The organism is Nonomuraea sp. NPDC047529, assembly GCF_040642995.1.
In the GTDB taxonomy this organism is placed as follows: domain Bacteria; phylum Actinomycetota; class Actinomycetes; order Streptosporangiales; family Streptosporangiaceae; genus Nonomuraea.
In genome coordinates, this window is record NZ_JBEYTJ010000009.1 from 110,685 (window position 1) to 305,319 (window position 194,635).

The following is a 194,635-nucleotide window of genomic DNA, read 5'->3' on the forward strand; positions in this document are numbered from 1 at the left end:
CCGGGCGCTCGATCGGCGGCCATTTGGCCTGGATCTCGGCCAGGTCGAACGGGTGCCCCTTGGAGATCGCCTTCTTCATCGACATCGTGATGTCGTGCACGGCCGTCAGTTCGTCGCACAGCCGCTGGATCGACGGCGACAGCGTCTCGTAGGCCAGGTAGGTGTTGGCCCAGCAGGTGTCGCCGCCCACGCTCGGCAGCTGCATGCAGCGCAGCAGCGAGCCCATCGGCGGCGTGGGCTCGAAGGTGTTGTCGCTGTGCCATTCGTCGCCGCCCTCGCCCTTCGGGGAGGTCTGGTCGAGGACGTGGATCGGGCTGCCGGAGTCCTTCTTGAACGCCGGATGGTTGAGTGTGCCGAAGTTGAGGGCGAACTGAAGGTGCTGCTCGTCGTCGATGTGCTGGTCGCGGAAGAAGAGCACCAGATGCCTCAGCCACCCCTCGCGCAGGGTCGCGACGTCTTCCGGGGAGAGGGGTTTGCGCAGATCGACCCCGGTGACCTCGGCGCCGATGTGCTTGGTCACGGGATGGAACTCGATCATGGCGAAGCCTCCGGAGGCGGGGGGACGGGGTCCTCGTCTCCGACGGTAAGACCCAAGCAATTGCTTGGTCAAGGCCAGGAGACGCGCCGACGAGTCGCGGGCACCCGAGTCTCTTCGGCACAATGTTCGACATGGCCCGACGTACGACTGCACCCCCGCCTGAGGACTTCGAGGAGCGGATCGTCGACATCGACGTCTCCTCCGAGATGCGCAAGAGCTATCTCGAGTACGCGTACTCGGTGATCTACCAGCGGGCTCTGCCCGACGCTCGCGACGGCCTCAAACCGGTGCAGCGGCGCATCCTCTACTCCATGAGCGAGATGGGCCTGCGTCCCGACCGCGGCCACGTCAAGTCCTCGCGCGTCGTCGGCGACGTCATGGGCAAGCTCCACCCCCATGGCGACAGCGCCATCTACGACGCCCTCGTGCGCCTGGCGCAACCGTTCTCCATGCGCCTGCCGCTGGTCGACGGCCACGGCAACTTCGGCTCCCCCGACGACATGCCGGCCGCCATGCGGTACACCGAGGCCAGGCTGGCCCCGGCGGCGATGCTCATGGTGGAGTCGCTCGACGAGGACACCGTCAACTTCAAGCCCAACTACGACGGCCAGGAGACCGAGCCCACGGTCATGCCGTCGGCGTTCCCCAACCTGCTGGTCAACGGCACCACCGGCATCGCGGTCGGCATGGCGACCAACATGGCGCCGCACAACCTCGCCGAGGTCGTGGCCGCCGCCCGTCACCTGATCAAGAAGCCCGACGCCACGCTCGACGAGCTGATGAAGTTCGTGCCCGGCCCCGACCTGCCGACCGGCGGCTCGATCATCGGGCTGCAGGGCGTGCGCGACGCCTACGAGACCGGCCGCGGCACGTTCCGCATGCGGGCCAGGTGCGCGGTCGAGCAGATCACGCCGCGGCGCAAGGGCATCATCGTCACCGAGCTGCCCTACAACGTCGGCCCCGAGCGCGTGGTCACCAAGATCAAGGAGCTGGTGACCAACAAGAAGCTCCAGGGCATCGCCGACCTGAAGGACCTCACCGACCGGCACAAGGGCCTGCGCCTGGTCATCGAGATCAAGAACGGCTTCATCCCCGAGGCCGTCCTGGAGGAGCTCTACCGGCTCACGCCGATGGAGGAGACCTTCGGCATCAACAACGTCGCCCTGGTCGACGGCGAGCCGCGCACGCTCGGCCTGCGCGAGCTGCTGCAGGTCTACGTCGACCACCGGCTGGAGGTCGTGCGGCGCAGGTCCGAGTACCGCCGGCGCAAGCGCGAGGAGCGCCTGCACCTGGTCGACGGCCTGATCATCGCGCTGCTCAACATCGACGAGGTCATCCAGGTCATCCGTTCCTCCGACGACTCGGCGCAGGCCCGCGCCCGGTTGATGGAGGTCTTCGACCTGACCGAGATCCAGGCCGCCTACATCCTCGACACGCCGCTGCGCCGGCTGACCAGGTTCGACAAGCTGGAGCTCGACAGCGAGAAGGAGACGCTGAGCCAGGAGATCGCGGCGCTCACCGAGATCCTGTCCTCGGAGACGAAGCTGCGGCAGGTGGTCTCGGGCGAGCTGGCCGAGGTGGCCAAGAAGTACGCCACGCCGCGCCGTACCGTGCTGCTGGAGGCGCCGGGCGTGGCCCGCACGCCGGTGGTGTCGCTGCAGGTGGCCGACGACCCGTGCTGGGCGCTGCTGTCCTCGACCGGGCTGCTGGCCCGCACGTCCGACGCCGCTCCGCTGGCGGGTGACGGCGATCGGTCCGCGCACGACGTGCTGGTGTCGGTGGCGCGCACGTCCGTACGCGGTGAGGTGGGCGTGGTGACCTCGCTCGGGCGGCTGATCCGGGTTCAGGTGGTCGATCTGCCGACGTTGCCGCCCTCGGCCAACCCGCCGACGCTGTCGGGCGGCCATCCGGTCTCCGAGTTCGTCTCGCTGCAGCCGGACGAGAAGGTCGTGGGCCTCGGCTCGCTCGATCCCGACAGCCCCGGGCTCGCGCTGGGCACGGCCCAGGGCGTGGTCAAGCGGGTGGTGCCCGACTACCCGGCCAACCGCGACGACTTCGAGGTGATCGCCCTCAAGGACGGCGACACCGTGGTGGGCGCCGCCGAGCTCGACTCCGAGGACCACGACCTGGTCTTCATCTCCTCCGACGCCCAGCTCCTGCGCTACCCGGCCTCGCTGGTGCGTCCCCAGGGGCGTCCGGCGGGCGGCATGGCCGGCATCCGGCTCGACGACGGCGCCCGGGTGATCTGGTTCGGCGTGGTCGACCCCTCGCGTCCGTCGCAGGTGGTCACCGTGGCCGGGTCCTCGACGGCGCTGCCGGGCACGCAGGTCGGCGGCGGCAAGGTCTCCGACTACGCCGAGTTCCCGCCGAAGGGGCGGGCCACGGGCGGCGTGCGGGCCCAGCGCTTCCTGAAGGGCGAGGACGAGCTGCTGCTCGCCTGGGCCGGCCCCGCGCCCGCCAAGGCGGTGTCGGCGGTGGGCAAGCCGGTGCCGCTGCCGGAGGAGGTGGGCCGCCGCGACGGCTCGGGCGTGCGCCTGACGCACACCATCGGCGCCGTCGGCGGCGCCCTGGCCGCGGGCCCCGAGACGGACGCGCCGACGTCTCAGGCGGCCGACGAGGAGTGACCGCCGTCCGGCGGAGGCGGGCCCGGCCCCCTCCGCCGGACGCGGGCGAGAGCGGTTTCCCGTCAGGCTGTTATGAAACCGGCTCGCGGCACGATCCCTTCGTGAGAGCGCTCTCTCTGCTGGGAGGTAACGTGTTCCGAGCCAGACCATCGTTATGGACGGCCCTCGCCCTGGTCGCCTCGCTGGCCGTCGTCCCGCCCGCCGCCCAGGCGGCGGCCGAACCGCGTACGGTCACCGACTTCGAGTCCGACGGCGTCCCCCAAGGCGTGTCCGCCTGGGGCAACGACGCCCCCTCCACCCCCACGCTCACCGTGCAGCCCGCCCAGGACCGCCCGGACGCCACCGCGGCGAACCGGGCGCTCAAGGCGGTCTACGACGTGAGCCAGTGGGGCGGCTGGTCCCACGACCTGTCCGCCACCCAGGACTGGTCCCCGTACGAGGGCTTCTCGTTCTGGGTGAACGGCACCGGCTCCGGCCAGAAGGTCTTCTTCGAGATCAAGGACGGCGGCGCCGGCGCGGGCGCGTCCGAGCTGTTCGAGTCCTCCTTCACCGACGACACCACCGGCTGGCGGCAGATCAGGACGCCCTTCGCCGACTTCGTCCGCCGCGCCGACTACCAGCCGGGCGGCGCGCCCACGGACGGCGAGCTCGACCTGGTCGCCATGTGGGGCTACTCGATGCGCCTGCCGGCCGCCTCGGGCACCCTGATCTGGGACGACGTCCAGGTCTACGGCACCGCCCCGCCCCGCCCGGCCCGCCTGTCCACCACCAGGCCCGTCTACACGGTGGACGAGAAGGGCGTCGCCCAGGTCGGCGTCACGCTCACCACGGCCGACGGCGCTCCCCTGCCCGCCGCCCTGACCGTCGACTACGCCACCGGCACCGGCACGGCCACCCCGGGCGCGGACTACACCCCGGCGCGCGGCACGCTGACCTTCCCGGCGGGCACGGCCTCCGGCTCGTCCAGGACGTTCACCGTCAAGACGCTCGCCGACGGCGAGAACGAGGTCGCCGAGACCATCCCCCTCACCCTCTCGGGCTCCGGCGCCAGGCCCCCGGCCGAGCAGCCGGTCATCGTGATCAACGCGCACGGCCTGCCCTACTTGGACACGCGCCGCCCGGTCCGGCAACGCGTGGCCGACCTGCTGGCCCGGATGACCCTGGAAGAGAAGGTCGGCCAGATGACGCAGGCCGAACGCGGCGCGCTGGCCAAGCAGAGCGACATCGCCACGTACGTGCTCGGCTCGCTGCTGTCGGGCGGCGGCTCGACCCCGGCCGTCAACACCCCGGCGGCCTGGGCCGACATGATCGACGCCTTCCAGGCCCGCGCGTTGCAGACCCGCCTGCAGATCCCGCTGATCTACGGCGTGGACGCCGTGCACGGCCACAACAACGTCGTCGGCGCGACGATCTTCCCGCACAACGTGGGCATGGGCGCCACCCGCGACCCCGAGCTGGTCAGGCAGGAGGGGAAGATCACCGCCCGCGAGGTCAGGGCCACCGGCGTCCCGTGGGACTTCGCGCCGTGCCTGTGCGTCTCGCGCGACGACCGATGGGGCCGCGCGTACGAGTCCTTCAGCGAGGACCCGGCCCTGGTCTCCAGGCTGGCCACGATCGTGGACGGCCTCCAGGACAACGGCGTGCTGGCCACCGCCAAGCACTACGCCGGCGACGGCGGCACCGCGTACGGCTCCTCGACCACCGGCGACTACACGATCGACCAGGGCGTCACCAGGACCACCAGGACGGAGCTGGAGGCGCTCCACCTGGCGCCGTTCGCCGAGGCGGTCAGGCGCGGCGTCGGCAGCGTCATGCCGTCCTTCTCCAGCGTGGACTTCGGCGACGGCCCGCTGAAGATGCACGCGCACAAGGAGCTGATCACCGACGTGCTCAAGGGCCGGCTCGGCTTCAAGGGGTTCGTGGTCAGCGACTGGCAGGCCATCGACCAGCTCCCCGGCGACTACGCGAGCGACGTGCGCACCTCGGTCAACGCCGGTCTGGACATGATCATGGTGCCGTACGCGTACCCGGCGTTCTTCGCCGCGTTGAAGGCCGAGGCGGAGGCCGGGCGGGTGCCGTTGTCGCGGATCGACGACGCGGTCTCCAGGATCCTGACGCAGAAGTTCCGGCTGGGCCTGTTCGAGCGCCCGTACGCCGACCGGTCCGGCATCGGCGACGTCGGCTCGGCGGCGCACCGGGCGGTGGCCCGTACGGCGGCGGCCAGGTCGCAGGTGTTGCTGAAGAACGACGGCGCCCTGCTGCCGCTGAGCCCCACCGCCAGGCTGTACGTGGCCGGCTCGAACGCCGACGACCTCGGCGCCCAGGCGGGCGGCTGGACGATCACCTGGCAGGGCTCCTCCGGCCCGATCACCCCGGGCACGACGATCCTGCGGGCCGTCCGGGCCCGCGCCGCGTCGGTCACCTACTCGGCCGACGCCTCCGCGCCGCTCGCCGGGCACGACGTGGGGGTCGTGGTGGTGGGCGAGAAGCCGTACGCGGAAGGTGTGGGCGACGTGGGCCGCGCCGGGCGCACGCTGGAGCTGTCGGCGGCCGACCGGGCCGCGGTGGACCGGGTGTGCGCGGCGATGAGATGCGTCGTGCTGGTCGTGTCGGGGCGTCCGCTGGCGCTGGGCGACCTGACGGGCGTCGAGGCGGTGGTGGCGGCCTGGCTGCCGGGCACCGAGGGCTCAGGGGTGGCCGACCCGCTGTTCGGGGCCGTGCCGTACACCGGGCGGCTGCCGTTCACCTGGTTCCGGACGGCCGCGCAGGTGCCCGTCAACGTGGGCGACGCCGCCTACGACCCGCTGTGGCCGTACGGGTGGGGCCTGCGGACCGATCGGGCGCGGGACCGGCTCAGGGCCGCCCGTGACACGCTCGCCGGTGGCGACGGACCGTCCAGGGCCGCGGCGGCGGCGCTGACCCTCGCGCTGGGCGAGCGGGCGTGGCACGCCGACGGCTCGGTCCGCGACGCGCGCGCCGTGCTGGCCGCCGTGGGGACGTCGGCCTCGCTGCTCGAACGCTCCCGCACCGACTCGGCGGCCGTGGACGACGCCGTGGTCTCGTTGGCCAGGGACGTCGCCCAGGCCACGGGCAGGCGCTTCGACCTTCAGGCGGCGGCCGACCACGAACTGGCCTCCGGCCGCCCGCGCAAGGCCGTGGACCTGCTGGCCCAGGCGGCCCGCTGACCGCGCGCCCGCCCCGCTTCGGTGCGGGGCGGGCGCGTGCTCACGCCTTGCTCCGGGACGGGACAGGCGCCCGCTCAGTCCTTGCAGAGGCAGAACGGGTGGCCGGCGGGGTCGAGGAAGACCCGGAAGCTGTCGTCCTCGCTCGGCTGCCGCTCGTGCTTGGTCGCGCCGATCTCCAGCACCTGCCGCTCGGCCTTGTCCAGGTCGGTGACCGTGACGTCGATGTGGAGCTGCTGCGGCCGCTCGCCGTCCGGCCACGTCGGCGGCCGGTGGCCGGGGACGCGCTGGAAGGCCAGGCGCTTGGGCGAGCCGCCGTCCTCGACGACCACCCAGTCCTCGTCCTCGTACGTGACGGGCCAGCCGAGCAACCGAGAGTAGAACTCGGCGAGCGCCCGCGGCTCCGGGCAGTCGAGGACCGTCGTGCGGAACTCCGCGATGCCGTCCATCATTCACCTCCTGGACTTGTTTCGCCGGCGTCCCCGCCGACGAGAATGAAGGTCATGGCTGCCAACTCGTACATGGTTCCCCTGGGCGCGCCCGCGCCGTCCTTCGACCTCACCGCCATCGACGGCGGCAGCGTCTCGCTCGCGGACCTCAAGGGCTCCCCCGCCACGCTGGTGGTCTTCCTGTCCAACCACTGCCCCTACGTACGGCACATCGAGACGGGCCTCGGAGCGCTGGCCGCCGGCTACGGCTCCAGGCTGTCGGTGGTGGGCATCTGCAGCAACGACAGCGTGAACTACCCGGACGATGATCCCACACACCTGGCCGAACAGGCCCGGCGTGCGGGGTTCCCGTTCCCGTACCTGCTGGACGACACCCAGGACGTCGCCAAGGCCTACCGCGCGGCCTGCACGCCCGACTTCTTCCTCTACGACGGCGAGCTGCGGCTCGTATACCGAGGTGAGTTCGACGGGTCGCGCCCCGGCAACCCGGTCCCCGTGACGGGTTCCTCGCTCCGGGCGGCGGTCGACGCGCTGCTCGCGGGCGACCCCGTCCCGGCCGACCAGCGCGCCTCGATCGGCTGCGGCATCAAGTGGCGGCCGGGGAACGAGCCCACGGCCTGACCGTGTCAGGCGGAGGCGGCGGCCTCGATGGCGGCGGGCAACGCGAGCAGCAGTTCGTGCGGCTCACCACCGGTCCACGATCGGATCAGCCGGACCCCGGCCTCGCCCGGGTCGAACTCCTCGCAGCCGAGCGGGCCGTAGCAGCCCGCCTGGTCGAGCATGAGGATGATCGGGTCGTCCTCGGGCAGGCCGGCGGCGTACGCGGCGGTGTCGAGCAGGGCCAGCGCGCATCTGGCGTTGCGCCCGTCGTCGTTGGACTCCACGCGGTCGAGGCGACGCCGGGCCTGAGCGCGGAGATACGCGGCGAGCGATTCGGACCTACTCACGACTGACCTCTTCGACGACGTACAGATGGTGACGACATCATCACTCAAGGTGAGTGTATTTGGTGGGACCTTCGGGAACTCGCGCCAGTCGCCACCCCGGAAAGCATCATCTTTGGGACGTAAGGGAAGATCTGAGGCATGACTGCGTTCGACGACCTCTATGCCGCCAACGCGAAGTACGCCAAGGACTTCGGCGACTCCGGGCTCACCGGCCGCGCAGCCCGCGGGCTGGCCGTGGTGACCTGCATGGACTCCCGCATCGACCCGCTGGGCCTGCTGGGCCTGCAGCCCGGCGACGCCAAGATCCTGCGCAACGCCGGCGCCCGCGTCACCGACGACGTGCTGCGCACGCTGGTCCTGGCCGTGTACCTGCTCGGCGTCGAGCGGGTCCTGGTCATGCCGCACACCGACTGCGGGATGACCAAGGTGACGGACGGCGACGTGCACGAGCTGACCAGCGCCCGCGGGGTGGACACCCGCAGCCTGGAGTTCCACACCGTCCCCGACCAGGGCGTGGCGCTCCGGCACGACCTCACCCGCATCCGCACGACGCCGTTCCTGCCCGCCGACATGCCGGTGACGGGCGCGATCTACGACGTCCGCACGGGCCGGCTCATGCCGGTCGCCGACTGACAGCCTCGCCCCGATCACGCTGGAAGGTGGCGTACAGCCACCACAGCGACGGGACCAGCAGCACCGCGCCGACGGCCAGCGACCCGAGGCTGGCGCCCAGCACCGCGTCGGTGGCCGCGGCGCGGTCGAGGGTCAGGCCGGGGAGCAGCACGGGGTACTGCCCCACGCCCCACCCCCACAGCAGCCCCGTCACGGCCAGCGCGGCGGTGACGCGTACCGCGAGGTAGGCCCGCCGCCACAGCAGCACCAGCGAGGCCAGCCCGGCCACCACCGACAGCACCAGCAGCGGCAGGGCCCGGCCCGAGGTCAGCTCGGTGAACAGGGCGGGCGCGTCGGCGCGCAGCACGAGCAGGCTCACCACCGCCAGCACGCCGACGACCGCCCCGCACCCCAGCGCCCGCCGCCGGAACTCCTCGGCCAGATCCTCCTCGCCGCCGCGCCGGGCGTCGCGGGTCAGGTAGACGGCGGCCAGGTACGCGGCCGTGGCGACGCCCAGCGCGCCGACCGCCATCGACGTGGGGTTGAGCCAGCTTCGGACCAGGTCGCCCTTGGCGATGCCGGGCGGCACCCGTCCGGAGGCGATGCCGCCCGCCGCGGCGCCGAGGAAGAACGGGGTCACCACCGAGGAGAAGGCGAAGGTGGCGCCGAACAGCCGCCGCTGCCAGAGCCGCGCGGAGACCTTGCGGAAGGCGAACGCCGCGCCGCGCCCGATCACGCCGAGGGCCACCAGCGTGAGCGGGATGTAGAGGGTGGAGGCGACCGAGGCGAACACCGACGGCACTCCGGTCCACGCCAGCACGATCACGAAGATCAGCCACACGTGGTTGGCCTCCCAGATCGGGCCGATGGAGTGCTCCACCAGGTCCCGCCGCCGCCGGCCGCGCTCGGCGCCGCCGGCCAGCAGGTCCCAGACGCCGCCGCCGAAGTCCGCGCCCCCGAACAGCACGTACGCCGTCAGCCCGACCCACATGACGGCCAGCATGATCTGCGGCAGCGGCATGGTCACACGACCTTGTAGCCGGTGACGTCGGGCTCCTGCGGCGCCAGCGGCACGGGCACGTCCCGGGACAGGCGGCGCATCACGTACACGGTGGCGACGGTCAGGGCCACGTACACTGCGGTGACCAGCGCGAACCCGTACACCAAGCCGGGCGCGGGGTTGACCGCCTCCGACGTGCGCATCACCCGGAACACGATCCACGGCTGGCGTCCGACCTCCGTGACCACCCAGCCGCTCTCCAGCGCCAGCACGGCGGCCACGCCCGACAGCGCGACACCACGCAGGAACCACGGCGTTCGCGGCAGATCACGCCGCCGCTTCCAGGACAGCGCGAGACAGGCCGCGAGCAGCAGCAGCGCGAAGCCCAGCAGCACCATGACCTGGAACCCCCAGTGCACGATGTTGACCGGCGGCCAGTCGGCGGGCGGCACCTCGGTCAGGCCGGCGATCTCGGCGTGCGGGTTCCAGTGGGCCAGCAGGGACAGGCCGTAGGGGATCTCCAGGGCGTACTTCAGCTCGCCGTCGACCGCGATCCCGCCCAGGTGCAGCGGCACGTCGCGGCTCGTCCGGAACACGCCTTCCATGGCGGCCAGCTTGACCGGCTGGTACTCGGCCACGAAGTGCGCGGCCCAGTCGCCGACGCCGATCTGCACGGGGGTGACGGCCGCCGCGACCGTGAGCGGCAGCAGCAGGCCGAGGCGGTGGTAGCGGTCCCGGCGGCCGCGCAGCATGGCGACCGCGTACACGCCGGCCATCAGGAACCCGGCCACCATGAACGCCGCCAGGATCATGTGCACGGTCTGCGGCGGCGTGGCCCGGTTGAACATCGCCGCCCACGGATCGACGGCGACGATCCGGCCGCCCTCCACCCGGTACCCCGTGGGCTGCTGCATCCAGGCGTTGGCGGCCACCACGAAGAACGCGCTGGCCACCCCCGCCAGCACGATCGGGATTCCCGACAGCAGGTGCGGGACGGGACGCAGCCGGTCCCAGGCGTACAGGTAGATGCCGAGGAAGATGGCCTCGACGAAGAACGCGATGCCCTCCAGCGAGAACGGCAGGCCGATGACCTCGCCGTACACGCCCATCATGCCCGGCCACAGGAGCCCCATCTCGAACGACAGGATCGTCCCGGACACCGCCCCGACCGCGAACAGCACCCCGAGCGCCCTGGCCCACCGCCGCGCCAGCAGCCGGTAGTTGTTGTCCCCGGTGCGATGCCCCCGCCACTCGGCCAGCAACGTGATGGCCGGCATCCCGACGCCGAGACAGGCGATGACGATGTGCCAGCCGAGCGACAACGCCATCTGCATCCGCGCCGCCCCGAGATCCACCGCCGCCCCCGCAGCCAGCCCCATCGAACGCCCCTCCCCCGCGACCACGCCCCGAGCGCGTGATCGGGGGCCGGCGAGCCACATGAACTCGTCCCTGACCGATTGCCCGCGAAACGGCGGCATCCCGCCCCGTACCCACTCGACCCGCGATAACACTAAGCAACCAACCGTTACCGAGAGCAGTCATTCGTGCCGCCCGCGACGGGCCTGCAGCCTCGCCCCCGGAAGGGCCCCCACGGCCCCAGAACGCCCCTGGAGCGCCTCGACCTCCGCCCGGACCTCCGTAGCTCTACGAGTGGCCGTAGCGCCGAGGCGTCGCCCCCAGGCCCCCTGAGCAGCCGAAGGGGCACCCTCAGGCCTCGACGCCACCGGAGGCGGCATACCCACACCCCCGAGAGCCCCACCCGGCCGCCTCACACGGCGACAACGGGCACGACACACCTCAAGGCCAGCTCGGCTTGACGCCCGCTGACACCAAGCGCATCACGGTGAGGCCCGCGATCCCTCTGGAGCCAGGAACCCTCTGACGCTCAGGCATTCCGTGGGACCGGGATGTCCTCCGAGAACCGGGCCCCGCGCCGGGGCCGTTTGGAGCCTCAGATTCCCTCTGCGGCCCACGGCCCTCTCAAGGCTGGAGCCCCTCTGGAGCCACCGGGGGCACCCTGAGGCCGGGGCAACCGGCCTCAGAAGGTGCCCGTCCCGGATCAGGCGTCGATGTGGTCGCGGTCGACCTCGGCCGCGCTGCTGACGATGAACTCCCGCCGCGGCGCCACGTCGCTCCCCATCAGCAGGCTGAAGATGGACTCGGCCCCTTCGGCGTCCTCGATGCGCACCCGGCGCAGCACCCGGTGCCGCGGGTCCATCGTGGTCTCGGCGAGCTGGTCGGCGTCCATCTCCCCCAGGCCCTTGTACCGCTGCACCGGGTCCTTCCAGCGCTTGCCCCGCCGCTCCAGGTCGCGCAGAACCTTGTGCAGCTCGGCGTCGGAGTAGCAGTAGATGTACTTCTCCTTGCCGCGCCCCGGGTTGGTGAGCTCGATGCGGTGCAGCGGCGGCACGGCCGCGAACACCCGCCCGGCCTCCACCATCGGCCGCATGTAGCGGTGGAACAGGGTGAGCAGCAGGCAGCGGATGTGCGCGCCGTCGACGTCGGCGTCGGCCATGAGGATGACCTTGCCGTAGCGGGCCGCCTCGATGTCGAACGAACGCCCCGACCCGGCCCCCACCACCTGGATGATCGCGGCGCACTCGGCGTTCTTGAGCATGTCGCTCACGGACGCCTTCTGCACGTTGAGGATCTTGCCGCGGATCGGCAGCAGCGCCTGGAACTCGGAGTCGCGGGCCAGCTTGGCCGTGCCGAGCGCGGAGTCGCCCTCGACGATGAACAGCTCGCTGCGGTCGACGGCGTCGCTGCGGCAGTCGACCAGCTTGGCCGGCAGCGCCGAGTTCTCCAGGGCGCTCTTGCGCCGCTGGTTGTCGCGGTGCTCACGGGCCGCGATGCGGGCCTTGGCGGCGGCGACGATCTTCTCCAGCACGGCCCGCAGCGGCTGCTTGAACCCGCGCGGCGGGTTGGCGAACAGCTCCTTGAGCTCGCGCGAGACGACGTGCGAGACGATGCGGGTGGCCGCCGAGGTGCCGAGGACCTCCTTGGTCTGCCCCTCGAACTGCGGCTCGGGCACCCGGACGGTGACCACGCCGGTCAGCCCCTCGGAGATGTCCTCCTTGTTGACCGGGTCGTCGCCGCTCTTCAGCAGCCGGGTCTCGCGCAGCAGCTCGTTGATCGTACGGACCAGGCCGCGCTCGAAACCGGTCAGGTGGGTGCCGCCCTTGGGCGTGGCGATCACGTTGACGAACGAGCGGATGGTCGACTCGTAGCCCTTGCCCCACCGGACCGCCACGTCGACGGTGAGCTCGCGCTGCACCTCGGTGGGCGTCATGTGGCCCTGGTCGTCGAGGACCGGCACGGTCTCGTGGAAGTGGCCCACGCCCTGCAGGCGCAGCACGTCGCAGACGGGCTCGTCGCGGGCCAGGAACTCGGTGAACTCGGAGATGCCGCCGTCGAAGCGGAACTCCTCGCCGGTGCGCTCCTCGCCTCTGCTGTCGAAGACCGCCAGCGTCAGGCCGGGCACCAGGAACGCGGTCTGCCGCAGGCGCACGTGGATCTCGTCGAGCGAGACCTCGGCGTCGGGCAGGAAGATCTGCTTGTCGGCCCAGAAGCGCACGCGGGTGCCCGTGACGTTCTTGGGCAGGCTGCCGCCGATCCGCAGCCCGGACTTCTTCTTGAACTTGGCCGTGGGCCCGTCGCCGTCGAAGACGCCGGGCACGCCGCGCCTGAAGCTGATCTCGTGGACCCGCCCGTCGAGGTCGACCTCGACGTCGAGCCGGGAGGACAGGGCGTTGACCACGGAGGCGCCCACGCCGTGGAGGCCGCCGGAGGCGCCGTAGGAGCCGCTGCCGAACTTCCCGCCGGCGTGCAGCTTGGTGTAGACGAGCTCGACACCGGCCAGGCCGGTCTTGGGATGGATGTCAACGGGGATGCCACGGCCGTTGTCCCGCACCTCGATGGAGCCGTCGGCGTAGAGCTCGACCTCGATGCGGTCGCAGTGGCCGGCCAGCGCCTCGTCGACGCCGTTGTCCACGATCTCCCAGAGGCAGTGCATGAGCCCGCGGCTGTCGGTGGACCCGATGTACATGCCCGGCCGCTTGCGTACGGCCTCGAGGCCCTCAAGCACCGACAGGTGACGAGCCGTGTAACCCGCCTCCACTACCGTCACTCTTGCTCCCCTGGTCTAAGCATCGAACACGTGTGCGTAGCCTACCGTTCTTCCCTTAGGCACGCGTACAAGCTTGCCATGGCGACACGTTTGCCGTTACCAACCGGCTGATCGCCATTACTTTCGGACACATTCTGCTCTGGGCGTAGCGAGGCGGAGATTGGGAACGTCCACGTCCGGTTAGATGTTGTCTCAAGTGACTGACGCCAGATCCTCGCTTCGGCGGGGGTGACCCGAAAGGCGATACGTGACTGGAGCTCTCGCCCCCGTTAAGCCGCTGACGGCCCTCGACCGCTGCGACCGCTGCGGCGCCCAGGCCTACATTCGCGCGACCCTGCCTGTTGGTGGGGAGCTGCTGTTCTGCGCCCACCATGGGCGTCAGCACGTCGCAGCGCTGCGCGAAAAGGGCGCCGACATCCTGGACGAGTCGGCTCGCCTCAGCGAAACCCCTTCAATGAACCCCAACGACGATCGCTGACGCGTTCGTTGTGATCACATAACCTCATATTGCACGTCCAGCTCGGCGATCCCGGCGCACCACGCCGGGGTCGCCGTTCTGCGTTCAGCCGTTGCGCACGCGGTAGTGGTACCGGCCGACGGTCTGGAATCCCTCGCCGCGGTACAAAGCCTGGGCCGCCCGGTTGGGCTCGGTGGTGACCAGATACGCGCTCTTCGCCCCGGCATGCCCGGTCAGAGCACGCAGCACCGTACGCGCGAGGCCGCGCCGCCGGGCGCTCGGCAACGTCGCCATGCAGAAGATCCCCGCCGTGTCGCCCTGCGGCACGACCCGCCCGACCGCGACCGGGACGCCGTCCTCCTCGACGGCCGCGTACCAGGCGGGCACGCCGGTGCAGATGCGGGTGGCCTCCTCCAGGCCGGCGCCGTACCGGCCGTCGACGGACCACCAGGTCTCCAGCCATTCCGGCCACGGGTGGTCCTCGATCCGGACCGGGCCGTGCGGCTCGGCCGGCGGCGATCCGGCCATGATGAGCGTCGGGTCGACCAGCTCGTAGCCTCTGCGGGCCAGCTCGGCGTCCAGGCCGGGCCAGGTGCCGGGGCCGATGGAGAAGGCGCAGCTCTGTCCCCGCTCGCCGTAGAACGCCTCGGCGGCGCCGATCGCGGCGTCGAGGTCGGCGGGGGCGTGCAGGGCCAGCACCGAGTTCGCCCGTTTGGTCACGCCTCCCGCGCTACGCAGCACCCAGCCGTCATGCGAACGCTGTTCGTAGGCCGGCCACGCCTGGTGCACCAGCAGGTCGACATTCATCCGCGCAGCCTAGCCGACCAGCGCGAACACCCTCTGACCGGCCCGTTAGGGTGTGGGGTTGTGCTGATTCTGCTGCCGCCGTCCGAAGGAAAGGCCTCCGAGGGGAGCGGGCCGCCGCTCGGGGAGCTGTCCTTCCCCAAGCTCGACCGTGCCCGCAAGCGGGTCGTCTCCGCGCTCATCCGGGCCTCCAAGCGCCGCGACGCCGCGCAGGTGCTCGGGCTGACGCCCGGCCTGGCGGGCGAGGCGGCCAAGAACACGGCGTTGCGGACCGCCCCCACCCTGCCCGCCGCCGACCTCTACACCGGCGTCCTGTACGACAACCTCGGCCTGAACACCCTGGACGACGCCGCCAGGGCCAGGGCGGAGGAGTCCGTGCTGATCTTCTCCGGCCTGTGGGGCGTGCTGCGCGTCACCGACCAGGTGCCCCCATACCGCCTGTCGATGGGCGTCAGCCTGCCGCCGCTGGGCGGTCTGGCCGCCTACTGGCGCACCCACCTGGCCAAGGAGCTGGACCGCATACCGGGGCTGGTGGTGGACCTGCGCTCATCCACGTACGCGGGGGCGTGGCAGCCCGGCGACCGGTCGGTGTCGGTACGCGTCTTCCGTGACGGCAAGGTCGTCAGCCACATGGCCAAGGCCACCCGGGGTGAGATCGCCCGCGTCCTGCTCCAGCAGGAGGAGGCCCCCGGCACCCCCGAGGAGCTGGCCAAGACCCTCGGCAACCTGGGCTGGACGGTCGACCTCACCGAGCCCGCGCGGGCGAACCGCCCCTGGCTCCTCGACGTGCACGTCACCGACCCGGCCTGACGGACGCCGCGAACGGCGATCGCCCCGCCCGGAAGGTTCCGGACGGGGCGATCGACGAGGTGGCTCCTAGTCCAGGTAGTCGCGCAGGACCTGGGACCGGGACGGGTGACGCAGCTTGGACATGGTCTTCGACTCGATCTGGCGGATGCGCTCACGGGTGACCCCGTAAACCTTGCCGATCTCGTCGAGCGTCTTCGGCTGCCCGTCGGTGAGGCCGAACCGCATGGACACGACGCCCGCCTCCCGCTCCGACAACGTGTCGAGAACGGAGTGCAGCTGCTCCTGCAGCAGCGTGAAGCTGACGGCGTCGGCCGGCACGATGGCCTCGGAGTCCTCGATGAGGTCACCGAACTCGCTGTCGCCCTCCTCACCCAGCGGGGTGTGGAGGGAGATGGGCTCGCGGCCGTACTTCTGGACCTCGACGACCTTCTCGGGCGTCATGTCCAGCTCGCGGGCCAGCTCTTCCGGCGTGGGCTCGCGGCCGAGGTCCTGCAGCATCTGCCGCTGGACGCGGGCCAGCTTGTTGATCACTTCGACCATGTGGACCGGGATGCGGATGGTCCGCGCCTGGTCGGCCATGGCACGCGTGATCGCCTGCCGGATCCACCACGTGGCGTAGGTGGAGAACTTGTAGCCCTTGGTGTAGTCGAACTTCTCCACGGCCCTGATCAGGCCGAGGTTGCCCTCCTGGATCAGGTCGAGGAACAGCATGCCGCGCCCGGTGTAGCGCTTGGCCAGCGAGACCACGAGCCGGAGGTTGGCCTCCAGCAGGTGGTTCTTGGCCCGGCGGCCGTCTTCGGCGATCCATTCGAGCTCGGCCCGGACGTCGACCGGCAGGCTCTCGGTCTCGCCGCCGCCGAGCTGCTCCTCGGCGAACAGGCCCGCCTCGATGCGCTTGGCCAGCTCGACCTCCTGCTCGGCGTTGAGCAGAGGGACCTTGCCGATCTGCTTGAGGTAGTCCTTCACCGGGTCGGCGGTGGCGCCGGCGGCGGCCACCTGGGCGACCGGGGCGTCGTCGTCGTCGTCGGACAGGATGAGGACCTCGTCCTCGGTCTTGTCCGCGGTGGCGGCGGCGACGTCGGCGGCCTTGGGCTCGTCGTCGGAGTCGTCGTCGGAGTCGGAGTCACCCTCGGAGTCGGAGTCGTCCTCGGCCACGATGTCGTCGACCTCGATGTCCTCGAGATCCTCCAGCTCCACGTCGCCGTCGAGCTCGAGATCGTCGTCGTCCGCGTCGGTCGCCTTGACGCCCTCGGGTGCCTTCGGCTTGGTCTCGGCAGGCCCAGCGCTGACTTCTGGCTTGGCCTTCTTGGCGGCGGCCGGAGCCGCCTTCTTCGGAGCGGGAGCGGCCTTCTTGGCCGGGGCCGGCTTCTTGGCCGGCTCGGCCTCAGCGGCGCCCACGACCGCGGTCACGGTCTCGGGCTGCTGCTCTTTGGCGGCCGCTGCCGTCTTGGTCTTGACGGGGGCAGCGGTGCGGCGCTTTGCTGGACCACGAGACTTCTTCGGCGCAGCCGAATCCGCGGCGGTCACCACCACGGTCACGCCCTCTTTGCTGAGGTTCCGCAAGAACGCGGCGGCGTGCGACATGGGGATGTCCGCCTCCTCGAAGGCCTGACGGACATCCTCAGACTCGAGGAAACCCTGCGAGCGCCCACGCTCGAGCAGTCGCTGAATGACGGGCTCGTTCAGCTCTTGTGGCTTCGAGCGAGTCGAACTTGCAGGCGACACGAACACCTCTCGAACGAACGCGTGGCGACAATGGACCCAGATGCCCGCTGGGGGCTGTTGCCTCTCTCGGAGATCGGTGAGGCCGTGCGAAGCGCGACGGACCCGACACAGCATTGTGGCACGACCCCGCACTCCATACGGCCACCTCCCGGCGGTTGTCCTCCACCCTAGGCCGACCAAGACAGTAGTGCGTACGTAAGCGGGGCACTGATACCCGAAAGCAACCGTTATGACTGTTTCATTCAGTCACTCTTCGTGGCCGGCGGAACGTGAATTGCGAGCGCGGTAACGTCATCATCCTGTTCATATCCCGACAACATCCGGTCAACCAGGAAGTCCAGCAACATGTGAGGACTACTCACCACCTCAGGCGGCGCTTCGGTCACAACACTGCAAATCTCTGCGAGACCGGCGTCAAGCCCTCGCTTCCTGTTCTCCACGAGACCGTCTGAGTAGAGCACTGCGGTGTGTCCCGGGGGCACCACGAACCGGAACTGCCGGCGGCTGGTGGGCCAGCCCAGCGGCGTGCCGGGCTCGGCGTCGCACAGGATCGCCGTGCCCTGGGGCGAGACGAGGACGGGCGGCGGGTGGCCGGCCATGGCCAGCGTGCCCTCGCCGGTGACCGGCTCGACCACCATGTAGGCCAGCGTCGTGACCTGCTCCTCCTCTTCCGTGGCCTCGAAGACCCGGTCGAGGCCGGTGAGCACGGCCGCGGGCGGCGGGTTGGTGAGCGCCAGCGCCCGCATGGCGTTGCGGATGCGGCCCATGCCCGCAGCGGCCTTGACGCCCTTGCCCATGACGTCGCCGACGACGGCCGCGACCCGGCCGTCCTGCAGGACGAACGCGTCGTACCAGTCGCCGCCGACCTGGACGTGGCGGCTGCCCGAACGGAAGCGCTGGGCCAGCACCAGGCCCTTGACCACGGGCAGGCGGTCGGGCAGCAGGCTGCGCTGCAGCGTCTCGGCGGTGCGGTGCTCGCGCTCGAAGAGCGTGGCCCGCTCGACGGCCAGGGCACACTGCCCGGCCAGCGCCTCCAGGAAGACGCCGTCCTCCTGGGAGATCTTCTGCGGGCGCGTGAACGAGAAGCGCAGCGCGCCGAGCGCCCGGCCGGCGGCCAGCAGCGGCAGGCCCACCCAGGCCCGCTCGTCGCCCTGGCTGATGAAGCCGGCCAGAGCCTCCTCGTCGTCGCCCGCCTCCAGCAACTGGGCCTTCAGCGACTCGGGCGACTCGGCGAAGACCGGACGGCGGCTGTTGACGGCCATCGTCATGACGTTGGAGTGCGACAACGGGATCTCGTCGCCCGAGCCCTGGACCTCGGGGATGCCCTCGCCGTTGACCAGCTTGAGCGCGGCGCGGTCGGTGTCGAGCAGCGCCACGGCCGAGCGGTCGGCGGCCAGGGCGGTGCGGCCGACGTCGATGATGACCTGGACGACCTGCTCGACCGTGAGGGCCTCGGCCAGCTGGGCCGTGGCGCCCTGGAGCCGGGCGGTGCGCAGGGCGGCGGCGCCGAGCTGGTCGGTCAGCCTGCCGCGCATCTCCTCGGCCTCGCGCTGCGGGGTGACGTCGGTGTTGGCGCCGACCCACTCCACGACCCTGCCGTGCCTGATGATCGGCACCGCGCGCACCTCGAAGTGGCGGTAGCCGCTGGCCCGGGTGCGGACCCGGTAGTTCCACTCGAACATCGTGCGGCCGCGCAGCGCCTCGCGCCAGGCCTCCTCGGTCTGCTGGCGCTCCTCGGGGTGGACGACCTCCAGCCAGCCGTTGGCGAGGTACTCCTCCAGCCCCTGGCCGGTGATCGCGCGCCACTGGGGCGCGTCCTCGACGACGGCGCCCGTGGGCGAGGTGATCCAGACGAGCTGGGACTGCGCCTCGACCAGCGAGCGGTAGCGCTCCTCGCTGCGGCGCAGCGCCTCCTCGGTCTGCCTGCTCTCGGTCACGTCGAGGCCCACCAGCGCGATGGCGCGCAGCTCGCCCGCCTCGTCGTGGACCGGCGAGAACGACAACGACCAGTGGCGGGTGTCGCCCTCGGCGGAGCGCACCCGCACGCGGCCCTCGGTGACCGGCGCGTCGCTCTCGATGACGGCCTGGACGGCGTGGGTGATGATCTGGCTCAGGTCGGCCGCCAGCACCTCGATCGGCGCACGGCCCACCAGGCGCTCTGCGGGCACGCTGACGACGTCGCTGAACACGTCGTTGACCCGCTGGACGCGGCCATCGCCGTCGAAGAACGCGAAGGCGAACTCGGCCTCCGACAGCATGCCCTTGAACAGGGCGGAGTCTGAGATGTCCACATCCGACTCCCGGGGACGGGGAACGGAGGTCTCGGCGCTCATGGTCGGCACCTCCGTCGCGTGCCAGGGTCTCCCACGCGGCACATCTCCATAACTGTGTATCGGCGTAGCGCAGCTCCGGGCGACCGGATTCTGCAGTACATCATCGGCGATGGGCATGCGCTGACGGAAGCCCCCGCCGCCGCCCGGTCGCCATAAGGGTCAACGCATCCTGTCAAAGTCGCTCCACATTGCGCAGCAAGATCAGGTTACTCGCCCTTGGCCGCGCGCTTGGCCTCCTGCTTGGCGGCGCGCACCCGGCCCAGGCTGTCGGTGTCGACCACGTCGGCGACCGATCGGTATGACCCCTCCTCGCCGTAGAGTCCGGCCGCCTCACGCCAGCCTGACGGCTGGACCCCCAGCTGCTTGCCCAGCAATGCCAAAAAGATCTGGGCCTTCTGCTTGCCGTATCCCGGAAGGGCCTGCAGTCGTTTCAACAAGTCTTTCCCGTCGGCCGCGTCGCTCCAGATGCCCTCGGGCCGCCCGTCGTAGTGTTCGACGAGGTAGGCCGCTAGCTGCTGGACGCGGGCGGCCATCGACTTGGGGTAGCGGTGCACGGCCGGCTTCTGCGCGAGGAGCGCGGCGAACGCCTCGGGATCGCAGGCGGCGATCTCCTCGGCGGTCAGGTCGTGCCCCAGCCGCTCCGAGATGGTGTACGGCCCAGTGAACGCCCACTCCATGGGAATCTGCTGGTCGAGCAGCATGCCGACGAGCAGGGCGAGCGGGCTGCGGCCGAGGAGCTCGTCTGCCTCGTCCCGCTGGGCGAGCTGGATGCGCATGGAAACAGCTTTGCACGAGAAGCGAACACAGGCGCCGCAGAGCCTTGACACAAGGCCGAGAAAAGATGAAATGGGATCGCAAGTCACCCTGCATACGTTCCTGGGGGTTTGCTCCCGGGTCTCCAGAGGAATCTCACATCTATGCTCGCTCTGGCCACACGCTTCCTCAAGGAGCCGGTCAGTCTCCGGCTGGCCGAAGAGTTCCTGACCGTACCCGTGGACACCATCGACCGGTGCGTGGCCGACGTGTGCGCGTGCGCCGAGCATCTCGGCGTCCCGGCCACGCCCGAGGTCGTGGAACGCATCGCCCGCGAGCACCTGCTCGCCATCGTGAACTCCGCCCCGCCGCCCCGAAGTCCCCGCTGATCGCGGTTCCACCGATAACATCGGGGTCACCAGGCCGAGTTCTCTTCGCCGTTTGCGCCTGGAATACGAGAGAGTGAGGGCGTGCGCCGACACCGACGAGATCCCCGGGAGAGCAGCCCGCCCGACGACGTGTTCCAGGAGATGGTGCAGGCGGCCCGCGAGCTGCTCGCGGTGCGCAGCCCTCTCGACGCGGAGCTGATGGTCTCAGACATGATCGGGGCCTGGTGGGGCAGGCGGGTCAGGGGCGGTGACGTGGAGCAGGTCCTCGGTGAGGGCCTGGTCGACTACGCGGCCAAGGCCGGCACCCCGGCCTCCCTGACGCTGCTGGTGTGCCTGGCCTACCTGGGCACCGCCCGCCAGGGCGCCAAGGCCGAGGGCGCGGCGCTGGCGATGATGGAGTCGGGCGTGGCCAGGCCCGGATGGGCCGACAAGGTCGGCGCGGTCAAACCCACCGGCTGCTACGTCTCCCGCGACGCCTACGGCGACCAGGACACGGTGATCTGCACGTTCGCCTACCGCTGGAACGAGGCATCGGTGCCCAGCGACCGCCACGCGCTGGTCGTGGTCGTCGACCACAACATGAACGGGATGGCCCGCGACGCGTGGGTGTCCTCGCACGTCGACAACCTGCTGGAGCAGGCCAGGGCCGAGGCGGCGGGCAACCCGATGCTGCTGTTCGAGGAGATCCAGCCCGAGCAGGCCAGGGCGCTGCTGGAGTCGGCCATGAAGGCCACCAGGGAGCCTAAGACGCCGCCGCCGGTGAGCGAGAGCTACAGCGCCTACCACGCCTTCGCCCGGGCCCGGCTCAAGGCGCTGCCGCCGGGCCGCAAGCGTCCGGCGCCGCTGCACATCGAGGCGCCCTACAGCCGCGAGCGGCGGGCCATGCTGGCCGCCGAGTTCCTCGCCTCCGACGCGGCCGAGCACCTGTCGGACCCGTCGGCGGCCTCGCGCTGCGCCGACCACATCATCGACTACGGCTGCGAGCGCGACTTCAACCGGCCGCTGCGGGTCAGCCCGACCAAGTGCGAGACGTTCCTGCTCGACTGGCTGCCGCGCAAGGTGATGCTGAGCGTGGCCGAGCAGGAGGCGATGCCGCACGTGCTGTCGGCGTGGGTGCGCTTCGCCGCGCGCCGCACCGGGCTGCCCGAGCAGGGGCTCAAGGCCACGCTCGACGCGGTGTGGGAGGCCACGGGCAAGTTCCCCGAGGCCTACCGCGACCCGACGTCGTTCGGGCTCGACCGGCCGCTGCTGGAGCGGCTGCTGCCCGACGGCGACCTGTCGGCGCTGGCCAGGCGGGTGTTCGCGTTCCCGTATCTGCAGGGCCGGCACAACGGGATCGACCTCGACCGGCTCAACCCGGCCGACGAGGCCGACCGGCGCACGTTACTCGAGATCGACCACGACGGCGTGATCGACCAGGAGCACCTGGCCTGGCACGAGGAGATCGCGACCCGCCTGTGGGACGGCGACCCGCCGCAGCTGTGGGAGGCCGCCCAGCGCCTGCTCGACCTCGGCCACGACCGCCACGACGTGCTCCACGTGCTGATCGAGATCGCCGAGCGCATCGGCGGCGACCCCGACGAGCTGGCCGCGGCGCTCGACGACATCGCCGACATCCCCGACGAGATCTAGAGTTCGTCCCCATGTCGATGTACCGCAGGCTGGCCCATGGGCGATATCTGGCCTCCGAGCACACCCAGGGGCCGTGGGACCCGGGCACCCAGCACATGGGCCCGGTGGCCGCGCTGATCGCGCACGAGCTCGACCGCACCGCGCCGCGGCCCGGCCTGGCGCTGTCCAGGCTGGCGGTCGACGTGTTCGCCCCGGTCCCCGTCGCCGAGCTGGAGGTCGTCACCGACGTCGTCCGCGACGGCAAGCGGGTGCAGTGCCTGTCGGCGGCCGTGCTGTCCGGCGGACGGGAGTACGCCAGGGCCACCGCGTGGCGCATCCGCGAGACGGACACGCCCGCCACCCCGGCCGCGCAGCCGCCCGCGCCCGTGCCGCCGCCCTCGCCCGAGCACGCGGAGTCCTACCTGGTGTCGGGCTTCGGCTACGGCAGGGCGTTCGACTGGCGGTTCGCCGCCGGCGGCCCGATGCTGACCGGCCCGGCCACGGTGTGGGGCAGGCTGACCGTGCCACTGGTGGAGGGCGAGGAGATCACCCCGTTCGAGCGGCTGGCCGCGTTCGCCGACAGCGGCAACGGCGTGAGCCCGGCCGTCGACTTCGCCACCCACCTGTTCGTCAACGTCGACCTGACGATCTCGCTGTTCCGCACCCCGGTCGGCGAGTGGACCTGCATGGACGCGGCCACCGCGATCGGCCCGTCCGGCCGCGGCCTGACCCGGACCACCCTGTACGACGAGCGCGGCGAAGTCGGTGCGGCGACTCAGACGTTGTTCGTCGCGCCGAGGTAGCGCTGCCGCCATGATGGGGGGATGGCGATCGACCTCAACGCCGACCTCGGTGAGGGTTTCGGCATCTGGCGGCTCGGCGACGACCTCGCGCTGCTCGACATCGTCACCAGCGCGAACGTCGCCTGCGGCTTCCACGCGGGCGACCCCGTGACGATCAGGCGCACGTGCGCGGCGGCCGTCGACCGCGGCGTGTCGATCGGCGCGCAGGTGTCCTACCGCGACCTGGCCCACTTCGGCCGCAGGGAGATGGAGGTCGAGCCCGAGGAGCTGTGCGCCGAGGTGCTCTACCAGCTCGCCGCCGTCGACGGCATCGCCAGGGCGATGGGCGGCCGGGTGTCCTACGTCAAGCCGCACGGCGCCCTGTACAACCGCATCTGCCGCGACAAGGAGCAGGCGGCGGCGGTGATCGACGCGGTCGCCGACTACGACCCCTCGCTGCCGGTGCTGACGCTGCCGGTGTCGGTGGTGCACGAGGTGGCCGCGGCGGAGGGCGTCCCGACGGTGAGCGAGGCGTTCGCGGACCGGGCGTACACGGCGGCGGGGGCGCTGGTCTCGCGGCGGGAGCCGGGGGCGGTCATCCACGACGTGGCGGCGGTGACCGCGCGGGCCCGCCAGATGGCCCTGGAAGGCTCCGTGGCGGCCGTCGACGGCAGTCCGGTGTCCGTCTCCGCCCGTTCGCTGTGCGTCCACGGAGACACGCCTGACGCCGTCGGGCTGGCCCTTGCGGTGCGCAACGACCTGCTGGCGGCCGGAGTGGTCCTGCAGGCGTTCGCGTGATCCGTACGGCGGGAGAGCACGCGCTGCTCGTCGAGACCGGGTCGCTGGCGGCCTCCCACCGGCTGGACGCGGCCCTGCGCGCCGACCGGCCCGACGGGGTCGTGGAGATCGTGCCGGGGCCGGAGACCGTGCTCGTGGTGGCTCCCGGCGCGGACCGGGAGCGGTTGCGGGCCCGGCTGGCGGCCGTCGCCGGGCAGGCGGGCGGGCCGCCAGGGGGTGCCGTGGCCGGGCCGGTGGTGACGATTCCGGTCGTCTATGACGGGGCCGATCTCGATTCCGTCGCGTCGCTGGCCGGGATCTCGGCCGAGGAGGTGGTCGCCCGGCACACCGGGCGCGAGCTGGTGGTCGGGTGGCTGGGGTTCGCCCCCGGGTTCGCCTATCTGACCGGGCTCGACCCGGTGCTGGAGCTGCCCCGGCTCGACACGCCGCGCACGTCGGTGCCGGCCGGGTCGGTGGCGGTCGCGGGGCCGTACTCGGCGGTCTACCCGACCGCCTCGCCCGGGGGGTGGCGGCTGCTGGGGCGCACGACCACGCGGGTGTGGGACGTGTCGGCCGATCCGCCGTCGCTGTTCCGGCCGGGGATGCGCGTGCGGTTCGAGCGAGCATGATCGAGGTGATCGCGCCGGGCCCGTACGCGACCGTCCAGGATCTGGGGCGGCCCGGCCACGCCCACCTGGGGGTGCCGCGCTCGGGGGCGGCCGACGCGCCGAGCCTGCGGCTGGCCAACCGGCTGGTGGGCAACCGGGAGGACGCGGCGGGCGTCGAGGTGACGTTCGGCCAGGCGCGGCTGCGCTTCCGCGAGGGGGCGTGGGCGGCGCTGACCGGCGCTCCGGCAGGGGCGCGGATGGGGGTGCCGTTCTGGGTGCCGCCGGGGGGCGAGCTGCGGCTGGAGGCGCCGGAGTGGGGGCTGCGCACGTACGTGGCGGTGCGCGGCGGGATCGCGGTCGAGCCGGTGCTGGGCAGCCGGTCGACCGACTCGTTGTCGGGGCTCGGCCCCGAGCCGCTGCGGGCCGGGACGCTGCTGCCGGTGGGCGGGTTCGCCGTCGAGGACATCTCGGTGGACCTGGCGCCGCCGCCGGGGCCCGCGCCGGCCGTGCTGCGGGTGCTCGCCGGGCCGCGGGACGACTGGTTCGTCCCGGGGGCGCTGGAGGCGCTGTGCGGGGGGCCGTACGCGGTGAGCCAGGACAGCAACCGCGTCGGGGTGCGGCTGCGCGGGCCCGGGCTCGCGCGGGCCAGGCAGGGCGAGCTGCCGAGCGAGGGCATGGTCGCCGGGGCGGTGCAGGTGCCGCCGGACGGGCAGCCGATCGTGTTCCTCGCCGACCACCCGCCCACGGGCGGCTACCCGGTGATCGCGGTGGTGCGGCAGGCCGACCTGCCGGTCGCGGCGCAGCTCCGGCCCGGCGACGAGGTGCGCTTCACAACGCGACCCGGCCGCTGACGCAGGTGACCACCGCCCCGCCGACCCACACGTCCCGATCGTCGGCGGTGACGCGCACACGCCCCGCCCGGCCGAGCGCGGTCCCCTGGCCCGCCGTGTACGGCGCCTTCACCCGTCCCGTACGCAGCAGGAACTGGGCCAGCGACGCGTGCAGGCTGCCGGTCACCGGGTCCTCGACGTCGGGGGCGAAGACGCGCACCTCGTAGGCGTACGGCGAGCCCTCCCGGCACGGCCCGGCCACGCCGACCATGTGCTCGATCACGCCCGGCCGCAGCTCCAGCACCTCCTCGGCGGCGGCCAGCAGCACGACCACCCAGCCGGGCCCGTTGTCGGCCCACTCGACGGCCAGCATGCGGTCGCGTCCGATGCGCAGGCTCTCGGCGAGACGCTCGGCGAGCTCCTCCTCCACGGGCCCCGACCGCACCAGCTCGGGGGCGGCGAAGGCGAGCCCCTCGTCGGTCCTGCGCACCCGGATCAGCCCGGCGCCGCACTCCTGGACGACCTGCGCCTCGTCGCGCGGCCGCCCGCCCGCCTCCAGCCAGGCGTGGCAGGTGCCCAGCGTCGGGTGCCCGGCGAACGGCAGCTCGCCGCTCCCGGTGAAGATCCGGACCCGGTAGTCGGCCTCGGGCACGGTCGGCGGCAGCACGAACGTCGTCTCGGACAGGTTCGTCCAGGCGGCGAAGCGCTGCATCTCCTCGGTGTCCAGCCCCTGGCCGTCGAGCACGACCGCGAGCGGGTTGCCGCGATAGGGGACGGAGGTGAACACGTCGACCTGACGGAATGCACGTTGCATACGCGCAGTCTCGCCGACGGGGCTTCCGCCGGTAACCCCTGCGCGCCCACACTGGACCCTGTGGCGGACTACGACGTGTTGGTGCTCGGTTCCGGTCCCGGCGGGCAGAAGGCGGCCATCGCGGCGGCGAAGCTGGGCAGGCGGGTGGCCGTCGTCGAGAAGCGGAACATGATCGGCGGCGTCTGCATCAACACCGGCACGATCCCCTCCAAGACGCTGCGCGAGGCGGTCCTCTACCTCACGGGCCTGAACCAGCGCGAGCTGTACGGCGCCAGCTACCGCGTCAAGGACGAGATCACGGTCGCCGACCTCGGGATGCGCACCCAGCACGTGATCGGCCGCGAGGTCCAGGTGATCCGCAGCCAGCTCGCCCGCAACCACGTCACGGTCCTGCCCGGCACCGGACGCTTCCTCGACCCGCACACCGTCGGGATCAGCGGCGAGGAGGAGCGCAAGGTCACCGCGGACCGGATCGTGATCGCCACCGGCACCTCCCCCGCCCGCCCGGACAGCGTGCAGTTCGACGAGCGCACGGTCATCGACTCCGACGCGATCCTGCACCTGGACCGGGTGCCCGAGACCATGGTGGTCGTCGGCGCGGGGGTCATCGGCATCGAGTACGCCTCCATGTTCGCCGCCCTCGGCACCAAGGTGACCGTGGTCGAACGGCGTGAGCGCATGCTGGAGTTCTGCGACCTGGAGATCGTGGAGGCGCTCAAGTACCACCTGCGCGACCTGGCGGTGACCTTCCGGTTCGGCGAGCACGTCGCCGCCGTCGAACGCCGCCCGCGCGGCGCGCTGACCCTGCTGGAGAGCGGCAAGCGCATCCCCGCCGACTGCGTCATGTACTCGGCGGGACGCCAGGGCAGGACGGCCGAGCTGAACCTGGAGGCCGCCGGGCTGGCCGCCGACGACCGTGGCAGGATCCGGGTGGACGAGCACTACGCCACGGCCGTGCCGCACATCTACGCGGTCGGGGACGTGATCGGCTTCCCCGCGCTGGCCGCCACCTCGATGGAGCAGGGCCGGGTGGCCGCCCAGCACGCCTGCGGGGAGCCCGTGGAGGAGCTGCGGGAGCTGCCGCCCATCGGCATCTACACCATCCCGGAGATCAGCTTCGTCGGGAAGTCGGAGGACGAGCTGACCCGCGACCGGATCCCGTTCGAGGTGGGCATCTCGCGCTACCGGGAGCTGGCCAGGGGGCAGATCATCGGCGACTCGTACGGGATGCTCAAGCTGCTGGTCTCCTCCGAGGACCGGCGGCTGCTGGGCGTGCACGTGTTCGGCACGGGCGCGACCGAGCTGGTGCACATCGGCCAGACGGTGATGGGCTGCGGCGGGACCGTCGACTACCTGGTCAACGCGGTGTTCAACTATCCGACGCTGGCGGAGTCGTACAAGGTGGCGGCGCTGGACGCGATGAACAAGATGCGGGTGGTGGCCCGGCTCACGGCCGACACGTGACCTTATCCCCGCACATTTCAGAAATGTCGGTCCTGGTCGCTACGCTCCTCGGTGGTTCATCTACGGGAGGCGTACGTGCGCAGCGAGGCCGCGGGGAGGTGGCTGCCCGCGTTCCTGCTGCTGGCCGCCATCTGGGGCAACAGTTTCTTCTTCATCAAGATCGCGGTGGGGGCGCTGCATCCGCTGCAGGTGTCGTTCGGCCGCATGGCGGTCGGCGCGGCCACCCTGCTGATCGCGCTCGCGGTCACCCGGCGAGCGCTCCCCCGCGACCCGCGGCTGTGGGGGCACTTCCAGATCGCCTCCGTCGTGCTCACCACGCTGCCCTTCACCCTGTTCGCCTACGGCGAGCAGTACGTCTCCTCGGTCGTCGCCGCCATCTGGAACGCCACCACGCCCCTGTGCACGCTGGCCTTCACCCTGGTGCTGCGCGCCGAACGGGCGACCGCCGCGCGGGCGGCCGGGCTCGGCCTCGGGTTCGCGGGCGTCATGGTGGTGCTCGGGGTGTGGCAGCCCATGGCGGGCGGGCAGCTCGGCGGCAGCCTGGCCTGCTTCGGCGCGGCGCTCTGCTACGGGATCGGCGGGGCGTACATGGGGCGGTTCATCACCGGGCGGCGTCCCGAGCCGCCGGTGGTGCTGGCCGCCGGGCAGCTCCTGACGGGCGCGGCCCAGCTCGCGGTGATCACGCTGGTGGCGGGCGTGCCGCTGGTGGACACCGCGGCGCCCGCCGAGGTCTGGTGGAGCATGCTGGCCCTCGGCGGGCTCGGCACGGGCGTGGCCTACCTGCTGCTGTACCGGGTGCAGACCATGGCGGGCGTGACGACGACCTCGACGGTGACGTACCTGCTGCCGGTGTTCGCGGTGATCTCGGGCGTGCTGCTGCTCGACGAGACGATCACCTGGAACCAGCCGGTGGGCGCGCTGGTCATCCTGCTGGCCATCGCGCTCACCCAGGGCGCGCTGCGCGTGCCCGCCCGCTCAGCCCTCCGATGAGGGACGGCGGCCTCGGGGCGCGGGCTTCTTGCGGCCGGCCACCAGCGTGTCGCCCGGGACCGGAGCCGGATCGGGCGCGGGCTCCTCGGCCGCCGGCGGCTTGACGGGCCGCGTACGGGGCCGGGGGTGCGGCGCGGTGTCCGCCATGGGCGAGGGGACGTCCTCGGCCCGCGGCGCGGCGTCCTCGGCCGGCTTCGACTGCCGCGCGGGCGCGTCGGAGTCGCGCAGCGAGGCGAGCACCCGGTCGGCCTCGGCGTCGGCGGCGAACTCGTCGGCCGCCTCCGACTCCCGCCTGCGGATCACGACCATGTGGTCGACCGACAGCCGCCCCGCGCCCACGACGGCGAGCAGGATGGAGGCCGTTCCGAGGAGGATCAGCTCGTTCAGGCTGATGGGGTTGAGCGGCGGGGCGACCAGGAAGACGCCGAGCGCCTCGGCGAACAGGATCAGCCCGGTGACGGCGACGCCCAGCCCGGCGATGAGCAGCGCGCCGCCGATCAGCTCGGTGAGCATGGTGACCGTGGCCCATGCGCCGGGCGCCGGGGCGCCCTGCTGGAGGAACTTCGCGCCGGTGGCGGTGAGCCCGTCCTCCAGCTTGGTCCAGCCGTTGGCGAAGAAGATGCCGCCCACCCCGACGCGGGCGACTAAGGCGGCGACATCACGCAGGGCCTGTTTCACGGTACTTGTCTGCCCTGATCGGGCCATGGCACACCTCAATCACGGCTGAGCAGCATGGCCACCGCGACGGCGGTCAGGCTCAGCAGGACGACGCTCACGACCACGGTCGTGTGCAGGGCGTTGACGAAGGCCCAGCGTGCGGCGTCGAGCAGCGCGTCGCCGGTGCTGCCGCCGATCTCGCGGGCGACGTGGGCGGCTCCGGCCAGCGACTGCCGCGCCTGGTCCATGCCGCCCGCGGACACTCCGGGCACGGCGGGCAGCGCGGGCGCGTAGGCGATCGTGGTGATCGTGCCGAGTACGGCGACGCCGAGGCCCGCGCCCAGCTCGTACGCGGTCTCCTCGATGGCCGCGGCCCCGCCGGCGCGGGACTCGGGGACCGAGGACATGATCGTGTCGGAGGCGGCCAGCAGCGCCACCTGCACGCCGAACCCGATGCCCACGAAGCAGACCGCCAGCATCACGGGATGGCCCTCGACGCCCCAGCCGAGCGTGGGCGTCAGGGCCAGCGCGACGAGCCCGAGGCCGCCGCTCATGGTGGCGCGCATGCCGATCCTGGGCAGGAGGTGGGCCGCCGCGAGCCCGCCGGTGATCGCCGACAGCACCAGCGGCAACATCCTGACCGCCGCGCGCAGCGGGCTGTCGCCCAGCACGAGCTGGAGGTACTGGGCCAGCATGAGCTGGAGGCCGACCAGCGCGAACACGCCCAGCAGCACGCCGGCCACGCCGGTGGTGAACTCGCGCCGCCGGAACAGGGCCAGCTCCAGCAGTGGCGCCGGCAGGCGGGACTGGCGGCGTACGAACGCGACCAGCAGCCCCGCCCCCGCGAGGAACACCAGCACCGAGGCCCAGAACGGCAGCAGGCTCCCCGACCCGGCCTCCTTCAGCCCGAAGGCCAGGGCCAGCAGGCCGAGCACCGACAGCACGGCGCTCGGGGAGTCCCAGGGGCGTTCCCTGCGCAGCGGCGACTCCGGCAGCAGCCGGACGGCCAGGGGCAGCAGCACCAGCAGGATCGGCACGTTGATCAGGAAGACCGCGCCCCACCAGACGCCGACCAGCACGCCGCCGATCAGCGGGCCGACCGCCGCCCCGGCCGCCGCGACCGCGCTCCAGACGCCGAGCGCGACGGCCCGCTCGCGCCGGTCGGTGAAGACCTGGCGGATCAGCGAGAGCGTGGCCGGCATGATCATGGCGCCGCCGACGCCGAGCAGCGCCCTGGCCAGGATCAGGGTCAGCGGCGTGGGCGCGAACGCCGCCCCCGCCGAGGCCAGGCCGAACAGCACGAAGCCGCCCAGGACCAGCCGCTTGCGCCCGTAGCGGTCGCCGAGCGTGCCGAACACGATGAGCAGCGGCGCGACGACGAGCGAGTAGATGTCGATGATCCACAGGAGCTGGACGGCGGACGGCTCCAGCGCGGCCGTGAGCGCGGGCACCGCGATGTGCAGGACGGTGGCGTCGACCGTGATCAGCAGCAGGCTCAGGCAGAGCAGGACGAGGACGGCCCAGCGGTTGTCCCGAGGCAGGCGATCGGCACGCCGTACGAGGGGTGCGGCCTGTGTGACGGTCATGGGCCTCCTCGCAGGCCGATCCGGTCACCTGGGCCTGCACCTGCAGAATGGTCGAAAGCGGCGGAACTCGCGGGGGGCGATCTCGTGCCCTCTCCTGCCGCGGCTCTCCACTCCGGCTTGCGTGGCAGCTTAGGCCATGCCAGGCGCCTGGCATAGCGGTATCGGCCGATCCACGACAGCCCCCACCTCTCTAGAGAGATACAGCAATATGTCCGTATCTATCCATCGCGCATCCGTCGCCGGATCATGGGAGCCGTGGGGAACGATGGACGTGCCGGGAAAGACGATATTTCCGATAAGTCCCCACGCGAGTGGTGCACCGAGGCTCTGACCAGGCTGAACGCCGGCCGTCCCGAGTCGGCGTTGGAGGCCGCGCGCCGGGCGGCCGACCTCGACCCCGGCGACGAATGGGCCCACCGCCTCGTCAGCCTGGCCCACGAGCGCCTGGGCCGCGACGCCGACGCCCTTCCCCCGGCCGAGCGCGCGGCGGACCTCGCACCCGGCTCCTGGTCCGCGCGCGTGCGCCTGGCCTCCATCGCCCGCCGGATCCCCGGCCGCTGGTCCGAGGCGGTCTCCGACGCCGTCCTGGCCGCGCGGTTCGCGCCCGAGGAGGCCGATCCCGAGGTCCTGCTCGGTGACCTGGCGCTGCTGCGCGACGACCATCCGGAGGCCGAGCGGGCCTACCGCGCCGCGCTGGCCAGGGCACCGGCCCATCCGCAGGCCCGCGTGAACCTGGCCCTGTGCCTGCTGCGCTGGGGCCGTCCGCGCCCGCACCACGACCCGGCCTGGCCGGTCGACCCGCGCCAGACGGGACGGGCCAGGCGGGCGCTGGAGGTCTGGGCCCGCCAGGTCAGGCTGCTGCTCGCCCTGGCCGTGATCGCCGTCGCGGCGGCCGCGCTCGCCCTCGACGCGGCGGCGTGGGCCCGGGCGGGCGGGTTCGCCGCGCTGGCCGCGCTGGTGCCGCTGACGGTCCGGCAGGCGCGGCGGGTGGGGGTGTGGGCGTACGTGCCGGCCATGGCCGGGCGTGATCCCTGGCTGGGCGCGGCCGTGGTGTCGGCGGGGCTGTCGGTGCCGGCGTTCGCGGCCTGGCTGCTGCTGGGCGCGGTGCCGGCGGCGCCGTCCTGGCTGGATCCGGTCTGGGCGGGGCTGGCCGGGATCGTGGTGCTGATGTGGCCGGCGCTGGCGGTCGTGCGGGTGCTGGCGGAGGCGTGGCGGGGGCGGCCGCTGCCCGCGCTGGCCGAGCTGGGGTCCGTCCCGGGCGAGCGCACGGCGGCCAGGAACGCCGGCGTGACGTTGTGGATCGTCCTCGTCAGGACCTGGTCGGTGCTGGTGCCGCTGGTGGGCGGGGCGCTGGTGGTCGAGCCCAGGGCCGCGGTGGCGGCGGTGGCGGTGCCGTTCCCGATGGTGCGGGCCTGGCTGCGCGCCCGCGGCAGGGGCGACGGGTGGCTCCTGGCCGCGGGCTGCCTGGTGGCGCTCGCCGCCCTCGGCTGCGCCGTGGGGGGCGCGCTGGGGTCGGCCTGGGGCTGGCGGGTGGGACTGGGCGCGCTGGGCGCGGCGATGGCGGTGTACGCGGTGCGCGCCCTGCGCTCGTGGTGGCGCGGCGCGCCGGGGCCCTGGCGGGCCTCCCTCGTCATGTGCGATCTGCCCATGGGCGGCGCGCCCTCGGTGGCGCTGCCCTCTGAGGTACGCCAGGCGTTCTCCTACGCCAGGAGCCTCGTCCTGGCCTACGGCGACCCCATGGGCCCCCGGGTCGTCGGCGCGGCCGGGTCCGTCACCTCCTCCGGCGAGCTGCGGCTGATCGCCGGGCCCGAGGCGTGGGAGGGCGTCGAGGCCGACCCGCGCGTCGCGGTGTTCGCGGCCGACCCGCTGCAACGGCGGTTCTGGGTCGAGGTACGGGGCATCGCCCGGCCCGGCCCCGACGTCCTGCGCGTCACCCCCAAGCAGGTGCTCGTCGGCGAGTTCCCCGGCCGGCACCAGCGACGGTGACTAGAGTTTTGTTCTATGCGGACTCTGCGAACCCCCGAAGAGCGCTTCGCCGGCCTGCCCGACTTCCCCTACGAGCCCCGCCACGCCGACCTGCCGGACGGCCCGCGCATGGCCTACGTCGAGGCGGGCCCCGCGGACGGCGAGCCGGTCGTCCTGCTGCACGGCGAGCCGAGCTGGTCCTTCCTCTACCGCCACGTCATGCGCGAGCTGGCCGCGGCCGGGCTGCGCGCGATCGCCCCCGACCTGATCGGCTTCGGCCGCTCGGACAAACCGGTGGACCCGGCCGAGCACACCTACGCCAGGCACGTGGAGTGGACCCGCGCGCTGCTGTTCGACGCGCTCGGCCTGGACGGCGTCACCGTCGTCGGCCAGGACTGGGGCGGGCTGATCGGGCTGCGCATCGCCGCCGAGCACCCGGAACGCGTGGCCAGGATCGTGGCCGCCAACACGGGGTTGCCCTCGGGTGACATTCCCATGCCCGACGTCTGGCACCGCTTCAAGGACACCGTCGCCGCGGCCCCCACGCTGGACATCGCCCGCCTGGTCCAGGCCGGCTGCCGGACGCGGCTCAGTGACGAGGTGCGGGCGGCCTACGACGCGCCGTTCCCGGACGAGTCGTACAAAGCGGGCCCGCGTGTCATGCCCGGTCTCGTGCCGGTCACGCCCGACGACCCCGCCGCGCCCGCCAACCGCGCTGCCTGGCAGATCCTCACGACGCTCGACCGCCCGTTCCTGGTGGCCTTCTCCGACGGCGACCCCATCACCGCCGGCATGGCGCCCATCATGCTCAAGGCCGTCGCGGGCACGGCCGGGCTGTCCCATCCGGTGATCGCCGGCGCCGGACACTTCCTCCAGGAGGACGCCGGCCCCGAATTCGGACGTTTGATCGCCCGTTTCGTGACCTCCACCTAGCGTGTCAGGCCCGCCCAATCGTCGGTCGGGTGCGGTATAACCGGGGGCGGACCGGGGAGGCGTGATGCGTGAGTCCGACAGGGCCCAGGCCGCGGGGCGGGACGCGGCGCGGGATCTGTTCGAGCAGGTGAGGCTGCGATATTTCCAGATTCCCCCGGCCGTGCGCCGGGTGCTCTACGCCGTGCTGCTCATCGCCGCCATGGGCGTGGGCGCGGCGCTCGGCTGGGATCTGCTGACGACGTTCCCCCTCGTCCTGCTGGCGCTCGCCTTCGTGGCGCTGACCATGCGCTTCCCGCGGGCCGCCGCGACGGCGCTGGTCGTGGCCGGCTGGGTCGTGCTGGTGCTGCCGCTGTTCTCCTGGCGTTTCCCGCCCGGATCCATGGCGCTGCACGCGATGGTCGCGCTGGCCCTGCCCGTGGCCGCCGCCTCCCACCTCATCCGCTGGGTCACGCCGTGGGTGAGCACGCTGGCGGCGCTCGTGCCCGCCGGGGTGCTGGCCTTCGGGCTCTCCTTCCTGTCGGCCGCCGCCGCGCTCTGGGGCGCCTGCGCGGCGGCCGTCGTCATGCTGGTCTACCGGTTCCTCCAGGCGCGCCGGGCCAAGGCCGAGCTGTCCGCCGAGGAGCAGCAGGTGCGCGTGCGCGCCCGCGAGAGCCGTCCCGAGCAGCAGGCCGACAAGGCGGGGGCGCCGCCGCAGATCTCCGTCGAGGACGCGCTGGCCGAGCTGGAGGGCATGATCGGGCTGGCGCCGGTCAAGGAGCAGGTCCGCTCGATCGCCGCCTCCATCGAGGCCACCCGGCTGCGGGCCGAGGCCGGCTACACCGCCGAACGCCCGACCAGGCATTTCGTCTTCGTCGGCCCGCCGGGCACCGGCAAGACCAGCGTGGCCCGCGCGCTGGCCAAGATCTTCTACGCGTTCGGCCTGCTGGAGACCCCCTACGTGGTCGAGGCGCAGCGGGCCGACCTGGTGGGCGAGTTCCTGGGCGCGACCGCGATCAAGACCAACGAGCTGGTCGACCGGGCGCTCGGCGGCGTGCTGTTCATCGACGAGGCCTACGGCCTGGTCAACTCCTCCGACGGCCAGCCCGACAGGTTCGGCGCCGAGGCCGTGCAGACCCTGCTCAAGCGGGCCGAGGACGACCGCGAGCGCCTGATCATCATCCTGGCCGGCTACGAGCAGGAGATGGCCGGGTTCCTGTCCAGCAACCCCGGCCTGGCCAGCCGGTTCGCCACCCGCGTGCGCTTCCCCAGCTACTCGGCCCCCGAGCTGGCCGAGATCACCGAGGTGCTCCAGCGGCGCAGGGGCGACACGATGGGCCCCGACACCGGGCGCGCCCTGCTCGGCCTCTTCGAAGACGTCCAGCGGCGCGGCCTGGTCGACGAGCTGGGCAACGCCCGGTTCGTGCGCAGCCTGGTCGAGGCCGCCGCGCAGGCCAGGGACGTCCGGGTGGTGGGCGCCGGCGGCACCCCGACCACACAGGACCTGGTGACCACCACCACGCCCGACGTGACGAAGGCGTTCGAGGAGCTGACCGCCCGCTTCCGCGGCTACGTGGCCACGCCCACGCTGGAGGAGGCGCTGGCCGACCTCGACACGATGGCCGGTCTGGAGCCGGTCAAGCGGCAGGTGCACGCCATCGCCGCCCAGCTCCAGGTGGCCCGCATGCGGCAGGAGCGCGGGCTGCCCACGCCGCCGCAGATGCGCCACTTCGTGTTCGCCGGGCCGCCCGGCACGGGCAAGACCACCGTCGCGCGGGTGCTCGGCCGCGTCTTCGCCGCGCTCGGCCTGCTGGCCAGGCCCGACGTCGTCGAGGCCCATCGCGCCGACCTGGTCGGCCAGCACCTCGGCGCCACCGCGATCAAGACCAACGAGCTGGTCGACCGGGCGCTCGGCGGCGTGCTGTTCATCGACGAGGCCTACAGCCTGGTCAACCCCGGCTACGCGGGCGGCGACGCCTTCGGCTCGGAGGCCGTCCAGACCCTGCTCAAACGGGCCGAGGACGACCGCGACCGGCTGGTCATCGTGCTGGCCGGCTACCCGCGCGAGATGGACTCCTTCCTGGCCACCAACCCCGGCCTGGCCAGCCGGTTCAACCAGCGCGTGGCCTTCCCCAGCTACTCCCCGCGCGAGCTGTCGCAGATCGCGGTGCTGCTGGCGGGCAAGGCCGGCGACAACTTCGACGAGCAGGCCCTGCGCGACCTCGACGAGGTGTTCGCCTGGGTGTGCGAGGAGCGGCTGATCGACGGCCTGGGCAACGGCCGCTTCGCCCGGTCGCTGTTCGAGCGGGCCGCGATGCGCCGCGACGTGCGCCTGGCCGCCCAGGCGTCGGGCGGCGGGTCGGCCAGCTCCGCCGACCTCACGACGATCACCAGCGACGACGTGCGCACCGCCGTGGACGAACTTTCCGGACGTTAACCCCTCTTTGGCATTTCCGCGCGCCACGATGCTGCCGCCTGTAGCAGTATGACTACCTATCGTGTGCGTCCGGGAGGGGGACGATGGCGGGGTTCCTGGCCCGCAGGCTGCTCAACTACGTGGTGCTGGTCGGCGTGGCCGCGAGCCTGGCGTACCTGCTGGCCGCCGGGGCGCTCGACCCGCGTTCCAACTACGCCGACCGCACCCCCAAGCCGCCGCCCGCCGTCGTCGACGCCCAGCTCACCGCGCTCAACCTCAACGACAAGACCCCGCTGCTGCAGCGCTACGCCACGTGGGCGTCGGGGGTGCTGCACGGCGACTTCGGCAAGACGGTCACCGGCTCGCCCGTCAACGAGGACCTCAGGCGGCGGATGGGGGTCACCTTCCGGCTGGTGATCCTGGGGCTGCTCTTCGGGAGCCTGCTGGGGGTGCTGGTGGGCGCGTACGCGGCGGTCAGGCAGTACGGCTGGTTCGACCGGCTCTCGACGGGCCTGTCGTTCGTCGTGCTCGCGGTGCCGGTCGTGGTGCTGGCCAACATGCTGATCCTGGCCGGCGCCTGGGCCAACGACAACGTCTTCGGCCGCCAGGTGCTGCTGGTCAGCGGCGAGTACAGCGCCGGCCTGGAGACCGGCTTCTGGGGGTACGCGCTCGACCGGCTGCAACACCTGATCCTGCCGACGGTCTCGCTGTCCGTGGGCCTGGTCGCGATCTTCAGCCGCTACCAGCGCAACATGATGCTCGACGTGCTCGGCGCCGACTTCGTCCGTACGGCCAGGGCCAAGGGGCTGAGCAGGCGCAAGGCGCTGACCCGGCACGCGCTGCGCACCGCGCTGATCCCGGTGGCCACCTACTTCGCCTTCACGTTCGGCAGCCTGCTGACCGGGGCCACCTTCACCGAGAAGATCTTCGGCTGGCACGGGCTGGGCGAGCAGCTGATCAACTCGATCTTCACCAACGACGTCAACACCGTGGCGGCGATCTCCTTCCTGGCCGCCGTGGCCGTGCTGTGCGCCGCGCTCGCCTCCGACCTGCTGCACGCCGCGCTCGATCCGAGGGTGCGGGCGTGATGACGCTCTCGGAGGAGGAGCTGGCGGAGGAGCTGACCGGCGACCTGGGCCGGGCGCCGTCGCGGCTGCGGGTGGTGGCCGGGCGCTTCTTCCGCTCGCCGCAGGGGCTGGCCGGGTTCGCGGTGCTGGCGCTGATGTTCCTGCTGGCGTTCGTCGGGCCGCTGTTCAGCCGGTGGTCCTACACCGACAAGGACTTCACGGCGTTCCTGCAGCCGCCCTCGGCCCAGCACTGGTTCGGAACGCTCCAGACGGGCGCCGACGTCTACGCGGTGACCCTGCGCGGCATGCAGAAGTCGCTGATCGTGGGCCTGCTGGCGGCGCTGGTCTCCACCGCGGTCGCGGCCGTGGTGGGCGCCTTCTCCGGCTACTTCCCGGGCTGGACCGACCGGGCGCTGAGCTGGGTCACCGACCTGCTGCTCGTGCTGCCCGCCTTCCTCATCCTGGCGATCATGTCGCCGCTGTTCGGGGCCGGGCAGTGGGTGCTGTTCGTGATCATGCTGGCGCTGTTCCTGTGGATGGTGACCTCGAAGATCGTCCGGGGGATGACGATCTCGCTGAAGGAGCGCGAGTACATCCAGGCCGCCCGCTTCATGGGCGTGCCGCCGGTGCGGATCATCTTCCGGCACGTCATCCCCAACCTGTCCTCGCTGCTCATCGTCGACGCCACGCTCAACGTCAGCGCGGCCATCCTGACCGAGACCTCGCTGTCGTACTTCGGGTTCGGCATCCAGCCGCCCGACGTCTCCTTCGGCACGCTGATCGCCGACGGCTCGCGCACGGCGGTCTACGCGCCGTGGACGTTCTGGTTCGTGGCCGGGCTGCTGGTGGTGACCGTGCTGGCGGTCAACCTCATCGGCGACGCGCTGCGCGACGCCTTCGACCCGGCGGCGCGGCGATGAGGCCCGCGGCGAACCCGGTCCTGGAGGTCAGCGACCTCCACGTGTCCTTCGGCGACGTACGCGCGGTGCGCGGGGTCAGCTACTCGGTGAGCCCGGGTGAGGTGCTGGGCATCGTGGGCGAGTCCGGGTCGGGCAAGTCGGTCACCTCGGCCGCCGTCATGGGCCTGCTGCCGCCGAGCGCCCGGGTGACCGGGTCGGTGCGCCTGCACGGCAAGGAGCTGGTCGGCGCCCCCGAGCGGGAGCTGACCCGCTTCCGCGGCAAGACCGTGTCGATGGTGTTCCAGGACCCCCTGTCGGCGCTCACGCCGGTCTACCGGGTGGGCGACCAGATCGCCGAGGCCGTCCGCGTCCATCAGCGGGTGAGCAAGGAGAACGCCGCGGTCAAGGCCGTCGAGCTGCTGGAGCTGGTCGGCATCCCGTCGCCGAGCGAGCGGGCGCTGGCCTTCCCGCACGAGTTCTCCGGCGGCATGCGGCAGCGCGTGATGATCGCGATGGCCATCGCCAACGATCCCGACGTGATCATCTGCGACGAGCCCACCACCGCGCTCGACGTGACCATCCAGGCGCAGGTGCTGGAGGTGCTGAAGAAGGCCCAGCGGGAGACCGGCGCGGCGATCATCATGATCACGCACGATCTCGGCGTGGTGGCCGGGTTCGCCGACCGGGTCCTGGTCATGTACGCCGGCCGCCCGGTCGAGGTGGGCGACGTCGACGACATCTACTACCGGATGCGCATGCCGTACACGGCGGGGCTGCTGGCCTCGATCCCGCGGGTCGACCGCGGCGGGCGGCAGCCGCTGGTCCCGATCGCCGGGAACCCGCCCTCCCCCGCCGCGCTGCCGCCGGGCTGCCCGTTCGCGCCGCGCTGCCCGCTGAAGATCGACGCGTGCGACGAGGCCGAGCCTCCGCTGTTCGACGTGGGGGTGGGCCACCGGGCGGCGTGCATCCGCTGGGAGGTCGTACGCCCCGAGGCCCCCGGCCGTCACGCGGCCCTGGAGCCCGTCGCGCCCGCGGTCCGCGGCGAGCAGACGGTGCTGGAGGTCGACGGCCTGGTCAAGGACTTCCCGCTGCTCAAGGGGGCGCTGTTCAAGCGCAGGGTCGGCACGGTGCACGCCGTGGCCGGCGTCAGCTTCGACATCCGCCGGGGCGAGACCCTGGGGCTGGTCGGCGAGTCGGGCAGCGGCAAGACCACCACGCTCACCCAGATCCTGGAGCTCGTCCCGCCGCAGGAGGGGCGCGTGGTCGTGCTCGGCCGCGACACCGCCCGCCTCGACGGCGCCGAGCGCACCGCGGTCCGGCGGGACATGCAGGTGGTCTTCCAGGACCCGATGGCCTCCCTCGACCCGCGCATGACGGTCTACGACATCCTGGCCGAGCCGCTGCGCACCCACGGGCAGCGGCGGCCGGCCCGGCGGGTGGGCGAGCTGCTCGCGCTGGTCGGCCTCGACCCGGCGCACGCCGCCCGCTACCCACAGGACTTCTCCGGCGGGCAGCGGCAGCGCATCGGCATCGCCAGGGCGCTGGCGCTGGAGCCCAGGCTGCTGGTGCTGGACGAGCCGGTCTCGGCACTCGACGTGTCGATCCAGGCGGGGGTCATCAACCTGCTGGGCTCGCTGCGTGACAGGCTCGGGCTGTCGTACCTGTTCGTCGCGCACGACCTGGCCGTGGTGCGCTACATCGCCGACCGGGTGGCGGTCATGTACCTGGGCAGGATCGCCGAGATCGGGCAGGTCGACGCGGTCTACGGGGCTCCGGCGCATCCGTACACGCAGGCCCTGCTGTCGGCGATCCCGCTGCCCGACCCGGCCCGTGAGCGCGTACGCGAGCGCATCCTGCTCGAAGGCGACCTGCCCAGTCCGGCCCATCCTCCGACGGGCTGCCGCTTCCGCACCCGGTGCCCGAAGTTCCGCTCGGTGCTCACCGACGACGAGCGCGCGCTGTGCGTGGGCGTCGAGCCGGAGGTGCTGCCGGTGGCCGACGACCAGGGGGCGGCCTGCCATTACGCCGAGAGGCTCGACGTCGTCTAGATCAGGAGGAATGCGCTCGATGAAAGCTTCACGTCTTGTCGTGGCCGTCGCCGTGACGGGCTCGCTGTCGCTGGTGAGCTGTGGCGGCGGCGGCTCGGGGGGCGGCTCGACGAGCGGCACGCAAGGTGCGCACAAGACCATCAGGGCCTTCGACATCAACCCGCAGCCGCGCGACAAGGTCAAGGACGGCGGCACGCTGCGCTGGGGCATCAACGAGTTCCCCAGCCAGTGGAACAGGAACCACGTCGACGGCAACCTGGCGGTGGCGGCCGTGATCAGCAACGCGCTGCTGCCCTCGCCGTTCGTCTCCGACGAGAAGGCGGAGATCACCGTCGACCGCGACTACGTGCTCGACGCCAAGGTCACCGACCAGAGCCCGAAGCAGGTCGTCACGTACACCCTCAACCCCAAGGCCAAGTGGTCGGACGGGCAGCCGATCACGTGGGCCGACTACCAGGCCCAGTGGCAGGCGCTCAACGGCCGCAACCCCGACTTCCACATCGTCTCGGCCACCGGCTACCAGGACATCGAGAAGGTCGAGCGGGGCAAGGACGACCACGAGGTGAAGGTCACCTTCGTCAAGCCGTTCGGCGACTGGCAGTCGCTGTTCGGGCCGCTGCTGCCGGCCGCGACGAACCGGACCCCGCAGGCCTTCAACACCTCCTGGCTGAACAAGATCCCGGTGACCGCCGGGCCGTTCAAGTTCAAGGGCTTCGACCAGACGGCCAAGACCATCACGATCGTCCGGGACGACACCTGGTGGGGCGACCGGGCCAAGCTCGACCAGATCATCTACCGGGCCTCGGAGCAGGACTCGCTGATCGGCGCGTTCAGCAACGGGGAGCTCGACCTCATCGACGTGGGGCCCTCCGCGCCCGACTACGCGCGGGCCAGGTCCACGCAGGGCGCGCAGGTGCGCCAGGCCGCCGGGCCCGACTTCCGGCACTTCACCTTCAACGGGTCGAGCGAGCTGCTCAAGGACGTCAACGTGCGGCAGGCCATCCAGCTCGGCATCAACCGGCAGGCCATCGCGCAGTCCGACCTCCAGGGGCTCGACTGGCCGATCGAGCCGCTGAACAACCACTTCTTCATGAACACCCAGGAGGGATATCTGGACAACGCCGGAAGTCTCGGCGTCTACAACCCCGACCGCGCCAAGCAGATGCTCGACGCGGCCGGCTGGAAGCTGAACGGAGCCGTCAGGCAGAAGAACGGGCAGCCGCTCGACCTGCGGTTCGTGGTGCCGTCGGGGGTGCAGCTGAGCAAGTCGGAGGGTGAGCTGGCCCAGAACATGCTGGCCCAGATCGGGGTGAAGCTCACGATCAAGGCGGTGCCGAGCGACGACTTCTTCACCAAGTACGTCATCCCCGGCAACTTCGACATAACGCCCTTCGCCTACATCGGCACGCCTTATCCGATTTCGAGCAGCTACGGGATCTACGCGAACTCAGCGAACGGCAAGACCTGGAACGCCAACTTCGGCCGGACGGGCTCGCCGGAGATCGACCAGGCCATGGACAAGGCGGCCCAGAACCTCGACCCGGCGGCGGCCCGCACCCAGACGAACGAGGCCGACGGGCTGATCTGGAAGCTGGTCAACGTTTTGCCGCTCTACCAGCGTCCGCAGAACGTGGCGGCCAGGCAGACCCTGGCCAACGTCGGCGCGCGCGGCTTCTACGACCTGCGCTACGAGGACATCGGCTTCACCGGCTGACCCGCGCCCAGCGCTCCACGGCCGGCTTCACGCCGAGCCCGATGAAGATGCCGCCCGTCGCCACGTCCACCCGGCGGCGGGCGGCGGGTCGACGGACTGCGGGAGGAAGGCGACCGGAACGGCCGCGAGGAGCGCGGATGTACGGACTGTCGGTGGGAGACGGTAGAAGTGACGCATGACGATGGACCTCACCTGGCCGCAGATCCTCGCCTGGCGGCTGCGCAGGCAGTTCGTGGCGGCGGCCGACGGGCCCGACGCGGTCTCGGTGGTGCGCCGGCTGTGCGGGGTGCAGGCGCAGGTCGCCTCCTCGGCCCAGCTCGCGGTGGCGGTCCGGAGCGCCCGGCCCGTCCCCGGCGAGATCGACCAGGCCCTGTGGGCCGACCGTGCCCTGGTCAAGACCTGGCTCATGCGCGGCACCCTCCACCTGGTGCCCGCCGACGAGCTGGCCGGCCTGTGCGCGGCGCTGAGCACGCTGCGCTTCTGGGAGAAGGGCTCCTGGCAGCGCGGCCACGGCGTGACCGCCGCCGAGATCGAGGCCGTCATCGAGGCCGTCCCTGAGGCGTTGAAGGGCGCGCCGCTGACCCGCGAGGAGCTGGTCGAGGAGGTCGTGGCGCTGACCGGGCAGGCCCATCTGCGCGAGGCGCTGACGTCCGGGTGGGGGGCGCTGCTCAAGCCGCTGAGCCGCCTGGGCGAGCTGTGCTACGGGCCGCCCCGCGAGGGCAAGGTGACCTTCACCGCGCCGCGATCGTGGGTCCCGGGCTGGCCGGGGGTGCTCCCCGACCAGGAAGAGGCCGGGGTGCGGGTGCTGCGGGCGTTCCTGGGCGCCCATGGGCCGGCCACGCCGGAGATGTTCGACACCTGGCTGTTCGGCGGCGTGGCCAGGAAGGCGGTGCTCAGGGGGTGGGTCAAGGGGCTGGCCCCCGAGCTGGTGGAAATCAGGGCCGACGACGGCACGGTTCTCCACGCGCTGGCCGAGCACGCCGACGACCTGGCCGCCACCCGGCCCTCGGCGGACGTCCACCTGCTGCCGGGCTTCGACCAGTTCATCCTGGGCGCGCCGCGTACCCTCGCCCCGCTCGTCCCGCCGCCGCTCAAGCCGAAGGTCAGCCGTCAGGCGGGCTGGATCTCGCCCGTGGTGGTGCACGAGGGGCGGGTGGCCGGCGTCTGGGAGGCCAAGGGCGGCGCCATCACGCTCGACCTCGCCGCCCCGGTGCCTCAGGACGCGCTCGACCGCTCCCTGAGCCGCATGCGGTCGCTGCTGGATCTCAAGGAGGCGTAGCGCCCGCGGGTCAGGCGGACGTGCTCGCCATCACCCGGTCGACGATGCCCTTGTTGCCCTCCTCGCGGGCGCAGTGGGCGCAGCAGTACCAGTGCTCGCCCGACTGCACGCCGTGGCCGATGACCTTGGTGCCGCAGTGCTCGCAGATCGGCGCCATGGCCTCGATCGCGCACTGGAAGCAGTCGAAGGTGTGCACCGCGCCCTGCGCGTGCACCTCGAAGGCCATGTCGTAGTCGTTGCCGCAGTTGTCGCAGACGGCCATGGTGATCCCCTCTTCACGGTCCGATCACCTCGGGCAATACCCGGATCCGTGGTGCGCTTTCCCCAACGAAGCACCATATTCAGGCTGATTCACCATCGATGACGGCGAAGCGTGCGATCAGCGGCAGCCCCAGCAGGCCGAGCGCGGCGAGCGCGACGGGCAGCCCGAACGGCCCGGTCAGGCCCGCCACCAGCAGCGGGCTGACGACGAACCCGGTGTAGGAGACGGTGGACACGCCCCACACCAGCGTCCCGGTGGGGTCGTCGGCGGCCGCACGGCTGAGCAGGGCGGGCACCAGCGGCCCGAGCGTCAGCCCGGTCAGGGCGAAGCCCGCCATGGACAGCGGCACGCCGCCGCCGAGCCCGGCCAGGGCGATCCCGGCCGCGCCGCCCGCGCCGGCGACCAGGTACAACGCGCGCAGCGGCACCGGGGGCAGCGTATGTGCGGCGATCCGGCCGGCCGTGAGCGCGGCCATGTAGACCGAGGGCGCGAGGCTGGCCGTCAGGGGCGTGGCGTCCCGGTGCTCCTCCAGCAGGAGCACCGACCACTGCTCCACCGCGTTCTCGATCACCAGCACGCAGCCGGCCAGCGTCCCGAGCAGCAGCGCGAGCCCCCACAGCCGGTGTCCCGCGCGGGGGTCGCCGGAGGGCGCGGGCCGGCCGCGTCCGACGGGCAGGGCCGGCAGCGACAGGGACGTCGCCGCCACCAGCAGCCCGATCACCACGAGCACGGTCCCGGTGTGCACCCCGAGCGACCGGGCCAGGCCGGCGAGCGGGGCGGCCACGATGACCGCGACCGGGAAGGCCGCGTGCACCACCTGGAAGAGCCGCCGGCCGCTCTCGCGCTCGACGCGTCCCGTGGTCAGGTTGAGCGTGACGTCGAGCGCGCCGCTGGCCGCGCCGAGCAGCAGCAGCGCGGCCGCGAGCTGCCAGGGCCCGGTGACGGCGGCGAGCCCCGCCACGGTGAGCCCGAACAGCGCGGTCGCCGCCATGAGGGCCCGGCGCTCGCGTCCGCGGGCCAGCCGGCCGGTCAGCGCCATCGCGGGCAGGGCTCCGATCGGCACGGCGCTCAGCGCCGCGCCGATCTGCGCCGCCGAGAGGCCCAGCTCCAGCTTGACCGCCGGCAGCAGGGCCGACCAGGCTCCCCAGAACACGGCCCAGACGGCGGACACCGCGATGAGCGGCATTCACCAACCCCCTTGAATTACGGTCAAGTCTCGGTAAAGATCGACGACGTCCTTTTATCCCCCGCCGAAGGGAATATCGTGCTGACGCGCACGGTCATCGCGGCCGGTCTGGTCGCCGCCGGTATCGCCGCCGTCCCCTCCTCCGCCTACGCCGCCTCGGCCACCTCCGCCTCCGCCGCTTCCTCCGCCGAGACGCCCGAGCGCGTCTGCGGCGCGGGCTACCAGCGGGTGCGGGACGGCCACCGCGCGATGAAGACGCGCGACGGAGCGGTTCTCGGACACGTCTACCTGATGTACAACAAGCGCGCCGGCAAGAACTGCGTCGCGGCGATCAAGATCGCCTACCGCGGTACCCGTACGGTCACCGGCGCCTCCATCGAGGTCCGCGGCGGCGGCCGGAGCGAGGACGTGCAGCGTTACCGCTTCTACGCCGAGACCGGCCACATCGACGGTAGCTGGAAGTGCGTGAAGTACGCGGGTTGGACGCGCACCCCGGACAACCGCGTCGAGGCGTGGGGCGGCCGCAGCTCCTGGGGCAACTGCGCGGGCTGAGACCAGAGAATTCCCCTCCCGGAGCTGTCACATCGCGCGGGGCCGCCTCGTCCTGTGTCATGGAAGCCGTCATGGAAGCGGACGACACAGGGAGGATCACCATGACCCAGCGCATCGACATCGCCAAGCTCGCCCCGGAGGCGTACCGGGGGTTCCTGGCGGTGGAGGCGTACATGCACGGCAGCGACCTGCCCGCGGCCACGATCGAGCTGGTCAAGCTGCGGGCCAGCCAGATCAACGGCTGCGGCTACTGCGTGCACATGCACAGCAGGGACATGAAGAAGGCCGGGGAGAGCGACGAGCGGCTGTGGTCGGTCGCGGCCTGGCGGGAGGCCACGGTCTTCACCCCCGCCGAGCGGGCGGCCCTGGCGCTGACCGAGGAGGCGACCCGCCTGGCCGACCGCGGCGAGGCCGTGCCGGACGAGGTGTGGGAGCAGGCGGCCGAGCACTATGACGAGAAGCAGCTCGCCGCGCTTGTCGTCTCCATCGCGATGATCAACGCCTGGAACCGGGTCGGCGTGACCGCCCGCCTGGTTCCGGGGACCTGACGCGCGTCAGAGTCCTGGGATCCACGAGCAGGAGACGTCCGCAGCCGCCGGCCGAGCCGGATCTGTGCACCCCCTCGGGGCGAAAGTTGCCCTATTAGCTACCCTTTACAGCGAACTTACGGCTGTATCGGTAGATAACAGAGGTAACAGGAACATCACGGGGGGGCTCACATGAAGAGGCTTGCGGTCGTGCCGCCGCACGTCGCCAGGCACAAGATCCGCGACATCCGGGCGGCGGCCCGCCGCAGAAGCGCCGTGACCGCCGACCCCAAGGTGGTCGACCTGCGGGCCTACAGCGGCCAGAACGTGCTCCACTTCCCCAGCGGGCCGACGCCCGCCGCCTGACCCGCACGATCCCGCACTCCCGAGGTCCGACGGCACCGGCTCCCCCCGCCGGCCGTACGGATCAGCCGTAGAGCCTCTTGGCGTAGGACTCGCTGTAGTACGACTCCAACTGCTCCAGCGTCTCCTCCACGACCTGGACCTCCTTGATCAGCCTGGCGTGCGAGGGCAGGGCGGAGGGGTTCCAGGAGTCGGGCGTCCAGAGCTGCGAGCGCATGAACGCCTTGGCGCAGTGGAAGAAGATCTGCTCGATCTCCACCACCAGGGCGAGCCGCGGCCGGTGGCCCTTGACGATCATCTCGTCGAAGAACGGCGCCTCGCGCACGAGCCGGGCACGGCCGTTGACGCGCAGGGTCTCGTTGCGGCCGGGGACCACGAAGATCAGCCCGACGTGCGGGTTCCTCAGGACGTTGTGGAACCCGTCGGCCCGGCGGTTCCCCGGACGGTCCGGAATGGCGATCGTGGTGTCGTCGACGACGTGGACGAACCCGGCCGGGTCACCCTTGGGCGAGACGTCGCAGTTGCCCTTGTCGTCGGACGTGGCGATCAGGCAGAGCGGTGAGGCCGCCAGCCAGTCGCGGTCGCGAGCGTGCAGCCGGACCCGCTCCTTGGTCGCGGCCCGCGGCATCACCTCGCCCAGCAGTTCCCGCAACTCCTCCTCGGACCCGATCTCCGCCCAGCTCATCTGATCTCCTTTCGGGGGTTACCGCCCGATTCTGTCAGGAGACCGGGGCGAGCATCCTGTGGGGCTCACGCAACACCATGCTGACCGGGTCGTCCCTGTTGTGCTCCAGGCCGGGGCCGGGGCGCACCTCGATCTCCTCCACCCCGACGACCGTGCCGCACGACGGGCACCGGGACACGGGGTCGAGCCGGGCGCCGCAGGTCACGTGGTGGAACAGGCGGCGCGGCCCGGCCCCGCCGAGGTTGCGCTCGCCCCACTGGGACAGGGCCAGCAGGGGGACCCACAGCTCGCGGCCCACGGCGGTCAGGACGTACTCGTCGCGGGGCGGGTTGTCCTGGTAGCGGCTCTTGACCAGGACGCCGACCTCGACCAGCGCGCCGAGCCGCTGGGACAGGACCGCCCTGGGGATGTCGAGGTGGGCGAGGAAGTCGCCGTAGCGGCGTACGCCGTACATGGCGTCGCGGACCACCAGGAGCGTCCACCGTTCGCCGATCACTTCCAGGGCCCTGGCCAGCGAGCAGTCCTGGCCTTCGTAGTTCTTGCCGAGCGCCATGGAACCCATGTTAGTTCATTCATCGAACCGTGGTACGTTGCGCGAATGAGTTCAATGACCGAACTGACTCGGGTCCGGCCGGGCACGCTCGCCGTGGCGTCCTCGGCGCCCCTGCTGGTGCTGACGAACTACACGGTCCCGATGGTGACGTTGCCGCAGACGGCCGCGTCCCTGGGCGCGGGGGCGACGGGGCCGGTGTGGATGCTGGGCGGGATCTCGCTCGGGCTGTCGGCGCTGCTGCTGGTCTCCGGCGGGCTGGCCGACGACCACGGGCGCAGGCGGGTGCTGGTGTGGGGGTCGGCGGTGCTGGCGGTCGCCGGGGTGGCGGCCGCGCTGAGCACGTCCGTGCCGGTGTTCGTGCTGGCCAGGCTGGTGCAGGGCGGGGCGAGCGCGGCGATGCTGGCCGCCAGCCTGGGCATCGTCGGCCATGCCTACCCCTCCGGCGCCGCGCGGGTGCGGGCCACGGGACTCTACGGCGCCATGATCGGGCTGGGCACGGCGGTGGGCCCGCTGGTCTCCGGCACGCTGGCCATGGCGGTGAGCTGGCGGGCGGTCTACTGGGTGTTGTCGGCCGGCGCGGTCGTCCTGGCGGCGGCGTCGGCGCGCTTGCTGGACGAGTCGCGCTCCCCCGCGCCGCGCCGGTTCGACGTGCCGGGCGTGCTGCTGCTCAGCCTGGGCGTCGGGGCGCTGGTCGCGGGCGTGACCGAAGGGCGTGCCGGGTGGGGGCGTCCGGTGGTGATCGGGGCGTTCGTGCTGGCGGCGGTGCTGGTGGCGGCGTTCGTGGCGGTGGAGCGCCGGCGGCCGGAGCCGCTGCTCGACCTGGAGCTGTTCGGACGGCCGGTGTTCCTGGTCGCCACCGGCGGCGCGCTGGTCGTCGGGGCGGCGGTCGTGGGCCTGCTCAGCTACCTGCCGACCGTGCTGCAGACCGCACACGCGCTGACGCCGTTGCAGACCGGTCTGCTGTTCTGCCTCTGGTCGGGCACGTCGTTCGCGGTGTCGCTGCTGTCCCGGCTGGTACGCCTGCGCACCGCCGCCCGGCTGGCCCTCGGCCTCGGCCTGACCGCGCTCGGGTTCGCGGGCCTGCTGGGTGTGGGCGGCTCGCTGGACCTGCCGCTGGTCGTGGCCGGGCTGGTGGTGAGCGGCGCCGGGTCAGGGCTGATCAACTCCTCGATCACCCATCTGGCGATCGAGAGCGTGCCGGCCCACCGGGTCAGCATGGGGTCGGGCGCCAACAACACCGCCCGGTACGTCGGCTCCTCCCTGGGCGCGGCCGGCGTGGCGGCGGTCGTCGGCGCGTTCGGTGTGGAGCAGGGGGCGACGGTGGCGGTGGCGGCCTGCATCGTGCTGAGCGCGGCCACGGCCCTGGCCGCGCTGCTCACCCGCCCGTGAACCTGACCCGTCACGGCCCCCGCCGCGCTGCTCACCCGCCCGTGAGCCCGCCCCGGCTACCAGCGGCGGGCGTGGGCCATGGAGCTGAGCAGGGCGGCGCGTTCCGTCTCGAACCGGCCCGGGTCCATGCCCTGGCGTTCGGCCCGCAGGTGCAGCACGGTCAGCTCGGTCGCGGCCTGCTGGTAGTCGCTCATCGCGCGGCCGAGCCCGGCCCCCCTGGCCCACTTGCGGGCCGCCTTGCGCGCCTTGAGCGTGCTGAGCATTGTGAGGTCGTCCGCCGTGACCAGGCCGGTGCTGCCGTACCCGGGCAGGTAGACGCCCATCTTCGAGACGAGCTGACGGCGTTCGACGACGGTGACCACGATGAGCAGGACCAGCGCAACCATGATCACCAGGTACGCCGTGCCCAGCCAGGCCAGCGACTGGGTGGAGGCGGCGCCGTTCCAGAGCCCGTGCAGCACGACCGCGCCCAGGTAGCCGAGCGGGATCGCGGCGAACCTGGCGGGCGTGCGGCGGGTGAGCGCGTAGGCGACGCCCAGGCCGATCATCGAGGTGTAGATGGGATGGCCGAGCGGGTCGATCAGCCCCCTGAGCACGAACAGCCGCACCGCGGCGCCGGTGCCGTCCTGGCCGAACGCGATCAGGTAGTAGCCGATGTTCTCCACGGCGGCGAAGCCGAGGCCCGCCATGGAGGCGTAGACGATGCCGTCGGTCAGGCCGTCGATCTCCTGTTTCCTGCGCAGGAGCAGCAGCAGCGCCGAGCCCTTCAGCGCCTCCTCTATCACCGGGGCCAGGAACACGGTGCCGACGTCGTTGACGAGCTGGGCGCCGTACCCGGCCCGCAGGAACAGCGCCTGCCCGGCCAGCGTCAGCCCGACGCCCAGCACGATCGCCAGGCCCGCGCCCCATGCGAAGGCGAAGGCGAGGTGCAGCTTCGGCTCGGGCTCCAGCCGGTCGAGCGAGAGCACGGCGGCCAGCAGCACCGGCAGCGGCGCCAGCCCCAGCACGGCCGACAGCCCGAACCCGACCGGCCCTCCCTTGCGCAGCATGAGACCGAGGACGATCAGCGCGAGGACGCCTGAGACCACCAGGCCGATCAGGAGCGCCTTGCTGGGTCTCCTGGCGAACTGCGGAGCTGTCATGGGGGGGCGCCTTTCTCCGACTCAGTGCACCTACTATGAGCGTTCCCGGCCGTCGCACACTTGACAGTCGCTTACATCACCGTGACTCGCGGTAATAGGGATCGGCGACGACGGATTCCCCGTCCACGTAGGAGTACACCTCGCGCCCGGCGATGAACACCCGCAGCGCCCGGCTCATCACGTCGAGGGGGTCGCCGGACCAGATCACCACGTCGCCGTCGAGGCCGGGCCGCAGCGAGCCCACCCGGTCGTCGAGGCCCATGATGCGGGCCGGGTTGACGGTGATCGAGCGCAGCGCGGTGTCCCGGTCGAGCCCCTCCTTGACCGCGAGGGTGGCCTGGTGGACGAGGAAGTGGATGGGCACCACCGGATGGTCGGTGGTGATCGCCAGCTCGACCCCGGCCCGCGCGAGGATGCCCGGGTTGCGCAGGGCGCGCTGCCGCAGCTCGACCTTCGACCGGCTGGTGAACAGCGGGCCGATGATGACCGGCACGTTCCGCTCGGCCAGCGTGTCGGCCAGCAGGTGGCCCTCGGTGCCGTGGTTGAGGATCAGCCGGTAGCCGAACTCGTCGGCCAGGCGCAGCGCGGTGGCGATGTCGTCGGCGCGGTGGGCGTGCTGGCACCACGGCAGCTCGCCGTCGAGCACCCGGGCCAGGATCTCCAGCGTGCCGTCGCGGTCGAACGGCTTGTCCTCGCGCTCGGCCGCGGCCTTCTTCGCCCTGTAGTCCTGCGCCTTCATGAGCGCGTCGCGGATCACCGCGGCCACGCCCTGACGGGTGGAGGGCAGCTTCTTCTGGTCGCCGTAGACGCGTTTGGGGTTCTCCCCCAGCGCGCTCTTCACGCTCACCGGCTGTCTGACCAGCATCTCATCGACGGACCTGCCCCAGCACTTGACCGCGACCGTCTGCCCGCCGATCGGGTTGCCGGACCCCGGCTTGATCACGGCCGTGGTGACGCCGCCGGACAGCGCGTCGGCGAAGCCCTGGTCGGCCGGGTTGATGGCGTCGAGGGCGCGCAGCCGGGCGCCGTTGGGGTCGGTCATCTCGTTGGTGTCGTTGCCGGCCCAGCCCTCGGCCTCCTCGTACACGCCGAGGTGGCCGTGCGCCTCGACGAAACCGGGCAGGACCCAGCCGCCGCCCGCGTCCACGACGGTGGCCGAGCCGGGGATCGGCACGTCCCGGCCCACCGTGACGATCTTCCCGTCGTCGACCAGGACGGTGCCGCCCCCGATCGGATCTCCGTCAACCGGTACGACATATCCGTTGATGATGGCGAGAGTCATAGCGGAAACCTACAGTCGCCATGCTTTCCTCCATGAAACTGGACCGATAACCGAGTTTCGGGCATGCTTGTCGAGATCTTGAGTCAAGGCCAACCGAAAGGGACGTACTAGTGCGTATGCCGTCAAAGGCAATCCTTCTCACGGCGGCGATCGGCCTCAGCGGCGTTGTCGCGGCTCCGGCGAACGCCACGGCCGCGAGCAGCCCGCAGAGCATCTGCGGCTCCGGCTTCGGGCTGATCTCCGACGGCACGAAGCCCGTCAAGACCCAGAGCGGCCAGCGCTACGGCACGGTCTACCTGCTCTACAACCGCGGGACCGGCGAGAACTGCGTCGTCACGATCAAGTCGAGCTTCATCGGCTCGAAGACGCAGATGAGCGCCAGGCTCACCGTCATGCCCAAGGCGCGCAAGGACGAGAAGCAGGACCCGATCGTGCGCATGGACGCCGGCAAGTTCGGGCAGTACGCCGGGCCGGTCAAATACTGGGCCAAGAGCGCCTGCGTGAAGTTCTGGGGCACGATCCAGGGGACCAACGGGCACATCGCGGGCGGTGGCCGTACCAGCTGGGGCAACTGCGGCTGAGCCCGTCGCGCGGGGGTAGGCGTACCGCCATGCTGACCGAACTGTACGGGCACTGGCTGCTCGAACTGTGGAACGGCGACCTCTCCCTCGCGCCCGACCTGGTCACCCGGGAATTCGTCGGCCACTGGCCCGGCATGGACGTGCACGGGCCCGAAGGGCTGGCCGAGGCGATCCGGCAGGGCCGCGAGCCGTTCGACGACGTCCGGGTCACGCTCGACGTGGGCCCGGCCGTCGACGGTGACCTGGTCGCCGCCCGGTGGACGTTCAGCGGCGCCTACCGGGGCGGCCTGCCCGGCGCGAGCGCCCCGCCGGGCACTCGGATCTCGTTCTCCGGGCACGACCTCCTGCGTGCGACGGACGGACGATTCTCCGAATATTGGGTGATCTCCGACGCACAGTCACTCTCCCGACAACTCGGGATAGGCTGACAGCTCCGCATCACGACGGGGGTCGAGGGATGTCACAGGAGGCAATGGGCGGTATGGGGGCGATGGGGGCACAGCCGCTGGAGCTGCCCGAGGAGGCTCTGTCGGCGCTGCTCGCCGGCCAGCGCTTCGGCGCGCTCGCCACCAACGGCTCAGGCGGCCCCCCGCAACTGTCCACCGTGGTCTACACCTGGGACCCCAGTCCCCGGGTGGTGCGGATCTCGACCGTCGCCGACCGGCTCACGGTACGCCGCCTGCACAAGGACGCCCGCTGCGCGCTCTACGTCGCCAGCGACGACTTCGGCTCCTACGCCGTCGCCGAGGGCGAGGCCGAGCTGTCCCCCGTGAGCGACCGGCCGGGTGACGAGGTGGGGCTGGAGCTGCTGGCCATGCAGCCGTCGTTCGGCGACGCCGGGGGCGAGCTGGCGTTCCTGCACCGCATGGTCGCCGACCGCCGGCTGGTGGTCAGAATCAGGGTCAGGCGGCTCTACGGGACCCTGCTGCCGACGCCCTCCTGACGGCTCGCCGCCGGTTGTAGGCCACCATCGCGACCACGAGCAGGATCAGCGCCAGGTCGATGGCGGCCGACCAGCGCATGGCCCGCGCGTGGTGGCCGCCCTCGGCGACCGCGAAGTAGACCGCCCCGATCACGGCGACGCCGCCCGCGCCGGCGAACTGCTGCGCCGTGCTGAGCACCCCCGACCCGATGCCGGCCTGGTGCGGCGCGACCTCCACCAGCGCGGCGCCGATGAGCCGGGGCAGGACCAGGCCGTTGCCCGAGCCCACGAGCACGAGCGCGACCATGATGGACGGCAGCCCGCGCCCGGCCCCCACCACCAGCAGCGCCAGCCCCAGGGCCGTGACCAGGCCGCCCACCATGACGACGACGAGCCCGTACCGGCTGACCAGGCGGGTGCCCAGCAGCGAGGTCACGGTGAACAGCACGCCCATCGGCGCGAACGCCAGCCCCGCCTGGAACGCGGTGAGCCCGAGCCCGTTCTGCAGCAGCAGCGTCAGCGTGAACATGAACGAGGCGAAGTACGCCATGAACGCGACGATCGCCGCCACGCCCGCCAGGTAGGAGTGGACCTTGAGCAGGCCGAGGTCGAGCACCGGCTGCCCGCCGCGGGCGGCCAGGGCCCGCTGCCACCACCAGGTCAGCGCGAACACCGGCGCGCTCGCCGCCATGGCGGCCCACGTCCAGGCGGGCCAGCCCAGGCTGTTGCCCAGGCCGAGCGGCACCAGCAACAGCGCCAGCCCGGCGGCGAGCCCGGCAGCGCCCGGCAGGTCGAACGCGACGGGCTCGCGCCGGTCGGCTTCAGGCAGCAGCCGGCGGGCCAGCGGCACGACGACCAGGCCGACCGGCAGGTTGATCAGGAAGATGACCCGCCAGCCGAGGCCGAGCACGTCGGCGGTGAGCAGCAGGCCGCCGAGCACCTGGCCGGCGATGGAGCCGAGGCCGCCGGCGGCGCCGTACCAGCCGATGGCGCGGCCGCGCCGCTCCGGCGGGTAGACGGCCGAGATCATGGCCAGCACCTGGGGCACCATGACGGCGCCCGCCAGGCCCTGGAGCAGGCGGGCGGCCACCAGCCAGGCCGCCCCTGGGGCCAGGCCGCACAACACCGAGGCGACGGTGAAACCGGCCACGCCGTGGACGAACAGGCGACGGTAGCCGTAGCGGTCGCCGAGCCGGCCGCCGGTGATCATGCCGGCCGCGTACGTGAAGGCGTACCCGGCGACGATCAGCTCCAGGGCCGCCGGACCGGCGTTCAGGTCGTGCTCGACGGCGGGCGCGGCCACGTTGACCACGAAGAAGTCGAACTGGGCCATGAACCACGCCGACAGCAGGACCGGCAGCACCCCTCTCATCTTGTCAGGCTAGATCAGACAGGCTCTTGCAAGTTCAGTGGGACGGGCTTACGATCCGCGTAATTGTTAGGAAACTTTCTTTAATGAAAGGTCCTTGACGTGCGCCGATTAGTCACCCCCCTGATCGCTGTTCTCGTGATCATCGGCATGTGCACCCTTCCCGCACAGGCCGCGAGCCGCCTCATCGCCACGTTCTCCCTCTCCGGGAACACGGGCACCTTCCTGGTGAGCAACCCGGGCACGACCGCCGTCAGCGGCTGGTCGATCGTCTTCGAGCTGCCGTCCGGGGTCACCGCGAGCAACCCCCAGAACGCCACCATCCGCCAGAACGGCACCAAGGTGACGCTCACCCCCGCTTTCTACATCAACACCGTGCAGGCGGGGAAGAACACCGAGCCCTACAGCCCCAAGGTCACGCTGAGCTCGGCCGTCCAGCCGACGAGCTGCCTGATCAACGGCGCCAACTGCGACGGCACCGGCGGTGACCCGCCCGCCAAGCCCCCGGTCAGCGCCACGTACGACGTCAGCGGCACCTCCGCCAAGTTCATCGTCGCCAACAACAGCACGACGGCGCTGACCGGCTGGTCGATCGTCTTCGACCTGCCCGCCGGCGTCACCGCGAGCAACGCCCAGAACGGCTCGCTCACCCAGAGCGGGCGGACGGTCACGCTGACCCCCGTCCACTACAACACCACCGTGAACGCGGGGGCGACCACCGAGCCCTACAGCCCGAGCTTCACCGTGAGCTCCGCCAACGCCGAGCCGACGAGCTGCCGGATCAACGACGTCAACTGCGACGGCACCCCCGACGTGCCGCCCGGCGCCCCCGGGAACCTGCGCTCGCCGGTCAAGACCACCAAGACCGTCTCGCTCGCCTGGGACGCCGCCACCCAGGGCAGCCTCCCCATCGTCGGGTACGAGATCTACAACGGCCCGGCCCTGGCCGCCTCGGTCACCGAGACCTCCGGCACCGTCTCCGGCCTGACGCCGAACACCGAGTACACCTTCACCGTCAAGGCCAAGGACCGCAAGGGCACGCTGTCGGCCGCCTCCGCGCCGCTGAAGGTGACCACCCGCAACCCGGCCGACGACTCGCAGGCGCCGTCGGTGCCGTCGGGCCTGCGCAGCACGGCCAAGTCGTCCAGCAGCGTCTCGCTGGCGTGGACGGCCTCCACCGACAACACCGGCGTCGCCAACTACGACGTCTTCGTCGGCTCGACCCTGGCCACGACCGTCGCGGGCACCACGGCGGTCGTCTCCGGCCTGTCCCCCTCGACCGAGTACACCTTCACGGTCAAGGCCCGCGACCTGTACGACAACCTCTCGGCCGCCTCCACCCCGGTGAAGGTGACGACGTCGGACATCGTCGAGACCGGGTACGCCCGCGTCGGCTACTTCGTGCAGTGGGGCATCTACGGCCGTCAGTACTTCGTCCGCAACCTCGACACCACCGGGAACGCGGCGAAGCTGACCCACATCAACTACGCCTTCGCCAACATCGACTCCAAGAACCTGACCTGCCTGCAGGGCGTCACCAAGGGCACCACGTCCGACCCGCAGGACCCGAACCAGGGCGACGGCGCCGGTGACGCCGAGGCCGACTACGGCAGGCCGTTCAGCTCCGCCCAGTCGGTCGACGGCGTCGCCGACACCGGCTGGGAGAAGCTCCAGGGCAACTTCAACCAGCTCAAGAAGCTCAAGGCGAAGTACCCGAACCTCAAGGTGCTGATCTCGCTCGGCGGCTGGACGTACTCCAAGTACTTCTCCGACGTGGCGGCGACCGACGCCTCGCGCAAGAAGTTCGTGTCCTCCTGCATCGACACCTACATCAAGGGCAACCTGCCCGACTACAACGGCAAGGGCGGGCCGGGCACGGCCGCCGGCATCTTCGACGGCATCGACCTCGACTGGGAGTGGCCGGGCGCCGAAGGACACGCGGGCAACCACGTGGGCGCCAACGACAAGGCCAACAACACGCTGCTCATCGCCGAGTTCCGCCGCCAGCTCGACGCGCTGACGACGACGACCGGCAAGCGGTACCAGCTCACGGCGTTCACCCCGGCCGACCCGGCCAAGATCGCCGCCGGCTGGGACCTGCCCGAGGTGGCCAAGTCGCTGGACATCTTCAACATCCAGGGCTACGACTTCCACGGCGCGGGCAGCGACAACTCCTGGGAGCCGAACCGCACCGGCCACCAGGGCAACCTGTACCTCGACGCGGACAGCCCGTACAACCCGGACTTCAGCGTGGAGAAGGCCGTCGACGTCTACCTCCAGGCCGGCGTCAACCCGCGCAAGCTCACCATCGGCCTGGCCTACTACGGCCGCGGCTGGCAGCAGGTGACCGACGGCGGCAAGGCCGGCGAGTGGCAGGACGCGCACGGCGCGGCTCCCGGCCAGTTCCAGGAGGAGGCGGGCACCCGCGGCTACAGCAACCTGCTCGCCATGGTGCCCGGCTGCACGGTCCGCCACGACGAGGTGGCCGTCGCCACCTACTGCTACACCGGCAACAACGGTCAGTGGTGGTCGTTCGACGACGCCTGGTCGATCGGCAAGAAGACCGCCTGGCTCAAGAGCAAGGGGCTGCTGGGCGCGATGATCTGGGAGATGTCGGGTGACACCGGCGTCCTCACCACCGCGCTGGACGGTGGCCTCAGGTAACACCTGCACACCGGAGGGGCGGGCCGCCACGGGCGACCCGCCCCTCACGCGTGTCCCAGAAGCCTTGCCGCCCGCGGTGTCAAAGTCTCATCCGGCGGGCACCACTCCGTTACCGAGCCCTCAACTCACGGTCATCCGGCCTTGTCATGGTCGGGTTTGTCGGTCCCCTCCCCCAACCGAGGAGATCCATGTTCCGGCGACTCGCCCTGTCCCTGCCCCTCGTCCTCCTGGCCCTGGCCTCACCACCCGCCGCCGCGGTCGGCACTGCGGTCGGCACTGCGGTCGGCACTGTGGTCGGCACTGTGGTCGGCACTGTGGTCGACGTCGCCCATCGGGGCGCGTCGGCGTACGCGCCGGAGAACACCGTCGCCGCCTTCCAGCTCGCCGCCCGCCAGGGGGCCGCCATGTTCGAGCTGGACGTCCAGGAGACCAAGGACCACGAGCTGGTCCTGATGCACGACACCACCCTCGCCCGGACCACCGACGTCGAGCACGTCCTGCCCGAGCTGGCCCCCTGGCGGGTGCGCGACCTCACGCTCGCGCAGATCCGCACGCTGGACGCGGGCTCCTGGTTCGACCGGGAGTACACCGGCGAACGGGTCCCGACCCTCCAGGAGGCGCTGCGCGCGATGGCCGGTTCCCGCGTCGGCCTGCTGATGGAGGTCAAGGAGCCCCGGCTCTACCCGGGCATCGAGGAACGCATCGTCCGCGCGCTGCGCGCCGATCCCGTCTGGCTCATGCCGGGACGGCTGGTGGCGCAGTCGTTCGACTGGGACTCGATGCGCGCCTTCCACCGGCTGCTGCCCGAGGTGCCGATCGGGCTGCTCGGCACGCCGGACGCCGACACGCTGTCCGGCCTGTCCAGGTTCGCGACATACGTCAACCCGCCGTACGCCGGGATCACCCCTTCGTACGTGCGGCTCGTCCACGACCACGGCATGAAGGTCTTCGCCTGGACGGTCGACAGCCCCGACGTCATGCGCCGCCTGCTGACGTACCAGGTGGACGGCATCATCACCGACCGGCCCGACGTCCTGCGCGACGTGCTGACCGAGACCTGACCCCGCGAGCGCCGGTGAGGGGGACCCGTTCCCGGATCCCCCTCAGCTCAGCTCAGCAACTCGGATCAGCTGCAACCGCTGGTCGAGCCGCAGCCCTCGCAGACGTAGCAGCTTCCGGCGGGCCGCATCTTGGTGCCGCAGGTCATGCAGAGCGGCGCGTCGGCGGTGAACCGCTGGTGGCTCTCCAGCGTCAGCTCCTTGACCGGCTCCGGCTTCGGCTTCTCCTCGATCGGCGCCGACTGGGCCAGCGCCTCGCGGTCGACCGCCTCCTGCAGCGCCGCCGGGTCCTCGCCGCGCTGCTGCGCGGCGCGCTCGGCCGCCGAGAAGATGCCGAGGGCCGCCCGCTCGTCGTAGGGCAGGTGGTCGAGGGCCAGACGACGGAAGATGTAGTCCATCACCGACGTGGCCATCCGGATGTCCGGGTCGTCCGTCATGCCCGCCGGCTCGAACCGCATGTTGACGAACTTGCTCATGTACGTCTCCAGCGGCACCCCGTACTGGAGGCCGATGGAGATCGCCACCGAGAAGGCGTCCATGACGCCCGCCAGCGTCGAGCCCTGCTTGGACATCTTGAGGAAGACCTCGCCGAGCCCGTCGTCAGGGTAGGACGAAGCGGTCATGTAGCCCTTGGCCCCGCCCACGGTGAAACGGGTGGTCATGCTGGGACGCTGGTTGGGCATGCGCCGCCGGGTCGGCCGGTTGACCTCGATGACCTTGACCTCGGGCTCGGCCTCGACGGCCTTCGGCTCGTCCTTCTTGGCGCCGTTGCCGGCCGACAGCGGCTGGCCGACCTTGCAGTTGTCGCGGTAGACGGCCAGCGCCTTCAGACCGAGCTTCCAGCCCTCCAGGTAGACCTGCTCGATGTCGTCGATCGAGGCCGACTCCGGCAGGTTGACCGTCTTGGAGATCGCGCCGGACAGGAACGGCTGGGTCGCCGCCATCATCCGCACGTGGCCCATCGGCGCGATGGCCCGCTCGCCCATCGCGCAGTCGAACACCTCGTAGTGCTCCTTGCGCAGGCCGGGGGCGTCGACGACGTGGCTGTGCTCGCCGATGTACTCGACGATGGCCTCGATCTGCTCCTGCTGGTAGCCGAGCTGCTTGAGCGCCCGCGGGATCGTCTGGTTGACGATCTGCATCGAGCCGCCGCCGACCAGCTTCTTGAACTTGACCAGCGCGAGGTCGGGCTCGATGCCGGTGGTGTCGCAGTCCATCATCAGGCCGATGGTGCCGGTGGGGGCGAGCAGGCTGGCCTGGGCGTTGCGGTAGCCGTTCTTCTCGCCGACCTTCAGGCACTCCGACCACTGGCGCGACGCCTCGGCGTGGATCTTCGCGTCCATGGTGCCGACCGTGCGCAGGTTGTCGTTGGCCGCGGCGTGCTTGCGCATGACCCGCTTGTGCGGCTCGGCGTTGCGGGCATAACCGTCGTACGCCCCCACCACGCCGGCCAGCTCGGCGCTGCGCCGGTAGGACACACCGGTCATCAGCGACGTGATCGCCCCGGCCACCGCGCGGCCGCCGTCGGAGTCGTAGGCGTGGCCCGTGGCCATGAGCAGCGCGCCCAGGTTGGCGTAGCCGATGCCGAGCTGACGGTAGGCCCGCGTGGTCTCGCCGATCCGCTCGGTCGGGAAGTCGGCGAAGGTGATCGAGATGTCCATCGCGGTGATGATCAGCTCGGTCAGCTTGACGAAGTCGGCGACGTTGAAGGTGTTGTCGTCCTTCAGGAACTTCAGCAGGTTGATGCTGGCCAGGTTGCACGAGGAGTTGTCCAGGTGCACGTACTCGGAGCACGGGTTGCTGGCGGTGATCCGGCCGGTCTCCGGCGTGGTGTGCCAGTCGTTGATCGTGTCGTCGTACTGCACACCCGGGTCGGCGCACTCCCAGGCGGCCTTGGCCATCTTGCGGAACAGGTCCTTGGCGTCGACCTTTTCGATGACCTCGCCGGTCAGGCGGGCGCGCAGGCCGAACTCGTCGCCCTTCTCCACCGCCTTCATGAACTCGTCGGAGACGCGCACCGAGTTGTTGGCGTTCTGGTACTGGACGGAGACGATGTCCTTGCCGCCCAGGTCCATGTCGAAACCGGCGTCACGCAGGGCGCGAACCTTGTCCTCTTCGCGCGCCTTGGTCTCGATGAACTCCTCGATGTCGGGGTGGTCGACGTCGAGCACGACCATCTTGGCCGCCCGGCGCGTCGCGCCGCCCGACTTGATCGTGCCCGCGGAGGCGTCCGCGCCGCGCATGAAGCTGACCGGGCCGCTGGCCGTGCCGCCGCTGGAGAGCAGTTCCTTGGACGAACGGATGCGGGACAGGTTGACCCCCGACCCCGAACCGCCCTTGAAGATCACGCCCTCTTCCTTGTACCACTCCAGGATCGACTCCATCTGGTCGTCCACGGAGAGGATGAAACACGCGCTGACCTGCTGCGGCGACGCGGTGCCCACGTTGAACCAGACCGGCGAGTTGAACGCGAAGACCTGGTGGACCAGCGCGTGCTTGAGCTCGTGGTCGAAGATCTCGGCGTCCTCGTCGCTGGCGAAGTAGCCGTGCTCGATGCCCGTCCTGGTGTAGACGCCGACGACCCGGTCGACGAGCTGCTTCAGGCTCCACTCGCGCTGCGGCGTGCCCACGGCGCCGCGGAAGTACTTGGTGGTCACGATGTTGGCCGCGTTCACCGACCAGGACTCGGGGAACTCGACGCCCCGCTGCTCGAAGTTGATCGAGCCGTCGCGCCAGTTCGTCATCACGACGTCACGGCGCTCCCACTGGACCTCGTCATACGGGTGCACGCCGGGCTTGGTGAAGATCCGCTTCATCCGCAACCCCTTACGCGGCCTCTTTCCCCCGCGCGCCACTGAACCGCTGGCCGTGTCCGTCATGACTCCCCCTTCTCCGCCTTCAACTGTGAGATCTCGGCTTCGAAGTCCGCCAGGCTCTCGAAACCGCGATAAACCGATGCGAATCGCAGGTAGGCCACCTCGTCCAGCTCCCGGAGCGGACCGAGGATCGCCAGGCCCACCTCGTTCGACGGCAGCTCGGCCGCGCCCTTGGCCCGGATGGCCTCCTCGACGCGCTGCCCGAGCTGCGCCAGCGAGTCCTCACTGACCGGCCTGCCCTGACAGGCCCGCCGCACGCCCGCGACGACCTTGTCCCGCGAGAACGGCTCCGTCACCCCGCTGCGTTTGCTCACCATCAGCAGGACGGTCTCCTGCGTGGTGAACCTGCGCCCGCACTCGGGACAGGTACGGCGGCGCCGGATGGCCGCGCCGTCGTCCGTGGACCGGCTGTCGATGACCCTGGTGTCAGGGTGGCGACAGAACGGACAGTGCACGGCTTCGCCTCCTTGACCTGCACGGCACACCACACGCGTAAAACCCTCGCCGCGGTACGCTCGCGCACGCCCCACGGCTCGCCATGGTGCGGTCACGGAAACACAAGGTGTGGTGAACCGACATCGGTGTAACTACTAGATGTTGTGGTCCAACCGTAGAAGCGCGCGACCATGAACGCAAGTTGAGCGGCACCGTGGAGCCGAAGTCGCTGATCAGCCCCTCAGTCACACAGGCCCCGGGCGTGTCGCCCCGGCCAGGCCCCCGCGCGCCCGCGCCGGCCGCCCTCCGTCACCCGACGACGACCAGCCCAAACAGGCCCCACAAAGGTACCGGAGCCCACACCCTCCCCCCACCTCCCACGGCTCCTGAAAGACCCTCCCCCCTACCCCCGAAATCCCCACAAGAACCTCCGCACCCGCCACCACCACAGATCAGCCCTGCTCCCACGCACACCCACCGGAACCGGCCCCTTGACGCGACAGGACCGCCCCGCCCAGAGGCGGCAGGCGAGACCGGCCCCGCCCCCAGCGGTCAGCCGTCAACGGTCGGCTGGTGGGTGGTCGGCGGCGCGGAGGGACGTGCAGCCTGGCGCCGGGACGGAGCGCCGGGCAACCCGTCAAGGCGCCCCCGGCCCACCGCCGGTCACCGCGCGTCCGCGATCCCCCACACTCCGGCCCCCAGAACGGCTTCCACCGACGACACCCCCGCACGGCCAGGCACCACGGCACCCGCGGCCGCATGCCCAGCCGCCCGCGTCCCCAGCCAGAACCCGCCCAAGGACAGCAACACCATGCCCACCACGAGCACGATCCGCCCCCGCCGGGTCAGCCGCACCGGAGGAGCGGGAGCCTTGCCCCCTCCACTCCGCACGATCACTCCGACGCCGCGCCCCGGCCGCCGCAACGCCCGACGACTCCACACACGCTCTCCGCCGTTACCGGCCCGAGCACTTCCGACCCCCACGACACGCCCCAGCACCTCACGCCCCCCGTGAACCTCTCCCCCACCGGAACTCCCGTCCCCTCGCGCCCCCCGACGCCCCGAACCCCCCGGCCCGGCCAGCACCTGCCCCCGCTCCACAGCCTCGCCCGAACGCCTTCTCCGCCGCCCGAACCGCTCCGCCATCTGTCCCGGGCCTCGCCTCTGCGTGTCGAGCCGACCGCCCGTCTCCTCCTGACGCCGCCCCTGCGTCTCCGTCTGCTCGGCCGCCCTGTCACCGGAGCGGCGCCTTCGAGCGTCGAGTCGGCTCACGGGCTCGCCCGGGCGGCGCCGTCCCCATGGGCGGTCGCCTCGGGGGTCCGGGCGTCGTTCCCGACGGCCGTCCGGCAGGTCCGCCGAGGTCCGTCCTGTCTGTCGTGCCGCCCGGCCTCGCGTCTCCGTCGCCTCCGCCTCGCCCTCCGGACGTCGTCGGTGTGCTTCGGGTGGCCGTCGGCGCTGTTTGCCGCGCGGAGCCTCCCCGGCCCCTCGCTTCTCGGCCACGTCCGCCCCTGGACGACGCCCCTCGCGCCCCCGCGCCAGACGCCCTGCCCGTCGGCCCGAACCCCGCTCGCGTTCGGCGGAGGCGGTCTCGGGCGGTCGGTCGCGGAGCTGGGTGACGTCCGTTCCGGCAGCGACGCCCCGGCCCGCGTGGCGGCGGCCGCTGAGCGTGGCGTCGGCGGGGCGGGGGTCCGCGCGGTCCCGCGCCCCCGCCCGGTCGGTGTCCGCGTCCGCGTCGGGGCGCGGCGAGGGGACCAGCCACAGACGGGGGCGGTCCGAGCCGCGCGCGGCGCCACCGGAGCCGCCGGCACGGCGCCGCCGGGTGTTCGAATCGGGCGCGGGCCGTTCTGCCCGGTTCTCGTGCCGGCCGGAGCCCGTACGCGGGTCGTCCCCCCGTCGGCCCCGACCCCGGGTGGCGTCGGCGATGAGAGTGAGCCGGTTGACGTCTTCGCTGGTCGTGTCGGTGCTCGGGATCGTTCGCACGATTGACCTCCCGCCGTCCGGCCCGAGGAAGCGGCCAAAATATGATCAGCAAATCGAACACGGTGTCGATCGAACTCCCGTACGATGTTGTACACCACGCTGGCAACAATTTCGAGGAAGACTCGAACAATTGTTTGAAGATGATCTTCAACAGCGATACGGTCGCTGTGTGCGACATCAAGACCACGGACCGGGAGGTTCGCCGGTGAGGCGGGCCGCCGCCAGGCGAGGAGGAAGAGCATGAGCGAGCGGGAAGACGCGAACGGGGTCACAGACCTCGCGGTGCGCCGACGCGACTCCCTGGGCCTGACGCCCAGGCAGCGCAAGATCCTCGAAGTGATCCGCGATTCGGTGCAGCAGCGCGGCTACCCGCCCTCGATGCGCGAGATCGGCGAGGCCGTGCAGCTGACGAGCACGTCCAGCGTGTCGCACCAGTTGACCGCCCTGCAGCGCAAGGGCTACCTGCGGCGCGACCCGCATCGGCCGCGCGCCCTGGAGGTGCGCCTGCCCGGCGAGCCCGTGCTGTGGGTCGACCCCGACGCGACCGACGACGAGGCGCCCGTGAGCCGGCCGACCGCCGCCTACGTGCCGCTCGTGGGCCGCATCGCCGCCGGTGGACCGATCCTGGCCGAGGAGAGCGTGGAGGACGTCTTCGCCCTTCCCAAGCAGCTCGTCGGCGAGGGCACGCTCTTCCTGCTCCAGGTCGCCGGTGACTCGATGATCGAGGCCGCCATCGCCGACGGCGACTGGGTGGTCGTCCGCCAGCAGCCGGTCGCCGAGAGCGGCGACATCGTGGCCGCCATGATCGAGGGCGAGGCCACGGTCAAGACGTTCAAGCGCAAGGACGGGCACGTGTGGCTGGTGCCTCACAACCCGAACTACGAGCCCATTCCCGGCGACGAGGCCAGCGTTCTGGGCAAGGTGGTGGCCGTCCTCCGCCGCCTCTAGCACTCCGTCGCCGACCGGCAGCCGCCCTCCTCCACGGGGGTCGCGGCCGCCGTCCGACTTCCATACGATCCGGCCTCCCTCGTACGGGGGCTGCGGTCGCTCGCGCCATCTGGCGATTCCTCGCAGGTCGCACGCACCTGACGCCGCCCTCCCCGGCGGGGCCCTTCACCCGGCCTCACCGGGGAGGGCGGCGCCGCGTGGCCCGCTCGCGCCCCTCCAGGCCCGGACAGCAGCAACACGGCCGGGCCCATCACGCATGCCGCGACAGGGCGCCCCAAAGGCGAAAGACGACCGGTAGCGCGCCCCCGCTCCAACGAGCCCCGCTTCCGCCGGCGCAGCCACAAACGCCCCCACAGCCCTGCCACGCCGCAAACTCCTAGAATGTGCCCGTGACCGACACGAACCCCCCAAAAGAGACGCATGCCCCCAAAGAGACCAACGTCTCCAAGGAGATGCTGGACCTCAAAAAGACGCATGACGGTCTCAAGTGGGCACTCCCCGCCCCCGGGGTCATCCCGGCCTGGATCGCCGACATGGACCTGTCCACCGCCCCCGAGGTGATCGAGGCCCTGACCCGCCGCGCCGCCGGCGACCTCGGCTACCCGACCTGGCTCGACCAGCCGCAGAGCGGTCCCCTGGCCGAGGCGTTCGCCGAGCGCATGGCCGCCCGTCACGGCTGGGCCGCCGACCCCTCGTACGTCCACACGTTCAGCGACATCAACCAGGCCCTCCAGGTGCTGCTGCACCTCTGGACCAGGCCCGGTGACGGCGTCGCGCTGCACACCCCCGCCTACCACCCGTTCCTGACCACCCTCGACACCATGGAACGCCCGCTCGTCCCCATCCAGCTCGAACCGGACGGCGACGCGTGGCGGTTCGAGGTGCCCGACCTGTCCGGCTGCCGGGTGCTCCTGCTGGTCAACCCGCAGAACCCGACGGGCCGCGTGTTCACCCGCGCCGAGCTGGAAGGGCTGGCCGAGCACGTGGAACGTCACGACCTGCTGGTCCTGGCCGACGAGATCCACGCCGACCTCACGTACGAACCGCACCGGCACATCCCCTTCGCCACGATCCTCCCCGAGCGCACGGTCACCCTCACCTCGGCGACGAAGGCGTTCAACCTGGGCGGAATCCGCTGCTCGGTCGCCCACATCGGCCCCGCCGAGGTGCGCGCGGCCGTGGCGGCGCAGCCGCCGTTCCTGTTCGGGTCGGCGAACCTGCTCGGGGTGGAGGCCACGGTCGCGGCCTGGCGGCACGGGGACGCCTGGCTGGACAGGACCAGGGCGCTGCTCGACCGCAACCGCCGCCTGATCGCCGAGCGGCTGCCGGACCGGTTCGGGTACCGGGTCCCGCAGGCCACCTACCTGGCGTGGCTGCACACCGGACGGCCGGGCACGGCCGAGGTCATCGAGCGGGAGGCGAAGGTGCGGCTCAACGACGGCGCGGCGTTCGGGCCGGGCGGCGCGGACTACGTACGGCTGAACTTCGCGACGACGGAGGCGATGTTGTCGGAGATCCTCACCAGGCTGAGCTGAGGAACGACCCGGCCAGGCCGAGGGGCGGCCCGGACGGGCCGCCCCTCGGCGGGAGGATCAGCCCAGCGGCGGCAGATCGGGCGCGGTGGCGGCCGGGCGCTCCTCAAGGGCGGCGAGCGCCAGCTCGACCGCCTTCTCCAGCTGCGGGTCACGGCCCGCCACCCGGTCCTGCGGCGTGATCACGACCTCGACGTCGGGATCGACGCCGTGGTTCTCCACGCCCCAGCCCGGCCCCTCCAGCCAGAACGCGTACCGCGGCTGGGTCACCACGGTCCCGTCCACCAGGGAGTAGCGCGAGTCGATGCCGATGACGCCGCCCCAGGTCCGGGTGCCGACCAGCGGGCCGAGGGCGCGGTTCTTGATCCCGGCGCTGACGATGTCGCCGTCGGACCCGGCGAACTCGTCGGCGACGGCCACGATGGGCCCGCGGGGCGAGTCCTCGGGGTAGCGCATCGGCTCGTAGCCGCGGGCCCGCGCCCAGCCGGTGACCCTGCGCGACAGCTTCTCCAGCACGAGCTCCGACAGGTGCCCGCCGCTGTTCTCGCGCACGTCCACGACCAGCCCGTCGTAGGCCATCTCGGTACGCAGGTCGCGGTGGAACTGCGCCCACCCGGTGGCCACCATGTCCGGTACGTGCAGGTAACCGAGCCTGCCGCCGGACGCCTCGCGGACGAAGGCCCGCCGGTTCTCCACCCAGTCGTGGTAGCGGAGCTGGCTGTCGTCGGCGAGCGGGGTGACGACGACCCGGCGCGGCGAGCCGCCGGCGGCGGGCCGCACGGTCAGCTCCACGGGCTGGTCGGCGGTGCCGGACAGCAGCGCGAGCGGGCCGCGTACCGGATCGACCGGACGTCCGCCCACCGCCACGATCGCGTCACCGGGGCGGATCGCGACGCCGGGCGCGAGCAGCGGCGAGCGGGCCGCGTGGTCGGACGTCTCACCGGGCAGGATGCGCTCGACCCGCCACGTCCCGTCCTCGTCCTTGGCCAGGTCGGCGCCGAGCAGGCCCTGACGGCGGCGCGGGTCGGTGACGCCGTCGTGGCCCCTGGCGTAGGCGTGCGAGGTGCCCAGCTCGCCCTGCACCTCCCACAGCAGGTCGATCAGCTCGGAGTGGCTGCCGAGGCGGGAGACCAGCGGCTCGTACCGGTCGAGCGTGGCCTGCCAGTCGTGGCCGCCCATGTCCTCGCGCCAGAAGTGGTCGCGCATGAGCCGTCCGGCCTCGCGGTAGCCCTGGAGCCACTCGGCGACCGGGTCGATCTGGACGGTGATGCGGTCGAGGTCGATCGTGACGACCTCGTCGCCCTCGCCGGCCGCCCGCGTCTGCAGCCCGTTCTTGCCGTTGGTGACGAGCCTGGTGCCGTCGCCGCTGACCTCGAAGGCGCGCACCTCCTTGCCCAGCTCGGCCTTGGCGCGCTTCTTGAGGTCGTAGCGTTCGAGCACGGTCTCGCTCGTCGGCTCGGTGCCGTCGCCGAGCTGGCCCGTGACGGGGTGGCGGAGCCACAGCAGCGCGTCCTTGGCGGTCCTGAGGTTGCCGTAGCGGCCCGCCGGCACGGGGACGGGCACCACCCGCGAGGCCAGCCCCTCGGGGTCCACCTCGGTACGCGGCGGCGCGTCGTCCTTCTTGTCGTCCTTGGCCGGCTTGTCGTCCTCCCCGTTGAACCCGCGTCCCTGCAACGACGGGTCGAACGGCGACGGCGTGGTGGCCTGCAGCGGCACGATGTACGGCCGGCAGCCCGCCGGGAACGACAGGTCGAAGACGTGCGCGTCGTAGACCGGGTCGAACGTGCGCACCGACAGGAACGCCAGGTGCTTGCCGTCCTTGGTGAACATCGGGTCGTAGTCGGAGAAGCGCAGCGGCGTCACGTCGATCACGGACGTGCCGTCCACGCGGCCCATCTTGATCTGCGACAGCGGCTCGTGGTCGGGGTGCACCCAGGCCAGCCAGCCGGAGTCCGGCGAGAAGGTGAGCCCGCTGATGTCGCCCTGCGGGGTGCGGTCCAGCTCCCGCAGGTCGCCCGACTCCAGGTCCACGACCAGCAGCCGCCCGTCGTGGGTGGCCACGGCCGCGTGCTTGCCGTCGGGCGCGGCGGTCAGTTCGAGCACCCTGCCGAGCTGCCCGCCGGCCAGGGTCCTGATCTCGCCGCCCGGGGTGCCGACCTCCAGGCCGTCCTCGCCGCCGGCGTCCGAGACCCACACGGCCCGGCCGTCGGCGCCGAGGGCGCGCGGCAGGCGCACCCGCACGCCGGGTTCCACCCGGAGCGCGCCCGCGGGCCCGTCGCGGTGGGTCACCCAGTGCGCGGTGCCGCGGAGCTCGACCGCGCTGGCCCGCCCGGTCGCGTCCGGCGAGAAGCCCCCGACGCGCGTGGGCGCGGGCCGCCGCGCCCGTCCCGGCCGCGGGCCGCCGAGCTTCACGTCCAGTTTGTACGGCTCCGCGTCCAGGCTCTCCAGCAACCACAGGTCCCCGGCGTGGCTGTAGATCACCCGCCGGCCGTCGCTCGTGGCGTGGCGGGCGTAGAACTCGTCGTGGGTGGTGTGCCGGCGCACGTCGGAGCCGTCGGGGAGGGCCGAGTAGAGGTTCCCGACGCCGTCCACGTCGGACAGGTAGACGATCCGGTCGCCGACCCAGTTGATCGCCCAGTACTGGGCCGGGCTGTCGGCGAACAGCCTGGTGAACTCCCCGTCGCCCTCGGCGTCGACCCAGATCTTGGCCGCCGTGCCGCCCTTGTAGCGCTTCCACTGGGACGGCTCGCGCCAGACCGGCGACACCGTGGCCACCTTCGAGCCGCTGACGGCCGCCTCGCCGACCCATCCGTACGGCAGCCGCGCCGCCGGCCCCCCGTCGAGCGGGACGGCGTACGCCCAGAGCCGGGTGCGCGACGCCTCTCCGGTGGAGCTGATCGCGAGCACGGCGTCGTCGCCGGCCCATCCGCGGACGCCGGTCATCGCGTTGCCCCAGTGCGTCAGCCGCGTGCCCTCGGGGCCGTCGAGCTCGGCCGCGAACACCTCGGGGGCGCCCTCCTTGCCGCTGGTCCACGCGATGCGCGAGCCGTCGGGCGAGAACCGCGGGGAGGAGACCGGCACGCGGTCGGCGGTGAAGCGCCAGGCCCGGCCGCCGGCGACGGGGGCGAGCCAGACATCGTCGTCGGCGACGAAGGTGACCAGGTCACCGGACAGATGCGGGTATCTCAGGTATGCGCCATATGTCACAGCTAGACACTAATGCGAGACACCAAACCAGCTAAAGATTTTCTCTCACAGCAGCGCTCCACCGTACGCGAACAGCCAAGACCGTCCGATGCCCCGGATGTGCGAGGAACGGCAGGGAAGGAGCTGAACGCCACAAATCACACACTGTGAGGAATCATGAGATTCATCGCCCGCCCACACCAGCTCCCGCCCCGCCTGGCCGCCGCCGCCATCATCCTGAACTCCGGCTTCGGCAAGGCCGAGGCCGACGAGCAGACGGCGGCCGGCCTGCACGGCATGGCCTCGGGCACGTACCCGTTCCTGCGCGGTCTGGACCCGGTGGCCTTCACCAGGCTGCTGTCGAAGGGCGAGCTCGCCCTCGGGGCCGCGCTCGTCCTGCCGTTCGTGCCGTCGCTGCTGGCCGGCGCGGGGCTGACCGCGTTCGCGGCGGGCCTGCTCGGGCTCTACCTCAGGACGCCGGGCATGCGCGAGGAGGGCAGCCTGCGCCCGACCCAGCAGGGCATCGGCCTGTCCAAGGACCTCTGGCTGCTGGCCATCGGCCTGGGGCTGGTGATCGAGGAGCTCCGCAGTGACGATTGATCTCCGGACGCCCGACCCTAATGCGGACGAAGTTGGGTAGCCCGACCATATGGTGCAAATCGGCTACACCTTGATGTCCGAGCAGACCCCGGCCCGCGAACTGGTGGACTACGCCGCCACCGCCGAACGCGTCGGCTTCGACTACGCGGTCATCTCCGACCACTACTTCCCGTGGATCGAGGAGATGGGCCACTCGCCGTACTGCTGGTCGGTGCTGGGCGCGGCGGCGCAGGTCACCGAGCGCCTGCCGCTCATGACGTACGTGACCTGCCCCATCATGCGCTACCACCCGGCGGTGGTGGCGCAGAAGGCGGCCACGATGGGCGTGCTGAGCGAGGGCCGGTTCACCCTGGGCCTGGGCGCCGGCGAGAACCTCAACGAGCACGTCGTGGGCGAGGGCTGGCCGCCGGTGGACACCAGGCACCGGATGTTCGCCGAGGCCGTGCAGATCATCAAGGAGCTGTTCAGCGGCGACTACGTCACCTACCAGGGCGAGTTCTTCGACGTCGACTCCGCCAAGCTCTACGACCTGCCCGAGGAGCAGGTGCCGATCGGCATCGCCGCCTCCGGCGGCAGGTCGGCCGAGATCGCCGCCGACCTGGGCGACGTGCTCGTCGTCAACGACCCGATGCCCGAGGTGGTGCAGCAGTTCCAGGCGGCCGGCGGCCACGGCAAGCCGGTCTACGGTCAGCTGCCGATCGCCTACGACACCGACCCCGAGGCCGCCAAGGAGCGGGCGCACCGGCTGTGGCGCTGGTCGGGCGTCGGCGGCTGGAAGGTCATGGCCGAGCTGCCCGGCCCGGTGAACTTCGCCGCCGCGGCCGGCTCGGTACGCCCCGAGGACGTCGCGAAGAGCGTGCCGTGCGGCGACGACCTGGACGCGGTCGTGCAGGGCGTCAAGAAGTTCGCCGACGCCGGATACACCCACGTGGCGCTCGTGCAGATCGGGCACGACCAGCAGGAGCCGTTCTTCGACTGGGCGGAGAAGGAACTCCTGCCGGCCCTGCGCCGGATCTGACCGGACGAGACCCGGGGGCCTCGCCTACGGGACGATGTTGACCAGCTTGGGCGCGCGCACGATCACCTTGCGCGGCGCGCCCTGGAGGTAGGCGGCCACCTTGTCGGAGGCCAGGGCCAGGGCCCGCAGCTCGTCCTCGGAGATGTCGGGGGCGACCTCCAGCCGGTCGCGCACCTTGCCCGCCACCTGCACCACGCACGTGACCGACTCCTGCACCAGCAGCGCGGGGTCGGCGACCGGCCAGCCGGCGAAGGCGACCGGAGCCGTGCGGCCCAGGCGCTCCCAGCCCTCCTCGGCGACGTAGGGCGCCACCAGCGACAGCATGACGGCCAGCGATTCGGCGGCCTCGCGCACCGCCGGGTCGGCCGCGCCGGGACCGGAGTCGATGGCCTTGCGCGCGGCCGAGGTCAGCTCCATCATGCGGGCCACCGCGACGTTGAAGCGCTGCGACTCGACCAGCTTGGTGACCTCGTCGATGGTGCGGTGGGTGACCTTGCGCAGCTCGGCGTCGCCGCCCTCGAACGGCACGCCGGGCTCGGCGGTCGCCTCCGACATCACGCGCAGCGCGCGGGCCAAGAACTTCTGCGAGGCGGCCGGCGAGACGTCGGCCCAGTCGATGTCGTCCTCCGGCGGACCGGCGAAGATCATCGTCAGGCGGACGGCGTCGACGCCGAACTCGTCGATCTGCAGGCCCAGGTCGATGCCGTTGCCCAGGGACTTCGACATGGCCTTGCCGCCGTTGATCACCTGCCCCTGGTTCAGCATGCGCAGGAACGGCTCGGTGAAGCTCACCATGCCCATGTCGTGCAGGACCTTGGTGAAGAAGCGCGAGTACAGCAGGTGGAGGACGGCGTGCTCGATGCCGCCGACGTACTGGTCGATCGGGCCCCACTTGCGCACCTGCTCGGGGTCGAACGGCCCGTCGGTGTAGCCGGGCGAGGTGTAGCGCAGGTAGTACCAGGACGAGTCGACGAACGTGTCCATCGTGTCGGTGTCGCGCTTGGCCGGCCCGCCGCACTTGGGGCACTCGACGTTGACCCACTCGGTGGCGCTGGCCAGCGGGGAGACGCCCTTGGGCGCCAGCGCCTCGCCGCGCAGGTCGGGCAGCGTGACGGGCAGCTGCTCGTCGGGGACGGGCACCTCGCCGCAGTCGGCGCAGTGGATGATCGGGATCGGCGTGCCCCAGAAGCGCTGGCGGGACAGCAGCCAGTCGCGCAGCCGGAAGTTGACCGCGCCGGTGCCCCGGCCCTCCACCTCCAGGATCTCGATGATCTTGGCGATGGCCTCGACCTTGGTCAGGCCGTCCAGCGGGCCGGAGTTGACCAGCGTGCCCTCGCCGGGCGTGGCCTCGCCGGTCTCGCCGGGGTCGGCCAGGCCGGTGTGGACGACGACCTTGACCGGCAGCTCGAACCGCCGGGCGAAGTCGAGGTCGCGCTGGTCGTGGGCGGGCACGGCCATGATCGCGCCGTGGCCGTAGTCGGACAGCACGTAGTCGGCCGCCCAGACCGGGATGCGCTCGCCGTTGACCGGGTTGACCGCGTGGCGGCCCAGGAAGACGCCGGTCTTCTCCTTGTCGGTGGCCAGGCGCTCGATGTCGCTCAGCTTGGCGACCTCGGCGCGGTACGCCTCGAAGGCCGGACGCTGCTCGTCGGTGACGATCTCGTCGGCCAGCGCGGCGTCGACCGCGACGACGAAGAAGGTGGCGCCGTACAGGGTGTCGGGGCGCGTGGTGTAGACGTGGACCGGCTCGTCGCGGCCCTCGATCTCGAACAGCACGTCGGCGCCCTCGGAGCGGCCGATCCAGTTGCGCTGCATGGTCAGCAGGCGCTCGGGCCAGCCGGTCAGCTGCTCCATGTCGTCCAGCAGGCGCTGGGCGTAGTCAGTGATCTTGAAGTACCACTGGGTCAGCTCGCGGCGGATGACGTCGGCGCCGCAGCGCTCGCACTTGCCCGCCACGACCTGCTCGTTGGCCAGCACCGTCTGGTCGTTGGGGCACCAGTTGACCAGGCCGCCCTTGCGGTAGGCCAGGCCGCGCTCGAAGAAGCGGTTGAACAGCCACTGGTTCCAGCGGTAGTACTCGGGGTCACTGGTGTGCAGGCGGCGCGACCAGTCGAAGGAGATGCCGTAGCGCCGGAAGGAGTTGGCCTGCGTCTCGATGTTGGCGTAGGTCCACTCGGCGGGGTGGGCGTTGCGCTTGATCGCGGCGTTCTCGGCGGGCAGGCCGAAGGAGTCCCAGCCGATCGGGTGCAGGACGTTGTAGCCCTGCTGCATCCAGTAGCGCGCGACGACGTCGCCGATGGCGAACACCTCGCCGTGGCCCATGTGCAGGTCGCCCGACGGGTAGGGGAACATGTCGAGCATGTAGCGCCGCTCCCGGGGGTCGGCCGCGTCCTCGCTCGCCCGGTAGGGCTCCTGTTCCTCCCATCGCTGCTGCCACTTGGCCTGCAGCGCCTGCGGGTCGTACTCACTCACGGCTACTGTCCTTCTGGCTTGACTCGGACCCATAAGAAAACCCCTCGTGCACGACGAGGGGTAGCCGCGACGGCGAGACCTCTCAGGGCCGTCGCGGCCCGCTAAGAAGCAGGGTCGCGGAACGCATGTGTCAAGCCTAGCGCACGTCTTCCGCGGAATGCAGATACTCGGACGACCGGCGCAGGCACAATAGACCCTTCAGGTCCAGCGAGACCTGATGGTGATGTATCCGTTGTGACCTCATATGTCCCTTTAGAATACTGTCGTCGCGTGGTGTACCCAGCTGAGCCAAGTCGACCGGAGGGCGACCTGCCGCTGCAGGATCCGCCAACCGATCCGCACGGCTTCGCTCGTTTCGCTGCGAAACCAGCCGTATCTCCTGGAAAATCCCATGAGATCATGCCTGGTACGTCAAATCCGGATATAGCGGCACATCCGGACACAACCTCGGGAGGGCCGGCAGCAATGGCAACGGAGAATTCCTCGAGCTCCGGGGCGTCGCACCTGCCACCGTCCTGGCCGGAGGTCCGCAACGACGTACCTTCCTCCTGGCCGTCCGGCGGGCAGGAGGCCCCCGGCGTGCCGACGTCGTGGCCGGAGACCGCCCAGGCCCAGCCGTCCTGGCCCGACGCGCCGCAGGCGCCCTCCTGGCCCGAACCGCCGCGCGCCGACGCCTCCTGGCCCGACGCCCCGCGCAACGGCTCCCCCCGCAACGACCCGCGCGGTGACACGCGCAACGACATGCGCAGCGACCCGCGCTCGCACCAGCAGGGCGGCGACGCGTCGTGGCCGGAGCCGGCGCGGCCGTCCTGGCCGGAGCCGCCGCGGCAGGAGCAGGGCTGGCCCGAGACGCCCCGCCAGGAGGCCCCCGTCTCCTGGCCGGAGCAGTCGTCGCCGGTCCGGCCGCAGGACCCGGTGCCCGCCTGGTCGCAGCCGCCGACGCCGTCCCCCGGCGCGTGGTCCAACCTCTCCTCGCCCGCGCCCTGGCCCAACAGCCCCTCGGCCGCCCCCTCCGCACCCGCCGGCGACCCGCTGGACCACACCGTCACGCTGGGCCGCGCGCCCGGCCCGCTCGACGCACCCGTCCGGCCGGGGCCGTCGCCGCTCGACGGCCCCGGCGCGCCGCCCGCCCACCCGGCCGACGAGCACACCGTCATGTACGGCGGCCGCCAGGCCGACACCATGATCGGGATCGGCGACAACGGGATGCAGCCCGGCCCGCTCGCGGCGGCCCACGTCGGCGCGCCTCCGACGGGCCCCGGCATGCCCGGCGGGCCCGCCGACGGCCACCCCGACGACCAGAACCGCCCCGGCTCCAACCTGAACCGCGACCCCTCCGACCCCGACCGCCGGTTCGTCACGGCCGGTCAGATCAGCGGCTCGCGCACCCCGCCTCCCGACCGCCAGCAGGAGCTCTGGAACAACGTCTTCGGCGACGAGTACGAGGGCGACTCCCTGGACGACGAGCCGGGCAAGCCCATCTGGATCTACGCGCTCGGCGGCTCGGTCGTGATCGCCCTGATCGCGGCGCTGCTGTGGGCGTTCCTCGCGGGCCCGCTGGCCGGCGAGGACACGCCGGAGAGCAAGACGGCCTCCTCCCCCGCGGCCTCGGCCGGCCCCACGAAGGGGGGCACGGGCAAGCCGTCCACCACGATCCCCGCCCTGCCCAAGTACCCGGGCAAGGCGTCCCCGGTGACCGGGCGGGTGGAGGACGCGGCGGCCGGCGTCTCCCTGCCCCGCCTGGGCGGCACCTGGCAGCTCGACCAGCGCGCCACGGTCAAGTCCACCTTCGGCTACGACACCCGCCAGTACGTGCAGGTCGCGCCCGAGAAGTTCGCCCAGGTCATGTCGGGGCCGCTCCCGGCGAACCTGTCCTCCCTCTACCAGGAGGACGACCTGGAGCCGGTCATCAAGCGCATGGTGCTCCAGGCCCGCAAGGACTTCTACCCCGCCGGCAACAAGGTCAGGAAGATCGCGCAGCAGCCGATCAAGGTCGGGACCGCGACCGGCCGGCTCATCGCGTACGCCATGACCTCCGGCACGGCCAAGGCCACGATCGTCACGATGGCGGTCAACACCGGCGGCGACGTGCCCGCGATCGTGTTCGTGTCGATCCCGGACGAGGGCAAGCAGCTCCTCCCGGACATCCGTACGGTGATGAACCAGCTCAAGCTGAGCGCGCAGTAACGCCGGGCCCCGGGCGTCGCCGCGGCGCCCGGGTCAGAACGTGCACTCCATGTGCTTGATCCCGTTGATGAACGAGGAGTGCAGGCGGTCGGGCCGGCCGCCCTCGATCTGCGGCACCCGCCGCAGCAGCTCGCGGAACATCACCGTGATCTCCCGCCGGGCCAGGTGGGCGCCGAGGCAGAAGTGCGGCCCGGGCCCGCCGAAGCCGACGTGCGGGTTGGGGTGGCGGGTGATGTCGAAGCGGTACGGGTCGGCGAACACCCGCTCGTCCCGGTTCGCCGCCCAGTAGAACAGCACCACCTTCTCGCCCCGGCGATAGAGGTGGCCGTTCATCTCGTGGTCGCGGGTGACCTTGCGGCGCATGAAGTTCACCGGCGAGGCCAGCCGGACGATCTCCTCCACGGCCCCGGGGGCACGGCCCTCGACGTCCTCCAGCCACAGGGCGCGCTGGTCGGGGTTCTTGGTGAGCAGGCGCAGGCCGTAGGAGATGGCGTTCCTGGTGGTCTCGTTGCCGGCCACCACCAGCAGGATGAAGAACGACCCCAGCTCCTGCATCGTCAGCCGCTCGCCGTCGATGTTGGCGTTGACCAGCGAGGACGTCAGGTCGTTCGTGGGGTTGGCGGTGCGGTGCGCGGCGAGGTCCTGGACGAGCTGCTGCAGCTCCATGCCGGCGGTGAGCAGGCGGGTGGCGAGCTGGTCGAGGTCGTCGCCGGTGTACTCGGGGTCGAAGCCGCCCAGGATGATGTTCGAGCGGTCGAAGACGAACCGGTAGTCGCGCTCGGGGATGCCCATCATGTCGCAGATGATCTTCAAGGGCAGGCGCGCGGCCACGTCGGTGACGAAGTCGACGCCGGGACCGGCGGCCACCAGGTCGTCGACGATCCGTACGGCGGCGGCCTCGACGTCCGACTCGAACTGTTTGATCATCTTGGGGGTGAACGCGCGGGAGACGATCCTGCGCAGCCGGGCGTGCCGGGGGTCGTCCATGTTGATCATCGAGCCGAAGTACTCGGTGAACTCGGCGGGCATGTCGGGGATGTTCGTCGCGCCGCCGTCGCCGGAGCAGAAGACCTCGGGGTTGCGGCTCGCCTCCAGGATGTCGGCGTGCCTGGCCAGCGCGTAGTAGCCGGGCCCCTTGGGCGCGACGGCCATCTCCATCTCCTCGAAGAAGGCCGGCGTCTGTCGGGCGCGCAACCGGTCGAACGCCGCCTCGCGCTCGCTCATGGGCCTGGCCCAGAAGTTCCGGTCCGAAAGGTCGAAGTCCAGGACGGTCATAGGGCCATCATTCGGAAAGCGACCACTTACGTCAATGGTTGTCACGTACACCGTACGTGGCAGCACCGGGAAAACCTGTGGCTTCTGGGGCCGGGGACTTTGTAGGGTTCCGCGCATGACGTTCTTCTTCCTCCTCGGCTAGCGATCCGCCGGCGGGCCGTGGGCTGACCCACCGCCGGTGATGCGGGGCGGCCTGTCGCCGTCCCGGGTCGCGACGTGGGAGAAGAACAGTTGCTCACCTTGGCGGTGGCCAGGGCGGTGCGTGGCACCGAGCCCTTGGTCGCGGCGGAGATCAGGCGTGCCCGTCTCGGGGCGGTCGTCGGCGTCCGTCGTCGGGAGGTGTGGTTCGAGACCAGGCCCGGAGCCGGGCTCCTGGGGTTGCGCACGGCGGACGACGTGCTGCTGGCCGCGGCCGTGGTGGACGGGGTCGGCCACGGCCGCTCCGCGCTCGCCCGGCTGGCGCGGGCGGCCCGCGGGATCGCCCCCGACGGGTCCGGACCCTCCGATTCTTCCGGCGTCTCCGGCATGGAGGTGTCGGCCTCGTTCGCAGGACGCCGCAACTACACCAGGCACGACATCGAGGACGCCGTCGGCCACGAGCTGGCCCGGTCGTGGCGGCTGCGCTACCACTCCCGGCGGGACGGTGGCCGGCCGCCGTCGGGGGCGATGGCCTGGCGGGTGACGATCGAGGGCGACCTGGCGGTGATCGCCCGGCGGGCCGGGGACCGGCCGCTGCACCGCAGGCCGTACAAGACGTCCTCGATCCCGGGCACGCTGCACCCGCCGCTGGCCGCCGCGATGGCCCGGCTGGCCGGGCTGGACGCGGCGGACTTCCGGGGCGTCGTGCTCGATCCCTGCTGCGGTGCGGGCACGACGCTCATCGAGGCGCACGCGCTCGCGCCGCACGCCGGGCTCGCCGGGTTCGACCGCGACCCGGCCGCCGTCACGGCGGCGGCCGCGAACGCGCGGGCGGTCCTGTCCGCAGCCGCTCCCGGCCCGTTCCGCTGGGGGCTCGCCGACGCCGGACGGCTCCCGGTCGCGGACGGGAGCGTGCGGCGGGTGCTGGTGAACCCGCCTTGGGGACGGCAGGTGCCGCCGCGCGGCCTGCTCGGGCACGGCCTGGACCCGCTGTGGCGGGAGCTGCGCCGGGTGCTGGAACCCGGCGGCCTGGCCGTGGCGCTGCTCCACGACGATCCCGGCGCCGACGGCGGGACGCCGGCCGGGTTCGGGGTCGAGGAGGCGGTCCAGGTGAGCCTGTCGGGGCTGCACCCGGTGATCACCGTACTCAGGAGACGGGCCGGATGAGCCTGTCGGGGCGGCACGCGGTGACCGCCGTGCTCAGGAGGCGGGGCCGAGCCAGTCGAGGATGAGGCGGTTGACCTCCGCGGGCCGCTCCAGGTGCAGGAAGTGGCCCGCATCCGCCACCTGCTCGGCCCGCGATCCCGGCGGCAGGCTCCCTGCCGCGTCCTTGGCCATCTCCACGCCCATGCACCCGTCCCGTTCACCGTGCAGGTAGAGGACCGGGCCCGCGGTGGCCGGGTCGACGTCCGGGTAACGGCCCGAGGGGGGCGTGGTGCCGAGCGCCGCGCGGTAGTAGCCGATGGCCGCCGTCAGGTTGGCGGGCTCCCCGAGGCTGCGCCGGACGAACTCCAGGTCCTCGGCCGGGTCGTAGCCGGGCGACCAGTCCCGCCACAGCCGTTCGAGGAAGGCCGGGTCGGCGGCGGCGCTCTCGGCCAGCACGGTCTGGAACAGGAAGATGTAGAACGACCGCTTGAGCTGCTCGTAGGCCAGCAGCCCGGGAAGCTGCGCGCCCGGCGGCGGCACCGCGAGCGTGACGGCCCGGCGGAAGCTCCCGGCCAGGGCGTAGGCGGGGAAGGCCCCCCAGTCGTGCCCGACGATGACGGCGTCGTCGCCGCCGCCCAGTTCCTCGTGCAGCGCGCGCACGTCGGCGACCAGGGCCGCTTCCTCGTACGCGCCGTCGGCCGGTACCTCGGTGGGCGCGTAGCCGCGGCTGAACGGCGCGACCGCGCGGTAGCCGCGTTCGGCCAGCTCGGGCATCAGGTGCCGCCAGGTGTGGGCGGTGTCGGGGAACCCGTGCAGGCACAGGGCCAGCGGCCCCTCCCCCACGGTCAGATACGCGAACTCCACACCGTTGGCGTGGATCGTCCTGATCTCCATGAATGCGAAACCTAGCATTCGCCCTCTTCCGGCGGGGAGAAGTGGGCGTCAGTCGACCTCCGGCCAGTCCCAGCCGAGCTGGAGGAACAGGCCCAGCCGGTCGCTGACCGCGCGGATCTCGCTGATGCGCCCTTCGCGCAGGGTCACCAGGAAGATCGCCTCGACCTCGAAGCTGCGCCCGGTGGGGACGGGCATGCGCGGGTGGGTGCCGGAGTGCGTGCCCGACATGCGGATCCTGGCTACCAGCTTCTCCCCCTCGGCGACGACCTCCTCGACCTCGATGTGGAACGGGTCGAACGCGTCGAGCTGCATCCGGATGCCCTCGAAGGCGGCGCCGGGCTCGTCCGGCTCACCGAAGATGATCTTGTTGTGGTCGACGACGTCGGGGGCCAGATAGGCGCCCAGGTCGTCGAGGCGGCGTTCGTTGACGGCGGCGAAGAACTCGGCGATCACGACCGGAACCCTCTCTCTTACGGCGTAAGACGGGAGTATCTTACGGTGTATGAGAGAGCGGATGTCAAGGGAGCGGGTGCTGGAGGCGGCGCTCGACCTCATCGACCGCGAGGGCGCGGCCGGGCTGTCGATGCGCAAGCTGGGCAAGGAGCTCGGCGTGGAGGCGATGACGCTCTACTACTACGTGCCGAACAAGGACGCGGTCCTCGACGGGCTGGTCGAGCTGGTGCTCTCCCGCGTCACGGTCGAGCCGTCGGGCGACTGGCGGGTGTGGGCGAAGGCGTTCGCCGAGTCGATCAGGGCCGAGCTGCTGCGGCATCCCGCGCTCATGCCGGTGGTGGCGATCAGGCCGGTGGCCACGCCGGGCGCCCTGGGCATGGTCGAACGCGCCGCCGCCGCGCTGACCGGGGCGGGATTCACCGCCAAGGAGGCGCTGCACGTGATCAACGCGGTGTCCACGTTCGTGATCGGGCACACGCTGGCCGAGGCGGGCCCGGACAGCCCGGAGCAGCCCGACCTGGACCTGGCGGACTATCCGGTGCTGGCGCGGGCGGTCGCCGACGGCCTCGGCACGCCCGAGGACCACCGGGAGCGCTTCGACCTGGCCGTCGAGGCCCTGCTCAGCGGACTTGCTCCGCGAACCCCCGCAGCAGGCACGCCAGCCCGAACTCGAACTGCTCGCTGAAGCTCAGGTCGTCGGCCTCGGCCACCCGCCGGTTGAACTCCGGATAGGCGCCACCGGCCATCACCTCGCGGACGTAGGGGCCGATCGCGGCCCGCCACTCCTCCTCCGACAACCCCGTACGGCGCCGCGCCTCCTGCTCGGCCAGCTCCTTGGCCACCGCGCCCAGCACGTAGTCGCCGATCACCCCGATCACGGCGGCGGCCCGCGTGATGTCGGAGGTCAGCGGCCGGGCGGCGGACAGGGCGTGCTCCACCCGGCGCAGTGAGTTGGGCCCGAGCGCCGGCCTGCTGGTCATCAGCGCGGCCAGCCACGGATGGCGCAGCACGCCCGCGCGCTGGTCACGGGCCACCCCGGCCAGGTCGGCCCGCCAGTCGCCGGTCAGCTCGCCAGGAGCGCCCTCGCCCCACACCGCGTCGACCATCAGGTCGAGCAGTTCGTCGCGGTTCTCCAGGTAGCGGTAGAGCGAGGTGGTGCCCGACTTGACCTCGGTCGCCACCCGGCGCATGGACACCGCGTCGAGGCCCTCGGCGTCGGCCACCGCGATCGCGGCCCGCACGATCGCCTCGACGCTCAGGGCCTGACGCTTCGGCGCGTACGGCTCGCGACTCCAGACCAGTGACATCCGGCTCCCCCCTCTGGCCTTCATCGTACGCCTGTGGTTACAGTGTTCCCATGACGGAAACAGTGTTCCCACAAACGCATGACGTCCTGATCGTCGGCGGCGGCAGCGTCGGACTGAGCGCGGCCGTGTTCCTCGCCCGTCACGGCGTGCGCGCCCTGGTCGTCGAGCGCGAGCCCGGCCCACGGGCGCACCCCCGCGCCACCGGCCTCGGCCCGCGGACGGTCGAGCTGCTCCGCGAGGCGGGCCTGGAGCAGGCCGTGAACGAGGTGGCCGTCGACATGTCCGTCGCGACCCTCGGCAAGATCACCGTGGACACCCTGGCCGGCGCCGACCTCGCCGCGATCGCGGCCGGCCTGCCCACCCGTACGCAGGCGTTCGACACGATGACCTACACCCCGACCCGGCTGCGCGGGGTCTGCCCGCAGAACCGGCTGGACCGGGTGCTGCTCGACGCCGCCCGCGAGCGCGGCGCGCGGGTCGCGTACGACACCGAGCTGCTCTCCCTGGAGCAGGACGCCGACGGCGTGACGGCGGTCGTGTCCGGCCCGGACGGCACCCGCACCCTGCGCGCCCGCTACGTGATCGCCGCGGACGGCGTGCGCAGCGCGGTGCGCGCCACGCTCGGCATCGGCGTGACCGGCCCCGGCGCGCTCGGCCCCGAGCTGCACAACGTCATGTTCCACGCCGACCTGAGCCACCTGACCGGCGAGTACGGCTTCGCGCTCGCCGAGATCACCAACCCTGAGGCGCCCGGGATGCTCATGGCGATCGACGGCGCGACCGAATGGGTCTTCCACACCGCCCAGGAACCGAGCCCCGACCTGCTCAGGACCGCGATCGGCGACCCCGGGCTGAAGGTCGAGATCGTCAGCGTGCTCGGCTGGCGGGCCCGCGGCCAGATCGCCGACCGGTTCCGGGAGGGGCGGGTCTTCCTGGCCGGCGACGCGGCGCACGCCGTGCCGCCGACGGGCGCGTTCGGGCTCAACACCGGGCTCGCCGACGCGCACAACCTGGCCTGGAAGCTGGCCCGGGTGTTGTCCGGCCGGTCGGCGCCCGCGCTGCTGGAGAGCTACCACGACGAGCGGCGGCCGGTCGCGCTGCTGGCGATGGAGCAGTCGCTGCTGCGGATGCGGGACCTGCGGATGCACTTCGGCCACGGCCCGGAGGCCGCCCGGCTCAGGGCGGCGGCGGGCGCGGTCAACGCCCCGATCGTGCATCTCGGCTACCGCTACGGCGGCCCGTCGGCGGCCGAGGGGCTGCCCTCGACCGAGGACGTGACGCTCTGCCTCGACGGCTCGCCCGGCTCACGGCTGCCGCACGTGTGGATCGGCGAGCGTTCCACCCTCGACCTGGTCGGCCCCGATTTCCGCGTGTTCACCGGGACGCCGGTGCCCGATCCCGGCGTCCCGGTGCACGTGGTCGAGGGCTGGCCGTACGGGACCGTGCTGGTGCGGCCGGACGGGTTCGTGGCCTGGCGCGGCGAGGACGACGCCCTGGCCGAGGCGGTCAGAACGTGTACGGCAGGTGCTTGATGCCGTTGATGAAGTTCGACAGCAGGAAGTCGGGCTCGCCGGCCGTCCGGATGCCGGGCAGGCGGGTGAACAGCTCGCGGAACATCACGCTCATCTCCCTACGTGCCAGGTGGGCGCCCAGGCAGTAGTGGGGCCCCGGGCCGCCGAAGCCGACGTGCGGGTTGGGGTCGCGGGTGATGTCGAAGACGTCCGGGTCGGCGAAGACGGACTCGTCGCGGTTGGCCGAGTTGTAGAAGAGCAGCACCTTGTCGCCCTTCTTGTACGGCACGCCGTTCAGCTCGTGGTCCCGGGTCAGCGTGCGGCGGAACTGGATCACCGGGGTCGCGTAGCGCACGATCTCGTCGCACGCCTTGCCGATGCGCGCGTCGAAGTCGGCCAGCAGCAGGTCGCGCTGGCCGGGATGGTCGGTGAACAGCTTCAGGCCGTAGGCGATCGCGTTGCGGGTGGTCTCGCTGCCGGCGACCACCAGCAGGATGAAGAACGAGCCCAGCTCCTGCGGGCTGAGCCGCTCCTCGCCGCCCACGAGCAGGCTGACCAGGTCGCCGGTCGGCCGTCTGCGGCGCTCGTCGCCGAGGCGGGCGGCCATGCGGTTCAGCGAGTAGCCGGCGTGCAGCAGCCTGGCCAGGCCGCGGGCGACGTTGACGCGGCTGAAGTTCGGGGCGATGCCGGTGTACTCGGGGTCGGCGTTGCCGAGGATGACGTTGGTCCGCCGCAACACGAGGTCATGAAATTTCGGCGGGATGCCCATCATGTCGCAGATGACCCGTACGGGGAGCCGGGCGGCGACCTGCGCCACGAAGTCGTCCGGCCCTCGCTCGATCGCCTCGTCCACGATCTCGGCGGCGGCCCTGGCCAGGTCCTCCTCCATCTTGGACAGGATGCGCGGGGTGAAGGCCCTGGAGACGATCCGGCGCAGGCGGGCGTGGCGGGGGTCGTCCATGTTGATCATGGAACCGAAGTAGACGCTGAGCCAGCGCGGCATGTCGGGGATGCTGTTGGAGCACGGCTCGCTGCTGAAGACGGCCGCGTTCCTGCTGGCCTCGGTCACGTCGGCGTGCCGCACGAGGGCGTGGTAGCCGGGGCCGCCGCCGATGAACGGCACGGTCTGCTCCGGCACGAAGAGGGGCCGTTCGAGCCCCCGCAGCCGCCGGAAGGTCTCCAGGCGGTCGGCCTGCGGCAGCCCCCAGAACGGTATCTGCGAGATGTCCAGATCCGTGGAGAGCGTCATACCGTACAAGCCTTGGGCAAGTGCTCACTTACGTCAAGGTCCGCCGGGGCGCGGCGCCCGGCTACCGGTTCCCGAGGATCAGCTCGGAGCCCTTCTCGCCGATCATGATCGCCGGCGCGTGGGTGTGGCCGCGGTTGAGCGTCGGCATGACCGACACGTCCACCACCCTGAGCCCTTCGAGGCCGCGCACCCTGAGCGACGGGTCCACGACCGACCCCTCGTCCATGCCCATCCGGCAGGTGCCGACGGGGTGGTAGAGGGTCTCGCCGCGCTCGCGCACCCACTGGGCCAGCTCCTCGTCGCTCTCCGGCCCCCAGTACGGCGCCATCGGCCCGCCCGCGTACCGCTTCATCGCGCTCGTCGCGAACACCTGCTTGGCCGTCCTCAGCCCGGCGACCAGGCGTTTGACGTCGGCCTCCGCGCTCAGGTAGCCGGGGTCGATCAGCACGTCCCGGCCGTTCAGCCCGACCCGGCCGCGGCTCTCCGGCTGCAGCAGCACGACGCCGACGGTCAGGCCGTGCCCGGTCGGCGGGGTGAGCCCGTGGTTCACGAACGGGCCGGGGGCGAAGACGAGCTCGATGTCGGGGGCGGGCTCCTCGGCCGAGGTCCGGACGAAGGCGACCGCCTCGCCGACGTTCGTGGTGAGCATGCCCGAGCGCAGCACGACGTAGCGCAGCAGGTTCACCAGGGACTCGGCCTTGGTCAGGGTCACCGGCTCCTTGCACTCGACGTACACGCCGGAGGCGAGGTGGTCCTGGAGGTTCTTGCCGACCTCGGGCAGCTCGCGCACGACCGGCACCCCCGCCTCGCGCAGCTCCTCGGGCGCGCCCACCCCCGAGCGCATCAGCAGGTACGGCGAGCCGATCGCCCCCGCCGACAGGACGACCTCCTTGGCCGCCCTGACCAGGGTGCCGCCGCTGTGCTCGATGCCGACGGCGCGGGCGCCCTCGAACACCACGCGGTCCACGCCCGCCCCGGTGAGCACCGTGAGGTTGGGCCTGGCGGCGGCCGGGCGCAGGTAGGCGTCGGCCGCGCTCCACCGGCGGCCGCGGTTCTGGGTGACGGGCGTGGGGCAGCAGCCCTCGTTGGAGCGGCCGTTCAGCTCGTCGAGCCGGGTCAGGCCCAGTTCCTCGCAGGCCCGCAGGAAGGCCGCCGTGGTGACGTTGGGGCTGCGCAGCTCGGAGACGTAGAGCGGGCCGGAGGTGCCGTAGACGCCGCCGTGGTTGCTGCCGACGCGCTGCTCGGCCCTGGTGAAGTACGGCAGCACCTCCTCGTACGTCCAGCCGGGCACCCCCCACTGGTCGTAGTCCTCCTGGCAGCCGCGCACCCACATCTGGGCGTTGAGCGAGGACGAGCCGCCGATCACCCGGCCGCGCGGCCAGTAGAGCTCGCGGCCGGACATCTCGTCCTGCTTGGCCGTCGTGAAGTTCCAGTCGTAGTCGGTCTTGAACAGCTTGGCGAACCCGGCGGGCATGCGGATCTCCAGCTTGTCGTCATGCCCGCCCGCCTCGACCAGCGCCACCGACACCGACGGGTCCGCCGACAGCCGGTTGGCCAGCACGCACCCGGCGGACCCCGCTCCGACGATCACGTAGTCGTACTGCATGAGCACTCCAGGGGGCTAAGTAACCTTCCACTTGCTTACTCCAGGTGAGCTGGCGCGTCCATATGCATCTGTAACCTCTGTTACCTACCGGTCGGTATGTAGGGGCTGCCAAGATGGCGGCAAGCGCGTACAGAGGAGGAAGGCGTTCATGCTCAACTTGTCGGTCGTCCTGGAGGACAGCGCCAGAAACAACCCCGACGGCACGGCGATCGTCTTCGGTGACATGCGCCTGCCGTACGGCATGATCGACATTGTCGCCCGCCAGGTGGCGAACCTGCTGGTGTCGCGCGGCATCGGCAAGGGCGACAAGGTGGCGCTGGCCTGCCCCAACCTGCCGTACTTCCCGTTCGTCTACTTCGGCATCCTCAAGGCCGGCGCCACCGTGGTGCCGCTGAACGTGCTGCTGCAGAGCCGGGAGATCGCCTACCACCTCGACGACAGCGACGCCAAGGCGCTGTTCTGCTTCGAGGGCTCGCCGGAGCTGCCGCTGGGCGAGCGCGGCAAGGCGGGGTTCGAGGCCGCGGACGGCTGCGAGCACTTCTTCGTGCTGCCCGCCACCCCGCTGGCCACCGAATCCCCGTACGGCGAGACGGTGTGGGCCGCGCTCAACGGCGTGCCGGCCGACTTCGAGACCGTGCAGACCGCCCCCGAGGACACCGCCGTGATCCTCTACACCTCGGGCACCACCGGCCAGCCCAAGGGCGCCGAGCTCAGCCACCAGAACATGCTGATGAACGCGCTGATCAGCGACAGGATGTTCCCCCGCTCCGAGGGCGGCGACACCTATCTCGCGGTGCTGCCGCTGTTCCACTCCTTCGGCCAGACGACCGTCATGAACACCGCCTTCATGCGCGGCGCGACCGTCGTGCTGATGCCGCGCTTCGAGCCGGGCGAGGCCCTCGACCTCATGCGCAAGGAGAACGTGACGACCTTCGCCGGCGTCCCGACGATGTACTGGGGCATGCTGACGAAGATCCACGCCGAGGGCGCCGAGGCGCCGCGGAGCCTGAAGGTGGCCGTGGCCGGCGGCGCGTCCTCGCCGGTCGAGGTGCTGAAGGACTTCGAGCAGACCTTCGGCTTCGGCATCCTGGAGGGCTACGGCCTGTCGGAGACCTCCCCGGTGGCCAGCTTCAACCAGCTCGGCCGGCCCACCAAGCCCGGCACGATCGGCACGCCCATCTGGGGCGTGGAGATGAAGCTGATCGACGGCGACTGGAAGACGGTCGAGGGCGAGGGCCCCGGCGAGATCGCCATCCGCGGCCACAACGTCATGAAGGGCTACTACGGCCGCCCTGAGGCGACGGCCGAGGTGATCAAGGACGGCTGGTTCCGCACCGGCGACATCGCCACCCGCGACGCCGACGGCTACTACGCGATCATCGACCGGGCCAAGGACATGATCATCCGTGGCGGCTTCAACGTCTACCCGCGTGAGCTGGAGGAGGTGCTCATGACCCACGAGGCCGTGTCGCTGGCGGCCGTCGTGGGCGTGCCGCACGAGTCGCACGGCGAGGAGGTCAAGGCGTACGTCATCCGCACGCCCGGCTCGTCGGTCACCGAGGACGAGCTGATCGCCTGGGCCAAGGAGAACATGGCCGCCTACAAGTACCCGAGGATCGTCGAGTTCCGCGACGCCCTGCCGATGACGGCCACCGGCAAGATCCTCAAGCGCGAGCTCCGCTGACCGGCCCCGCCGACCACGAGGGCGCGGGCGCGAGCCCGCGCCCTCGTCTTCCTGACAGCGGGCCGGCAGACGATCAGGAAGAGGTTCTGGAGTGTCCACCGATCCGAGCGCGGTCTTCCGCCGCTACCTGGGCGCGATGGTGCTCAACAGCCTGGCCGCCGCCGAGGCGGCCGGGCTCAACGCCACCGACTACTACGCGCTCAACCTGCTCGACCTGCACGGGCCGCTCACCTCCGGCGAGCTGGCCGTGCAGACCGGGCTGACGACCGGCGCCACCACGCGGCTCATCGACCGCCTGGAGAAGGGCGGGTTCGTACGGCGCGTGCCCGACCCCGCCGACCGGCGCAAGGTGATCGTCGAGGCGGTCGCCGAGCCGCCGGGCCTCGACGCCGTGCTGGCCGGCACCAGGAGCAGGCTGGCCGGCCTGGTCAGGGCCTACTCCGAGACCGAGCGGGCCACGCTGTTCGACTACTTCGGCCGCGCCGCGTCCGCCTACCGGGACGCCACCGACGAGATCGTCTCGTCCCGGCGCGGCTGATGCGGCCGCTCGCGCTGTTCGACCTGGACAACACGCTGATCGACCGGCTGGCCGCGTTCCGGCTGTGGGCGGCCGAGTTCGCCGCGGGGCGCGGGCTGGGCCCGGACGCCGTGAACCGGCTGGTACGGCTGGACGCCGACGGATCCGTGCCGATGGACCTCTTCTTCGCCCGCGTACGCGAACGCTTCGCCCTGGCCGAGCCCGTCGAGGAGCTGTGGCGGGACTACCGGGCCAGGCTGCCGTTCCTGGTGGAGTGCCGGGCCGAGGTGCTGGCGGGGCTCGACCGGCTGCGGGCGGCCGGGTGGGCGGTCGGGATCGTGACGAACGGGATGGCCGACAACCAGACGGGCAAGATCCGGCGTACCGGGCTGGCCGAGCGGGTGGACGGGTGGGCGATCTCCGGCGCGGAGGGCGTGCGGAAGCCCGATGCGCGGCTGTTCGAGATCGCCGCCGGCCGGTGCGGGGCCGTGCCGGCGGGCGGATGGATGGTGGGCGACGACCCGGACAAGGACGTCGCGGGCGGACGCGGCGCCGGAATGCGGACGATCTGGATCGACCGTGGGACGGGCGTGGCCCGTCCCCAGGCGGATGTGACGGTGGAGGACGTGCTCGCGGCCATGGAGGCGTTGACCGGGATGCCGGGGAGCGGGGGCGGTCGCTAGCGTGGGCTCATGCGTAGCAAGCCCGCGGATCTGGACGAATCGCTGCTGACGTCCGCCCTGGAGGCGTGGGGGATCGAGGCCGCCGGGCCGGCGTACGCGCCGGTGGGCTTCGGCGACCACCACTGGATCGCGACCGGCGCCGACGGACGGCGCTGGTTCCTCACCGCCGCCACCCTGCCCGCCGAACCGGACGAACGCGGCTCGCGGGCGGCGTTCCGGGAGCTGGGGAGGGCGCTGGAGACGGCGGCGGCGCTGTCCGCGACCCTGGGGTTCGTGGTCGCGCCCGTGCCGGACCTCGACGGCGGCGCGCTGCTCCGCCCGCTCGCCCCCCGGTACGCGCTGAGCGTCTTCCCCTTCGTCGAGGGCGTCACCGGCGACTTCGGCGACGAGCCGAGCGACCAGGAACGCGCCCAGGTCATCGACCTGCTGGCCGAGCTGCACGGCGAACCGCATCCGGGCAACCTGCTCCGGCACCGGGGCCGCTGCCTGCTGGTCGACTGGGACACCGTCGGCCTGGCCGTACCGGAACGGGACCTGTGGCTGGTCGCCAGGACCCCCGACGACCTGGCCAGGTACGCGGCCGCCACCGGCCGTACGCCCGACCCCGCCGCCCTGGCCCTCTACCGGCTGCGCTGGAGCCTCGACGACGTCGCCGGGTACGTCGCCTGGTTCCGCGCCCCGCACGGCCACACCCGCGACGCCGAGCTGAGCTGGCAGTTCCTCACCGGCGCGGTCGATGACCTGGCCGACGGCGTGGCCTCCGCCCTTTAGCCCCGACATGCCCGCATACTGGCACCACTCCCCTCATGCACGACCTGCTTCGCCTGTCCCCTGAGGAGGAGATCATGAGGTTTTGGGTGGTCGCCGGCGCGTTGACGGCACTGCTCGCGGACCCCGCCGCGGTCGCCGTCGCCTCCGCCGGGCTGCCACTCCCGGACGACCCCGTCATGGAGGACGGCACCGAGCGCTCCGAGAACGAGACCAACCCGCAGGGCGCCCGTCCGTCCACCAAGGGCGGCACCTGGACGGGCATCAAGGTGCGCCCGCGCCGTCCACGCCAGGACAGCGACGTACGCGTGCTCATCCACTGCGACGACGGCGCGACCGACGCGGTCGTGTCCGCCAAGCCCTTCAACCCGCCGGGCTCGTTCCTGCCCGCCACGGCGCTCGGCGTCGGCCTGAAGAACGGCCGCGGCTTCGACACCAAGTACATCGCCTACGACGCGCTGCTCGGCCCGCGCGTGGTCAGGCTCCAGTGTGTGCGCATCAAGATGCTGGAGCACCCGCGCAGGCGGATCGTCCGGCTGGTCAGCCGGGACAGCACCGTCGTCCTCGTCCGGCCGTTCAGGAAGGACCACTACTGAGCGCGCTCGCGTTCAGTCCCCGATCAGCTCCGCGAGCACCGCGGCCTCGCTGATCTCGGGCTGCTTCGTCGCGGTGAGCAGGGTCAGCGTGCCCTTCCCGGCGAGTTCGCGCAGGTGCGCCACCGCCTCGGCCCGCTCCGGCTCGGCCAGCTCGCTCCGGTAGCGGTGGCCGAACTCCTCGAACCGGTCGGGGTCGTGCTTGTACCAGGTGCGCAGCTCGGTCGAGGGGGCCACCTGCTTGCACCATTCGTCGAGGTGGGCGTCGGCCTTGGCCAGCCCGCGCGGCCACAGCCGGTCGACCAGCACCCTGGCGCCGTCGTCCGGCTCGGGCTCCTCGTAGACCCGGCGCACCCGCACCTTGTTCCCAGCCGTCACCGTCGCCCCCCTTCTCCCCCCGGGCGGGTCGGGAGAGGGCCGAGGGCCCTCTCCCCGTCCGTCACGGCCAGTTGACCGCCGGGCGCAGCTGCACGCCGGACCGGCCGTCGTCGTCGAGCTTAACGCCCAGCACCTGGTGGAGCTGGACCTTGTTACGCTCGAAGCCCACGATGCAGCCGGCCATGTACAGGGCCCACACCCGGGCCGTGCCCATCCCGACCTCCTGGACGGCCTCGTCCCAGTTGGCGTCAAGGTTGTCGCACCAGTGACGCAGGGTCTTGGCGTAGTGCTCGCGCAGGTTCTCCTCGTGGCGGATCTCGAAGCCGATGTCCTCCATCTGCCTGACCAGCCAGCCCACGGACTCCAGCTCGCCGTCGGGGAAGACGTAGCGGTTGATGAAGCCGCCCTTGTTGAACGTCTTCTCCTTGCCCGTCGGACGGGTGATGCAGTGGTTGAGAATGCGGCCGCCGGGCTTGAGCTTGCCGTACAGGAACTCGAAGTACGACGGGACGTTGTCCTTGCCGATGTGCTCGGTCAGGCCGATCGAGCTGACGGCGTCGAAGCCGGTCTCGCGCACGTCGCGGTAGTCCATGAAGCGCACCTCTGCGAGGTCCTGGAGACCCGCGTCGGCGATCGCCTTCTGGGCCCACTCGGCCTGCTGGCGGCTCAGGGTCACGCCCAGGGCCTTGACGCCGTAGTGCTTGGCGGCGTGGATGACCATGCCGCCCCAGCCGCAGCCGACGTCGAGCAGGCGCATGCCGGGCTTGAGGTCGAGCTTCCTGGCCACCAGGTCGAACTTGGTGTACTGGGCCTCCTCCAGCGTCGCGCCCTCCTCGGGGTAGGTCGCGCACGTGTAGGCCATGGACGGCCCGAGCACCCAGCGGTAGAACCGGTTGGACACGTCGTAGTGGTGGTGGATCGCCTCGGCGTCACGCTGCTTGGCGTGGCGCGAGCCGAGCCGGGCCAGGGCGCTCTGACGCACCTCCTGCGGGGGCGGCGGCACCCGCATGAGCAGCGGCTTGACGCCCAAGGACCGCACGGCCGCGAGCTTCTCACCCGTGGTCAGGTCGTTGGTGGTGATGTTCCACATACGATCGAGCAAGGTGTACAGATCGCCATGCACGTCGATGTGACCGGAAATGTACGCCCTGGCCAGGCCCAGCTCCCCAGGGGCCTGCGCCAGATAGGCCACCGCGATGGGCGACTTGACCTCAAGACCGAGATCGGCGCCGTCAGGACCGGCCTTGCTGCCGTCGTAGGCCATGAACGAGATGTTCGCGTCAGAGCCGACGATCTTCTCAAAGATGCTTGCGAGAGCCATGCTCACCTTCCCCGTACACACTTTTCGTACAGGTCCAGCAGGCGACCGTTCGGGTCGTATTCCCGCTTGACCGGCCAATAAGCATCACCGTTGTACAGCTCCCAGAACTGCTCACGGGCGTAGAAGGAGGTCGAGTAGAGCGACTTGTGGCCGTCCAGCTCGTGCACCGAGTCCTCGATGAGCTTGTTGTAGTAGCCGTCGAACTGGCCGCGCGGCAGCGGGACCATGCCCCAGAAGCCGAAGTTGACGTAGAGCTTGCCGGGCTCCAGCGGGTACAGCGGCCAGCGGGAGCTCGCCCGCAGCGGGCACATCCACACGGGGGTCATGCCCACCTTGTCGTGGAAGAACTCCAGGAACTGCGCGCCACGCTCGATGGGCACCTCGACGTCCTGGATGACCGACTCCTGGACGGGCTGGTCGCGCCACCGGTCGATGCGGGCGGTCAGGCCGGTCCGCCGGTCGAGGGCGACCAGCCTGCGGTAGACGTCGGAGCGCATCCAGCGGCGCGGCATCAGCGAGCGGACCACCGGCTGCTGCACGCCGAACGCCCGCGAGCACCAGAACCAGTCGGTGTCCCAGCGCCACAGGTAGTCGTGGATGCTCAGCCAGTCGCGGCTGCGCTGCCTGATCGACTGGTAGTAGATGCGCATGCCGGTGTAGTCGGAGACGTAGGGCGCGCGGTCGGCGAAGCGGCCCAGCGTGATGTACATCTCCTCCGGGTCGAAGAAGACGCCGTCCACGAAGTCGACCTGCTCGCCGTCGTGGACCATGCTGTCGCTGATCTCCTGCATGGCCAGCATGCACTTGGCCGCGTCGGTGAACCTGATGTGCGTCAGGTGCACGTACGGCTGGACCTTGCGGAGCTTGATCCGGATGCGCAGCGCGTAGCCGAGCGTCCCGTAGGAGTTGGGGAAGGCCCGGAACAGATCCTGGTGCTCGTTGTCGTCACGGGCCACGATGATGCGGCCGTCGCCGGTGAGGATCTCCAGTTCCTCCACCGACTCGTGCGGAAGGCCGTCCCTGAAGCTGGTCGACTCGATGCCGAGGCCGGTGACGGCGCCGCCGAGCGTGATCGTCTTGAGCTGCGGCACCACGTACGGCATGAGCCCGTGCGGCAACGTGGCCTCGACCAGGTGCTCGTACGTCGTCATGCCCTGGACCTCGGCCGTCATCGTCACCGGGTCCACGCTGATGACTTCGTCCAGGTCCCTGGCCGACAGCTTGGCCGTCTTGCCCCCGTCACGGAACCTGAACAAGTTGGACGTGGACTTGGCCAACCGGGGAGCGGCGTCGCCGGGGATCTCGGCGTAGGACTGCCGGATCTGCTCTACTGCCCGTTGGTGTGTCGACATCGTCGTCGTCACGGAAGCACCCCCTTGAGCTGGTAGAGATCGTCCGTAAGACCGTATCTCCCGCGGGGCGACTCGAACAGACCGGGGTCGTTAAAGACACGAAAACTGTTCATCGTGCCAGGTGAAACGCCTATGTGGCAGGTGAATGCGGAAATCTCCTGCGTACGACGGGTGAGACCCCGTTGAGGACGGCACGCACCTCTCGCCCCTCCAGTGCCGCCGCGAGGTTGTCCAGCGTCGCCGTGAGCAGGCGCGTCGTCGCCTCGGGCGTCACCCCGGCGGCGTGCGGCGACAGCAGCACGTCCGGCAGGTCGCGCAGCGGATCGCCGGCGGGCAGCGGCTCGGTGTCGAACACGTCGAGCGCGGCCCCGCCGAGGTGCCCGTCGCGCAGCGCGGCGACCAGCGCCGCCTGGTCGACGACGCCGCCCCTGGCCGCGTTGACCAGCAGCGCGCCCTGCTTCATGCGGCGCGGGTCGACCAGCCCGCGGGTCTCCTCCGACAGCGCGATGACCACGACCAGGACGTCGCTGGTGGCCACCAGCGTCTCCAGGTCGGCGCGGCCGGGCGCCTGCCGCGGGGACCTGGTCCAGTAGGAGACCTCGCAGCCCAGGGCGCCGAACAGGCGGACGCAGTTCTCGCCGATCGGGCCGTAACCGACGACGCCGACCCGGCGGCCGCTCAGCTCGCGCGGCCTCAGCCCCTGCTGCGGCCACTCCCCCGCGCGTACGGCGGCGTCGGCGGCCCCCAGCCTGCGCGACAGCGACAACGTGGCCGCCAGGCACCACTCCGACACCGCGACGGCGCTGACGCCCGGCGTGTTGGCCAGCGGCACCCCGGCCTCGGCCAGGGCGGCCAGGTCGTGGCCGTCGACGCCCACCGAGGGTTGCTGCACGAAGGCCAGCGCGGGCGCGTGCTTGACCGCCTCGGCGTCGAGCACGAGCGTGGAGGTCCAGTCGCCGAGCACGATCTCGGCCTCGGGCAGCGCGGCCAGCAGCCCGGCCCGGTCGCGGGTGGCGGGCACGCGGACCGTCACCCGGTCGCCGAGCGGGGCGAGCAGGCCGCGCGTCGCCTCCTCGGGCAGCGGCGGCAGGGCGAGCAGGTTCCAGGGGCTCATGCCTTCACCGTAAAGCTGTCGATCACCTGTCGCATCAGTCCCCTGTTGCGCAGCCACTGGTCCTGGGCGACCGTCCAGGACAGGATGTAGGCCGTCTCGCCGGACACCACCGCGCGGCGCACCTCGTGGTAGGTCATGCCGGGCCTGATCCAGCCGGTGCCCGCGGCGCTGGCCGCCGTCCAGGAGAACTCCCACTCGACCGCCTTGACGCCCCGGTGGACGACCACGCGGCGGCCGCGGCTGATCACCTCCTGACCCTCCTCCCGCAGCGTCTCCTCCGAGTCGCGCAGGATCTGGTTGGCGTCGAGGCTGGAGAACAGGGCCTGGACGCCGAGGTGGGCGTTGCCGTCGCGGCGCGTCCACTCGGTGGAGGACTCGCGCAGCGCGCCCCGCCAGCCGATCGGGCGCAGGATCGACCAGCCGTCCCGCGAGGTCCACGCGCGCACGAGCGGGCGCACCCGGCGCACGGTCGGCGTCGGGGTGGCCGACGGCGTCCGGCTCGTCGTGGGCTCCTGCGAGGGGGACGGCGTCAGCGGGCTGGCCGCGGCGGCCGGCTGGGCGGTGCGCGGTGCGCCCTCGGCGGGCGGGGCGAGCTTGAAGTAGGCGACGGCGCCGCCCGCGACGAGCACCACGGCCGCCGCGGCCACGGCCAGCACGGCCCGTCCGCGGCCGCCGCCGCCCGGCTTCTTCTCCGGCAGGTCGGCGTAGGCCGGCTTGGCCGCCACCTCGATGGCGGCGAGCAGCCGGTCGGCCTCCTCGGCGTCCACCCGCTCGGCGGGCTCCTTGCGCAGCAGGCCCTTCAGGACCGGATGCATGATCGGCGGGATGCGCCGGTAGTCGGGCTCCTCGTTGAGCAACGCGTTGAGGGTCGCCATGGCCTCGCCGCGGTCGAAGGGCGAGCGGCCCACCATGGAGGCGAACAGCGTCGCGCCGAGCGACCACAGGTCGGAGGGCGGCCCGGCCTCGTCCGCGCGCACCCGTTCGGGGGCGAGGAAGCTGGGCGAGCCGGTCACCATGCCGGTCCTGGTCAGCGAGGCGTCGCCCTCGACCGTGGCGATGCCGAAGTCCATCAGCACCACGCGGCCGTCGTCGGCGATCAGGATGTTGGCGGGCTTGACGTCCCTGTGCAGGATCCCGGCCTCGTGGGCGGCCTTGAGCGCCGACAGCACCTGGCGGCCCACGTCGGCCGCCTGCCGTACGGGCAGGGCTCCGGACGTGGCCACGACCTCTTCCAGCGAGGGGTGCGCGACCAGCTCCATGACGATCCAGGGCCGCCCGCCCTCCTCGACCACGTCGTAGACCGCGACCACGGAGGGGTGGTTGAGCTTGGCCGCCGTACGGGCCTCGCGGGCGGTGCGCATGAGGTGGCGCTCCTGCTCGCCCGGCGACAGCCCCTCGGGCAGCAGCACTTCCTTGATGGCCACCTGCCGGTTGAGCAGCGTGTCGTAGCCCTCCCAGACGACGCCCATACCCCCGCGGCCCAGTTCGCGCAGTAACTGGTAGCGCCTGGCGACTAGCTGGTTGCTCTCCGAAACCATGTCCTACCCCTGTAGCGGCGCGAGCGCCTGCTGCAGACAGCCGCTGGACGCCGGCGATCTGTAGACCACCCGAACAGTGGGCAAGTTTCCCATACCTCCCACGAGTTCGCGGGGAGGACGCAGGAAAGGCCGCTTGCCACGACTCGCCGAAGGTTGTTCTACTGGGGCAGGTTCTGAGCCCCCTTGTGACGCTGTCGAGGAGATGTCCATGTCGAAGGGTAGTGGCGGTCCGCTGGCCGGAGTGCGCGTTCTGGAGCTCGCGGGGCTGGCCCCGGGGCCGTTCGCCGGGATGATGCTGGCCGACCACGGCGCCGAGGTGTTGCGGGTCGACCGGGTGAAGGCGGTGTCCGACAGACCCCGCACGGACGTCATGGACCGCGGCAAGCGGACGATCGGCCTGGACCTGAAGTCGCCCGAGGGCGTGGCCGCCTTCAAGGAGCTGGCCCGCAACGCCGACGTGGTGATCGAGGTGTTCCGCCCCGGCGTCGCCGAACGGCTCGGCATAGGCCCCGCCGACCTGCACGCGGTGAACGAGCGGCTGATCTACGGCCGGATGACCGGCTGGGGCCAGGACGGCCCGCTCGCGCCCACCGCCGGCCACGACATCGACTACATCGCGATCTCCGGCGTGCTGTCGATGCTCGGCCGCGAGGACGACCGGCCGACCCCGCCGATCAACATCCTCGGCGACTTCGCCGGCGGCGGCCTCATGCTGGCCTACGGCGTGCTGCTGGCCCTGTTCGAGCGCGAGCGCACCGGGAAGGGCCGCGTGATCGACGCCGCCATGGTGGACGGCGCCGCCGTGCTCTTCTCGATGTTCTACCAGGCCGCGCAGAGCGGCTTCTGGGGCCCGCGCGGCACCAACCTGCTCGACACCGGCGCCCCCCAGTACGACACCTACGAGACCGCCGACGGCGGCCACCTGGCGGTCGGCTCGCTCGAACCGCAGTTCTGGGACGCCATGGTGAACCTGATGGGCCTGACCGGCCTGCCCGACAGGAACGACAGGACGCAGTGGCCCGCCCTCAAGGCCCGGCTGGCCGAGGAGTTCGCCAAGCGCACCCGTGCCGAGTGGGAGGCCCTGTTCGAGGGGTCGGACGCCTGCGTCTCCCCCGTCCTGTCCATGGCCGAGGCCGCGCGGCACCCGCACAACGTCGCCCGGGGGACGTTCACCGAGGTCGGCGGCGCGACCCAGCCGATGCCCGCGCCGCGCCTGCTCGGCACGCCGGCCCCGGACCTGTCGCCGGCCACGCGCCTCGCGGACCTGTCCGCCTGGGGGTTGTCGGCGGAGGAGGCGGACAAGCTGCGCGAGCAGGGCGTCCTGGCCTGAGACGGCATTCCCGGGCGTGCGTTCGGTCAGGGGCGTGACGGCGTTCTCTGGGCGTTCCTGGGCCCTCGTCAGGGGTGTGACGGCGTCGCCGGGCGTGTGTGGGCCGTGTAGTCCTTGAGGGTGATCGAGTCGTGCAGGCGCACTCCCTTGCTGCTGATCTTGGTCGCGGCCCTGGTGAGGGCGACCGGCACGTGGTTGACCAGCCGGATGCCCTGGGTGAGCGCCCACAGGTCGAACCGGCTCCCCGGCACGATGCCCCTGGCCGCACGGCGGGCGAACGAGCGGCTGCGGCGCACGTAATCGCCCATCTCGGCCTCATAGGCGGGGTAGGCGGTCCGGTGGTCGCCGCCGTGCGCGGCCAGCTCGCCCGCCAGCACGTACGCCCCCACCACCGCCAGGCTCGTGCTGCCGCCCACGGCCGGGCCCGGGCAGTAACCGGCGTCCCCGGCCAGCGTCACCCGGCCACGCGACCAGGAGTCGAGCCTGAGCTGGGTGATGGAGTCGAAGTAGAAGGCGGGCGTGCGGTCCAGCTCGTCCAGGATTCTGGGGACCTGCCAGCCCAGGCCGCCGAACCGCTCGCGCAGCAGTTCCTTCTGACGGGCCACGTCCCGGTGGTGGTAGTCGAGCGGCTCCGGCGTCCTGAACAGGAAGCCGGCCCGCGCGTCGTCCATGTGCGCGGCGCTGTACACGGCGGCCATCCAGCCCTCGCCCGCCATGGCCTCCATCCGGCCGTCCAGGTCCAGGAAGTTGGGGACGGAGGCGACGGCGAGGTAGGCGCCGATCCAGGAGGTGAAGCGCTCCTCGGGGCCGAAGGTCAGGCGGCGCACGTTGGAGTGCAGCCCGTCGGCGCCGATCACCAGGTCGAAGCGCTCCTGCCGGCCACTGTCGAAGCACACCTCGCCGTCCTCGGAGATCGAGGCGATGGAGTCGCCGAAGACGTAGGCGGCGTCGTGGCGGGTCGCCTCATGGAGGACCTCGCTCAGGTCGTCGCGCATGATCTCGACGTGCCGGTCGGAGACGGCCGTGAGGACGCGGCGCAGCTCCAGTTCCACGGGCCGCGCCCGGCCCTCCCGGTGGACCCTGAGCCAGTCGGTGCCGGTCTTCTTCGCCATGATCGGCCTCAGGACGCCCATTTTCTCGACGATGTCCATGGCCGGTTTGAACAGGTCGACCGCGTGGCCGCCCGACTTCCTGAGCGCCGGGGCGCGTTCGACGACCGTGACCTCGAAGCCGTACCTGGCCAGCCAGTACGCCAGCACCGGCCCGGTGACGCTGGCTCCCGAGACGAGGACCTTCATGGCCGCTCTCCTTACTTAACGGTTGGTAAGTCCACGCTAGCACGCGCCCTTACTTAACGGTAGGTAAGGGATAAACTTCTGCCATGCCCAGTGACACCAAGTCCCGCATCCAGGCGGTGGCCCGCGAGCTGTTCGCCGAGCAGGGCGTGCAGAACACCAGCCTGCGCCAGATCTCCGACCGGCTGGGCATCACCAAGCCCGCGCTCTACTACCACTTCGCCTCGCGCGACGACCTGGTGCGCAGCATCGTGCAGCCGCTGGTGGAGGACTTCGAGCGCTTCACCGCCAGGCGGCAGCCCGGCGACCCGCGCGCGCTGCTCGACGACTACTTCGAGCTCATGTGGCGCCACCGCGACGTGACCGGGATGATGGTGCGCGACATCTCGATCCTGTCCTACCTCGATCTCGGTCAGCGCATGTTCGAATGGCGGCGCGAGCTGATCGCCCTGCTGCTCGGGCCCGACCTCACGCAGGCCCAGCAGATCCGGGCCACGGTGGCGCTCGGCGGCATGGCCGACTGCACGGTCGAATACGCCGGCCTCCCGTTGGAGGACGTCAAACCGACGGCCGTCGCAGCGGCAGCCGACGCCCTCGGCCTCTGACCCGGCCGACCACGCGAACCTCGCCCCCTCATCCCCTCGCCAAGCGACCTGAACGGCCGCGCCCTCAGGGTGCGGCCTGGACGGCCGCGTGGAGGTCGGCGCCTTCGGGGGTGACCTAGACGGTCGGCGCCCTCGGGGTGTGACCTAGACGGCCACGTAGAGGTCGGCGCCCTCGGGGTGGTGGACCTCCAGGTCCGTGGTGAAGGCGCGGGAGGGCTGGCCGCCCGACTCGGTGAACTGCCACACCTGCTGCCACGCCTCGATCAGCGCCTGCGGCATCGGCCCGCGGGCCTGCAGCCGCAGCGACTTGGCGATCGGCACGCGCACCGCCACCATGCCCTCGGGCAGCCGCGGCACCGTGCGCACGCCGATTCCGACGATCTGCGTATAAGCGCCGGTGTGGTCGCTCTCGTAGTCGGTGAGCACCGCGTAGAGGTTCTCGTCGACACGGCCCGGCACGTGCGCGAAGGCCCCCGGCGCGCCCGCCCGCTGCCACAACGCGGGCAGCGTCGCCCGCGCCGGATCCGCCTCGTCGGCGTTCGTCGTGCGTACGGCGAAGCCCACCACGGTCAGCTCGGCCCGTTCGACGATATCCACGACTTCCCTCCCCCAAATGTGTCCCCGGCCGATCATAAGCCCCGGAGAAAGGGGGAAACCCCTTGTTGAACCTGTCACCCCATAAGATGGATGAACGTGAAGTTTCTCAATGACCAAGAGCCTCGTTACGATTTGACTTACAGCGACGTGTTCATGGTGCCGTCGCGCTCCTCGGTCGGATCGCGGCTCGCGGTCGACCTCTCCACGAACGACGGCACGGGCACCACCATCCCCCTCGTCGTCGCCAACATGACCGCGGTCGCCGGCCGCCGCATGGCCGAGACCGTGGCCCGCCGCGGCGGGATCACCGTGATCCCCCAGGACATCCCCCTCGACGTCGTCGCCGAGGTGGTCGACTGGGTCAAGAAGCGCGACCTGGTCCACGACACCCCGCTCACCCTCACCCCGCACGACACCGTGGGCGAGGCGCTGCAACTGCTGCCCAAGCGCGCCCACAACGCGGTCATCGTCGTCGACTGGGACAACCGTCCCGTCGGCGTGGTGACCGAGGCCGACTGCCAGGGCGTGGACATGTACACGCAGCTGTCCGAGGTCATGTCGAGCGAGCTGCTGACGCTGCCCGCCGGGCTCGACCCGCGCGCCGCCTTCGACCGCCTGCACGGGGGACGTCACCGCCTCGCGCCCATCGTGGACGAGGACGGCCGGCTGGTCGGCATCCTCACCCGTACGGGCGCGCTGCGCGCCACGCTCTACCAGCCCGCACTCGACGCCCAGGGCCGCCTGCGCATCGCCGCGGCCGTCGGCGTGAACGGCGACGTCGCCGCCAAGGCCAAGGAACTGCTGGAGGCCGGGGCCGACTGCCTGGTCGTGGACACCGCCCACGGCCACCAGGAGAAGATGATCGCCGCCCTGCGCGCGGTACGGGCGCTCGACCCCGGCGTACCGGTCGCGGCGGGCAACGTGGTGACCGCCGAGGGCGTGCGCGACCTGGTCGAGGCGGGGGCCGACATCCTCAAGGTCGGCGTGGGGCCGGGTGCCATGTGCACCACGCGGATGATGACCGGCGTCGGGCGTCCGCAGTTCTCGGCGGTGCTCGAATGCTCGGCCGAGGCCCGCCGTCTCGGCAGGCACGTCTGGGCGGACGGCGGCGTCCGGCACCCTCGGGACGTGGCGCTCGCGCTGGCCGCCGGGGCGTCCAACGTGATGATCGGCTCGTGGTTCGCCGGCACGTACGAGTCGCCCGGCGACGCCCGTACCGACGCCGACGGGCGCAAGTACAAGGAGAACTTCGGCATGGCCTCCTCGCGGGCCGTACGGCTCAGGACCGCCGAGGACTCCGCCTACGACCGGGCCAGGAAGGCGCTGTTCGAGGAGGGCATCTCGACCTCGCGCATGTACCTCGACCCCAAGCGGCCCAGCGTGGAGGACCAGATCGACGGGATCGTCGCGGGCCTGCGGTCGTCGTGCACGTACGCGGGCGCGGCGAACCTGGAGGAGTTCCACCGCCAGGCCGTCGTCGGCATCCAGAGCTCGTCGGGCTACGCGGAAGGCATGCCTCTGCACCAAAGCTGGTGACCCACCCGGCACCGTCCGTTGGTGCGCTGGGTTCGCCGTGCTCGGGCGCGGCCTACCGGGGCCAGGCGCGGTCGCAGGCGGCGAACGTCTCGGCGATCGCCGGCCCGATGCCCCGGGCCGCGCCGGTGACCACGGCGACGCGCCCGGTGACCAGCACGGCGCCGGGAGAAAGGGCGGCCATGAACGACGACGATATCCCGACGGCATAGAGTCGTCGGGTTATTGTCATCGTCAACAGGAGCACATTCGTGGCACTCGAGAAGCCTGAGATCGACTTCCCCGAGGGCAACCCGCCCGCCGATCTGGAGATCGTCGACCTCGTCGAAGGCACTGGCCCCGAGGCCAAGCCGGGCCACAACGTCAGCGTCCACTACGTGGGTGTCTCGTTCTCGTCCGGAGAGGAGTTCGACGCGTCGTGGAACCGCGGCCAGGCGTTCGAGTTCCCGCTCGGGGGCGGCCGCGTCATCGCGGGCTGGGACCGCGGGGTCGCCGGGATGAAGGTCGGCGGCCGTCGCAAGCTCGTCATCCCGCCGCACCTCGGCTACGGTGACCGCGGCGCGCCGCCGCGCATCAAGGGCGGCGAGACGCTGATCTTCGTGGTCGACCTGCTCGGCGTCAGCTAGACCGGGAACGGGCGGGCCGCCGACAGCGGCCCGCCCGGCTTCCTGAGTCTCCCTGCTTCCGCGGCTTCCCCCGCTTTGGCAAAACCCGGGACAAATCGGGTGGGGAAATGTCGGCGTGGTGAGGCACGATAGCGGTGTGCTTCTGATCGACGTGGTCCGTACCTCCGACGCGGTGACGCGCACCTCCGCACGGCTGGGCAAGGTCGGCCATCTGGCCGAGCTGCTCGCCCGGGTCGGCCCGGACGAGGCGGAGATCGCCATCGCCTACCTGTCGGGCGATCTGCCGCAGCGCCAGGTGGGCGTGGGCTGGCGCTCGCTGGAGGACGTCCCGCAGCCCAAACTGGCGGCCACCGCCACCCTGACGGCCGTCGACGCGCTGCTGACCCGCATCAAGGCCATCTCCGGCCCCGGCTCGCAGGCGGCGCGCAGGGCGCTGGTCGCCGAGCTGTTCGCGGGGCTGACCAGCCAGGAGCAGCAGTTCATGCGCAGGCTGCTCAACGGCGAACTGCGTCAGGGCGCCCTCGACGGCGTGATGATCGAAGCGCTGGCCAAGGCGTCCGGTGCGCCGTCGGCCGACGTGCGGCGCGCGCTCACCTTGCGCGGCTGGCTGCCCGCCGTGGGCGCGGCGGCGCTGACGGGCGGCGTGACGGCGTTGCACGCGTTCAAGCTGGAGGTGGGCCGGCCGGTCTCCCCCATGCTCGCGGGCAGTGCCCCCAACGTGGCCGCCGCGCTGGAGAAGGCGGGCACGCCCGCGTCCCTGGAGTGGAAGCTCGACGGCGTGCGCGTGCAGGCCCACCGCTCGGGCGCGGAGGTGCGGGTCTTCACCCGCACGCTCGACGACATCACCGCGCAGGTACCCGAGCTGGTCGAGGCGGTGCTCGGGCTCGACTGCGCCGACCTGGTGCTCGACGGCGAGGTTCTCGCGCTGCGGCCGGACGGGCGTCCCCACCCGTTCCAGGTGACCGCGAGCCGCGTCTCCAGCAAGACCGACGTCGCCAGGCTGCGCGAGCAGACCCCGCTCAGCGTGTTCTTCTTCGACGCGCTGCGCGCCGACGGCGCCGACCTGCTCGACCTGCCGTACTCGCAGCGCCAGGAGGCCCTGGCCCGCGCCGTCCCGCCCGGCCTGCTGACGCCGCGGCTGATCACCGCCGACGTGGCGGAGGCGGAGAAGTTCTTCACGGACGTGGTCAAGGCGGGCCACGAGGGCCTGGTGGTGAAATCCCTGTCCGCTCCCTACGCCGCCGGCCGGCGTGGCGCGGGCTGGGTCAAGGTGAAGCCCCGGCACACCCTCGACCTGGTGGTCCTGGCGGCCGAGTGGGGTCATGGCCGGCGCCAGGGCAAGCTGTCGAACCTCCACCTGGGCGCGCGCGACCCCGAGGGCGGGTTCGTCATGCTCGGCAAGACGTTCAAGGGGCTCACCGACGAGCTGCTGGCCTGGCAGACCGAGCGGTTCCTCGAACTCGCCGACGGCCCCACCGACGAATGGGCGGTCAAGCTCCGGCCCGAGCTGGTCGTGGAGATCGCCTTCGACGGCGTGCAGCGCTCGCCGCGCTACCCCGGGGGGATGGCGCTGCGCTTCGCCCGGGTGCTGCGCTATCGGCCGGACAAGCGCGCCGAGGACGCCGACACCGTGGACACCGTCCGCTCCCTGATGTTCTGAGACCGATCCTCCCGTTCACGCTCCCCGGACCGGCTGGACGTCCAGAGCGAGGGTTGCCCCGTGAATCTCCCGCTTACGGCTTGAGGCCGGAATCTCCTGTCCCGTGGTCTTTGGCGAGTTCTGCCGTTCTCCAGAAACCCCAAGATCCTCGGCGTACGCTCGGCGTTCTGGGCCTCTTGCGCCCTTAAGAGAGATATGTCACTGTATGTCGCATTAAGTTGTCTTTACCTGCTGTTTGTCGCATATGTTCTTCCTCGCCCGCCGGATCCCCATCCCTTGCGGGCGGACAGGCCGTCACGCGCCTCCACACCCCCATGACCTGGCCTTTCCCTTTCATGTCCCCTAGCTAGGACCGTGGTTTACCTTGGGCCAGCACTCCCACAAATCGTCCCCCAACGACCGCAAGCTCTCCCCGGGCAAGCGTCGCTGGACCGCCATCGCCGCAGGCGCCGCCGTCGTGGCCGCCGCCTCGACCACCGCCTGGGCCGCCGTCGGCAACGACGCCCCCGCCACCACCACCGCCAAGGACGCCGCCACCGCGGCCACCTCGGCCCGCACCGCCAACCCGCCGGGCGCGGCCCAGGTCTCCCAGGCCAAGCCCATCACCCCGGCTCCCAGCACTTCGAGCCCCAGCGCCTCGACCGCCACCGCTTCGAGCCCCGACGCCTCGACCGCCACCTCTTCGGAGCCCGGCGCGAAGACCGTCCCGGACAGTCCGCACGGCGACGCCCCCGCGCCCAAAGCGCCCGCCGCCGCACAGCCCGCGGCCACCGAGACGCCGGCGTCCGAGACGGCCAAGACCGTCAAGCCGGTCAAGCTCAGGACGACGAAGCCGAAGGTCCGCGTCCTGTCCTCCGGGACCTGTGGCGCCTCGTACTACGGCGAGCCCCAGATGACGGCCAGCGGCGAACGCTTCAACCCCTCCGCCATGACCGCCGCCCACAAGTCCCTTCCCCTGGGCAGCCGCGTCCGCGTCACCAACCCGCGCAACGGCTCGTCGGTCACCGTGCGCATCAACGACCGCGGCCCGTACGTGGGCGGCCGGTGTCTCGACCTCTCCACGGCCGCGTTCGACGCGATCGGCAGTCTGAGCTCGGGCGTGATGACCGTCCGCTACGAAGTCCTGGCCCGCTGACCGCCCCTCCGGCCCCGTCTCGGCCCCGCCCCCGCCTGTTCACCATCCGGGGGCGGGCCGGGCCCTCCCCCAACACCACCCACCACGAATCCCCCGACAACCCCGCAGCTCCTCCGGCCCCCGCCCACCCGCGCCCCGGGCATTCCCACCAACGCCCCGAGCATCCCCCGCCCGAGCCCCGGCACATCCCCCGGCCTGAGCCCTTTCCCCTGCGGGCAGCGGGTGCGGCTATTTGACCAGCCGGACCGTCAGCGGGTAGCGGAAGGCGCTCTCCGACAGGGCGGAGATGCCGCCGACGATGCCCAGGACGACGGCGGCGACCCAGATCACCGGCAGAAGCACGATGCCGATGACGGTGAAGGGCAGGATGAACGTCGCCCCCACCACGGTGAGCTGGAAGTTCAGGGCCTCAAGTGCCTGCCGTCGCAGGTACGGCGACGTCTTGGCCGCGGTGAGCAGCAGGATCAACGGGCCGACGACCGGGATCCCGACGGCAATCAGCAGGTGGCCGAACGCGGCCTGGAGGCGTTCGTTGCTCTCCGAGGCCCGCACCGGACGGACCGGCTGCGGCATCGGCGGCGCGAAGCCGGGCACCGCCGTCCTCCCGTACAGCTCGTTCATGATGGGCATCAGGTCACCGTGGGTACGGGCGGTCATCGCGCGCCCCAGCCGGTCGTCGAACTCCAGCTTGTCGAACCGGCCCTCCGCGTAGGCGGCCTTGACGTGCTCGACGACGTGCTCTCGGTCCAGGTCGGTGACGCGCAGATGAGCTGGCGGCACCTGTCCCGGCCCCGGGGTCTTGGGTACCCCAGCCATGATGGTCATGCCTCTCCTTGGAATCGGCGGTCAACCTTCATACTGCGTCCTCGGAGCCGGACGTGCCATCGGGAGAAACCCGGAGCTGTCCCCGAGATCATCCCCGACGCCGGAGCTCCAGACGGTATAAAAAGGATTCATGAGATGGCGAGACCGCTACGGTATCCGTCGGCTGCGCGGCCAGAAGATCGCGCGGTTCGACCGCGAGGCGACCGATGCCGACATCGAAGCGCTCATCGCCTTCGCACGTTCGCGGCGTGGCGTCGAGTTCTACGTCGAGCCGGAGACGTTCGCCACCGACACGACCGCTGTGGCGGTGGCTGACGACGGCGAGTGGACCAGGCGGAGGGTCGGGTCGCCCGCCGTGATCCACAAGGTCGCCCGAGATCTGGCGTTACCGGTGTACGACGTGCAGCTGACGGGCTATCCCCCTCGGATGCGGGCGTACAACGAGCGCCGCCGCCGTGAAGAAGGCAGCCTGTAGTTCTGGTGGAAAGGGCGCTGGTCGATGTGACCGGCGCCCTTTCTTCATGCGCTCCCACCCGGCCCCCGGTGCCGGACGGGCCCGTGCGGGGACGGGTCGTCGTCGAGCAGGCCGAGCATGGGGACCAGCCAGCCGCCGTTGGCCGGGCCCATGGCGGTGTCGAGCTCGGCGGGGGTGGGGAGGCGGTCTCGGACGATGGCGGGTGAGAGCAGGCTCTGCAGGGCGTGCATCAGGAGGTTGGCCATCGAGTAGTGGGGGTCGGTGGTGAGCGCGCGTTCGAGGGCGATGGTGGCGAGGATGTTGTCGCCCGTGCGCCAGGCGGCCATGGCCAGCAGGGAGGCGGCCGGTGGGACGAAGCGGGGCTCCAGGCGGCGCGTGAGGTCTTTCCACAGGGGCAGGTGGGCGTCCCGCATCGTGGTCCAGGCTTCGTCGCGGACTCTGATCACGCTCAGGGCCAGGCCCAGCCGGGCGGCTTCGACGTCGTCGAGGCGGACGCTGGCGGAGTGGGCGGTCAGGCTCGCGCGGACTTCGGTGAGCGCGTCGGCGACGTAGCTCCGGGCGAAGGTGTCCAGGTCGGGGGCTGCTGTCAGGCGGGCTCGCACCTCGGCCACGGCGGCCGCGGTGGCCCGGCGCATCGCCATGCGGACCGGGCCCGTTGCCGGGGCGATCGTGCGTTCCAAGCTGCGGCGGTCGGGAAGGGCGACCATGCCGCGCACCGTCGCCTCGGCGGCGATCTGGCTGGTGGTCGGGTCGTAGGGGGTGCCCTCGGGCGGGCAGCAACGGGGAAGCTCGCAGACGTAGGACCAGTAGCGCCCTTCATGGGCGCGGATCGCGTCGCCCACGTGGATCTCCGACGCGGCGGCCACGAGCCTGGCCTCGTCGACGGCCGGGGTCACCGTCTCGCCTCCGCCGTAGCCGACGACGACCATCTTGGTGATGCCTTCGCGGGCGAAGAGCTCGGTGAGGGGGGCGAGGGTGCCCCGGGGGAACGGGAGGCTCCACCTCGCGGCCACCTTGGCCTGGCCGTGGTGGAGGCCGATCACGACCAGGCTGTCATGGGGGTGGAAGCCGACCAGGTAGGGGACTGCGGCCAGGATGTCGGCCGGGCTGGTCAGGGTGAGGCAGGGGGCCGGGGCGTTGGTCGTCATGAGCGCCAGGGTGCCGGGAAGGCCCGACCCGAGAACGCCCGAGCGCCGTTCTGTGGACGAGAAGCGCCCCGCCACCCGCCCTGTGGAAAACCGGGTGGGGCGTCGTCGGGGTCAGGGGGACGGTGGGGTCAGGGGGGTTGGGGCTGGGGTGGGGGGTGGGGTGGGGGCGATGCGGGCGCGTACGAGGAGCGCGGCGCCCGCCACCGCCGCCGGCATCATCACGACCGCCACCAGCGGCACCAGGAACAGCAGGAAGCCGACCACCCCGAACCCCAGCGTGGTCGCCATGTTCCGGCGCAGCAGCGCGAAGCGTTCCTTCCTGGACACCCCCCGGCGTTCGAGGGCCAGCGTGGTGAGCTCGACCGTCAGGAAGAACCCGGAGACGAAGGCCCCCACCACGGGCACCACCGTCTGGCCGATCACCGGCACGAACCCCAGGAAGAACAGCGGCACGGTGAGGAGCAGCACGTAGAACAGGGTGATCAGGCTGTCCCGGATCGAACGGGGCAGCGTACGCCACCACGGCTGCTCCACCGCCCCGGGCAGCGGATCGGCCTCGGCCGAGAGCCGTTCGTAGAACGGCTCTCCGATCGCCAGCGTCAGCGCCGCGAACGTCAGCACCGCCAGCGCCAGCCCGCCGAGGAAGATCGCGATGCCCACCAGCGTGCGGAACAGGTCGACCCAGCTCCACGAGTCGGCGAACGGGGTGAAGAACTCGGCCAGGTCGCGGGCGTGGGTGCCGAGCAGGATCAGCGCCACCACGTAGACGGCGAACGCGATCACCGCCGGGATCAGCCCGAACAGCCACCACCGGCCGTGCCGCGACACCCATCCGAGACCCTGGAAGAAGAAGCCGACACCGGCCGCGAAGTCGCGCAGAGATCGCATGCCCGGCAGGCTAGCGCCAGAACGACGTGACCGCGTAACCCAGTTCGTCGAACAGCTCGCGCAGCAGCGGCAGGGACACCCCGAGCACGTTGCCGTGGTCGCCCTCGATGCCCTCGACGAACCAGCCGCCGCGCCCCTCGATGCTGAACCCGCCGGCCAGGCCGAGCGGCTCGCCGGTGGCGACGTAGGCGGCGATCTCGTCCTCGGAGGGCTGGCCGAAGCGCACCACGGTGCTGGCCACCTGGGCGGCCTGCCGCCCCGCCGGCACGTCGATCACGCAGTGGCCGGTCACCAGGCGGCCGGTGCGCCCGCGCATGATGCGCCACCGCTCGACGGCCTCCTCGGCGGTGCCCGGCTTGCCGTAGGGACGGCCGTCGAGTTCGAGGATCGAGTCGCAGCCGATGACCAGACCCTCCTCCAGCCCGCTCGCGACCGCCTCCGCCTTGGCCCTGGCCAGGACGAGGCTGAGCGCCGCCGGCGAGTGCGCGGTGTAGGCGTCCTCGTCGACGCCGGAGACGATGACCTTGGGGTCGAGGCCGGCGTTGCGCAGCACGGTGAGGCGGGTGGGAGAGGCAGAGGCCAGAACGATCACCGTCCCAGCTTACCGAAGGCCCGCGCGGTCACCAGTCGTGGTTGGGGGTCCCTCTGGCGGGCTGCCGGTCGGCCGGGTCGTACGGGCCGCCCTGGGCCGGGACGGCGCCGCCGAAGATGCCGCTGAGCAGGCCGTCGAGCAGGTGGCCGAGGCCGCCGGGCAGCGAGGCGTGCTCCTGGCGCAGTTCGGCGGCGAGGGCGGAGGCGTCCATGTTCGCCTTGGCGGCGCGGTTGGCCAGCAGGGACATGACCATGGGGGCGACGAGGGGAAGCAGTCTCATGATGGTGCCGGAGCTGACGCAGGCCAGTTGCGAGAGCCCGGCGGCGGCCCGTTCGGTGCCCTGGCCGCCGAGGACGTGGCCGAGGATGCTGTGGCCGTCGCGGGTCAGCGAGGCCACGTCGCCGTTGAAGGGGTCGGTGTCGACGTGGTCTTCGAGGGCGCCGCGCAGGGCCTCCGCGCCGTCGGGGTGTTCGGCGTTGCGGGCCATGCCGCCGAGGACCGTGCCGGCCACGGCCTCGACGACCTTGCGCGCCGTGGCCGTGTCGGTGCCGAGCATCCCGGCGATCTGGTCCACCCCTGAGTCGCCGAGCTGGGCGAGAAGCTCGTCATTCAGTGTCAAGACGGTCCCCCGATCTGAGTCGCGGGAGACGTTCCCCGGCCGTGATCGAGCCAAGGCCGGGGTTCCCCTAAGTCTCGGGAAAGGTGGGTTTCCCGGGGTTCAGTCGAGGGCGGGCTGCTTGCTGCCGCTGGCCAGACCGGCGGCGGCGTACGCGCTCACCTCGTCGAGCGTCTCGTGTTCGAGCAGGGCCGCGACGATGCCGTCGAGCCGTTCCCGGTTCTCGGTGAGCACCTGGACGGCGCGTTCGTAGCACTCGTCCACGATGCGCCGCGCCTCCTCGTCCACCGTGGCGAGGGTGGCCGGCGACGCCTGCGGCGCGGAGCCGTCGTTGGGCAGGATGGTCAGCGGGCCGACCTTCTCCGACATGCCCCATCGGCCCACCATGCCGCGCGCGATCATGGTGACCTGTTCGAGGTCGTTCTCGGCGCCGGTGGTGATGACGCCGTAGACCACCTGCTCGGCCGCCATGCCGCCGAGCGCGCCGGTGATGCGGCCGCGCAGGTACTGCTCGTCGTAGGCGTAGCGGTCGGTGTCGGGGGTGGACAGCGTGACGCCGAGCGCCCGGCCGCGCGGGATGATCGAGATCTTCCTGACCGGGTCGGCGCCGGGCTGGAGCATGCCGAGCAGGGCGTGTCCGGCCTCGTGGAAGGCGGTGCGGGTGCGCTCCTCCTCCGGCATCACGATGCTGCGGGCCGCGCCGAGCTGAAGCTTCTCCAGCGCGTCCGCAAAGTCGGACATGTCGACCTTCTCCTTGCCGCGCTTGGCGGCGAGGAGTGCGCCCTCGTTGACCAGGTTGGCCAGGTCGGCGCCGGTCATGCCGGGGGTGGTCTTGGCGATGCGGTCGAGGCTGACCTCGCCGTCGAGCGGCACGCCGCGCGAGTGCACCTCCAGGATCGCCGTACGTCCGGCCGCGTCGGGCAGGCCCACCTGCACCGTACGGTCGAAGCGCCCGGGACGCAGCAGCGCCGGGTCGAGGATCTCGGGCCGGTTGGTGGCCCCGATGACGATCACGCCTTCGGCGCCGGAGAAGCCGTCCATCTCGGTGAGGATCTGGTTCAGCGTCTGCTCGCGCTCGTCGTGGCCGCCGATGCCGCCCGCGCCGCCGCGGGCCCGTCCGATGGCGTCGATCTCGTCGATGAACACGATCGAGGGAGCGACCTTGCGGGCCTCCTCGAACAGGTCGCGGACGCGCGAGGCGCCCACGCCGACGATCATCTCGATGAACTCGGAGGCGCTGGCCGAGAAGTACGGCACCTTCGCCTCGCCCGCCACGGCCCTGGCCAGCAGCGTCTTGCCGGTGCCGGGAGGGCCGGCCAGCAGCACGCCCTTGGGCAGCTTGGCGCCCAGCCTGCGGTACTTGCCGGGGTCCTTCAGGTAGTCGACGACCTCGACGAGCTCGTTCTCCACCTCGTCGATGCCGGCGACGTCGTCGAACGTGACGCGCACCTTGCCGGCCTCGACCGGCTTGGCGGCCTTGGACTTGCCGAGCCCGCTCAGGCCACCGCCCATCATGCTCGCGCCGCGGCGCATGACCCAGATCCACAGGCCGGCCAGCAGCAGCACGGGCAGCAGCGACAGCAGCAGGTTGGAGAAGAAGCCCCGGGTCAGCGGCTTGGAGGTGGTCTCCACCTGGGCCGACTTGAGCTGCTGGTCGAGCTGGTCGGTGTTGGCGAAGGCGGGGATCTCGGTCTGGAACTTGGTGTAGGACTCGCTGCTCTCGGGGTTCTTGGCCGAGCTCCTCAGGTCGCCCTCGACCGACAGCCCCTGGGCGTAGATGTCCTTGACGTTCTTGGCGTCGACCTGCTTGGTGAACTCGGTGTACGAGATCGTCTCGACCGAGTTGCTGTCCACGAAGGACGACACGACGAAGAAGCCCGCGTACACCACGAGCAGGGTGACGACGAATCGCCACCAGTTGATCTTGGGCCGCCCGCCAGGCGAACCGGGCAGGCCCTCCGAGCGCCAGGGCGGCTTGACCTTGCCCTTGTTCGGTGCCTGCGGCGGTCCAGAGCGTTCCACGGCGTCACTCCCCCACATCGCCGCATACATGATCTTTCTAGCCTAGAACACGCACTCCCGAGACCACGCGGCCAATATCACGCCAACGCTTTCTCTGCGAGTCAGGCACTGTGACGAACGCAAGTCCTGGCTTGCTCATTCCCCCGTCCATGACTACGACGGCCGCCCTTGACGAATGTTTGCCGTATTTGACGCGATATACGAGCATCCATCCGGTTTTAACCCGTTGCGAGGCGAGCCAGCTGATCTTGGAGCCCCTGGGGTGGTGGTTGAGCGTCCAGCGGGCGGCCAGGAGCGCCGTGTCGCGCGGTGACCTCTGCTCCATGATCGGCAGCGGGCAGGTCACGAGCATGCCGCGCAGCTTGCCGCCGCGCGCCGCCGGCAGCACCTGCTTGCTGGTGAACGGCGCCGCGCCGTGCGTCTTCCACGGCTTGCCCAGCCGGGGCACGGCCAGACCGGTGCGCCTGTCCTTCACCACGCTCTTGGCCGGCCGGGGCAGAGCCATGCGCTTGACGCGGCCGGTCAGCCGGGGCACGCGCGGGTCGGCGTACAGGGCCTGCATGGCGGTGTAACCGGGCGCGAGGGAGGAGCCCGGCGACGGTGTGGGGGTCGGGACGGGGGGCGAGGAAGTGGGGGACGACGTCGGCGTGGGGGTGGCCGACGACGTTGGGGCCGGAGCGGACGAGGCGGGTGCGGCCGGCGGCGCGGTTACCGGCCCCGCCACGACCTCGTCCGGCCCGGACGGGAGCGCCAGGACGATCACCGTGGCGCCGAGCGCCACGGCCGCCACGACGGCGAGCCCCCGATAGATCGACCGCATCCGGACATCGCCGATGCGGGAGCGCCTGGGCGGTGAAACGGGGGTCGCAGGGCGGTCTGTGGTTCTCACTCGTGAACCCTCGGTCTCATCTTCCCCATGGAGCACGACGGGAGCGTACGACATATCCCGCCATTGCGTGTGTGAAGCGACCGAAGTGCAATCATGGCGGGGTGGAACAGGTGGAGCTGCGGTTCGGCGAGGACTCCCGGTTCGCCCAGACGCACACGAACCTCTCGGCGGTCAGGTGGGAGCCGACGGGCCTGTGGGTGGCCGGCGACGAGACCGCCACCGTCGAACGGCTCACCTGGACCGGCGACCACTTCGGCGACGAGCGCTCGTTCGCCCTGGCCGACTACGTCGAGCTGCCGGCCGGGCGCTTCGACGAGGCCGACATCGAGGGCCTGGCCAGGGCCGACGGCCACCTGTGGGCGGTCGGCTCGCACAGCCTCAAACGCCGCAAGGCCAAGCGGGGCGAGCCGGAGAAGTCGATCAGAAGGCTGGGCACGGTCGTCCGCGAGGAGAACCGGTTCATCCTGGTCCGCCTGCCGCTCGACGAGACCGGCGAACGGCCGCTGCCCGGCGCGATCCTGTCCGGCGGACGCAACGTCGCCGCCATGCTGGCCGACGACCGCCATCTGGCGCCGTTCCTGGCGCTGCCGGGCAAGGACAACGGGCTCGACATCGAGGGCATCGCGGTCGTGGGCGAGCGGGTCTACCTGGGGCTGCGCGGGCCGGTGCTGCGCGGCTGGGCGGTGGTGCTGGAGATCCGGCCCGTGGACGACGGCGGCGGCCGGTTACGGCTCGACGGGCCGTACCGCAAGCACTTCCTCGACCTCGGCGGGCTGGGCGTGCGGGACATGTGCCCGCACGGCGGCGACCTGCTGCTGCTCACCGGCCCCACCATGAGCCTGGACGGCCCCGTTCGGGTCGTGCGCTGGCGGGAACGGCAGGGCGGCGGGCTCGTGCACGCACACGACCTGGAGACCGTCCTGGAGCTGCCCTACGGCGTCGGCGACGACCACCCGGAAGGGCTGGCCGTGCTGCCCGACGGCCGGCTCATGGTCGTCTACGACAGCCCGTCGCCCGCCCGGATCACCCCGGCGGGCGGCGTGCTGGCCGACATCTTCACGATCTAGCGACCCGCCCGAGGAGCCAGGGCGCCTCGGCGACGAACGTGCACGACCCCGGCTCGATCTCGGTGAACCCGGCGTCGCGCACCACGGGCAGCCCGGCGGCCACCTTGGCGTCGAAGTCGTCCCGGTCCGGCGCGGCGCGCACGGAGACCGCCAGGCCGTCCGCCCGCCAGGCGGCCCGCTCGGCCTCGTCGCTGGCCCACCAGGCGAGCTGCGCGGCGTGCCCGGCCTGGGCCATGGCCTTGCCCGCCGACATGGTCAGCCTGGGGTTCTCCCACAGGACCGGCGGGCCGGACGGTTCGCCGGGCTCGGCCGTGTCACTCAGCTCGGTGCCGCCCACCTGAAGCCGGGCCAGATCCTTGGGCCAGGCGTCGAGCGGGATGGGCGGGTGCACCCGCACCTCCGCCGTGCGGTGCTCGATCGTGCGGCCGGGCAGCGCGGCGGCCCTGCGCCACTCGGCGCCCCTGGCGCGGCGCACCACCTTGCGGATCTTGCCGGTGGACTGCCAGGCGTGCAGCTCGGCGGCCCACTCCCCCGGGGCGTCCAGCAGGCTCAGCACGGCCATGGCGGCGGCCTCCAGCGCGTCGGTGCGCTCGGGGGGAGCGGCCCTCTCGATCCTGACCACGAGGGGGAGGACCATCAGTTCGGTCTCGTTCATCACCGTCTAGCATGCCGGATGGCCAGGGACATTCCCGCGGCCAGGAGGCAGAGGGCGCCGGCGGCGTACCAGGCCAGGTCGTAGGCGCCGAGCCGGTCGCGGGTCAGGCCCGCGCCCACGGCGGCGATCGCGGCGCCCACCTGGTGCGAGGCGAACACCCAGCCGAACACGACGGCGCCGTCCTGGCCGTAGATCCGGCGGCACAGGGCGACGGTGGGGGGCACGGTGGCCACCCAGTCCAGGCCGTAGAACACGATGAAGATCAGCATGCTGGGCTCGGTGGTGGCCGCGAACAGGCCGGGCAGCAGCATCAGGGACAGGCCGCGCAGGCCGTAGTAGACGCCGAGCAGCAGCTTGGGGTCGATCTTGTCGCTGAGCCAGCCGGAGGCGACCGTCCCGACGATGTCGAAGACGCCGATGATCGCGAGCAGCCCGGCGGCGACCGGCTCGGCCATGCCGTGGTCGTGCGCGGCGGGGATGAAGTGGGTGCCGACCAGGCCGTTCGTGCTCATGCCGCAGATCGCGAAGCCGCCGGCGAGGAACCAGAAGGCGCGCGTGCGCGCGGCCGAGCGCAGCACCGTCAGCGCCCGCGCCGCCGCGTTCCCGGCGGCCGGCCTCGTCCGTACGGCGTCCGCCTCGGCGCCGAGAGCCGTCGTGCCCACCTCCTCGGGGTGGTCGCGCAGCAGCCACCAGACGAACGGCACCACCGCCAGCGCGGCGGCGGCCACCGTCAGGGACGCGGCCCGCCAGCCTGGCCCCTCGGCGAGCTGGGCCAGCACCGGCAGGAAGATCAGCTGCCCCGTCGCGCCCGCCGCGGTCAGGATGCCGGTGACGAGCCCCCGGTGCCGGACGAACCAGCGGTCGGTCACCGTGGCGGCGAACACCAGCGCCATCGACCCGGTGCCGAGCCCGATGAACACGCCCCAGAACAGCAGCAGGTGCCAGCTCGCCGTCATGATCACGGTGAGCCCGCTGCCGACCGCGACCAGCAGCAGCGCCAGCGACACCACGCGGCGCATGCCGAAGCGGTCCATCAGCGCGGCGGCGAAGGGGGCGGTCATCCCGTAGAGCACCAGGTTGATCGACACGGCGAGCGAGATCGTGCCCGTGCTCCAGCCGAACTCGTCGTGCAGCGGGGTGATCAGCACGCCGGGGGTGGCGCGGAAGCCGGCCGCGCCGAGGATGGCCACGAAGGCCACGGCCGCGACCCACCAGGCGCGGTGGATCCTGGGGGTCCGCGTGGGGGTGGGGGTGGTGCTCAACGTCATGCGCCAATCCTGATTTACAGCCATTCAGTGGCGCGAGTGGCCCGAAAGCCAATATGTGCAAGAATCAGGCCATGGCCCACCGAGTCGCGGTCGTCGTGCTGAACAACTTCGCCCCGCTCGACCTCGGCGTGCCCGGCCAGGTCTTCCAGTCGGCCGAGACGCCGGACGGCGAGAAGCTCTACGAGGTCGTGACCTGCTCCCCCGACCGCGAGCCGGTCCGCTGCACGGCCGGCTACACCGTGCTGCCCGACCACGACCTCGACGTGCTCGACACGGCCGACACGGTGCTGGTCCCTGGCATCCACGGGGGCCGGGCGATGAAGGACGGCACGATCACCGCCACCTTGCGCGCGGCCCTTCAGGACCGCCCGCGCGTCATGTCGATCTGCACGGGCGCGTTCGTCCTGGCGGCGGCGGGCCTGCTGGACGGCCGCCCGGCCACCACGCACTGGCGCGAGGCGGCCCGGTTCGCCACCCTGTTCCCGCTGGTCAAGCTGGACCCCGACGTGCTGTTCGTGGACGACGGCGACGTGCTGACCTCGGCCGGCGTCGCGGCGGGCCTCGACCTGTGCCTGTACGTGATCAAGCGCGACCACGGCGCCGAGGTGGCCAACCGGACCGCCCGCCGCTGCGTGATGCCCCCCTGGCGGGACGGCGGCCAGGCGCAGTACATCGAGCGTCCCCTGCCGCACGACGACGCCGGCGGCACCGCCGCGACCCGCGACTGGATGCTGGCCCACCTCGACGCCCCGCTCGATCTCAACGCGCTGGCCGGCCACGCCAGGATGAGCGTGCGCACCTTCACCAGGCGCTTTCGCGAGGAGACCGGGATGAGCCCGGCCAAATGGCTGACCGGCCACCGCGTCGGCCACGCCAGGCGCCTGCTGGAGACCACCGACCTCGGCGTGGAGGACGTGGCCAGGCGCTCCGGCTTCGGCACGGCGGTCTCGCTCCGCCAGCACCTGCACGCGGCCGTCGGCGTCGCGCCGCTGACCTACCGGCACACCTTCCGCCGCTCCTGAGCCGCTCGCCGGGAAGGCGCGGGACGGCCTACTCGAACAGGTCGGGCTGCTCGCGCACGATCTGGTCGTGCAGCGGCTGGTAGTTGATCCAGCCGACCAGGTCGTTGCCGATCTGCTGGTGGGTGAGGGCGGCGTTGTCGGGCTCGATGGGCACGACCTGCCCGGCGGCCTTGGCGAGGAGCTGCACCTGCGCCGAGCGTTCCATGGTGATGAACCACCAGGCGGCCGCGTCCACCGTGTCGCCGACGGTCAGCAGGCCGTGGTTGCGCAGCACGAGGGCCTTGTTGCCGCCCAGGGTGGCGGCGATGCGCTTGCCCTCCTCCAGGTCGGTGACGACGCCCGTGTAGTCGTCGAACAGCGCGTTGTCCTGGTAGAAGGCGCAGGCGTCCTGGGTGATGGGCTCGATGGTCTGGCCGAGCGCCGACAGGGCGCGGCCGTGGATGGAGTGGCTGTGGGCGGCCGCGACCACGCCGGGACGGGCCTGGTGCACCTGGGAGTGGATGGCGAAGGCGGCCTCGTTGACGTGGTAGCGGCCCTCGACGACCTGGCCCTCGTGGTTGACGAGGATGAGGTCGCTGACCCTGACGTGCTTGAACGACATGCCGAACGGGTTGACCCAGAAGTGGTCGCTCAGCTCGGGGTCGCGGGCGGTGATGTGCCCGGCCACGCCCTCCTCGAACCCGAACCTGCCGAAGATGCGCAGCGCCGCCGCGAGCCGCTCCTTGCGGTGCCGCCGCTCCTCCTCGATCGTCTCGAACGTCGGCGGCAGGCGGAAGATGAGGTTGTCCGGCATGGCTCTCCTCGTGCACAGAATGTTGTTCTGACCGCAGACTAGCGCCTGAACGGCACGCCCGCCGTCCGCGATCTGGCCAGGATCACCAGGGCCTCGCCGAGCAGGCCGACGCCGATCGACAGCGGGATCGACCTGACCTCCTCGTGCATGCCGGCGGCCAGCGCCAGCGCGCCCACGCCGAAGCTGATCGCGAACGTCACGGCCCACACGACCAGCGTCTTCCAGGTGTAGCGCTGCCAGAGCACGCCGTCCTTGGGGAACACCTGCGTGGTGGCCGCCCTGAGTGCGCCGAAGGCCACGCCGATCAGGGCGGTGACCGCCAGCCACGTGACGTCGAGAACGGTCGGGTGCACGTCGAGCAGGCCGTGGAGGCCGATGCCGATGAGGATGACCGGCGGCGCGTACACGTCCTTGGCGATGAGCGGCTGGCCGATCATGCGCCTGGCGACGGCGTAGACGACGAGCGCGGCGATTAGTAGCACGTCCATGCTAAATAAAGTAGCAGGGGCGTGCTATAAAGAACAACATGCCGAAAGTCGTCGATCCCGAGGCCCGCCGCGACGAGGTGGCCGACGCCGTGTTCCGGGTCGTGCGCCGCGCCGGGTTCGAGCAGGCGTCGCTGCGCAACGTGGCGGAGGAGGCCGGGCTGGCCATCGGCTCGGTGCGCCACTACTTCGCCGGGCACACCGAGCTGATGACCTTCGCGATGCGTGCCTCGATCGAGCGGGTCGGCGCGCGCCTGGAGGAACGCGTCGGCCCGCTGCTCGCCGCGCAGGACGGCGAGGAGCGGGCCGAGCGGGTCGAGCTGATGTTGTCGGAGCTGCTGCCGCTGGACGAGCCGCGCCTGGAGGAGGCGGCCGTCTGGCTGGCCTTCACGACGGCCGCGCGCACCCGGCCCGAGCTGCGTCCCCTGGCCCGCGAGGCGTACGACGGCATGCGCCGGCTGGTCGGCCGCATCGTCGAGGGCATCGCCGCGCACGGCGGCCTGGGCGACGTCGAGGTGGAGACCGAACGGCTGTGCGCGCTGATCGACGGGCTCACGGTCGAGGGCGTGCTGCACCCCGAGCGGATGACGCCCGCGCTGATGCGCCGCTGCCTACGCCGTCACCTCGACACCCTTGCCGAACCACGTCTCTAGCGCCCGCGTCAGCGTCTCGTCCGGCGTGCCGGCCCAGGCCACGTAGCCGTCGGGGCGCACCAGCACGGCCTCTGCCGGGCACGACGGCACGGTGACCGTCTCGACCCGCTCGTGGCGTACGCGCAGCTCGCCGGTGCGGTCGAGCAGCAGCGGCCGGGCCCGGGAGGCGGGCTCCGGCGGCAGGTCGGCCAGGAACCGGCCGGCCAGCGGATGCCCGTCGCCGGGCGTCGGGTAGGGCAGGTCGGAGCCCGCCAGGAGCGCGGCGAAGCGCCGCCGGTTGGCGTCGTCGCCCAGCAGCTCGGCGAACAGCTCGCGCAGGGCCGTCACGTCCGGGCCCGGCGCGGCCAGGGCGAGCTGGGCGCTGGAGTGCATGGCCACCCGCTCGGCGGCGGGCCTGCGCTCGGTGTCGTAGGTGTCGAGCAGCCCGGCCGGCGCCCAGCCCTGGAGCTCGGCGGCCAGCTTCCAGGCCAGGTTGGCGGCGTCCTGGAGGCCGAGGTTGAGCCCGGGAGCGCCCATGGCGGAGTGCACGTGGGCGGCGTCGCCCGCCACGAAGACGCGGCCCGCCCGGTAGCGGTCGGCCACCCGGGTCTCGCGGCCGTTCAGGCGCCTGAGCAGGTGGGGGCCCTCGCCGGTGGGCGGGCCGAGCGGGAGGTCGGCCCCGAGCACGCGGGCCAGGCTCGCACGCAGCTCGCCGACGGTCATCGGCTCGTCGTCGCCGGGGATCTCGCCGCCCCACTCCATCGAGGTGACCGAGAGCACGCCCGGCCCCGCGGGCAACATCGCGTACGCGCCGCGCTCGGTCCGGTGCCAGGTGTAGAGCACGAACGTGCCGTGGCCGGGCACGTCCATCTCGACCGTGCCGGGGCTCACGACCGCTCCCGGCACGGTGACGTGGGCCGTACGGCTGACGACGTCGGCCGCGCGCACCCCTGGGAAGCCGATGCCGGACCGCTTCCTGACCAGGCTGTGGGCGCCGTCGCAGCCCACCAGGTAGCGCGTACGCAGCTCGTAGGGGCCTTCGGGGCCCGACACCGAGAGCGTGACGCCCTCGCCGTCCTGCTCGAAACCGGTCAGCTCGTGGCCGCGCCGGATCTCCGTGCCCAGCTCGACGGCCCGCCGTTCGAACAGCTCCTCCAGCTCGGGCTGCCGGACGCCGAGGGCGCGCAGCGGATTGCCGTCGAGCCCGGCCAGGTGGAGCGGCATGGCGCCGAAGACGAACGCGGGCACGGGCGCGGGCGCCGTGGTGAGGCCGCGCTGGTGCAGCAGGCCGACGACCTGGCCGATGATGCCGTTGGCCTTGGGCTGGTCGCTGCGGACGGGCAGGCGTTCGAGCACGACGGACCGCACTCCGGCCAGGCCGAGCTCGCAGGCCAGCATCAGGCCGTTGGGGCCGCCGCCGGCGACGACGACGTCGACGGTCGTGAGCTCTTGTCGGGTCACGAGGTCTCTCCTTCGGGCGAGGGGCAGGGGGCGGGCAGTCCGGCGGCCAGGCAGCCCAGGGCCTCGCGCAGCAGCGGCACCAGCGGGACGGGCGGATCGGAGCGCAGCCAGTGGCCGACGGCGACCTGCACGGCGGCGCTCACCGTGGCCGCCACCAGGTGCGGGTAGAGGTCGCGGCCCGCGTCGGCGCCCGTGCGCTCGGCCACGGCCGCGGCCAGCTCGCCGTCGGCCGCGAACTGGGCCTTGAGCGCCTCGGCGCGCAGCGCGGGCTCGCCGGCCAGCAGGCGGGTGAGGGCCAGCCGGTCGGCGTCGGGCGGCGCGGGGCTGGCCATGGCCTGCTCCCACGGCGCGGCGACCGCCGCGACCAGCGCCTCCCACAGCGGCTCGGCCGCCGGACGGGCGCGCAGCACGGCCACCGTCCGCCGGACGCGGTCGGTGTGGCGGGCGGCGAGGGCCTCGTACTTGCTGGAGAAGTAGTTGTTGAACGTGCGCGGCGACACGCCGACCAGGTCGGCGACGTCCTCCACCCGGACGTTCTCCAGCCCGCGCTCCAACGCCAGCCGGAGCGCCGCGTCCATCAGCGCCTCGCGGGTCGCCTGCTTCTTCCGTTCCCTCAGTCCGCTCACTCTTTCAGAATACGCACTTTTGCGCAGTACGCAATCTTTCCGGATCAGCATTTTTTTGCTAACGGAAAAACGTGCTGGCCGGCGTTAGATTGGAGGCATGTCCACCATCCTGACCATGGAGTTCGCCGGTACGGTCAGGGCCGACCGCTCGGGCCCCGTCGACCGGCTGCGCGACGCCGGCGCGATGACCGAATGGGTCCGCGAGCACGCGGCCGACCTGGGCGTCCCGCCCGACTTCACCGCCACGGAGGAGCTGCGCGAGCAGACCGTACGGCTGCGCCAGGCCGTCAGGGCACTCCTGGCCAGGGCGATCGCCCCCGACCCGCCGAGCGTCGCGGACGCCGGCCGCCTGCCCGGCTTCGCCGAGTCGCTGGCCCTGGTGAACGCGACCGCCCTGGCCGCCCCCACCGCTCCGCAGCTGTCGTGGACCGGCGAGCCGTCGCTGACCCTGGTCCCGGCCGTGAAGGCGAACCCGTCCACGCGCCTGCGGGGGCGGCTGGCCGTCGCGGCCGTCGAGTTCCTGGCCGGGCCCGACCACACCCTGCTGCGCACCTGCGGAGCTCCGCGCTGCGTGCTCTATTTCGTCAAGGAGCACGCGCGCCAGGAGTGGTGCTCGCCGGCCTGCGGCAACCGCGCGCGGGCGGCCCGCCACTACCGGGAGCACAAGAAATAGCCTCATCTAACGCCACTGAGCCGGTTTTGCCGTTATATTGTTTTCTAACGGCAAGACAGCCGCGCAAGCGTTAGACGAGGAGAGTCGTATGTCATTCCAGACCGGGCACGTCGGGCTCAATGTCACCGACCTCGACAGGTCCAAGGAGTTCTACGGCCGCGTCTTCGGCTTCACCGTCGCGAGCGAGTCCCAGGAGGACGGCCGCCGCTACGCCCTCCTCGCCCAGGACGGCAAGCTCGTGGTGACGCTCTGGCAGCAGAGCGACGGCCGCTTCCCCACCGCCCTGCCCGGCCTGCACCACCTGTCCTTCCAGGTCGAGGACCTCGCCGCGGTGCGCAGGGCCGAGCAGGTCGTGCGGGAGATCGGCGCGACGCTGCACCACGGCGGCGTGGTCCCCCACGGCGAAGGCGCCACCTCAGGCGGCGTGTTCTTCGAGGACCCCGACGGCATCCGGCTGGAGATCTCCGCACCCGGCGCCGCCGGTGACCGTCCCGCCCCCACTGCCGGCGCCCCGACCTGCGGATTCTTCTAAAATGAGACATCCAGGGGAGATCGCCGTCCAGGCGCGGGCCGGGGTGCGGACGCCGGGCGCTTTCGGCAGCTCGCGCACCCGTCCGGAGATCCCCGAGGTGGCCGCCGCGTTCCTGCGGGCCCAGCACCTGCTGGTGGCGGGCGCGGCCGACGACCTCGGCCGGGTGTGGGCCGACGTGCTGACCGGCCCGCCCGGGTTCGCCGACGCCGACGACGACCGCACGATCACCGTCCGGGCCCTGCCCTCGGCGCCCCTGCGGGACCTGTTCACGGCGGAACGCGACATCGGGCTGCTGGCCATCGAGCCGCACACCCGGCGTCGGATGCGCGTGAACGGCACCGCCGTACAGGCAGGGGACGGCCTGGTGATCTGGACGGAGCAGGTGTACTCCAACTGCCCCAAGTACATCCAGACCCGCGAGCCCACCGCCGCGCCGGGCCTCCCCGAGGTCGTCGGCGGCGGGACGGCGTTCGCGCCGCACCACGCCGAGTGGATCGGCGCCGCCGACACGTTCTTCATCGCCACCCGCGCCGAGGGCCTGGGCGCCGACGTCTCGCACCGAGGCGGCAACCCGGGGTTCGTCCGGGTCACCGGGCCGGGATCGCTGGAGTTCCCGGACTACACCGGCAACTCGATGTACATGACGCTCGGCAACCTGGAGCTGGACCCGGCCGCCGGGCTGCTGTTCGTCGACTGGGAGCGCGGCCGCACCCTCCACCTGACCGGGCGGGCGGAGGTGGACTGGAGCGCGGAGCAGCGGTCGGTGCGGTTCGAGCTGACCGCGTACACGGAGGTGGACGGCACGGTCGGCGCGGGGTGGACCGCGCCGGGCCTCCACCGCTTCAACCCCCCCGTCATCCGCTGACGGCGGCGGACCTGCCAGGTGAGGGGCCGAAGGTGCGGCGGTAGGCGGAGGGCGAGGTGCGCATGGCCCGCGTGAAGTGGTGCCGGAACGTCGCCGGGCTCTCGAACCCGACCGCCGCCCCGATCTCCTCCACCGGCGCCGCCGTCGACTCCAGCATCGACAGGCTCGCCGCCACCCGCTGCGAGATCACCCACCGCAGCGGGCTGGTCCCGGTCTGCCGCTTGAAATGCCTGATGAACGAGCGTTGCGACATGTGTGCCACCCCGGCCAGGTCCGCCACGCCGATCGGCTCGGCCAGGTGTTCCAGCGCCCATCCCATCGCCCTGGCCACGCCGCCGTCGTCCGTGACGGGCGTGACGGCGGCCTCGATGAACTGGGCCTGACCGCCCTCCCGGTGCGGCGGGACGACCAGGCGGCGGGCGACCGCGTTGGCCACGTTCGGGCCGTGGTCGGTGCGTACCAGGTGGACCAGCAGGTCGAGGCCGGCCGCGCTGCCCGCGCTGGTCAGCACGTCGCCGTCGTCCACGTACAGGACCGAGGGGTTGACGCGGACGGCGGGGTGGCGACGCTGGAGCAGGTCGGCGTAGCGCCAGTGGGTGGTGGCCTCGCGGCCGTCCAGGAGGCCGGCGGCGGCCAGCGCGAACGCGCCGGAGCAGATCGAGACCATCCGGGCGCCCCGGCCGTGGGCCAGACGCAGCGCCTCGACCAGCTCGCCGGAGACCTCGCCCCGGACGTCGGCGACGCCGGGCACGATCACCGTCCCGGCCCCGGCCAGGACGTCGAGCCCGTGCGCGGCCTGCATGGTGAACCCACCGACCACGCGCAGCGGCTCGGGCGTCTCGGCGCACACCTTGAGGTCGTACCAGGGCACGTCCAGCTCGGGCCGGGGCAGCCCGAAGAACTCCACGACGCACCCGAGCTCGAACGGCGCCATCCCGTCGAAGGCCAGCACGGCGACCGTGGGCAGACGGGCGGGCGACGGGAGCGGATGGGACGGGAGCGGATGGGACGGGAGCGGATGGACGGAGGGCAGAAACGGCACATCCGCATATTAACCGCCCATATCCGGTGCCAGCAGGTTAGCGCTCCCCTCCCTGCGGCAGGAGTGATATATGCATATTTCGGGGGTAGAGACCGTTTTCCCCGATCACCGCTACGAGCAGGCGGAGATCACCGAAGCGTTCTCCCGTCTGACGGACTGCGACGAGGAGCTGCTGCGGCACTTCCACGCGGCCACCGGCGTCGTGGGCCGCAACCTCGCGCTCCCGCTGGACGGCTACACCAAGCTCGACTCCTTCGCCCGGGCCAACGCCCTGTTCATCGAGATCGCCCTCGACCTGGGCGAACAGGCCGTGAGGGGCGCCCTCGAAAAGGCCGACGTGCCGCCGGGGAAGGTCGACCACCTGCTGTTCTGCTCGACCACCGGCCTGGCCACCCCCTCCCTGGACGCCCGGCTGGCCCAGCGCCTCGGATTGCGCGGCGACGTCAAGCGGGTGCCCGTGTTCGGCCTCGGCTGCGCGGCCGGGGCCTCGGGCCTGTCGCGCCTGTACGACTACCTGCGCGGCTGGCCCGACCAGGCCGCCGTGCTGGTCTGCGTGGAGCTGTGCTCGCTGACCATCCAGCGCGACGACACCTCGATTGCGAACCTGATCGCCAGCGGCCTGTTCGGGGACGGCGCGGCGGCCGTCGTGGGCACCGGACGCGGCAAGGGCCCCGAGGTGGTCGCCACCCGCAGCAGGCTCTACCCCGACACCGAGCACCTGATGGGATGGGAGGTGGGCGACCACGGCTTCCACATCGTGCTCGACGCCGACCTCACCGACTTCGTGGACCAGGTGCTGGCCGACGACATCAGGGGCTTCCTGGCCGACTACGGCCTGACCCCCGACCAGGTGCCGACGTGGATCTGCCACCCCGGCGGCCCCAAGGTCATCGAGAAGATCGTGGACAGCCTCGACCTCGACCCCAAGGCTTTGGACGTGACCTGGCGGTCGCTGCGGACGTACGGGAACCTGTCGTCGGTCTCGGTGCTGCACGTGCTCCAGGAGACGCGCGGCCATCCCGGGCGGCCCGCCGTGCTGATCGCGCTGGGTCCCGGCTTCTCCGCCGAGCTGCTCCTGCTGCACTGGTGATGGCGACCGGGCGACGGCTGCACCGGTGATAACGACCGGGCGACGGCGGCCTCCCCTGGCCCGGCGCGACCGCCCGCGCTTGCCACCTCATTGATCCCTGTTCGTCACAAATGATCACGCGACGATCGCGGTTTGTACTCGCTTGCGTCTCCGGCCCGGCCGCTGCCACCCGAATCCCCGTCATAGGACGCGGAGGTGGTTGCGATGAGATTTCGTCCCTTAGCCATTCGTCCCTTAGCCATCAGCGTCGGGCTGGCCGCGCTCCTCGGACTCGCCGCGTGCGGCGGCTCCGGCGGATCGTCCGGCAGCGCGGCGCGGGCCCCGCTGTCGGACGCGCAGCGTCGGCCCGCGCCGAGCGCGTCCGCGACCGGCGCCCAGGAAACCGAGCAGGACACGACCAAGGCGCAGATCTCCACCTTCGCCCTGGACGTGGACACCGCCTCGTACGGCTACGCCCGCCGTACGCTCCAGGAAGGACGCTGGCCGGCGCCCGGCGAGATCCGCCCCGAGGAATGGGTCAACGCCTTCCGGCAGGACTACGCGCAGCCCACCGACGACGGCTTCGCCGTGCACGTGGACGGCGCGCGGCTGCCCGGCCGCGACGAGGCCGTGCTCCGCGTGGGCCTGCAGACCCGCGCGTCCGACGCCGCCGCGCGCCGCCCGGCCAACCTCACGTTCGTGGTCGACGTCTCCGGCTCGATGGCCGAGACCGGCCGCCTCGACCTGGTCAAGTCGTCCCTGCACAAGCTGCTCGACCAGCTCGCGCCCGGCGACCAGGTGTCGCTGGTGGCCTTCAGCGACGAGGCGGAGGTGCTGGCCTCCATGACGCCGCTCACCGCCCGGAGCCAGCTCCACGCGGCGGTGGACGAGCTGGACACCGCCGGCGGCACGAACCTGCAGAGCGGCGTCCTGACCGGGTACCGGGAGGCGTCCCAGGCGTTCCGGCCCGCCGCCACGAACCGGGTCATCCTGCTCTCCGACGGCCTGGCGAACCAGGGTGAGACCGAGTGGCGGACCATCGTGGAGCAGGTCAAGGAGTACGCGGGCAAGCAGGTCACGCTGCTCACCGTCGGCGTCGGCCGCGACTACGGCGACGAGCTGATGGAGCAGCTCGCCGACAACGGCGACGGCATGGCCGTCTACGTGGACTCCGAGCAGGAGGCCGACAAGGTCTTCACCACCCAGCTCCCGGCCAACATCGAGGTACGCGCGCGCGACGCCAAGGCGCAGGTCGTCTTCAACCCCTCGGTCGTGGAGACCTACCAGCTCATCGGGTACGAGAACCGCGCGTTGTCGGCCGAGGAGTTCCGTGACGACAGCCGCGACGGCGGCGAGATCGGCCCCGGCCACTCGGTCACCGCCCTGTACGCCCTCCGCCTCAAGCCGGGCGCCCGGGGCCAGCTCGCCCAGGCGACGGTGCGCTGGCAGGACCCCGACACCCGCGAGGCCGCCGAGGCCGGCAAGTCGCTGCGCGCCGACGACCTGAACGACTCCGTCTGGACCAAGACGCCGGTCAGGCTGCAGGTGGACGTGGTGGTCGCCGCCTTCGCGGTCTACCTGCGGGACAGGAAGGCGTTCGGCCTGGACCTGCCGACCCTGCGCGAGCACGCCGGGCGCCTGGCACAGGCGTCGGAGGACCCGATGGTCACCGAGCTGGTCACCCTGATCGACAAGGCCGGCTCGGTCGGCTGACCACCCGGCGGGATCAGGCGGGGTCGGGGGCCAGCCGAGAGGACACGAAGCCCTGGTGGGGCGAGCGCGAGACGGGCAGCGCGCCCGCGTAGAGCTCCCCCACCATCGGCCTGGGCTCCGGATGGCAGAACACCGACGAGCCCGTGCGCAGGATCGCCGGGCTGTTCATCACCAGCGGCAGCCAGGCCAGCAGGAAGGGCAGCGCGTTCGCGGCCTGCTCGGGGGTGAGCTCCTGGCCGCCGACGACCGGCAGCACCGCAGCCACGCACCGCTCGCGGAACGACGCGTCCTTGGCGGCCAGCCGTTCCAGCTCCCGCCGGGACCGCCGGTAGGCGCGGTTGCCGGTCAGCTCGCCGCAGTCGAAGACGGTGGCGTTGGCCGCGCCCATGCCTTCGAGCACCCGGATCACCCGGTTGCGCGTGTTGTTGGCCGCCGACCGCGCCTTGATCAGCGCCGCCCCGGACGGCACCCCGCGCGCGACCAGCGTGCCGGCCAGCTCGACGCCCGGCACGAGCACGTGGACGCCGGTGAACGTGCGGGTCGCCCACTCCAGCAGGCTGCGGATGGCCCGAAGGGTGAAGAACCCGTCGAACGCGCTGACCTCGACGACGGCATGCTCACGAGCGGCGAGGATCTTCGCGCACCGCGCGGTCAACGGGACGGCCTGCACGCTGGACATGGCACGGAGAGTAGCAAGATTTGACTGTGCGTATGCCTGGTACGCGCATGTGTTTCGCCGGTCCCGAAGTCCTATACACTTGTGATCGCAGCAAGGGGCTATGGCGCAGTTGGTAGCGCGCCTCCATGGCATGGAGGAGGTCTGGGGTTCGAATCCCCATAGCTCCACTCCTCATCCGCCCGGGCGTTCGTCCCGGGTCATTCTTCCGCCCGCAACTCGTAGTCCATCGTGTAGGAATGCGAGCCGTCCGGGGCGATGGTGATGGTCATCCCTCCCCTGAGGCCGGTCAGTTCGCCGGTGCCCGAGTCGGGGACGACCGTGACGGTGAGCGACTGCTCCCCACGGTCGCTCATCGCCTGGTGCGCCACGACGAAACTGCCCTTCCGGCCCTCCAGGGTGCCCTCGACGCGTTCGAGCGCCACGTACGCGCGCGAGTCCTCGACCGGGGTCGAGGTCACCATCAGGTGGACGACGCTCGTCCCGGTCAGGTCGCCGTGGAAGGTCTTGGTCATGCTGACGAGGCCGAGCGTGACGCCGTCGCGGTCGTCGAAGGACGGCTTGGCGTCCCAGCCGGCGGTGTCGAAGGTTCCCTTTGCGGTCATGGGGCCATCGTGCCGGTCATACCTGTCAGGTTGCGTCAGGTACCGGCCAGGCGTTCGACGACGGGCGCGAAAGCGTCGATGAACTGGGCGTTCACCGTGACATACGAAACGCCGAGGCGGTCCCTGCGCCGCCGGAGGGTCTCGGCCATCTCGTCGGGGGTGCCGGTGAGCAGGCCGGTGGCGTCGGGGCCGAGCGGCCCGAAGCGGCCGGCCAGCCAGGCGGGCGGCTCGCTGCCCGCGGCCACCAGGTTCATGCCGAGCTCCAGGTCGTGGAAGCGGTCGCCGGCCAGCTCGTACAGCTCGTCCAGCTTGGCCGCGACCTGGTCCTCGGTGTGCTGCGGCGGCACGCCGAGCGCCACCGTGTCGGCTTTGCGCGCGGCCAGCCCGAGCACGCGGGCGCCGGTCGCGGCGACCAGGATCGGCACGTCCTTGACCGCGTCGATCGTCGCGGCCAGGCGTTCCACGCGTTCGGCCGGGGTGCCGAACGGCACGCCGAGCGCCGCCGCGTCCTGCTCGGCGCCCGGACGGCCGGCGCCCAGCCCCAGCTCGAAGCGTCCGCCGGTGAGGGTGTGCAGGGTGGCGGTCTCCCAGGCGACGGTCTCGGGCGTGCGGTACGGGGCGCTGACCACGTACGTGCCGACGCGCAACGTCGTGGTGACGGCGGCGGCCGTGGCCGCGGCGGCGAACGGCGACAGCGTCCCGAGCGTGTCGGGCACGAGCAGGGTGGCGAAGCCCAGGCTCTCGACCCTGCGGGCCAGCCCGGTCCATGCCTCGGCGTTGGGCGCGTAACCGGCGACGGCGCCGAATCTGAACGGGTGATCGGTCATGCGCTCCACGATGCCGCGCCGGGCCGGCGGGCACATCGTCCGCCGGACCGGTGGCCCGCTACGACGGCGGGTGCATGCCCGGCGCGGGCCGCTACTCCCCCAGCAGTAGCCGGACGAAGTCGTTGGCGAACTTGCCCGCCGGGTCCAGCCGCCGGACCAGCTCGCGGAAGTCGTCGGGGCAGGCGGGCCGGCGGGTGGACAGCTTGCCCCAGTGCGGCAGCGGCTCGAAGGGGGCGAGCGTCCGCTCGACCAGGTCGAGCGCCGGGAGCACGGTGGCGACGTCCCTGACCCAGGTGAAGTGCACGCCCACGCTGTCGCGGTCACGGAAGGGGCTGAGCCACAGGTCGTCGGCGGCGATCGTGCGCACCTCCGAGACCCGCAGGGCCGGCCGGACGCGGTCGCCGACGGCGTACAGCTCGCGCAGCGCCTCGACCGCGTGCGCCCGGGGCAGCAGGAACTCCGACTGGAGCTCGTCGCCGGCGCCGCTCGGCGGGGCGTCGGGGCGGAAGTGCGGCAGCCGCTCGTGCCAGGGGCCCGGCACGCCGAGCTGCGTGGTGCAGGCGTCGGCGGGCATGCCGGCCAGCGGGTGGCGGGGCCCGGGAGCGGGACGGGTGCCGTACCAGGAGTCGTCGGTGAACTCCTCGCGGCGCTTCAGCCAGACGCGGGTGTCGCGCCAGTCGGTGAACAGGCTGACGCTGTAGCCGTTGGCCATGATGTCGTCGAATCCGTCGAGGGCGTCGGGCGTCAGGCCCTCGCGGACGTACTGGCGCAGCTCGAAGGCCGGTACGAGATCGAGCGTCAGCGTGCTGACGACGCCGAGCGCGCCCAGCGCGACGACCGCCCCGGCGAAGTCGTCGTCCCCGCGTGACAGCGACAGCAGCGAGCCGTCGGCGGTGACCAGCTCCAGCCCGGACACGGCGGCGGCCAGGCAGCGGTTGGCGTCGCCGGAGCCGTGCGTGGCGGTGGCGACCGAGCCGCCGACCGAGATGTGCGGGAGCGAGGCCAGGTTCTCCAGCGCGAACCCGGCCGCGTGCAGCGCCTGGGCCAGCCGCGCGTACGTGGTGCCGGCCGCGACCCGGACCTTGCGCGCCGCGCTGTCGATCTCGATCGTCGCGGGCATGCGGTCGAGCACGACGAGGTCGCCGGTGGTGTCGGCGACGTCGTTGAAGGAATGACCGCTGCCCAGCGCCCGCACCCGGTCGCCGGCGGCCACCAGGCCGCGCAGCTCGTCGAGGCCGGCGGGACGGTGGACGGCTCGCGCCCGGAAGGCGGTGTTGCCCGCCCAGTTGGTCAACATCACGGCTTCACCCTATTCATCCGAATTCGCTTGCCGATGTTCCCGCCCGTGACTACGTTCGGCCCCGTGCTGTATCTGTCCGAGGCCATGGGCCTGGCCACCCTCGTGCTGTGGCTCTACTGCCTCTTCGACGTGATCACCACGCCGGACGCGGTCTGCAGGAACCTGCCCAAGATCGTGTGGGTGCTCGTGGTCCTGCTGTTCCCGCTGGTCGGCTCGGTCATCTGGCTCGTGGCGGGCCGCCCGGAACGTGCCCCGCAGGCGGCCGCGCGCCCGAGCGCCTTCCCCGAGTACGACCGCCCGGGGCGCTTCGCCGCCACCAGCCCCGACGACGACGAGGAGTTCCTGCGCCGCTGCCGCGAACGCGCCGAGGAGCAGCGCAGGAACGCCCCGAAGAAGCCGCCGGAGGACTAGGAACGGACTAGAAGCCCTGGGCCAGGCGGTAGTACGCCTGGTTCCAGCGCATCTCCTTGACGAACTGCGCCGTCGTGGTGTCCTTGTCGATCACCAGCAGCTCGACGCCGAGCATGTCGGCCAGGTCGGTGAGCTCCTCGCGTCCGACGGCGGTGGACAGCACGGTGTGGTGCGGCGCGCCGGCGGTCAGCCACGACTCGGTGGAGGTGCGCAGGTTCGGCCGCGGCGACCAGACGGCGCGGGCCACGGGCAGCCTGGGCAGCGGCTCCGGCGGCGCGACGATGTCGATCTCGTTGGCCACCAGGCGGAACCGGTCGCCCATGTCGGCCAGGCCGACGACGACGCCGGGGCCGGACGCGGCGTCGAACACCAGCCGCACCGGGTCCTCCCGCCCGCCGATGCCCAGCGGATGGATCTCGCACGACGGCGTCCCGGCGGCGATGGACGGGCAGACCTCCAGCATGTGCGCGCCGAGGATGAGCTCGTTGCCGGGCGTCAGGTCGTAGGTGTAGTCCTCCATGAACGACGTCCCGCCGGGCGTCATCGACTTGAGGGTGCGCAGCAGGACCGAGGTCTTCCAGTCGCCCTCGCCGCCGAAGCCGTAGCCGTCGGCCATCAGGCGCTGCACGGCCAGGCCGGGGAGCTGACGCAGGCCGCCGAGGTCCTCGAAGTTGGTGGTGAAGGCCCGGAAGCCGCCGCGCTCCAGGAAGCCGCGCAGGCCGAGCTCGATCCTGGCGGCGTACCGCAGGGACTCGTTGCGTTCGCCGAGCAGCTCGGGGGCCACCCGGTACAGCTCGGCGTACTCCTTGACCAGCGCGGACACGTCGGCGTCGGAGGCCGCGTCCACGGCCTCGACCAGGTCGTTGACGCCGTAGGTGTTGACCGAGACGCCGAACCGGAGCTGCGCCTCGACCTTGTCGCCCTCGGTCACGGCCACGTCGCGCATGTTGTCGCCGAACCGGGCCAGCTTGAGCGCCCGCACCTCGGCCACGCCCCTGGCCGCGCGCGCCCACGCCTCGATGCGCGCGCCGACCGCCGGGTCGCTGACGTGCCCGGCGACGGTCTTGCGCGGCACGCCGAGCCGGGTCTGCACGAACCCGAACTCGCGGTCGCCGTGCGCGGCCTGGTTGAGGTTCATGAAGTCCATGTCGATCGAGCTCCACGGCAGCTCGACGTTGGCCTGCGTGTGCAGGTGCAGCAGCGGCTTGCGCAGCGCGTCGAGGCCGGCGATCCACATCTTGGCCGGGGAGAAGGTGTGCATCCAGGCGATGACGCCGGCGCACTCGTCGTCCGCGTTGGCCTCCAGCATGACGCGCCTGATCGCCGTGGCGTCGGTCAGCACGGGCTTCCACTGCACGGGCACGGGAAGCTGCTCGGCGATGCGCCGCGACTGCTCGGCCACCTGGCGCAGCGTGTCCTCGCCGTACAGTCCCTGGCTGCCGGTCAGAAACCAGATGTTCAACGCGGGCTCCTCTGTCCGTAGACGTTCTGATAGCGGTCGTACAGGCGGTCGACGTGGGCCGGGCCGATGGGCAGCGGCGTGCCGAGCTGCCTGGACACGTGGACGGTGCGGGCGACGTCCTCGCACATCACGGCGGCCTTGACGGCGGCCTTGGGGTCCTTGCCGATGGTGAAGACGCCGTGGTTCTGCATGAGGACGGCCGGCGAGCGGTGGCCCGCGAGCGTCTCGACGATGCCCTGGCCGATGGAGTCGTCCCCGATCAGCGCGAACGGGCCGACCGGGATCTCGCCGCCGAACTCGTCGGCCATCGCCGTCAGCACGCACGGGATGGGCTCGCCGCGCGCGGCCCACGCCGAGGCGTAGGTCGAGTGGGTGTGCACGACGCCGCCGACCTCGGGCATGTTGCGGTAGACGTAGGCGTGCGCGGCGGTGTCGCTGGAGGGTGCGTGGGCGCCCTCGACGAGGTTGCCGTCGAGGTCGCACACGACCATGTTCTCGGGGGTCAGCTCGTCGTAGGAGACCCCGGACGGCTTGATGACGAACAGGTCCTCCCCCGGGATGCGGCCCGAGACGTTCCCCGCCGTCCAGACGACCAGGCCGTACCGGACCAGCTCCGCATGAAGCCTGGCGATGGTGGTTCTCACTGGACGGCCTCGTTCCTGATCGTGCGGAGCGTGTGGAGCATGCGTCCGTCCCCGAAGTGGTCGTGCAGTTCGCGGTACTGGGCGTACAGGCGGTCGTAGGCGTCGGCGCGGGCCTCGTCGGGCACGTACGCCGCCCGCGTGCGCTTGCCCATGGCCGCGGCGGCCTCCTCGATGCCCGGGTAGGCCCCGGCGGCCACGGCGGCGTGGATCGCCGAGCCGAGCGCCGGGCCCTGGTCGGAGCCGATGACCGACAGCGGGCGGCGCAGCACGTCGGCGTAGACCTGCATGAGGAAGCGGTTCTTCAGCAGCCCGCCGGCGACCACGAACTCCTCGACGGGCACGCCCGACTTCTCGAACGTCTCGACGATCATGCGGGCGCCGTACGCGGTGGACTCGATGAGCGCGCGGTAGACGTCCTCGGGCCTGGTGGCGAGGGTCTGGCCGACGATCACGCCGGACAGGTCGTGGTCGACCAGCACCGAGCGGTTGCCGCCGAACCAGTCGAGCGCGACCAGCCCGTGCGCGCCGACGGCCTGGCGCTCGGCCAGCTCGGTCAGGCGCTCGTGGCCGTCGGTGCCGAAGGAGTCGACGTACCAGGCGAAGATGTCGCCGACGGCGGACTGGCCGGCCTCGTAGCCCCACAGGCCGGGCACGATGCCGTCCCGGACGACGCCGCACATGCCGGGCACCTCGGCCAGCCGGTCGCTGGGCATGATGTGGCAGGTGGAGGTGCCCATGATGGCCACCATCTGGCCGGGGCGCACGGCGTCCGCGGCGGCGGCGGTGACGTGGGCGTCCACGTTGCCGACGGCCACGGCGATGCCCTCGGGCAGGCCGGTCCACGCGGCCGCCCGCGCGGTCAGGACGCCGGCGAGGCCGCCGAGGGGGGCCAGGGTGGTGCCGTTGACGTCGTCGCCGACCACGCCGGTGGCCAGTTTGCCGGCGAAGCCGGAGAAGCCGGGGTTCAGGGCAGCGAGGAAGTCCTCGGAGGGGTAGCTCCCGTCCTGGAAGACGCCCTTGTAGCCGGCCGTGCAGATGTTGCGGCTCTCGACGCCGGAGAGCTGCCAGATGATCCAGTCGGCCGCCTCGATCCAGCGCTCGGCCCTGGCGTACACCTCGGGGGCCTCCTCCAGGACCTGGAGGGCCTTGGCGAACTCCCACTCGGAGGAGATCTTGCCGCCGTAGCGCGGCAGCCAGCTCTCGCCCCGGGTCGCGGCCAGCTCGTTGATCCGGTCGGCGTGCGGCTGGGCGGCGTGGTGCTTCCACAACTTCGGCCAGGCGTGCGGCTGCTCGGGCGTCTCGAAGCACAGGGGCGTGCCGTCGGCCGTGGTCGGCAGCACGGTGCAGGCGGTGAAGTCGGTGCCGACACCGATCACGTCCTCGGCGGCGACCCCGGCGGCGGCCAGGGCCTCGGGCACGGCCACGCGCAGCACGTCCAGCCAGTCCCGCGGCGACTGCAGCGCCCAGTCGGGGCCGAGGCGCACGCCGGCACCGGGCAGCGTGTGCTCGATGACGCGCTCGGCGTACTCGTGGACGGCGCTGCCCAGCTCGGCGCCGTCAGCCACGCGGACGACGACCGCGCGCCCCGACAACGTGCCGAAGTCCACTCCGACCACGAACTTGTTAGCGTTCACATTGCACTCCAGGAAGTTGTCTGTTCGCCTGCCGGCTACCACGCCGGAGCGGCGGCCGGCGCGGTGCTGGACCTGACGACGAAGCTGGGACGCACCACCATGCGCTCGTACGCCGCCGGCCCGGCGTCGATCTGCCGCAGCAGCACCTCGATGCAGTGGCGGCCCACCACGTCGAAGTCCTGCCGGACCGTGGTGAGCGGTGGCGAGAAGAACTCGGACTCGGGGATGTCGTCGAAGCCCACGACACTGATCCGGCCGGGGACGGGCACCCCGGCCTCGCTGAGCGCGCGCAGCACGCCCAGCGCCATCTGGTCGTTGGCGGCGAACACCGCGGTGACCCCGTCCATCCGGGCCAGCCTCTTGCCGGCCTCGTACCCGGCGCGCGGGCTCCAGTCGCCGGCCAGCGGCTCGGGCACCGGGCGGCCGGCCTGCTCCAGCGCCGAACGCCAGCCCTCGACCCGGCCCTCGGTCTCCAGCCAGTCTGCCGGCCCGGTGACGTGCCAGACCGTCTCGTGGCCGAGGTCGAGCAGGTGCCGGGTGGCCAGCCTGGCGCCCTCGACCTGGTCGATGCAGACCGCGGAGACGTCGGCGCCGTGCGCGCCCTCGACGACGACCGCGGGCACCCCGGCGGGCAGGCTGTCCAGGGCGGAGGCGGCCGAGCGCTGCGGCGCGACCACCACCACCCCGTCCACGCTCTGCTCGGCCAGGTAGTCGAGCGCGTCGCGGACGCCGGCCGCGTCGATCGACTTCAGGCTGACGATGCTGACGAAGTACCCCGCGGTCCTGGCCGCCTGCTCGATGCCGAAGACCATGCTGGCCGGGCCGTACAGGGTGGTGTCGAAGCTCACCACCCCGAGGGTGCGCGACCGCTTGGTGACCAGCGCGCGGGCGACCAGGTTGCGCCGGTAGCCCAGGCGGGTGATGGCCTCCTCGACCCGGGCGCGGGTGTCGGCCCGGACGTTCGGGTGGCCGTTGAGCACCCGCGAGACCGTCTGGTGCGACACGCCGGCCTCCTTGGCCACGTCGGCCATGACCGGCGGACGCGGCCTGGGGCTCGGTAGCACGGGTTCTCCTTTCGCGGGGCTGCCTGGACCTGCGGCGGTCAGCGGGAGGCGCCCGCCCGGCGCTTGGTCCACACGTCGAACGCGACGGCGGCCAGCAGGACGGCGCCCTTGACGAGCATCACGCGCTCACTGGGCGAGCCGATGAGCGACATGCCGTTGTTGATGACAGCCATGATCAGACCGCCGGTGATCGCGCCGACGACCTTGCCGACACCGCCCTGGACGGCCGCGCCGCCGATGAAGGCCGCCGCGATGGCGTCCAGCTCGAAGCTGTTACCGGCGGTCGGGCCCGCCTGGTTGAGCCGGCCGGCGAAGATGATGCCGGCGATGGAGGCCAGCACGCCCATGTTGACGAAGATCCAGAAGACCACCGACTTGACCTTGACGCCGGACATGACCGCCGCCTGGAGGTTGCCGCCGATGGCGTAGATCTGCCGGCCGAAGACCGTGCGGTTGGCCATCAGCGAGTACGCCAGCACCAGCACGGCCAGCAGCACCAGCACCCACGGCAGGTTCTTGAAGCGGGCGAGCTGCACCACCAGGAACAGGATCAGCGCGGCGCCGGCCGCCATCTTCAGCGCGAACACGGCCATCGGCTCGACCGACTGGCCGTAGCCCCTGCGGGCGTTGCGGGTGCGCCACTGCGCGGCGACCATGCCGCCGATCGCGACCAGGCCGATGAGCAGGCTGAACAGGTCGGCGCCGCCCAGCGGGCCGAGGCCCACGTTGCCGAGGTAGCCGTCGGTGAAGCCGTTGGCCAGCGTGCGGACCTGGTCGGGGAACGGGCCGATGCCCTGGTTGCCCAGGACGGTCATGGTCAGCGCGCGGAACAGCAGCATGCCGGCCAGCGTGACGATGAAGGCCGGGATGCCGAAGTAGGCGATCCAGTACCCCTGCCAGGCCCCGATGAGTGCGCCGGCGGCGACCGTGATCAGCAGGGCCAGCGGCCACGGCAGGCCCATGTTCACCATGAGCACGGCGGCCAGCGCCCCGGTGACCGCCACCACCGAGCCGACCGACAGGTCGATGTGCCCGGCGATGATGACCAGGATCATCCCGATCGCGAGGATCAGGACGTAGGAGTTCTGGACGATGATGTTGGAGATGTTCTGCGGCTGGAGCAACGCGCCGTCGGTGAGCACCGAGAACAGCACGATGATCAGCGCGAAGGCGATGTAGATGCCGCTCGAACGCAGGTTCAGCGACAGGCCGCCCAGCGACACCCGGCCGGGCCGCCGCGGCGCTCCCCCGTCGCTTCCCGCGCCGACCTGCACGTCGGCGGGCGTGATGCTGCTCATCGGGGCTACTCCTGTCCCTTGGTCATGAGATGCATGAGGCTTTCCTGGGTGGCCTCCCGGCGGGGGACCTCGCCGGTGACGCGACCTTCGGAGAGCGTGTAGATGCGGTCGCACAGGCCGAGCAGCTCAGGCAACTCACTGGAGATCACCAGCACGGCCTTGCCCTGGTCGGCGAGGCGGTTGATGATCGTGTAGATCTCGTACTTGGCGCCGACGTCGATGCCGCGGGTGGGCTCGTCGAGGATGAGCACGTCGGGCTGCGTCAGGATCCACTTGGACAGCACGACCTTCTGCTGGTTGCCGCCGCTCAGCTTGCCGACGACGCTGTTGACGCTGGGCGCCTTGATGTTCATGCTCCGGTGGAACTCCTCGGCGACCTTGTACTCCTCGTTCTCGTTCACCCAGCCGCGCCGGGCCAGGCCCTTGAGCCCGGCCGCGCTGATGTTGCGCTTGATGTCCTCGATGAGGTTCAGGCCGTACCGCTTGCGGTCCTCGGTGGCGTAGGCCAGGCCGTGGTGGATCGCGTCCTGCACGTTGCGGATCTCGATCGGCTTGCCGTCCTTGAAGACCTTGCCGGAGATGTGCACGCCGTACGTGCGGCCGAACAGGCTCATCGCCAGCTCGGTGCGCCCGGCGCCCATCAGGCCGGCCAGGCCGACGATCTCGCCCCTGCGCAGGGTGAGGGAGGCGCCGTCCACGACCTTCCTGCCGGGCTGGCTGGGGCTGTGGACCGTCCAGTCCTCGATCCGCAGGACCTCCTCGCCGATCGTCGACTCGTGCGGCGGGAAGCGGTTGTCCAGCGCGCGGCCGACCATGCCGGAGATGATCCGGTCCTCGGTGACGTGGTCGGTGGCCATGTCCAGGGTCTCGATCGTGCGGCCGTCGCGGATGATCGTGACGGAGTCGGCGATCGCGGTCACCTCGTTGAGCTTGTGGGAGATGATCACGCAGGTGATGCCCTCGTCCCGCAGCCCGCGCAGCAGGTCGAGCAGGTGGGCCGAGTCGTCGTCGTTGAGCGCGGCGGTCGGCTCGTCGAGGATGAGCAGCCGCACCTCCTTCGACAGCGCCTTGGCGATCTCGACGAGCTGCTGCTTGCCGACGCCGAGGTCGGAGACCGTCGTGGTCGGGTTCTCGTTCAGGCCGACGCGACGCATCAGCTCGGCGGCCTCGTAGTTGGTGCGGTTCCAGTCGATGAAGCCGCGCCTGGCGCGCTCGTTGCCGAGGAAGATGTTCTCGGCGATCGACAGCTGCGGGCTGAGCGCCAGCTCCTGGTGGATGATGACGATCCCGGCGTGCTCGCTGTCGCGGATGCCGGCGAACTCGCAGCGCGCGCCCTCGAAGGTGATCTCGCCGTCGTAGTCGCCGTGCGGGTAGACCCCGGACAGCACCTTCATCAGCGTCGACTTGCCGGCGCCGTTCTCGCCGCAGATGGCGTGGATCTCGCCGCTCCGGACGGCCAGGTTGACGTCCTGCAGCGCCTTGACACCGGGGAACGTCTTGGTGATCCCGCTCATCCGCAAGATGTGCTCGGTCATATGCCCCTCGCTCAGGTGTGGGAAGTGCCCCCGGGGGACCGCCGTCCCCCGGGGCGGGCCCTTACTTGAGCTGGTCCTCGGTGTAGTAGTTGCCGCCGACGATGATCTCCTTGTAGTTGCTCTTGTCCACGATCACCGGGTCGAGCAGGTAGGAGGGGACGACCTTGTTGCCGTTGTCGTAGTCCTTGTCGTTGTTCACCTCGGGCTTGCCGCCCTTGAGAACCGCGTCAGCCATCTTCACCGTCTGCTCGGCGAGCTTGCGGGTGTCCTTGAAGATGGTGGAGTACTGCTCACCGGCGATGATCGACTTGACCGAGGCGAGCTCGGCGTCCTGGCCGGTCACGACGGGGTAGGGCTGGCCGCTGGTGCCGTAGCCGGAGCTCTTGAGCGCCGACAGGATGCCGATGGACAGGCCGTCGTACGGGGACAGCACGCCGTCCACCTTGGTGCCGCCGGTGTAGGTCTTGGTGAGGATGTCCTCCATGCGCTTCTGGGCCGTGGCCGGGTCCCAGCGCAGGATGGCGGCGGTCTTGAAGTCCTTCTGGCCGCTCTTGATCACCAGGGTGCCGTCGTCGATCTTCGGCTGGAGCACCGACAGGGCGCCGTTCCAGAAGAAGGTGGCGTTGTTGTCGTCGGGCGAGCCGCCGAACAGCTCGACGTTGAAGGGGCCCTTCTTGCCGTCGTCCACGCCGAGGCCCTTGAGCAGCGAGGTCGCCTGCTGCACGCCCACCTTGAAGTTGTCGAAGGTGGCGTAGTAGTCGACGTTCGGGCTGTTGCGGATCAGGCGGTCGTAGGAGATGACCGGGATCTTGGCGTCGGCGGCCTGCTGGAGCTGCGAGGTGATCGCGGTGCCGTCGATCGAGGCGATGATCAGGAGCTTGGCGCCCTTGGTGATCTGGTTCTCGATCTGGTTGGCCTGCGTCGGGATGTCGTTCTCCGCGTACTGGAGGTCGACCTTGTAGCCCAGCTGTTCGAGCTGCTGCTTGACGTTGTCGCCGTCGTGGATCCACCGCTCGGACGACTTGGTGGGCATCGTGACGCCGATCAGGGCGCCCGCGCCGCCGGCGGCGGCCGACGTGGAGGCGTCGGCGTCGACCGTCTTCTGGCTGGAGCCGCAGGCCGTCATGGTCGCGGCGAGCGCGATGGCGGACACCACGCCCCCGATACGTCCCAACCTCATGTGGCACTCCTTGCAATGGGGGTTGCGGCAGCGGATGTGAGCGTTAACTGCCGATCGAGCACAGGATTCAGTCACAGAACATGCCGAATCAGAACAAAGTTCGTGCGCTTCGTTCCCGCTGATTGTTATCGCTAACAAAGACTCTGTCAACGGTTGGACCTAACCTGACGGAAACCTTTAGGTAACGTTCGCGGCAGCCTCCTCGCAGGTCAGCGCCTTGAGCGCGCACTGAAGAGCCGTTGCAGGACGATGAAGACGAAGAGCAGCAGACCGATGAAGATCTTGGTCCACCAGGAGCTGAGCGTGCCCTCGAAGCTGATGATCGTCTGGATCAGGCCGAGCACCAGCACGCCGAGCACCGTGCCGAGCAGGAAGCCGCTGCCGCCCGTGAGCAGCGTGCCGCCGATCACCACGGCGGCGATGGCGTCCAGCTCCATGCCCACGGCGTGCAGGCCGTAGCCGGAGAGCATGTAGAACGACAGCAGCACGCCGCCGAGCGCCGAGCACAGGCCGCTCACCGTGTAGACCGTGATCTTCGTCCGTCCCACCGGCAGGCCCATGAGCAGCGCCGACTGCTCGTTGCCGCCCGTCGCGTACACGGCCCGGCCGAGCCGGGTGTAGTGCAGCACGTACGCCGCCACCAGCACCACCGCCACCGCGACGAGCACGCTCGGCGAGATCCACAGACCGGCGACCAGGTCGATCCTGGTCTGCGCGAACGCCGTGAACGTCGGGTCCTCGATCGGGATGGATTCCGTGCCGATCGTGTAGCACAGCCCCCGGGCCAGGAACATCCCGGCCAGCGTCACGACGAACGGCTGGATGTCGAAGGCGTGCACGATGTACCCCATCACCAGCCCGAGCCCGGCCCCGACGGCCAGCACCAGCGGCACCACCACGTACGGCGGCCACCCCGGCCCCGACATCAGCGACGCCGAGATCATCGTGGACAGCGCCACCACCGACCCCACCGACAGGTCGATGCCCCCGGTCAGGATCACGAACGTCGTCCCCACCGCCACCACCAGCAGGAACGCGTTGTCGATGAAGACGTTGAGCACCACCTGCCCGCCGGCGAACCCCTCGTACCGCACGCCGCCCACGACGAACATCGCCACGAACAGGCAGGCCGTCACGAGAACGGGCAGATACCGGGCCGGCAACGCGACCCGGCCCACGGTCATGGTCGTCACAGGGTCACCCGCACTTTCTCCTCGGGGGCCGAGCCGGCCGGCGCGCTCCGGACGCGCCGGCGCAACGCCTTCGCGCGGAACGACGGCGACTGCACGAGGCAGACCGCCGTCACGACCAGCGCCTTGAACAGCAGGGTCGTCTCGGGCGGCACGCCGATGGAGTAGATCGTCGTGGTCAGCGTCTGGATGATGAGCGCGCCGAGCACGGTCCCGCCCAGCGAGAACCGGCCGCCCGACAACGAGGTGCCGCCGATCACCACGGCCAGGATCGCGTCCAGCTCGATCCACAGGCCGGCGTTGTTGCCGTCGGCGCTGGAGACGTTCGAGCTGATCATGAGCCCGGCGATGCCCGCGCACAGGGCGGCGAAGGCGTAGACCATGATGATGATCCCCCGCGACCTGATGCCCGCGAGCCTGCTGGCCTCGCCGTTCCCGCCGACCGACTCGATGAGCAGGCCCAGTGCCAGCCGCCGGGTCAGGAACGCGGTGACCGCCAGCACCGCCAGCACCAGCAGCACCCCGAACGGCACCGCCAGCAGATACCCGCCGCCGATCAGCTTGTACGCCGGGCTGTTGACCGTGATGATCTGCCCGTCGGTGATGAGCTGGGCCAGGCCGCGCCCGGCCACCATGAGGATCAGCGTGGCGATGATCGGCTGGATGCCCGCCTGCGCGACCAGGAACCCGTTCCATGCGCCGAGCACCAGGCACAGCCCGAGCGCCGGCGCCACGGCGGCGAGCACGCCGGCGTCCTCGCTGATCCGCAGGCAGGCCAGCGCGCCCGAGATCGCCACCACCGAGCCCACCGACAGGTCGATGCCGCCGGTCGCGATGACCAGCGTCATGCCGAGCGAGACCAGGATCAGCGGCGCGCCGAAGCGCAGGATGTCGATCAGGCTGCCGTACAGGTGGCCGTCCCTGACCTGGACGGAGAAGAAGCTGGGGGTGAAGAACACGTTCAGGGCCAGCAGCAGCGCGAGCACCACCACCGGCCACAGCAGCCGCCGCATCAGGCCCGCCCTCCGCTCGCGATCGTCTCCATCAGCACGTCCGTGGTCAGGGCGTCGTCGTTGGGCAGCTCGGCCACCAGCCGCCGGTCGCGCAGCACCCCGACCTTGTGGCTGAGCCGCAGCACCTCCTCCAGCTCGGCGGAGATGAACAGCACCGCCATGCCGCCGTCCGACAGCTCGGCGACCAGGCGCTGGATCTCGGTCTTGGCCCCGACGTCGATGCCCCGGGTGGGCTCGTCGAGGATGAGCAGCCGGGGCTCCAGGATGAGCCAGCGCGCCAGCAGCACCTTCTGCTGGTTGCCGCCACTCAGGTTCCGGACCAGGTGCTCGGGGTTGGGCGGGCTGATCCGCAGGGCCTTGACGTACCGGCCGACCAGGTCGTCCTGCTGCTCGCGGGGCACGGGCCTGGTCCAGCCCCGAGTGGCCTGGAGCGCCAGGATGATGTTCTCGCGCACGGTGAGGTCGGGGATCAGGCCGTCCTCCTTGCGGTTCTCCGAGCAGAAGGCGATCTTGTGGTTCATCGCCGCGCGCGGGGTGCGCAGCGCGACGGGCGCGCCGCCGACGGCCAGCTCGCCGCCGCCGGCGTGGTCGGCCCCGAACAGCAGCCGCGCGACCTCGGTACGCCCCGAGCCGAGCAGCCCGGCCAGGCCCACGACCTCGCCCTCGTGGATGGTGAGCGAGAACGGCTCGACGGCCCCGGCCCGGCCCAGTCCGCGCGCCTCGACCAGCGGGCGGTCGAAGACCTTGGCCTCGCCGTGCAGGCGTTCGAGGGCGGCCAGCTCCTGTCCGATCATCTTGGCGACCAGCTCGATCTGGGGCAGCTCGCGGGTCAGGTACTCGCCGACGAGCCGTCCGTTGCGCAGGATCGTCATACGGTCCGAAATTTCGTAGATCTGGTCGAGAAAGTGGGAGACGAAGAGGATGGCGATGCCTTCCTCCTTGAGCCGTCGCATCACCCGGAAGAGCTGCCGCACCTCGTCGGCGTCCAGGCTGGAGGTGGGCTCGTCCAGGATCAGCACCCGTGCCTCGATGTCGACCGCCCGCGCGATCGCCACCATCTGCTGCACCGCCGGCGAGTACGCCGACAGCGGCGCCGAGACGTCGATGCTCAGGTCCAGCCTGGTCAGCAGCTCGCCGGCCCTGGCCCGTACGCGTTTCCAGTCGATGCGCCCGAACCTGCGCGGCTCGCGGCCGATGAAGATGTTCTCGGCCACCGACAGGTTCGGGCAGAGGTTGACCTCCTGGTAGACCGTGCTGATGCCGCCCTGCTGCGCCTCGGCCGGGCCGGCGAAGGCGACGGGCCGGCCGCCCAGCTCGATCGTGCCCGAGTCGGCGGGATGCACGCCGGTGAGCACCTTGATCAGGGTGGACTTGCCCGCGCCGTTCTCGCCCATGAGCGCGTGCACCTCGCCGGGCAGCAGCCGCAGGTCCACGCCGTCCAGGGCCTTGACCCCGGGAAACTGTTTGCCGATCCCGTTCATCGTCAGGACCGGCCCGGGTGCGGCCATGCGCCTCCCCTTCCGCCTGAAGGGGCCGGGCTCCGGGCCCGGCCCCGTGCGATCAGTACTGACGGCTGGACAGGACCTGCTTGGCCTGCTCCTGTGTGAACGTGGTCTCCTCGGTCACCACGCGGGCCGGCACCTGCTCGCCCTTGACGACCTTCTTGGCCAGGTCCATGAGCTGCGGGCCGAGCAGCGGCGAGCACTCGACGATGTAGTTGATCTTCCCGTCGGCCAGGGCCTGCATGCCGTCCTTGACGGCGTCGACGGTGATGATCTTGATGTCCTTGCCGGGCACCTTGCCGGCGCCCTCGATGGCCTCGATCGCGCCCAGGCCCATGTCGTCGTTGTGGGCGTACAGCACGTCGATGTCCGGGGTGGACTTCAGGAAGGCCTCCATGACCTCCTTGCCCTTGGCCCTGGTGAAGTCGCCGGTCTGCGAGGCGACGACCTTGAACTTCGGGTCCGCGCCGATGACCTGGGCGAACCCGGCCTTGCGGTCGTTGGCGGGGGCCGAGCCGGTGGTGCCCTGGAGCTCGACGATGTTCACCGGGTCCTTGACGTCCTTGTACTCCTCCACCAGCCACTGCCCGGCCTTCTTGCCCTCCTCGACGAAGTCCGAGCCGAGGAAGGTCTTGTAGAGGGAGGTGTCCTTGGAGTCGACGGCGCGGTCGGTCAGGATGACCGGGATCTTCGCGTCCTTGGCCTCCTTGAGCACCGTGTCCCAGCCGGACTCCACCACCGGCGAGAAGGCGATCACGTCCACCTTCTGCTGGATGTAGGAGCGGATGGCCTTGATCTGGTTCTCCTGCTTCTGCTGGGCGTCGGAGAACTTGAGCGTCACGCCCGCGGTCTTGGCCGAGTCCTGGACGGACTTGGTGTTCGCGGTGCGCCAGCCGCTCTCCGCGCCGACCTGGGCGAAGCCCATGGTGATCGAGCCGCCGCCGCCGCTGCCGCCGCTGCCTCCGCCGCAGCTCGCCACCGACATCGCGGTGAGCCCGGCGAGCAGCAGCGCCGAGATCCTCTTTAACACGTGGGGGGTTCCCTTCTCATGTGAGCGCTAACAGCCGAGGTCGGCCGCCTGCGCCTTCCTGTCTCGGGGGCCTGCGCGGTCCCGTCGGGCCGCGCCCGTCTCGCGGGCCGGCGACCGCGGGACGCCACCTCGCCTCCTCGGCCGCGACCGGGCGGAGACGGTCCCGGACCGACCCCGCGACCGCTCCTTTCCCGGCTTGGCCATGACTGTGAACGTTAACAAGCACCCCCGTCAAGGGTCCCCTTCATTACGGTCACGTCACGCCGGACACCCCTTGACTCCAGGGGTGTCCGATCCCTAACGTGGCGCCGATTGCCTCTGTGAGCGCTCACTTCTTCTGGTAGCGCTAACAGCCTCTTGCCCGAGGAGCGCCCATATGCAGCGATCCGTCCCGGTGCCGGGAAGCCCACGGCCTCCCGGCCCGCCCGCCGCCGTACGCCTCAGACCGGCACGACGCGATGGTGGGTGGTGATCCGGCCGTCGTCGTCCAGGACGTGGAAGACGAGCCCCGGCGGCAGCGCGTAGTCGGCGCAGCCGGCCAGCGTCGTGGCGCCCTCCCACGGCAGCCTCAGCGTGGACACCACGCCTGGGGCCACGAGCAGCGGACGTCCGGCGAACGTGGTGGCCGCCGCCGTGTGGGCGTGGCCGACCAGCACGGCGGTCACGCCCGGATGCCCGGCCAGCAGGTCCGCGAGGCGTTCCGGACGCTCCAGCATGATCGTGTCGACCGCCGAGTGCAGCGTGACGGGCGGGTGGTGGAAGGCCATGAGCACCGGCAGGTCGCGTTCACCGGCGAGCACGCCGTCGAGCCAGGCCAGCGTCTCGTCGTCCAGGTCGCCCGCGTCCTGGCCGGGGATGGAGGAGTCGCACACCACGTAGACGGCCGCGTCCGTGCGGTGGACCCGGTTGACCGGCCCGGACGCGGCCGGCTCGCCGAGCAGCACCCGGCGGAACTCCTCCCGGACGTCGTGGTTGCCGGGGCACACCAGGACCGGGTGGCGCGAGGTCAGCAGCTTGCGCGCCTGCTCGTACTCCTCGGCCAGCCCGTGGTCGGCGATGTCGCCGCTGACGAGCACCGCGTCGAGGTCGTACGGGAGGGCGTCCAGGTAACGCATGACGGCGTCGGCGCGCTCGACGGACCGGTCCGAGCCGCCGATGTGGATGTCGCTGAGATGGGCGATCACGAGCATGACGAGAAGTCCTTTCGGGATACGTCCTCGACGCTAGCCGCCTGCCGAAGCGGTCGTAAGATCCAGTTCCGTGCTGAAACGCGAGACCAGTGGCTCGGCGCGTCCGGAGTCGTGACCTGGGCGTTCGGGGATCGCAGCGTCCCGGGCGCGGAAAACCCCGATAAATGCGGGCTTCTCGGGTAGTTGACGGGCTCTCACGACCTCGATGGAGGAGTCCGATGAGCTGGAGCTACCGCAAGACGATCAAGCTGGGCCCGGTCCGGCTGAACCTGTCCCGCGGCGGCGTTGGACACAGCTGGGGCAACCGGCTGTTCAGGGTGACGCGTACCGCCGACGGCCGCCGTACGCTGTCGGTCAATCTGCCCGGCGGCTTCCACTGGCGCAAGACGCTCAGCGGGCGCTGATCCCCCGCCGGAACGACGGGCCGGAGGCGAGCGGCGTCCGGCCCGTTCCCGTCTTCCCGGGACGCCGGACGGATGATGATCTGTAGGCATGAACGCCCATATGAGCCCGGAGGAGTTCCGCCGCCACGGCAGGCAGGTCGTCGACTGGATCGCCGACTACATGGCGGGCATCGAGTCCCGTCCGGTCAGATCGCGGGCCGAGCCGGGGGAGATCCGCAGCGCGTTGCCCGCGGAGCCGCCCGAGCACGGCGAGCCGTTCGAGGCCGTCCTGGACGACCTGAACACGATCCTGCTGCCCGGGATCACCCACTGGCAGCACCCGTCCTTCTTCGCCTACTACCCCTCCAACGCCAGCGGCCCGGCCATCCTCGGCGACCTGCTCTCCAGCGGGCTCGGCGTGCAGGGCATGCTGTGGGTCACCAGCCCGGCCTGCACCGAGCTGGAGACCGTGGTGGTGGACTGGCTGGCGAGCCTGCTCGGCCTGCCCGCCCACTTCAGGACCGACGCGCGCGGCGGCGGCGTGATCCAGGACTCCGCGTCGAGCGCCTGCCTGGTCGCGCTGCTCGCCGCCCTGCACCGGGCGAGCGGCGGCCGGGCCGGGCGCACGGGGATCGCCGAGCGGTACACGATCTACGTCTCGTCGCAGACGCACTCCTCGCTGGAGAAGGCCGCCCGCGTCGCCGGCCTGGGCTCCGACGGCGTACGGGTGGTCGACGTGAACCCCCGTACGCTGGCCATGGACCCCGGACGCCTGCGCGAGCTGATCGCGGCCGACAAGGCGGACGGCGCGGTGCCCGCCATGGTCTGCGCCACCGTCGGCACCACCTCCACGGCGGCCGTCGACCCGGTGCCCGAGATCGGCGAGGTGAGCCGCGAGCACGATGTGTGGCTGCACGTGGACGCGGCCTACGCCGGGGTCGCCGCCGTCTGCCCCGAGTTCCGGATGCTCAACGACGGCGTGGCCGAGTACGCCGACACCTACTCCACCAACCCGCACAAATGGCTGCTGACCAACTTCGACTGCACCGTGCTGTGGACGGCCGACCGCGCCCCCTTGCTCGGCGCGATGTCGATCCTGCCCGAATACCTGCGCAACGCCGCGACCTCGACCGGCTCGGTGGTCGACTACCGCGACTGGCAGATCCCGCTGGGCCGCCGCTTCAGAGCGCTCAAACTGTGGTCGGTGATCCGCTGGTACGGCGCCGAGGGCCTGCGCGCCCACATCCGCAAGGGCGTCTCCCTGGCCCAGGACCTGGCCGCCCGGATCGCCGCCGACCCGGCCTTCGAGCTGCACGAGCCGCACCCGCTCGGCCTGGTCTGCTTCCGCCCCCGCTGGCCCGGCCTGTCACCCGCCGACGCCGACGCGGCCACGCTGCGCCTGATGGAGACCCTGAACGCGGGCGGCTCCCTCTACCTCACGCACACCAGGATCGGCGACCGCATCGTGCTCCGCATAGCCATCGGCGGCCCCGCCACCGAACGCCGCCACGTCGACCAGGCCTGGGCCGACATCGGCCGGGAACACGCCGCCCTGACCCGGCACACCGCCCGGAACGGCTAGATCGGCAGCCCGGCCCCCACGGCCAGGGCGCCGAGGACCTTGGCGAGCACGGCCCGGTCCCCCGGGCCGAGCCCGCCGGTCAGCTCCGCGTCGAGCTCCAGCGTCACCTCCAGGCACCGGCCCAGCAGCGCGCGCCCGTCGTCGGTGAGGTCGAGGACCTGACGCCGCCGGTCGTCGGGGTCGCGCACCCGTGAGATCGCGCCGAGCCGTTCGAGGTGGTCGGCCAGCGTCACCACCAGGCTCGGCGCGACGCCCATGGCCCTGGCGACGTCGAGCTGCGAGGCCGCGCCGCGCGCCTCCAGCAGGGTCATCAGGCCGACGTGCTTGGGCTTGAGATCGAGCGGGACGATCGCGGCCGTGAACCGCTCGGTGACGATCGCGCCGAGCGTCCCGATCCTGAAGGCCATCGTCCCCGCCACCGACACCGGCTTGGCTTCATCCACATCCGCAATGGTAGCGTCAATACATCATTCACAAGATGAACGATTCGCTTCAGGGGTGACGGTTCAGGCCGTGCTCGTAGGCCCAGATGACCGCCTGGACCCGGTCGCGCAGGCCGAGCTTGCCCAGGATGCGCCCGACGTGCGTCTTGACGGTCCCCTCGGACAGGAACAGCGAGCCCGCGATCTCGGCGTTCGTCTCCCCCCAGGCGATGTGCCGCAACACCTCACGCTCGCGGTCGGTCAGCGGGTCCGGCCCGGCGGCCGGAAGGTGCGGGGCGACGTGGTCGAGCAGGCGGCGGGTGGTCGAGGGCGCGATCACCGCGTCCCCCCGGTGGACGGTCCGCACCGCGGCCAGCAGCTCCTCGGCCGGGGCGTCCTTGAGCAGGAACCCCGAGGCTCCGGCCCGGAGTGCGGCGAAGGCGTACTCGTCCAGGTCGAAGGTGGTCAGGACGATCACCTTCGGCGCGCCGGCGGACGCCAGCAGCCGGCGGGTCGCCTCGACGCCGTCCATGCGCGGCATGCGCACGTCCATGAGCACCACGTCCGCCGTCACCGCGCGCAGCCCGGCCAGCGCCTCGACCCCGTCGCCCGCCTCCCCGACCACCCGCATGTCGTCCTGGGCGTCGATCACCATCACCGTGCCGGTACGCACCAGCCGCTGGTCGTCGACGACGTAGACCCCGATCGTCATGTCCGGTACGGAAGTCGGGCCTCGACGACGAACCCGCCTTCCTCCTCCGTCCGTATGTCCAGGGTCCCGCCCACCGCGGTCACCCGCTCACGCATCCCCGCCAGCCCGTTCCCCGGCCCGTCGCCGCGCCCATCACCGGGTGTCACGGCGGGGGCGGAACCGCCGGCGTCACCGGCGGTGATGCGCAGGGCGTCGTCCGTCCAGTCCAGCCGGAGGGTGCTGCGCGCGCCCGCGCCCGCGTGCTTGAGCGTGTTCGTCAGCGCCTCCTGCACGACGCGGTACGCGACGAGGTCGGCGCCCGGCCCGAGGGGGTGCGGGGTGCCGCGCACGGTCTCCTCCACGGGCAGCCCGGCGCTCCGGGTGCGCGCCACAAGGTCCGGCAGGCCGGTCAGGCCGGGCGGCGGCCCGCTCTCCGGCGCGGCGCGCAGCACGCCGACGGCGGCCCGCATGTCCGTGAGGGCCGCGCGTCCCGTCTCCTCGATCGCTGCCAGGATCTCCTCCGCGCGCGCGGGCGCGAACCGCCCTCCCCTGGCCTGGGCGACGATGACGGCGAGCGCGTGGGCGACCACGTCGTGCATCTCCCGGGCGATCCTGGCCCGCTCCTCGGCGGCCGCCCGCGTCGCGGCCTCGCGGGCCCGCTCCCGCAGCAGGTCGAGGTGGGCGAGCTGGGTCCGCCGGTACAGTCCGAGCCCCCACGCCGCGACCGCCACCGCGGCCAGCAGCCCGAACAGCAGCCACGGGTCCGGCCCCAGCCCGGCGGCCGCGACGCTGGAGTCTGTCGCGAACCTGGCCGCCGCCACGCCCGCTCCGGCCAGGCCGACCGCCAGGGGCGGATGACGCCGGGCGTGCGCGGTGCAGGAGTAGACCGCGAGCGGGAACAGCACCGCCGACGGCAGCACGAGGAACAACCCGGTCACCGCCGCCTGCACGGCGAAGGCCGCGCCCACCACGAGGAACGCCCACGTCTCCCGCCGGTACGCGACGGCCGCGTGCGCCACCAGGCAGGCCCCCGCCAGCAGGACCGCGCGCACCCCGGGCACCGACAGCACCGCCACCGTCAGGGAGAGCGGGAACAGCGGCACCCCGGCGGCCAGGGCCAGGACGACGTCGGCGCGGCGGGGCGTCATCGTGGCGTCGGGCGCCGGCCGGAGGTCGTGCGCTGGTAGGAGAGGGTGGCCCCGGCGACCGCCAGCCCGAACAGCAGCCAGCTCCCGTACACGACCGCGACCGCCGCCACCGTCGCGGGCTCGGACAGCGGCACGGGCCCCCGGGTGATGCCGAGGAGCTGGGAGAGCGTGCCGAGAACAGACATGGCACCCATAGTGGTCAACATCGCGGCGCCCGTCCAACCGCCGGCCAGCACCAGCCGCCGCGGCAGCCACCGCCCCCACCTCTGGACGAGGGCCAGCGAGCCCACCGCCCCGATGGCCAGCATGACCAACTCGCCGTACGGGAAGCCCTCGCCGTAGTCCGCGGGGCGCAGCCAGGTGCCGCCCGCCGACCAGTAGAGCTTGGCCGAGGGATAGACGAACCCGATGGCGAACGCGGCGTACCCGAGCCAGGCCCCGCCGGGGACCCGGATGCGCGGCAGCAGCAGCGCCCCCAGCAGCGCGCAGCCCGCCAGGCTGAGCCCGCGCAGCGCCATCCCGGGCCAGTCTACCTGCGCGAACTCCCCGGCGGGGATGCCGGTGAGCGCGAAGAAGGCGCGGAAGACGTCGAGCACGAGACCGCCCGCCGACCACAGCAGCAGCAGGGCGGGCAGCAGCCCCGCCGGGTGCGGCCGCACCACGAAGACCGCCCCCAGCACGGCGGCCACGATGGTCACCCAGTGCGGCGCGAACCCCGTGGTGTACGGCAGTGTCGGCAGCGGCGCGAGCGCGAGCGCCACGACGAACGCGAGGACGGTCAGCGCCGAGATCTGCAGTCGTTGGAATGGCATGCCTCGACGATCGCGCCCCGGGCCCGCCGCCCGCGTCTCCCTGAGGTCCGGCCAAGAGGTGACCTGAGAGGTATTGACACGACCCGCTGCGCACGGGAACGAAAAAGGCGGCGCCCTTGCGGACGCCGCCTGAATTTCTGTGGAGCTATGGGGATTCGAACCCCAGACCTCCTCCATGCCATGGAGGCGCGCTACCAACTGCGCCATAGCCCCTTGCGATCACCAAGTGTATCGGACTTCCGGAGCCCTCGCGTCACGCCGGATCCCGCGTCCCGGGCGGACCGGAGGAGGTCTCCGGCCCGCCCGGAAGGGAGCGCGTCAGGCGGCGCGGCGGACCGGGATGCCCGCCTCCCCGGCCAGCGCGGCCACGTCGACCCCGGCCTCGCGCAGCAGGCGGCCGGCGCCGTTCGCGTCGTCGGCCAGCAGGCCCCACAGCAGTCGTTCACCGGTGACCGGTCCCGGCTTCCACATGGCCACCTCGATCACCTTCCTGGCATGCATGGCCAGCGGGATGCCGCCCAGCGGCCCGTCCAGGGTCACGCGCAGCGGGCACAGCCGGGACCTGCGCAGGACCCACCGCTCGGGCGCGTCCGTCCCCGCCCTGGTACGGCGGCGCACCTCGTCGAGATCGATGCCGAGGGTGGCCAGCAGCTCCCGCGCGTCCCCCAGGTCGATCCGGGTACGCAGGTCGGCGCCGGAGGCGGTGAACGACGACAGCGAGAACGGCCGCACCTCGGCCACCCCCAGCAGCAGGAGGTCGGCGTCGAGCGTGTCGCGGTGGGCGTCGAGCGCGAGCATACCGGCCCGGACCACCGCCCGTCGGGCGCCTTCTGTGAACCTGTCGAACACCTGCTACCTCCCCGTTCTGCGGGCGTGCTTGCGATGGGCGGACTGCCGCCGGACCCCCAGCGCGCCGGCGATCTGCTCCCACGACCACCCCGCCGCGCGGGCGTTGGTGACGTGGACGGCCTCCAGCTCCTCCAGCAGGGCCCTGAGCGCGGCGACGGCGGCCAGGCCCGTTCCGGGGTCGCGGTCGGAGGCCGCCTCGGCCAGTTCGGTGACGTCCATGGTGTCAGCATGTGCTGACAGACGCTCATTTGTCAACATATGCTGACGCCTCAGAGGCGTTCGGCCAGGCCGACGAGGACGGGCAGGGCGGCGGCGAGGCGGTCGCGCTCGTCCGGGGTGAGGGAGTCGACGGCCGCGGCCAGGCGTTCGGTGATCACCTGTTCGCGGCTGTCCAGCGCGGCGCGGCCGGAGCCGGTGATCGCGGTGATCACCCGTCGCCGGTCGGCGGGATCGGGCTCGCGGGCCACCATGCCCCGCTGGTGGAGGCCGCCCAGGACGGTGCCGATCGCCTGGGCGGTGATGCGTTCCAGGTGCGCGAGCTGGGCCGAGGTGTGGGGCCCGTCCCGGTCGAGGCGGGAGAGCACGGCGAGCTCGGTGAAGGAGACGTCGTCGCCGGAGGCGTTGGTGTAAAGCTGCCGGATGCGGCGGGCGAGCCGCCCGACCGAGATCCGCAGATCCTTGGCTAGCACGAAACCAAGTCTAGCTTTATCAATCCAGCTTTGGTAGTTTCCCGGCACTATGTGCTACGACAACGACGCCGCCCCACCGCGCCCACAGCCGCCGATCACCGGCACCCGATCCGCCGACCTCCGCCTGACCTCCGCCGACGGCACGTCGTTCGCCGCCTACGAATCCCGTCCCGACCGGGTGAGCGGCCCCGGCGTCGTGATCCTCCCCGACGTCCGCGGCCTGCACGGCTTCTACAAGCAGCTCGCCGTACGGCTGGCCGAGCAGGGGCACCCGGCCGTCGCCATCGACTACTACGGCCGGACCGCCGCCGACGACGACCGGGGCGAGTCGTTCCAGGTCATGGCCCACATCCCCAAGCTGACCAGGGAGAACATCCAGGCCGACCTGCGGGCCGCGGCCGGGCACCTGGGCGGGCCGGCCGTGGCGCTCGGGTTCTGCATGGGCGGGCGGAACGCGTTCTTCGCCTCGGCGCCCGGGTTCGGGTTCGCCGGCGTGATCGGGTTCTACGGCGCGCCGGGGATCGCCGGGCCGTACGGCCCCGGGCCCACCCAGCACGCGGCCGAGCTGGGCGCGCCGATCCTCGGCCTGTTCGGCGGGGCCGACGAGGGCATCCCGGCCGAGCAGGTGACGGAGTTCGGGGACGCGCTGACCGAGGCCGGGATCGAGCACGAGATCGTCGTCTACCCGGGCGCCCCGCACGGGTTCTTCGACGAGGCCCGCGAGGAGCACGAGGCGGTCTGCGCCGACGCGTGGCGGCGGGTGCTCACCTTCCTGGCCGCCAGAGCCTGACCCGCAGGAGCCGCGCGCGGTCAGGGCCGCCGGTGCGAGGTCACCCGCAGGTGGTGCGCATGGTCAGGGCGGCTTCTTCGAGCGAGAACGCGACCTCGACCGTGCCCAGCTCCCCCGTGTCGCGCACGTGCGTGCCGCCGCACGGGATCGACACCTCGCCCTCGGGCAGCGAGCAGTGCCAGGTGCGCAACGCGGTCAGACCGGGCCCCGGCACGTCCAGCCGGACCGGCGCACGGGCCGCCACCCACGTCCGGAGCCGTTCGTTCACCCGCCGGGCCAGCTCGGTCAGGTCCAGGTCGTCGGCGGAGAAGCCCTTCTTGCGCAGCGACTTGCCGAGGCGGTACTCGTCCACGCTGCCGTGCGGCAGGATGCGCGAGGAGGTGATCGCCGTCTGGTCGAAGTCGGGATTGCCGAGCCGGTCCAGCCGCACCTCCTTGCGCCACCTGTCCGCGAGCGCCGCGTTGAGCGCCAGCGCGGCCAGGTGGCAGGCGGTGTGGCCGGCCGAGAGCGCCGCCCGGTATCCCGCGTCCACCTCCAGAGCCACCTCCGTGCCGACGGGCAACGGGGTCTCCGTGACGTGGACGACCAGCCACTCCCAGCCCTCGGTGCCCCGCCGGACGGGGATGGACTCGCCGACGAAGATCTCACCGTCGTTCGACTGGGCCCCTGTCACGCAGTCGACGACCGGCAGCTCGCCGAGCGTCCCCCGATCGGCGGGCTGGTCGGGCCAGGTGTGGTCAAGGGGATGGAACGGCGTCTCGGCAGTGACGAGGCCGTGCCGGTCCCCCACCGGCACGGCCCCGACAATCGGGGAACGGCCGCTGACGTGGCCGTTGGGGAAGGTGACGACAGTGGATCTCACCTGGTCATTGTGGCAGGGGCGCGCTCGTCCTCCAGGTAGCGGTCACGGCCGGCGTACAGGCCGGTGAAGAGCTGGACGACGATCACGCCGAAGAGCAGGGCGTACGTCAGCTCCCAGCCGCCGGTCATCTGGTAGATCACGCCGACCAGCAGCGGACCGGCGCCGGCGATGAGATATCCGGCGCTCTGCCCGAAGGCCGACAGCGCGGCCGTGGACTCCGCCGTACGGGTGCGCAGCCCCAGCATCATCAGCGCCAGCGGGAACGACCCCATGCCGACCGCCACGAACACCACCCACACCATGGCGGTCGAGGCGGGCGCGAACCACAGCCCGAGGAAGCCGATCGCGTAGAACACGACCAGCCCCACGACGACCGGCCGCTGGTCGCGGAAGCGCGCGGCGATCGTGGGCACCAGGATCGAGACCGGGATGTTCAGGGCGGTGAACACGCCGAGGATGAGCCCGGCCTGCGAGGAGGTGTATCCCCCGTCGGTGAGGATCGTGGCGAGCCAGCCGAACATGATGTAGGCGATCATCGACTGGGTGCCGAAGTAGACCGCCACCATCCAGGCGAGCTTGCTCCTGAGCAGGGTCGAGATGCCCGCGTCCCGCCTGCCCGTGTCCCGCTCCGGCTCACTGCGCAGCAGCGCAAGCCACGGAATGGCGGCCACGGCGGCCAGGGCCGCCCACACGCCGAGCGCGATGTGCCAGTCCCCCGACGCACGCTCGATCGGCACGGTCGCGGCGGCGGCCAGCATGGTGCCCGCCGCCAGGGCCGTGGTGTAGACGGTGGTCATGATCCCGGTACGTCCGGGGAAGTGACGCTTGATCAGCGTCGGGATGAGCACGTTGCCCACGGCGCCGCCGGACAGCGCCACCGCGCTGCTCAGCAGGAACACCGGGGCCGACCCCACCAGCGACCTGACCAGGATGCCGGTGCCGAGCGTGACCAGCGCGAGCAGCAGCAGCCGGTGCTCGCCGATCCGCCGGGCCAGCGTGGGAGTGATCGCGCCGACGCCGGCGAAGGCCAGCACGGGCAGCGTGGTGAGCAGGCCGGTGCCGACGCTGCTCATGCCGAGGGCCCCGGCGAGCTGGTCGAGCAGCGGTCCTACGCTGGTGACGGCCGTGCGCAGGTTGAGCGCGGCGAGAACGATCCCCAGCACGAGAAGCCAGGCCAGGGGGGCGGTTCTGCCTGTTCTGCCACGGGCCTCTTGGGCGAGCACGCTCATGCTGGGAAGGTCCTCCACTCATCAAATCATGGGACGAATCACCACCTTAACAGGACCGAAATGTCCCTTTATTCCTGGACATGAGAAAGCCCCCGGAGCGGGGGCTGATGATCTCAGGGGGAGATGGCCCTACAGGACCGGGCTCGGGCCCTCCGGGGGCTGGTTACGCGGGGGGACCGGCCCGGGAGGCGGCAGGGTGCCGCCGGGCGGGTAGTCGCCGCCGCCGACCGTGCCGGGCGGGACCGGCGCGCCGGTGTCGCCGTACGTGGAGCCGTGCTCGTGCTGGTGCTGGTGGGCGCCGGGGACGTCGCCGCGCCAGCCGCCCGTCTCGCCGCCGCGCGACTCGATGAACGATTTGAACCGTTCCATGTCGTTCCTGATGCGCAGCCGGACGATCTGCAGCGCGTCGCCGACGGTCTCGACGACGCCCTCGGGGTCGTACTCCATCTGGAGGGTGACCTTGGTGGTGTCGGCGTCGATGCGGTGGAAGGTGACGACGCCCGCGTGGTGCGGCGAGTCCGTGCCGCGCCAGGCCACGCGCTCGTCGGGGTGCTGCTCGGTGATCTCGGCCTGGAACTCGCGGCGGACCCCGGCGATCTCGACCACCCACTCGGTGAGCGTGTCGGAGATCTGCTTGACGGACTCCACGCCCTCCATGAACTCGGGGAAGCTCTCGAACTGGGTCCACTGGTTGTAGGCCACGCGGATCGGGACGTTGACGTCTACTGAGTGCTCGATCGTGCTCATGGGGTCTGTCACTGCCCGCGCACGGCGGGCGTTAACGCCTGCGCAGCAGCCAGTAGAGGCCCACGAAGGGCAGCACGAGCGGGATGAACAGGTAGCCCTTGCCGTACGACGACCACACTGTGGCGTCGGGGAAGGCCGCCGCGTCGACCAGGCTCGCGGTGCCGATCACCAGCACGCCGGCCAGCTCGATGACGAGCGCGCCCAGCGCGAGCCGGCGGGCGCCGCGCACGAGGGCCACGGTGAGCACGACGTAGACCAGCGCGGCGAAGGCCGACAGCGAGTAGGCCAGCGGCGCCTCGCCGAACCTGGTGGCGATCTGCACGGCCGCCCGCGCGCCCGCCGCCAGCGAGAACAGCCCGTAGACGGCGACCAGCGCGCGCCCCGGGCCGGTGCCGATCGGGGCGGTCACGCCACGCCCTGCCATATCTGCAGCAGCCGCGCGTTCATCACCGCGATCGCGAACCCGGCCACGACCAGGATCGCCGTGCCCCACCGGCTGCGCTCGGCCAGCGCGAGGAACACCCCGGCGGGCGGGATCAGCACCTGGCCGCCGATGTAGCCGAACAGCGTGGCCTTCTCCGGCGGCCCCTCGCCGCCGGACACCGCCGCGATCACGAACCCGGCCTGCACCAGGATCGCCACCTCCAGCATGGCGAAGCCGACCAGCAGGACCATGCCCATGGGACGGTTGCGGACGGCGACGACCAGGCTGGCCAGCATGAGCAGCAGTGAGCCGACGATGACGATCGTGGCGACGGTGGTGTTCATCGGGACACAGGTTAGCGCCCGTGCAGGTCGCCCTCGATTCCGTCCAGCACCCACGACAGGCCGCGCTCGAAGTTGTCGTCGGCCCCGGCCACACCCTGCTCGATCACCGGCGCCAGCCTGGGGAACTCGCCGTTCTCGATCAGCTCCCTGATGTACGGCTCGGCCACGGCCGCCCGCTCGGCCTCGTTGACGCCGCCCTGCCGGGGCTGCCCCCGCTCCAGCGCCTCCCTGACCACGAACCCCGTCATGTAGTCGTTGAACGCCGCGAGATAGCGCCAGGCCCGCAGCCGGTCGACCCCGAGCCCGTCGAAGGCCGACAACTTCTGCTCGACGTGCCGCAGCCCGTTGGGCCCGACGGCGACGCGCTGGGAGATCAGCTCGACCCGCCACGGGTGGCGGCGCACGACCTCGCGTTCCCGCCCGGCCAGCAGCAGCAGCGCCGCCCGCCAGTCGGCCGGCAGCGGCTCCTCGACCAGCACCTCGGCCGCGATCTCGTCGGCCATCAGGGCGAGCAGGTCCTCCTTGCGCTCGATGTAGGAGTACAGCGTCATCGTGCGCGCGCCCAGCTCAGCGGCCACCCGGCGGATCGAGACCGCGCCCAGCCCCTCGGCGTCGGCGACCCCCACCGCCGCGGCCACGACCGCTTCCCTGGTCAGCGCCGGACGCCGTGGCGGCCCCGGACGCGACCACACGGAACTCATGCCCTTGATGCTACACCGTACGAAACTGATACGGTGTACGACATGCGATACAGCGTACGAAGCTCCTTCCGGGCGACCGCCCTGGTCGTACTGCTCGGCGTGATCATGACGATGCTCGACACGACGATCGTCAACGTCGCCCTCGGCACCCTGTCGCGCGACTTCGGCGCGACCCCCGCCACCATGCAGTGGGTGGTCACCGGCTACCTGCTGGCCCTGGCGATGACCGTGCCGGTCACCGGCTGGGCGGTCGGCCGCTTCGGCGCGCGCCGGGTGTGGCTGGTCTCGCTCGTGCTGTTCGCCGCCGGGTCCGCGCTCAGCGCCGCGGCCTGGTCGATCGGCAGCCTCATCGCCTTCCGCGCGCTCCAGGGGCTGGGCGGGGGCCTGCTGCTGCCGGTCGGGCAGACGATGCTGGCCCAGGCCGCCGGCCGGGAGCGCATGGGCCGCGCGATGGCGATGATCTCGGTGCCGGCGATGCTGGCGCCCGTCCTCGGGCCCGTGCTCGGCGGGGTGATCGTGGAAGGGCTCGGCTGGCGCTGGATGTTCCTGGTGAACCTGCCGGTGGGAGCCGCGGCGCTGGTGGCGGCGCTGGCCCTGGTGCCACGCGAGCCGGGCGCGGACCGGCGGCGGCTCGACGTCACCGGGCTCGCGCTGCTCTCCCCCGGCCTGGCCGCGCTCGTCCACGGCCTGGCCGAGGTGGGCGACGGCGCCGCTCCGCCGTATCCGACGTTGTGGGGCGGCCTCGCGCTGGTGGCCGCGTTCGCGGTGCGGGCGCTGCGGCGGCCGGACGCCCTGGTGGACCTGCGGCTGTTCGGCGACCGCAGGTTCGCCTCGGCGGTGCTCGCGATGGCGTGCTACTCGGCGGCCGCGTTCGGCGTCACCGTGCTCGTGCCGCTCTACAGCCAGTTCGCCGAGGGCGGCGGCGCGCTGGACGCCGGGCTGCTGCTGGCGCCGATGGGCGTCGGGGCGGCGATCACCATGCCGCTGGCGGGCCGGCTCACCGACAGCAGGGGGCCGCGCGGCGTCGGCGCGGCGGGGGTGGTGGTCGCCGTGCTGGGCATCGCGGCGTTCGCGCTCTTCGGCGGGTTCGTGCCGGTGTTCGTGCTCGGGCTGGGGCACGGGCTGGTGTCCACGTCGGTGATGGCGGCGGCGTTCACCACGCTGGGCCGCGCCGCCCTCCCCGCCGCGACCACGCTGAGCACGATCGCCGTACGCCTGGCCGCGCCGTTCGGCGTCGCCCTGCTGACCGTGCTGACGCAGGCGTTCACCAGGGCGGGGGTGGAGCGGCCGTTCGCGTACGCGTTCGGCTGCGCGGTCGTCCTGGCCGCCGTCTCGCTGGTGCCGATCGCGCTCATAGGATCGGGGACGTGCAGAGAATCCTCGTCAGCGCCTGCCTGATGGGCCGCCGCGTCCGCTACGACGGCGGCGCGAAGACCAGCGCCGACGCCCTGCTCGCGCGCTGGCGGGAGGAAGGGCGGCTGGTGGTGGTCTGCCCCGAGGTGACGGGCGGGCTGCCCGTTCCGCGCCCGGCGGCCGAGATCGAGGGCGGCGCGGGCGGGGCGGCCGTGCTGTCCGGCGCGGCGCGCGTGCTGGCGAGCGACGGCTCCGACGTGACGGCCGAGTTCGTGGCGGGGGCGCGGGCCGCGCTGGAGGCCGCCCGCTCGGCCGGGGTCCGGCTCGCCGTGCTCAAGGAGGGCAGCCCCTCGTGCGGCGCGCTGGCCGTCTACGACGGCACCTTCGGCGGACGGCGGGTGCCCGGCCAGGGGGTGACCACCGCCCTGCTCGAAGCGCACGGCGTCCGCGTGTTCACCGAGGAGCAGCTTCCCGAGGCGGCCGGCTACCTGCGCGACCTGGAGGCGTAGAAGGCCCCCGCCAGGCCGGCGGCGAGCAGCACCGCCATCGTGTCGTGGAACCAGGTGCTCAGCGTCGTGGCCGCCGAAGGCCGCAGGGCCAGCGCCAGGATGCCGATCAGCACGCCGCCCAGAGCCCCCGCGTGGGTGTAGACCAGGCCGTCCCAGGCCCACGGGCGGCGGGACAGGGCGCCGGAGCCGCCGGCCAGCAGGCCCAGGGCGCACAATGTCTCCACGACCACCGCGGGCGGCACGACCGGCTGGGACATCGGGCCGAGCGGGATGCCCGCGTGCAGCAGCGCGGCCCCGAAGAAGATCAGCGCGTAGACCAGCGAGAGCGCGCCGAGGGCTTTGCGCAGTGCGTCCATGGGCTCCACGCTCGCACCGCCGGGGCCGGGCGGAATCGTCCTCAGGGAGAAGGCCGCGGTACGCCGCCCGTGGTAGCCAGCATGCGCCGGACGATCCGGATCACCTCGCCGATCGTCACCTGGGCGTCGTCGTCGGACTCGCAGGCCGCCACCCCGCGCCCGGCCTCGCCCATCACGGTGGTCAGCAGGGCCACCAGCACGTTGCTCTCCGGCGTGTCCGCCAGGCCGAGCAGCCGTTTGTTGCCGCCGATCCACTCCCAGCCGCGCTGCCTGCGCAACGTGGTGAACTCGGCCGGGCCGTCGTTCTCCAGGAACAGCCGGGCCACGTCGCGCTGCTCCCACGAGCCTTCCAGGTAGGCGCGGGCGCCGGCCAGGAACCGTTCCTCGCCGGCGCCCCCGGTGGCCTTGGCCGCGCGGGAGGTGCGTTCCTCCTGGTCGCGCATGAACTGCTCCCACAGGGCGAGGAACAGGCCCGGCTTGCCGCCGAAGTGGTGGTACAGGCTGCCGACGCTGATGCCCGACGTCTCGACGATGTCGGCGACCGTGGCCTCGGCGTACCCCTTGGCCAGGAAGACCTCGCGGGCGGCGCGCAGCAGGGTGTCGCGGGTGCCACTGGAACGTCCCCAGCCCCGGTTCTTCATTCGGTCATTATGTACGGTCCGCCAGGTTTGATCGGGAAATCGAACCGGCCCGATCAAACGGAAACTTTCTCGCTTTCCCAGGAGTCGTACAGGTGCAAGGGGGCCCGGATCATTTCGAAACGGGGAAAGGATTCGGCGACAATGACTGTCGACCTGAACAACGCACAACCCCTGGCCTGGGATTCGGCCACGCTCGACGCGGACACCAAGGAGATGCTGGACAATCTCCAGCCCAACATTCTCCGCGCGCACGTGCGCGAGCATCTGTCCGTGCTGTTCGTCAGGTTCAACGACGTCGCCGCGGGAAAGGCGTTCCTGCGGCACATCGCCGTCACGAAGATGAAGTCCGCGCGCCGCCACCTTGAGGAGGTGCGCGAGTTCGGCGCGAACGGCCGGCGCGGCACTCCGTACGTCGGCATCGGCATCAGCAAGGCCGGCTACCGCGACCTCGGCCACTCCGTCGAGGACGTGCGCAAGTTCGGCGACAAGGTGTTCCGCGACGGCATGAAGCGGCGCGTCGCCGAGGTGGACGACCCGCCGGTGACCGAGTGGGAGCCCGCCTACCAGCGGGAGATCCACGCCGTCATCCTCATCGGCGACGCCCGCCAGGACCGGGTCGAGGAGCTGCGCGAGGAGATCCTGGGCGAGTTGCCCGCCGGCGCGCGGCTGCTCGGCGAGGAGACCGGCCACGGCATGCGCAACCCGGCCGGCGACGGCATCGAGCACTTCGGGTACGTGGACGGCCGCAGCCAGCCGCTGTTCGTGAAGGACGAGGTGGACAAGGAGCCGAAGGAGCACTGGGACCCCGCCTTCCCGCTCTCCAACATCCTGGTCGCCGACCCCTTCGCGCCGCACCCGCAGCGGCACTTCGGCAGCTACCTGGTCTTCAGGAAGCTGGAGCAGAACGTACGGGCGTTCAAGGAGATCGAGCAGGACCTGGCCGACGCCCTCGGCCTGCTCGGCGCCGACCGCGACCGGGCGGGCGCCATGCTCGTCGGCCGCTTCAAGGACGGCACCCCCGTCACGCTCAAGGCCAAGCCGGGCGGCGGCCCGGTGGCCAACGACTTCACCTTCGACGACGACCCGGGCTCGAAGTGCCCCTTCAGCGGGCACATCAGGAAGACGAACCCGCGATCGTTCGGCCGCGAGGTCCTCATGGCCCGCCGGGGCCAGACGTACGGCGACCGCACCGACGACCCCTGGGACGACTCCCCGCCCCGCACCCGCCCGAGCGGTGAGGTCGGCCTGCTGTTCATGGCCTTCAACAGCAGCCTGCTCGCCCAGTTCGAGTTCACGCAGCAGAGCTGGGCGAACAACGAGGACTTCCAGAACCCGGCGACCGGCCACGACCCGGTCATCGGGCAGGGAGCCCGTGACGTCAAAGTGAGCTGGCCGAAGGTGTGGGGCCGGGCCGAGCCGTCGTCCCTGCAGGCCCAGGTCACCCAGACGATCACGATGAAGGGCGGCGAGTACTTCTTCGCGCCGTCCCTGGCCTACCTCCGCAACCTGTGACACCCGGGCCCGGCGGGGACGCCCCCCGCCGGGCCACCCACCGCTCCGGCTCTTGTCGGGGCGGGGTTCTAAGATCGGATCTCCGGGGGGAGATCTGACGATGTTGCGGGCGTTCTTCAAGACGGAGGCGGGCAGCACGAGCGTGCTGCTCGTGGCCACCGCCCTGGCCATGCTCTGGGCCAACTCGCCGTGGTCCGGCACCTACGAGGCGTTCTGGCACCTGCCCATGGGCATCTCGTTCGGCGACGCGGAGTTCTCCCTCGACCTGCGCCACTGGGTCAACGACGGCCTGATGAGCGTGTTCTTCTTCGTGATCGGCCTGGAGGTCTCCTACGAGGTGCGCCTCGGGCAGCTGCGGGACCGGCGGCTGATCGCCGTGCCGGCCGTGGCCGCCCTCGGCGGCATGCTCGTCCCCGCCGCCGTCTACCTCGCGCTCAACCTCGGCGGCCCCGGCGCGGGCGGGTGGGGCGTGCCCATCGCCACCGACACCGCGTTCGTGCTGGGCGTGCTGGCCGTCGTCGGCGCGCGTTGTCCCGACCCGCTGCGGGCGTTCCTGCTGACGCTGGCCATCGTGGACGACGTGCTGGCCATCATGATCATCGCCATCTTCTACACGACGAGCCTGCAGCTCACCGCGCTCGTGGTGGCCGTCGTGCTGCTGGCGGCGATCGTGCTGCTGCGCCGGCTGAAGATCTGGCGGGCGCCGGCGTACATCGCGCTCGGGTTCGGGTTGTGGGTCGCGACGCTGGAGAGCGGCATCCACCCGACGCTCGTCGGCATCGCGCTCGGCGTCCTCGTCTTCGTCTACGCGCCCAGCGACCAGAAGTTGCTGCTCGCGGGCGAGGCCGTCCAGGAGTTCACCACCGAGCCGAGCGCGCGGGCGGCCAGGGAGGCCACGCGGCGCGTCCAGCGGGCCGTCTCGGTCAACGAACGGCTCCAGCTCCGCCTGCATCCGTGGAGCAGCTACGTGATCGTGCCGGTGTTCGCGCTGGCCAACGCCGGGGTGCGGCTCGACGGCGAGACCCTGCGGGCGGCCCTGACCTCGCCCATCTCCCTCGGGATCGCGCTGGGGCTGCTGCTCGGCAAGTTCGCCGGGATCTCGCTCGGCACGTGGCTGCCGCTGCGGCTCGGCTGGGGCATCCTGCCCGGGAACCTGGTGTGGGGGCAGTTGCTGGGCGGCGCGGCGGTCTCCGGGATCGGGTTCACGGTGGCGCTGTTCATCGTCGACCTGGCCTTCGACGACCCGGCCGTCCAGAGCCAGGCCAAGATCGGCATCCTGGCCGGGTCGCTGCTGTCCGCCGCGATGGGCTGGGTGATCTTCCGGATGGCCTGGGACCGTGGTGGCGTCTGCGCGCCTCCGGAGGCCGAGCCCGACGAGGAGCTGCCCGACGTGCTGTCCGTCCCGGTCGGCCCGGAGGACCACGTGCGGGGTCCGGCGAACGCGAAGGTGACCATCGTCGAGTACGGCGACTTCGAGTGCCCGTACTGCGGCCGTCTCCACCCGGTCCTGGACGAGATCCTGCGCAAGAACCCCGACGTACGGCTCGTCTTCCGGCATTTCCCGATCCGGTCGTTGCATCCCCGGGCCGCGTCCGCCGCGATCGTCGCCGAGGCCGCCGCCGACCAGGGGCGGTTCTGGGAGATGCACGACATCCTCTACGACAACCAGCGCTTCCTCACCGACGCCGACCTCGAACACTACGCCGCCGAACTCGACGCCGACCCCTGGGGGGACGTGGCCGGGCACACCTCACGCATCGCGCTCGACGAGGCGTCCGGCAAGGAGAGCGGCGTACGCGGCACCCCCACGCTGTTCCTGAACGGCCGCCGTCACAAGGGCGGCCTGGACCTGCAGTCGATCAGCCGCGCGGTGGAAGAACTGCGCGAATCCCCGTAACGTCGCCCGAGTCCCCTTCTGGCTGGAGTCGCCCAATGAGTTTCCTCAACATGCTCACGAATCTGCTCCCCACCCTCCTGACCGCCCTGCTGCTCGTCGTGGGCGTCGTCATGATCGGGATGAACAGGCGGCACGTGGGCCGCGCGGCCGTCCTCGGCATGTCGGGATGCGGGCTGCTGCTGATCGGCACGCTGATCAACCTCGTGCTGAGCCTGCTGACGCAGATGCTGATCGAGTCGTACGGCAGCAGCATGATGGCCGTCCTGCCGTTCGCGTACCTCATCTCCTCGCTCTTCCACCTGGTCGGCATCGGGCTGCTGATCTGGGCCGTCGTCGCGCGCCGGAACGCGCCGCAGCAGCCCCCGGCCGGCTGGCAGCAGCCCCCGCAGCAGTACCACCAGCCGTACCAGCAGCCGTACCAGCAGCCCGCCCCCCAGCCGGGCCCCCAGGCCGGTCCTCAGGCGGGTCCCCAGCCCGGTCCTCAGGCCGGCTGGCAGCCGCCTCAGCCTCCCGGGGGCGATCAGAGCGGTTACTGAGCCTTCCGACGTCTGGACGGCATTTCACCGGCAAGTATGACAATGTCGGCGTAACCCACCTCCAGCGCCGCGTCTGAGGGGATCATGAAGCGAGAGCCGCAGGAGCCGGATCCGAACCAGACCGTCATCCACCGCGTCCCCCATCCGGAGCAGACGTCCCTGCCCCCGCAGGGACCGCCGGACGCGCCGTACACGCAGAGCCTGCCCTACACCCCGGACATGCTCCCCGACGTCCCCCTGTACGAGCCCACGCCGCCCCCGAAGTCGGCCTGGCGGTGGGTGATCCTGGTGGGCGGGCTCCTGCTGCTGGTCGCGGTGCTGGCCGTGGGCACGGTCCTGTGGGTGCGCGGCCAGGCGCCCTGAGGCCCGCATGAAACTCCGGGTCAGGATGTGCGGGTGAAGTCCATCGTCCAGTTGGTCTCCCATGTCTCGCCCTCGTCCGCCGAGAACGACTGCTCCCACCTGGCCCGGTGCTCGTCCACGACGGTCCAGAGGAACCGGCAGCGCACCGGCCGGCCCTCGTGGGTCTCCTCGCCGTGGAACTCGCCCCGGTTCCCGGTGAACGCGCCCACCATGGGCCGGGTGTCCAGCGTGCCGCTCGCGCTGCTGGCCCAGTAGATCGACCACTGCCCCGTCCGGGGGTGGTGGACGCGTACGGTCATCCCGTGCCATCCCTTGGTCGGGAAGGCGATCTCGTCGACGCTGGCCGCGCCGTCGAAGTGCCGGGTCGCGACCGACCGGCCGGGGAACTCGTCCCATTCGTCGCTGCCGGACAGCGGCTTGACGAGCCTGCGGTTCAGGACGTCCCAGGTGCCTGCCAGGAAATCGAAGTCGTTCATGTGAGCGAACGTACGGCCGGGTCACTGACATGTAGTGTCAGTGACCGTGCGCGCCTCCCGCCTGGTCTCGATCCTGCTGCTGTTGCAGACGCGCGGCCGCATGACGGCCCACGACCTGGCCGAGCGCCTGGAGGTCTCCGTACGCACCATCTACCGCGACATGGAGTCCCTGCACGCCGCCGGCATCCCCCTCTACGGCGACGCCGGGCCCAACGGCGGCTACCAGCTCCTCGCCGGCTACCGCACCCGGCTCACCGGGCTGACCACCGACGAGGCCGAGTCGTTGTTCCTGGCCGGCCTGCCGGGTCCGGCGGCCGAGCTGGGACTCGGCGCGGTGGTGACCGCGGCCCAGCTCAAGCTGATGGCCGCGCTCCCCGTCGAGCTGCGCGACCGCGCGGGCCGCATCCAGGAGCGCTTCCACCTCGACGCGCCCTCCTGGTACCGCGACGCCGAACCGGTCACCTACCTGCCCGCCGTGGCCGACGCCGTGTGGAACGAGCGGCCCGTCCAGGTCACCTACCGGCGGTGGAAGGCGCCGCAGGAGGTGGAGCGGCGGCTGGAGCCGTACGGGCTGGTGGTCAAGGCGGGCCGGTGGTACCTGGTGGCGCGCTGCGGCGAGCACGTACGCACCTACCGCGTCTCCCAGATCCTCGACCTGCACGCACTCCCCGGCACGTTCGCCAGGCCCGAGGGCTTCTGCCTGGCGGACTACTGGCAGGGCTACCTGGCCGAGTTCGAGGCCAGGCTGAGGCGCGGCGAGGCGGTGGTCCGGCTGTCGCCACGTGGCCTGGAACGCCTGCCCGACCTCATGACGCCCGGCGTCGCCGCGGCGGCGCGGGAGACCGCCGAGCCGCCGGACGCCGAGGGCTGGACGCGGGTCACCGTGCCGATCGAGTCGATGGAGCACGCGCTCGGCGAATTCCTGCGACTGGGCACCGACGCCGAGGTGCTGTCCCCGTCCGCGCTGCGCGAGGCCCTGGGCGCGGCGGCGGCGGAGCTGGCCCGGCGCTACGCCTGACGGAAACTTTCACGCCCCCTTCTCGGCCCGCGCAGGTCAGAGCCCTGCCGAGGGTCCGGCCGTTGCCATGCCGAAAGTTTCTCTTCATACTCGCAATATTTCAGGCGAACGAGAGGAACCCGATGAACCTGAGAGCTCGACTGGCAGGCGCCGTGATCGCTATCGCGGCGCTCGCCGTCGCGGGCCTGATCACCGCTCCTCCGGCCGCCTCGGCGCAGCTCACCGAGGTGACCGGCTTCGGCACCAACCCGACGAACCTGCGCATGCACCTGTACGTCCCCGACGGCGTCGGAACCCGTCCGCCGGTGCTGGTCGCCGTGCACTACTGCACCGGCTCCGGCCCCGCCTTCTACTCGGGCACCGAGTTCGCCTCGCTCGCCGACCGCTACAAGTTCATCGTGATCTACCCGTCGGCGACCAGGAGCGGCTCCTGCTTCGACGTCTCCTCCCCGCAGGCGCTGCGGCACGACGGCGGCAGCGACCCCGTCGGCATCGTGTCCATGGTCCGGTACGTCCAGCAGCGGTACGCCACCGACCCCGCCCGCACGTACGTGACCGGCGCCTCCTCCGGCGGCATGATGACGAACGTGCTGCTGGGCGACTATCCGGACATGTTCCAGGCAGGGGCGGCGTTCATGGGCGTGCCGTTCGGCTGCTTCGCCACCACCGACGGTTCGAGCTGGAACAGCGCGTGCGCGAACGGCCAGATCACCAAGACCCCGCAGCAATGGGGTGACCTGGTACGAGCCGCCTACCCCGGCTACACCGGCGCTCGCCCGCGCATGCAGGTGTGGCACGGCACCGAGGACTCCACCCTGCGCTACCCGAACTTCCAGGAGGAGATCAAGCAGTGGACGAACGTCCACGGCCTGCCCCAGACCCCGAGCCTCACCGACCAGCCCCAGCCCAGCTGGACCAGGACCAGGTACGGCGGCACGGGAACGACCGCCCAGGTCGAGGCGGTGAGCGTCCAGGGCGTCGGGCACAGCCTGCCCACCGGCGGGATGGCCGCGGCCGCCGTCGCCTTCCTCGGCCTGACCACCGGCGGCCCGACCCCGACCCCGACCCCGACGCCCACCCCGACGCCCACCCCGACGCCGACGCCCACGCCCACGCCGACCACGAACCCGCCGGGCGCCTGCCGCGTCTCCTACACCACCAACGCCTGGAACACGGGCCTGACGGCGGACGTCACGATCACCAACACCGGCGCCTCGACCCTGTCGTCATGGGCGCTGGGCTTCACGCTGCCCCCGGGCCAGACCGTCACCTCGGCCTGGAACGCCACGGTCTCCCCCGCGGCCGGCCAGGTCACCGCCAGGAACGTCGCCTACAACGCGACACTCGCGCCCGGCGCGTCGACGTCGTTCGGATTCCAGGCGACGCACACCGGCAACACGGCCGCGCCCGCCGCCTTCACGCTGAACAACAGCCCCTGCAACTGACCGTTCGTCCTGGGAGCCGTTCAAGGGCCGAGCCCCACCGGGTTCGGCCCTTGGAGGCCACTCGAACCAGGGAAAGAAACTGTGTGGAGCTATGGGGATTCGAACCCCAGACCTCCTCCATGCCATGGAGGCGCGCTACCAACTGCGCCATAGCCCCTGGTCACCGCTTCGGGTCCACCCGTTGCGGCGCTCCGAGAGCATATAGCCATCCGCGCCCTTTCGCCTAATCGCCCGACCGCCGTCCCGCTTGCGCCCGCGCCACCAGCACGGCGAGCCCGTCGAGCTGCCTGCGCAGCCCGAACTCGAAGACGGAATCCAGGTCCAGGTCGAGGCCGGGCGCGGTGACGACCTTGGCCAACGTGGGATAGGCCCCGGAGCTGAGCAGTTCCCCCAGTTCTCCCTCGTGCTCGCTCATCCACTCGTCCTCGGTGACCCCGGTCTCGGTACGCGCCTGCAACTCCGCCTCCAAGCTGACGGCGTTGCCCCGGATGAAGTTCACCAGCGCCACGACGGCGTGCAGCATGGTGCCGGCGTCGAGGCCGAGCCCGTCCAGGGCGCGCAGCAGCCGCTCGGTGTGCGCCATGCCATGCGGTACGAACTGCGGCCGGGTCAGCGAGACCGCCTGAGCCAGCCACGGATGCCGCAGATGCACCCGCCACAACTGCCTGACCTCCAGCTCCAGCTGCGGACGCCAGCCACGCGGCACCTGCCCCGCGGGCGGCTCCTCGCCATGGACGGCGTCCGTCATGAGCAGGACGAGCTCGTCCTTGCCCGCCACGTGCCGGTACAGGGACATGGCCGAGACGTCGAGGTCGGCGGCCAGCCGGCGCATCGACACGGCGGCCAGCCCCTCCCGGTCGGCGACCCCGATCGCCTGGCGCACGATGCGCTGCCGGGTGAGGTCCTGCGCGGCCCGCCGTACGGGCCCGGCGACGACGGTCCCGACGCCCGGCACGGCCCGGGTGAGCCCGTCCTCGCGCAACCTGCCCAGGGCCTTGGTCGCGGTGGCCATCGCCACCCCCCACTCCCGGATGATCTCCCGGGTCGACGGCACCCGGTCCCCCGGGGCCAGGTCGCCGTCGGTGATGCGATCGCGCAGTTCGTCCGCGATCCGCAGATGGACGGGCCGGTCCACGGCCACCCCTTTCCCGCACTAGTGCACCAGGCGCGGCACCCCTGACGGCACCTCACCGCCGCACTAGTGCGCCGGGCGCCCCTCTTGCCTGCTCCGAAACCCGAACCTACGGTACGCGTACAACGTACAGAGCGCACTATCAAGGGAGGCCACCGTGAAGGCCGTACTCATCTCCGGCGGCGGCGTCGCCGGGCCCACGCTCGCCCACTGGCTGGCCCGCCACGGGTTCCGGCCGACGGTCGTCGAGCGCGCCCCCGCCCTGCGCACCGGCGGCCAGGCCGTCGACTTCCGCGGCGTCCCGCAACTGGAGGTCCTCAGGCGCATGGGCGTGCTGGACACGATCAGGGCCGCCCAGACCGGAATGGGCGACATCGCCATCGTCGACGGCGACGGCAGACGGCTGGCCGGGCTGCCGTCCGAGGTGTTCAGCGGCGAGGTGGAGATCCTGCGCGGCGACCTGACCCGCATCCTGAACGAGGCCGCCCCCGCCGAACGCCTCTTCGACGACTCGATCACCTCCATGACCGAACGCCCCGACGGCGTGCACGTCACCTTCGAAAAGGCCGCGCCCCGCACGTTCGACCTGGTCGTGGGCGCGGACGGCATCCGCAGCAAGGTACGCGAGCTGGCCTTCCCCGCCACTCCCCTGCGCCATCTCGGCTTCTACGGCGCGATCTTCTCCGTCCCCGGCACGTACGGCCTGGACCATGACGGCCTGATGCACAACGTGCCGGGCCGCTGCGCCACCATTGTCAGGACGAACGGACGCACCAGGGCGGCGCTCGACTTCGCCACACCCCCGCTCGACCTCGACCACCGCGACCAGGCGGCGCAGCGGGCCCTGATCGCGCGGGCGTTCCGGGGAGTGGGCTGGCAGGTGCCGTCGCTGCTGGCGGCCATGGAGACAGCCGAGGACTTCTTCTTCTGGCAGGCCGCCCAGGTCGTCCTGCCCCGCCTGTCGTCCGGCCGGGTGGCACTGGTCGGCGACGCCGGGTACGCCCCCGGCCCCGGCGGCATGGGCACCGGGCTCGGGGTGGTCGGGGCGTACGTGCTGGCCGCCGAGCTGGCCGCCGCCCCCGACGACCATGCGGCCGCGTTCGACGCCTACGAACGGCGGATGAGGCCGTACGTCCAGGTGTGCCAGAAGCAGGCCGAGGGGGCCGACAAATACCTTGTGCCGGGCACGCGGTCGCGGATCTGGCGGCGGAACCAGTTGATGCGCATGCTGCCGTACCTGCCGGGCAAGGGCATGGTGAAGCGGATGACGGAGAAGGCCGCGAGCGCCATCACGCTGCCGGAGCACACCCGGCAGGGCGCCCGCCGCCCCGCGCGGCCGGCCTGAGCCGGTCGGCTACACGACCGCTTCGGGGCGGTCGTCGCTGCTGATGGGCTCGGGAAGGGTGCCCGCGTTGTGTTCGAGCAGCCGCCAGCCCTGACGGCCCTCCTGCAGGACCGACCAGGAGCAGTTGCCCAGCCCGCCCAGCGTCGGCCACAGCTCCTCGGGCAGGCCGAGCAGCTCGCAGATGCCGAGGCGCAGCGCGGCGCCGTGCGAGGCGACGACCAGGAGCCCGTCGTCGTCGAGCCGGGACGCCCACTTGCGCATGGAGGTCGCCACCCGGACCGCGACCTCGGAGACGGGTTCGCCGTCGGGGGCCTCCCAGGCGACGTACTCCTCGGGCCAGCGCGCGGCGATCTCGTCGCGCGTCAGCCCTTCCCACTGACCGCCGCCGCGTTCGCGGAAGTCCTTGTCGACGCTCACGTCGAGCCCGACGAGCCGCCCGAGCGCCAGGGCCGTGTCATGGGCGCGCTGGAGGTCGGAGGAGACGATGAGGGTGGGCCGCAGCGAGGCCAGCAGCGAGGCCGCCCTGGCCGCCTGCGCGACGCCGGTCTCGTCGAGCGGGATGTCGGAATGCCCCTGGAAGCGGTGCTCCACGTTCCACAGGGTCTGTCCGTGGCGGAGGCAGACGATCCGCCTGCTCAACTGCGGGCCCGCTGCATGTTGGCGAGCATGACGCTCTCCGGCAGGCTGATGGCCGGGCAGTCCTTCCACAGGCGCTCGAGCGCGTAGAACGTGCGGTCTTCCTCATGCTGGACGTGCACGACGATGTCGATGAAGTCGAGCAGCACCCAGCGGCCCTCGCGCTCGCCCTCGCGGCGCACGGGCTTGGCGTCGGCCTCGGTGCGCAGCCGGTCTTCGATCTCGTCGACGATGGCGCGGACCTGGCGGTCGTTCGTGGCTGAGCAGAGCAGGAAGGCGTCGGTGATGACGAGCTGCTCGCTCACGTCATAGGCGAGGATGTCATCGGCCAGCTTGTCGGCCGCGGCCTCGGCGGCGATCTGGACGAGCTGAACGGATCTGTCGGATGCGGTCACGATGCGGGTCTGTCCTCCTGTGTCGGCAGCATGCCCATATACCGAGGGTACCCTTCCAGGCCGAAACCCCTCACCCACGGCACGGAGAGCTTCAGCCTTCCCCGTGATACAACCCTCGTTTGTTGATGTACTGCACGATTCCGTCGGGTACCAGATACCAGATCGGCTCCCCCTTGGACACCCGCTGACGGCACTCCGACGAGGAGATGGCCAGCGCGGGAATCTCCAGGAGTGTCACCCTGCCCTCGGGCAGTCCCGGATCGTGCAACGTGTGCCCCGGACGCGTGCAGCCCACGAAGTGCGCCAGCTCGAACAGCTCGTCGGCGTCCTGCCAGCCGAGGATCGCGCCGAGCGCGTCGGCGCCGGTGATGAAGTAGAGGTCCACCTGCGGGCCGTAAACGGTGGAGATGTCGCGCAACGTGTCAATGGTGAAGGTGGGGCCGGGGCGGTCCACGTCGACCCGGCTCACGGAGAAGCGGGGGTTGGAGGCCGTCGCGATGACCGTCATCAGATAGCGGTCCTCGGGGGCCGACACCTCGCGTCCGGACTTCTGGTACGGCCGCCCGGTCGGCACGAACACGACCTCGTCGAGGTCGAAGTGATGGGCGACCTCGCTTGCTGCGACCAGGTGGCCGTGGTGGATGGGATCGAACGTCCCACCCATCACACCTACCCGCCGCTTCCCCTGGATACCAGGCGCGTTCATCATGAATCGGACCTTACGTGGACGTGGTACCCGAACATGATGGCACCCCCCTTGGTGATGTCCGCGCATCCCCTCCGTTGCGGACGTAGCATGCCGGGCATGACGACCACCCCGGACCGCAACCGCGTCCAACTGCCCGGCATCTCGTCCCGTGCCTACGAACACCCCGCAGACCGGTCCGCCCTGGTCGCTCTGCGTAAGTTGAGTGGGTTCGACACGGTTCTCAAGCAGATGTCCGGCCTTGTAAGTGAGCGCCGACTTCGCCTGATGTATCTGGCGTCGTCCGTGCGCGTCAGCGAGACCCAGTTCCGTGCGCTGTACGACATGGGCCGCGACGCCGCCTACACCCTCGACCTGCACCGCATCCCGGAGATCTACGTCCAGCAGGACCCGCAGGTCCAGGCCAAGGCCATCGGCTTCGACGACCCGTTCATCGTCGTCACCACCGGCCTGCTCAACCTCATGGACGAAGAGGAGCAGCGCTTCGTCATCGGCCACGAGACCTCCCACATCCTGTCGGGTCACGCGGTCTACCGGACGATGCTCGACATCCTCACCCGCCTCGCCACGCGCGTCGCCTGGATCCCGCTCGGCTACATCGGGTTGCGCGCGATCGTCGCGGGCCTGGAGGAGTGGTATCGCAAGTCGGAGCTCTCCTCCGACCGCGGCGGCCTGCTGACCGCCCAGAACCCCGACTCGGCCAAGCGCGCGCTGATGAAGCTCGCCGGCGGCGCCTACACCCACGAGATGAACATCGAGGCGTTCCTGGCGCAGTACCAGGAGTACGACACCGCGGGCGACCTGCGCGACGGTTTCCTCAAGGTGCTCAACCTGCTCGGCACCACCCACCCGTTCGCCGTGGTGCGCGTGGCCGAGCTCGACAAGTGGCAGCGCAGCGGCGAGTACGACCGCATCATCGGCGGCGACTACCCGCGCCGCGAGGACGACGCCAACGCACGGGTGACCGACGAGATCAAGGCGGCGGCCGAGTCCTACCGCGCCTCCTGGTCGCAGTCGCAGGACCCGTTCATCGGCGTGCTGCGCGACGTGGCCGAAGGGGCGGTGAACGCGGGCGAGCGCATCTTCAACCGCTTCTCGCGCCGCGACGGCGGCCAGGGCTGACCGGCCGGCCGGCCTCGCCGTCTGCGGCAGCCTCGCCGTCTACAGCAGAAGGGCGATCGCGCGCACGGCGGCCGCGCACAGGGCGACGAACCCGCCCAGCACGGCCAGTGCGCGCAGCCCTTCCCTGCGCAACTCCGGCAGCTTGCCGCCGATCCGCTCGATCTCGCGCCCGGTGATACCGCCGCACAACATGCCGAACACCACCGCCGCGACCGTCACGGGCGCCGGCTGCTGCCACCAGTCGGAGTCGATCTGACCGCCCCCGGTCACCCAGAGCGCGCCGCCCGACGCCACCGCGACGGGCACCCCCGGCCACACCACGGCGGTCGCCGCCGCCCCGGTCAGCGCGAACGGGAACAGCAACACGCGCAGCGCGATCCGCATGCGACGCGCGCTGCGCTTCCTGACCAGCCAATGGCTCATCCAGAGCGTCCTGGTCAGCACCACGAACGCCGTGGTGATGGCGATGGAGGCGATCGGCCAGATCACCGACGTCACCACGCACGGCACCGCCAGCACCGCGAGCAGCAGCAGAGCGGTGTTGCCCGCGGGCAGCGTGGTCGGCGACTCGGCCCTGAGCCTGCCCCGCCGGCCGCCGTCCTGTGACCTGCTCCGCACGGCCGCCGTCGCCCGCGCGCGCGGGCCCGTCTTGGGCTCCGCGCCGGTCCTGGACCGGGACGCGGCGGCCTTGCCGTCGGTGCCGGTCCTGCCCCTCGGCGGCGGAACCGCGCCGTCGGCCCTGACCCGCGTCCCGTCGGCGCCGGTCCTGGCGCGCGTTCCGTCCGCTGCGGTTCTGGCGCGGGGGCCGGGGGTCGAGCCGTCGGTGCCCGTCCTGGTGCGCGATCCGGAGGCCGCGCCGTCCGTGCCCGGCCTGGGGCGCGTGCCCGAGGCGGCGCCTTCGGCCCGGCTCCTCGCCGCCGGCGGCTCGGTCCGGTTCCTGGGTACGGACGGCTTCCCGTCCACGCCGGTACGCGTGCGCGGCACGGGCGTCTTGCCCTCCGTGCCGGTCCGGCCGCGTGGCGCGGGGATCTCGGCCGCCGCGCCGTTCGCCCGGCTCCGCTCCCTCTCGCCCCTGGACGCCTCCTCGGCGGCCGCGGGCGCGTCGCCGTCGGGGCCGCTGGTGGCCTTGGCCAGCCGGGAGAGCCGGTCGGCCAGCAGCGCGGCGGTGGGCCGCTTGCCGGGCTCCCGGTTGAGCGCGGCCCGCACCAGCGGCAGCAGCGCCACCGGCACGCCCTTGAGGTCGGCCTGCCCGTTCAGCACCGCGTACATCTGCGCCTCGGCCGTGCCGCGCCCGAACGTGGGCCGCCCGGTCGCCGAGAACGCCACGGTGGCCGCCCAGGCGTGCACGTCGGCGGGCGAGTCGACCTGCTCGTCGGCGAAGATCTCGGGCGCGGTGTAGCCGGGCGTGCCGAGGAACGTGCCGGTCATGGTGAGCCTGGTCGCGTCGAGCACCTGCGCGATGCCGAAGTCGATGAGGACCGGCCCCTCGGTGCCCATGATGATGTTGCCCGGCTTCAGGTCACGGTGCACGACCCCGGCCGCGTGGATGATGGCCAGCGCCGCCGCGATGCCCTGCGCCATGTGCACGAGCTGCCCCAGGTCGAGCGGCCCGCTCTGGCGTACGCGCTCCAGCAGCGTGACGCCCTCGATGTGCTCCATGACCAGGTACGGCCGGGCACAGCTCAGATCGGCGTCGAGCACCTTGGCCACGTAGGGGCTCTCGACCCTGCGCAGCGCGCGCACCTCACGTTCCAGCCTGACCCGGGACATCTCGTCCTCGGTCAGGTCGTGGAGGACCTTGAGTGCGACCTGCTCGCCACGGCGGGTGGTGGCGAGGTAGACCTCGCCCATCCCTCCTCGGCCGAGCCGCTCGACCAGGCTGTACGGCCCGACCTTGCCGAGCTTGCTCACCGTCCCTCCCCGCCCGGCGCGCCCATAAGGGACACAACCCTAGCGCTGGGACGACAGTTGACGCCCGCGGCGCGCCGGAGCCGTTGAACCTTTATCGGTGTGAACGGTCGGAGAGCATGCTGTCGAACTCGGCCGTGGGTTCCTCGGACAGGGCCTTGCGCCCCTTCCTGCGCCAGTTGACGTGACCACGGCGCTCCAGCCAGAGCAGCAGGCGGTCGGCGCCGAACAGCACCGCGGCGGAGAAGACAAGGGCGACGACAATTTCCATGACACCCAGTCAACCCAGGCCGCGGGCCGCCGGTCAGCCCGACACGCCGACTAACCGCAAGCCGGGCCGGGCACCACGGTGCCTTCTGACGTGCGCAGATGCCCTTCTCCTGTGTAGACCCACTTGGTGGAGGTCAGCTCCGGCAGGCCCATCGGCCCGCGCGCGTGCAGCTTCTGCGTGGAGATGCCGATCTCCGCGCCGAACCCGAACTCGCCCCCGTCGGTGAACCTGGTCGAGGCGTTCACCGCCACGGCCGCCGAGTCGACGAGCGCGACGAAGCGGCGGGCGGCCCGCTGCGACCGGGTGACGATCGCGTCGGTGTGCCCGGAGCCGTAGCGCCGGATGTGGGCGACGGCGTCCTCCAGCGAGCCGACGACGGCGGCGGCGATGTCGAGTGACAGGTATTCGGTGAAGAAGTCGTCCTCGGTGACCGGCACGACCTCCCCGTAACCGGCGATCCGCTCGTCACCGTGGACGGTCACCCCCGCCTCGGCCAGCGCCCGCAGCGCCCTGGGCACGAACGCGTCGGCGACCCCCTCGTGCACGAGGAACGTCTCGGCCGCGTTGCACACCGACGGCCGCTGCGCCTTGGAGTTGACCAGGATCTGCACGGCCAGGTCGAGATCGGCCTCCGCGTCGACGTAGACGTGGCAGTTGCCCACGCCGGTCTCGATCACCGGCACCGTGGACTCCTCGACCACCGAGTTGATCAGCGCCGCGCCGCCGCGCGGGATCAGCACGTCGACCAGCCCGCGGGCGCGCATCAGCTCCTTGACCGAGTCGCGCGTCCGGCCTGGCACGAGCTGCACCGCGCCGGCGGGCACCTGCGTGCCGGCGAGCGCGTCCTGCATGATCCGCACCAGCGCCGTGTTGGAGGAGTAGGCGCTCGACGAGCCCCTCAGCAGCACCGCGTTGCCGCTCTTGAGGCAGAGCGCGGCGGCGTCGACCGTGACGTTGGGACGCCCCTCGTAGATGATCCCGATCACGCCCAGCGGCACCCTGACCTGCCGCAGCTCCAGCCCGTTGGGCAGCGTGCTCCCCCGGACGACCTCGCCGACCGGGTCGGGCAGGTCGGCCACCTCCCGCACGGCCTCGGCGATGGCCCCGATCCTGGCCTCGTCGAGCCGCAGCCGGTCGACCATCGCCTCGGACGTGCCCTGGGCCCGCGCCCGCTCGACGTCATCGGCGTTGGCCTCGACGATCTCCGCCGCGTGCGCGACCAGGGCGTCGGCGATCACCCGCAACGCCCGGTCCTTCGGCGCCCGCGGCAGCGGGGCCAGCTCGGCGGCGGCCTCTCGTGCCGCGCGGGCGACCTTCAGGAACTCCTCGGACATCGCGTGCTCCTCACTGGTGATGGCCTTCCAGTATGACGATGTCGTCCCGGTGAATCAGCTCGCGTTCATATTCCGGACCGAGCGTGCTGGCCAGCTCTCTCGTGGAGCGTCCGAGCAGCCCGGGGATCTCGGCGGCGTCGAAGTTGACCAGGCCGCGCGCCACCACCCCGCCCTGCGGAGCACACAGGTCGACGGGGTCGCCCGCGGCGAACTCGCCCTCCACGGACGTCACGCCGGCGGGCAGCAGCGACTTGCGGCGGCCCACGATCGCCTCGACCGCCCCCTGGTCGAGGTGCAGCCGGCCGCGCCCGGTGGTGGCGTGGGCGAGCCACAGCAGCCGCGTGCCGGGGTGCCGGCCGCCGGGGTGGAAGTAGGTGCCGATGTCGGCCCCGGCGAGCGCCTGGGCTGCGTGGGCGGCGGCGGTGAGCACGACCGGCACGCCCGCGCCCGTGGCGATCCTGGCCGCCTGGACCTTGGTCACCATGCCGCCGGTGCCGACCGCCGCGCCGTTCCTGCCCAGCTCGACGCCGACCAGGTCCTCGGGGCCGCGGACCTCGGCCAGCCGGCGCGAGCCCGCCCGGCTCGGCGGGCCGTCGTAGAGGGCGTCGACGTCGGACAGCAGCACCAGCGCGTCGGCGTGGGTCAGATGGGAGACCAGCGCCGCGAGCCGGTCGTTGTCGCCGAACCTGATCTCGTCGGTCGCGACCGTGTCGTTCTCGTTGACGATCGGCACGATGCCCAGCTCCAGCAGCCGGGCCAGGGTGCGCTGGGCGTTGGCGTGGTGGGCGCGGCGCATCATGTCGTCGGCGGTCAGCAGCACCTGGCCGACGCGCAGGCCGTAGCGGGCGAAGGAGGAGGTGTAGCGCGCGACCAGCACCCCCTGGCCGACGGAGGCGGCCGCCTGCTGGGTGGCCAGGTCGCGTGGTCGCGCCGACAACCCCAGCGGGCCGAGGCCCGCCGCGATCGCTCCCGACGAGACCAGCACGATCTGCGTCCCGGCACGCCGCCGCGCCGCCAGGACGTCGACGAGGGCGTCAACCCGGTCGACGTCGATCATGCCCTGGGGGGTGGTGAGCGAGGAGGAGCCGACCTTGACGACGACCCTCGACGCTGAGCTGATCTGTTCCCGCACGCCTGGCAGCCTATCCGAGCCCGCCCCCCACCCCAGGCCCCCTTCACCCCAGGCAGAACCCCACGACCGACCGCCCCCACGACCGACCGCCCACACCACCACGGTCCGACCGCCACTGCACCGCCGCCCCGCAGCGGGACCGCCACCGGACGGCGGCGCGACCACCAGGCGGCTGTCAACCTCAGACGGCCGTCCGAGCCACGCCGCTGTCTACCCCAGACGGCCGTCCAAGCCGCGCCGCTGTCTACCCCAGACGGTTGTCCGAGCCACGCGGCCCCTGCCGCACCGACTCCGCGCTGAGCGTCGGCTGCCAGTCGAAGACGTACCCGCCCTCCATCGGCCCGATGACCACCTCGGCCCCGGCCTTGGCGCCCGCCTTGACCAGTTCTTCTTCCACACCGAGCCGTTCGAGCCGATCGGCCAGGTAACCGACGGCCTCGTCGTTGCTGAAGTCGGTCTGCCGGATCCACCGCTCCGGCTTCTCACCGGTGACCTGGAACATGTTCTCGTTGACCCGCCGCACCTTGAACCCGGCCTCACCGAGCTGCTTGGGCCTGATCACCAGTCGGGTGGGCTCCTCGACCGGCTTGTTGGCCCTGGCCGCCGCCACCCACTCGCCCATCGCGTACGTGAGCTCCCGCAGTCCGTCGTGCGTGGCCGCCGAGATGACGAAGACCTGCAGCCCCCGCTCCTCGAACTCGGCCCTGACCATGTCGGCCAGCTCCCGCGCGTCGGGCACGTCGGCCTTGTTCAGCACGATCATCCGCGGCCGGTCCTCAAGCTTCCCGTACGCCCGCAGCTCGGCCTCGATCACCTCGTAGTCGCTGATCGGGTCGCGCCCCGGCTCCATGGTCGCGCAGTCGATGACGTGCACGAGCATGTCGCAACGCTCGACATGGCGGAGGAACTCGTGCCCGAGCCCCTTGCCCTGCGAGGCCCCCGGGATCAGGCCGGGCACGTCGGCGACGGTGAACACGTTCTCGCCGGCCGTCACGACCCCCAGGTTGGGGATGAGCGTGGTGAACGGGTAGTCCGCGATCTTCGGCTTGGCCGCGCTCAGCGCCGCGATCAGCGACGACTTGCCCGCGCTGGGGAACCCGACCAGCGCCACGTCGGCGACGCTCTTGAGCTCCAGCATGACGTCGAGCCCGTCACCGGGCTCCCCGAGCAGCGCGAACCCGGGCGCCTTGCGCCTGGATGTGGCCAGCGCGGCGTTGCCGAGCCCGCCGTGGCCGCCCTGGGCGATGACGTACCGGGTGCCGGCTCCCACGAGGTCCACCAGCACCTCACCCGTGCCGGCGTCCTTCACCACGGTCCCGTTCGGGACGACGAGGATCACGTCGTCGCCGTTGGCGCCGTCGCGGTTGGAGCCCTGCCCCTGCTTGCCGTTGTCGGCGCTGCGGTGGGGACGGCGGTGGTAGTCCAGCAGCGTCGCGGTGTTGGGATCGACCTCAAGGATCACGTCGCCACCGCGGCCGCCGTTCCCTCCGTCGGGGCCGCCGAGCGGCTTGAACTTCTCCCGGTGGATGGAGGCACACCCGTTCCCCCCGTCACCGGCCTTGACGTGCAGGACCACCTGGTCCACGAAGTCCGGCATCCAGCTCTCCTCCATCAGCCCACCAGGGCATACAAGATCAACTACAACAGGGCGCCCCCGCAGGGCCCCAGAAAACGCCTAAGGGGTGGATCGACAGGCGATCCACCCCTTGAAGCAACACCGAAGCGAAGCTGATTACTCCGCGACGGGAACGATGCTGACGGCGCGACGACCGCGCTTGACGCCGAACTGCACGTGGCCGGCGGCCAGCGCGAACAGCGTGTCATCGCCACCGCGGCCGACGTTGTCGCCGGGGTGGAAGTGGGTGCCGCGCTGGCGAACGATGATCTCGCCCGCGTTCACCAGCTGGCCGCCGAAGCGCTTGACGCCCAGGCGCTGAGCATTGGAGTCACGGCCGTTCCGGGTGGACGACGCGCCCTTCTTGTGTGCCATCTCTCAAACTCCCGATCAGGCCTGGTCGATACCGGTGATCTTCACCTGGGTGTACCGCTGACGGTGACCCTGGCGCTTCTTGTAACCGGTCTTGTTCTTGTACTTGAGAATGCGGATCTTCGGGCCCTTGGTCTCACCGAGGATCTCGGCGTTGACCGTGAACTTGCCCGCCTCGGTGGTCACATCGCCGTCGTTGACGACGAGCACCGTCGGCAGCGTAACCGAAGAGCCGACCTCGCCGGCGACCTTGTCCACCTCGAGGACGTCACCGACGGAGACCTTCTGCTGCCTGCCGCCGCAACGAACGATCGCGTACACCGCGGAACCCTTCTACTGACTCGCTGTTGACCTCAGCCGCCCCGCATCGAGGCGGCCGCCGAATGCTGCGCCTATCATTCGGCCTGTCTCAAACCGACGAACCGAGTAAGCGCGCCAACAGGGCACGTCACCTGACGCACCGATTCACCAGGGTACCGCTTTACGGTGCCCTAGGCGAACCGGACGGATCGTCGGAAGCCTGCCGAAGCTACTCGGCGGACTTGGCTCGGCGGGAGCGTCGCCGCCCTCTGCCGGAAGTCTGGCTGGCCTGGTCGTCCTCAGCCGGGACGTCATCAAGCGCACCGGTCACGGTATCACGGCTGGCGGAGTCCTTGGCCGCGGAAACCTTGTCCGAGACCGCCTTCTCGATCGCCATCTTGCCCTGCGTACCACGCGGCTCGGGCTTGGCCTCGACCGGCTCGGTCGAGACGATCAGCCCACGCCCGTTGCAGCACTCACAAGGCGTCGAGAACGCCTCCAGCAGCCCCTGGCCGACCCGCTTACGCGTCATCTGCACCAGGCCCAGGGAAGTCACCTCGGCGACCTGGTGCTTGGTCCTGTCGCGCGCCAGGCACTCCAGCAGCCGCCGCAGCACCAGGTCGCGGTTGGACTCCAGCACCATGTCGATGAAGTCGATCACGATGATGCCGCCGATGTCCCGCAGCCGCAGCTGGCGCACGATCTCCTCAGCCGCCTCCAGGTTGTTCCTGGTGACGGTCTCCTCGAGGTTGCCGCCCTGGCCGGTGAACTTGCCGGTGTTGACGTCGACGACGGTCATCGCCTCGGTACGGTCGATCACCAGCGAGCCGCCGCTCGGCAGCCACACCTTGCGCTCCAGCGCCTTGCCCAGCTGCTCGTCGATCCGGTACGACTCGAACACGTCGCCCTGCCCGGTGTCCCAGCGCGACAGGCGCTCGGCCAGGTGCGGCGCGACGTACTTGACGTACTCGTCGACGGTGTCCCAGGCGTCCTCGCCCTGCACGACCAGCGAGGTGAAGTCCTCGTTGAACACGTCGCGCACGACCCGGATGGTCAGGTCGGGCTCGGCCGACAGCAGCTCGGGCGGGCTGGCCGACTTGGCCTTCTTCTGGATGTTCTCCCACTGGGCCGACAGCCGGGCCACGTCGCGGGCCAGCTCGTCCTCGGAGGCGCCCTCGGCAGCGGTACGGACGATCACACCGGCGTTCTCCGGCATGACCTTCTTGAGGATGCTCTTGAGCCGGGTGCGTTCCTTGTCGGGCAGCTTGCGGCTGATGCCGGTCATCGACCCGTCCGGCACGTACACCAGGTAACGGCCGGGCAGGCTGATCTGCGAGGTGAGCCGGGCGCCCTTGTGGCCGATCGGGTCCTTGGTGACCTGCACCAGCACCGACTGGCCGGACTTCAGCGCCGCCTCGATCCGCTTGGGCTGTCCCTCCAGCCCGGCGGTGTCGAAGTTCACCTCACCGGCGTACAGGACGGCGTTGCGCCCCTTGCCGATGTCCACGAACGCGGCCTCCATCGACGGCAGCACGTTCTGGACCTTGCCCAGGTAGACGTTGCCGACGTAGGACTGGCTGGCCTCGCGGTTGACGTAGTGCTCGACGAGCACGCCGTCCTCGAGGACCGCGATCTGCGTACGGTCGCCGTGGCGGCGCACCACCATCATGCGGTCGACGGACTCACGGCGAGCCAGGAACTCCGACTCCGTGATGATCGGCGGACGCCTGCGGCCGAGCTCGCGCCCCTCGCGGCGGCGCTGCTTCTTGGCCTCCAGGCGGGTCGAGCCGCGCACGCTCTGCACGCCGTCGGTGGCGGTCACCAGGGAGGCGGCGCGGCCGGAACGCGGCGCGCGGATGCGCACCACCGTGTTCGGCGGGTCGTCGCTGGAGGGCTCCAGGGTCTCCTCGGTGCCGCGGCGGCGACGACGGCGACGACGGCGAGAGCCGGCGGCCTCTTCCTCCTGGCCCTCCTCGCCCTGGTCCTCGTCGGCCTCCTCGTCGCCTTCCTCGCCTTCCTCGCCCTCGTCACGCTCGCGCGACTTGCCACGGCCCCTGCCTCCGCGGCGGCGGCGGCGACGGCGACCGCCGCCCTCCTCCTCCTGCTCGTCGGAGGTGTCGATCTCGCCCTCGTCCTCGACGAGGGTCTCGTCGACGAGCTCCTCGACCTCCTCGGGCTCCGGCTCGGGCTCGGGCCGCCGGATCACCGCGGGCTTGCCCTGGGTGGGGTCGGGGGCCTGGAACAGCGGCGCGAAGATGGCCGCGGGACGCTGGAACGCCGTGCCCGGCTCGTCCGTCCTGCGCGCGCTCAGCCCGAAGGGGTCGGCGAGCAGGCTCGGCCGGTCGACCTCCTCGTCGAGGTCCTCACCGGCGGGCTCGTCGTCGAGCGGCTCGTCCTCGGGCAGGATCTCCAGGATGTCCTCGTCGGCCGCCTCGGCGGCCTCGGGCACGGTGACGGCCACCTCGACGTCGGAGGGCGTCGCGACGACCTCGACGTCGGCGCCCGCCGGCGCCTCCACGACGACCTCTTCGGCCTTCTTCCGCGTACGCCGCCGCTTCGGCGCCTCGGCCTCCTCCTCCGGGAGCGCTCCCGCGACCTCCGGCTCGGCCTTCTTCGTTGTACGGCGGCGCGTCGTGGTCGCGGTGGACCGTGTGCGCGTGGCCCTCTTGGGCTTCTCCTCGAGCATGTCGGCGGCGTCGACCACGGCGTCAGCCACGGCCGCCTCGACCGCACTGGCCACCTCGCCGGCTTCGGCCGGACCGCCCGCGTACGCCAGGCTCTCGGCCTCCGGGCTCTGCAGCACGGGCGCCACGACCGGCTCGGCCGCGCCGGCCGTCCGCTCGGCGGCTTCCCGCCGGTCGACGACGGGCGCCACGACGGGCTCGGCCGACGTGCCGGCCTGCGACGCGGCAGGGCTCTCGGCCTGCTGCGGAGCCGGCTCCTCAGGCACGACGGCTCCGGACGCGACACCTTCGGGCGTACCGGCCGCAAGGGCACCGGCTCCAGCCGCGGCGCCCTCGGGCGCGCCGGGCTGTGCCTGAACGCCCTGGGCGGCTCCGGCCTCGGCTGCGGGCGCCGCCGCGCGGGCTCGGGTTCTCCTGCCGCGCCCCGCGTCGGGGGCGGGCTCACCGGCCGCGCGCTGCACGGCGTTGGTCTGCACCGGTTGCACGTCGGCAACCGACGGCGCGGCCTGTGCGGCCGCGACCGTGATCGGGGCGGCGGCGGCCGGCTCCTCCGGCAGCTCCGGCGGGGGACCCGCCGGGCGGCTCGCGGAGCGGCGGCGCCTGGTCACCTTGGGCTGTTCAGTTGTCTCCCCGTCAGGGCCAGTGGCCCCGGCGTTGGGCTCATTGTCGAGCATGCGGGCGCTCTCCCGTCAGCTCCCGGGCGCGTCGCCGCGCCGCGCAGGAGCCATCGTGTCTCGTTGTCCGCCCCCGCCTCCGGGAAGGAGGCGCGGGCGCCAAGTCCTGTCAGCGGTGGCGCCCCGCTCACGCAGGGCACCTCCTTAGCCGACGACGTGCTCACCCGCCGGTCCCGCCTCGCCGCCGCGCGTCGTCTCGCGGTCAGGGCCGAGCGGGTCGGCAAGCGCACCGGTACCGGCGTCGAGCGGCCCCTGCGCCAGCCTGGTCACCTCGGGGGGGACCGGCGGCGCGAAGTCGGCCACAAGGCGCAGCCCTGTGAGCACATCATCGGGTCGAACGGCAGGCGTCATGTGCCGAACAACCATGCGCAGTATGACACACGTCTGTCCTGGCACCTGAGCTGCAGTTCTGTCTGTTCCCTCGGACACCACGAGCCCCAGGACGGCCTCCCGCGCGTCGAAGCGCCGGGGACCCTTCTTGGTGAGGCGCTCGACCTCCACGGTGCCCGCCGCGAGGAATTTCTCCACCGCCACTTGGGCGAGCTCGCGGTCGGCGCCGGGCAGGCGTACCTCCCAGTCGGAGACCTCCAGTCGGTCGGCCAGCCCCCCTGGGCCCGCCTCCACGACGTCGACCACATCGAGACCGGGCGGCAGCGACGCGTCCAGGCTGGACTTGACCTGCTCGGGGTCACACAACGTGGTGACACCGATCTCGAGGTATTCGGCCTCGCTGGCGACGCCGGTCGGCGCTGCGCCCGCGTAGGAGATCTTCGGGTGGGGCGAGAAGCCCGCGCTGTAGGCCACCGGAATACCGGCACGACGAACCGCCCTCTCGACGGCCCGCGAGATGTCGCGGTGACTGGTGAAGCGCAGGCGGCCGCGCTTGGCGTAACGCACGCGAAGGCGCTGCACCGTAGGCGCGGGCGGAGGCCCGTCGGGAACAGGTTTCAGAGCTTTGCGTCCTTCCCTTGTAAGAGTTCCTTCTCCCAGGATAAGCCGCCGCGACACGTGTCCGTGTACGCCGTGACACGGCTCGCCCACTGAGCGCGCTAGACCACGGTGAGAGGAAGGAGCTTGCGCCCTGTCGGGCCTATCTGGATCTCGGTGCCCATGGTGGGACAGACCCCGCAGTCGTAGCACGGGGTCCAGCGGCAGTCTTCGACCTCACCGCCGGACACGGCCTCCTGCCAGTCCTGCCACAGCCATTCGCGGTCGAGCCCGGCGTCGAGGTGGTCCCACGGAAGCACCTCGTTCTCGGCCCGCTCGCGGGTGGTGTACCAGTCGACGTCGACGCCCGCCTTCTCGGCGGCCTGCATCCACCTGTCGTAGGAGAAGTGCTCGCTCCAGCCGTCGAACCGGCCGCCGTCCTCCCAGACGGCCCTGATCACCGCGCCGACCCTGCGGTCGCCCCGCGAGAGCAGGCCCTCCACGATGGACGGTTTGCCGTCGTGGTAGCGGAAGCCGATGGCCCGGCCGTACTGCTTGTCGCCGCGCAGCGAGTCGCGCAGCGCCTTGAGCCGCCTGTCGACGGTCTCGTGGTCGGCCTGCCCGGCCCACTGGAACGGGGTGTGCGGCTTGGGCACGAACCCGCCGATGGAGACGGTGCAGCGGATGTCACGGCTGCCGGTGGCCTCGCGACCCGCCTGGATGACCTTCTTGGCCAGGTCGGCGATGCCGAGCACGTCTTCGTCCTGCTCGGTGGGCAGGCCGCACATGAAGTAGAGCTTCACCTGCCGCCAGCCCTGCGAGTAGGCGGTGGTGACCGTGCGGATGAGGTCTTCCTCGGTGACCATCTTGTTGATCACCTTGCGCATGCGCTCGGAGCCGCCCTCGGGGGCGAACGTGAGACCCGAGCGCCTGCCGTTCCTGGAGAACTCGTTGGCCAGGTCGATGTTGAACGCGTCGACCCTGGTCGAGGGCAGGGACAGCGAGGTGTTGGTGCCTTCGTAGCGGTCGGCCAGGCCCTTGGCGACCTCGCCGATCTCGGAGTGGTCGGCCGAGGACAGCGACAGCAGGCCGACCTCGTTGAAGCCGGACTCCTTGATGCCGTTGTCCACCATGGCGCCGATCGTGGTGATCGACCGCTCCCGCACCGGACGGGTGATCATGCCCGCCTGGCAGAAGCGGCACCCGCGCGTGCAGCCGCGGAAGATCTCCACGCTGAACCGCTCGTGCACCGTCTCGGCCAGCGGCACCAGCGGCTTCTTCGGATAGGGCCACTCGTCGAGGTCCATCACCGTGTGCTTGTGCACCCGCCACGGCACCTCGGACCTGTTGGGCGCGACCCGCTTGATGCGCCCGTCGGGGTGGTAGTCGACGTCGTAGAACTTCGGCACGTAGACGCCACCGGACTCGGCGAGCCGCATCAGCAGCTCGTCGCGCCCGCCGGGACGCCCCTCGGCCTTCCACTCACGGATGACCTCGGAGATGGCGATCGAGATCTGCTCGCCGTCGCCGAGCACGGCCGCGTCGAGGAAGTCGGCGATCGGCTCGGGGTTGAAGGCCGCGTGACCGCCGGCGAGCACGATCGGGTCGTCCTCACCCCGGTCGACGGCCCTGAGCGGGATCCCGGCGAGATCGAGCGCGGTCAGCATGTTGGTGTAGCCCAGCTCGGTCGAGAACGACAGGCCGAGCACGTCGAAGGCGCGCACCGGCCGGTGCGCGTCGACGGTGAACTGCGGCACGCCCTCGGCCCGCATGAGCGCCTCAAGGTCCGGCCAGACCGCGTAGGTGCGCTCGGCCAGGGTGCGGGGCAGCTCGTTGAGGATCTCGTAGAGAATCGCCACGCCCTGATTGGGCAGCCCGACCTCGTAGGCGTCCGGGTACATCAGCGCCCACCGTACGTCGGCGGAGTCCCAGTCCTTGACGGTCGAGTTGAGCTCACCCCCGACGTACTGGATGGGCTTCTGCACCTTGGGCAGCAGCGCTTCCAGGCGGTGGAATATCGACTCGACAGGCATACCTTCCAGGGTAGCGGCGCGCGGACGGTGACAGGTCCGGCCGGACGCCAACGCGCCGGTCGGACGGCCCGCGCCTTCTTCTAGCTGAACGACTGCCGCCGCACCCTGATGGCCAGAAGCAGCCCGACCGCCATGAGATTCGCGAACGTGGCGGTGCCGCCGTACGACACGAAGGGCAGCGGCAGTCCGGTGATCGGCATGATCCCGATCGTCATCCCGACATTGATGAACGTCTGGAACGCGAACCAGCACACGATCATGCCCGCGACCAGCGTGCCGAACCGGTCGTCGCAGTGCCGGGCGACCTTCAGCCCGCGCAGCAGCACCACGCCGAGCAGCAGCACCACGGTGACCGACCCGATGAACCCGAACTCCTCCCCCGCCACCGTGAAGATGAAGTCGGTGTGCTGCTCGGGCACGAACCGGCCGGTCGTCTGCCCGCCGCCGAAGAGCCCCTTGCCCAGCAGCTGCCCCGAGCCGATCGCGATCAGCGACTGCGTGCTGTTGTAGCCCACCCCGCGCGGATCCACCTTCGGATCGACGAACGCGGTGAACCGCGCCACCTGGTACGGCTCCAGCAGGTTGAAGTAGAACACGCTGAACACCCCGGCCGCCGCCACGAGCACCAGCGCCACGATCCACCGCTTGCGCACGCCCCCGATCACCAGCCCCGCCGCCGTGATCACGGCGAGCACGAGCGCGGTGCCGAGGTCGGGCTGCAGCATCACCAGCCCCATCGTGATGCCCGCCGCGATCAGGGCCAGCGTGATGTCCAGGCCGCGCGGCCGGTCGCTGCCCTCGGCGGGCTGGGCCAGCAGCATCGCGATGATCAGCAGCAGCCCGACCTTGGCGAACTCCGACGGCTGCACCGCGAACCCGCCCCCGAGCAGGATCCACGAGTGCGACCCGTTGATCGTCGCCCCCAGCGGCGTGATCACCAGCGCCAGGCCCACCAGCGACACCAGGAACACCAACGGCGCGTACGCCCGCATCGCCCGATGGTCCACCATCGCCACCACGGCGCACAGCGTCACGCCGATGACCTCGTTGAGCAGGTGTTTCTTCACCAGCCCGGTGGCCCCGGGCGCCCACGTGCGGGTCGAGGACCACACCAGCAGGGTGCCGATCAGGCACAGGCCGGCCACGGCGACGAGCATCAGCCCGTCCATGCGCCGCACCACCGAGTGCTCGCCGATCGCCCGCTGGATGAGCGAGGGCCGCCGCTGCGCCATGGCGCGCGTCATTGGTGGATCACCGTCCCGTCCGGCGCGAACTTCGGCAGCTTGGTCGGCAGCCTGCCCCCGGGCACCGCGGCAGGCTCGCCCTTGAAGCCGTAGATGCCCTCGTAGATCTCACGTGCGGCCGGCGCCGCGGTCGAGGCGCCCATGCCGCCCTGCGACACCATGACGACCACCACGAACTGCGGATTGTTGGTAGGCGCGAACGACGCGAACCACGAGGTGTCCTTCTTGCCCCACACCTCCGCGGTACCGGTCTTGCCGCCGATGCGCACCTTGTCCATGGGGAAGCCGGTGAACGCCCCTGCCGCGGTGCCGTCGGAGGGCACCTGGCTCAGCGCGTTCTTGATGTAGAGGCGTTCCTTGTCGCTGATCGGCAGTTTTCCGACCACCGGCACGTCGATGGTCTTGACCACCTTGCCGTCCGGCCGCACCTGCGCCCACCCGATGCGCGGGCTGCGGACCTTGCCGTCGCTCACCAGCGCCATGTAGGCCCGCGCGAGCTGCATCGGCGTCACCAGGACGTCGCCCTGCCCGATGGCGAAGTTGGCCGAGTCACCGGGACGCAGCAGGAAACCCTCGGTGCAGTTCTCCAGCGCCAGGCGTTTGAGGAAGTCGGCCCGCGCCCGGTCCTTCTCCTCCGGATACCCCTTGCGTGACCGCTCGCAGCTCGTCGCGCTGGTCCGGTTCCACATGTCCTTCTTCCAGGCCCGGTCGGGGATGCGCCCGGAGGACTCGCCCGGCAGGTCGACCCCGGTCGCATGGCCGAACCCGAAAGCCCTGGCGGTGTTGGCGAACACTTCCTTCGTACGCTTCTTCGGGTTGCGCCCGCCGTCCTTCAGGTACTGCTCGTACGCCGCCCGGTAGAAGATCGTGTCGCACGACTTGACCAGCGCCGTGTGCAGGTTCATCTGCCCGAGGCCGATCCCCCGGAAGTTGCTGAAGGACCGGTCGCCCACCATGTACGCCCCAGGGCAGTCGTACGTGCCGTTGATCGGATACCCGGCCCGCAACATCGCCGACACCGACGACACCTTGAACGTCGAACCGGGCGCGAACTGCCCGTTGATCGCCCGCGACACCAGCGGCTTGCCTGACTTGTCCGACAGCAGCCATTGGTAACCCTTGGCCGAGATGCCCCCGGCCCAGATCTCCGGGTCGTACCCGGGTGCGCTGGCCACCGACACGACCCGCCCGGAACGCGCGTCCAGGACCACCGCGGCGCCGCCGTCCGCCCCCGGCGCGCTCTGCATCGCGTGCGCGAGCGCCTTCTCCGTCACCGCCTGCACCCGCGCGTCGATGCTGGTCACCAGATGGTCTCCGGCGACCGGCTGCACCTGCTCCTCGACCCCGAGTGCCTTGCCCATCCGGTCGACCTGCACCCTGCGCAGCCCCGACTTGCCGCGCAGCGCGTCGTCGTAGACGTACTCGATGCCGTCGCGCCCCGCCAGGTCGACGCCGGAGAAACTGGCCTTGAGCCCTTCGCGCTTCTCCAGCTCCGCCTCGGTCACCGGCTGCAGGTAACCCAGCATCTGCGCCCCGGCCCGGCCCCCCGGGTACTGCCGGACGGAATGGATCTCGGCGGTGACCCCGGGGAACTCCTCCTGCCGCTCCAGGATCTGCAACGCCTCGCGCGTGTCCACCTTCTCGTCCAGCGGAACCGGCTGGTACGGCGACCCCGTCCAGCACGGCTTGCCCACCCCCGGACCGCACGGCGTGATGCGCTGCCGCAGGTCCTTGACCGGCCGGTCGAGCACCGCGGAGAGCCTGCGCAGCACGCTCATCCCCCCGCCCGGCATCCTGTTCAGCTTCGTCCTGTCCACGGACACGACCAGCGCCGTCCTGTTGCGCACCAGCGGACGCCCCGAGGAGTCGAGGATCTGCCCCCGCACCGCGGGCACGATCACCGTGCGCGTCCTGGTCTCCATCGCCCTGGTCACGAACTCCTGGCCGCGCACCACCTGCACCTGCCACAGCCGTACGGCCAGCACGACGAGCAGCACCACCACCAGGACGTGCAGCACCAGCAATCTGGCACGCATGCGGATCATGTCGAATACCTCGGCTGTCTCCCCCGGGTGGCCAGCCAGATCACCACCGGCGCCACGATGAGCGTGTAGAGAACGGTGACGGGCACCTGCTGGGTCAAGGTCGACAGCGACACCCGCGGATCGGAGATCAGCCCGGCCACCCCGACGGCCACCAGAGGCGCGACCAGCACGCACAGCACGACGGTCGTCGCCGGCCCGCCCGCGCCGCGCCCCGCCACGTAACCCACCACCGCCAGCACGAACGCGTACTGGCCCATCAGATGCGCCGTCGGCGGCATGAGGTCCACCAGCAGCCCCGAGAAGAATCCGACCATCGCCCCCGCCACCGGCCCACGGTCCAGCGCCACGCCCACCACCGCCAGCAGCACCAGATCAGGCGCGCCGCCCGCCGGCAACGGCAGCCGGTTGACCAGCATGACCTGCGCCAGCACCGCCAGCACCACGACCATCGCCCCGATCACCGCGCCTCCGTCCCCGCCGAAAGCAGCACGCCACTCATCCCCCGATCACCACATCAGCAGCGGCCCCGTCGGAGGCCGTGCCGTCGCCGGTCACCGCGCGCCCTCCTTGGCCGGCAGCACCGCGTCACGCGGGTCCCGCTTGGGTCCTTCGACGACCACCCCGACCACGTCGAGCGCCGTCAGGTCGGCGAACGGCCTCGCGTAGGCGATCCGGGTCAGCTCCCCGGGCGTGGACTCGACGCGTTCGATCACCCCGATCGGCACCCCCGGCACGTACGGCCGCCCGTTCTTGGAGCCGAAGCTGACGATGCGGCCGCCCCGCTCCATCGGCGCCGTCGAGTCGAGCAGCCTGAACTGCACGAGCCGTCCGTTCTCGCCCACGCCGTGCACCACGCCGATCTCCTGCCCGCCCTCCAACCGCCCCCCGGCGGCCGAGGCGGGATCGCTGAGCAGCACCACGGTCGAGGTGGTGGCCGAGGCCTGGATGACCCGGCCGACCAGCCCGTCACCGTTGAGCACCGTCATGTCGGTACGCACCCCGTCGCCCGTGCCCACGTCGATCTGCACGCTGTCCTCGAAGCCCGGCTGCCCGCGCCTGGCCACCACGTTGGCCGTGACCACCTTGTAGCCGCCGGTGCCCGAAAGGCCGAGCAGCTTCTTGAGCTCCGCCGACCGGGTGGCGTCGAGCGTGCTGGAGGACAGACCGGCACGCAGCCTGGCGTTCTCCGCCTGGAGCTGCTCGATGTGCCGCTGCGCGCTGGGCGCGCTGGCCAGGGCGTGCAGGAAGCCGCCGACGGGACGCACCACGCCTCCGCCGAACCGCTCCGCCGCGCCGAACACCCAGGATCCCGCCGAGCGCAGCGGGCGCAGCGGTGAGCTGTCGCCCGCACGATGGTCGATGGTCAGGACGACCAGCGCCGCCATCAGCAGCACTCCCAGGATCAGCCGGGCCCGGCGCGAGTCTCTCATCAGTGCCGCGACTCCGGAACCAGGACCTGCTGCAGGGCCTCGAACTCCTCCGCGCACTTGCCCGACCCGATGGCGACCGAGTCGAGGGCGTTCTCCACCAGGTGGACGGGCATGCCGGTCTCGGCCTTGACCCGCTCGTCGAGGCCCTTGAGCAGGGCGCCGCCGCCGGTCAGGGCGATCCCGCGGTCCATGATGTCGCCCGACAGCTCGGGCGGGCACTTGTCGAGGGTGGTCTTCACCGCGTCGACGATCGCGTTGACCGGCTCCTCGGTGGCCTTGCGGATCTCCTCGCTCGACACGATGATCGTCTTGGGCAGCCCGCTGATCAGATCGCGCCCGCGCACCTCGGCGTGGGACTCCTCACCGTTGGGGCAGGCCGAGCCGATCGCCATCTTGATCTCCTCGGCGGTGCGCTCGCCGAGCATCAGCGAGAACTCCTTCTTGGCGAACGTGATCACTGCCTGGTCGAGCTCGTCGCCGCCGATCCTGATCGACTGGCTGGTGACCACGCCGCCCATCGAGATGATGGCCACCTCGGTGGTGCCGCCGCCGATGTCGACCACCATGTTCCCGGTGGGTTCGTGCACCGGGAGCCCGGCCCCGATGGCGGCGGCCATCGGCTCCTCGACGATGTAGACCTTCCTTGCGCCTGCCTGGTAGCCGGCTTCCTTCACCGCGCGCTGCTCGACGCTGGTGATGCCGCTCGGCACGGCGATGATGATGCGTGGCTTGGCGAAATGGCGTCGTCTGTGCACTCGTTGGATGAAGTAGCGCAACATCCGTTCGGTGACGTCGAAGTCGGCGATCACGCCGTCCTTCAGCGGGCGGACCGCGACGATGTTGCCGGGCGTACGACCGATCATTCGCTTGGCCTCGATGCCCACCGCCACGATCTTGCCTGTGGTGGTGTTGATCGCTACGACTGACGGCTCATTGAGCACGATGCCCCGACCACGCACGTATACCAACGTGTTGGCGGTGCCCAGATCGACCGCCATGTCACGGCCGAGAAACGCGAGCTTGCTGCCCATGGGGAACGGAGCCCTCCGTATCGTCGTTCGCGAATGACTACGGATCGAATTCGAATCGTAACGTGACGTACCCACCAGTGAGCGCAATGAGCCCTCGCGCTCCACAAAAATCTCCAGCCCCTACCTCAACCTGGATTTTGCCCGAATTGCACCCACACGACCGGATCAACTACGTCAGCGCCTGCCAGACTTGGAACGCTACAACGTGCCGCCGACAAAAAGACGCGCCCGCACGGCGTGAAGCCGGCGGGCGCGTGGGTGAAGCTGACTGCTAGAAGCGGTCGGGGAAGAAGATCTTGATCTCCCTGGCCGCGGACTCGGGCGAGTCGGAGCCGTGGACGACGTTCTCGCCGATCTCCAGGGCGTGGTCGCCGCGGATCGTGCCGGGGGCGGACTTGACCGGGTCGGTGGCGCCGGCGAGCGTGCGGAAGGCCTCGATGGCGCGCGGGCCCTCAAGGACCATGGCCACGAGCGGCGCCGACGTGATGAAGTCGACCAGCTCGCCGAAGAACGGCCTCTCGGCGTGCTCGGCGTAGTGCGTCTTGGCGGTGTCGGCGTCGAGGGTGCGCAGGTCCATCGCCACGACCTTGAGGCCCTTGCGCTCCACGCGGGCGATCACGTCACCGATGAGGCCACGCTTCACCCCGTCGGGCTTGATCAGGACAAGAGTGCGCTCGGACACGTGTGGTTCTCCTTTGAACAGATTCGGGTCGCGGCTACAGGCGCCTGGCCTGACCACGAGGGCGCTCGCGGGGCACGGGCCCTCGCGTCGCCATAGCCGTCGCTCAGCTTACCGTCCACGCCCCCACCCTCGACGCCACAGGCACGACGCGCGCGGGCGAGGAGTGTCAGGACCGCCCGGCCACCACAGGTGCGAGGCAGGCGACCTGACACGCGCACGCCAGGCCCTCAGGACCGCTCGCCGTCCTCGGGCGAGGGTGACTGCGGCGGCACCGCGGGAACGGGCTCGCCCGGCTCGTCCTCCTCAGGCGCGGGAGAACCTTCGGGAACGACCGATCCCCACGTCCTGACCGGCTCCTCCGCCGCCGCCTCGCTGCCCCGGCCGGCCCCGACCGCGACCTCTGCCAGTTCGCCGCCGGACGGCGGTTCCTCCTCCCTGGACGGCCGCCGCCCCATCACCGCCGCCAGCACGATGACGCCCACCAGCAGGAACCCGCCGATCAACGCCCACCAGTGCAACGCGCCCACGAAGCTGTCGACCAGTTCCTGGCGCGACCCGACGCCCTCCAGCATCCACATCTGCACGCCGGTGCCCAGCAGGTAGCCCGCGAGCACCCCCGCGAAGCACAACGACAACCCGAACGCGGCCGCCCCGATCCCGACCTCGCCGAGCGTGGCCGTCACCGCGACCGTCGCCCCCACCGCCAGCAGCGTGAACGGCACCGCCAGCACGAGCCCGTCGGCCGACGGCACGACCAGCCGCACCGAGCACAGGCCGACCACCATCGCCAACAGCCCGAGCGGCGCCGCGAACCGGCCCACGCCCTTCGCGAACATCCGCACGCCCACCCCGGCGACGACCGCGAGCACCGCCGCCACGCCGAACGGCGTCCACAGCCCGCGCAGCCCCGGCCCGCCCAGACCGCCCATCTCCACCAGCGTGACCTGCGCCGTGCTCGGCAGCAGCACCACCCCGACAGCCACCATCGTGTACGCGTACGTGCGGTTCTCCGACCGCCCGATCGAGCCGAGCGCCAGCAGCCCGGCGATCGCCAGCCCGGCCAGCAGGATCACCGGGACGACCCCCCACCCCGCGCTCGCCGTGCTGATCGCCACGACCGCGATGCCCGCCGCGGGCACCGCCGCGAGCAGCAGCCGGCTGCACTCCCGGGCGTCCGGCGCGGGCGCGGGCCATCGCCCGGCGAGCCTCCAGACCACCAGGTACGCCGCCGCCAGCGCCAGCCCGACCCCGGTGGCCATCGGGTAGGGCTGCAACGTGACCTTCCAGCTCGTCACGTCGACCAGCGGCCAGAGCGCGAACGCCTGAGCCTCCAGCAGGCTGACGCCGAACACCCCGGCCCACAGACCCCGCAACGCGGGTGTACGGTCCCAGACCGCCACCAGCGTGGCCGGGACGATCAGGCCGCCACCAATGCCGCGCAGCACGCGTACGACACCGACGACCAGTTCGGAAGCCGCGTATCCGCCCGCCGCGTCGGCCACCGCCACCAGCGCGAGCCCCGCGACCAGCACGTGGGCCACCTTCATCCGCCGTAACGCGACGGCCGCGAGCGGCACGGTCAGCATCAGGGCGGGCAGCGCCAGCCCGTGCGTACGACTCAGCCCGATCTGGTCGAACTCACCCGGCAGCAGGTCGGCGACCACGGACAACGTGTTGGGGATCGCGACGATCGCCAACGGCAGCGCCACGAGGACGAGCAGCCCGAGCACCACGTCGAGCAGCCATGAACGTCTGAGGCCAGCCGAATGCGGCGACCGTTGATTTGGGGGGACGGCCATGTAGGCCGACTTTAGCGGGAAGTCACGCCCTCGACACGGCGAGCGACGATAATCGCGGTGATCCACAGTGCGGCGAAGATCGCGCCGAGGAAGAACATGGTGGACACGACGAAGCCCGTGGCGATCGCCAGCACCTGGACGACACTGCCCATGACGTACCCGAAGGGCCGTTTGAGCAGGCCCGCGGCGACCACGCACAGCACCGCGAGCCCGATGCCCACGGTGACGGCGAGCGCGGGGGCGACACCGCCCACGGTGATCGCGACCGGCGTGACGAGCCCGGCCACGATGGCCTCCATGCCGAGCACGCTCGCGCCGAGCCTGCGCATGCCCGGCGTAACCTCGAAATTCATCTCACACCATCCGCCTTCAGCAGATGCCGGGCATCTCCCGCCGTAACCACCGAACCGGTGATGAGCACCCCGGTCCCGCTGAACTCCCCTTCGGCATCGGCGATGCCGATGCCCCTGTCGATGGCCTCGTCGAGCCGCTCGACGACGTGCACGCGGTCCTCACCGAACAGCGGCACGGCCAGCGCGGCGAGCTCCTGCGCCGACAACGACCTGGGCGATGAGTTGGTCGTCACCACGATCTCGTCGACCATCGGCTCCAGCAGGTCCAGCAGGGTCTCGACGTCCTTGTCACGCATGACCGCGACCACGCCGATCACCTTGGCGAAGTCGAACGCCTCGTGCAGCGCCTCCAGACTCGCCTCCAGCCCGCCGGGGTTGTGCGCGGCGTCGATCACCACCGTGGGGGTGCGCCGCACGACCTCCAACCGGCCGGGCGAGGCCGCCTGAGCGAACGCCTGGCGTACCAGATCGACGTCGAGGGGGTCGTCGCCGCCGGTCAGCGCCTCGACGGCGGCCAGCGCGCAGACCGCGTTGCTGGCCTGGTAACTGCCGTAGAGCGGCAGGTAGACCTCGTCGTAGACGCCCTTGAGCCCGCGCAGCGTGAGCAGCTGCCCGCCCATCGCCATCTCTCGGCCGAGCACGCCGAACTCCAGCCCCTCGCGCGCCACCACCGCGCCGACCTCGGCCGCACGCCGCATCAGCACCTCGGCCGCGCCCAGCTCCTGCTGAGCGAGCACGGTCGTGGCACCCGGCTTGATGATCCCGGCCTTCTCCCCGGCGATGCTCGGGATGTCAGGCCCCAGACGATCCATGTGATCGAGGGAGATGGGCGTGATGACCGACACCAGCCCGTTCGCGACGTTCGTCGCGTCCCACGACCCGCCCATGCCCGCCTCGATCACCGCGACGTCGACCGGCGTGTCGGCGAACGCCGCGAACGCCATGGCCGTCAGCAGCTCGAAGAACTGGATGCGCCGGTGCCCCTGCGCGTCGGCCAGCTCGACGTAGGGCAGGATCTCCTCGTAGACCTCGGCGAAGCGCTCCTCGCTCAGCGGCTCACCGTCGACCGTGATGCGCTCGCGCACGGTGACGAGGTGCGGGCTGGTGAACCGCCCCACCCTCAGGTTGCGCTCCCGCAGCAGCGCCTCGGTCAGCCGCGCCGTGCTCGTCTTGCCGTTGGTGCCGGCGATGTGTATGACCGGGTACGCCCGCTGAGGCGAGCCGAGCAGGTCCAGGAGGGCGGCGACCCTGTCGAGCGTCGGCTCGAAATCCCACTCGACGCCCCGCTCCAGGATGGCGCGTTCAACCGCACGATAATCCACCCCTCAACCCTACTGACCACGCGAAGCGCTCTGGACGCGGGGCAAACATATCGTGAATCGTATAGAAAATTGGAGGGTACTCACCTCTCCCGGCGGGTGCCACCTTGGAGAACAGCCTGCTCTACCCCCCAGCAGGCGCTTTCAAGGAGGCCATCGTGGAAGGCGAGAACACTCGCGAGGAAAGGCAGCGCGGAATCACCAGAAAAGCGCTGTTCAAAGCGGCTCTCATAGCGACACCGGTCCCGTTCCTGATCGGCGAGGTGCCGGCCCTGGCCCGCACCATGGTCGGGAGCGGCCAGGAGCTTGAGCCCACCCCGTTCTGCGACGACGGCGACGATCTGACGATCTCGCAGACCGAGGGCCCCTACTTCAAGCCGAACTCCCCCCAGCGCTCGACCCTCCCCGGCTCGGGGACTCCGCTGACGGTGAGCGGATACGTGTTCGGCACCTCCTGTCAGCCGCTGGCGAACGTGCTGCTCGACTTCTGGCAGGCGGACACCAACGGCAACTACGACAACGTCACGTACAACTTCCGTGGGCACCAGTACACGAACGCCCAGGGCGCCTACAAGCTCACCACCATCGTGCCCGGCCTCTACCCCGGTCGTACCAGGCACATCCACGTCAAGGCGCAGGCTCCTGGCCGAGGGATCCTCACCACGCAGCTCTACTTCCCCGGCGAGCCGCGCAACAACACCGACTCGATCTACGACCCGAGACTCCTCATGAACGTCCGTCCAGTCGGCACGGGGAAGGAGGCGACGTTCGACTTCGTGCTGAACGTCCAGGGCGTGCCCCCCACGCAGACGCCTACCCCCACGCCCACGACGAGCCCGCCTCCGGGCGGCGGAACCTGGAAGGTTGGGGTGACCTACCAGGCGGGTGACCAGGTGACGTACGGCGGGCAGACGTACCGGTGCCTGCAGGGGCACACGTCACAGGCCGGCTGGGAGCCGTCCAACGTCCCGGCCCTGTGGCAGCGCGTCTGACCCCACTGGTCCCCGAACGCAAAAAAGGGCCACCCCGGCTGCTGGGGGTGGCCCTCGTTCGTGCTTCCATGCCACAGAACGCAAAGAAGGCCCCACACAACCGTGTGGGGCCTTCTTTGAAAGATTGTCCGGCGGTGACCTACTCTCCCACACCCTCCCGAGTGCAGTACCATCGGCGCAGAGAAGCTTAACTTCCGGGTTCGGAATGTAACCG

182 protein-coding genes, 3 tRNA genes and 1 rRNA gene (1 of these 186 running past the window's edge) are annotated in these 194,635 nt (G+C 71.5%); 76 read left to right on the top strand and 110 right to left on the bottom strand.

Translation table 11 applies throughout. From position 1 onward, the window contains the following. Positions 1 to 538, bottom strand: the 5' portion of a protein-coding gene (locus tag ABZ815_RS16685) for a TauD/TfdA family dioxygenase (RefSeq protein WP_357698538.1). It extends 299 nt beyond the left edge of the window; 538 of the gene's 837 nt are visible here — the first part of the coding sequence; the start codon lies at positions 536 to 538; its stop codon lies off the left edge, out of view. A gap of 122 nt (positions 539 to 660) precedes the next feature. Here ABZ815_RS16685 and ABZ815_RS16690 point away from each other — a divergent pair, with 122 nt between their 5' ends. Next, complete coding sequence (locus ABZ815_RS16690; protein ID WP_357698540.1) at positions 661 to 3,162, top strand: DNA topoisomerase IV subunit A; 2,502 nt, start codon at positions 661 to 663, stop codon at positions 3,160 to 3,162. A 131-nt stretch (positions 3,163 to 3,293) separates the two neighbouring features. Continuing rightward, positions 3,294 to 6,347 carry a glycoside hydrolase family 3 N-terminal domain-containing protein gene (locus ABZ815_RS16695; protein WP_357698543.1) on the top strand — a complete coding sequence of 1,018 codons (3,054 nt, stop codon included), beginning with the start codon at positions 3,294 to 3,296 and terminating at the stop codon, positions 6,345 to 6,347. A gap of 74 nt (positions 6,348 to 6,421) precedes the next feature. Here the strand turns inward: ABZ815_RS16695 and ABZ815_RS16700 are convergent, their stop codons facing one another. Continuing rightward, positions 6,422 to 6,796, bottom strand: coding sequence for a VOC family protein (locus tag ABZ815_RS16700; protein ID WP_357698546.1), 375 nt, complete (start codon positions 6,794 to 6,796; stop codon positions 6,422 to 6,424). Between the two features lie 51 nt (positions 6,797 to 6,847). On the opposite strand from ABZ815_RS16700, the gene ABZ815_RS16705 reads away from it, so the two are divergent. Next, the gene (locus ABZ815_RS16705) at positions 6,848 to 7,414 is read left to right on the top strand and encodes a thioredoxin family protein (protein WP_357698548.1); all 567 of its coding nucleotides are present in this window, start codon (positions 6,848 to 6,850) and stop codon (positions 7,412 to 7,414) included. A 5-nt stretch (positions 7,415 to 7,419) separates the two neighbouring features. On the opposite strand, the gene ABZ815_RS16710 is transcribed toward ABZ815_RS16705, so the two are convergent. Further along, positions 7,420 to 7,740, bottom strand: coding sequence for a hypothetical protein (locus tag ABZ815_RS16710; protein ID WP_352357718.1), 321 nt, complete (start codon positions 7,738 to 7,740; stop codon positions 7,420 to 7,422). A 138-nt stretch (positions 7,741 to 7,878) separates the two neighbouring features. On the opposite strand from ABZ815_RS16710, the gene ABZ815_RS16715 reads away from it, so the two are divergent. Further along, positions 7,879 to 8,373 carry a carbonic anhydrase gene (locus ABZ815_RS16715; RefSeq protein WP_357698551.1) on the top strand — a complete coding sequence of 165 codons (495 nt, stop codon included), beginning with the start codon at positions 7,879 to 7,881 and terminating at the stop codon, positions 8,371 to 8,373. On the opposite strand, the gene ABZ815_RS16720 is transcribed toward ABZ815_RS16715, so the two are convergent. The 3 genes from ABZ815_RS16720 to ABZ815_RS16730 form a co-directional block, all read right to left on the bottom strand. Further along, positions 8,354 to 9,373, bottom strand: a complete 1,020-nt coding sequence (locus tag ABZ815_RS16720) for a cytochrome d ubiquinol oxidase subunit II (protein WP_357698553.1) — start codon at positions 9,371 to 9,373, stop codon at positions 8,354 to 8,356. The two genes, ABZ815_RS16715 and ABZ815_RS16720, sit on opposite strands and share 20 nt — an antisense overlap. 2 nt (positions 9,374 to 9,375) lie before the next feature. Further along, positions 9,376 to 10,731 (bottom strand): cytochrome ubiquinol oxidase subunit I, encoded by a 1,356-nt coding sequence (locus ABZ815_RS16725; protein WP_357698555.1) that lies wholly within the window; start codon positions 10,729 to 10,731, stop codon positions 9,376 to 9,378. A 680-nt stretch (positions 10,732 to 11,411) separates the two neighbouring features. Further along, complete coding sequence (locus tag ABZ815_RS16730) at positions 11,412 to 13,478, bottom strand: DNA topoisomerase IV subunit B (protein WP_357698558.1); 2,067 nt, start codon at positions 13,476 to 13,478, stop codon at positions 11,412 to 11,414. Between the two features lie 247 nt (positions 13,479 to 13,725). Between ABZ815_RS16730 and ABZ815_RS16735 the strand changes: the two genes are divergently transcribed. Further along, positions 13,726 to 13,956, top strand: coding sequence for a hypothetical protein (locus tag ABZ815_RS16735; protein WP_125639804.1), 231 nt, complete (start codon positions 13,726 to 13,728; stop codon positions 13,954 to 13,956). 84 nt (positions 13,957 to 14,040) lie between these two features. On the opposite strand, the gene ABZ815_RS16740 is transcribed toward ABZ815_RS16735, so the two are convergent. Next, positions 14,041 to 14,742 (bottom strand): GNAT family N-acetyltransferase, encoded by a 702-nt coding sequence (locus ABZ815_RS16740; protein WP_357698560.1) that lies wholly within the window; start codon positions 14,740 to 14,742, stop codon positions 14,041 to 14,043. A gap of 60 nt (positions 14,743 to 14,802) precedes the next feature. Here ABZ815_RS16740 and ABZ815_RS16745 point away from each other — a divergent pair, with 60 nt between their 5' ends. Then, the gene (locus ABZ815_RS16745) at positions 14,803 to 15,549 is read left to right on the top strand and encodes a peroxide stress protein YaaA (protein WP_357698562.1); all 747 of its coding nucleotides are present in this window, start codon (positions 14,803 to 14,805) and stop codon (positions 15,547 to 15,549) included. 66 nt (positions 15,550 to 15,615) lie between these two features. Here ABZ815_RS16745 and ABZ815_RS16750 read toward each other — a convergent pair whose 3' ends face one another. From ABZ815_RS16750 to ABZ815_RS16760, 3 genes are all read right to left on the bottom strand, one after another. Next, a complete protein-coding gene (locus tag ABZ815_RS16750; RefSeq protein ID WP_357698564.1) occupies positions 15,616 to 17,274 on the bottom strand; it encodes an RNA polymerase sigma factor in 1,659 nt (552 codons plus the stop codon). A 242-nt stretch (positions 17,275 to 17,516) separates the two neighbouring features. Next, complete coding sequence (locus ABZ815_RS16755; protein WP_357698567.1) at positions 17,517 to 19,607, bottom strand: SpoIIE family protein phosphatase; 2,091 nt, start codon at positions 19,605 to 19,607, stop codon at positions 17,517 to 17,519. A gap of 206 nt (positions 19,608 to 19,813) precedes the next feature. Then, positions 19,814 to 20,383: an HhH-GPD-type base excision DNA repair protein gene (locus tag ABZ815_RS16760; RefSeq protein ID WP_357698569.1), complete on the bottom strand. Its 570-nt coding sequence runs from the start codon at positions 20,381 to 20,383 to the stop codon at positions 19,814 to 19,816. Positions 20,384 to 20,524: 141 nt separating this feature from the next. Here ABZ815_RS16760 and ABZ815_RS16765 point away from each other — a divergent pair, with 141 nt between their 5' ends. From ABZ815_RS16765 to ABZ815_RS16790, 6 genes are all read left to right on the top strand, one after another. Next, complete coding sequence (locus ABZ815_RS16765) at positions 20,525 to 20,749, top strand: hypothetical protein (RefSeq protein ID WP_357698572.1); 225 nt, start codon at positions 20,525 to 20,527, stop codon at positions 20,747 to 20,749. Positions 20,750 to 20,890: 141 nt separating this feature from the next. Next, positions 20,891 to 22,381, top strand: a complete 1,491-nt coding sequence (locus ABZ815_RS16770; protein WP_357698941.1) for a hypothetical protein — start codon at positions 20,891 to 20,893, stop codon at positions 22,379 to 22,381. Positions 22,382 to 22,392: 11 nt separating this feature from the next. Beyond that, positions 22,393 to 23,163: a thioesterase family protein gene (locus ABZ815_RS16775; RefSeq protein WP_357698575.1), complete on the top strand. Its 771-nt coding sequence runs from the start codon at positions 22,393 to 22,395 to the stop codon at positions 23,161 to 23,163. 21 nt (positions 23,164 to 23,184) lie between these two features. Then, positions 23,185 to 23,940 (top strand): 5-oxoprolinase subunit PxpA, encoded by a 756-nt coding sequence (locus ABZ815_RS16780; RefSeq protein ID WP_357698578.1) that lies wholly within the window; start codon positions 23,185 to 23,187, stop codon positions 23,938 to 23,940. Beyond that, positions 23,937 to 24,548 carry an allophanate hydrolase subunit 1 gene (locus ABZ815_RS16785; protein WP_357698581.1) on the top strand — a complete coding sequence of 204 codons (612 nt, stop codon included), beginning with the start codon at positions 23,937 to 23,939 and terminating at the stop codon, positions 24,546 to 24,548. Before ABZ815_RS16780 ends, ABZ815_RS16785 begins: the two co-directional genes overlap by 4 nt. After that, positions 24,545 to 25,378: a biotin-dependent carboxyltransferase family protein gene (locus ABZ815_RS16790; RefSeq protein ID WP_357698584.1), complete on the top strand. Its 834-nt coding sequence runs from the start codon at positions 24,545 to 24,547 to the stop codon at positions 25,376 to 25,378. The genes ABZ815_RS16785 and ABZ815_RS16790 overlap by 4 nt, the downstream gene beginning before the upstream one ends. Here ABZ815_RS16790 and ABZ815_RS16795 read toward each other — a convergent pair. Further along, a complete protein-coding gene (locus tag ABZ815_RS16795) occupies positions 25,356 to 26,171 on the bottom strand; it encodes a PhzF family phenazine biosynthesis protein (RefSeq protein ID WP_357698586.1) in 816 nt (271 codons plus the stop codon). The two genes, ABZ815_RS16790 and ABZ815_RS16795, sit on opposite strands and share 23 nt — an antisense overlap. A 60-nt stretch (positions 26,172 to 26,231) precedes the next feature. Between ABZ815_RS16795 and sthA the strand changes: the two genes are divergently transcribed. Both sthA and ABZ815_RS16805 read left to right on the top strand, forming a co-directional pair. After that, on the top strand, positions 26,232 to 27,635 hold the full coding sequence (gene sthA / locus ABZ815_RS16800) for a Si-specific NAD(P)(+) transhydrogenase (RefSeq protein ID WP_357698588.1): 1,404 nt from the start codon (positions 26,232 to 26,234) through the stop codon (positions 27,633 to 27,635). A 51-nt stretch (positions 27,636 to 27,686) separates the two neighbouring features. Then, entirely contained in the window at positions 27,687 to 28,625 is a 939-nt protein-coding gene (locus ABZ815_RS16805; protein WP_357698590.1) for a DMT family transporter, read from the top strand. Here ABZ815_RS16805 and ABZ815_RS16810 read toward each other — a convergent pair. Both ABZ815_RS16810 and ABZ815_RS16815 read right to left on the bottom strand, forming a co-directional pair. Further along, entirely contained in the window at positions 28,611 to 29,303 is a 693-nt protein-coding gene (locus ABZ815_RS16810; RefSeq protein ID WP_357698592.1) for a DoxX family membrane protein, read from the bottom strand. The two genes, ABZ815_RS16805 and ABZ815_RS16810, sit on opposite strands and share 15 nt — an antisense overlap. 35 nt (positions 29,304 to 29,338) lie before the next feature. After that, entirely contained in the window at positions 29,339 to 30,868 is a 1,530-nt protein-coding gene (locus ABZ815_RS16815; protein ID WP_357698595.1) for an MFS transporter, read from the bottom strand. A 255-nt stretch (positions 30,869 to 31,123) separates the two neighbouring features. Here ABZ815_RS16815 and ABZ815_RS16820 point away from each other — a divergent pair, with 255 nt between their 5' ends. From ABZ815_RS16820 to ABZ815_RS16855, 8 genes are all read left to right on the top strand, one after another. After that, positions 31,124 to 32,854: a tetratricopeptide repeat protein gene (locus tag ABZ815_RS16820; RefSeq protein ID WP_357698598.1), complete on the top strand. Its 1,731-nt coding sequence runs from the start codon at positions 31,124 to 31,126 to the stop codon at positions 32,852 to 32,854. 15 nt (positions 32,855 to 32,869) lie between these two features. Further along, on the top strand, positions 32,870 to 33,766 hold the full coding sequence (locus tag ABZ815_RS16825; protein ID WP_357698600.1) for a haloalkane dehalogenase: 897 nt from the start codon (positions 32,870 to 32,872) through the stop codon (positions 33,764 to 33,766). 64 nt (positions 33,767 to 33,830) lie between these two features. Further along, positions 33,831 to 36,179 (top strand): AAA family ATPase, encoded by a 2,349-nt coding sequence (locus tag ABZ815_RS16830; RefSeq protein WP_357698602.1) that lies wholly within the window; start codon positions 33,831 to 33,833, stop codon positions 36,177 to 36,179. A gap of 83 nt (positions 36,180 to 36,262) precedes the next feature. Next, positions 36,263 to 37,246, top strand: coding sequence for an ABC transporter permease (locus tag ABZ815_RS16835; RefSeq protein WP_357698605.1), 984 nt, complete (start codon positions 36,263 to 36,265; stop codon positions 37,244 to 37,246). After that, positions 37,246 to 38,145: an ABC transporter permease gene (locus ABZ815_RS16840; RefSeq protein WP_357698943.1), complete on the top strand. Its 900-nt coding sequence runs from the start codon at positions 37,246 to 37,248 to the stop codon at positions 38,143 to 38,145. The genes ABZ815_RS16835 and ABZ815_RS16840 overlap by 1 nt, the downstream gene beginning before the upstream one ends. Then, positions 38,142 to 40,172: an ABC transporter ATP-binding protein gene (locus ABZ815_RS16845; RefSeq protein ID WP_357698607.1), complete on the top strand. Its 2,031-nt coding sequence runs from the start codon at positions 38,142 to 38,144 to the stop codon at positions 40,170 to 40,172. Before ABZ815_RS16840 ends, ABZ815_RS16845 begins: the two co-directional genes overlap by 4 nt. A 19-nt stretch (positions 40,173 to 40,191) precedes the next feature. Continuing rightward, on the top strand, positions 40,192 to 41,886 hold the full coding sequence (locus ABZ815_RS16850) for an ABC transporter family substrate-binding protein (RefSeq protein ID WP_357698609.1): 1,695 nt from the start codon (positions 40,192 to 40,194) through the stop codon (positions 41,884 to 41,886). 175 nt (positions 41,887 to 42,061) lie between these two features. Continuing rightward, the gene (locus ABZ815_RS16855; protein ID WP_357698612.1) at positions 42,062 to 43,165 is read left to right on the top strand and encodes a winged helix DNA-binding domain-containing protein; all 1,104 of its coding nucleotides are present in this window, start codon (positions 42,062 to 42,064) and stop codon (positions 43,163 to 43,165) included. 10 nt (positions 43,166 to 43,175) lie between these two features. On the opposite strand, the gene ABZ815_RS16860 is transcribed toward ABZ815_RS16855, so the two are convergent. After that, on the bottom strand, positions 43,176 to 43,427 hold the full coding sequence (locus ABZ815_RS16860; protein ID WP_357698615.1) for a hypothetical protein: 252 nt from the start codon (positions 43,425 to 43,427) through the stop codon (positions 43,176 to 43,178). Positions 43,428 to 43,506: 79 nt separating this feature from the next. After that, complete coding sequence (locus tag ABZ815_RS16865) at positions 43,507 to 44,613, bottom strand: MFS transporter (protein ID WP_357698617.1); 1,107 nt, start codon at positions 44,611 to 44,613, stop codon at positions 43,507 to 43,509. A gap of 78 nt (positions 44,614 to 44,691) precedes the next feature. Here ABZ815_RS16865 and ABZ815_RS16870 point away from each other — a divergent pair, with 78 nt between their 5' ends. From ABZ815_RS16870 to ABZ815_RS16880, 3 genes are all read left to right on the top strand, one after another. Then, positions 44,692 to 45,165, top strand: a complete 474-nt coding sequence (locus tag ABZ815_RS16870) for a hypothetical protein (protein ID WP_357698620.1) — start codon at positions 44,692 to 44,694, stop codon at positions 45,163 to 45,165. A gap of 101 nt (positions 45,166 to 45,266) precedes the next feature. Beyond that, positions 45,267 to 45,713, top strand: coding sequence for a carboxymuconolactone decarboxylase family protein (locus tag ABZ815_RS16875; RefSeq protein ID WP_357698622.1), 447 nt, complete (start codon positions 45,267 to 45,269; stop codon positions 45,711 to 45,713). A gap of 171 nt (positions 45,714 to 45,884) precedes the next feature. After that, entirely contained in the window at positions 45,885 to 46,058 is a 174-nt protein-coding gene (locus tag ABZ815_RS16880; RefSeq protein ID WP_357698625.1) for a hypothetical protein, read from the top strand. A 61-nt stretch (positions 46,059 to 46,119) separates the two neighbouring features. Here ABZ815_RS16880 and ABZ815_RS16885 read toward each other — a convergent pair whose 3' ends face one another. Next, a complete protein-coding gene (locus tag ABZ815_RS16885) occupies positions 46,120 to 46,740 on the bottom strand; it encodes a pyridoxamine 5'-phosphate oxidase family protein (RefSeq protein WP_357698627.1) in 621 nt (206 codons plus the stop codon). Positions 46,741 to 46,774: 34 nt separating this feature from the next. Continuing rightward, positions 46,775 to 47,293 (bottom strand): helix-turn-helix domain-containing protein, encoded by a 519-nt coding sequence (locus ABZ815_RS16890; protein WP_357698629.1) that lies wholly within the window; start codon positions 47,291 to 47,293, stop codon positions 46,775 to 46,777. A gap of 54 nt (positions 47,294 to 47,347) precedes the next feature. Here ABZ815_RS16890 and ABZ815_RS16895 point away from each other — a divergent pair, with 54 nt between their 5' ends. After that, positions 47,348 to 48,682 carry an MFS transporter gene (locus ABZ815_RS16895; RefSeq protein ID WP_357698631.1) on the top strand — a complete coding sequence of 445 codons (1,335 nt, stop codon included), beginning with the start codon at positions 47,348 to 47,350 and terminating at the stop codon, positions 48,680 to 48,682. 56 nt (positions 48,683 to 48,738) lie between these two features. Here the strand turns inward: ABZ815_RS16895 and ABZ815_RS16900 are convergent, their stop codons facing one another. Next, the gene (locus ABZ815_RS16900) at positions 48,739 to 49,824 is read right to left on the bottom strand and encodes a PrsW family intramembrane metalloprotease (RefSeq protein ID WP_357698633.1); all 1,086 of its coding nucleotides are present in this window, start codon (positions 49,822 to 49,824) and stop codon (positions 48,739 to 48,741) included. Between the two features lie 76 nt (positions 49,825 to 49,900). After that, positions 49,901 to 51,106 (bottom strand): amidohydrolase, encoded by a 1,206-nt coding sequence (locus ABZ815_RS16905; RefSeq protein WP_357698635.1) that lies wholly within the window; start codon positions 51,104 to 51,106, stop codon positions 49,901 to 49,903. Between the two features lie 116 nt (positions 51,107 to 51,222). On the opposite strand from ABZ815_RS16905, the gene ABZ815_RS16910 reads away from it, so the two are divergent. From ABZ815_RS16910 to ABZ815_RS16920, 3 genes are all read left to right on the top strand, one after another. Beyond that, positions 51,223 to 51,687 (top strand): hypothetical protein, encoded by a 465-nt coding sequence (locus ABZ815_RS16910; RefSeq protein ID WP_189650563.1) that lies wholly within the window; start codon positions 51,223 to 51,225, stop codon positions 51,685 to 51,687. 29 nt (positions 51,688 to 51,716) lie between these two features. Next, positions 51,717 to 52,115, top strand: a complete 399-nt coding sequence (locus tag ABZ815_RS16915) for an ester cyclase (protein WP_357698638.1) — start codon at positions 51,717 to 51,719, stop codon at positions 52,113 to 52,115. Positions 52,116 to 52,177: 62 nt separating this feature from the next. Next, positions 52,178 to 52,630, top strand: coding sequence for a pyridoxamine 5'-phosphate oxidase family protein (locus ABZ815_RS16920; protein ID WP_357698640.1), 453 nt, complete (start codon positions 52,178 to 52,180; stop codon positions 52,628 to 52,630). On the opposite strand, the gene ABZ815_RS16925 is transcribed toward ABZ815_RS16920, so the two are convergent. Continuing rightward, positions 52,590 to 53,981: an MFS transporter gene (locus ABZ815_RS16925; protein ID WP_357698642.1), complete on the bottom strand. Its 1,392-nt coding sequence runs from the start codon at positions 53,979 to 53,981 to the stop codon at positions 52,590 to 52,592. The two genes, ABZ815_RS16920 and ABZ815_RS16925, sit on opposite strands and share 41 nt — an antisense overlap. A 99-nt stretch (positions 53,982 to 54,080) precedes the next feature. Here ABZ815_RS16925 and ABZ815_RS16930 point away from each other — a divergent pair, with 99 nt between their 5' ends. Together ABZ815_RS16930 and ABZ815_RS16935 are read left to right on the top strand one after the other, a co-directional pair. Beyond that, entirely contained in the window at positions 54,081 to 56,642 is a 2,562-nt protein-coding gene (locus ABZ815_RS16930) for a glycosyl hydrolase family 18 protein (protein ID WP_357698645.1), read from the top strand. Positions 56,643 to 56,830: 188 nt separating this feature from the next. Continuing rightward, positions 56,831 to 57,703, top strand: coding sequence for a glycerophosphodiester phosphodiesterase family protein (locus ABZ815_RS16935; protein WP_357698648.1), 873 nt, complete (start codon positions 56,831 to 56,833; stop codon positions 57,701 to 57,703). A 65-nt stretch (positions 57,704 to 57,768) separates the two neighbouring features. Here ABZ815_RS16935 and ABZ815_RS16940 read toward each other — a convergent pair whose 3' ends face one another. Then, a complete protein-coding gene (locus ABZ815_RS16940) occupies positions 57,769 to 60,579 on the bottom strand; it encodes a vitamin B12-dependent ribonucleotide reductase (RefSeq protein ID WP_357698650.1) in 2,811 nt (936 codons plus the stop codon). Then, positions 60,576 to 61,031 carry a transcriptional regulator NrdR gene (nrdR, locus tag ABZ815_RS16945; RefSeq protein ID WP_103955744.1) on the bottom strand — a complete coding sequence of 152 codons (456 nt, stop codon included), beginning with the start codon at positions 61,029 to 61,031 and terminating at the stop codon, positions 60,576 to 60,578. Before nrdR ends, ABZ815_RS16940 begins: the two co-directional genes overlap by 4 nt. Positions 61,032 to 63,231: 2,200 nt before the next feature. Here nrdR and lexA point away from each other — a divergent pair. Then, entirely contained in the window at positions 63,232 to 63,939 is a 708-nt protein-coding gene (lexA, locus tag ABZ815_RS16950) for a transcriptional repressor LexA (protein WP_352325993.1), read from the top strand. Between the two features lie 389 nt (positions 63,940 to 64,328). Continuing rightward, positions 64,329 to 65,474, top strand: coding sequence for an aminotransferase class I/II-fold pyridoxal phosphate-dependent enzyme (locus tag ABZ815_RS16955; RefSeq protein ID WP_357698653.1), 1,146 nt, complete (start codon positions 64,329 to 64,331; stop codon positions 65,472 to 65,474). A 57-nt stretch (positions 65,475 to 65,531) separates the two neighbouring features. On the opposite strand, the gene ABZ815_RS16960 is transcribed toward ABZ815_RS16955, so the two are convergent. Further along, positions 65,532 to 68,678: a PDZ domain-containing protein gene (locus ABZ815_RS16960; RefSeq protein ID WP_357698655.1), complete on the bottom strand. Its 3,147-nt coding sequence runs from the start codon at positions 68,676 to 68,678 to the stop codon at positions 65,532 to 65,534. A 156-nt stretch (positions 68,679 to 68,834) separates the two neighbouring features. Here ABZ815_RS16960 and ABZ815_RS16965 point away from each other — a divergent pair, with 156 nt between their 5' ends. Together ABZ815_RS16965 and ABZ815_RS16970 are read left to right on the top strand one after the other, a co-directional pair. After that, on the top strand, positions 68,835 to 69,257 hold the full coding sequence (locus ABZ815_RS16965; protein WP_357698657.1) for a hypothetical protein: 423 nt from the start codon (positions 68,835 to 68,837) through the stop codon (positions 69,255 to 69,257). Positions 69,258 to 69,306: 49 nt separating this feature from the next. Further along, positions 69,307 to 70,275 (top strand): TIGR03557 family F420-dependent LLM class oxidoreductase, encoded by a 969-nt coding sequence (locus tag ABZ815_RS16970; RefSeq protein WP_357698660.1) that lies wholly within the window; start codon positions 69,307 to 69,309, stop codon positions 70,273 to 70,275. 24 nt (positions 70,276 to 70,299) lie between these two features. Here ABZ815_RS16970 and leuS read toward each other — a convergent pair whose 3' ends face one another. Continuing rightward, complete coding sequence (gene leuS / locus ABZ815_RS16975) at positions 70,300 to 72,780, bottom strand: leucine--tRNA ligase (protein ID WP_357698662.1); 2,481 nt, start codon at positions 72,778 to 72,780, stop codon at positions 70,300 to 70,302. Positions 72,781 to 73,326: 546 nt separating this feature from the next. Here leuS and ABZ815_RS16980 point away from each other — a divergent pair. Then, on the top strand, positions 73,327 to 74,934 hold the full coding sequence (locus tag ABZ815_RS16980; protein WP_357698664.1) for a hypothetical protein: 1,608 nt from the start codon (positions 73,327 to 73,329) through the stop codon (positions 74,932 to 74,934). Positions 74,935 to 74,967: 33 nt separating this feature from the next. Here the strand turns inward: ABZ815_RS16980 and ABZ815_RS16985 are convergent, their stop codons facing one another. Then, positions 74,968 to 76,209: a cytochrome P450 gene (locus tag ABZ815_RS16985; protein ID WP_357698666.1), complete on the bottom strand. Its 1,242-nt coding sequence runs from the start codon at positions 76,207 to 76,209 to the stop codon at positions 74,968 to 74,970. 231 nt (positions 76,210 to 76,440) lie between these two features. On the opposite strand from ABZ815_RS16985, the gene ABZ815_RS16990 reads away from it, so the two are divergent. Continuing rightward, entirely contained in the window at positions 76,441 to 77,514 is a 1,074-nt protein-coding gene (locus tag ABZ815_RS16990; protein ID WP_357698669.1) for a methyltransferase domain-containing protein, read from the top strand. A 33-nt stretch (positions 77,515 to 77,547) separates the two neighbouring features. Here ABZ815_RS16990 and ABZ815_RS16995 read toward each other — a convergent pair whose 3' ends face one another. Further along, entirely contained in the window at positions 77,548 to 78,405 is an 858-nt protein-coding gene (locus tag ABZ815_RS16995; protein WP_357698672.1) for an alpha/beta hydrolase, read from the bottom strand. A gap of 30 nt (positions 78,406 to 78,435) precedes the next feature. Beyond that, the gene (locus ABZ815_RS17000) at positions 78,436 to 78,840 is read right to left on the bottom strand and encodes an ester cyclase (RefSeq protein WP_357698674.1); all 405 of its coding nucleotides are present in this window, start codon (positions 78,838 to 78,840) and stop codon (positions 78,436 to 78,438) included. A 49-nt stretch (positions 78,841 to 78,889) separates the two neighbouring features. Here ABZ815_RS17000 and ABZ815_RS17005 point away from each other — a divergent pair, with 49 nt between their 5' ends. After that, positions 78,890 to 79,525, top strand: coding sequence for a TetR/AcrR family transcriptional regulator C-terminal domain-containing protein (locus tag ABZ815_RS17005; protein WP_357698676.1), 636 nt, complete (start codon positions 78,890 to 78,892; stop codon positions 79,523 to 79,525). On the opposite strand, the gene ABZ815_RS17010 is transcribed toward ABZ815_RS17005, so the two are convergent. Continuing rightward, positions 79,461 to 80,147, bottom strand: coding sequence for a TetR/AcrR family transcriptional regulator C-terminal domain-containing protein (locus tag ABZ815_RS17010; protein WP_357698679.1), 687 nt, complete (start codon positions 80,145 to 80,147; stop codon positions 79,461 to 79,463). The genes ABZ815_RS17005 and ABZ815_RS17010 overlap by 65 nt on opposite strands. Before the next feature lie 50 nt (positions 80,148 to 80,197). Here ABZ815_RS17010 and ABZ815_RS17015 point away from each other — a divergent pair, with 50 nt between their 5' ends. After that, positions 80,198 to 81,679 carry an FAD-dependent oxidoreductase gene (locus tag ABZ815_RS17015; protein ID WP_357698681.1) on the top strand — a complete coding sequence of 494 codons (1,482 nt, stop codon included), beginning with the start codon at positions 80,198 to 80,200 and terminating at the stop codon, positions 81,677 to 81,679. Here ABZ815_RS17015 and ABZ815_RS17020 read toward each other — a convergent pair. After that, a complete protein-coding gene (locus ABZ815_RS17020; RefSeq protein WP_357698683.1) occupies positions 81,654 to 82,907 on the bottom strand; it encodes a cytochrome P450 in 1,254 nt (417 codons plus the stop codon). The two genes, ABZ815_RS17015 and ABZ815_RS17020, sit on opposite strands and share 26 nt — an antisense overlap. A 61-nt stretch (positions 82,908 to 82,968) precedes the next feature. Next, positions 82,969 to 84,513 (bottom strand): GMC family oxidoreductase N-terminal domain-containing protein, encoded by a 1,545-nt coding sequence (locus tag ABZ815_RS17025; RefSeq protein ID WP_357698686.1) that lies wholly within the window; start codon positions 84,511 to 84,513, stop codon positions 82,969 to 82,971. A gap of 148 nt (positions 84,514 to 84,661) precedes the next feature. On the opposite strand from ABZ815_RS17025, the gene ABZ815_RS17030 reads away from it, so the two are divergent. The 5 genes from ABZ815_RS17030 to ABZ815_RS17050 all read left to right on the top strand — a co-directional run bounded on the left by ABZ815_RS17030 (position 84,662) and on the right by ABZ815_RS17050 (position 88,761). Continuing rightward, positions 84,662 to 86,197 (top strand): long-chain fatty acid--CoA ligase, encoded by a 1,536-nt coding sequence (locus ABZ815_RS17030; RefSeq protein ID WP_357698689.1) that lies wholly within the window; start codon positions 84,662 to 84,664, stop codon positions 86,195 to 86,197. A gap of 91 nt (positions 86,198 to 86,288) precedes the next feature. Continuing rightward, complete coding sequence (locus ABZ815_RS17035; protein ID WP_357698691.1) at positions 86,289 to 86,735, top strand: MarR family transcriptional regulator; 447 nt, start codon at positions 86,289 to 86,291, stop codon at positions 86,733 to 86,735. Next, on the top strand, positions 86,735 to 87,397 hold the full coding sequence (locus ABZ815_RS17040) for an HAD family hydrolase (protein ID WP_357698694.1): 663 nt from the start codon (positions 86,735 to 86,737) through the stop codon (positions 87,395 to 87,397). The genes ABZ815_RS17035 and ABZ815_RS17040 overlap by 1 nt, the downstream gene beginning before the upstream one ends. A 9-nt stretch (positions 87,398 to 87,406) precedes the next feature. Beyond that, positions 87,407 to 88,168 (top strand): hypothetical protein, encoded by a 762-nt coding sequence (locus ABZ815_RS17045; RefSeq protein WP_357698697.1) that lies wholly within the window; start codon positions 87,407 to 87,409, stop codon positions 88,166 to 88,168. A 74-nt stretch (positions 88,169 to 88,242) separates the two neighbouring features. Further along, a complete protein-coding gene (locus ABZ815_RS17050; protein WP_357698699.1) occupies positions 88,243 to 88,761 on the top strand; it encodes a hypothetical protein in 519 nt (172 codons plus the stop codon). Between the two features lie 12 nt (positions 88,762 to 88,773). Here ABZ815_RS17050 and ABZ815_RS17055 read toward each other — a convergent pair whose 3' ends face one another. From ABZ815_RS17055 to ABZ815_RS17075, 5 genes are all read right to left on the bottom strand, one after another. After that, positions 88,774 to 89,136 (bottom strand): DUF488 family protein, encoded by a 363-nt coding sequence (locus tag ABZ815_RS17055; protein ID WP_357698701.1) that lies wholly within the window; start codon positions 89,134 to 89,136, stop codon positions 88,774 to 88,776. A 61-nt stretch (positions 89,137 to 89,197) separates the two neighbouring features. Beyond that, a complete protein-coding gene (locus ABZ815_RS17060) occupies positions 89,198 to 90,457 on the bottom strand; it encodes a cyclopropane-fatty-acyl-phospholipid synthase family protein (protein WP_357698703.1) in 1,260 nt (419 codons plus the stop codon). A 2-nt stretch (positions 90,458 to 90,459) separates the two neighbouring features. Beyond that, positions 90,460 to 91,809, bottom strand: coding sequence for an FAD-binding oxidoreductase (locus ABZ815_RS17065; protein ID WP_357698705.1), 1,350 nt, complete (start codon positions 91,807 to 91,809; stop codon positions 90,460 to 90,462). Between the two features lie 130 nt (positions 91,810 to 91,939). Beyond that, entirely contained in the window at positions 91,940 to 92,923 is a 984-nt protein-coding gene (locus tag ABZ815_RS17070) for a 2-hydroxyacid dehydrogenase (RefSeq protein WP_357698707.1), read from the bottom strand. Next, positions 92,920 to 94,461 (bottom strand): serine/threonine-protein kinase, encoded by a 1,542-nt coding sequence (locus tag ABZ815_RS17075; RefSeq protein WP_357698710.1) that lies wholly within the window; start codon positions 94,459 to 94,461, stop codon positions 92,920 to 92,922. The genes ABZ815_RS17070 and ABZ815_RS17075 overlap by 4 nt, the downstream gene beginning before the upstream one ends. Positions 94,462 to 94,669: 208 nt before the next feature. Between ABZ815_RS17075 and ABZ815_RS17080 the strand changes: the two genes are divergently transcribed. After that, complete coding sequence (locus ABZ815_RS17080; RefSeq protein WP_357698713.1) at positions 94,670 to 95,791, top strand: CaiB/BaiF CoA-transferase family protein; 1,122 nt, start codon at positions 94,670 to 94,672, stop codon at positions 95,789 to 95,791. Positions 95,792 to 95,859: 68 nt separating this feature from the next. Here ABZ815_RS17080 and ABZ815_RS17085 read toward each other — a convergent pair whose 3' ends face one another. Then, positions 95,860 to 97,089, bottom strand: a complete 1,230-nt coding sequence (locus ABZ815_RS17085; protein ID WP_357698716.1) for an FAD-dependent monooxygenase — start codon at positions 97,087 to 97,089, stop codon at positions 95,860 to 95,862. 83 nt (positions 97,090 to 97,172) lie between these two features. Here ABZ815_RS17085 and ABZ815_RS17090 point away from each other — a divergent pair, with 83 nt between their 5' ends. Then, on the top strand, positions 97,173 to 97,691 hold the full coding sequence (locus ABZ815_RS17090) for a helix-turn-helix domain-containing protein (RefSeq protein WP_357698719.1): 519 nt from the start codon (positions 97,173 to 97,175) through the stop codon (positions 97,689 to 97,691). A 144-nt stretch (positions 97,692 to 97,835) separates the two neighbouring features. Here ABZ815_RS17090 and ABZ815_RS17095 read toward each other — a convergent pair whose 3' ends face one another. Further along, complete coding sequence (locus tag ABZ815_RS17095; protein WP_357698721.1) at positions 97,836 to 98,288, bottom strand: effector binding domain-containing protein; 453 nt, start codon at positions 98,286 to 98,288, stop codon at positions 97,836 to 97,838. 96 nt (positions 98,289 to 98,384) lie between these two features. Here ABZ815_RS17095 and ABZ815_RS17100 point away from each other — a divergent pair, with 96 nt between their 5' ends. Beyond that, complete coding sequence (locus ABZ815_RS17100) at positions 98,385 to 99,824, top strand: GuaB1 family IMP dehydrogenase-related protein (protein WP_357698723.1); 1,440 nt, start codon at positions 98,385 to 98,387, stop codon at positions 99,822 to 99,824. Between the two features lie 52 nt (positions 99,825 to 99,876). On the opposite strand, the gene ABZ815_RS17105 is transcribed toward ABZ815_RS17100, so the two are convergent. Then, a complete protein-coding gene (locus ABZ815_RS17105; protein WP_357698726.1) occupies positions 99,877 to 100,005 on the bottom strand; it encodes a hypothetical protein in 129 nt (42 codons plus the stop codon). A gap of 67 nt (positions 100,006 to 100,072) precedes the next feature. Here ABZ815_RS17105 and ABZ815_RS17110 point away from each other — a divergent pair, with 67 nt between their 5' ends. From ABZ815_RS17110 to ABZ815_RS17120, 3 genes are all read left to right on the top strand, one after another. Further along, on the top strand, positions 100,073 to 100,447 hold the full coding sequence (locus ABZ815_RS17110; protein WP_352357863.1) for an FKBP-type peptidyl-prolyl cis-trans isomerase: 375 nt from the start codon (positions 100,073 to 100,075) through the stop codon (positions 100,445 to 100,447). 136 nt (positions 100,448 to 100,583) lie between these two features. Next, positions 100,584 to 102,107: an ATP-dependent DNA ligase gene (locus ABZ815_RS17115; protein WP_357698728.1), complete on the top strand. Its 1,524-nt coding sequence runs from the start codon at positions 100,584 to 100,586 to the stop codon at positions 102,105 to 102,107. Between the two features lie 364 nt (positions 102,108 to 102,471). Then, on the top strand, positions 102,472 to 103,242 hold the full coding sequence (locus ABZ815_RS17120) for a septal ring lytic transglycosylase RlpA family protein (RefSeq protein WP_357698731.1): 771 nt from the start codon (positions 102,472 to 102,474) through the stop codon (positions 103,240 to 103,242). Positions 103,243 to 103,470: 228 nt separating this feature from the next. Here the strand turns inward: ABZ815_RS17120 and ABZ815_RS17125 are convergent, their stop codons facing one another. After that, positions 103,471 to 104,067: a DUF1707 and DUF4870 domain-containing protein gene (locus ABZ815_RS17125; RefSeq protein WP_357698733.1), complete on the bottom strand. Its 597-nt coding sequence runs from the start codon at positions 104,065 to 104,067 to the stop codon at positions 103,471 to 103,473. A 130-nt stretch (positions 104,068 to 104,197) separates the two neighbouring features. Here ABZ815_RS17125 and ABZ815_RS17130 point away from each other — a divergent pair, with 130 nt between their 5' ends. Further along, positions 104,198 to 104,542 (top strand): hypothetical protein, encoded by a 345-nt coding sequence (locus ABZ815_RS17130; RefSeq protein ID WP_352327808.1) that lies wholly within the window; start codon positions 104,198 to 104,200, stop codon positions 104,540 to 104,542. 44 nt (positions 104,543 to 104,586) lie between these two features. Here ABZ815_RS17130 and ABZ815_RS17135 read toward each other — a convergent pair whose 3' ends face one another. The 6 genes from ABZ815_RS17135 to ABZ815_RS17160 all read right to left on the bottom strand — a co-directional run bounded on the left by ABZ815_RS17135 (position 104,587) and on the right by ABZ815_RS17160 (position 110,370). Beyond that, a complete protein-coding gene (locus ABZ815_RS17135) occupies positions 104,587 to 105,690 on the bottom strand; it encodes a DUF4192 domain-containing protein (RefSeq protein ID WP_357698735.1) in 1,104 nt (367 codons plus the stop codon). 111 nt (positions 105,691 to 105,801) lie between these two features. Next, complete coding sequence (locus tag ABZ815_RS17140; RefSeq protein ID WP_357698738.1) at positions 105,802 to 106,578, bottom strand: EI24 domain-containing protein; 777 nt, start codon at positions 106,576 to 106,578, stop codon at positions 105,802 to 105,804. Between the two features lie 10 nt (positions 106,579 to 106,588). Further along, complete coding sequence (locus ABZ815_RS17145) at positions 106,589 to 107,170, bottom strand: nucleoside triphosphate pyrophosphatase (protein ID WP_357698741.1); 582 nt, start codon at positions 107,168 to 107,170, stop codon at positions 106,589 to 106,591. A gap of 28 nt (positions 107,171 to 107,198) precedes the next feature. Next, a complete protein-coding gene (locus ABZ815_RS17150) occupies positions 107,199 to 107,789 on the bottom strand; it encodes a DUF937 domain-containing protein (protein ID WP_357698743.1) in 591 nt (196 codons plus the stop codon). Positions 107,790 to 107,888: 99 nt separating this feature from the next. Then, positions 107,889 to 109,808 carry an ATP-dependent zinc metalloprotease FtsH gene (ftsH, locus tag ABZ815_RS17155; RefSeq protein WP_357698746.1) on the bottom strand — a complete coding sequence of 640 codons (1,920 nt, stop codon included), beginning with the start codon at positions 109,806 to 109,808 and terminating at the stop codon, positions 107,889 to 107,891. 37 nt (positions 109,809 to 109,845) lie between these two features. Then, entirely contained in the window at positions 109,846 to 110,370 is a 525-nt protein-coding gene (locus ABZ815_RS17160) for a hypothetical protein (protein WP_357698748.1), read from the bottom strand. 40 nt (positions 110,371 to 110,410) lie between these two features. Between ABZ815_RS17160 and ABZ815_RS17165 the strand changes: the two genes are divergently transcribed. Then, positions 110,411 to 110,617, top strand: a complete 207-nt coding sequence (locus tag ABZ815_RS17165) for a hypothetical protein (RefSeq protein WP_357698751.1) — start codon at positions 110,411 to 110,413, stop codon at positions 110,615 to 110,617. A 181-nt stretch (positions 110,618 to 110,798) separates the two neighbouring features. Continuing rightward, positions 110,799 to 111,764, top strand: a complete 966-nt coding sequence (locus ABZ815_RS17170) for a DUF3616 domain-containing protein (protein ID WP_357698754.1) — start codon at positions 110,799 to 110,801, stop codon at positions 111,762 to 111,764. On the opposite strand, the gene ABZ815_RS17175 is transcribed toward ABZ815_RS17170, so the two are convergent. Both ABZ815_RS17175 and ABZ815_RS17180 read right to left on the bottom strand, forming a co-directional pair. Further along, positions 111,754 to 112,419 carry a peptidyl-tRNA hydrolase gene (locus ABZ815_RS17175; protein ID WP_357698756.1) on the bottom strand — a complete coding sequence of 222 codons (666 nt, stop codon included), beginning with the start codon at positions 112,417 to 112,419 and terminating at the stop codon, positions 111,754 to 111,756. The genes ABZ815_RS17170 and ABZ815_RS17175 overlap by 11 nt on opposite strands. Then, entirely contained in the window at positions 112,419 to 113,687 is a 1,269-nt protein-coding gene (locus ABZ815_RS17180) for an MFS transporter (protein ID WP_357698759.1), read from the bottom strand. Before ABZ815_RS17180 ends, ABZ815_RS17175 begins: the two co-directional genes overlap by 1 nt. 71 nt (positions 113,688 to 113,758) lie before the next feature. Between ABZ815_RS17180 and ABZ815_RS17185 the strand changes: the two genes are divergently transcribed. Further along, positions 113,759 to 114,709, top strand: coding sequence for a DJ-1/PfpI family protein (locus tag ABZ815_RS17185; RefSeq protein ID WP_357698762.1), 951 nt, complete (start codon positions 113,759 to 113,761; stop codon positions 114,707 to 114,709). A gap of 28 nt (positions 114,710 to 114,737) precedes the next feature. Here ABZ815_RS17185 and ABZ815_RS17190 read toward each other — a convergent pair whose 3' ends face one another. After that, positions 114,738 to 115,502: a class II aldolase/adducin family protein gene (locus ABZ815_RS17190; RefSeq protein WP_357698764.1), complete on the bottom strand. Its 765-nt coding sequence runs from the start codon at positions 115,500 to 115,502 to the stop codon at positions 114,738 to 114,740. A gap of 38 nt (positions 115,503 to 115,540) precedes the next feature. Continuing rightward, positions 115,541 to 115,990 (bottom strand): hypothetical protein, encoded by a 450-nt coding sequence (locus ABZ815_RS17195; protein ID WP_357698766.1) that lies wholly within the window; start codon positions 115,988 to 115,990, stop codon positions 115,541 to 115,543. A gap of 38 nt (positions 115,991 to 116,028) precedes the next feature. Here ABZ815_RS17195 and ABZ815_RS17200 point away from each other — a divergent pair, with 38 nt between their 5' ends. Beyond that, positions 116,029 to 116,640: a TetR family transcriptional regulator C-terminal domain-containing protein gene (locus ABZ815_RS17200; RefSeq protein ID WP_357698769.1), complete on the top strand. Its 612-nt coding sequence runs from the start codon at positions 116,029 to 116,031 to the stop codon at positions 116,638 to 116,640. Here ABZ815_RS17200 and ABZ815_RS17205 read toward each other — a convergent pair. Continuing rightward, positions 116,599 to 118,080 (bottom strand): FAD-dependent monooxygenase, encoded by a 1,482-nt coding sequence (locus ABZ815_RS17205; RefSeq protein ID WP_357698772.1) that lies wholly within the window; start codon positions 118,078 to 118,080, stop codon positions 116,599 to 116,601. The genes ABZ815_RS17200 and ABZ815_RS17205 overlap by 42 nt on opposite strands. Then, positions 118,077 to 118,706, bottom strand: a complete 630-nt coding sequence (locus tag ABZ815_RS17210; protein WP_357698774.1) for a TetR family transcriptional regulator — start codon at positions 118,704 to 118,706, stop codon at positions 118,077 to 118,079. The genes ABZ815_RS17205 and ABZ815_RS17210 overlap by 4 nt, the downstream gene beginning before the upstream one ends. Before the next feature lie 97 nt (positions 118,707 to 118,803). On the opposite strand from ABZ815_RS17210, the gene ABZ815_RS17215 reads away from it, so the two are divergent. The 3 genes from ABZ815_RS17215 (at position 118,804) to ABZ815_RS17225 (ending at position 120,776) form a co-directional block, all read left to right on the top strand. Next, entirely contained in the window at positions 118,804 to 119,379 is a 576-nt protein-coding gene (locus ABZ815_RS17215) for an ABATE domain-containing protein (protein ID WP_357698775.1), read from the top strand. An 88-nt stretch (positions 119,380 to 119,467) separates the two neighbouring features. After that, positions 119,468 to 119,911, top strand: a complete 444-nt coding sequence (locus ABZ815_RS17220; RefSeq protein ID WP_357698778.1) for a VOC family protein — start codon at positions 119,468 to 119,470, stop codon at positions 119,909 to 119,911. Between the two features lies 1 nt (position 119,912). Then, the gene (locus ABZ815_RS17225) at positions 119,913 to 120,776 is read left to right on the top strand and encodes a pyridoxamine 5'-phosphate oxidase family protein (protein ID WP_357698781.1); all 864 of its coding nucleotides are present in this window, start codon (positions 119,913 to 119,915) and stop codon (positions 120,774 to 120,776) included. Here the strand turns inward: ABZ815_RS17225 and ABZ815_RS17230 are convergent. Further along, positions 120,766 to 121,818 carry a helix-turn-helix domain-containing protein gene (locus tag ABZ815_RS17230; RefSeq protein ID WP_357698783.1) on the bottom strand — a complete coding sequence of 351 codons (1,053 nt, stop codon included), beginning with the start codon at positions 121,816 to 121,818 and terminating at the stop codon, positions 120,766 to 120,768. The two genes, ABZ815_RS17225 and ABZ815_RS17230, sit on opposite strands and share 11 nt — an antisense overlap. A 70-nt stretch (positions 121,819 to 121,888) precedes the next feature. Here ABZ815_RS17230 and ABZ815_RS17235 point away from each other — a divergent pair, with 70 nt between their 5' ends. Both ABZ815_RS17235 and ABZ815_RS17240 read left to right on the top strand, forming a co-directional pair. Beyond that, positions 121,889 to 122,908, top strand: coding sequence for a 3-oxoacyl-[acyl-carrier-protein] synthase III C-terminal domain-containing protein (locus ABZ815_RS17235; protein WP_357698785.1), 1,020 nt, complete (start codon positions 121,889 to 121,891; stop codon positions 122,906 to 122,908). Between the two features lie 204 nt (positions 122,909 to 123,112). Next, positions 123,113 to 124,600 carry a von Willebrand factor type A domain-containing protein gene (locus ABZ815_RS17240; RefSeq protein WP_357698787.1) on the top strand — a complete coding sequence of 496 codons (1,488 nt, stop codon included), beginning with the start codon at positions 123,113 to 123,115 and terminating at the stop codon, positions 124,598 to 124,600. Between the two features lie 13 nt (positions 124,601 to 124,613). On the opposite strand, the gene ABZ815_RS17245 is transcribed toward ABZ815_RS17240, so the two are convergent. Further along, a complete protein-coding gene (locus ABZ815_RS17245) occupies positions 124,614 to 125,279 on the bottom strand; it encodes a tRNA-dependent cyclodipeptide synthase (RefSeq protein ID WP_357698790.1) in 666 nt (221 codons plus the stop codon). A gap of 94 nt (positions 125,280 to 125,373) precedes the next feature. Between ABZ815_RS17245 and ABZ815_RS17250 the strand changes: the two genes are divergently transcribed. After that, positions 125,374 to 125,446 (top strand) — tRNA-Ala (locus ABZ815_RS17250). Between the two features lie 30 nt (positions 125,447 to 125,476). Here ABZ815_RS17250 and ABZ815_RS17255 read toward each other — a convergent pair. From ABZ815_RS17255 to ABZ815_RS17265, 3 genes are all read right to left on the bottom strand, one after another. After that, positions 125,477 to 125,881, bottom strand: a complete 405-nt coding sequence (locus ABZ815_RS17255) for a DUF3224 domain-containing protein (protein WP_357698792.1) — start codon at positions 125,879 to 125,881, stop codon at positions 125,477 to 125,479. 35 nt (positions 125,882 to 125,916) lie between these two features. Further along, entirely contained in the window at positions 125,917 to 126,708 is a 792-nt protein-coding gene (locus tag ABZ815_RS17260; protein ID WP_357698795.1) for an LLM class flavin-dependent oxidoreductase, read from the bottom strand. A gap of 91 nt (positions 126,709 to 126,799) precedes the next feature. Further along, complete coding sequence (locus ABZ815_RS17265) at positions 126,800 to 128,005, bottom strand: FAD-binding protein (protein ID WP_357698945.1); 1,206 nt, start codon at positions 128,003 to 128,005, stop codon at positions 126,800 to 126,802. A 66-nt stretch (positions 128,006 to 128,071) separates the two neighbouring features. Here ABZ815_RS17265 and ABZ815_RS17270 point away from each other — a divergent pair, with 66 nt between their 5' ends. Next, positions 128,072 to 128,419 carry a PLDc N-terminal domain-containing protein gene (locus ABZ815_RS17270; RefSeq protein WP_357698797.1) on the top strand — a complete coding sequence of 116 codons (348 nt, stop codon included), beginning with the start codon at positions 128,072 to 128,074 and terminating at the stop codon, positions 128,417 to 128,419. A 7-nt stretch (positions 128,420 to 128,426) separates the two neighbouring features. Here ABZ815_RS17270 and araA read toward each other — a convergent pair whose 3' ends face one another. The 12 genes from araA to ABZ815_RS17330 all read right to left on the bottom strand — a co-directional run bounded on the left by araA (position 128,427) and on the right by ABZ815_RS17330 (position 143,161). Next, the gene (araA, locus tag ABZ815_RS17275) at positions 128,427 to 129,881 is read right to left on the bottom strand and encodes an L-arabinose isomerase (RefSeq protein ID WP_357698800.1); all 1,455 of its coding nucleotides are present in this window, start codon (positions 129,879 to 129,881) and stop codon (positions 128,427 to 128,429) included. Further along, the gene (locus ABZ815_RS17280) at positions 129,878 to 130,525 is read right to left on the bottom strand and encodes an L-ribulose-5-phosphate 4-epimerase (protein WP_357698803.1); all 648 of its coding nucleotides are present in this window, start codon (positions 130,523 to 130,525) and stop codon (positions 129,878 to 129,880) included. The genes araA and ABZ815_RS17280 overlap by 4 nt, the downstream gene beginning before the upstream one ends. Continuing rightward, positions 130,522 to 132,141, bottom strand: coding sequence for a ribulokinase (gene araB, locus ABZ815_RS17285; RefSeq protein WP_357698947.1), 1,620 nt, complete (start codon positions 132,139 to 132,141; stop codon positions 130,522 to 130,524). Before araB ends, ABZ815_RS17280 begins: the two co-directional genes overlap by 4 nt. 53 nt (positions 132,142 to 132,194) lie before the next feature. Next, entirely contained in the window at positions 132,195 to 133,190 is a 996-nt protein-coding gene (locus ABZ815_RS17290; RefSeq protein WP_357698949.1) for a LacI family DNA-binding transcriptional regulator, read from the bottom strand. 71 nt (positions 133,191 to 133,261) lie between these two features. Continuing rightward, positions 133,262 to 134,521, bottom strand: coding sequence for a multiple monosaccharide ABC transporter permease (gene mmsB, locus ABZ815_RS17295; protein ID WP_357698806.1), 1,260 nt, complete (start codon positions 134,519 to 134,521; stop codon positions 133,262 to 133,264). A gap of 5 nt (positions 134,522 to 134,526) precedes the next feature. After that, positions 134,527 to 136,056, bottom strand: a complete 1,530-nt coding sequence (mmsA, locus tag ABZ815_RS17300; protein ID WP_357698809.1) for a multiple monosaccharide ABC transporter ATP-binding protein — start codon at positions 136,054 to 136,056, stop codon at positions 134,527 to 134,529. A 61-nt stretch (positions 136,057 to 136,117) separates the two neighbouring features. Then, positions 136,118 to 137,236 (bottom strand): multiple monosaccharide ABC transporter substrate-binding protein, encoded by a 1,119-nt coding sequence (gene chvE, locus ABZ815_RS17305; RefSeq protein ID WP_357698812.1) that lies wholly within the window; start codon positions 137,234 to 137,236, stop codon positions 136,118 to 136,120. A gap of 209 nt (positions 137,237 to 137,445) precedes the next feature. Then, positions 137,446 to 138,420: a galactofuranose ABC transporter, permease protein YjfF gene (gene yjfF, locus ABZ815_RS17310; RefSeq protein ID WP_357698951.1), complete on the bottom strand. Its 975-nt coding sequence runs from the start codon at positions 138,418 to 138,420 to the stop codon at positions 137,446 to 137,448. A gap of 5 nt (positions 138,421 to 138,425) precedes the next feature. Beyond that, the gene (locus ABZ815_RS17315) at positions 138,426 to 139,439 is read right to left on the bottom strand and encodes an ABC transporter permease (RefSeq protein ID WP_357698814.1); all 1,014 of its coding nucleotides are present in this window, start codon (positions 139,437 to 139,439) and stop codon (positions 138,426 to 138,428) included. Beyond that, positions 139,439 to 140,947, bottom strand: a complete 1,509-nt coding sequence (locus ABZ815_RS17320; RefSeq protein ID WP_357698818.1) for a sugar ABC transporter ATP-binding protein — start codon at positions 140,945 to 140,947, stop codon at positions 139,439 to 139,441. The genes ABZ815_RS17315 and ABZ815_RS17320 overlap by 1 nt, the downstream gene beginning before the upstream one ends. 52 nt (positions 140,948 to 140,999) lie before the next feature. Next, a complete protein-coding gene (locus tag ABZ815_RS17325) occupies positions 141,000 to 141,971 on the bottom strand; it encodes an ABC transporter substrate-binding protein (protein ID WP_357698822.1) in 972 nt (323 codons plus the stop codon). A 440-nt stretch (positions 141,972 to 142,411) separates the two neighbouring features. Continuing rightward, a complete protein-coding gene (locus tag ABZ815_RS17330; RefSeq protein WP_357698824.1) occupies positions 142,412 to 143,161 on the bottom strand; it encodes a metallophosphoesterase in 750 nt (249 codons plus the stop codon). A gap of 218 nt (positions 143,162 to 143,379) precedes the next feature. Here ABZ815_RS17330 and ABZ815_RS17335 point away from each other — a divergent pair, with 218 nt between their 5' ends. Beyond that, a complete protein-coding gene (locus ABZ815_RS17335; RefSeq protein WP_352326433.1) occupies positions 143,380 to 143,565 on the top strand; it encodes a DUF4236 domain-containing protein in 186 nt (61 codons plus the stop codon). A gap of 88 nt (positions 143,566 to 143,653) precedes the next feature. Further along, the gene (locus ABZ815_RS17340) at positions 143,654 to 145,126 is read left to right on the top strand and encodes a pyridoxal-dependent decarboxylase (RefSeq protein WP_357698826.1); all 1,473 of its coding nucleotides are present in this window, start codon (positions 143,654 to 143,656) and stop codon (positions 145,124 to 145,126) included. On the opposite strand, the gene ABZ815_RS17345 is transcribed toward ABZ815_RS17340, so the two are convergent. The 8 genes from ABZ815_RS17345 to ABZ815_RS17380 all read right to left on the bottom strand — a co-directional run bounded on the left by ABZ815_RS17345 (position 145,123) and on the right by ABZ815_RS17380 (position 149,737). Beyond that, on the bottom strand, positions 145,123 to 145,569 hold the full coding sequence (locus ABZ815_RS17345; RefSeq protein WP_357698828.1) for a MarR family winged helix-turn-helix transcriptional regulator: 447 nt from the start codon (positions 145,567 to 145,569) through the stop codon (positions 145,123 to 145,125). The two genes, ABZ815_RS17340 and ABZ815_RS17345, sit on opposite strands and share 4 nt — an antisense overlap. 49 nt (positions 145,570 to 145,618) lie before the next feature. Then, the gene (locus ABZ815_RS17350; RefSeq protein WP_357698831.1) at positions 145,619 to 146,260 is read right to left on the bottom strand and encodes a response regulator transcription factor; all 642 of its coding nucleotides are present in this window, start codon (positions 146,258 to 146,260) and stop codon (positions 145,619 to 145,621) included. Next, positions 146,257 to 147,387 (bottom strand): histidine kinase, encoded by a 1,131-nt coding sequence (locus tag ABZ815_RS17355; protein ID WP_357698834.1) that lies wholly within the window; start codon positions 147,385 to 147,387, stop codon positions 146,257 to 146,259. The genes ABZ815_RS17350 and ABZ815_RS17355 overlap by 4 nt, the downstream gene beginning before the upstream one ends. Continuing rightward, complete coding sequence (locus ABZ815_RS17360; protein ID WP_357698836.1) at positions 147,384 to 148,199, bottom strand: hypothetical protein; 816 nt, start codon at positions 148,197 to 148,199, stop codon at positions 147,384 to 147,386. Before ABZ815_RS17360 ends, ABZ815_RS17355 begins: the two co-directional genes overlap by 4 nt. A gap of 140 nt (positions 148,200 to 148,339) precedes the next feature. Then, a tRNA-Ala gene (locus tag ABZ815_RS17365) sits at positions 148,340 to 148,412 on the bottom strand. Between the two features lie 105 nt (positions 148,413 to 148,517). Next, complete coding sequence (locus ABZ815_RS17370) at positions 148,518 to 149,048, bottom strand: Clp protease N-terminal domain-containing protein (protein WP_357698839.1); 531 nt, start codon at positions 149,046 to 149,048, stop codon at positions 148,518 to 148,520. Positions 149,049 to 149,051: 3 nt separating this feature from the next. Next, on the bottom strand, positions 149,052 to 149,267 hold the full coding sequence (locus tag ABZ815_RS17375) for a helix-turn-helix domain-containing protein (RefSeq protein WP_357698841.1): 216 nt from the start codon (positions 149,265 to 149,267) through the stop codon (positions 149,052 to 149,054). 50 nt (positions 149,268 to 149,317) lie between these two features. After that, the gene (locus ABZ815_RS17380) at positions 149,318 to 149,737 is read right to left on the bottom strand and encodes a MarR family transcriptional regulator (RefSeq protein WP_357698844.1); all 420 of its coding nucleotides are present in this window, start codon (positions 149,735 to 149,737) and stop codon (positions 149,318 to 149,320) included. A 49-nt stretch (positions 149,738 to 149,786) separates the two neighbouring features. Between ABZ815_RS17380 and ABZ815_RS17385 the strand changes: the two genes are divergently transcribed. Continuing rightward, positions 149,787 to 150,527, top strand: coding sequence for a dienelactone hydrolase family protein (locus ABZ815_RS17385; RefSeq protein WP_357698847.1), 741 nt, complete (start codon positions 149,787 to 149,789; stop codon positions 150,525 to 150,527). A 40-nt stretch (positions 150,528 to 150,567) separates the two neighbouring features. Here ABZ815_RS17385 and ABZ815_RS17390 read toward each other — a convergent pair whose 3' ends face one another. The 6 genes from ABZ815_RS17390 to ABZ815_RS17415 form a co-directional block, all read right to left on the bottom strand. Beyond that, entirely contained in the window at positions 150,568 to 151,389 is an 822-nt protein-coding gene (locus ABZ815_RS17390) for a metal-dependent hydrolase (protein WP_357698850.1), read from the bottom strand. Next, positions 151,386 to 152,636 carry an MFS transporter gene (locus ABZ815_RS17395; RefSeq protein ID WP_357698852.1) on the bottom strand — a complete coding sequence of 417 codons (1,251 nt, stop codon included), beginning with the start codon at positions 152,634 to 152,636 and terminating at the stop codon, positions 151,386 to 151,388. Before ABZ815_RS17395 ends, ABZ815_RS17390 begins: the two co-directional genes overlap by 4 nt. A 111-nt stretch (positions 152,637 to 152,747) precedes the next feature. After that, on the bottom strand, positions 152,748 to 153,365 hold the full coding sequence (locus ABZ815_RS17400) for an SRPBCC family protein (RefSeq protein WP_357698855.1): 618 nt from the start codon (positions 153,363 to 153,365) through the stop codon (positions 152,748 to 152,750). Between the two features lie 31 nt (positions 153,366 to 153,396). After that, complete coding sequence (locus ABZ815_RS17405) at positions 153,397 to 153,789, bottom strand: hypothetical protein (RefSeq protein WP_357698858.1); 393 nt, start codon at positions 153,787 to 153,789, stop codon at positions 153,397 to 153,399. Next, positions 153,771 to 154,133, bottom strand: a complete 363-nt coding sequence (locus ABZ815_RS17410; protein WP_357698860.1) for a hypothetical protein — start codon at positions 154,131 to 154,133, stop codon at positions 153,771 to 153,773. The genes ABZ815_RS17405 and ABZ815_RS17410 overlap by 19 nt, the downstream gene beginning before the upstream one ends. A gap of 11 nt (positions 154,134 to 154,144) precedes the next feature. After that, on the bottom strand, positions 154,145 to 154,834 hold the full coding sequence (locus ABZ815_RS17415; protein WP_357698863.1) for a TetR/AcrR family transcriptional regulator: 690 nt from the start codon (positions 154,832 to 154,834) through the stop codon (positions 154,145 to 154,147). Between the two features lie 42 nt (positions 154,835 to 154,876). Here ABZ815_RS17415 and ABZ815_RS17420 point away from each other — a divergent pair, with 42 nt between their 5' ends. Both ABZ815_RS17420 and ABZ815_RS17425 read left to right on the top strand, forming a co-directional pair. Further along, positions 154,877 to 156,232 (top strand): DHA2 family efflux MFS transporter permease subunit, encoded by a 1,356-nt coding sequence (locus ABZ815_RS17420; protein ID WP_357698865.1) that lies wholly within the window; start codon positions 154,877 to 154,879, stop codon positions 156,230 to 156,232. Further along, positions 156,202 to 156,696 (top strand): DUF523 domain-containing protein, encoded by a 495-nt coding sequence (locus tag ABZ815_RS17425; RefSeq protein WP_357698868.1) that lies wholly within the window; start codon positions 156,202 to 156,204, stop codon positions 156,694 to 156,696. Before ABZ815_RS17420 ends, ABZ815_RS17425 begins: the two co-directional genes overlap by 31 nt. Here ABZ815_RS17425 and ABZ815_RS17430 read toward each other — a convergent pair. Together ABZ815_RS17430 and ABZ815_RS17435 are read right to left on the bottom strand one after the other, a co-directional pair. After that, complete coding sequence (locus ABZ815_RS17430; protein ID WP_357698870.1) at positions 156,672 to 157,052, bottom strand: hypothetical protein; 381 nt, start codon at positions 157,050 to 157,052, stop codon at positions 156,672 to 156,674. The two genes, ABZ815_RS17425 and ABZ815_RS17430, sit on opposite strands and share 25 nt — an antisense overlap. A 41-nt stretch (positions 157,053 to 157,093) precedes the next feature. Next, complete coding sequence (locus tag ABZ815_RS17435) at positions 157,094 to 157,693, bottom strand: TetR/AcrR family transcriptional regulator (RefSeq protein ID WP_357698872.1); 600 nt, start codon at positions 157,691 to 157,693, stop codon at positions 157,094 to 157,096. 141 nt (positions 157,694 to 157,834) lie between these two features. Between ABZ815_RS17435 and ABZ815_RS17440 the strand changes: the two genes are divergently transcribed. From ABZ815_RS17440 to ABZ815_RS17455, 4 genes are all read left to right on the top strand, one after another. Next, positions 157,835 to 159,205 (top strand): Dyp-type peroxidase, encoded by a 1,371-nt coding sequence (locus ABZ815_RS17440; protein WP_357698874.1) that lies wholly within the window; start codon positions 157,835 to 157,837, stop codon positions 159,203 to 159,205. Between the two features lie 100 nt (positions 159,206 to 159,305). Then, positions 159,306 to 161,102 (top strand): Na+/H+ antiporter NhaA, encoded by a 1,797-nt coding sequence (nhaA, locus tag ABZ815_RS17445; RefSeq protein WP_357698877.1) that lies wholly within the window; start codon positions 159,306 to 159,308, stop codon positions 161,100 to 161,102. 50 nt (positions 161,103 to 161,152) lie between these two features. Next, complete coding sequence (locus ABZ815_RS17450) at positions 161,153 to 161,638, top strand: hypothetical protein (RefSeq protein WP_357698880.1); 486 nt, start codon at positions 161,153 to 161,155, stop codon at positions 161,636 to 161,638. A gap of 84 nt (positions 161,639 to 161,722) precedes the next feature. Continuing rightward, complete coding sequence (locus tag ABZ815_RS17455; protein WP_357698882.1) at positions 161,723 to 162,001, top strand: hypothetical protein; 279 nt, start codon at positions 161,723 to 161,725, stop codon at positions 161,999 to 162,001. Between the two features lie 20 nt (positions 162,002 to 162,021). Here ABZ815_RS17455 and ABZ815_RS17460 read toward each other — a convergent pair whose 3' ends face one another. Further along, positions 162,022 to 162,477, bottom strand: a complete 456-nt coding sequence (locus ABZ815_RS17460; RefSeq protein ID WP_357698885.1) for a hypothetical protein — start codon at positions 162,475 to 162,477, stop codon at positions 162,022 to 162,024. Positions 162,478 to 162,523: 46 nt separating this feature from the next. On the opposite strand from ABZ815_RS17460, the gene ABZ815_RS17465 reads away from it, so the two are divergent. Both ABZ815_RS17465 and ABZ815_RS17470 read left to right on the top strand, forming a co-directional pair. Next, positions 162,524 to 163,495 (top strand): YafY family protein, encoded by a 972-nt coding sequence (locus tag ABZ815_RS17465; protein ID WP_357698887.1) that lies wholly within the window; start codon positions 162,524 to 162,526, stop codon positions 163,493 to 163,495. Between the two features lie 152 nt (positions 163,496 to 163,647). After that, positions 163,648 to 164,940 (top strand): PHB depolymerase family esterase, encoded by a 1,293-nt coding sequence (locus ABZ815_RS17470; RefSeq protein ID WP_357698889.1) that lies wholly within the window; start codon positions 163,648 to 163,650, stop codon positions 164,938 to 164,940. Positions 164,941 to 165,024: 84 nt separating this feature from the next. Here ABZ815_RS17470 and ABZ815_RS17475 read toward each other — a convergent pair. After that, positions 165,025 to 165,097 (bottom strand) — tRNA-Ala (locus tag ABZ815_RS17475). Positions 165,098 to 165,163: 66 nt separating this feature from the next. After that, positions 165,164 to 166,075: a TetR/AcrR family transcriptional regulator C-terminal domain-containing protein gene (locus tag ABZ815_RS17480; RefSeq protein WP_357698891.1), complete on the bottom strand. Its 912-nt coding sequence runs from the start codon at positions 166,073 to 166,075 to the stop codon at positions 165,164 to 165,166. Between the two features lie 154 nt (positions 166,076 to 166,229). Between ABZ815_RS17480 and ABZ815_RS17485 the strand changes: the two genes are divergently transcribed. Then, positions 166,230 to 167,417: an FAD-dependent monooxygenase gene (locus ABZ815_RS17485; RefSeq protein WP_357698893.1), complete on the top strand. Its 1,188-nt coding sequence runs from the start codon at positions 166,230 to 166,232 to the stop codon at positions 167,415 to 167,417. Between the two features lie 9 nt (positions 167,418 to 167,426). Here ABZ815_RS17485 and ABZ815_RS17490 read toward each other — a convergent pair whose 3' ends face one another. The 3 genes from ABZ815_RS17490 to nadD form a co-directional block, all read right to left on the bottom strand. After that, positions 167,427 to 168,056 carry a histidine phosphatase family protein gene (locus ABZ815_RS17490; protein WP_357698895.1) on the bottom strand — a complete coding sequence of 210 codons (630 nt, stop codon included), beginning with the start codon at positions 168,054 to 168,056 and terminating at the stop codon, positions 167,427 to 167,429. Next, positions 168,053 to 168,448, bottom strand: coding sequence for a ribosome silencing factor (gene rsfS / locus ABZ815_RS17495; RefSeq protein WP_357698897.1), 396 nt, complete (start codon positions 168,446 to 168,448; stop codon positions 168,053 to 168,055). Before rsfS ends, ABZ815_RS17490 begins: the two co-directional genes overlap by 4 nt. A gap of 91 nt (positions 168,449 to 168,539) precedes the next feature. Further along, the gene (nadD, locus tag ABZ815_RS17500; RefSeq protein WP_357698899.1) at positions 168,540 to 169,157 is read right to left on the bottom strand and encodes a nicotinate-nucleotide adenylyltransferase; all 618 of its coding nucleotides are present in this window, start codon (positions 169,155 to 169,157) and stop codon (positions 168,540 to 168,542) included. A gap of 87 nt (positions 169,158 to 169,244) precedes the next feature. On the opposite strand from nadD, the gene ABZ815_RS17505 reads away from it, so the two are divergent. Further along, entirely contained in the window at positions 169,245 to 170,276 is a 1,032-nt protein-coding gene (locus ABZ815_RS17505) for a M48 family metallopeptidase (protein WP_357698901.1), read from the top strand. A 39-nt stretch (positions 170,277 to 170,315) separates the two neighbouring features. On the opposite strand, the gene ABZ815_RS17510 is transcribed toward ABZ815_RS17505, so the two are convergent. From ABZ815_RS17510 to ABZ815_RS17600, 19 genes are all read right to left on the bottom strand, one after another. Further along, entirely contained in the window at positions 170,316 to 172,187 is a 1,872-nt protein-coding gene (locus ABZ815_RS17510; protein WP_357698903.1) for a protein kinase, read from the bottom strand. A gap of 91 nt (positions 172,188 to 172,278) precedes the next feature. Further along, positions 172,279 to 172,455, bottom strand: coding sequence for a hypothetical protein (locus ABZ815_RS17515; protein ID WP_357698905.1), 177 nt, complete (start codon positions 172,453 to 172,455; stop codon positions 172,279 to 172,281). 50 nt (positions 172,456 to 172,505) lie between these two features. Then, on the bottom strand, positions 172,506 to 173,789 hold the full coding sequence (locus tag ABZ815_RS17520) for a glutamate-5-semialdehyde dehydrogenase (protein WP_357698907.1): 1,284 nt from the start codon (positions 173,787 to 173,789) through the stop codon (positions 172,506 to 172,508). A gap of 10 nt (positions 173,790 to 173,799) precedes the next feature. Further along, entirely contained in the window at positions 173,800 to 174,921 is a 1,122-nt protein-coding gene (gene proB / locus ABZ815_RS17525; protein WP_357698909.1) for a glutamate 5-kinase, read from the bottom strand. 244 nt (positions 174,922 to 175,165) lie between these two features. Continuing rightward, positions 175,166 to 176,518, bottom strand: a complete 1,353-nt coding sequence (gene obgE / locus ABZ815_RS17530) for a GTPase ObgE (RefSeq protein WP_357698911.1) — start codon at positions 176,516 to 176,518, stop codon at positions 175,166 to 175,168. Between the two features lie 135 nt (positions 176,519 to 176,653). Beyond that, on the bottom strand, positions 176,654 to 176,911 hold the full coding sequence (gene rpmA, locus ABZ815_RS17535) for a 50S ribosomal protein L27 (RefSeq protein WP_012893687.1): 258 nt from the start codon (positions 176,909 to 176,911) through the stop codon (positions 176,654 to 176,656). Between the two features lie 15 nt (positions 176,912 to 176,926). Next, positions 176,927 to 177,229, bottom strand: coding sequence for a 50S ribosomal protein L21 (gene rplU, locus ABZ815_RS17540; RefSeq protein ID WP_357698913.1), 303 nt, complete (start codon positions 177,227 to 177,229; stop codon positions 176,927 to 176,929). A gap of 208 nt (positions 177,230 to 177,437) precedes the next feature. Next, on the bottom strand, positions 177,438 to 180,566 hold the full coding sequence (locus ABZ815_RS17545) for an Rne/Rng family ribonuclease (RefSeq protein ID WP_357698915.1): 3,129 nt from the start codon (positions 180,564 to 180,566) through the stop codon (positions 177,438 to 177,440). 144 nt (positions 180,567 to 180,710) lie between these two features. Beyond that, positions 180,711 to 181,463, bottom strand: coding sequence for a TIGR03936 family radical SAM-associated protein (locus tag ABZ815_RS17550; protein ID WP_357698917.1), 753 nt, complete (start codon positions 181,461 to 181,463; stop codon positions 180,711 to 180,713). A gap of 152 nt (positions 181,464 to 181,615) precedes the next feature. Further along, complete coding sequence (locus ABZ815_RS17555) at positions 181,616 to 183,526, bottom strand: TIGR03960 family B12-binding radical SAM protein (protein WP_357698919.1); 1,911 nt, start codon at positions 183,524 to 183,526, stop codon at positions 181,616 to 181,618. An 80-nt stretch (positions 183,527 to 183,606) separates the two neighbouring features. Beyond that, positions 183,607 to 184,770 (bottom strand): rod shape-determining protein RodA, encoded by a 1,164-nt coding sequence (rodA, locus tag ABZ815_RS17560; protein WP_357698921.1) that lies wholly within the window; start codon positions 184,768 to 184,770, stop codon positions 183,607 to 183,609. Then, positions 184,767 to 186,815, bottom strand: a complete 2,049-nt coding sequence (gene mrdA / locus ABZ815_RS17565) for a penicillin-binding protein 2 (protein WP_357698922.1) — start codon at positions 186,813 to 186,815, stop codon at positions 184,767 to 184,769. Before mrdA ends, rodA begins: the two co-directional genes overlap by 4 nt. Continuing rightward, on the bottom strand, positions 186,812 to 187,276 hold the full coding sequence (mreD, locus tag ABZ815_RS17570; RefSeq protein WP_357698924.1) for a rod shape-determining protein MreD: 465 nt from the start codon (positions 187,274 to 187,276) through the stop codon (positions 186,812 to 186,814). Before mreD ends, mrdA begins: the two co-directional genes overlap by 4 nt. Positions 187,277 to 187,366: 90 nt before the next feature. After that, positions 187,367 to 188,245, bottom strand: coding sequence for a rod shape-determining protein MreC (gene mreC / locus ABZ815_RS17575; protein WP_357698926.1), 879 nt, complete (start codon positions 188,243 to 188,245; stop codon positions 187,367 to 187,369). Continuing rightward, positions 188,245 to 189,276 (bottom strand): rod shape-determining protein, encoded by a 1,032-nt coding sequence (locus ABZ815_RS17580; protein ID WP_352358052.1) that lies wholly within the window; start codon positions 189,274 to 189,276, stop codon positions 188,245 to 188,247. Before ABZ815_RS17580 ends, mreC begins: the two co-directional genes overlap by 1 nt. A gap of 271 nt (positions 189,277 to 189,547) precedes the next feature. Then, positions 189,548 to 189,958: a nucleoside-diphosphate kinase gene (gene ndk, locus ABZ815_RS17585; RefSeq protein WP_357698928.1), complete on the bottom strand. Its 411-nt coding sequence runs from the start codon at positions 189,956 to 189,958 to the stop codon at positions 189,548 to 189,550. 227 nt (positions 189,959 to 190,185) lie between these two features. Beyond that, positions 190,186 to 191,691, bottom strand: coding sequence for a hypothetical protein (locus ABZ815_RS17590; protein WP_357698930.1), 1,506 nt, complete (start codon positions 191,689 to 191,691; stop codon positions 190,186 to 190,188). Between the two features lie 77 nt (positions 191,692 to 191,768). Next, the gene (locus ABZ815_RS17595) at positions 191,769 to 192,110 is read right to left on the bottom strand and encodes a DUF4233 domain-containing protein (RefSeq protein WP_357698931.1); all 342 of its coding nucleotides are present in this window, start codon (positions 192,108 to 192,110) and stop codon (positions 191,769 to 191,771) included. Then, positions 192,107 to 193,432, bottom strand: a complete 1,326-nt coding sequence (locus tag ABZ815_RS17600) for a folylpolyglutamate synthase/dihydrofolate synthase family protein (protein ID WP_357698933.1) — start codon at positions 193,430 to 193,432, stop codon at positions 192,107 to 192,109. Before ABZ815_RS17600 ends, ABZ815_RS17595 begins: the two co-directional genes overlap by 4 nt. Positions 193,433 to 193,587: 155 nt before the next feature. Here ABZ815_RS17600 and ABZ815_RS17605 point away from each other — a divergent pair, with 155 nt between their 5' ends. Beyond that, the gene (locus tag ABZ815_RS17605) at positions 193,588 to 194,421 is read left to right on the top strand and encodes a carbohydrate-binding protein (protein ID WP_357698935.1); all 834 of its coding nucleotides are present in this window, start codon (positions 193,588 to 193,590) and stop codon (positions 194,419 to 194,421) included. A gap of 126 nt (positions 194,422 to 194,547) precedes the next feature. Here the strand turns inward: ABZ815_RS17605 and rrf are convergent. Further along, positions 194,548 to 194,635: ribosomal RNA gene (rrf, locus tag ABZ815_RS17610) — 5S ribosomal RNA — on the bottom strand; the annotation flags it as partial.

What these genes read in the sequence shown, in the direction of transcription:
- ABZ815_RS17290 (WP_357698949.1), bottom strand. Translation starts at nt 133,190, where the DNA reads ATGGCCGACGTGGCCAAGGAGGCCGGCGTGTCGCACCAGACGGTCTCG.
- ABZ815_RS16705 (WP_357698548.1), top strand. Translation starts at nt 6,848, where the DNA reads ATGGCTGCCAACTCGTACATGGTTCCCCTGGGCGCGCCCGCGCCGTCC.
- ABZ815_RS16865 (WP_357698617.1), bottom strand. Translation starts at nt 44,613, where the DNA reads ATGCCGCTCATCGCGGTGTCCGCCGTCTGGGCCGTGTTCTGGGGAGCC.
- ABZ815_RS16855 (WP_357698612.1), top strand. Translation starts at nt 42,062, where the DNA reads ATGACGATGGACCTCACCTGGCCGCAGATCCTCGCCTGGCGGCTGCGC.
- ABZ815_RS16915 (WP_357698638.1), top strand. Translation starts at nt 51,717, where the DNA reads ATGCTGACCGAACTGTACGGGCACTGGCTGCTCGAACTGTGGAACGGC.
- ABZ815_RS17005 (WP_357698676.1), top strand. Translation starts at nt 78,890, where the DNA reads ATGAGAGAGCGGATGTCAAGGGAGCGGGTGCTGGAGGCGGCGCTCGAC.
- ABZ815_RS17265 (WP_357698945.1), bottom strand. Translation starts at nt 128,005, where the DNA reads ATGTTGACCAACTGGGCGGGCAACACCGCCTTCCGGGCGCGAGCCGTC.
- ABZ815_RS17160 (WP_357698748.1), bottom strand. Translation starts at nt 110,370, where the DNA reads ATGCAGGCCCTGTACGCCGACCCGCGCGTGCCCCGGCTGACCGGCCGC.
- ABZ815_RS17505 (WP_357698901.1), top strand. Translation starts at nt 169,245, where the DNA reads ATGCCGGGCATGACGACCACCCCGGACCGCAACCGCGTCCAACTGCCC.
- ABZ815_RS16935 (WP_357698648.1), top strand. Translation starts at nt 56,831, where the DNA reads ATGTTCCGGCGACTCGCCCTGTCCCTGCCCCTCGTCCTCCTGGCCCTG.
- ABZ815_RS17330 (WP_357698824.1), bottom strand. Translation starts at nt 143,161, where the DNA reads ATGCTCGTGATCGCCCATCTCAGCGACATCCACATCGGCGGCTCGGAC.
- nhaA (WP_357698877.1), top strand. Translation starts at nt 159,306, where the DNA reads ATGTTGCGGGCGTTCTTCAAGACGGAGGCGGGCAGCACGAGCGTGCTG.
- ABZ815_RS17060 (WP_357698703.1), bottom strand. Translation starts at nt 90,457, where the DNA reads ATGGCTCTCGCAAGCATCTTTGAGAAGATCGTCGGCTCTGACGCGAAC.
- ABZ815_RS16985 (WP_357698666.1), bottom strand. Translation starts at nt 76,209, where the DNA reads ATGACCGTCCTGGACTTCGACCTTTCGGACCGGAACTTCTGGGCCAGG.
- ABZ815_RS16740 (WP_357698560.1), bottom strand. Translation starts at nt 14,742, where the DNA reads ATGAATGTCGACCTGCTGGTGCACCAGGCGTGGCCGGCCTACGAACAG.
- ABZ815_RS17455 (WP_357698882.1), top strand. Translation starts at nt 161,723, where the DNA reads ATGAAGCGAGAGCCGCAGGAGCCGGATCCGAACCAGACCGTCATCCAC.
- yjfF (WP_357698951.1), bottom strand. Translation starts at nt 138,420, where the DNA reads ATGACCGTGGGCCGGGTCGCGTTGCCGGCCCGGTATCTGCCCGTTCTC.
- ABZ815_RS16905 (WP_357698635.1), bottom strand. Translation starts at nt 51,106, where the DNA reads ATGACTCTCGCCATCATCAACGGATATGTCGTACCGGTTGACGGAGAT.
- ABZ815_RS17020 (WP_357698683.1), bottom strand. Translation starts at nt 82,907, where the DNA reads ATGACGCTCTCCACGGATCTGGACATCTCGCAGATACCGTTCTGGGGG.
- ABZ815_RS17405 (WP_357698858.1), bottom strand. Translation starts at nt 153,789, where the DNA reads ATGGCAGGGCGTGGCGTGACCGCCCCGATCGGCACCGGCCCGGGGCGC.
- mrdA (WP_357698922.1), bottom strand. Translation starts at nt 186,815, where the DNA reads ATGATCCGCATGCGTGCCAGATTGCTGGTGCTGCACGTCCTGGTGGTG.
- ABZ815_RS16755 (WP_357698567.1), bottom strand. Translation starts at nt 19,607, where the DNA reads ATGAGCGCCGAGACCTCCGTTCCCCGTCCCCGGGAGTCGGATGTGGAC.
- ABZ815_RS16770 (WP_357698941.1), top strand. Translation starts at nt 20,891, where the DNA reads ATGGTGCAGGCGGCCCGCGAGCTGCTCGCGGTGCGCAGCCCTCTCGAC.
- ABZ815_RS16700 (WP_357698546.1), bottom strand. Translation starts at nt 6,796, where the DNA reads ATGATGGACGGCATCGCGGAGTTCCGCACGACGGTCCTCGACTGCCCG.
- ABZ815_RS17350 (WP_357698831.1), bottom strand. Translation starts at nt 146,260, where the DNA reads ATGACGATCGGGGTCTACGTCGTCGACGACCAGCGGCTGGTGCGTACC.
- ABZ815_RS17130 (WP_352327808.1), top strand. Translation starts at nt 104,198, where the DNA reads ATGAGATGGCGAGACCGCTACGGTATCCGTCGGCTGCGCGGCCAGAAG.
- ABZ815_RS16840 (WP_357698943.1), top strand. Translation starts at nt 37,246, where the DNA reads ATGACGCTCTCGGAGGAGGAGCTGGCGGAGGAGCTGACCGGCGACCTG.
- ABZ815_RS16845 (WP_357698607.1), top strand. Translation starts at nt 38,142, where the DNA reads ATGAGGCCCGCGGCGAACCCGGTCCTGGAGGTCAGCGACCTCCACGTG.
- ABZ815_RS17430 (WP_357698870.1), bottom strand. Translation starts at nt 157,052, where the DNA reads ATGGACGCACTGCGCAAAGCCCTCGGCGCGCTCTCGCTGGTCTACGCG.
- ABZ815_RS17200 (WP_357698769.1), top strand. Translation starts at nt 116,029, where the DNA reads ATGCCGAAAGTCGTCGATCCCGAGGCCCGCCGCGACGAGGTGGCCGAC.
- ABZ815_RS17415 (WP_357698863.1), bottom strand. Translation starts at nt 154,834, where the DNA reads ATGAGTTCCGTGTGGTCGCGTCCGGGGCCGCCACGGCGTCCGGCGCTG.
- ABZ815_RS17075 (WP_357698710.1), bottom strand. Translation starts at nt 94,461, where the DNA reads ATGGTTTCGGAGAGCAACCAGCTAGTCGCCAGGCGCTACCAGTTACTG.
- ABZ815_RS16760 (WP_357698569.1), bottom strand. Translation starts at nt 20,383, where the DNA reads ATGCGCATCCAGCTCGCCCAGCGGGACGAGGCAGACGAGCTCCTCGGC.
- ABZ815_RS17125 (WP_357698733.1), bottom strand. Translation starts at nt 104,067, where the DNA reads ATGACCATCATGGCTGGGGTACCCAAGACCCCGGGGCCGGGACAGGTG.
- ABZ815_RS16995 (WP_357698672.1), bottom strand. Translation starts at nt 78,405, where the DNA reads ATGCTAGGTTTCGCATTCATGGAGATCAGGACGATCCACGCCAACGGT.
- ABZ815_RS16885 (WP_357698627.1), bottom strand. Translation starts at nt 46,740, where the DNA reads ATGAGCTGGGCGGAGATCGGGTCCGAGGAGGAGTTGCGGGAACTGCTG.
- ABZ815_RS17135 (WP_357698735.1), bottom strand. Translation starts at nt 105,690, where the DNA reads ATGACGACCAACGCCCCGGCCCCCTGCCTCACCCTGACCAGCCCGGCC.
- ABZ815_RS17340 (WP_357698826.1), top strand. Translation starts at nt 143,654, where the DNA reads ATGAACGCCCATATGAGCCCGGAGGAGTTCCGCCGCCACGGCAGGCAG.
- ABZ815_RS17090 (WP_357698719.1), top strand. Translation starts at nt 97,173, where the DNA reads ATGCCCAGTGACACCAAGTCCCGCATCCAGGCGGTGGCCCGCGAGCTG.
- ABZ815_RS17335 (WP_352326433.1), top strand. Translation starts at nt 143,380, where the DNA reads ATGAGCTGGAGCTACCGCAAGACGATCAAGCTGGGCCCGGTCCGGCTG.
- ABZ815_RS16715 (WP_357698551.1), top strand. Translation starts at nt 7,879, where the DNA reads ATGACTGCGTTCGACGACCTCTATGCCGCCAACGCGAAGTACGCCAAG.
- ABZ815_RS17440 (WP_357698874.1), top strand. Translation starts at nt 157,835, where the DNA reads ATGACTGTCGACCTGAACAACGCACAACCCCTGGCCTGGGATTCGGCC.
- ABZ815_RS16880 (WP_357698625.1), top strand. Translation starts at nt 45,885, where the DNA reads ATGAAGAGGCTTGCGGTCGTGCCGCCGCACGTCGCCAGGCACAAGATC.
- ABZ815_RS17420 (WP_357698865.1), top strand. Translation starts at nt 154,877, where the DNA reads ATGCGATACAGCGTACGAAGCTCCTTCCGGGCGACCGCCCTGGTCGTA.
- ABZ815_RS16940 (WP_357698650.1), bottom strand. Translation starts at nt 60,579, where the DNA reads ATGACGGACACGGCCAGCGGTTCAGTGGCGCGCGGGGGAAAGAGGCCG.
- ABZ815_RS17235 (WP_357698785.1), top strand. Translation starts at nt 121,889, where the DNA reads ATGCATATTTCGGGGGTAGAGACCGTTTTCCCCGATCACCGCTACGAG.
- ABZ815_RS17355 (WP_357698834.1), bottom strand. Translation starts at nt 147,387, where the DNA reads ATGACGCCCCGCCGCGCCGACGTCGTCCTGGCCCTGGCCGCCGGGGTG.
- ABZ815_RS17190 (WP_357698764.1), bottom strand. Translation starts at nt 115,502, where the DNA reads ATGCCGGACAACCTCATCTTCCGCCTGCCGCCGACGTTCGAGACGATC.
- mreC (WP_357698926.1), bottom strand. Translation starts at nt 188,245, where the DNA reads ATGAGAGACTCGCGCCGGGCCCGGCTGATCCTGGGAGTGCTGCTGATG.
- ABZ815_RS17545 (WP_357698915.1), bottom strand. Translation starts at nt 180,566, where the DNA reads ATGCTCGACAATGAGCCCAACGCCGGGGCCACTGGCCCTGACGGGGAG.
- ABZ815_RS17030 (WP_357698689.1), top strand. Translation starts at nt 84,662, where the DNA reads ATGCTCAACTTGTCGGTCGTCCTGGAGGACAGCGCCAGAAACAACCCC.
- ABZ815_RS17360 (WP_357698836.1), bottom strand. Translation starts at nt 148,199, where the DNA reads ATGCCATTCCAACGACTGCAGATCTCGGCGCTGACCGTCCTCGCGTTC.
- lexA (WP_352325993.1), top strand. Translation starts at nt 63,232, where the DNA reads ATGAGCGAGCGGGAAGACGCGAACGGGGTCACAGACCTCGCGGTGCGC.
- ABZ815_RS17010 (WP_357698679.1), bottom strand. Translation starts at nt 80,147, where the DNA reads ATGTCACTGGTCTGGAGTCGCGAGCCGTACGCGCCGAAGCGTCAGGCC.
- ABZ815_RS17140 (WP_357698738.1), bottom strand. Translation starts at nt 106,578, where the DNA reads ATGCGATCTCTGCGCGACTTCGCGGCCGGTGTCGGCTTCTTCTTCCAG.
- ABZ815_RS17400 (WP_357698855.1), bottom strand. Translation starts at nt 153,365, where the DNA reads ATGAGCACGATCGAGCACTCAGTAGACGTCAACGTCCCGATCCGCGTG.
- ABZ815_RS17215 (WP_357698775.1), top strand. Translation starts at nt 118,804, where the DNA reads ATGTCCACCATCCTGACCATGGAGTTCGCCGGTACGGTCAGGGCCGAC.
- ABZ815_RS17225 (WP_357698781.1), top strand. Translation starts at nt 119,913, where the DNA reads ATGAGACATCCAGGGGAGATCGCCGTCCAGGCGCGGGCCGGGGTGCGG.
- ABZ815_RS17185 (WP_357698762.1), top strand. Translation starts at nt 113,759, where the DNA reads ATGGCCCACCGAGTCGCGGTCGTCGTGCTGAACAACTTCGCCCCGCTC.
- ABZ815_RS17315 (WP_357698814.1), bottom strand. Translation starts at nt 139,439, where the DNA reads ATGCGGCGGCTGCTGTGGCCGGTGGTGGTGCTCGCGCTGCTGCTGGCC.
- ABZ815_RS17595 (WP_357698931.1), bottom strand. Translation starts at nt 192,110, where the DNA reads ATGAATTTCGAGGTTACGCCGGGCATGCGCAGGCTCGGCGCGAGCGTG.
- ABZ815_RS16900 (WP_357698633.1), bottom strand. Translation starts at nt 49,824, where the DNA reads ATGACAGCTCCGCAGTTCGCCAGGAGACCCAGCAAGGCGCTCCTGATC.
- ABZ815_RS16720 (WP_357698553.1), bottom strand. Translation starts at nt 9,373, where the DNA reads ATGCCGCTGCCGCAGATCATGCTGGCCGTCATGTGGGTCGGGCTGACG.
- ABZ815_RS16910 (WP_189650563.1), top strand. Translation starts at nt 51,223, where the DNA reads ATGCCGTCAAAGGCAATCCTTCTCACGGCGGCGATCGGCCTCAGCGGC.
- ABZ815_RS17410 (WP_357698860.1), bottom strand. Translation starts at nt 154,133, where the DNA reads ATGAACACCACCGTCGCCACGATCGTCATCGTCGGCTCACTGCTGCTC.
- ABZ815_RS17555 (WP_357698919.1), bottom strand. Translation starts at nt 183,526, where the DNA reads ATGCCTGTCGAGTCGATATTCCACCGCCTGGAAGCGCTGCTGCCCAAG.
- ABZ815_RS16790 (WP_357698584.1), top strand. Translation starts at nt 24,545, where the DNA reads ATGATCGAGGTGATCGCGCCGGGCCCGTACGCGACCGTCCAGGATCTG.
- ABZ815_RS16970 (WP_357698660.1), top strand. Translation starts at nt 69,307, where the DNA reads ATGGTGCAAATCGGCTACACCTTGATGTCCGAGCAGACCCCGGCCCGC.
- ABZ815_RS16725 (WP_357698555.1), bottom strand. Translation starts at nt 10,731, where the DNA reads ATGGGGCTGGCTGCGGGGGCGGCGGTGGATCTCGGGGCGGCGCGGATG.
- ABZ815_RS17070 (WP_357698707.1), bottom strand. Translation starts at nt 92,923, where the DNA reads ATGAGCCCCTGGAACCTGCTCGCCCTGCCGCCGCTGCCCGAGGAGGCG.
- ABZ815_RS17065 (WP_357698705.1), bottom strand. Translation starts at nt 91,809, where the DNA reads ATGTCGACACACCAACGGGCAGTAGAGCAGATCCGGCAGTCCTACGCC.
- ABZ815_RS16895 (WP_357698631.1), top strand. Translation starts at nt 47,348, where the DNA reads ATGACCGAACTGACTCGGGTCCGGCCGGGCACGCTCGCCGTGGCGTCC.
- ABZ815_RS16780 (WP_357698578.1), top strand. Translation starts at nt 23,185, where the DNA reads ATGGCGATCGACCTCAACGCCGACCTCGGTGAGGGTTTCGGCATCTGG.
- ABZ815_RS16815 (WP_357698595.1), bottom strand. Translation starts at nt 30,868, where the DNA reads ATGACCGTCACACAGGCCGCACCCCTCGTACGGCGTGCCGATCGCCTG.
- ABZ815_RS17515 (WP_357698905.1), bottom strand. Translation starts at nt 172,455, where the DNA reads ATGGAAATTGTCGTCGCCCTTGTCTTCTCCGCCGCGGTGCTGTTCGGC.
- ABZ815_RS17520 (WP_357698907.1), bottom strand. Translation starts at nt 173,789, where the DNA reads ATGTCCGAGGAGTTCCTGAAGGTCGCCCGCGCGGCACGAGAGGCCGCC.
- ABZ815_RS17195 (WP_357698766.1), bottom strand. Translation starts at nt 115,990, where the DNA reads ATGGACGTGCTACTAATCGCCGCGCTCGTCGTCTACGCCGTCGCCAGG.
- rpmA (WP_012893687.1), bottom strand. Translation starts at nt 176,911, where the DNA reads ATGGCACACAAGAAGGGCGCGTCGTCCACCCGGAACGGCCGTGACTCC.
- ABZ815_RS17045 (WP_357698697.1), top strand. Translation starts at nt 87,407, where the DNA reads ATGCGTAGCAAGCCCGCGGATCTGGACGAATCGCTGCTGACGTCCGCC.
- ABZ815_RS17385 (WP_357698847.1), top strand. Translation starts at nt 149,787, where the DNA reads ATGTGCTACGACAACGACGCCGCCCCACCGCGCCCACAGCCGCCGATC.
- ABZ815_RS16825 (WP_357698600.1), top strand. Translation starts at nt 32,870, where the DNA reads ATGCGGACTCTGCGAACCCCCGAAGAGCGCTTCGCCGGCCTGCCCGAC.
- ABZ815_RS17040 (WP_357698694.1), top strand. Translation starts at nt 86,735, where the DNA reads ATGCGGCCGCTCGCGCTGTTCGACCTGGACAACACGCTGATCGACCGG.
- leuS (WP_357698662.1), bottom strand. Translation starts at nt 72,780, where the DNA reads ATGGGTCCGAGTCAAGCCAGAAGGACAGTAGCCGTGAGTGAGTACGAC.
- ABZ815_RS17220 (WP_357698778.1), top strand. Translation starts at nt 119,468, where the DNA reads ATGTCATTCCAGACCGGGCACGTCGGGCTCAATGTCACCGACCTCGAC.
- ABZ815_RS16830 (WP_357698602.1), top strand. Translation starts at nt 33,831, where the DNA reads ATGCGTGAGTCCGACAGGGCCCAGGCCGCGGGGCGGGACGCGGCGCGG.
- ABZ815_RS17460 (WP_357698885.1), bottom strand. Translation starts at nt 162,477, where the DNA reads ATGAACGACTTCGATTTCCTGGCAGGCACCTGGGACGTCCTGAACCGC.
- ABZ815_RS16890 (WP_357698629.1), bottom strand. Translation starts at nt 47,293, where the DNA reads ATGGCGCTCGGCAAGAACTACGAAGGCCAGGACTGCTCGCTGGCCAGG.
- mmsA (WP_357698809.1), bottom strand. Translation starts at nt 136,056, where the DNA reads ATGACCGAGCACATCTTGCGGATGAGCGGGATCACCAAGACGTTCCCC.
- ABZ815_RS17085 (WP_357698716.1), bottom strand. Translation starts at nt 97,089, where the DNA reads ATGAAGGTCCTCGTCTCGGGAGCCAGCGTCACCGGGCCGGTGCTGGCG.
- rodA (WP_357698921.1), bottom strand. Translation starts at nt 184,770, where the DNA reads ATGACGCGCGCCATGGCGCAGCGGCGGCCCTCGCTCATCCAGCGGGCG.
- ABZ815_RS17015 (WP_357698681.1), top strand. Translation starts at nt 80,198, where the DNA reads ATGACGGAAACAGTGTTCCCACAAACGCATGACGTCCTGATCGTCGGC.
- chvE (WP_357698812.1), bottom strand. Translation starts at nt 137,236, where the DNA reads ATGAGGTTGGGACGTATCGGGGGCGTGGTGTCCGCCATCGCGCTCGCC.
- ABZ815_RS16835 (WP_357698605.1), top strand. Translation starts at nt 36,263, where the DNA reads ATGGCGGGGTTCCTGGCCCGCAGGCTGCTCAACTACGTGGTGCTGGTC.
- ABZ815_RS17435 (WP_357698872.1), bottom strand. Translation starts at nt 157,693, where the DNA reads ATGAAGAACCGGGGCTGGGGACGTTCCAGTGGCACCCGCGACACCCTG.
- ABZ815_RS16850 (WP_357698609.1), top strand. Translation starts at nt 40,192, where the DNA reads ATGAAAGCTTCACGTCTTGTCGTGGCCGTCGCCGTGACGGGCTCGCTG.
- ABZ815_RS16690 (WP_357698540.1), top strand. Translation starts at nt 661, where the DNA reads ATGTTCGACATGGCCCGACGTACGACTGCACCCCCGCCTGAGGACTTC.
- ABZ815_RS16860 (WP_357698615.1), bottom strand. Translation starts at nt 43,427, where the DNA reads ATGGCCGTCTGCGACAACTGCGGCAACGACTACGACATGGCCTTCGAG.
- ABZ815_RS16795 (WP_357698586.1), bottom strand. Translation starts at nt 26,171, where the DNA reads ATGCAACGTGCATTCCGTCAGGTCGACGTGTTCACCTCCGTCCCCTAT.
- ABZ815_RS17580 (WP_352358052.1), bottom strand. Translation starts at nt 189,276, where the DNA reads ATGGGCAGCAAGCTCGCGTTTCTCGGCCGTGACATGGCGGTCGATCTG.
- ABZ815_RS17245 (WP_357698790.1), bottom strand. Translation starts at nt 125,279, where the DNA reads ATGTCCAGCGTGCAGGCCGTCCCGTTGACCGCGCGGTGCGCGAAGATC.
- ABZ815_RS16925 (WP_357698642.1), bottom strand. Translation starts at nt 53,981, where the DNA reads ATGAGAGGGGTGCTGCCGGTCCTGCTGTCGGCGTGGTTCATGGCCCAG.
- ABZ815_RS17450 (WP_357698880.1), top strand. Translation starts at nt 161,153, where the DNA reads ATGCTCACGAATCTGCTCCCCACCCTCCTGACCGCCCTGCTGCTCGTC.
- mmsB (WP_357698806.1), bottom strand. Translation starts at nt 134,521, where the DNA reads ATGAGCAGCATCACGCCCGCCGACGTGCAGGTCGGCGCGGGAAGCGAC.
- ABZ815_RS17025 (WP_357698686.1), bottom strand. Translation starts at nt 84,513, where the DNA reads ATGCAGTACGACTACGTGATCGTCGGAGCGGGGTCCGCCGGGTGCGTG.
- ABZ815_RS16965 (WP_357698657.1), top strand. Translation starts at nt 68,835, where the DNA reads ATGAGATTCATCGCCCGCCCACACCAGCTCCCGCCCCGCCTGGCCGCC.
- ABZ815_RS16775 (WP_357698575.1), top strand. Translation starts at nt 22,393, where the DNA reads ATGTCGATGTACCGCAGGCTGGCCCATGGGCGATATCTGGCCTCCGAG.
- ABZ815_RS17320 (WP_357698818.1), bottom strand. Translation starts at nt 140,947, where the DNA reads ATGGCCGCACCCGGGCCGGTCCTGACGATGAACGGGATCGGCAAACAG.
- ABZ815_RS17080 (WP_357698713.1), top strand. Translation starts at nt 94,670, where the DNA reads ATGTCGAAGGGTAGTGGCGGTCCGCTGGCCGGAGTGCGCGTTCTGGAG.
- obgE (WP_357698911.1), bottom strand. Translation starts at nt 176,518, where the DNA reads ATGCCGGACTTCGTGGACCAGGTGGTCCTGCACGTCAAGGCCGGTGAC.
- ABZ815_RS17105 (WP_357698726.1), bottom strand. Translation starts at nt 100,005, where the DNA reads ATGGCCGCCCTTTCTCCCGGCGCCGTGCTGGTCACCGGGCGCGTCGCC.
- ABZ815_RS17180 (WP_357698759.1), bottom strand. Translation starts at nt 113,687, where the DNA reads ATGACGTTGAGCACCACCCCCACCCCCACGCGGACCCCCAGGATCCAC.
- ABZ815_RS16875 (WP_357698622.1), top strand. Translation starts at nt 45,267, where the DNA reads ATGACCCAGCGCATCGACATCGCCAAGCTCGCCCCGGAGGCGTACCGG.
- ABZ815_RS17240 (WP_357698787.1), top strand. Translation starts at nt 123,113, where the DNA reads ATGAGATTTCGTCCCTTAGCCATTCGTCCCTTAGCCATCAGCGTCGGG.
- ABZ815_RS17255 (WP_357698792.1), bottom strand. Translation starts at nt 125,881, where the DNA reads ATGACCGCAAAGGGAACCTTCGACACCGCCGGCTGGGACGCCAAGCCG.
- ABZ815_RS17375 (WP_357698841.1), bottom strand. Translation starts at nt 149,267, where the DNA reads ATGGACGTCACCGAACTGGCCGAGGCGGCCTCCGACCGCGACCCCGGA.
- nadD (WP_357698899.1), bottom strand. Translation starts at nt 169,157, where the DNA reads ATGATGAACGCGCCTGGTATCCAGGGGAAGCGGCGGGTAGGTGTGATG.
- ABZ815_RS17050 (WP_357698699.1), top strand. Translation starts at nt 88,243, where the DNA reads ATGAGGTTTTGGGTGGTCGCCGGCGCGTTGACGGCACTGCTCGCGGAC.
- ABZ815_RS16920 (WP_357698640.1), top strand. Translation starts at nt 52,178, where the DNA reads ATGGGGGCACAGCCGCTGGAGCTGCCCGAGGAGGCTCTGTCGGCGCTG.
- ABZ815_RS17260 (WP_357698795.1), bottom strand. Translation starts at nt 126,708, where the DNA reads ATGACCGATCACCCGTTCAGATTCGGCGCCGTCGCCGGTTACGCGCCC.
- ABZ815_RS16765 (WP_357698572.1), top strand. Translation starts at nt 20,525, where the DNA reads ATGCTCGCTCTGGCCACACGCTTCCTCAAGGAGCCGGTCAGTCTCCGG.
- ABZ815_RS17175 (WP_357698756.1), bottom strand. Translation starts at nt 112,419, where the DNA reads ATGAACGAGACCGAACTGATGGTCCTCCCCCTCGTGGTCAGGATCGAG.